At 46.5% G+C, this 230,686-nt stretch carries 182 protein-coding genes and 3 riboswitches (2 of these 185 running past the window's edge); of the genes, 45 read left to right on the plus strand and 137 right to left on the minus strand.

What is annotated here, in order from left to right; all coding sequences use genetic code 11:
- Positions 1–665, minus strand: the 5' portion of a protein-coding gene (locus SK066_RS12625; RefSeq protein ID WP_320541758.1) for an iron-containing alcohol dehydrogenase family protein. It extends 475 nt beyond the left edge of the window; 665 of the gene's 1,140 nt are visible here — the first part of the coding sequence; its start codon is at positions 663–665; its stop codon lies off the left edge, out of view.
- Between the two features lie 428 nt (positions 666–1,093).
- Between SK066_RS12625 and SK066_RS12630 the strand changes: the two genes are divergently transcribed.
- Together SK066_RS12630 and SK066_RS12635 are read left to right on the plus strand one after the other, a co-directional pair.
- Complete coding sequence (locus SK066_RS12630; RefSeq protein ID WP_320541759.1) at positions 1,094–2,281, plus strand: sensor histidine kinase; 1,188 nt, start codon at positions 1,094–1,096, stop codon at positions 2,279–2,281.
- A gap of 201 nt (positions 2,282–2,482) precedes the next feature.
- A complete protein-coding gene (locus SK066_RS12635; protein WP_320544875.1) occupies positions 2,483–3,205 on the plus strand; it encodes a response regulator transcription factor in 723 nt (240 codons plus the stop codon).
- Positions 3,206–3,341: 136 nt separating this feature from the next.
- Here the strand turns inward: SK066_RS12635 and SK066_RS12640 are convergent, their stop codons facing one another.
- From SK066_RS12640 to SK066_RS12650, 3 genes are all read right to left on the minus strand, one after another.
- Positions 3,342–4,151, minus strand: coding sequence for a carbohydrate ABC transporter permease (locus SK066_RS12640; protein WP_320541760.1), 810 nt, complete (start codon positions 4,149–4,151; stop codon positions 3,342–3,344).
- A gap of 54 nt (positions 4,152–4,205) precedes the next feature.
- The gene (locus tag SK066_RS12645; protein ID WP_188774825.1) at positions 4,206–5,078 is read right to left on the minus strand and encodes a carbohydrate ABC transporter permease; all 873 of its coding nucleotides are present in this window, start codon (positions 5,076–5,078) and stop codon (positions 4,206–4,208) included.
- A 161-nt stretch (positions 5,079–5,239) separates the two neighbouring features.
- Positions 5,240–6,493 carry an ABC transporter substrate-binding protein gene (locus SK066_RS12650; protein ID WP_320541761.1) on the minus strand — a complete coding sequence of 418 codons (1,254 nt, stop codon included), beginning with the start codon at positions 6,491–6,493 and terminating at the stop codon, positions 5,240–5,242.
- A gap of 256 nt (positions 6,494–6,749) precedes the next feature.
- On the opposite strand from SK066_RS12650, the gene SK066_RS12655 reads away from it, so the two are divergent.
- Complete coding sequence (locus SK066_RS12655; RefSeq protein WP_320541762.1) at positions 6,750–7,619, plus strand: helix-turn-helix transcriptional regulator; 870 nt, start codon at positions 6,750–6,752, stop codon at positions 7,617–7,619.
- A gap of 290 nt (positions 7,620–7,909) precedes the next feature.
- Here the strand turns inward: SK066_RS12655 and SK066_RS12660 are convergent, their stop codons facing one another.
- From SK066_RS12660 to SK066_RS12700, 9 genes are all read right to left on the minus strand, one after another.
- On the minus strand, positions 7,910–8,194 hold the full coding sequence (locus SK066_RS12660) for an HPr family phosphocarrier protein (protein ID WP_188774828.1): 285 nt from the start codon (positions 8,192–8,194) through the stop codon (positions 7,910–7,912).
- A 438-nt stretch (positions 8,195–8,632) separates the two neighbouring features.
- Positions 8,633–9,301: a hypothetical protein gene (locus tag SK066_RS12665; RefSeq protein WP_320541763.1), complete on the minus strand. Its 669-nt coding sequence runs from the start codon at positions 9,299–9,301 to the stop codon at positions 8,633–8,635.
- Positions 9,302–9,344: 43 nt separating this feature from the next.
- The gene (gene thiD, locus SK066_RS12670) at positions 9,345–10,154 is read right to left on the minus strand and encodes a bifunctional hydroxymethylpyrimidine kinase/phosphomethylpyrimidine kinase (protein ID WP_188774830.1); all 810 of its coding nucleotides are present in this window, start codon (positions 10,152–10,154) and stop codon (positions 9,345–9,347) included.
- Between the two features lie 188 nt (positions 10,155–10,342).
- The gene (locus tag SK066_RS12675; protein ID WP_320541764.1) at positions 10,343–11,284 is read right to left on the minus strand and encodes an oxidoreductase; all 942 of its coding nucleotides are present in this window, start codon (positions 11,282–11,284) and stop codon (positions 10,343–10,345) included.
- Positions 11,285–11,561: 277 nt separating this feature from the next.
- Positions 11,562–12,371 carry a uroporphyrinogen-III synthase gene (locus SK066_RS12680; protein ID WP_320541765.1) on the minus strand — a complete coding sequence of 270 codons (810 nt, stop codon included), beginning with the start codon at positions 12,369–12,371 and terminating at the stop codon, positions 11,562–11,564.
- A gap of 52 nt (positions 12,372–12,423) precedes the next feature.
- Positions 12,424–13,041 carry a flavin reductase family protein gene (locus SK066_RS12685; RefSeq protein ID WP_188774833.1) on the minus strand — a complete coding sequence of 206 codons (618 nt, stop codon included), beginning with the start codon at positions 13,039–13,041 and terminating at the stop codon, positions 12,424–12,426.
- 657 nt (positions 13,042–13,698) lie between these two features.
- On the minus strand, positions 13,699–15,180 hold the full coding sequence (locus tag SK066_RS12690) for an MDR family MFS transporter (protein WP_320544876.1): 1,482 nt from the start codon (positions 15,178–15,180) through the stop codon (positions 13,699–13,701).
- A gap of 75 nt (positions 15,181–15,255) precedes the next feature.
- Entirely contained in the window at positions 15,256–15,843 is a 588-nt protein-coding gene (locus SK066_RS12695; RefSeq protein ID WP_188774834.1) for a TetR/AcrR family transcriptional regulator, read from the minus strand.
- Between the two features lie 240 nt (positions 15,844–16,083).
- Positions 16,084–16,593: a mismatch-specific DNA-glycosylase gene (locus SK066_RS12700; RefSeq protein WP_320541766.1), complete on the minus strand. Its 510-nt coding sequence runs from the start codon at positions 16,591–16,593 to the stop codon at positions 16,084–16,086.
- A 241-nt stretch (positions 16,594–16,834) separates the two neighbouring features.
- On the opposite strand from SK066_RS12700, the gene SK066_RS12705 reads away from it, so the two are divergent.
- Together SK066_RS12705 and SK066_RS12710 are read left to right on the plus strand one after the other, a co-directional pair.
- A complete protein-coding gene (locus tag SK066_RS12705; RefSeq protein ID WP_188774836.1) occupies positions 16,835–17,290 on the plus strand; it encodes an IDEAL domain-containing protein in 456 nt (151 codons plus the stop codon).
- A 268-nt stretch (positions 17,291–17,558) separates the two neighbouring features.
- Entirely contained in the window at positions 17,559–17,987 is a 429-nt protein-coding gene (locus SK066_RS12710) for a DUF4190 domain-containing protein (protein WP_320541767.1), read from the plus strand.
- 95 nt (positions 17,988–18,082) lie between these two features.
- Here the strand turns inward: SK066_RS12710 and SK066_RS12715 are convergent, their stop codons facing one another.
- Positions 18,083–18,949 (minus strand): VOC family protein, encoded by an 867-nt coding sequence (locus SK066_RS12715; RefSeq protein ID WP_320541768.1) that lies wholly within the window; start codon positions 18,947–18,949, stop codon positions 18,083–18,085.
- A gap of 335 nt (positions 18,950–19,284) precedes the next feature.
- On the minus strand, positions 19,285–20,211 hold the full coding sequence (locus SK066_RS12720; RefSeq protein ID WP_320541769.1) for a cellulose binding domain-containing protein: 927 nt from the start codon (positions 20,209–20,211) through the stop codon (positions 19,285–19,287).
- A 900-nt stretch (positions 20,212–21,111) separates the two neighbouring features.
- Between SK066_RS12720 and mprF the strand changes: the two genes are divergently transcribed.
- Positions 21,112–23,760, plus strand: coding sequence for a bifunctional lysylphosphatidylglycerol flippase/synthetase MprF (gene mprF, locus SK066_RS12725; protein ID WP_320541770.1), 2,649 nt, complete (start codon positions 21,112–21,114; stop codon positions 23,758–23,760).
- 496 nt (positions 23,761–24,256) lie between these two features.
- Here mprF and SK066_RS12730 read toward each other — a convergent pair whose 3' ends face one another.
- Positions 24,257–24,793, minus strand: a complete 537-nt coding sequence (locus SK066_RS12730) for a hypothetical protein (RefSeq protein WP_320541771.1) — start codon at positions 24,791–24,793, stop codon at positions 24,257–24,259.
- A gap of 258 nt (positions 24,794–25,051) precedes the next feature.
- Entirely contained in the window at positions 25,052–25,636 is a 585-nt protein-coding gene (locus SK066_RS12735; protein ID WP_320541772.1) for a hypothetical protein, read from the minus strand.
- An 875-nt stretch (positions 25,637–26,511) separates the two neighbouring features.
- Between SK066_RS12735 and SK066_RS12740 the strand changes: the two genes are divergently transcribed.
- Positions 26,512–26,862 (plus strand): DUF3243 domain-containing protein, encoded by a 351-nt coding sequence (locus SK066_RS12740; RefSeq protein WP_188774842.1) that lies wholly within the window; start codon positions 26,512–26,514, stop codon positions 26,860–26,862.
- Positions 26,863–27,101: 239 nt separating this feature from the next.
- Here SK066_RS12740 and SK066_RS12745 read toward each other — a convergent pair whose 3' ends face one another.
- The 3 genes from SK066_RS12745 to SK066_RS12755 all read right to left on the minus strand — a co-directional run bounded on the left by SK066_RS12745 (position 27,102) and on the right by SK066_RS12755 (position 30,789).
- Positions 27,102–27,692, minus strand: a complete 591-nt coding sequence (locus SK066_RS12745; protein WP_320544877.1) for an undecaprenyl-diphosphatase — start codon at positions 27,690–27,692, stop codon at positions 27,102–27,104.
- Between the two features lie 495 nt (positions 27,693–28,187).
- Positions 28,188–29,522: an amidohydrolase gene (locus SK066_RS12750; protein WP_320541773.1), complete on the minus strand. Its 1,335-nt coding sequence runs from the start codon at positions 29,520–29,522 to the stop codon at positions 28,188–28,190.
- Between the two features lie 214 nt (positions 29,523–29,736).
- On the minus strand, positions 29,737–30,789 hold the full coding sequence (locus SK066_RS12755; RefSeq protein WP_188774845.1) for an NAD(P)/FAD-dependent oxidoreductase: 1,053 nt from the start codon (positions 30,787–30,789) through the stop codon (positions 29,737–29,739).
- Between the two features lie 230 nt (positions 30,790–31,019).
- Here SK066_RS12755 and cls point away from each other — a divergent pair, with 230 nt between their 5' ends.
- A complete protein-coding gene (gene cls, locus SK066_RS12760; RefSeq protein ID WP_320541774.1) occupies positions 31,020–32,471 on the plus strand; it encodes a cardiolipin synthase in 1,452 nt (483 codons plus the stop codon).
- A gap of 331 nt (positions 32,472–32,802) precedes the next feature.
- Here cls and SK066_RS12765 read toward each other — a convergent pair whose 3' ends face one another.
- From SK066_RS12765 to SK066_RS12775, 3 genes are all read right to left on the minus strand, one after another.
- Positions 32,803–33,765 carry a D-2-hydroxyacid dehydrogenase family protein gene (locus SK066_RS12765; protein ID WP_320541775.1) on the minus strand — a complete coding sequence of 321 codons (963 nt, stop codon included), beginning with the start codon at positions 33,763–33,765 and terminating at the stop codon, positions 32,803–32,805.
- Positions 33,766–34,395: 630 nt separating this feature from the next.
- Positions 34,396–35,697: an alpha-glucosidase/alpha-galactosidase gene (gene melA, locus SK066_RS12770; protein ID WP_320541776.1), complete on the minus strand. Its 1,302-nt coding sequence runs from the start codon at positions 35,695–35,697 to the stop codon at positions 34,396–34,398.
- A gap of 122 nt (positions 35,698–35,819) precedes the next feature.
- Positions 35,820–37,184: a Cif family virulence factor gene (locus SK066_RS12775; RefSeq protein ID WP_320541777.1), complete on the minus strand. Its 1,365-nt coding sequence runs from the start codon at positions 37,182–37,184 to the stop codon at positions 35,820–35,822.
- 679 nt (positions 37,185–37,863) lie between these two features.
- On the opposite strand from SK066_RS12775, the gene thrS reads away from it, so the two are divergent.
- Together thrS and SK066_RS12785 are read left to right on the plus strand one after the other, a co-directional pair.
- Positions 37,864–39,924, plus strand: coding sequence for a threonine--tRNA ligase (gene thrS, locus SK066_RS12780; RefSeq protein ID WP_320541778.1), 2,061 nt, complete (start codon positions 37,864–37,866; stop codon positions 39,922–39,924).
- A 260-nt stretch (positions 39,925–40,184) separates the two neighbouring features.
- Positions 40,185–40,502: a DUF3219 family protein gene (locus tag SK066_RS12785; protein ID WP_320541779.1), complete on the plus strand. Its 318-nt coding sequence runs from the start codon at positions 40,185–40,187 to the stop codon at positions 40,500–40,502.
- 457 nt (positions 40,503–40,959) lie between these two features.
- On the opposite strand, the gene SK066_RS12790 is transcribed toward SK066_RS12785, so the two are convergent.
- Positions 40,960–42,060 (minus strand): hypothetical protein, encoded by a 1,101-nt coding sequence (locus SK066_RS12790; protein ID WP_320541780.1) that lies wholly within the window; start codon positions 42,058–42,060, stop codon positions 40,960–40,962.
- A 573-nt stretch (positions 42,061–42,633) separates the two neighbouring features.
- Between SK066_RS12790 and SK066_RS12795 the strand changes: the two genes are divergently transcribed.
- From SK066_RS12795 to SK066_RS12805, 3 genes are all read left to right on the plus strand, one after another.
- Complete coding sequence (locus SK066_RS12795; RefSeq protein WP_320541781.1) at positions 42,634–43,761, plus strand: family 10 glycosylhydrolase; 1,128 nt, start codon at positions 42,634–42,636, stop codon at positions 43,759–43,761.
- Positions 43,762–43,976: 215 nt separating this feature from the next.
- The gene (locus SK066_RS12800; RefSeq protein WP_320541782.1) at positions 43,977–44,897 is read left to right on the plus strand and encodes a DUF4097 family beta strand repeat-containing protein; all 921 of its coding nucleotides are present in this window, start codon (positions 43,977–43,979) and stop codon (positions 44,895–44,897) included.
- A gap of 945 nt (positions 44,898–45,842) precedes the next feature.
- A complete protein-coding gene (locus SK066_RS12805; RefSeq protein ID WP_320541783.1) occupies positions 45,843–47,033 on the plus strand; it encodes a sensor histidine kinase in 1,191 nt (396 codons plus the stop codon).
- Positions 47,034–47,209: 176 nt separating this feature from the next.
- On the opposite strand, the gene SK066_RS12810 is transcribed toward SK066_RS12805, so the two are convergent.
- The 8 genes from SK066_RS12810 to SK066_RS12840 form a co-directional block, all read right to left on the minus strand.
- Entirely contained in the window at positions 47,210–49,549 is a 2,340-nt protein-coding gene (locus tag SK066_RS12810) for a histidine kinase (protein ID WP_320541784.1), read from the minus strand.
- Positions 49,546–50,133 (minus strand): potassium-transporting ATPase subunit KdpC, encoded by a 588-nt coding sequence (gene kdpC / locus SK066_RS12815; protein ID WP_320541785.1) that lies wholly within the window; start codon positions 50,131–50,133, stop codon positions 49,546–49,548. Before kdpC ends, SK066_RS12810 begins: the two co-directional genes overlap by 4 nt.
- A 34-nt stretch (positions 50,134–50,167) precedes the next feature.
- A complete protein-coding gene (kdpB, locus tag SK066_RS12820; RefSeq protein WP_320541786.1) occupies positions 50,168–52,195 on the minus strand; it encodes a potassium-transporting ATPase subunit KdpB in 2,028 nt (675 codons plus the stop codon).
- 65 nt (positions 52,196–52,260) lie between these two features.
- Positions 52,261–53,928 carry a potassium-transporting ATPase subunit KdpA gene (kdpA, locus tag SK066_RS12825; RefSeq protein WP_320544878.1) on the minus strand — a complete coding sequence of 556 codons (1,668 nt, stop codon included), beginning with the start codon at positions 53,926–53,928 and terminating at the stop codon, positions 52,261–52,263.
- 24 nt (positions 53,929–53,952) lie between these two features.
- Positions 53,953–54,033, minus strand: coding sequence for a K(+)-transporting ATPase subunit F (gene kdpF, locus SK066_RS23160; RefSeq protein ID WP_371834022.1), 81 nt, complete (start codon positions 54,031–54,033; stop codon positions 53,953–53,955).
- A 317-nt stretch (positions 54,034–54,350) separates the two neighbouring features.
- Positions 54,351–54,538: riboswitch (cyclic di-AMP (ydaO/yuaA leader) on the minus strand.
- 222 nt (positions 54,539–54,760) lie between these two features.
- Positions 54,761–54,960, minus strand: a riboswitch (cyclic di-AMP (ydaO/yuaA leader).
- A gap of 536 nt (positions 54,961–55,496) precedes the next feature.
- Entirely contained in the window at positions 55,497–56,048 is a 552-nt protein-coding gene (locus SK066_RS12830; protein WP_320541787.1) for a hypothetical protein, read from the minus strand.
- Positions 56,049–56,166: 118 nt separating this feature from the next.
- On the minus strand, positions 56,167–57,681 hold the full coding sequence (locus SK066_RS12835; protein ID WP_320541788.1) for an SMI1/KNR4 family protein: 1,515 nt from the start codon (positions 57,679–57,681) through the stop codon (positions 56,167–56,169).
- Between the two features lie 92 nt (positions 57,682–57,773).
- On the minus strand, positions 57,774–57,977 hold the full coding sequence (locus SK066_RS12840) for a DUF4177 domain-containing protein (RefSeq protein WP_188774861.1): 204 nt from the start codon (positions 57,975–57,977) through the stop codon (positions 57,774–57,776).
- A 160-nt stretch (positions 57,978–58,137) separates the two neighbouring features.
- Between SK066_RS12840 and SK066_RS12845 the strand changes: the two genes are divergently transcribed.
- Positions 58,138–58,686, plus strand: a complete 549-nt coding sequence (locus tag SK066_RS12845) for a histidine phosphatase family protein (RefSeq protein WP_320541789.1) — start codon at positions 58,138–58,140, stop codon at positions 58,684–58,686.
- Positions 58,687–58,866: 180 nt separating this feature from the next.
- On the opposite strand, the gene SK066_RS12850 is transcribed toward SK066_RS12845, so the two are convergent.
- Positions 58,867–59,757, minus strand: coding sequence for an MBL fold metallo-hydrolase (locus SK066_RS12850; RefSeq protein ID WP_320541790.1), 891 nt, complete (start codon positions 59,755–59,757; stop codon positions 58,867–58,869).
- Between the two features lie 999 nt (positions 59,758–60,756).
- Between SK066_RS12850 and SK066_RS12855 the strand changes: the two genes are divergently transcribed.
- Positions 60,757–63,408, plus strand: a complete 2,652-nt coding sequence (locus SK066_RS12855; RefSeq protein ID WP_320541791.1) for an alpha-amylase family glycosyl hydrolase — start codon at positions 60,757–60,759, stop codon at positions 63,406–63,408.
- Positions 63,409–63,537: 129 nt separating this feature from the next.
- Here SK066_RS12855 and SK066_RS12860 read toward each other — a convergent pair whose 3' ends face one another.
- Positions 63,538–64,401, minus strand: a complete 864-nt coding sequence (locus SK066_RS12860; RefSeq protein WP_320541792.1) for a helix-turn-helix transcriptional regulator — start codon at positions 64,399–64,401, stop codon at positions 63,538–63,540.
- Between the two features lie 378 nt (positions 64,402–64,779).
- On the opposite strand from SK066_RS12860, the gene fabF reads away from it, so the two are divergent.
- Positions 64,780–66,021, plus strand: coding sequence for a beta-ketoacyl-ACP synthase II (fabF, locus tag SK066_RS12865; protein ID WP_320541793.1), 1,242 nt, complete (start codon positions 64,780–64,782; stop codon positions 66,019–66,021).
- A gap of 119 nt (positions 66,022–66,140) precedes the next feature.
- Here fabF and SK066_RS12870 read toward each other — a convergent pair whose 3' ends face one another.
- Positions 66,141–66,626 (minus strand): AAA family ATPase, encoded by a 486-nt coding sequence (locus tag SK066_RS12870; RefSeq protein ID WP_188774866.1) that lies wholly within the window; start codon positions 66,624–66,626, stop codon positions 66,141–66,143.
- Between the two features lie 324 nt (positions 66,627–66,950).
- Here SK066_RS12870 and SK066_RS12875 point away from each other — a divergent pair, with 324 nt between their 5' ends.
- Complete coding sequence (locus tag SK066_RS12875; protein ID WP_320541794.1) at positions 66,951–67,868, plus strand: RNA polymerase sigma factor; 918 nt, start codon at positions 66,951–66,953, stop codon at positions 67,866–67,868.
- Positions 67,869–67,937: 69 nt separating this feature from the next.
- Positions 67,938–68,519: an ATP-dependent Clp endopeptidase proteolytic subunit ClpP gene (clpP, locus tag SK066_RS12880; protein WP_320541795.1), complete on the plus strand. Its 582-nt coding sequence runs from the start codon at positions 67,938–67,940 to the stop codon at positions 68,517–68,519.
- A 271-nt stretch (positions 68,520–68,790) separates the two neighbouring features.
- On the opposite strand, the gene SK066_RS12885 is transcribed toward clpP, so the two are convergent.
- From SK066_RS12885 to SK066_RS12895, 3 genes are read right to left on the minus strand one after another with little or no spacing between them, the layout of a single operon-like run.
- Positions 68,791–69,633: a sugar ABC transporter permease gene (locus SK066_RS12885; RefSeq protein ID WP_250343196.1), complete on the minus strand. Its 843-nt coding sequence runs from the start codon at positions 69,631–69,633 to the stop codon at positions 68,791–68,793.
- Positions 69,630–70,979: a carbohydrate ABC transporter permease gene (locus SK066_RS12890; RefSeq protein ID WP_188774870.1), complete on the minus strand. Its 1,350-nt coding sequence runs from the start codon at positions 70,977–70,979 to the stop codon at positions 69,630–69,632. The genes SK066_RS12885 and SK066_RS12890 overlap by 4 nt, the downstream gene beginning before the upstream one ends.
- A 2-nt stretch (positions 70,980–70,981) precedes the next feature.
- Positions 70,982–72,274 (minus strand): sugar ABC transporter substrate-binding protein, encoded by a 1,293-nt coding sequence (locus SK066_RS12895; protein ID WP_320541796.1) that lies wholly within the window; start codon positions 72,272–72,274, stop codon positions 70,982–70,984.
- A 531-nt stretch (positions 72,275–72,805) separates the two neighbouring features.
- On the opposite strand from SK066_RS12895, the gene SK066_RS12900 reads away from it, so the two are divergent.
- From SK066_RS12900 to SK066_RS12910, 3 genes are all read left to right on the plus strand, one after another.
- Positions 72,806–73,852, plus strand: coding sequence for a LacI family DNA-binding transcriptional regulator (locus SK066_RS12900; RefSeq protein WP_320541797.1), 1,047 nt, complete (start codon positions 72,806–72,808; stop codon positions 73,850–73,852).
- A gap of 343 nt (positions 73,853–74,195) precedes the next feature.
- A complete protein-coding gene (locus SK066_RS12905) occupies positions 74,196–74,615 on the plus strand; it encodes a hypothetical protein (protein WP_320541798.1) in 420 nt (139 codons plus the stop codon).
- A 551-nt stretch (positions 74,616–75,166) separates the two neighbouring features.
- Positions 75,167–75,349 (plus strand): hypothetical protein, encoded by a 183-nt coding sequence (locus tag SK066_RS12910; protein WP_188774874.1) that lies wholly within the window; start codon positions 75,167–75,169, stop codon positions 75,347–75,349.
- Between the two features lie 283 nt (positions 75,350–75,632).
- On the opposite strand, the gene SK066_RS12915 is transcribed toward SK066_RS12910, so the two are convergent.
- The 11 genes from SK066_RS12915 to bglX form a co-directional block, all read right to left on the minus strand.
- Positions 75,633–76,253: a PepSY domain-containing protein gene (locus SK066_RS12915; RefSeq protein ID WP_320541799.1), complete on the minus strand. Its 621-nt coding sequence runs from the start codon at positions 76,251–76,253 to the stop codon at positions 75,633–75,635.
- A gap of 356 nt (positions 76,254–76,609) precedes the next feature.
- The gene (locus tag SK066_RS12920) at positions 76,610–77,545 is read right to left on the minus strand and encodes a PepSY domain-containing protein (protein WP_320541800.1); all 936 of its coding nucleotides are present in this window, start codon (positions 77,543–77,545) and stop codon (positions 76,610–76,612) included.
- Positions 77,546–77,650: 105 nt separating this feature from the next.
- Positions 77,651–79,099 (minus strand): sensor histidine kinase, encoded by a 1,449-nt coding sequence (locus tag SK066_RS12925; protein ID WP_320541801.1) that lies wholly within the window; start codon positions 79,097–79,099, stop codon positions 77,651–77,653.
- Positions 79,096–79,800, minus strand: coding sequence for a response regulator transcription factor (locus SK066_RS12930; RefSeq protein WP_320541802.1), 705 nt, complete (start codon positions 79,798–79,800; stop codon positions 79,096–79,098). Before SK066_RS12930 ends, SK066_RS12925 begins: the two co-directional genes overlap by 4 nt.
- Entirely contained in the window at positions 79,793–80,398 is a 606-nt protein-coding gene (locus tag SK066_RS12935; RefSeq protein ID WP_320541803.1) for a GNAT family N-acetyltransferase, read from the minus strand. Before SK066_RS12935 ends, SK066_RS12930 begins: the two co-directional genes overlap by 8 nt.
- 28 nt (positions 80,399–80,426) lie before the next feature.
- On the minus strand, positions 80,427–80,993 hold the full coding sequence (locus tag SK066_RS12940; protein WP_320541804.1) for a GNAT family N-acetyltransferase: 567 nt from the start codon (positions 80,991–80,993) through the stop codon (positions 80,427–80,429).
- A 244-nt stretch (positions 80,994–81,237) separates the two neighbouring features.
- A complete protein-coding gene (locus SK066_RS12945; RefSeq protein ID WP_320541805.1) occupies positions 81,238–81,795 on the minus strand; it encodes a GNAT family N-acetyltransferase in 558 nt (185 codons plus the stop codon).
- A gap of 297 nt (positions 81,796–82,092) precedes the next feature.
- Complete coding sequence (locus tag SK066_RS12950; protein ID WP_188774882.1) at positions 82,093–82,518, minus strand: chemotaxis protein CheW; 426 nt, start codon at positions 82,516–82,518, stop codon at positions 82,093–82,095.
- Positions 82,519–83,291: 773 nt separating this feature from the next.
- Positions 83,292–85,226: a beta-glucoside-specific PTS transporter subunit IIABC gene (locus SK066_RS12955; protein WP_320541806.1), complete on the minus strand. Its 1,935-nt coding sequence runs from the start codon at positions 85,224–85,226 to the stop codon at positions 83,292–83,294.
- A 307-nt stretch (positions 85,227–85,533) separates the two neighbouring features.
- Positions 85,534–86,388 carry a BglG family transcription antiterminator LicT gene (gene licT / locus SK066_RS12960; protein ID WP_188774884.1) on the minus strand — a complete coding sequence of 285 codons (855 nt, stop codon included), beginning with the start codon at positions 86,386–86,388 and terminating at the stop codon, positions 85,534–85,536.
- Between the two features lie 512 nt (positions 86,389–86,900).
- Positions 86,901–89,156, minus strand: coding sequence for a beta-glucosidase BglX (gene bglX / locus SK066_RS12965; protein WP_320541807.1), 2,256 nt, complete (start codon positions 89,154–89,156; stop codon positions 86,901–86,903).
- 295 nt (positions 89,157–89,451) lie between these two features.
- On the opposite strand from bglX, the gene SK066_RS12970 reads away from it, so the two are divergent.
- Entirely contained in the window at positions 89,452–89,991 is a 540-nt protein-coding gene (locus tag SK066_RS12970) for a hypothetical protein (protein ID WP_320541808.1), read from the plus strand.
- A gap of 95 nt (positions 89,992–90,086) precedes the next feature.
- Here the strand turns inward: SK066_RS12970 and SK066_RS12975 are convergent, their stop codons facing one another.
- Complete coding sequence (locus tag SK066_RS12975) at positions 90,087–90,524, minus strand: hypothetical protein (RefSeq protein WP_320541809.1); 438 nt, start codon at positions 90,522–90,524, stop codon at positions 90,087–90,089.
- Positions 90,525–90,689: 165 nt separating this feature from the next.
- Here SK066_RS12975 and SK066_RS12980 point away from each other — a divergent pair, with 165 nt between their 5' ends.
- Positions 90,690–91,952 carry a helix-turn-helix domain-containing protein gene (locus tag SK066_RS12980; RefSeq protein ID WP_320541810.1) on the plus strand — a complete coding sequence of 421 codons (1,263 nt, stop codon included), beginning with the start codon at positions 90,690–90,692 and terminating at the stop codon, positions 91,950–91,952.
- A gap of 1,013 nt (positions 91,953–92,965) precedes the next feature.
- Here the strand turns inward: SK066_RS12980 and SK066_RS12985 are convergent.
- From SK066_RS12985 to SK066_RS13015, 7 genes are all read right to left on the minus strand, one after another.
- Positions 92,966–95,407 carry a glycogen/starch/alpha-glucan phosphorylase gene (locus SK066_RS12985; RefSeq protein WP_320541811.1) on the minus strand — a complete coding sequence of 814 codons (2,442 nt, stop codon included), beginning with the start codon at positions 95,405–95,407 and terminating at the stop codon, positions 92,966–92,968.
- Between the two features lie 32 nt (positions 95,408–95,439).
- Positions 95,440–96,543 carry a glucose-1-phosphate adenylyltransferase subunit GlgD gene (glgD, locus tag SK066_RS12990; RefSeq protein ID WP_320541812.1) on the minus strand — a complete coding sequence of 368 codons (1,104 nt, stop codon included), beginning with the start codon at positions 96,541–96,543 and terminating at the stop codon, positions 95,440–95,442.
- 19 nt (positions 96,544–96,562) lie between these two features.
- Positions 96,563–97,693, minus strand: coding sequence for a glucose-1-phosphate adenylyltransferase (locus SK066_RS12995; protein ID WP_320541813.1), 1,131 nt, complete (start codon positions 97,691–97,693; stop codon positions 96,563–96,565).
- 167 nt (positions 97,694–97,860) lie between these two features.
- On the minus strand, positions 97,861–98,418 hold the full coding sequence (locus tag SK066_RS13000) for an imm11 family protein (RefSeq protein ID WP_188774892.1): 558 nt from the start codon (positions 98,416–98,418) through the stop codon (positions 97,861–97,863).
- 320 nt (positions 98,419–98,738) lie between these two features.
- On the minus strand, positions 98,739–99,917 hold the full coding sequence (locus SK066_RS13005; RefSeq protein ID WP_320541814.1) for an acetoin utilization protein AcuC: 1,179 nt from the start codon (positions 99,915–99,917) through the stop codon (positions 98,739–98,741).
- Between the two features lie 29 nt (positions 99,918–99,946).
- Positions 99,947–100,585 (minus strand): GNAT family N-acetyltransferase, encoded by a 639-nt coding sequence (locus SK066_RS13010; RefSeq protein ID WP_320541815.1) that lies wholly within the window; start codon positions 100,583–100,585, stop codon positions 99,947–99,949.
- 380 nt (positions 100,586–100,965) lie between these two features.
- On the minus strand, positions 100,966–102,087 hold the full coding sequence (locus SK066_RS13015) for an acyltransferase family protein (RefSeq protein ID WP_320541816.1): 1,122 nt from the start codon (positions 102,085–102,087) through the stop codon (positions 100,966–100,968).
- A gap of 358 nt (positions 102,088–102,445) precedes the next feature.
- Here SK066_RS13015 and acsA point away from each other — a divergent pair, with 358 nt between their 5' ends.
- On the plus strand, positions 102,446–104,170 hold the full coding sequence (gene acsA / locus SK066_RS13020) for an acetate--CoA ligase (protein WP_320541817.1): 1,725 nt from the start codon (positions 102,446–102,448) through the stop codon (positions 104,168–104,170).
- 302 nt (positions 104,171–104,472) lie between these two features.
- Here acsA and SK066_RS13025 read toward each other — a convergent pair whose 3' ends face one another.
- The 3 genes from SK066_RS13025 to SK066_RS13035 all read right to left on the minus strand — a co-directional run bounded on the left by SK066_RS13025 (position 104,473) and on the right by SK066_RS13035 (position 109,546).
- Positions 104,473–106,089: an ATP-binding protein gene (locus tag SK066_RS13025; RefSeq protein ID WP_320541818.1), complete on the minus strand. Its 1,617-nt coding sequence runs from the start codon at positions 106,087–106,089 to the stop codon at positions 104,473–104,475.
- Positions 106,090–106,285: 196 nt separating this feature from the next.
- Positions 106,286–107,482, minus strand: a complete 1,197-nt coding sequence (locus tag SK066_RS13030) for a C40 family peptidase (RefSeq protein WP_320541819.1) — start codon at positions 107,480–107,482, stop codon at positions 106,286–106,288.
- A gap of 420 nt (positions 107,483–107,902) precedes the next feature.
- A complete protein-coding gene (locus SK066_RS13035; protein WP_320541820.1) occupies positions 107,903–109,546 on the minus strand; it encodes an N-acetylmuramoyl-L-alanine amidase family protein in 1,644 nt (547 codons plus the stop codon).
- 923 nt (positions 109,547–110,469) lie between these two features.
- Here SK066_RS13035 and SK066_RS13040 point away from each other — a divergent pair.
- Entirely contained in the window at positions 110,470–111,501 is a 1,032-nt protein-coding gene (locus tag SK066_RS13040; protein ID WP_250343215.1) for a glycoside hydrolase family 53 protein, read from the plus strand.
- Between the two features lie 156 nt (positions 111,502–111,657).
- Here the strand turns inward: SK066_RS13040 and SK066_RS13045 are convergent, their stop codons facing one another.
- The 8 genes from SK066_RS13045 to SK066_RS13080 form a co-directional block, all read right to left on the minus strand.
- Positions 111,658–113,733: a beta-galactosidase gene (locus SK066_RS13045; RefSeq protein ID WP_320541821.1), complete on the minus strand. Its 2,076-nt coding sequence runs from the start codon at positions 113,731–113,733 to the stop codon at positions 111,658–111,660.
- Between the two features lie 170 nt (positions 113,734–113,903).
- A complete protein-coding gene (locus SK066_RS13050; RefSeq protein WP_188774901.1) occupies positions 113,904–114,782 on the minus strand; it encodes a carbohydrate ABC transporter permease in 879 nt (292 codons plus the stop codon).
- A gap of 27 nt (positions 114,783–114,809) precedes the next feature.
- Positions 114,810–115,703 (minus strand): ABC transporter permease, encoded by an 894-nt coding sequence (locus SK066_RS13055; protein WP_188774902.1) that lies wholly within the window; start codon positions 115,701–115,703, stop codon positions 114,810–114,812.
- Between the two features lie 131 nt (positions 115,704–115,834).
- Complete coding sequence (locus SK066_RS13060; RefSeq protein WP_407673670.1) at positions 115,835–117,508, minus strand: extracellular solute-binding protein; 1,674 nt, start codon at positions 117,506–117,508, stop codon at positions 115,835–115,837.
- Between the two features lie 1,020 nt (positions 117,509–118,528).
- Positions 118,529–120,136, minus strand: a complete 1,608-nt coding sequence (locus tag SK066_RS13065; RefSeq protein WP_320541822.1) for a response regulator — start codon at positions 120,134–120,136, stop codon at positions 118,529–118,531.
- 54 nt (positions 120,137–120,190) lie between these two features.
- Positions 120,191–121,948 (minus strand): sensor histidine kinase, encoded by a 1,758-nt coding sequence (locus tag SK066_RS13070; RefSeq protein ID WP_320541823.1) that lies wholly within the window; start codon positions 121,946–121,948, stop codon positions 120,191–120,193.
- A 21-nt stretch (positions 121,949–121,969) separates the two neighbouring features.
- Complete coding sequence (locus SK066_RS13075) at positions 121,970–122,713, minus strand: DUF1361 domain-containing protein (protein WP_320541824.1); 744 nt, start codon at positions 122,711–122,713, stop codon at positions 121,970–121,972.
- Entirely contained in the window at positions 122,706–123,710 is a 1,005-nt protein-coding gene (locus SK066_RS13080) for an ADP-ribosylglycohydrolase family protein (protein WP_320541825.1), read from the minus strand. Before SK066_RS13080 ends, SK066_RS13075 begins: the two co-directional genes overlap by 8 nt.
- Positions 123,711–123,963: 253 nt before the next feature.
- On the opposite strand from SK066_RS13080, the gene SK066_RS13085 reads away from it, so the two are divergent.
- From SK066_RS13085 to SK066_RS13095, 3 genes are all read left to right on the plus strand, one after another.
- Complete coding sequence (locus tag SK066_RS13085; protein WP_320541826.1) at positions 123,964–124,752, plus strand: ABC transporter ATP-binding protein; 789 nt, start codon at positions 123,964–123,966, stop codon at positions 124,750–124,752.
- A 216-nt stretch (positions 124,753–124,968) separates the two neighbouring features.
- Positions 124,969–125,946, plus strand: a complete 978-nt coding sequence (locus SK066_RS13090; protein WP_320541827.1) for an aldo/keto reductase — start codon at positions 124,969–124,971, stop codon at positions 125,944–125,946.
- 128 nt (positions 125,947–126,074) lie between these two features.
- A complete protein-coding gene (locus tag SK066_RS13095; protein ID WP_320541828.1) occupies positions 126,075–127,184 on the plus strand; it encodes a S66 family peptidase in 1,110 nt (369 codons plus the stop codon).
- Positions 127,185–127,493: 309 nt separating this feature from the next.
- Here SK066_RS13095 and SK066_RS13100 read toward each other — a convergent pair whose 3' ends face one another.
- The 13 genes from SK066_RS13100 to pxpB all read right to left on the minus strand — a co-directional run bounded on the left by SK066_RS13100 (position 127,494) and on the right by pxpB (position 143,986).
- On the minus strand, positions 127,494–127,964 hold the full coding sequence (locus SK066_RS13100; protein ID WP_320541829.1) for a VanZ family protein: 471 nt from the start codon (positions 127,962–127,964) through the stop codon (positions 127,494–127,496).
- On the minus strand, positions 127,961–128,515 hold the full coding sequence (locus tag SK066_RS13105; protein ID WP_320541830.1) for a GNAT family N-acetyltransferase: 555 nt from the start codon (positions 128,513–128,515) through the stop codon (positions 127,961–127,963). Before SK066_RS13105 ends, SK066_RS13100 begins: the two co-directional genes overlap by 4 nt.
- The gene (gene yqeK / locus SK066_RS13110; RefSeq protein WP_320541831.1) at positions 128,512–129,756 is read right to left on the minus strand and encodes a bis(5'-nucleosyl)-tetraphosphatase (symmetrical) YqeK; all 1,245 of its coding nucleotides are present in this window, start codon (positions 129,754–129,756) and stop codon (positions 128,512–128,514) included. Before yqeK ends, SK066_RS13105 begins: the two co-directional genes overlap by 4 nt.
- Positions 129,757–129,899: 143 nt before the next feature.
- Complete coding sequence (locus SK066_RS13115) at positions 129,900–131,594, minus strand: M3 family oligoendopeptidase (protein ID WP_320541832.1); 1,695 nt, start codon at positions 131,592–131,594, stop codon at positions 129,900–129,902.
- A 217-nt stretch (positions 131,595–131,811) separates the two neighbouring features.
- Positions 131,812–132,906, minus strand: coding sequence for a TRM11 family SAM-dependent methyltransferase (locus SK066_RS13120; protein ID WP_320541833.1), 1,095 nt, complete (start codon positions 132,904–132,906; stop codon positions 131,812–131,814).
- A gap of 223 nt (positions 132,907–133,129) precedes the next feature.
- Positions 133,130–134,584, minus strand: coding sequence for a BglG family transcription antiterminator (locus tag SK066_RS13125; protein ID WP_320541834.1), 1,455 nt, complete (start codon positions 134,582–134,584; stop codon positions 133,130–133,132).
- Between the two features lie 93 nt (positions 134,585–134,677).
- On the minus strand, positions 134,678–136,822 hold the full coding sequence (locus tag SK066_RS13130; protein ID WP_320541835.1) for a glycoside hydrolase family 3 N-terminal domain-containing protein: 2,145 nt from the start codon (positions 136,820–136,822) through the stop codon (positions 134,678–134,680).
- 25 nt (positions 136,823–136,847) lie between these two features.
- The gene (locus SK066_RS13135; RefSeq protein ID WP_320541836.1) at positions 136,848–138,272 is read right to left on the minus strand and encodes a sucrose-specific PTS transporter subunit IIBC; all 1,425 of its coding nucleotides are present in this window, start codon (positions 138,270–138,272) and stop codon (positions 136,848–136,850) included.
- The gene (locus SK066_RS13140; RefSeq protein ID WP_320541837.1) at positions 138,273–139,655 is read right to left on the minus strand and encodes a glycoside hydrolase family 32 protein; all 1,383 of its coding nucleotides are present in this window, start codon (positions 139,653–139,655) and stop codon (positions 138,273–138,275) included.
- 353 nt (positions 139,656–140,008) lie between these two features.
- Positions 140,009–140,551 carry a GNAT family N-acetyltransferase gene (locus SK066_RS13145; RefSeq protein WP_320541838.1) on the minus strand — a complete coding sequence of 181 codons (543 nt, stop codon included), beginning with the start codon at positions 140,549–140,551 and terminating at the stop codon, positions 140,009–140,011.
- Between the two features lie 197 nt (positions 140,552–140,748).
- Complete coding sequence (locus SK066_RS13150) at positions 140,749–141,504, minus strand: LamB/YcsF family protein (protein ID WP_320541839.1); 756 nt, start codon at positions 141,502–141,504, stop codon at positions 140,749–140,751.
- Between the two features lie 274 nt (positions 141,505–141,778).
- Positions 141,779–142,984: a 5-oxoprolinase subunit C family protein gene (locus SK066_RS13155; RefSeq protein ID WP_320541840.1), complete on the minus strand. Its 1,206-nt coding sequence runs from the start codon at positions 142,982–142,984 to the stop codon at positions 141,779–141,781.
- Between the two features lie 273 nt (positions 142,985–143,257).
- Positions 143,258–143,986 (minus strand): 5-oxoprolinase subunit PxpB, encoded by a 729-nt coding sequence (pxpB, locus tag SK066_RS13160; RefSeq protein ID WP_320541841.1) that lies wholly within the window; start codon positions 143,984–143,986, stop codon positions 143,258–143,260.
- 448 nt (positions 143,987–144,434) lie between these two features.
- Here pxpB and SK066_RS13165 point away from each other — a divergent pair, with 448 nt between their 5' ends.
- Positions 144,435–145,310 carry an alpha/beta hydrolase family protein gene (locus SK066_RS13165; RefSeq protein WP_320541842.1) on the plus strand — a complete coding sequence of 292 codons (876 nt, stop codon included), beginning with the start codon at positions 144,435–144,437 and terminating at the stop codon, positions 145,308–145,310.
- A gap of 324 nt (positions 145,311–145,634) precedes the next feature.
- Here SK066_RS13165 and SK066_RS13170 read toward each other — a convergent pair whose 3' ends face one another.
- From SK066_RS13170 to SK066_RS13180, 3 genes are all read right to left on the minus strand, one after another.
- Positions 145,635–146,273, minus strand: a complete 639-nt coding sequence (locus SK066_RS13170) for an NAD(P)-dependent oxidoreductase (RefSeq protein ID WP_320541843.1) — start codon at positions 146,271–146,273, stop codon at positions 145,635–145,637.
- Between the two features lie 311 nt (positions 146,274–146,584).
- Complete coding sequence (locus SK066_RS13175; protein ID WP_320541844.1) at positions 146,585–148,048, minus strand: NAD(P)/FAD-dependent oxidoreductase; 1,464 nt, start codon at positions 148,046–148,048, stop codon at positions 146,585–146,587.
- A 184-nt stretch (positions 148,049–148,232) separates the two neighbouring features.
- A riboswitch (purine riboswitch) is annotated at positions 148,233–148,332 on the minus strand.
- Positions 148,333–149,224: 892 nt separating this feature from the next.
- A complete protein-coding gene (locus SK066_RS13180) occupies positions 149,225–149,614 on the minus strand; it encodes a hypothetical protein (protein ID WP_320541845.1) in 390 nt (129 codons plus the stop codon).
- Positions 149,615–150,278: 664 nt separating this feature from the next.
- Between SK066_RS13180 and SK066_RS13185 the strand changes: the two genes are divergently transcribed.
- The gene (locus SK066_RS13185; protein ID WP_250343239.1) at positions 150,279–150,620 is read left to right on the plus strand and encodes a protein YmzB; all 342 of its coding nucleotides are present in this window, start codon (positions 150,279–150,281) and stop codon (positions 150,618–150,620) included.
- A 297-nt stretch (positions 150,621–150,917) separates the two neighbouring features.
- Here the strand turns inward: SK066_RS13185 and SK066_RS13190 are convergent, their stop codons facing one another.
- The 3 genes from SK066_RS13190 to SK066_RS13200 all read right to left on the minus strand — a co-directional run bounded on the left by SK066_RS13190 (position 150,918) and on the right by SK066_RS13200 (position 153,329).
- The gene (locus tag SK066_RS13190; protein ID WP_320541846.1) at positions 150,918–151,760 is read right to left on the minus strand and encodes a PPK2 family polyphosphate kinase; all 843 of its coding nucleotides are present in this window, start codon (positions 151,758–151,760) and stop codon (positions 150,918–150,920) included.
- An 81-nt stretch (positions 151,761–151,841) separates the two neighbouring features.
- The gene (locus SK066_RS13195; RefSeq protein ID WP_320541847.1) at positions 151,842–152,708 is read right to left on the minus strand and encodes a CHAD domain-containing protein; all 867 of its coding nucleotides are present in this window, start codon (positions 152,706–152,708) and stop codon (positions 151,842–151,844) included.
- 252 nt (positions 152,709–152,960) lie between these two features.
- The gene (locus SK066_RS13200) at positions 152,961–153,329 is read right to left on the minus strand and encodes an SH3 domain-containing protein (RefSeq protein ID WP_320541848.1); all 369 of its coding nucleotides are present in this window, start codon (positions 153,327–153,329) and stop codon (positions 152,961–152,963) included.
- 290 nt (positions 153,330–153,619) lie between these two features.
- On the opposite strand from SK066_RS13200, the gene SK066_RS13205 reads away from it, so the two are divergent.
- Positions 153,620–154,066 (plus strand): hypothetical protein, encoded by a 447-nt coding sequence (locus tag SK066_RS13205; RefSeq protein WP_250343244.1) that lies wholly within the window; start codon positions 153,620–153,622, stop codon positions 154,064–154,066.
- A gap of 139 nt (positions 154,067–154,205) precedes the next feature.
- Here SK066_RS13205 and SK066_RS13210 read toward each other — a convergent pair whose 3' ends face one another.
- Both SK066_RS13210 and rpsN read right to left on the minus strand, forming a co-directional pair.
- Entirely contained in the window at positions 154,206–155,939 is a 1,734-nt protein-coding gene (locus SK066_RS13210; protein ID WP_320541849.1) for a carboxylesterase family protein, read from the minus strand.
- A 383-nt stretch (positions 155,940–156,322) separates the two neighbouring features.
- On the minus strand, positions 156,323–156,592 hold the full coding sequence (gene rpsN, locus SK066_RS13215; RefSeq protein ID WP_229685678.1) for a 30S ribosomal protein S14: 270 nt from the start codon (positions 156,590–156,592) through the stop codon (positions 156,323–156,325).
- Positions 156,593–156,930: 338 nt separating this feature from the next.
- Between rpsN and SK066_RS13220 the strand changes: the two genes are divergently transcribed.
- Both SK066_RS13220 and SK066_RS13225 read left to right on the plus strand, forming a co-directional pair.
- Complete coding sequence (locus SK066_RS13220) at positions 156,931–157,920, plus strand: LCP family protein (protein WP_407673671.1); 990 nt, start codon at positions 156,931–156,933, stop codon at positions 157,918–157,920.
- Between the two features lie 95 nt (positions 157,921–158,015).
- Positions 158,016–158,759 (plus strand): class I SAM-dependent methyltransferase, encoded by a 744-nt coding sequence (locus SK066_RS13225; protein WP_320541850.1) that lies wholly within the window; start codon positions 158,016–158,018, stop codon positions 158,757–158,759.
- 281 nt (positions 158,760–159,040) lie between these two features.
- On the opposite strand, the gene SK066_RS13230 is transcribed toward SK066_RS13225, so the two are convergent.
- The 10 genes from SK066_RS13230 to SK066_RS13275 all read right to left on the minus strand — a co-directional run bounded on the left by SK066_RS13230 (position 159,041) and on the right by SK066_RS13275 (position 171,875).
- Positions 159,041–159,868 carry a VanW family protein gene (locus SK066_RS13230; protein WP_320541851.1) on the minus strand — a complete coding sequence of 276 codons (828 nt, stop codon included), beginning with the start codon at positions 159,866–159,868 and terminating at the stop codon, positions 159,041–159,043.
- 496 nt (positions 159,869–160,364) lie between these two features.
- Positions 160,365–161,252 carry a LutC/YkgG family protein gene (locus SK066_RS13235; RefSeq protein ID WP_320541852.1) on the minus strand — a complete coding sequence of 296 codons (888 nt, stop codon included), beginning with the start codon at positions 161,250–161,252 and terminating at the stop codon, positions 160,365–160,367.
- Positions 161,242–162,765 (minus strand): LutB/LldF family L-lactate oxidation iron-sulfur protein, encoded by a 1,524-nt coding sequence (locus SK066_RS13240; RefSeq protein ID WP_320541853.1) that lies wholly within the window; start codon positions 162,763–162,765, stop codon positions 161,242–161,244. Before SK066_RS13240 ends, SK066_RS13235 begins: the two co-directional genes overlap by 11 nt.
- Positions 162,762–163,490, minus strand: coding sequence for a (Fe-S)-binding protein (locus tag SK066_RS13245; protein ID WP_320541854.1), 729 nt, complete (start codon positions 163,488–163,490; stop codon positions 162,762–162,764). The genes SK066_RS13240 and SK066_RS13245 overlap by 4 nt, the downstream gene beginning before the upstream one ends.
- A gap of 204 nt (positions 163,491–163,694) precedes the next feature.
- Positions 163,695–164,453 carry a DeoR/GlpR family DNA-binding transcription regulator gene (locus SK066_RS13250; protein WP_320544881.1) on the minus strand — a complete coding sequence of 253 codons (759 nt, stop codon included), beginning with the start codon at positions 164,451–164,453 and terminating at the stop codon, positions 163,695–163,697.
- 21 nt (positions 164,454–164,474) lie between these two features.
- Complete coding sequence (locus SK066_RS13255) at positions 164,475–165,950, minus strand: rhamnulokinase (RefSeq protein WP_320541855.1); 1,476 nt, start codon at positions 165,948–165,950, stop codon at positions 164,475–164,477.
- Complete coding sequence (gene rhaI / locus SK066_RS13260) at positions 165,947–167,167, minus strand: L-rhamnose isomerase (protein WP_320541856.1); 1,221 nt, start codon at positions 167,165–167,167, stop codon at positions 165,947–165,949. The genes SK066_RS13255 and rhaI overlap by 4 nt, the downstream gene beginning before the upstream one ends.
- 618 nt (positions 167,168–167,785) lie before the next feature.
- Positions 167,786–169,855, minus strand: coding sequence for a bifunctional aldolase/short-chain dehydrogenase (locus tag SK066_RS13265; RefSeq protein ID WP_320541857.1), 2,070 nt, complete (start codon positions 169,853–169,855; stop codon positions 167,786–167,788).
- Positions 169,856–170,349: 494 nt separating this feature from the next.
- Complete coding sequence (locus SK066_RS13270; RefSeq protein WP_320541858.1) at positions 170,350–170,739, minus strand: DoxX family protein; 390 nt, start codon at positions 170,737–170,739, stop codon at positions 170,350–170,352.
- Positions 170,740–170,936: 197 nt separating this feature from the next.
- On the minus strand, positions 170,937–171,875 hold the full coding sequence (locus SK066_RS13275) for a ring-cleaving dioxygenase (protein WP_320544882.1): 939 nt from the start codon (positions 171,873–171,875) through the stop codon (positions 170,937–170,939).
- A 291-nt stretch (positions 171,876–172,166) separates the two neighbouring features.
- Here SK066_RS13275 and SK066_RS13280 point away from each other — a divergent pair, with 291 nt between their 5' ends.
- Entirely contained in the window at positions 172,167–172,337 is a 171-nt protein-coding gene (locus tag SK066_RS13280) for a hypothetical protein (RefSeq protein ID WP_250343250.1), read from the plus strand.
- Positions 172,338–172,984: 647 nt separating this feature from the next.
- On the opposite strand, the gene SK066_RS13290 is transcribed toward SK066_RS13280, so the two are convergent.
- From SK066_RS13290 to SK066_RS13305, 4 genes are all read right to left on the minus strand, one after another.
- Positions 172,985–173,140 (minus strand): hypothetical protein, encoded by a 156-nt coding sequence (locus SK066_RS13290; protein WP_250343251.1) that lies wholly within the window; start codon positions 173,138–173,140, stop codon positions 172,985–172,987.
- A gap of 331 nt (positions 173,141–173,471) precedes the next feature.
- The gene (locus tag SK066_RS13295) at positions 173,472–175,067 is read right to left on the minus strand and encodes a catalase (protein ID WP_320541859.1); all 1,596 of its coding nucleotides are present in this window, start codon (positions 175,065–175,067) and stop codon (positions 173,472–173,474) included.
- Between the two features lie 870 nt (positions 175,068–175,937).
- Positions 175,938–176,384, minus strand: a complete 447-nt coding sequence (locus SK066_RS13300; RefSeq protein WP_320541860.1) for a nuclear transport factor 2 family protein — start codon at positions 176,382–176,384, stop codon at positions 175,938–175,940.
- A gap of 111 nt (positions 176,385–176,495) precedes the next feature.
- Positions 176,496–177,710: an MFS transporter gene (locus tag SK066_RS13305; RefSeq protein WP_320541861.1), complete on the minus strand. Its 1,215-nt coding sequence runs from the start codon at positions 177,708–177,710 to the stop codon at positions 176,496–176,498.
- Between the two features lie 292 nt (positions 177,711–178,002).
- On the opposite strand from SK066_RS13305, the gene SK066_RS13310 reads away from it, so the two are divergent.
- Positions 178,003–179,709 (plus strand): alpha/beta fold hydrolase, encoded by a 1,707-nt coding sequence (locus SK066_RS13310; RefSeq protein WP_320541862.1) that lies wholly within the window; start codon positions 178,003–178,005, stop codon positions 179,707–179,709.
- Positions 179,710–180,004: 295 nt separating this feature from the next.
- Here the strand turns inward: SK066_RS13310 and SK066_RS13315 are convergent, their stop codons facing one another.
- The 16 genes from SK066_RS13315 to SK066_RS13390 all read right to left on the minus strand — a co-directional run bounded on the left by SK066_RS13315 (position 180,005) and on the right by SK066_RS13390 (position 198,251).
- The gene (locus tag SK066_RS13315) at positions 180,005–181,153 is read right to left on the minus strand and encodes an NADH-dependent flavin oxidoreductase (protein ID WP_320541863.1); all 1,149 of its coding nucleotides are present in this window, start codon (positions 181,151–181,153) and stop codon (positions 180,005–180,007) included.
- A 165-nt stretch (positions 181,154–181,318) separates the two neighbouring features.
- Complete coding sequence (locus tag SK066_RS13320) at positions 181,319–182,824, minus strand: MDR family MFS transporter (RefSeq protein ID WP_320541864.1); 1,506 nt, start codon at positions 182,822–182,824, stop codon at positions 181,319–181,321.
- Positions 182,817–183,734 carry a TetR/AcrR family transcriptional regulator gene (locus SK066_RS13325; RefSeq protein WP_250343256.1) on the minus strand — a complete coding sequence of 306 codons (918 nt, stop codon included), beginning with the start codon at positions 183,732–183,734 and terminating at the stop codon, positions 182,817–182,819. Before SK066_RS13325 ends, SK066_RS13320 begins: the two co-directional genes overlap by 8 nt.
- 1,048 nt (positions 183,735–184,782) lie before the next feature.
- Entirely contained in the window at positions 184,783–185,820 is a 1,038-nt protein-coding gene (locus SK066_RS13330; RefSeq protein ID WP_320541865.1) for a metal ABC transporter substrate-binding protein, read from the minus strand.
- Positions 185,821–185,889: 69 nt separating this feature from the next.
- Entirely contained in the window at positions 185,890–186,810 is a 921-nt protein-coding gene (locus SK066_RS13335; RefSeq protein WP_188774946.1) for a metal ABC transporter permease, read from the minus strand.
- A complete protein-coding gene (locus SK066_RS13340; protein ID WP_188774947.1) occupies positions 186,756–187,460 on the minus strand; it encodes a metal ABC transporter ATP-binding protein in 705 nt (234 codons plus the stop codon). The genes SK066_RS13335 and SK066_RS13340 overlap by 55 nt, the downstream gene beginning before the upstream one ends.
- 651 nt (positions 187,461–188,111) lie before the next feature.
- A complete protein-coding gene (locus SK066_RS13345) occupies positions 188,112–189,116 on the minus strand; it encodes an aldose 1-epimerase (protein WP_320541866.1) in 1,005 nt (334 codons plus the stop codon).
- Positions 189,117–189,162: 46 nt separating this feature from the next.
- Positions 189,163–190,170 carry a Gfo/Idh/MocA family protein gene (locus SK066_RS13350; protein WP_320541867.1) on the minus strand — a complete coding sequence of 336 codons (1,008 nt, stop codon included), beginning with the start codon at positions 190,168–190,170 and terminating at the stop codon, positions 189,163–189,165.
- Between the two features lie 194 nt (positions 190,171–190,364).
- Positions 190,365–190,727, minus strand: a complete 363-nt coding sequence (locus SK066_RS13355; protein ID WP_188774950.1) for a replication termination protein — start codon at positions 190,725–190,727, stop codon at positions 190,365–190,367.
- 84 nt (positions 190,728–190,811) lie between these two features.
- A complete protein-coding gene (locus tag SK066_RS13360; protein WP_320541868.1) occupies positions 190,812–191,963 on the minus strand; it encodes an acyltransferase in 1,152 nt (383 codons plus the stop codon).
- A gap of 51 nt (positions 191,964–192,014) precedes the next feature.
- Complete coding sequence (locus SK066_RS13365) at positions 192,015–192,254, minus strand: hypothetical protein (RefSeq protein ID WP_188774952.1); 240 nt, start codon at positions 192,252–192,254, stop codon at positions 192,015–192,017.
- 312 nt (positions 192,255–192,566) lie between these two features.
- Positions 192,567–192,746: a hypothetical protein gene (locus SK066_RS13370; protein WP_188774953.1), complete on the minus strand. Its 180-nt coding sequence runs from the start codon at positions 192,744–192,746 to the stop codon at positions 192,567–192,569.
- 218 nt (positions 192,747–192,964) lie between these two features.
- Entirely contained in the window at positions 192,965–195,571 is a 2,607-nt protein-coding gene (gene hrpB, locus SK066_RS13375) for an ATP-dependent helicase HrpB (protein ID WP_320541869.1), read from the minus strand.
- 116 nt (positions 195,572–195,687) lie between these two features.
- Positions 195,688–196,059, minus strand: coding sequence for a DnaJ family domain-containing protein (locus SK066_RS13380; RefSeq protein WP_320541870.1), 372 nt, complete (start codon positions 196,057–196,059; stop codon positions 195,688–195,690).
- A gap of 334 nt (positions 196,060–196,393) precedes the next feature.
- A complete protein-coding gene (locus tag SK066_RS13385) occupies positions 196,394–197,200 on the minus strand; it encodes an SDR family oxidoreductase (RefSeq protein ID WP_320541871.1) in 807 nt (268 codons plus the stop codon).
- 214 nt (positions 197,201–197,414) lie between these two features.
- The gene (locus SK066_RS13390; RefSeq protein ID WP_320541872.1) at positions 197,415–198,251 is read right to left on the minus strand and encodes a hypothetical protein; all 837 of its coding nucleotides are present in this window, start codon (positions 198,249–198,251) and stop codon (positions 197,415–197,417) included.
- 439 nt (positions 198,252–198,690) lie between these two features.
- Between SK066_RS13390 and SK066_RS13395 the strand changes: the two genes are divergently transcribed.
- Positions 198,691–198,930: a hypothetical protein gene (locus tag SK066_RS13395; RefSeq protein ID WP_188774958.1), complete on the plus strand. Its 240-nt coding sequence runs from the start codon at positions 198,691–198,693 to the stop codon at positions 198,928–198,930.
- A gap of 406 nt (positions 198,931–199,336) precedes the next feature.
- The gene (locus SK066_RS13400) at positions 199,337–199,690 is read left to right on the plus strand and encodes a winged helix-turn-helix transcriptional regulator (RefSeq protein WP_188774959.1); all 354 of its coding nucleotides are present in this window, start codon (positions 199,337–199,339) and stop codon (positions 199,688–199,690) included.
- A 201-nt stretch (positions 199,691–199,891) separates the two neighbouring features.
- Here SK066_RS13400 and SK066_RS13405 read toward each other — a convergent pair whose 3' ends face one another.
- From SK066_RS13405 to SK066_RS13425, 5 genes are all read right to left on the minus strand, one after another.
- Positions 199,892–200,035 carry a hypothetical protein gene (locus SK066_RS13405; protein ID WP_320541873.1) on the minus strand — a complete coding sequence of 48 codons (144 nt, stop codon included), beginning with the start codon at positions 200,033–200,035 and terminating at the stop codon, positions 199,892–199,894.
- Between the two features lie 225 nt (positions 200,036–200,260).
- Positions 200,261–201,727 (minus strand): aldehyde dehydrogenase family protein, encoded by a 1,467-nt coding sequence (locus SK066_RS13410; RefSeq protein WP_320541874.1) that lies wholly within the window; start codon positions 201,725–201,727, stop codon positions 200,261–200,263.
- A 677-nt stretch (positions 201,728–202,404) separates the two neighbouring features.
- Positions 202,405–202,794: a hypothetical protein gene (locus tag SK066_RS13415; protein ID WP_320541875.1), complete on the minus strand. Its 390-nt coding sequence runs from the start codon at positions 202,792–202,794 to the stop codon at positions 202,405–202,407.
- Positions 202,795–202,997: 203 nt separating this feature from the next.
- Positions 202,998–203,891 carry an NAD-dependent epimerase/dehydratase family protein gene (locus SK066_RS13420; protein WP_320541876.1) on the minus strand — a complete coding sequence of 298 codons (894 nt, stop codon included), beginning with the start codon at positions 203,889–203,891 and terminating at the stop codon, positions 202,998–203,000.
- Between the two features lie 261 nt (positions 203,892–204,152).
- The gene (locus tag SK066_RS13425; RefSeq protein WP_320541877.1) at positions 204,153–204,755 is read right to left on the minus strand and encodes a hypothetical protein; all 603 of its coding nucleotides are present in this window, start codon (positions 204,753–204,755) and stop codon (positions 204,153–204,155) included.
- Positions 204,756–205,218: 463 nt separating this feature from the next.
- Here SK066_RS13425 and metE point away from each other — a divergent pair, with 463 nt between their 5' ends.
- Positions 205,219–207,507 (plus strand): 5-methyltetrahydropteroyltriglutamate--homocysteine S-methyltransferase, encoded by a 2,289-nt coding sequence (metE, locus tag SK066_RS13430; RefSeq protein WP_320541878.1) that lies wholly within the window; start codon positions 205,219–205,221, stop codon positions 207,505–207,507.
- Positions 207,508–207,643: 136 nt separating this feature from the next.
- Here the strand turns inward: metE and SK066_RS13435 are convergent, their stop codons facing one another.
- From SK066_RS13435 to SK066_RS13450, 4 genes are all read right to left on the minus strand, one after another.
- Positions 207,644–208,606 (minus strand): SDR family oxidoreductase, encoded by a 963-nt coding sequence (locus SK066_RS13435; RefSeq protein ID WP_320541879.1) that lies wholly within the window; start codon positions 208,604–208,606, stop codon positions 207,644–207,646.
- Positions 208,607–208,762: 156 nt separating this feature from the next.
- The gene (locus SK066_RS13440; RefSeq protein WP_320541880.1) at positions 208,763–209,713 is read right to left on the minus strand and encodes an AraC family transcriptional regulator; all 951 of its coding nucleotides are present in this window, start codon (positions 209,711–209,713) and stop codon (positions 208,763–208,765) included.
- Between the two features lie 138 nt (positions 209,714–209,851).
- On the minus strand, positions 209,852–210,592 hold the full coding sequence (locus tag SK066_RS13445) for a spermidine synthase (RefSeq protein ID WP_320541881.1): 741 nt from the start codon (positions 210,590–210,592) through the stop codon (positions 209,852–209,854).
- An 87-nt stretch (positions 210,593–210,679) separates the two neighbouring features.
- Positions 210,680–211,309 (minus strand): hypothetical protein, encoded by a 630-nt coding sequence (locus SK066_RS13450; protein WP_320541882.1) that lies wholly within the window; start codon positions 211,307–211,309, stop codon positions 210,680–210,682.
- A gap of 610 nt (positions 211,310–211,919) precedes the next feature.
- On the opposite strand from SK066_RS13450, the gene SK066_RS13455 reads away from it, so the two are divergent.
- Entirely contained in the window at positions 211,920–212,507 is a 588-nt protein-coding gene (locus SK066_RS13455; RefSeq protein WP_320541883.1) for a hypothetical protein, read from the plus strand.
- A 256-nt stretch (positions 212,508–212,763) separates the two neighbouring features.
- Here SK066_RS13455 and SK066_RS13460 read toward each other — a convergent pair whose 3' ends face one another.
- From SK066_RS13460 to SK066_RS13495, 8 genes are all read right to left on the minus strand, one after another.
- On the minus strand, positions 212,764–213,390 hold the full coding sequence (locus tag SK066_RS13460) for a YdcF family protein (protein WP_320541884.1): 627 nt from the start codon (positions 213,388–213,390) through the stop codon (positions 212,764–212,766).
- Positions 213,391–213,859: 469 nt separating this feature from the next.
- Positions 213,860–214,435, minus strand: coding sequence for a DinB family protein (locus tag SK066_RS13465; RefSeq protein WP_320541885.1), 576 nt, complete (start codon positions 214,433–214,435; stop codon positions 213,860–213,862).
- 558 nt (positions 214,436–214,993) lie between these two features.
- Positions 214,994–215,956 (minus strand): acetylxylan esterase, encoded by a 963-nt coding sequence (locus tag SK066_RS13470; RefSeq protein WP_320541886.1) that lies wholly within the window; start codon positions 215,954–215,956, stop codon positions 214,994–214,996.
- Between the two features lie 374 nt (positions 215,957–216,330).
- Positions 216,331–217,266, minus strand: coding sequence for a glycoside hydrolase family 113 (locus SK066_RS13475; RefSeq protein ID WP_320541887.1), 936 nt, complete (start codon positions 217,264–217,266; stop codon positions 216,331–216,333).
- Positions 217,267–217,369: 103 nt separating this feature from the next.
- Positions 217,370–218,404: a glycoside hydrolase family 130 protein gene (locus tag SK066_RS13480; protein WP_320541888.1), complete on the minus strand. Its 1,035-nt coding sequence runs from the start codon at positions 218,402–218,404 to the stop codon at positions 217,370–217,372.
- Positions 218,405–218,596: 192 nt separating this feature from the next.
- Entirely contained in the window at positions 218,597–219,430 is an 834-nt protein-coding gene (locus SK066_RS13485) for a carbohydrate ABC transporter permease (protein ID WP_188774975.1), read from the minus strand.
- Positions 219,431–219,433: 3 nt separating this feature from the next.
- Positions 219,434–220,312 (minus strand): carbohydrate ABC transporter permease, encoded by an 879-nt coding sequence (locus SK066_RS13490; protein WP_320541889.1) that lies wholly within the window; start codon positions 220,310–220,312, stop codon positions 219,434–219,436.
- Positions 220,313–220,416: 104 nt separating this feature from the next.
- On the minus strand, positions 220,417–221,718 hold the full coding sequence (locus SK066_RS13495; RefSeq protein WP_320541890.1) for an ABC transporter substrate-binding protein: 1,302 nt from the start codon (positions 221,716–221,718) through the stop codon (positions 220,417–220,419).
- Between the two features lie 292 nt (positions 221,719–222,010).
- On the opposite strand from SK066_RS13495, the gene SK066_RS13500 reads away from it, so the two are divergent.
- The 6 genes from SK066_RS13500 to SK066_RS13525 all read left to right on the plus strand — a co-directional run bounded on the left by SK066_RS13500 (position 222,011) and on the right by SK066_RS13525 (position 230,220).
- Complete coding sequence (locus SK066_RS13500) at positions 222,011–223,126, plus strand: AGE family epimerase/isomerase (RefSeq protein WP_320544884.1); 1,116 nt, start codon at positions 222,011–222,013, stop codon at positions 223,124–223,126.
- A complete protein-coding gene (locus SK066_RS13505; protein WP_320541891.1) occupies positions 223,123–224,316 on the plus strand; it encodes a glycoside hydrolase family 130 protein in 1,194 nt (397 codons plus the stop codon). Before SK066_RS13500 ends, SK066_RS13505 begins: the two co-directional genes overlap by 4 nt.
- Before the next feature lie 176 nt (positions 224,317–224,492).
- Positions 224,493–225,500: a substrate-binding domain-containing protein gene (locus SK066_RS13510; RefSeq protein WP_188774979.1), complete on the plus strand. Its 1,008-nt coding sequence runs from the start codon at positions 224,493–224,495 to the stop codon at positions 225,498–225,500.
- 460 nt (positions 225,501–225,960) lie between these two features.
- Positions 225,961–226,947, plus strand: coding sequence for a glycoside hydrolase family 5 protein (locus SK066_RS13515; protein ID WP_320541892.1), 987 nt, complete (start codon positions 225,961–225,963; stop codon positions 226,945–226,947).
- Between the two features lie 285 nt (positions 226,948–227,232).
- Positions 227,233–227,730 carry a GNAT family N-acetyltransferase gene (locus tag SK066_RS13520; protein WP_320541893.1) on the plus strand — a complete coding sequence of 166 codons (498 nt, stop codon included), beginning with the start codon at positions 227,233–227,235 and terminating at the stop codon, positions 227,728–227,730.
- Between the two features lie 756 nt (positions 227,731–228,486).
- A complete protein-coding gene (locus SK066_RS13525; RefSeq protein ID WP_320544885.1) occupies positions 228,487–230,220 on the plus strand; it encodes a cellulase family glycosylhydrolase in 1,734 nt (577 codons plus the stop codon).
- Between the two features lie 91 nt (positions 230,221–230,311).
- Here the strand turns inward: SK066_RS13525 and SK066_RS13530 are convergent, their stop codons facing one another.
- A protein-coding gene (locus SK066_RS13530) for a TROVE domain-containing protein (protein WP_320541894.1) crosses the window boundary here: on the minus strand, positions 230,312–230,686 show its 3' portion. Its footprint extends 1,164 nt past the window's final position; only the last 375 of its 1,539 coding nucleotides appear in the window; its start codon lies off the right edge, out of view — the gene reads right to left on this strand; the stop codon is at positions 230,312–230,314.

The raw sequence follows: 230,686 nt of genomic DNA on the forward strand, positions 1-230,686 counted from the left end.
TCATACCCTGGCTGCCCTGCTTCCTTATATACCGCAGTTGCATGTCGCTCCAAAATATCCAGTGCCAACCTGGCTGTCGCTACGCTGCTTCGTAAAGCAACACTTCCAGCATTTCCACTCAGATTTACTGCAAACTCATACCATTTTACGAGCGTATCGCCAATACCTGCTGCCAGATACCGCGGTGGTGCTTGAGCCAGCAGATCTGTATCTGCCAATACAAGCTCTGGTGAGCGCAGAAGTGGACGATAGCCTGCCGCCTGTCCGCGCTCATCATATAGAACTGTCAGTGCTGACCATGCGGCGCAGGTTGCTGGAATGGTCGGGATCGTTACAATAGGTAATCCGGCATCCTCAGCAACGGCTTTGGAGAGGTCGAGCACTTTACCACCGCCCACCGCAACAATGATATCTACCTGCAATTGCTTAGCGATTGCGGTATAGGCTTTAATCTCTTCCACCGTGCATTGTCCAGCAAAGGTCTTGATCTCTATTCGAATACCGACTGCGGTCAGCGATGCATGTAATGCTTCTTCCGTAATCGACAATGCGGTATGACCCCCAATGATAAGTGCGTGACTACCGAGTGCGTGAATATATTCTCCACTTCGTTTTAGCAAGCCTGGCTCATTGTAATAAGCTGCTGGTGCTTTAATTGTTACCATCTGCAAAACTCCTTTTCCTATAAAATATAATGATCTGATTCTCATTTCTAAATAGCGAATAGCATAGAGTAGAATGTGCTTATCATCTATCATACTTATGAACAAATCACATACTTACGAACAACTCTTAACCATTGATCTCTGCGTCTCACAGCCATGTCTGCTCGCTGTCTTATTTCGCACGCTTCACCTGTGCTTCATTGCCCCGTATCTCTTTCATTTCAACATCTTAACCGATGTCTCACAATTCCGACCTGTTAAGTTGGTTAAATCTTGAATCAAGTCTAGCATCTGCCTTCCAGCAGCGTCAATGCAGACTCTAATCAATAAATTCTATATGTATATCGCAAACTTCTATACGATGTTAAAATTGCTATAGTATACAATGGTACAAGCTTCAACCCTCAGGATAGAAAGGACACTAGCCTATGACATTTCTGCAAACGTTACGTAGTAATAAAACCTTATTTCGCCTGGCGATTACAGGTATCCTTCTATATAGCTTCTGGTCGATTTATCAAGAGCAGCCTATGTGGTCATCGATCAGCTATGGCATACCGATGCTGTTTTTCGGTTTTTTATTATGGCGTAAGGTACATATGGGCAACGTGGTCGTTGTCATCGCTACTCTGTATTTATTTAGCATTACCTTTATCAATGAATCTTTTGATCCTGACTCTTCCAGATATACGATACCTTTTCTATGGATATGGTTCTCTATTATGGCAGTACGCTCCGCGCGCAATGATCGGCTAGCGGTAGCGCTCAATCTGTTAACTGGAGCCTTAATGCTGGCGATTAGCTATGACGGGAATTTCCCATTTTCACTGCTCATTTCACTACTTAGTACGTATTTTGGTATCCATAGTCTATCGCGTTATATCTCTGTCAATCGAATTAACCGCGATCAATTAAATGAATTGGAAAAGGTACACAGTGAGCTACAAAGCGCTCATGACGAGCTACAGGAGAATGCACTGCAATCGGTACGTTATGCCGCACTCGCAGAACGTACGCGCATTGCTGGCGAGATTCACGATGGGCTCGGTCACCATTTCACCTCGATTATTGTACAGCTACAGGCGCTTAAATGGATGGTACGGCAAAATCCCGACCAGGCGGAGCATACCGTCGATCAATTGCTGGATGTGTCCCGTCAAGGTCTGGCAGAGGTACGAAGCGTGGTCAAAGATTGGTCAACAAGTGAGCACACCTCGGATGAGCTACGGTTACTTGCGTCTCAAGTAGCTGAGCGTTCGGGATTACAATTAACCTTTCACACGGAGGGCGATTACGGTAATTGGGGTGAAGCTGTAGAAAGTATATTGTACCGCATTTTACAGGAATCGCTGACGAATATTGTACGTCATTCTGGAGCTACCGAGGTGACTGTAGATATTGGCGAGTCCGCGGGCTGTGCCCTGCTTACGATTACAGACAATGGCAATTATCGCGAGAACATGCCGATCAAACAAGGCTTTGGTGTCAAAAACATGATTCGTCGCTGTACGGAATTGCAGGGTGATTGCCAATTCTTACCGACCGCTGGTGGTGGGTTAACCGTGAAGGCAAGCGTGCCGCTGCGACTTCATCAGGCATCTGCTGCTGGAGAATAAGCAGATGCCTGCAAGGTCGAACATGCAGCATTTCATCGCAGGTGTCATTTTGCTGCATGATATATAGAATTGAGAGCTACCCATAAACTGCTACCCAATGATCTTCAAGCTATTTCTATCCATAAGTCTGATCAATAAGTGAATCTTTAAGCTGTATAATCAAAATGATGCCACCATGCAACCAAACAAAGGAGCGTAATGATGAATCTACCTCAGCAGACTATTCGTATCATTCTCGCCGATGACCAGGCACTTATTCGCCAGGGCATCCGTTATATTCTTGATCTACAGCCCGATATGGAGGTAGTCGCCGAAGCATCGAGCGGTGATGATGCCGTTCGATTAGCGGAACAGCACAAGCCTGATCTGATGCTAATGGATATTCAGATGCCCGGCATGACCGGAATTGAAGCTACACAGGCGATTCTAACCGCACAGCCAGACATACGGATTGTGCTACTAACAACATTTGATGTACAGGAGTATGTGATTGATGGAATTCGTGCAGGAGCTTCTGGTTATTTGCTCAAGGATATTGATATGGGCGAGATGATTCAAGGGATTCGCTCCATCTGTGCTGGCGGCGCGATCTACAACACAACCAATGCAGGTAATGCACTGGTGGAGCTAGTAGGACGTCCAATGTCCGTCTATAGCTCAGAGTCTGACAGCAATTCTGAGGCTAATGATCCGAATCATGCAGCCAGTGTGCATTATGATGGATTGCTGGAGCCACTGACCGAGCGTGAGCTCGAGGTGCTACAAGCTATCGCATATGGTAAACGTAATTTTGAGATCGCCGATGAGCTGTATGTATCGGAAAGCACGGTAAAAACTCATGTGCACAATATTATTCAAAAGCTCGGTGTAAAGGATCGCACACAGGCAGCAGTAGTAGCGATTCGGCAGGGCTTTGTTCGTTAATCACCAAGTATACGTTTCGTTCATTAATGAAATAATACGAAATAAAGAGCAATCGTCCCTGGAGTTTCCTCAGGGATGATTGCTCTTTTTGTATGTTTCTATTATGTGTATCCATACTGATCTGCTTCTGTGAGCCTTATCCTTTGACTGAACCAGCTGTCAATCCCGTTACGAAGAAGCGTTGCAGGAATGTAAACAGAATCACCATCGGCAATGCCGTAATCACAACCCCGGTTAACAGCATCGTATAATCCGTTACATACTCACCGCGGAACTGCATCAAGGCGAGTGGCAGGGTTAGCTTCTCCGTACTGTTGAGCAGCAGGAGCGGAATGAGCAGGTCATTCCAGACCATCACGAATAGAAACGCTGCCGTTGCAGATAATGAAGGCCCGGATAACGGCAATACGAGTCGCCAGTATATCTTCCATTCTCCGGCTCCATCCATACTCCCTGCTTCCATCATCTCCTTGCTCAGCATCTCCATAAATCCGGTTAATGTGAATACGGTTAATGGCAATAAGCCTGCCGCCGATACAAAGATCAGCGCGGTCAGATTATCCGACCAGCCTAGCTGCCGAACGAGTGAATAGAGCGGTAGCATAATGACCTGTGATGGAATAATCAGACCTGCGACAAAATATGCAAAAGCAAATTTACCAAGCCGTCCACCTAATCGAACAATCGCATACGAGATCAGACTGCCAAGAAACAGTACAATCGCTACCGTAAACAGCGTCACTCTAGCACTATTCCAGAAATATTGCAGCATCGGCTGTGCCTGAAAAATCGTAATAAAATTCTGCAGGCTCCACGGATGCGGCCAGCCCAGTGGACTGGCATAAAAGCCCTGACTCGTTTTGAATGAAGAAACAACGACAAAATAGAGCGGTGCTGCAATCAGCAGCCCGTATAAAATCATAATAATGCGTCCGACCCACTTCATGTAGCCCTTCCTCCCACCTTAATAATCTGTGAATTCATCCGGTTCACTCGTTGCTTAACCTGTCGCCCCATCCCGGCGCAGGGCACGGAACTGGAAGAACGTCAAAATGCCAAGCAGGATGAGGAAGATCATCGAACCGGCAGAAGCCAGACCGAAGGAATAATTCGAAAATGCCAGATGATAAATATAGGTCGTCAAAATCTCAGTTGCATAGTTCGGCCCACCATCCGTCATAACGAAAATAAGGTCAAATGCCTTGAACGACTGAATGGTCGTATACGAAATGACGATCGCTGCCGATGGAGCAAGCAGTGGCCACGTAATTTTGCGGAACACCTGCAAGCGAGTCGCACCATCAATTCGCGCGGCTTCGACCAGCTCACCAGGAATCGCCTGTAAGCCGGCGATAAATATAATCATCATCTGTCCGGCATGCGCCCAGATTTGCACAAATGCAATCGAGTACAGCGCAATTTTGGCATCGCCTGTCCAACTTTTCGCTAGCTGCTCTAATCCAGCATGCTGTAGGCCCGTATTAATCAGGCCGATCGATGGATCATAAATGAATGACCAGATCAGACCGACCGATACCGAGGACAGAATCGCTGGGAAAAAATATAATGCGCGGAAAAACACGCTTGTCTTTGAATTTTTCGCCAGAATGAGTGCTAGCACAAGTGATACGATCGTCTGAATAACCACAACGACGATCATAAATTTAATATTGTTCAAAAATGCCTTACGGAAAATAATGCTGTCAAAGCTTTCCTTATAGTTCGATATACCGACAAAATCATAGGACGGCGATACACCGTCCCAGTTAGTAAATGAATAAAACAGTCCCGATAAAGCCGGGTATACGAACAAGCCGGTATAGAGCACTATTCCTGGCAGCATGAACAGCCACAGTATTTTACGATTGATCATAAGCGTTACCGTATCCCTTTACTTCATCTTGTTACAGCTAGCGCCGGACATGCAGAGAATCACATGTCCGGCGTTCACTGTTGCTATCCTGTTGATCATCAGCTTCCTGCAGGAATTGCTGGATGATCGAGCTTCTTTATCTGTCTTACATCTGAATCTGCTTATTTACCGACCTGCTGATCGATAATTGCCTGTGCATCCTGTGCTGCCTGCTCTGGTGTTGCACCGCCCAGTACAGCCTGAATGGAGTTTGTAACTGCCTTCTGGTTTTCAGCCTTTAGGATCGTAAAGCGTGGCTGGAAGATCGTTTTCTTATCTGCCCATTCCTGTACAATTTTCAGCTCAGGACTATCGTATTTTACATCATTCAGTGTTACGTTCTGTCCGGTTGCATTCGCATATTGGGCAGCAACCTCTGGCTGGCTGAGGTAAGCGAGGAACTTTTTCGCTTCCTCTGGATGCTTGGAGCGACTGTTCACTGCGAGCATGAATGTGCTTGTATGCACGCCTTCATATTTCGCTTGATCCGCAGCTACGGTGATCGGTGCCAGCAGACCCTGCTGTAGCTCAGGATTTTGCTTCGCATTTTGTGTCAGCTGGTAAGAACCACTTGCCAGCATCGCTGCTTTGCCCTGAATAAACAGTGCGCCTGCCGCAGCATCCTTCGTACCGAGTGAGTTTGGCTGGAAGAAGCCTTTGTCATTCAGCTCTTTGAACTGCGACAGTGTTTTCACCCAGAACTCGTCGGTAAGCTTCGCCTGCCCAGCCTCTACCTTGGTGAAAATATCCTCACTTGGCTCATTGTTCATTACCATTGTATTCATCAGCTGACCCGGACCGATATCGCCACCTGCAAATGCGATTGGAATGATACCGTTATCTTTCAATGTCTGGCACAGCTTCAGGAATCCATCCCAATCCTTCGGCGGTGTCAGATTATATTTTGCAAAAATAGCCTTGTTGTAGATCGGCTGATTGTACACAAGCTGATAAGGCAGAGCAAGCTGCTTACCATCCTGCTTACCTGCGTCGATCAGGCTTGCATTGTAGTTTTTCACAAACGATTCACTGCTCAGGTCGGTAAACAGACCTGCTTTGGATAATGCGGCAAACTGTGCACCCGGGAAGGAAGCAAATACATCACCTACCGAGCCATCTGTCAGCTTCGCCTGTGCCGTGGTCTGATATTGATCAGACGTTAAGGTCTGCATATCCACCTTAATGTTCGGATTTTGCTTTTCAAAGTCAGCGATAATCTGCTGGAATGCCTGCGTATCTTCGCCACGCCAGTGAAGAAAGCTAATTGTAACCTTTCCGTCTGCGGCTTGATTCGAGCCGCCACACGCTGCCAGCACCCCGGATACCAGAAGTACGATAGCGAGCAACATTGCCCATTTTGCTGTGATTGTTTTCATGATCTATCCTCCATTTTGGTTAGCATCAAATCGGGCAAAAGCTCCAGAGCTTCGTCAAGCGAACCGGTTCTAACACGAGCCGGACAAACGTCAATTTCCGCGAGCCTATTCCCATTAAGTTAGTAGGAATACCGTGATTTAAATCATAGCAAATTTTAAGAATATCAAACAATGTCAATATGTATTGTTTTTTATTTGTCAAAACGTGTTGTATAATGGAAACTGTAAGCACACATGAAAGGATGATAGCTTGCCTATGGCAAAAGACATTACGATCATTACCGAATATGAGCGCAGCGAACGCTTCCGTACTACTCCTTCCTCGTTTGCACAGGCTGGCGGTCTTACGGTAACACAGGCAGGTCGATATCTGCTTAATCCTGATACACGGCGTATTTTTTCGGCGAATAGCACCACTTTCTGGGTCGCTACCCGTCAGGATGGCATGATTATTAAAAACGGACAAAATTATGTATTAGGCAAAAATAACGTATGGTGCGTGCCCTCCCACAGCACTTTAGAATATATTAACAATACAGATGACCCACTGGAAACCTTTTTTATCGGCTTCAACGGCGCTCAGGCTGACCTGCTCGTTCGACAAAGCGGGATGCACGAGGGCTATAGCGAGCTAAGCAATGAATTGTTTGATTGCTTGCTACATTGCTACACTACCATATTAAACACAAAACACGAGCCTGATACCTTCAGCTCTGAATTACGGCGAATGGAAATGCTCTATAAAATGTTTGGTCTGCTCTGCCAGTGCAGCGACAGCCGAACCGATCATACGGAACATAAACGGCATACCGGCTGGATGGAGGAAGCGATGGATTATATCCACGCCCATTATCACAAAAGCATCACCGTTAACCATGTAGCCGAGCATGTCGGTATCCATCGCACTCATTTTAGCAAGCAATTTCATCAAATGTACAAGGTGCCCCCTGCCGAATACATTCGCAGCCTCAAAATGGAAAAGGCACGTCGTTTATTGCTCGAAACGAGCGACTCGCTTGCTGAGATCGCTTATGCGATAGGATATCCTGACGTATTCTCCTTTTCCAAAGCGTTTAAAAAGTACAGCAGCTTTACACCGAAGCGGTATCGAATGCAATTCAGCTAATAAGCGTAATCTTAAATTTATTCGCTAGTGTGTATACGAACGGTGCAATGTTATTTCTTATTTGGATATACTCGTTATAGTGTATGGAATACGGCAAACTCAGCAACGCTTTCACAACTAATTCAATATAAAAAGCCCTCCAAACGCTTCATGCTGTACTGACAGCAAAAGGATCGTTTAGAGGGCTTTTTGGTATTCAAACTAACTCAAAAAATGTCTGAGCAACTCACGAATTCAAGGTATATACGATCGTAAGTTTATCTATACAGAAAATGTACAAATCACGCCTATTACAGGCTTGCACTCGGCTCAATAACCGCTTGCTCGAACAGCGCCTGTACATATTCCAGTGCTTCCAGCTCGTCTTTACCGCGTGTTGTCAGGGTAACCTCAGTGCCGGAGTGAATGATCGTCAGCATCATGCCGAGCAGACTTTTCACGTCAACCTCGCGGCGACTTTCGTCTGGGCCGAAGGCGATGCGGATGTCCGCAGCAAAGCGGGAAGATTCAGTAGCAATACGCAGCAGGTGTGCGCGGTCAAGATTGTTAGGAACTGTAATTTGATGTACTCTCATTTTGTTCATATCCTTTCTCATGGTGGCATAATGGGATGATCTTACTCATGGTGTGAAATCCTATTCAGCCTGTTGAATGATCCAAAAATGATCGTCGTTCCATATTACGGCACTACAGCGCACGACCGACAACACCAGCGTACGGGGACTGCTTCCATACTGAACTGCTTTGCATTCAACAAGCTCGCTATTGATATCATTTACTTTGTTTTACGCCAAATGATACTCTTTTCAACCGTCTAATTTCAACCCATTTTCCACGACTTTACGTTTAAATTTTAATTTTTTTTGAAAATGTGTAGCCTACAGGCACGAATATGGAAATGTTATCCTGTAGCCCCACTGTTTTAACAGAAATACTGCATCACCGGGCAGCACAAAGCCCCTGCCCGTGTAAGCGCAGAGGCTGTTTTTCGCTAAGCATGGTACTCATTTTATTTACTGCAAGAGCACATTATCATACCAGGTCAATTCGTCTCCACTGCTATTACGCAGCGTAAGCGTCAGTTTACCTGCTTGTCCACTGTGGCTTCCACTATAAATAAAACCGAAATTACGCTGATCACTGCTTGCAAAAAAACCATCCTTGCCGTTCTTTCCATTTTGTACAGCCTGATCAAAGGTAGCAGATTCGTTGTAGCCCGGAGATTCCCACTCCATATTGCTAACACCATAGCCTTTCGGCATCTCCTCTACACGGATGAACAGTTGGCCAGGGCCCTGCTGTACGGTACTAATTTTCAATTCGGTCGTCTGTGGTGTTAGCTCAGGATCTGCATTGTTGCTAGGCTCAGAGCCTGTCCCCGTGCTACCACCTGTCGAACCGGATGAGTCGGAGCCCTGCGCAGGTGCAGGCGTACTGCCCGTAGCATCAGTTGCTCCTTCATTACTTTCACTTGAGCCTGTACCTGTGTTGCTATCAGATGACTCTGGATTCATCGTGCCTGTTCCACCAGCGCCTGTAGCCTCAGAGGAGGAATTATCCTCTGCTGCGGGCTGCTGTGTAGAAGGAGCAGGCGTCTGAGAGCTCCCCGACGAGCAGGCAGTGACGAGTACAAGCATACTCGCCAGACCTGCTCCTAGCATCCATTTTGATACGCGATTCATTGATGTTCCTCCACTCTGGCGGCTTTCGTCTGTGCCTGAGATGTTAGCTGAGCTGCAAACGATGTGCAGCGTGCAGTGTAGGACCTACAAATTCATTCAGACGGAAGCCGTTCGCAATCGCCTGGGTAATGAAGTTTTTCGCTTCACCATACGCTTCTTTGACTGTCAGTCCTTTGGCAAGACCAGCAGTTACAGCTGCGGATGTGGTGCAGCCAGCACCATGTGTGAATTCTGTCGCAATCGCATCGACTTCGAACCAGTCAAAGTTTTTGCCATCGTACAGCAGATCCAGCGCTTTGCCTTCTTTTACTTTACCGCGAGTTTTGATCAGCACATGCTTCGCGCCACGCTCATAGATACGCACCGCTGCTTCCTTCATCTGCTCTTCTGTACGAATCGGAGCCGTTTTCGCAAGCTGTGAAGCCTCGAATAGGTTTGGCGTAACCAGATCCGCACCAGGAATAAGCAGCTCCAGCATCGCTTCGGTATTTTCTGGTTGCAGCACTTCGTCCGTACCTTTGCACACCATTACCGGATCGATAACGATACGGTTCAGTGGGAAACGCTTGAGATAGTTAGCAGCCAGCTCGATAATTTCTACCGAACCGAGCATGCCTGTTTTCACTGCATCAAAGCCGATACCTTCCATTACGGTACGCAATTGTGCCTCCACAACGCCCAGATCAACCGGAAATACCTGATGATTCCAGGTTTTCGGCTCCATCGCCACGATGGTCGTCAGTACGGTCATCCCGTACACGCCTAGCTCCTGAAAGGTTTTCAGATCTGCTTGTATACCTGCACCGCCGCTCGTATCCGAGCCAGCTATCGTTAACGTTTTGGGTATAGTCATGGGTGTGATTCTCCTTCGCATCAATGATAGTCTCATTTTAACATAACATGACATGAGAATATACATTTTTCATGAAAATCCAATGGAGTTTCATACAATCGTCACGGCCTATGAGGATAAGCTACCAAAATGCATGATTTTGTCCTGCTTCAACACTTCATCTCATTTTGCTTCAATTTTCCAGCTTCTTACTCCTGTACCGCTTCAGGCTGACGGAACGGAAATTGCACGCCAGTCATCTCTTCTGATACTCGCCATAGCTTGGAAGCTGTGGAATCATTGTATTTGTGCTCAAATGAGCGATCCAGATGCGGATAGCCTTTACGGCTGCCTTTACCATCTGGTCCAATATATTCACCGCCACGCAGTGAAGGCTCAACCGCCGCATACAGGGTTGGCAATGCACCCATATCGGCTGGCTGACTTAACAATCCCCATACAAAACTCGCCGCCTTACCTGCCTGCTTGCCTGAGCCGCGTGAGATCAGATTCGTATTGGAGACACCTGGATGGGCGGCAATACTGATCGTGGAAGCACCTGTTTCCTGTAGACGCTTTTGCAGCTCCCGGGCGAATAATAGATTGGCAAGCTTACTCTGTCCATAGAACTTCATCGCACTATAACCGATCTGTGCATTCAGATTGTTAAAATAAATATATCCGCTTCGTGCAGCAATACTGCTCAGTGTCACAATGCGTGAGGACGGTGTATCCAGCAGTACTGGCAATAACAATCCTGTTAAGGCAAAATGACCGAGATGATTACTGCCAAATTGCAGCTCAAAGCCATCCTTGGTGCGGCTGAACGGTGGAACCATAACGCCTGCATTATTGATAAGCACATCAAGCGATGTATAACGCTGCAAGAACGTTTCACTAAAGGCACGTACGCTTTGCAGATCAGCCAGATCCAGCTGCATGACTTCTACGCGAGCTTGCGGATACTCACGCAGCAGCCCAGCCGCCGCCTGATAACCCTTTTCCAGATTACGCACAGCTAGAACGACATTCGCATGATGAGCGACAAGTGCCCGTGCTGTTTCCAGTCCAAGACCCCCACTCCCACCTGTAATGACGATTCGTTTATCCGTTAAATCCGGGATCATATCCGCTGTCCATTGCTTGTACATGATATCCTCTCCTGTCCATTCCATAATATAGAGTGCAATCACTGTATTGCTTTATTGCTGTATTGCTAATTTCACTAATTCGGATCGAGTATGCACGTATCGCATTCTCTTTGGTTGGATTACAGGCTTATCTGCTAACCAGCTGACCTGCTCCAATAGTAATATTACCCATTATACTTCCATCTCTACGCAATAACCATTCTGACGCCGAGAGCACTCTTTTATTCAGTATGATAAAAAACAGCAGCCCTGTATGGACTGCTGTTTTCGATATGAATTACTGTTCATAATAACGAGCCATTTCGATAATCATCGCACCCATACGTTCATTTTCCGGTGCAACAATACGTGTCACGCCCTCCTGCTCCAGTGCTTCGGAAGTGACCTTACCTACCGAGACCGCCAGTACAGTATCATGTAACTGTTCTCGTAGCGACTGCTCCTCACCAAGCGTACGCACATAAGCGAATAGATTACGTACCTGTACCGCCGTTGTGAAGCAGATCGCAGCGATGCGCGCCTGCTGAATCTCGTTATAAAGCTGCTCCAGTGTGGCTTGCTCGGGTGGAATATTCAGATAAGGCAACAGCGTATGTACATCCTGTGCACCTTTGTCTTTAAGAAATTGAACCAACTCCGGTGCAGGCTCTCCATGCAGCTGTACCCAGATACGAGCACCAACCAGATTGACCTCCTCTAGCTGTTCTTCCAATCCGCGTACCGTTCCATCTGAATCGCGCACATCTGGAGCCAGATTCTCCGCCTTGAGTGCATTATAGGTTTTGTAGCCACGAATCGCCAGACGTGCTCCACGAATGGCAGCACGGAACTCATCGCCCATACCTAACCGATCAGCAGCTGCAAATAATGCAGTTGTACCAATCCCCGTTGTGAATATCATCCAATCGGGAGGATGTTGTATGAGCATACGTAGCTCCTGCTGAATCTCTTCCTCCTTGAACATCGTCATTCCTTGTAAGGAACGAACAATCGCCGTTCCGCCCTGACGCTCAATTAATGCACTCATCTCATCCAGCTTACGTGAGCCAGCGATAACGATAGTTTTGCCTTCTAACGGTTTGGACACGCCTTCTCCCCCTCGATCTCTATAGCGCTATACGGTGTGGAAGCCGTGCCGATCAGAGCGGACGTTCAACGACAAATGGATCGGTCAAACGCGCATACTCATTACCGGCAATACGTGCGACAGGCTTAAGCTCATTCGCATGTACATAGAACTTCTCAGCGTCCACCACTTTTTCATCAAAATGATAACATATGATTCGTGCCAGTAGCAGATCATTTGACACATCGCCCGCATCATTTTTAATCGGAATATGCTGCTCCAGCTTGCATTCAAATCGTACCAGCGCTTCACGAATGCCTGGTACAGCTACGCGATCACTCGGTACAGTGGTCAGATTAGTTAGCTCTAGCTCGCTCTGCTCTGGCGGAAGTGTAGCGCCTGTATGGTTCATTTCCTCGGTCAAGTGCTCGCTAACGATATGGATAACTAGCTCACCGCTTGCTATGGCATTACGCGCTGTATCCTTCATCTGTCCCTCACGACGTGCCACCGATACCGATACAATCGGCGGATCAGAAGCAACAATATTAAAATAACTAAATGGCGCTATATTCAGTACACCATTATCTGTTAATGTACTCACCCAGGCAATCGGGCGTGGTATGACCGCACCGGTAACCAGCTTATAATTTTGAATATTAGAAATAGCTTGCGGATCAATGGTAATCATCATATACGCCTCCTGTAATCGTTCGATAGTGTAAAGCTGGATTCGATCCTATCGATCCTGTTAAACCTGTTCATCTACAAATATGTCCACTCTGATCTAGCAAGCTTACCGTCTGTGTTGCTGCTGCGCTTGCTTCTCAGGAGATGCACTGCGCTGTAATAGACTCTTGTAATAGACGACGCTATGATGACTCGCTATACCTACTATTCAGCCATGTATACGCCGTAGCATACCAAAATTTTGTCTTTCATAAAAGTCGATGCCATAGCAGTTTAGCATCATAACAGATAACACTGTATGCATTAAGGCTCCAAGCCAAAAGCAGCTAACGGAACATAATCAGCTTCCTTCATTTACATAACACTTAATAACTACATAACAGCTGATAGCTACATCATACCTGATCGCGAAGACTAAAAGCATAGATCATCGTATGCTCACCTGGGAGAACACGTATAACCGTATACTCATACTGCCACATCCATTTTAGCAAAATAAAATGCCGTGCATTACAGATACGATCATCTGCAATGCACGGCATGTCCTGTCAAGGCTATATCTCTAATTCACAAAGATAATATCTTTATACGAATCAATCTCTATTCATACTATACTCTTCATTCACACTTCAATCTTCACTCGTACTTCAAGCTTAATTTAATGTGCAGAACCCTGTGTACCTGCTTGCTTACCAACCCGCACACGCTTGATAAAGATCGAGCACAGCAAGCCTACTACAGCTAGAATCATCGCAAATACAAACGCATGCTGTACACCTGTCGTGAAGGCTGCGAGCTGATTCGTTGTGCTTGATGGATCAGCCACACTGCTCAAATAACCGCTCTGACCAGCACTCAGAATACTAACCGCCAGCGCTGTACCAATCGCACCGGCAACCTGCTGCAATGTGTTCATGATCGCTGTACCATGTGGATAAAAATGACTTGGCAGCTGGTTCAGACCATTCGTCTGGGCAGGCATCATAATCATCGAGATACCGACCATCATGAAAATATGCAGCGTAACGATGACGGCAATCGGTGTAGTGGAGTGAATGTTCGTATACAGGAACAACACTGCTGCCACGACAACCAGACCGATCGTAACGAGCCATTTCGGACCGAATTTATCAAATAGACGGCCCATAACTGGAGACAGGAAGCCGTTAAGCAGACTGCCTGGCAACAGCACCAGACCCGCTGTCAGCGCGCTCAGTGCCATCCCCTGCTGTAGATACATCGGCAGAATCAGCATTGAAGACAGAATCACCATCATACAGATGAATACGAGCAACAGACCAATCGTGAACATTGGATAACGGAATGCACGCAGATCAATCATCGGCTGCTCCATCCGCAATTGACGGATACTGAACAATGCGAGCGAAATGACACCAATCGCGAGCGTAGCAATTACGATCGGGCTACTCCAGCCACTTCCGCTGGCACCATGCCCACCTGCACTACTGAATCCGTATACGATACCGCCAAAGCCAAGTGTAGACAGCACGATCGACAGCACGTCAATTTTCGGCTTTGTCAGCTTGGAGATATTCGGTAGGAAGCGCAGACCGAATACGAGCGAGATAATAAAGAACGGCAGTGAAATCCAGAAAATAAAGTGCCAGGACAAATTCGCCAGAATCAGACCGGAGATCGCTGGGCCTGCTGCCGGAGCGAACATAATGACAAGCCCGATCAGACCCATCGCCGAGCCACGCTTTTCGACCGGGAAAATAACGAGAATCGTGTTAAACATCAGTGGCAGCAGCAAGGCTGTACCTACCGCCTGCAACAGACGAGCAATCATCAACACTTCAAATGTAGGGGACATCGCCGCAACGATAGTTCCTGCAATCGAGAACAGGAGCGACGTTGTAAACAGTTGCCGCGTTGTGAACCATTGCAGCAGCAGACCCGATACCGGAACGAGAATACCCATCACGAGCAGATAGCCCGTTGTCAGCCATTGAATCGTTGTTGGGCCAACCTGTAGCAGCGTCATCAGTGGCGTGATGGCTACATTGAGTGCCGTTTCACCGAACAACCCGATAAAACCACTTAGCAGCATAGCAAATAAAATGGGTAACACCTTGTATTGCTTTGTTTCTTGCTGGTTCTCAGCAGAACCTTGATTCATGGACGCATCCACTTTCCCATCCTCCTTGATTGTCTTTCTCTATGTGTAGTATATGCTGTCTAACACAGGCACAGTTTAGCCGCGACGTTGCACCGTCTTCATTACATTGGATAAATATTGTGCAGCCGTCAGTAATGGCTTGTTATTCTGATTGGTCAGACTAATGATGAGTGCACCTTCCATCATCGATAATGTCAAAATGGCAGCATTCTCTGCTGCTTCCTCATCTGCACCTTCTTGCAATAGCTGTCCCGCAATAATCTGTTGCCAGCCTGCAAACACCTCTTGGCAAGCGTGTCGCAATCGATCACTGATACAGGACGCTTCGACCGATGCCCAGAAGCTAAACGGGATGAACCCTGTATATCCGGATTGCTCCGTCTCAATCGCCATATGATATACAAAATCATAGATCGCATCCCCAGTTGTCTCATTTTGAGAAAAGGTCTCGCGAAACTTGTCCATCACATGCAGATTGGCCTTCTCAATACATACAAGCGCCAGTTCTTCCTTACCTTCAGGAAAATAATGATACAGTGAGCCCTTCGGCGTATCACTTTCCTTAATGATCTGGCTAAGTCCGGTCGCATGATATCCCTGTGAGAAAAATAAACGTGCCGCTGTATTTACAATTTGTTCCTTAGCATTGGACTTCTCGCCCAATGAAACCACTCCTTTAACGCATATTCCATCGGTGTTGCTACTACAATTACATCCGTCCACAACAATTATAACGATTGGTCTATATAATTAAAACGCGAAATGAACAGAATGTCAATTCATCTACAATTTAAAATATTGCATCAACAAAAAAATGAACCTTTACTGCAAGCCATATCATAAGCTTCCATTGTTAGCCCAGCATTAAATGTAGCCTGCAATTTATTCAAGCGTGCTATGGACTTATTCGCTATTTGCATATATACGCAATTCACGATAAATATCGATAATATCATCCAGCGGCATACGAACTAACCCGCTGGATGACGGTGCGACAAACTCCACTACATCCTCTGTCGTCGATGGAGATTGAAATCCCCACGGTGCCTGAGGACGCTTGCTGTACTTTGTATATACTCCCTTGCCAACAAAGCAGGCGATACGGGGACGATACTGCTCCAGCTTCTCACGCAGCTCGATCCGCCCTTCTGCATATTCCTCCGGCAAAATATCATCAATGCCCCGTGTAGGACGTGACACAATGTTAGTAAAGCCATAGCCTAGCTCCAGTAGATCACCATCCTCCTCCGGATGATACAGACGCGGAGTCAGTCCTGAGCGATATAGAATTTGCCAGAAACGATTGCGTGGATTGGCATAATGATGACCTACCTCCCCTGAACGAAGACTTGGATTAAAACCGACAAATAAAATATTTAGTTGCTGCTGCAAATGATCGGGTATAGCTGGCACGTATTTTGCTCCTTTCGCGTACGATATAACATAGTTCTATCCATATCGTTACCATTTTTTTATCTATTTCGACAAAACCACTATACAAAAAACATGACTATAGACCGATATACTTTATCAATCAAGTATATTTCTACTTTTCGAGCATCGTCACCCGACAACCTACAGAGCCTTGAACAGGCACAACACATGAATATGACCTTCACCATTAAACGAGAACATTAGCAAAGGAATGATTAGCATGATTAAATTAAATGAAAAGCAAATTTATGCTGTCCTTCATAAACAACTTAATCGCAATTTCCCAGTACAAACGATGGAATTGCAATATCATATTGAAGCAGATAGCCGCCTGGTAAACAATGAAGGCGAAGTCGAGCTGACCAATAAACACTACTGGGTAAAAGTAATGGATTGTGTATACCCTACACACTCTCGTCCAATTCTGATGAGCGAGGTTATCTACTTCCTCAGACAGGAATATATGGATAGCACGATCCGCGTATTTATGAAGCAAGACGTAGACGGTACAGTATCCGCAACCGCAGAAATCTCCTTCCAGGATCATGTTACACTGGAAGCCGAGCAGTTGAAAGCACTGATCGACCTTGCACTCGTTATCAAGGATAAAGAGTGGTTCGACGAGCTCACTCAAATGTACCTGAATATGACGCGTCCATTACCAAGCTCTCTGTAATCTTATTGCATCTTCATTTTGCTCTTAGTTGAAGCTGATCTCGATTGTATTCGTTCAGCTCTGCACCATCGTATACGCTCCATTCGTCATTAAAGGGCTGTCTCATCGTTCATAAGCGACATGAGGCAGTCCTTTTTCATTCAACCTTCTGCACAAATTTCGATGCTTTTCTGAAAAATTGTTGCTATGATATAAAAGATGGTTGAATACATAGTATACAGCCTTAAGCCCCCGGGCACTCTATACATATATAATTAAGGAGGAATCCATGATGGACCCTAATCAACCCCCACACCACTCTCAACCTCCGTATGGCTCACAGCCGCCTTACGGTTATCAGAATCCTTATGATCCTTATGCGTACCGTCCGAACAACGGGAAGGCTATTGCAGCCCTTGTACTCGGCGTCGCTTCCATTGCCTCGATCTTCTTCTTGCCCGGCTTTGGTGCTATTATCGGCATACTCGCGATCATTTTTGCGATTCTAGCATTTAAGGAGATTCAGCAAACGCATATGAACGGCAAAAATATGGCAGTCGGTGGACTTGTATGCGGGATTATTGGAGTGCTACTTCACGTCCTATTCGTTGTCTTTATCGTTGTCATTATCGGTGTCTCCTTACAGGATTACTCCAACAATGGAGCAGACTACTGGGAGCCTACACTCCAGCAAGATAGCAATTCTGATTTTTACTGATCTACCCTGTATCCTGTAGTATTACCCAAAATAGCATTACCCACAAGAAGAGGACAGCATGCATCGCATGCTGTCCTCTTTTGTATCGTTATGGCTTATGCCTGTGGCACATAGAAGCGGATACGAATATGCGATGGATCGGTGATCCACAGCTCTTGTCCATCATATTGCATCGACAGTCCCGCAGCCTTCACACGATCCGCCACTTCCTGTATTGCCATTTGGTCTGGCATTTGCAGTGTGTAGTAATCAATGCCTGTCGCATTAGCTGGTGCCTTGGGAGCTCCAGCCCCAGCCCATATATTCAAGCCCATATGATGATGATATCCACCCGCCGAGATAAACAAGACGGAGCGATCATCTGTTAACACAATTTCAAAGCCCAGTGTGTCTACATAGAATTTGCGAGCTTCATCGAGACTGGATACATGGAAATGCACATGACCAATCTTCGTACCCGCAGGCAATCCGTTCCATGTCTGTCCTTCTGCCAGCTCCAGCAAGCTTTCTACATCAACAGGCTCCGTACCCATAATGTACTGTCCGCGCTCATCCTTCTGCCATGTCGAACGTGGGCGGTCTGCATAGATTTCAATTCCGTTATTATCAGGATCATACAGATATAGTGCCTCACTCACCAGATGATCGCCCTGTCCGATGTTTTGACGATGCTCCACCAGATTACGTAGCGCCAGTCCGAGACTTGTACGATCCGGTAGCAAAATCGCAAAGTGATACAGCCCTGCAACAGATTGACGACGAGGAATCGTAGCATTCTCGATCTCTTGAATGATCAGCAGTGTAGTCTGTCCGTCCGCTGACAGCTCTGCCATAGTAGCGTTCTGACGCAACACCTGTAAGCCGATCACCTCTGTATAATAAGCAAGTGAACGCTCTAGCTGGCTAACCTTAATGCTAACAAGACCAATTTCAAGAGCAGGATTAATAACCGAAGTATTCATAAGATAGTTTCCTTTCACTAATTAAATTTTAGTATTAGTTATTATTTATAAGTATAATAACATTTTGTAAGTAACTATTCAAGTGTAAAATATTGATAAGGAGCAAGCTATACAATAGCGAATTATTTTAATAGCGGAGCCAACAGGAGCTAATAGCTGAAATAACAAAAGCCTCTTCATCTGCCAAAGCAAATGAGAGGCTTTTGTATGTATAACGTGTATATAACTTATGTACAACGAAGGATCATTCACTACACCATATAATGTAGTGAATGATCCTTCTGTCATTCGTATATGCACATGTCAGGCAATGTAGCCTACAGACATGTAGCTGATTAGTTCATCGGATCGTTTTCTTTTACGCCTGGATCATTACCCCAAACTGGGCCGCCCTGATAGTATACAACGATTTTAGCGTTATCAGCCATCGCTGTATCATTGCCATAAGAGTAGTCAGAGCTTACACTACCGGATGTTCTTTGAACGGTAAATGTCATGTTACCACTTTCACCGCCAGCTGGGATCACGCCTGCTTCTGCATTGAACAACAGCTCAACATAGCTATCTGCACCCGATTGTGGCTGCTGCATGTTAACGATATGCGCTTCTACGTTTCTCGAATTGAATGGCACGTTGTTAAGAGATACATTCTTTGCACTCAGTCCTGTACCACCAGTGAAGTAGTAACGTACACGAATGTCGCTCAGGTTCACATCTTGTGTACCTGTATTCAGAATGTTGATCGTTGGGTTGATCGTGTTGGAGCCGCTACCGTTAATGCGGGATTGCAGCACGAGCGATTGCTTCACGTTCGCAGATTGCTCTGTTGGTGCAGCAATTGCTGGCATGGACATCTGTGTCTTTTGACCATTTGCCATAACAGCGTTCACCACATAACCGTATACTTTACCATTCATTACTGTAGTGTCTGTAAACATCGCATCGGTAATGCCTGTGCTCAGCATTGCATAGGTGTTATTTTGTACACTATTATACGTATTGTTCACAACATCATAACGGCGTACTTCGTAGCTGGAAGCGTTTTGTACAGGCGCCCATGTCAAAACGACCTGATTAGAGCCAGCGCGTGCAGCTACTTGATCAGGAGCAGCAGGTGCAGATGTATTATCCCATGTAATATCGTTCATCACCTGATTCGTTTCAATTGCTGCGTGTGCATTTGGTGCTGCCAGCAGGCTACTTCCCGCTGTCAAAATCGAAATTGCAAGTACTGCTGAAGCTTTCTTGGACCAATGTACCATGTTCATCATCAACCTCCGTATATTTGTGTGGTGGAATACATGTACTGCATTTTGATGTTAATCATGCTGTTAAGTATTCGGCTCAAAACCTCTATGTGCGGTTGTGCTCGTTGTCCCTCCTTTTTGTGCATTCATTACTGTTTGAACGCGTTATAACGAGTGCTAAAGCGTTCATTGGTGAGCCATTTGATGGATTATTAAACAGTAATGTTGCAAATAAAACACTTACCAAGCTTAAATTATAACATTTTTGTCATCAGTTGCAGATAGCCTTGAAGTTGCAATCGCATTCACGCAGGCAATTCCTTTAGACCTAAGCTCTATTCTATAATCTACATATTAGACCTATAATTATGCGCACCAGCCTTATGTTTGAAGAATATCACGCATTTGTTACATAAATGTATCCAATAAACGAGCGTCGTCCCGTATGATAGAGCATGTATTATTAGGCTAAGCTTGTCCATTCTGCTATAAACCGTAGATTTAAATTACCCCACAGGATGGTATACAATAGGTAAGAGGTTAAAGCATCCTTCTGGCATTGTTATAGTATCTTGTTAGCTGTCTTGAAATTACAGATTTATATCGCTAGCAGCAAAAGTAGAAATTACGTTTTTTTGTCATTTTCATAATGATTGGCTTGAAAATGACCGATGTAGTATCTGAATAGTTCATACAATTTATTTTACAGAGATACTATGATTTACCGCACAGCTGGAACATTGTACTGGATTGTTCCGTACTATAATGACTGAATACGAACATAGCGATAAGCAAGGATGTTGAATCAGAATCGAGTTCATACTTGTAAGCCGCATATAAAAGAATACTTAATTCAAGCTTGAAGCTATCAGCCTAATTGCTAATTATATCGACAAAGGTGGAGTTTATACACTCATGAGAGAATCGCTGCGCAAGCTGAAAATACTGCAATTACTCACTGCCCTGTTCAGGGCGCGAATTATTAAAATACTGATCCCCCTCGTGATTCTAGTCATTATCTTTATTCAAGGACGTAAGGAAATCCAGCATATCAATGTGGCTAGAGTGTTTTTTGAGCTACGTCGCATGCCGGTGTCAGCAATCGTGGAAATCTCACTTGTTGCTTTTATTGCGGTAGCTGCGATGAGTGCGTACGACTATTTGCTGCGTCGCCAGTTCAAGCTTGATGTAGACTGGAAAGCAACGTTTCGTTATGCGTGGATTGCCAATACGTTTAACAATATGATCGGTTTTGCGGGCTTGACCGGGGTTGGGCTGCGCGCCATCTTGTACAAAAAGAGCGGCGTGCCGATCAAAACGATGGGTTCTGCTGTACTGTTCCTGTCACCGATCATTCTGGTCGGATTATCATTGCTCGGCTGGCTCGTTATTATCGGTGTGTTTCCTGCTGAACCATTATTTGATGCACATCCATGGTTGCGCTGGGCTGTATGGGGCATATCACTGTACTTGCCATTCTTTTTGCTCATGCAGCGTTCTTCCTTATTTGCAAAATGGTTCCATAAGGGCGAGGGCAAGTTGCCATGGAATGTCGTCATTGCTTCGGTGATCGCTTCCTTTTTGGAGTGGGCATGCGCGGCTGTGCTGTTCTGGCTGATCGTGTATCATGATCTGGAGCATCTGCCATTTGCCTCGGTAATTGGTGTGTATATCGTTGCTGCTATCGCCGGTATTATTAGTATGGCTCCGGGTGGAATCGGTGCATTTGACCTGACCGCGCTGCTCGGCTTGCAGACGCTAGGCATTGATGCTACACCTGCGATTACTGCATTATTGCTATTCCGTATTTTTTACTTCTTAATCCCGTGGCTGGTCGGACTCGTACTCGCTGCCTTCGAGATTAGCCCGAGTCGTCATCAAATGAAAGATATGATTACAAACGGAGTCGATTCATCACGCAACGCCTGGATCAAATTCTGGGGCTGGCCGTCACAGTTTGGCTTGCTCGGTGATCTGGGTGCATGGGCGCTTGGTAAGCTCGTGCTAGCGAGCGGGATCATCCTGCTGCTGTCTGCTGCTACGCCAGGACTGATTAATCGCCTTCGTTTTATGGAAAATATATTGTCTCTACCGTTAATGCGCTTCTCGGAACAGCTATCCGTTGTAATCGGGATTATGCTGATTGTTGTATCGCGTGGTATTTCACTTCGCATTCGTCGTGCTTTTATCTGGACAGCCGGTCTGCTTGTAGCGGGTGCTGTGTTTACCTTTGCGAAGGGCTTTGACTATGAAGAAGCGATTATTCTACTTGTAGTCGCCGTCATTTTATGGGTGTCACGTGCTCGCTTTAATCGTGAAAGTGCCAGCCTGTCATCACGCAGCGTTGGAATCTGGGTCGTGCTGGCATTCATCTCATCGCTATCATACTATCTCGTCGGTGCGCAGATTCATCCTAAGCTGCTACGCCATCTTCCAGCACGGGCGCAGGAATGGTTCCTGAATCCGCATGAATATGCAGTCACCGCAGTGATCGCTTTTATTAGCGCACTCGTTCTGCTCGCCGCTATTTTCGCATTGCGTCCGAATCGTCATGTGGAGCATTTGCCAGATGCAGCCGAGCTGGAGAAGCTACGTGAGTTTTTGAAGCAGGAGAACGGTAATCTGCTCTCACATCTACTCTATCTAGGTGATAAATTCTTTTACTGGGCGCAGGAAGATCGAGTTCTAATTCCGTACTCGCGTGTACGTGATAAGCTCGTAGTACTGGGTGATCCGATTGGAGACAAATCGCTTGTTGGAGAAGCTATTCAGGAATTCCAGCGATATGCGGATCATTACGCACTGACTGCTGTATTTTATCAGGCATCGCCAGAATATCTATCTATTTATCATGAGAATGGCTATAACTTCTTCAAGCTTGGTGAAGAGGCGCTCGTACCGCTCGATAAGTTCACATTATCCGGCAAGAGCAATCAAGGTTTGCGAACAGCGAAAAACAAATCAGAGCGTGAAGGACAGCAATTTGAAGTGCTACAGCCCCCTTTCTCGGCTGAGCTATTGAATGAGCTACGCATGATATCAGATGAATGGCTCGGCGATCGTAAGGAAAAGGCATATTCACTCGGCTGGTTCAAGGAATCCTATATTCAGCAGGCTCCTATTGCCCTGCTTCGTGAAGCCGAAGGACGTATTCTTGCCTTCGCTACACTCGCACCCGCCTACGATAACAATCAAGTCATCTCGATTGATCTGATGCGTCACCTGAATGAAACGCCGAATGGCACGATGGATGTACTGTTTGTCCGTCTGATTGAATGGGCAAAGGAGAATGGCTATGCCTTCTTTAACTTAGGCATGTCGCCACTATCCAGTGTAGGTGAAAATGCTAATGCTCACCGTGAGGAAAAACTAGCACGACTCGTCTTCCAATATGGAGGTCACTGGTACGGATTTGAAGGCTTACGGCGTTACAAGGAGAAGTTCTCACCCGAATGGGAAGCACGCTATCTTGCCTATCCTGCCGGCATGCCACTGCCTATCCTTACGATTGATCTAGTACGTCTCGTCTCACGTCGTCCAGCTACGGTAGAAGTGCCGAGCTGATAGATGAAAGATTAATGTTGGCATCAGCACTTCTTAAATAGCGCAACGAAGTCGAATGGCTTCAAAAATGTACTGTTGAGATTCTGTTCAGCCAACAATGTAATACGGTGATGGTTCATGATCTAATCGTAAGCTCAATATGTACGTATAGATAACTATTTATAACCAATGAATACAAAGAACCCCTCGCCTGATCGCGAAGGGGCTCTTTGTATTCTGTCTACGTCCTATGCTCATAATCCCAACAACCAGGTTACAAAGAACTATCTATTTTCTGTCTTGATATAGCGCCAGATGCATATTTATCTTTATAGTTAAACAACTACTTCAACGTCAAAAAGCCCCGTATACCGTCATTATGCTCGGTATACGGGGCTTTCCATTACTATACATGATAGAGCTCAAATGAACACATACGCGCCCAAACATCATAAGCAGCTATGCCACCTAGAGAACGAGGCTTGTATACATAACTGCGTACATCGCTTCAATATAATTACTTCGCCTTCATTTCCACGATTGTTCTAACCATCGTAGAAGCATCATCAGGAACAGGCTTTTCAGTATACTTGAATGTAATCTCAGAGCCTTCTTTCAGCTTGCCTGCTGCGTCTGCGATGCTGTCAGTGAGCTGGTAGACAACCGGCTTGCCATCTACCATAATCTCAGCAGAGTGCTCATCTGCCAGACCTGAGAATGTACCGCTGGCAACATGAGTAGCTGCTGCGTCATCTCCTGTAGATGTGTCCGTTGTACCTTTTGTTGTTCCTTCGCTTGTAGTACCTGTGCTTGTCTCAGGAGATGCGGTGCTTTCTTCTCCAGTTCCAGCAGAGCTGTTATCTGCAGGAGTTGTCTCGTTCGTATCCTGTGGCGTTGTCATTTCGGTGTCTGTGCTGCCGTTCGTATCGGCTGGCGCTGCTGCGGGTTGCTGCTCTGCCTTATTACCACAGGCTGCAAGCAACAGAATTCCCATCAATAGCAGCAATGCAAGCGGACTCCGTCTGATCCATGATTGAATATTTCGTTGCATCATAAATGCACCTCCTCAATAGTGTAACGCATCATGCCCACAAAAGTTGCTTTTTAATTTGGCAACCAGGCAAAAGAACATCCACTAGCATCATACCAGATTCTATGCAGCGAATAAAATGTTGCCCCTAGGCAAAGTCGCCGCCCATATAAAAAGGGATCGTTCACCCGGCATTGCTATCTAGCCGGAGCGACGATCCCTGAAATGGATATAGTCTATAAGTAAAATTGAAGCTTTTCATCCGGCATGATGCCTTATCGCTTATGGGATAAACTGTTGTACAATCTTCACGATTTCACCGTTTTTCACTGTGATGTGGTACGGGAACACCGTTGGATCCAGCATATCTGGCTTTTGGAAAATAGCTTTCAGCTTGGACATGCTTACAGGCTCATTCCATTTGGTATCGATATCTTCCCAGCGACCTGTGTGATCATAAATCTGCATCAGCACATCCGCGCTAGCTGGAGCGGTATAATTATAAGTACGAGTATCGTCATTTACGATGTAGTAATCGTCTGGCGCACCCATATCCGCATTTTCAGGATTGTCTTTGGCAAACATTTTGTTGGCAGCTTCGCCAGTGTACCAGTTGATCGGATCAATCGTCAGCTTGTAGCTTCCGTTGTCGTCACGATCGATTTTGTTAATAAATACAGTGAACGTTCCATCCGCAGGTGTTGTATCACTGTAAGTATCCTTCGCTACACTTGTTGTTAGCGTAGCGGCTTGCACGGTTTGAGCTTTTTCGATTCCCCCTGGTGTAGCTGTACCCACACTGGCCGACGTCAAAAAGATCAAAGAAGCAGCACCTGCTCCCAGTATTCCCATCATTGTTTTCATCATCGCTGCATCTCCCCTTCTCTCAATGGTCGATCAGTCTGGCAACTGCCAGGAAACTTCATTACCATTTTCGATATGTTATGGTTGGTGTGAAAAGCGGACAAAGCATTCGTTCTCGCTTTTCGGTAAAGCATTATGCCTTCATTGTTACTAACGTATCATCAGCCTTAAATGTTGCACCGCTTGTCGTACATGTTGCTTTGTGGCTGTAACATGTATTACCCACAACATTCATCACAAGAACCATTCAAAATTTTCCAGTTTCCCTTTACTGACAAGCGTTTACCTTGCTTCCCTTACGCTTCAATAACTTGAAAAGTCGAATGATTTTGAACCGTTTCTTGCTTTCAATGACTGCTGAGCAACTTGCTTTATGCTCTCACTATACACCCCTATGTGAGACAATTGGTTGCAATAATGTAAATTCTGATTTACAAAATTAATACCAGGTTCTAAAACCACCCTCTAAATTGGAATTAAATTCTTTAAACAACGATTAATCACTCTTTTACATTAGTTTTAACTAGCTAAAAAACTTTATGTGAGGGGAATTTATTTTTACTATTTTATCTCATCTGGCATCTACTTTATCTCATTTAATATCTATACTTCGTATTGATGTTTAGCATATCGTTTACATCGTCATGCTCTATTTTAAAATAGTCTCCTATGACCGGGATGTGATACCCCTATAAGACTGGTATCTGGTCAATCTATCGGTTAAGCCAGTTAGCATATTTTATAATGAAAGAGCACATAACAATAAACTCACACTAGTCTGCCTCAATATTCTTACATTCTCCGATTCGTCACCGTCGTTAAGGTTAATATAGTAGTGGCAATGACCACACCCACAACGATAGAGGAGGATGAACAGCATGACAGAACAACCGCATATCGTAAACAAGTCTGGAGAAGTGGCAACTGAAAAGGTAGAACCGGTGATGAATCGGATCAGCGACGAGCGTAAGCAGCAGATTTTGGATGATTTTGAGAACTTCCGTAGCTATCTGGGCAAAAGAATCCATATGGCTGAAAATATTGGCTTGAGCGAGGAAAGCATCGCTAAAGTAGCACAAAAGATCGCCGATTATCTCGCCAAGCACGAAGAACCGCAAAACAATGAAGAGCAGCTACTGTACGAGCTGTGGAAGGTCGGCAATGAAGAGGAACGCCATAAGCTGGCACATATGCTGGTGAAGATGGTGAAGGAAAAAGAAGACAAGTAATGGAATAGCTGGTATAGGAATATTGCATCGCTTTTGCACAGTAAAGGCTGTGAATGACGAATGATCGTATTCGTACATACACCTGCTGTATATATACGCAGTGAGCCTTTGCGCTGTTTGATGCTCATCGTTTGCCAGCACCCATAGACAAAAGTCTTACTAATACATCTGCAACACAAACACGCCTCCACATTATAGTGAAGGCGTGTTTTGTTATTGCTTACTTTGATGCAAACAGGCTAACGATTGCGATAGCCTGCCCGCGGCCATATTTTCGTTTCCATACGCTCATACCAGTAGATGCCTAGCTCAAGTAAGCTACTTGCCAGTGAAATCCGTGTAAACAGACGATGCACAAGTACCGAGATCAGAATACCAATCAATGCGCCTGCCAGCACATCGCCCGGATAATGAACTCCAGTCCATACACGTCCAAGCGCAATGCCCGATGCTAACAATAGCCATACCCAGCCTGCACGACGACGGAATTGCCAGATCGTCATCGCGATCACAAAGGCGCCTAACGCGTGATTACTCGGAAATGAAGCATTCGCTTCGTGGGATACAAGCTGAATCGCATCCAGCGTGACAAACGGTCGATCCCTGTACACTAGCTGTCCTAATATCCAGCTTGCCGTAAAGCCTAATAGAGCAGAGACGAGCGCCTCACTAATCATACGCCGATCGGCACGAGCTCTCGTAAACCAGTATACAACGGCTCCAATCATAAAAAATAATACTGCATATTTGGATAAAAACGCCATAAACGGATTGAGAAAAGCCAGTCGCTGTGCGCCGCTGTTAATCCACAAAAATAGCAGTTCATCCATATGTTCCACAGAATGCCTCCTTTTGCCGATCTCTGTATCAGCTGATGTAGTCGTGTGCATATGTAATGCCCTGTAAAATTGTAAAGCAGTATAGTTGTTATTTCAACTTTACGTAAACTTATTGTAAATTCTATGTAAAACCAAGCTTTTCATTCGCATCCTTCGTATAAAAAATAGCTTGTTATATAAAAAGCATACCTGAGCAGATGATTGTACCTGCTCGGGTATGCTCGTACTTTTAGAGTTTACTTTTCATTGCTTATTCTTTGTTGCTTATCCTTATTCCCGTTTCCTCGCTCTGTACTCTACACTGTTGTTTTTTGCTGCTTATCTACTACTCTTACCTTCCGAAGTGCTAAGTTCTCTAATTTACATTCTAATTACATTTTCAAAAAATAACTGCATACGTTCTCGACCACCATCGTTCTCTATTATCATCTTAAAGATCATTTAAGATCTTCTAAGATCTTTTAAGACCTTCCTACATAAAGAACATTAAAGCCCTGCTACTAGACGCTTGGAGCGCATGCTACCTTCCTTCAATACCTGCTGTTCATCCAGCGTCAATAGCTCGCGATTGTGCATGAGTACCTGCCCATTCACAATGGTCGTATGCACATCAGCTCCATTTACTGCATAAGCAATAGCAGAGATTACATGATGTAAAGGCTGCAAATGTGGCTTGTTCAGATCGATCAGGATCAGGTCTGCCTTTTTGCCGATTTCAATCGTACCGACCTCATGGTCAAGCTGTAACAGACGTGCGCTATCAATTGTAGCCATTTGCAGGAAACGATAGGCAGACTCTACCGCAGGATCACCATAGTGTAGCTTTTGCAGAAGTGAAGCTGCACGTATACCGGCGAACATATCAAGTGTGCTGGCGCTTCCTGCTCCATCGGTTCCAAGTCCAAGGGTGATGCCTCGACGCTGTAGCTCCAGTACAGGTGCGATTCCGCAGCCTAGCTTCATATTGCTAAGTGGATTGTGCGAAATTCCCCCTCGCATCCCTTCCAAATAACTCATATCGTGCTCACTAATATGCACGCCATGTGCGAGCAATACATGCAGCTGCTGGAATAAGCCTAGCTCATACAAATACTGTGTCGGTGTTTGACCGTAGCGTTCGTCGATCTGTGCCGTTTCCTCTCGCGTCTCAGCCAGATGAATGTGTACAGGTAATCGATAGCTTTCCGCTAGCTGAATGACGGCTCGTAGCTGATCAGGTGGACAGGTGTATGGGGCATGCGGGCCAAACATCGTGGTAATTCGTCCATCTGCACCTCCATGCCAGCGCTCCACCAGATCGACCGCCTCCTGCATACGCTCCTGTACACGGTCATCTCCAAATACCAATCCTCGTGTCAGCGATGCACGCATTCCTGTTTCTTCTACAGCATGCGCGATCTCATTCATATGAATATACATATCGGCAAAGGTCGTTGTACCTGAACGAATCATCTCTGCCATTGATAGCTTGCTTCCCCAGTAAATGTCCTCTGGCGTCATTCTCGCTTCAGCAGGGAACATTTTCTGCTCCAACCAGTCCATCAGCTTCAGATCATCTGAAAAGCATTTGAGCAGATTCATAGGCGTATGCTGATGCGCGTTGATCAAGCCCGGCATGACCGCCATCCCCGATGCATCTATCGTACGATCAATAGTTCCCCATTGCGCGATAGCCTGCTCCAGCTGCTGTCGTTCATCCTGCTGTAAACCATATACACCGAGGATGCGATCCTCCTCAACCAGAATATCTCCTACAAAAACATCCTCTTCCTCACGCATTGTAATAATCGTCGCCTGCTGAATCCATAGCTTCGCACTCATCGCTTATTGCCTCCCTTGTTCCGCAAGCTCTATTAGGCTAAGCGGTGTTAGAGATAGCATATACATTGACGTTACGTTAAGGTCAATCATTAAATTATGAAGGATGATAAAGGTTACTCTCATAACAAAAAGCCTCTGCGCATAGCTCGCACAGAGACTTTTGAGATACAACATATCAATAAAGGCATTTCAATATATTAGGATACGTGGGCTATTACTTTACTGCTACAGGCTGCTGCTCTAGCTCCTTATTTTTCTCCTTGAACTTCTGGTTGTGCGAGGATACATAAGCCTGGCTGTGAGCTTCAGGATCAAGATAGCGCTTCGCACTGTTGACCGCAGTACCACCATCCACCAGCGCCCCACTGATCAGACGTAGCTTGCCATCATATTGGATCAGATCGCCTGCTGCGAACACGCCCGGAATATTCGTTTGACGTGCTGCATCCACAATCGGCATATTATATTCACCCAGCTCCAGTCCCCATGCGAGCATCGGACTGAGATCAGTCGTCAGACCGTGATTTACGATCAAGGCATCTAGCTCCAGCGTGCGTGTTTCTCCAGTCTCCACATGCTTGATCGTTACGCCTTCAACCGATGCTCCGCTTCCGTGCAGGCCTGTTAGCTCGTAAGAGGTCAATATTTCATGACAGCTTTCCTTCATACGCAGTACATTGCGCTCATGACCACCAAATTCCTCACGGCGATGCACAACCGTCACGCTTGCAGCCAACGGTTGAAGCGCATTCGCCCAGTCTACTGCGGAATCCCCACCACCGGAAATAACGATATGCTTATCACGGAAGATAGCCAGCTCCTGCACCGTATAGTGTAGATTGGTTACCTCGTAGCGATCTGCGCCTTCGATCTCGAGCTTGCGCATTTTAGGGATACCATGTCCCATTGCCAGGATGACAGTACGCGTATGATGCTGCTCCCCTGTATTTGAGGTCAACAGCAATGTTCCATCCGACAAACGATCCAGATTCATAATTTGCTGGTTCAATACAATCGTCGGTTCAAATACCATCGCCTGCTCAGTCAGATTACGAATCAATCCTTCGCCGCTAATCGGTGGCACGCCGCCCACATCCCAGATGATTTTTTCTGGATACAGCAAAATTTTACCGCCAAGCGTTGGATTATATTCAATGATTTTCGTTTTCATATCACGCATACCACTATAAAAGGCACTATACAGTCCTGCCGGACCGCCACCAATAATTGTCACATCGTACAGTTCCAGATCCTGCTTGCCCGCCATTCGCAAAGCCCCCTATATCGTTACCGCCGTGAAGACAGTTCGTTTATGTTATATCGCTGTTTTTAAATGATAATGATTATCATTATAAGTTATGCTGGAATGAGATGCAATGCTTATCTCTATTGTTTTGGGTATGAATAGGTATGTAGTGTGTAATTGCGGTATTTTTGATATGCTGGTAGTACCGTGTATTTGTTCATGGACAACTCTTATAAGGTGGGAAGCTGGGAATGTTGGACTTTTATTCGCATTTTTCCTGGATTTTGCTCGTAATCAACTTATTTCTAGCATTATTCATCGTTTTTCTGGAGCGTCGTAATATTGGGGCAACCTGGGCATGGCTGATGGTCTTGCTATTTATCCCGATCGTCGGCTTCATCGTATACCTCTTCCTCGGACAAAATCTTAGCCGGGTCAAACGTTTCCGGTTACGTAAAGAATTCCGCTCGATCATCGAATCGGTCGTTAATGATCAACGCGCCGAATTTGAAGACAAAAAATTTCGCTTTAACGATGCCTCGATCAGTCAGTATCACGAGCTGGTACATCTGCATCTGATCAGCAACTACTCTCTGTATACGCAGGACAATGAAGTACAGATCTTCTCCGATGGTGTGAAAAAGTTCGATGCTCTGTTCCGCGATATTGCAGCAGCCAAGGAATATATTCACATGCAGTATTACATCATCCAGCGTGATGATCTCGGACGACAGCTTATGGCGGCTTTGACCGAAAAAGCGAGACAAGGGCTTACGGTTCGCCTCGTATATGATGCGTGGGGTAGCTCCAAGATCAATAAAAAGTTTCTTCAGGAATTCCGTGATGCTGGTGGACATGCAGCCGCCTTCTTCCCACCTAGTATTCCACTTATTAACTTCAAGGTAAATTACCGGAATCACCGCAAAGTTGTCATTATCGATGGAGAATGCGCCTATATCGGTGGCTTTAACGTAGGTGATGAATACCTTGGTCATGTGAAAAAATTCGGCTACTGGCGCGATACGCATCTACGCGTTGAAGGCTCCGCTATTTTGCAGTTGCAGACTCACTTCCTGCGCGACTGGCATCTGGCGCTTAATACACCGATGGATCGAGATTATTCCCTGTTTGCAGTATCCAAGCCATTTGAAGGTAATATTGGCATGCAGATTGTATCCAGTGGGCCAGATAGCAGCCTAGAGACAATTAAATATTCATACATCAAAATGATCTACGAAGCGAAAAAAAGCGTTATGATCCAAACGCCATACTTTATTCCCGATGAGAGTATGATTACCGCGCTCAAATCAGCCATTTTATCCGGTGTACAGGTGTCTCTGATGATCCCTAAGCGTCCGGATCATCCAATGGTATACTGGGCATCGTATTCCTATCTACAAGAGCTGCTGGAGCTGGATGTTCATTGCTATCTGTATAACAAAGGCTTCCTCCACGCTAAAACAATGGTCATCGACGGTAAAATCGCTTCGGTCGGAACTGCCAATATGGATATTCGTAGCTATAAGCTGAACTTTGAGATCAATGCAGTCGTCTATGATTCGAAAACAGCTACAGAGCTACAAGAGTTATTTCTACAGGATATTAAGGATAGTGATGTGCTGACACTGGAAGGCTACAGAACACGTCCGTGGTATCGTAAGGTGATTGAATCCTTTGCACGCTTGTTATCTCCGATTTTGTAGGGATTGGTGTGGTTAAGCTGTTAATACGAAGGTTAAAGATTTTGTATTTTATACGAATCGTAAATAGGTGATAAATATGTAAATAGTAAGATGCCGCACGCTCGTTATGAGATACGGCATTTTTATTTTATACTATTATGAATTTTTCATATCATGATTTTTTATAAAATTATCAATTGACTTGCTTCATCTCTCTTTGCTGAATGGATGGTGAAAGGAGAGGCTTTAAGCTCATCTTTTTTATCTATCAAAATAGATATCACCCATCACAGATAGCGAAAATGGTATTGCTTCCATGCTATTGTAAATGTTCAACTTACGTTCCAGCACGTTAATCTCCTAGCACACGTACAGGCTCTCCTTTTAAAAACTGCACAATATCCTCTACCGCATCCTCATAAAAGGAACGGTAATTATCATCGGCTACATAGCCAATATGCGGCGTTGCCAGTACATTCGGTAACGAGCGCAGCGGATGATCTACAGGTAAAGGCTCCTGTTCAAACACATCCAGCCCGGCTCCCGCGATTCGATAATGCTGTAGCGCCTCGATCATCGCAGTCTGGTCGATCAAGCCTGCACGTGAGGTGTTAATCAAATACGCGCCAGGTCGCATATGTGCCAGTTCCTCTGCACCGATCAGATGGCGAGTACGCTCGCTTAATACCATATGAACAGAAACGATATCGCTTTGCTCCATTAACTCGTTTAATGTAGTACACGCTTCTACCCCTGCTTCCTGCGCACGTTCAGCAGTCAAGTTGGGACTCCATGCGATGACGCGCATATCCATCGCCTGCGCAATGCGTGCCATCCGCTTACCAATATGTCCCAAGCCGATTAAGCCTAGCGTTTTACCGAACAGCCCCATACCTACTGTCGTCTGCCAGGCTCCACCTGTGCGAAAGGCCTCATTCTCTGCAACCAGATGGCGGGTAAGTCCAAGAATGAGCGCCCACGTTAGTTCAGTCGGTGCTGCTCCTCTTCCTCTCGCACCACAGACCGTGACACCAAGTCGCTTGGCAGCTTCAATATCAACCGAAGCATTGCGCATCCCTGTCGTCACGAGTAGACGCAGCTTCGGCAGCCGTTCCAGTACCTCTGCCGGAAATGGCGTACGCTCACGCATAATAACGAGAATATTGCAGTCCTTTACGTTGTGGATTAGCTCTTCTGTCGTTTCCAGTGGAGTCGAATAGATACGGGTATGCACCTGTCCATCTAATACAGACCAGTCTGCCATCCGTAAAGCCACCTGCTGGTAATCATCTAAAATAGCGCATTGAAGTGTCATCTTGATCCAACCTTTCGGTGTAATATATGGAGCCTGTCCAATAGCTTAGAATGAAATGATCGATCATTCGGCTACGATATACTCCTGCATGATCCAGATCGTAATTCTGCTGTCTATTATACTCTTAATTGATTAGCAGCAGGATGGCAGATGATGAAGATGTTTTTAGCTGACTAGTGATGAGCATGATCTTTTAGAACTGCATGACTGACTTCGTAAATTGTGACTGCATAGATGGTACATAGTCCAGGTAGTATCTGAAAACTCAATTGAGTCTACTGTTTAACTCGCATGATCCTTTTAACCATATATAAAAAGGTAAGCTATTTGGCTTTGTAAAAATCACTTTTCATTAAATCTCGTCTCAGGAGATCACTCACACTGGAAAAGAAAAATATAGATTCTCTTTAGCAAAAAGTACAGAGAAATGGAGTATATTATGGAGTTTTCAGACATGTCCTAAATTTAGGCGGGAATTATAATATATAAAATGTAATGTATAGAACGTAATCACACGAACATCGAACCAAATAAAGCCGTACATAGACAGGCTCCGTTGTATAGCAAAAATAAAACTCCTTTCAGCAGAGGAAAGGAGTTTTATTGGCAATGGGATATTATGTTATAGGATCAGGAAGTAAAACGAGGTAACCAATCACCATGCGCTTCGATCAGATCATCACACATCGCGACGATATCGTCCATCGACAGCTCGGCAGCCGTGTGTGGATCAAGCATAGCAGCATGATAGATATGCTCTTTCTTGCCTGTCATGGCAGCTTCAATCGTTAGCAGCTGTGTATTGATATTCGTGCGGTTCAGTGCCGCAAGCTGTGGTGGCAGATCGCCGATATAGGTTGGACTAATGCCTGAACCATCAACCAGACATGGAACCTCCACACAAGCCTCACGTGGCAAATTCGTAATCAGGCCCGTATTCATCACATTACCGCCGATTTTGTAAGGACGATCAGTTTCCATCGCTTCCATAATGTGCGATGCATATTCCCGGCTACGAGTATGCTGGATATTTTCGCTGGCAAATAGCTTTTCGCGCATTTCCTTCCAATCTGCAATCTGATTCACACAGCGGCGTGGATATTCATCGAGTGGAATATTGAAGCGCTCGATTAACTCTGGATAATTGCGCTTAATAAAGTATGGATGGTATTCCGCATTATGCTCGGATGACTCGGTCACATAATAGCCAAACCGATGCATCAGCTCATAACGAACCATATCGTCATGCTGCTCCTTTTGCTTTTCGCGTGCTAGGCGCTTGATCTCTGGATACAGATCCTGCCCATCTCGCGTGACTTCGAGCAGCCATGCCATATGGTTGATGCCCGCCACCTTAGCCACAACGCCCGTCTGATCGATCCCCAGTGCTTCAAACAGATGCGGAACACACACCTGTACACTATGACACAAACCGACTGTTTTAATGCCGCCATGTACATTCATCACATTCGTCAGCACAGCCATCGGATTAGTGTAATTGAGGAACCACGCATCCGGACAGACTTCCTGCATATCGCGTGCAAAATCGAGCATGACCGGGATTGTACGTAGATTACGGAAAATACCGCCGATACCGAGCGTGTCGGCAATCGTTTGACGCAGACCGTACTTTTTCGGAATTTCAAAATCTGTAATAGTGCAAGGATCGTAACCACCGACTTGAATCGCGTTGATCACGTATTTCGCTCCGCGCAATGCTTCTTTCCGATCATGATACACCTTTACAGAACAACGACTTCCAAGCGAGCTTGCCATACTTGTCAGCAAGCGCTCGGAATCACTCAGACGCTCTGAATCGATATCAAACAGCGCTAATTCAAAGTCCTGCAAGGCTTCCGTCATCATAACGTCACCCAATACATTTTTCACAAACACCGTACTGCCCGCACCGAGGAATGTAATTTTATTCATTTCACTTTCAGCCTCCTTGAACATTGGTATATCCCAACTATAGGCTGAAAAGGTGGTTTCTGCTATGGTTCAAAGCATTTGAAAAATGGTATAATGCGAGATTTATTAAGTGGATTTTAATTTCAATCTTCGGTATACGCAGGACCATATCCTGTAGGTTGTGCAAATTGCTCATCAATAAAATCAATATCACCACTGAATGCCCATCTACCATCCTGCATTTTTTTAAACTCACTAAGCTTTTTCTCAACTCTTGGCTCACCAGAGTTATAACGAGCAGTATCATAATTATTCAGTGTTTCCAGTACTAATGCCTTATTATCGGTTACCGTTATAACTTCTGCATCTATAGTTTCTCTTCGATCATCTGGCATATCAAAAAAATACTGTAACTCTTTTTCAAATTGTTCTTCACTATACGGATTCCCTTCCTCATCCACCGTTTCACTCAGGTTTGTCCAATAAGCGATGGACTTCACATCCTTGTTATTGTAAGCCTTGTAGTATTGATTCGCATCTTCCTTCACTTTAAGAACTAGATCAGGTTCTGTTTTTAGTTGCTCCGCTTGTTTTTGCAAAACATCTTCATTAATTTGTGATGTATATCCATCCAGAATTAATCGAACCTTCCAATCGCCATTTAATTTCTTCATCCACACTCTAGATTGAACATAAGAATGTATAGGCAAACTATTGTTATAAACGGTATATTCTAATTCCAACTCAGCTTTGTTCACCGAACGATCATAACTTAATTCATGAAGCTTAATATTACTTATTGTTATTTTTGAATCGACTGGATTTCCGTATTCGCCTGGTAAAAATGAGCTCAAGAAACTAGGATATTTCTCATCATATCCCCAATTCAAATAATCAGGATGATATAATTTCAAATTCATTTCTTTCACATGCTCATAATCTTTTAAATAAGCCATAACAAGCTTTTGGATCGCTTTATCCTGGCTTTTACCTCTGGTATTTATATATAACTTCTTAGCTTCTTTTTTGTATGAACTATCATATTCAGTCAGCAAAGTTAAAGATTCAACAGGAGCATAAACGACACCCTTAATAACCTTCAGATCCTCCGAAAATGAACCGCCTTCAGTCATCAAATAAATGTCTCCTTCTTCGACATGAAGATAAAATATTCTGGTCTCATCTGTTATTTCATTTGGGCGATAGCTCATTTTCCATTCTTTGATTCCGTCTTCATTGGTATAATCAATCTTCATTCCAGCTGTTTTGCTAAATGCTGTAACTGGAACCCATACGGTATCCTTTTGAAAAAATCCTTTTACCTGATTCAAAGGTTTTCCATCTAAAACGATGCTCACACTTTGACGTTCATTTGCAGACTGCGTTTTGTGATCAGCTTGTGTGTGCTGCGCTGCATCCACAATCCCTGGCTGATAACCTGCTGCGAACATGCTACCTGCAAGCATAATCTTACCTGCTGTTTTCCATAATGAAATTTCCTTTAACATTGGATACTATCCCCTTTATCAGTATGTATATTTTTTTATCTATACTTCATTTCATTGTAACGGTTTGCTTGCTATCTGTCTTTAATATTTAAAGCCCAACACCTGATATGCAGAGAATATATGAAAAAAAATTCCAATCCCCCTCTTGACCTTTTCCAAAATGGCTCCTATAATCGAGAACCAATAACACATTTTGGCGATGATCGGAGACAAGATTCCCTGCTGTGCTGCTCAGAGAGAAGAGCGATTGCTGCGAGCTTTTCCAGTTAACGGTTGAGGAATTACCACTCTGTAGCTGTAATCCCGAACATGAGATGAATCGTTTGACGGTATGATGGAATAACGAATAGATGCTGGATTGCCGCTGTTAGCAAGCGACTGCCTAGGGTGTCTGGTCCCAGACTTATGCAGTTCTTACTCCCTGCATCATTATCTATTCTGCCATTCAGCTACCACTCGATGTTGCGATTCCGTCCACATGATTAGGAATTACCGACTCATCCTCGTTACCGGATGCCAATGAGGGCCTACGCTCCCAGTGTGAACACTGCTATGCAGATTCCGCTGGAACGTCAGGCTGAACTAGGGTGGAACCACGAGCCAAGCGCACTCGTCCCTGCTGGGACCTGTGTGCTTTTTTGCGCTTTCTATTCACTTTACATCATTGGAGGTTTTATCTATGTCAAATCTGCATCCATCTGCTAATGCTCCATTCAAACCACAGTCTCCTTCTGCTGCACCTCATGCTCATGCTTCTGCTTCAAGTGTTAATCGTTCCAACGAAGATGTTCATTCCGCTGCGGCATCTGATGAAATTCAAGTACAGCTACCTAACGGCTCTGTACGTCTCTATCCTGCGGGTGAATCCATTGCCTCAATTGCACGATCAATCAGCCCTGCACTGGGAAAAAGTGCTGTTGCCGGTCTATTAAATGGACAACTTGTTGACATTAGCACTCCCATCCTTTCGGATGCTCAGCTCGAAATTATTACTCCTGCTCATGAAGCAAGCTCTGCCATCTATCGTAGAAGTGCAGCTCATCTGCTCGGTCAGGCGGTGCAACGTCTATATGGCGTCGATGGAGTGAAGTTTGGCGGTGCAGCTGTAACAGAGCAAGGCTTTTATTATGATGTAGAACTGAAGCATTCTCTGTCTGAAGCAGATTTGCCAGCGATTGAGCAAATGATGAAGCAAATTGCATCGGAACAGCAACCGCTGCAACGACGCGTCATCGAGCATGCTGAAGCGCAAGAGCTATTTCATCTGGCGCAGCAGCCGTATCAAGCCGAGCAACTGGAGAATGGAATCACTCAAGGAGTAGATCCTATTGTCATTTACCAGCAAGGCGATTATGTAGCACTGGAACATGGGCCACTCTTATCCTCCCCTCAGCGTCTACAAGCCTTTCGCCTAATGAGTGTGGCGGGTGCATACTGGCGTGGGGATTCATCCGGTCAAGTCTTACAACGCATTCAAGGCGTGGCTTTTACAGATCGCGCTGAGCTGGATGAGCATTTGCAATGGTTACAGGAAGCACGCCGACGAGATCATCGCCGACTTGGACGCGAGCTCAAATTATTTATGTTTTCAGACGAAGCACCAGGGATGCCCTTTTACTTACCGAAAGGCATGCTGCTTCGTACAGAGCTGGAGCAGTTTTCTCGTAAGCAGCAGCTCCAGCGTGGTTATGAGGAAGTGCGGACTCCGTTTATGATGAACCAGCAGCTGTGGGAGCAATCCGGGCATTGGGATCATTATAAAGACAATATGTATTTTTCCGAGGTAGATCACGAGCATTTTGCCTTGAAGCCGATGAACTGTCCGGGGCATATGCTGATTTATAAAAATGAACTGCGTTCGTATCGCGAGCTACCCATCCGGATGATGGAGTTCGGACAGGTGCACCGACATGAATTTTCCGGAGCGCTGAATGGCTTGATGCGCGTACGGACATTTTGCCAGGATGATGCGCATATTTATGCCAGACCACAGCAGATCGAGGCTGAGATCGCACGTGCAATGGAGCTGATCGACGATATGTATAAGGTGTTCGGATTTGAATATGAGATTGAGCTGTCAACAAGACCAGAGGATTATATGGGCTCGGAAGAGCTATGGGATCAGGCAGAGCAGGCACTGCAAAATGTGCTGGAGGCGCGAGGTGTAAACTACCGGATCAATGCAGGTGACGGTGCCTTTTATGGTCCAAAGATTGATTTCCATATCCTTGATGCGCTTCGCCGAAGCTGGCAGTGCGGTACAATTCAGCTCGATTTTCAAATGCCTGAGAAGTTTGATCTATGGTATGTGGGCGAGGATAGTGTGAAATATCGTCCTGTTGTCATTCACCGTGCGATCTATGGCTCGATCGATCGTTTTCTTGGCATTTTGACTGAGCATTATGCGGGTGCTTTTCCACTCTGGCTTGCACCTGTACAGGTCAAAGTACTGCCTGTATCCGGTCATTATGAGGATTATGCATTGCAGGTCAAATCGATGTTGGCTCAGGCAGGCTTACGTGCTGAAGTGGATGGCTCCAGTAATAAGCTTGGCTATAAAATGCGCGAAGCTCAGCAACAAAAAGTGCCTTATATTCTGGTCGTTGGTGAACAAGAGCAGCAATCTGGCTCGGTTAATGTACGTCAGCATAGCGCCAGCGAGCAGCAGCAGCTGTCTATTGCAGAGCTGATTCATAGGCTGCAAGTAGACGTGCAGGAGGGTCAGCTTATCGATGCGTGAGCCCACTAAGCTGGTCAAAGCAATAGACGGCTGTATGTAGTGACTCGCATAGACTCTGCTAGCTCTAACTGGTTCGTTTCTCAAAAATCTGACCACCCGGGCATGATTAATATTCCTTATACACGGTTAACGGTGAATGGAAGCAATCAATCCATAGTACAATCAATGTACTGCTCATTTTTAGCTGAAATATACTACTCATTTTCAGCCACTATCAGCCACTATCTGTATGTCTACGCTTAGAAAGGAGTGAACAGCATATGTCCGATCATAACAAGCTAACGACCGTACTCATTAATGATGTTGCTTTAGCTGCTTCAAGCTATGAGCTTACAAAGCAACCCTCAGCTGATGGTACGGAACGCCAGCTGCTGTCGATTGACTTTGTCATTACAGGTGGACAGCAATACCATGACGTTACGTCAACATTGTATCAGCCTGTCGTTGAAGTGAGCGTACCCGAGTATGAGGTGCATTTTCAGGCGAGTGTGCATAGTTACTTTACATCGATCCCTCGCTTGGAAAAGGAAACCGATACAGTGGATGTGCATTTGGAGTTAATTGAAGCAGGCTCTTAAAGAATACGATCATTTCCGAAGTACGCAGAGCAAATAGCAAATACTATAGAATAGATACTAGACTATTGGATGCTGTAATATAACGTCTTATATATAGAAGAAACTCATTTCATTTCTTCTTGTTAAAGACGGCTAAGCAACAGTCAGGCATTCGTAAATAGAGCCGGTAAACAGCGCATACCCTTTCGAGTCGCTCTTATATACTAGCGCACTTGATATTTTAAAAGACAGCTCAAAAAGATAAAACGGACACTTCCTGCGGATTGATTTTACGATCATCCGATCAGAAGTGTCCGTTTTATTTTGTACTTTGTAATAGCATTGCATCATTCCATACAGGAATCTCAATCATCGTCCTATCCGTACCTAGCGTCCTTTAGAACGAGCATTATCTATATCAACCACACTATTACTGAACATAGTACGATCAAAGCTTCACACCGATCATCCGTTAGATTTACTGATTATTCCCATTGTAAATGGAAGTGCTGAGCCAGTCGCGATGTACGTAGCTTGGCATATTGTCGATCGTGCCATACCAGCGTCCATTGCGATTTTCAGTGTACTCTTTATATTGTGACCACGGATAGCCCTGTTCTTCATAGAAGCGTGATACCTGTACATTCTCATAACGCTGATTCATCGTACTACCGACAATATCATAGCCAGTGAACGCCTTTTTTGCAATGGAGGTAACGCGCTTCACTGATGTGGAATTGGAGTCACTATCTGTCCATTTTGTAGGCGCGATCAATACCTGTGTATTGTCGACAACAAAATAGGCATTATAGTACGTATCGCTGCTCACCGTTTTCGCCAGATAGAACTTCACATTTTTCACCTGATTCGTATCATACTTTTGCACACTGGAATCGCCATAATAGAAGCCGTTGGAGCGAATGTATGGCAACCAGCGATGTGTACCCGTTTGATAGGAATAGCCTGCTTCGATCGCTTTACCGCTTTCTGCATCAAAGCCATAATATACCCACGGCTGCTCGCCTTGTCCGAGACCGCTTACTGTAGGCAATGTAATATCAGAAGTAATACTGTCGAAGCCTTCAAAGCCCAGTTGTCTGCGCTCAAATGCCCCTGTATTCCCACCATTCACCTGCTCTACCGGAATCGGATTGTTCGGATCGAATTGAGTCACACTGGTTGTATTATCCGGTGCATTGTCATTGTCACGCTTCGCCGCTCCCAGATAACCGCGCTTGGAGCTATACACTTCACCTGTCACGGTCATATACGTATAGTCAGCTTGTTGAAGCTGATCTGCGGACGTTTCATCCGCTGCGGCATTACTCACAGGCTCGCTTCCTGTCAGATCGCGCAGCACAGCCGATTTTTGCTGATCAAAAAACTGCTTGTTCACTTCCGGCTGCTGTGTGTCGGTTGCACTTGTTGTGTCTGCTGGTGTGCTTGATGTTGTGTTTGCTGTAGCTGCTGGGCTGGAGGCTGTGGTCGAGGCAGCAGGGCTAGCCGCATGTACAGCTATCGCTGGAGTTAGAGCCGTCAATAGCAGGCTCATCGATAAAAGCGTTTTGAATGTCTTCATGATGTCTTCCTTTCTGTCTTAAAATAATCTGAAATTCGATTGATTCAGTGACCCAAAGTCATTCCCGACGTTCACTGTTTCTATATGTATGCAGCGAGCCAGCTTGCATGGAATGGCAAATAAGGGTAATGACGATTACAGGTCTTTCTATACATTAACATGAACAGCCAGCAATTTGAAATTTTGCCTGTTGTCTGTCTCTAGTTGTTGTTCTTTTGTAAGCCATATAATGGTTTTCGATAACTTTTACGGCTAAAACTAAACTTTTTTCAAATTCGTCAACTTTTTTCGAGAAATTGTGCAACCTTTTTTGATTAGCCAACGTAATATATAGTATACCTAATAAAAACACGTAAAATAGTTTGAAATTAAGGCTGTCGTCTGCCAAATGGCTGGATTTGCGGTATTTGTTATGTTTTGCTGTCAACGCCGCTGTTTGTCGTGCTTGTACGTCGCTATCGTTCATCCATTATTCATACTATAATGGTAAAGTTGCAAAAAAACGAACGACGCTTTTGCATAGCTACACCTGGATTCAAACTTCATATGTACAACGAAAGGATCGAGATTATTATGAAAAAAATCGCTTACTCGCTCTCCGCTGCCCTGCTGGCAGTATCCCTGCTTCCATGGCAATCCGCTAACGCTGCCACTACCGAAGCGCCTGTTGCCGTAACACCAATCGCTAATGAAATTACCGTACAAACGGAAGCTAATTTCAAAAATGCTGATGATGTTAACTCCTTCATTATAAATGCGGCACGCAATCATGTATCGGTGATCAATATGAGTGTGAAGCAAGACAGTGATGTGAACGGAAATTCTGGCTATGCTTTTTATGATAGCAAAATCGTAAAAGAAGCTCCCGGCTATGACGGCTTCGATGCACTGTCGACAGTCATTGAGCAGGCTCATCAATACGGTATCAAGGTTCGCGCATGGATTCCACAATTCCAGGACAAAGCAGCTATTGATCGTAACTCGACATGGCAAATGCGCAGTATCGACGATAGTGGTCGAATCAGTACGTACACCGGTCAAAATGGTAGCCAATACTATGTAAATCCATTTGAACAGGACGTACAAAACTACGAGCGCTCGATCGTTAAAGAAGTCGTAACAAACTATAATATTGATGGTGTTGTACTGAGCGGTATGGACTTCGATACGAATCGTGTAGATATGAATACGAACACAATCACAAGCTTCCGTGCTACAAACAACTTTGATCCGAAAAAATTGGATTTTACGAAGAGCGACAATGCCAACAAAGTGGCACAATGGAACAGCTGGAAAGCTGATCAACTCGCTGCTTACATTAAAGAAACAAGCAATGATATTCGTGCAATCAAGCCTGCATTGCCAATCGGCGTACAGACAGATGTAACGAATACAGAGGGTACAAGTCCAAATGTAGCAGCATTCAGCGCTTCGGTGGATTTCATTATGCCAGTGGTTGCGTCTGATCTGACTGCTGAAGCAGTTTATGGTAAAGACGGTATCGTAGCTACAACGGAAGCACAGGCAAATGGCAAAACAGTTATCCCTGTATTGAATCCAGACCTTAGCACCAGCCATGTAGTTGATCTGTACAACGGTCTGCGTACGGAACAGCCTGAAATTACAACAGTAAACTATACAACAATCGGTCAATACACCAATGCTTTGCTTGGTAATGTTGGCTTGAACGCAGGTTACTAATATCCCCATAGTTTAGTAACAGATGTCTCATTACGCAATACTCATATCCTTGAACCTCTACCTCTATTTTATTAGATTGTAGAGGTTTTTTATTGGATTCAGAATATAGCTTCTCTCTCCCTTCTCGCTTAAATGCGCACGTGCCATTGGCATTCCATTAACTTGAATGTTACGATACATACACATCATTTATACCGATACGGAGGTGGAGTAGCTTGAAAAAATGGATCTGGATCGGGCTAATGGGAGCAGGATTGCTGGGATTAGCTGCTTTTGCAAAAGACACGCTACAGCTAGGCGATCCACCTCAAAATCAAGCCTACGTGCAAGATTGGAAGCTCGCTGCGGGCACAATGAAGCAGCTGGATATTCAATCGGATTATGAGATTGCAGTTGATTTTGCACCGAGTACCGATGGTCAGGATCATGTGACGATTAAGGGTGCAGTTATCCCTGATGTGAGTAAGCAGCTTCAACAAACCGAGCTACAAGGGGGCGTGTTGCAGCTGCATCTTGGTACACAGCAGCGTAGCTGGCAGCTGGTCAAGCCACGTGTTCAGCATCATGTGCAGTACATTACGGTACAGCTAGCCAGACCGGATAGTCTACAGCTAGCAAGCTTTCGCTTAAAATCGGCGCAGACCAATTTGAATCATGTGCAGGCAGGGCAGATTCGTGTACAGGCTGGCTCTGGACGCATCAAAGCACAGCAGCTTTTGGGTGATGCTGAATTAACCACTTCGGATGGCGATATATCGATTCAAGACTGGAACGGCTCCAAGCTTACTGTACAAAGCGGGTCAGGGCAATTACAGATTGGCAAAGCGATCGGCAATGTTCATACCGCTACCGGCTCCGGTGAGCTAGAGATCGATCAGCTGGTGGGAGATGCAGGTATTGAATCTCATTCAGGTAATGTGAAGCTTGCACTGGCAGGCTCTCATAATATTAATGTAAAGGTGCGCTCTGCTGATGTAGAGATTGCTACTAATGCCTCTTTTGCAGGTAGCTATAAGGCGCGTTCAGTAACCGGGCAGACAGAGATACCACATACCACGGTAACAGGATCATCGCATATTAATGCGTATTCGGAATCCGGAAATATTGCGATTAAGCGGAGCAGTCGTAGTAGCTAATCGTTAACAATACGTCACAATAGTTTGTTTATGCTAAAAATATAGTTGGGATGGCTGGATTTTTTTGGTTTTTTAGTATACAACAGAATTAGGATATATTTAATCGCTTATCTAAACAATTTAACTAAAAAACTTAACGATGTGATTAATTGATCCTTTTTCGGGCACGTCCCATCAATCGACCATGCTTCTGTGTTGGGAAGCTGTCGTCTGGAGTGAACAATGACCAATCCACATATGAATCGGAATGCCAGCTGGCATCCATCGAGTCTCGCTAGACTCTACGTTTATGAAAGCCATCCTATCTATATTCAGCGTATGCTCGCTTATGTTCTATCCTGGTTACAGCATAGTGAAGCTAGTCAATTGATCCTGATCGACCATCTCCCTGTACTCCGTTTACTGGAGCAAGAGCTAGAATGCCTTGACCTCTCGCCAGAGTTACTTCAGCGCATTCAATATATACCTGTAATTTCACCCGTACTGCATGATAAGCATGCTCAAACGTCAATAGCTCCTGCCTTATCACCTCAAGCTCCAACTGCGTTTACGAATGTAACAGTTCCTCCTTTTTCTATACCTCATGCTGATCAATCATGGGTTCAACCACCAGCAACCGACATAACAGAGGATAACTGCCTTCATTTCGTCACTCCTCCTTTACCAAATGAAGCTATGCCTTCCATTCAGCTGGCACTTGCACAGGGTAAAGCTGTTCATATATGGCAGCAGCTCAGTAACGAGATGATAATGAGCTGGCTATGCTCATTATCTGATGCCTCGCTATCGCCGACGGTGGATCCCACTACAGAACCTCAACAGCAAAAGCTCCCCTTCATGAACGCTTCGTTATCGTCAGATTCACATACTAATGTCTCCTCTTCATCTATACTAGCAACCGAACAAGCAGTCGCACCTGGTAACTCTCTATCAACAGATACTACAGTGAACGATTCAACTTTTATTTCTACTGCTGCTTCTACTGCTGCTGTTAGTTCTAATCCTCCATCGACTGCTGAGAACCCTCATAAAAGCTCCGATCAGCAAAAGACCTTTTCGCAATTGGATTCACCATCTATTCATTATGTATATACTTGTGACGGTAATCAGTTATCTGCTGCTACCTTGCTACGTCTTATGAAGTATATCTCTGTGCTACAAGATGATGAAATGGTTGATTTTATGGCTCATTCATCGCTTGCCACTGGAACGTTTGCCGATCCCATCCCTGCTCATCTTAACGCTGAGGTGCCAGCTGCACAATCCGATTCGGTAGCTTCGATATCATCTATGTTATCCCAGTCATCTATATTGTCATCACCATCCACGCCAGCAGTTTCTACAGTAGATACCTCTACGTCCAGACTATATCAAGAATTAGATTTTCTATCGATTATGAGCCATGAGCTACGGACACCGATGAATGGCATTCTTGGAATGTCTCAGCTATTGCTGGAGCTTGATGGTATGGATGAGCAGCAGCTCGCTTATGTACGCATTATCGATAAGAGCACACGCTCATTACTATTTATGCTCAATGATATTTTAGATTATGCCAAAATGGATGCAGGCAAAATGGAAATGGTATACGAGCCGCTGCATATTGCTGCTATGATGGGCGAGGTGCTGGATATGATGCTGGTCAAAGCAAGTGAAAAGGGCTTGCATGTATCGTTATCCATTCATCCGCAGGTGCCTGAGATGATTCAAGGTGATAGCAAGCGATTGCGCCAGGTGTTGTTGAACCTACTCAGTAATGCGATCAAATTCACCCTACAGGGTCATATACACATCGCTGTAACGCCTACCTCCGCTACGCCAGAGGGCGGCTTACTACAATTCAGCGTGACCGATAGCGGGATCGGAATTCCACAGGAGCAGCTGGAGTATTTATTTCAACCGTTTCATCAGCTGCATAATCCGATTACCCGGCATGATGACGGAACCGGGCTGGGGCTGGCGATTAGTAAATGTCTGGTAGAGCTAATGGGTGGCACGATCTGGATCGAACCTCAGCAGAATGGCGGAACGCGTTTTTCCTTCACTATTCACTGGCTTTCGCTGGACGATCATCACGCATTAGAAGATATCAATACAGGAGCTATCTCAGGTGGGGCTTCTGCATTGCATCCATGAATGCAGAGCATTTAGCTTGGAAATGTACAGCCATGTTTGGTTGCTGTAGTTGTAGTTGGGTTGGGTTGGTTTGATTGGTTTTATTAGTTCTCATAAGGTTTCATGAGATTTCATTGCTAATACCACCTCTTATTAACAAAAAGAAAAAGCCGTAGCTACAGGGCAGCACAATTGCCTTACTCCCTGTCAGCTACGACCAGTACGTCCATATTCCGCGCTCCACGCAGTACCTTTTTCAAAATCGATTCTCGCCCCCAGCGCTTCCAGCGTGGTGTACTCGATTGTCCGATCACCATCTGTGTTGCTCCGTGACGTGTGGCTTGCTCATTAATATGGTTCGCAAGCTCCTTCATACTCATCCGCCCTGCACGATATTCAATGTAAAATTCTCCACCTAATCGTTGTGTCAGCTTCAAGAAGCGCTCTGCCTTCACGCGTTCTTCCTCTGCCATTGTGCCCTCATTGCCAGCATGAATATACGTCACGACTAGCTTGGCTTTTAGACGATAGGCTGTACGGAAGCCGCGCCGAATCAGGCGTTCTGCTTCATGATCCAGCTTAACGACGACAAAGATGACTTCTTCTCTGCGCCATGGGCCGCGCAGTGATGTGTTACGCTCCCATGATTCAAGCCGTTCGTCCACATCGTCTGCAACCTCGCGCAGGGCAAGCTCTCGTAATGCGATCAGATTGCCCAGCTTGAAGAAGTGATTCAGAGACTGCTCGATTTTGGCAGCTGCATAGATTTTGCCCTCACTTAGGCGCTGTCGTAACGTTTGCGGTGTCACATCGATCAACTCTACTTCGTCCGCCAGATGCAAAATGGAATCGGGCACTGTTTCACGTACGCGAATACCTGTAATTTGCTCTACTGCATCATTCAAGCTTTCTAAATGCTGAATATTTACGGTGGAAATAACAGAGATACCTGCGTCCAGTAGTTCACGAATATCCTCATAGCGCTTGGTATTGCGGCTACTCGGAACATTCGTATGTGCCAGTTCATCCACCAGCACCACCTCTGGGTTACGTGCGATAATCGCATCTACGTCCATTTCCTCCAGCTGTCGATCACTGTACAAAATACGCTTGCGTGGGATAAGTGGTAGCTCCTGCACCTGCTCCGCCGTTTCCTTGCGGCCATGGGTTTCAAGCAAGCCGATCACCACATCAATCCCCTGGCGCAGCAGCTCTCTGCCCTCGCGCAGCATCGTATACGTCTTGCCCACACCGGGTGCTGCACCTACATATACTTTAAATGTGCCACGCTTGATGCTTTCGATCTGACGCTTGATCTCATCGGATGGCAGACGACGATACGTTTCTGGCTTTTTCACTGCCGATGTACGCGCGGGTAGAATCCGCTCGCCCTCCTGCTCCGCACGATCTGCCATCAGGAAAATATCGATATGGCGCGTATGCAGGAGCAGTCCATTTACAATCGAGCTATTGATAAGTTCCTGCCAGCGCTTCTGACGGGAGTGTCCCAGCACGATTCGCGTAACCTGATGCTCACGTGCATAATTGACCATTTGTCTGGATAAGGAAAAGCGTGAGCGAATTAGAATCTCTTCAAATACACCGCCAATCTGCTCGGTCAGCTCACGAAATGCACGCTTAAAGGTACGTTCCTCCGTCGTCAGCTTGACTCCGCGATTACGAAAAGAAGCGACCAGCAGATCGCCACTCAGACGGCGAGCAATCTGCTGACCACGACGAATGTAGATCGAGCCATTCCAGTGATATTGCACAAGCACCATAATACGCTCTGCGGTACCACTCGGCCCGGTTAATCCCTGCTCTGCGCGATGCTTCTCCAGCAGATCGCCGACACCTTCGGCAACCGTTCGTAGCGCCAGCTCACGCAGCACCGCCAGATTGCCACGCTCAAAATAAGCACGATCTGTGCTACCATTCAAATGCCCTGCCAGATCACGCTGCAAAATAACCTCTGGCGTCACATCGATCAGACGAACCTCGTCTGCCTGTACCAATACATCCTCAGGTACAGTGCACTCGACTTCACGTCCGAGGTAATGACGAGCAAGCTGTGCTGCTCCCTCCAGCTCATACACATTGACTGTAACCATAATGCTAATGCCTTTACGCAGTAAATACTGGATATCTTCCCAGCGTGTTGCATGCTCTGCTTCAGGACGATTACGATGAGCGAGATGGTCAACGAGCAATACCTCTGGATTACGACGCAAAATCTCTTCCACATTCAAATCCTTTTGCTCACATTCCTGACCCTCGGCATTCTGCTTCATCCAGTGAATACTTGGGATACGCTCCAGGTCGCCAAGCTGCTGAACCGTCTCCGGCCGCTGCAAGGTGGAGACAGCACATAATGCTACGTCCAGTCCCTCCTGCTTGAGCAGCTGACCATCACGTAGCATATGATAAGTTTTACCGGAGCCGCTAACGGCTCCGATATAGATTTTTAGTTTGCCCTGTTTAAGGCGAGTAATCATGTCGAGCAGCTCTTCAGGCGACTTTCGTCTGAACGTACTCATGAGCCTGAGCCTGCTTTCAATTGCTCCAGACCGATGTTCAGCTTCAGCACATTAACTGCTGAATCGCCCAGCATCCCGAGCTGTGGTGGATTCGTATTCTGAGTGATCAAGGCTTGCAGCTTGTCCTGCGAAACTCCAGTCAGCTTACTAATGCGTGGCACCTGCGCCATGGCAGCAGCCGGGCTAATATCAGGATCAAGACCGGAGCCCGAATTCGTAATCAGATCCATAGGCAGCGAGGATACAGGCACATCCGGATTTTGCTTTTTCCATTCTTCGATAGATGCCTTCATGCGTTCCATCAGCGCTGGATTAGATGGCGCCAGATTCGAGGAACCGGAGCCGTTGGCGTTATAATCGACACTGGATACACGTCCCTGGAAAAATTGTGGGTCTTTGAACTGCTGTCCGATCAATTCGGAGCCGATCACCTGATTTTTACTGTTGTAGATCAAGCTACCTGATGCTTGATGGGGCATCACAAGCTGCGCGATGCCTGTAATTGCAAGCTGATATATAACGCAGCATATAATAAACAATATTGCACTCGTTCTAAGGGTCGTCCATACCATTTTAATAGCCATATTCTGTCTTCTCCCGTTCCTTAATATAAATAGATTAGATCATCACCTGAATAAGCATATCGATCAGCTTGATTCCAATAAACGGAACGATCACACCGCCCAGACCATAAATGAACAGGTTACGACGAAGCAAACGAGTGGAGCTCATCGGACGATAAGCGACACCTTTCATCGCCAGTGGAATCAGAATCGGAATAATAATGGCGTTAAAGATCAGTGCAGACATGATTGCCGATGTTGGTGAATGCAGATTCATTACGTTTAATACTTGCATTTGTGGGATAGCAACCATGAACATCGCTGGAATGATCGCAAAATATTTGGCGATATCGTTCGCAATACTGAATGTAGTCAGGCTACCACGCGTCATGAGCAGCTGCTTACCGATCGCGACCACTTCGATAATTTTGGAAGGGTCAGAATCAAGGTCGATCATATTAGCTGCTTCCTTCGCTGCTACGGTACCACTATTCATCGCAATCCCTACATCCGCCTGCGCCAGTGCAGGCGCATCATTCGTACCATCTCCGGTCATCGCCACGAGCTTACCCTGCGCCTGCTCACGGCGAATAACAGCGATTTTATCCTCAGGTGTACTTTCAGCAATGTAGTCATCTACCCCTGCTTCACGAGCAATGGTTGCGGCGGTAAGCGGATTGTCACCGGTACACATAATCGTCTTAATCCCCATGCTGCGCATCTGCTCAAAGCGTTCGCGCATACCGGCTTTTACCGTATCCTTCAAGTAAATCAGACCGTAGATCACATCATCCACTGCTACAGCTAACGGCGTACCACCTGCCGTAGCGATGCGATCACTACTTGCTTGTAAGGAAGCTGGTACATGACCGCCCTGCTCGATGACCCAGTTTTTCACAGCGTCGACGGCGCCTTTACGTACTTTGCGTCCGTCCTTCAGATTCAGACCGCTCATGCGTGTCTCTGCTCGGAACTCAACGACCTCAGCTCCATAAGGAAGCTCCTGATCAATCGTCCAGCCTTGCTTTTTCATCAGCTCCAGTACAGAGCGTCCTTCGGGTGTCTCATCCTGCGCCGAGCTCACCGCTGCCCAGTGACCTAACTCTTCGGCGGTATGACCGTCTGTCGGAACGAACTCACTTGCCATCCGGTTACCGTATGTGATGGTACCTGTCTTATCCAGAATGATCGTATTGATATCACCGGATGCTTCAACCGCTTTACCCGACATTGCCAGTACATTAAAGCGAGTTACCCGATCCATTCCTGCGATACCAATCGCTGACAGCAGACCTCCGATTGTCGTTGGAATCAGGCAGACCAGCAAGGAGATCAATACCGGAATCGGAATATGAATACCGAGATATTGCGCCATAAATGGCAGAGTAACAACAACGATCAAGAAAATAATCGTTAAGCTAATTAGTACCGTATTAAGTGCAATTTCATTTGGCGTTTTTTGACGCTCTGCGCCTTCGACCAGACTAATCATACGATCCATAAACGATTCGCCTGGATCACTTGTAATACGTACAGTGATCTCATCACTAATGACCATCGTGCCACCTGTTACGGAGCTAAAGTCACCGCCTGCCTCCTTAATAACTGGAGCAGACTCACCCGTGATCGCTGACTCATCGACAGAAGCTAGACCTTTGACCACTTCACCATCACCAGGGATCATTTCTCCCTGATGAACGACCACCAGATCGCCTTTACGCAGGGAGGTCGAAGGTACTTCAACAATTCGTTCGCCGTCCAGCTTGCGCGCAGTAATTTCCTTCTTCGTCTTTTTCAGTGAATCTGCCTGCGCTTTACCACGTCCTTCTGCAAGCGCTTCGGCAAAGTTGGCGAATAGGATCGTTAACAGTAAAATGATCGATACGGCAATATTAAAGCCTGCCGATATGGAATCACCAAATGCGCCCGGTACAAATATAAGCAACACGCTAATGAGCAGTCCAACCTCGACCACGAACATGACCGGATTTTTCATCATTAAAAGCGGGTTTAGTTTTACAAAGGATTGCTGTAATGCTTTCGTTATCAGATCCCGGTTCATCACGGAAGCTTGATTTTTCATTGCTGATTCCTCCACCTGATTATCCTCATATAATATAGCTTCATCATCTGTATGAATGCTTTACTCTACTTCAACGTAAGCTGCTCGGCGATTGGGCCAAGTACCAGCGCTGGGAAGAAGGTCAATGCACCAACGACCACAACGACTACAATAAATACACTACCAAACAGTGCCTGGTCGGTACGCAGCGTACCACTGCTCTCCGGTACAGGTGTCTTCGCCAGCATCGAGCCAGCAACTGCAAGCAAAGTTACCATCGAGAAGAAACGAGCAAGCATCATCACAATACCAGTCGATAAATTCCAAAATACAGTATTATCGCCTAACCCCTCAAACCCTGATCCGTTGTTAGCCGCAGACGATGTAAATTCATACAGAGCTTGCGTCAGACCATGGTAGCCTGGATTCGATATCGTATTTGGAAATACCATCAGTGCGATGGTCGTTGGTGCAAGGATTAGCAGCGGCTGAATAAGCAGTGTGACTGCGATCAGCTTCATCTCTTTCCCCTCTACCTTACGACCGAGGAATTCAGGAGTACGACCAACCATCAAGCCCGAAAGGAACACAGAGATGATCGCATACATCAGTACGTTCATCATACCGACACCCGAACCGCCGAATACGGTATTCAGCATCATATTACTCAAGGCGATCATACCGCCAATTGGTGTTAATGTATCGTGCATCGTATTGACTGCACCTGTCTCCGACGCGGTAGTTACCACCGAGTATAATGAAGATTCCTCAATACCGAATCGAACCTCTTTCCCTTCCATAGAGCCTGCACTTTGCTGTAATCCGAGTTGATTGATAAGTGGGTTGCCTTGATGCTCTGCATATAATGAAGAGCTGAGCATGATCAGGAACATAATTGCCATCGATACAAACAGGATTCGTCCTTGCTTCGGATTACCGACAATGCGTCCGTACGTAAATGGAAGCGAGATCGGCACGAGTAGCATCAGAAGCATTTGCAGCAGATTACTGATCGCATCTGGATTCTCAAAAGGATGGGCAGAGTTGGCACCGAAAAAGCCACCACCATTGTTCCCCATTTCCTTAATTGCAAGGAAGCTCCCAATTGGGCCCATGCCGATCTGTTGCTGTGTTCCCTCCAGCGTAGTTGCTGTGACGGACGTGTGCAGCGTCTGCGGTACACCCTGACTAATAAAGATCAATGCAGCGACCACGCATAGTGGCAGCAAAATACGTGTAATCGCACGTACCAGATCGACGAAAAAGTTCCCCATCGGCTTACCAGCCAGACCACGCATAAACGCGATCGAAGCGGCAATACCTGTCGCTGGTGAGACAAACATCAAGAAAATAATAGCCGACATTTGCGAGAAAAGGGACAAGCCACTTTCACCGCTATAATGCTGTAGATTCGTATTCGTTAAAAAGCTAATCGCTGTATTAAAGGCAAGATCCGGGCTCATCGCCGCAATACCTGCTGGATTCAGTGGCAGCTTATCCTGCAAACGGAAAATAATATACACGATCAATAGTATAACGGTATTGCTAACAAGTAACGCGACCAGATACTGCTTCCATGTCTGGTTATTTTGCCGGATACCACCCAGCTTATAAATGATCTTTTCCAGTGGACCAAAGAAGCGATCCAGCTTCCCCGGTGTATAATCAAATGCACGGGAAATGTAAGCTCCCATTGGACGCGCTAATAACAGCGCAATTAGTAAGGTTAATGCAACTCCGATATATGCGAACATACTCACTCACTCTCTCCTGCCTGTTTAAAATTTTTCCGGATAGATCAGGGCGTAACACAAGTACACCAGCAAGCCTGCAATAATGAGCCATAATAGCCAGATCATTGTTCTTCTCCTCGCTCTCCGATCACTCTGGATGACCAGATCCCCAGTCCACCAAGCCCGAATGCCATGAGTAAAATGAGCACAATCATTAAAATGTCCAACATGGTTTCTTTCCCCTTCAGCATCAACATGCGTGAGATTAAATTTGATTTTCATTGCAATTTGACTTCACATCAAACGATTTTGAGTCGAAAAACACGAAATTAGGCGCAAAAAAAGAAGCCTCGGTAAAAATCGAACTTTTCACCGGGCTTCTTCCGTGCGTAACCGGACTGACACATAATGATGTGCAGACCAGGATGACGTAAGCCGGATATAAGTTCTTCCTGAATCGCTGACGAGGTTAGCTGTCGGGTTCGGGCTGGAAGATTGCCCGTTCCGGCATTGCCGGAATTCACCCCGTGTCAGTTGCCCTGCTGGAAGCATGGTCTGACGAATGGTTCCCCCGCTCTCCTGTAGCTATCTCGCAAGCACGAGTCGACAGGAGATTAAGCGTGTATCATGTAAAAGAGCTACGATCGATGATCATAATGATCGTATTGAGGTTCAAATTGTCCACAATCCTCTACGCTGTTTGAATGAGCGAATAGATCACTCTTTTCAACACAGGTAGTTCAGCACAACCACCAGTCTAGTGCGTCTGGCTTCAGAAGCTAATGAGCGTTAGCAAGGCATAAGAAAACACAGAGCGTCTATACCCTGTGTCATGATGGCACAAGTTCCACACTCCTCTCCCGACTTGCGCTTACGAGGTTAGCTGTCGGATTCGGGCGGTGAGAGTCGCCCTACCATCAGCGCCGGCCCCATGGTTACCGGCGCTGACGGATTCACCCCATGCAGATGATCAACGGCTCTCACACCTTTGACATGCTGCGAATTGGTTCCCCCGTTTTCCGGTAATGACCGGAAACTCAGCAATAAGAACAAGAAACTTCTGAAATTCAGTTGTTTGATCTGGACAAATGCCGATTCGCATCTGTACGCTTCCTGCTGCACCGATCGTCTGGACAGTCTGGCGTAGCACGATTGTGCTTTCCTGCTGCTGTGCGCTTCGGCGAGCATGAGAGAAGTCGTTGCGATCGCGAATCTCTAAATCCTGAAATGTATATTACTCCTGTAATTCAGAAGTGTAAAGCAGATCAAAAAGGCAAAAAAAGCCGTGGATTCCCACAGCTTTCTTTTTTGAAAATGCAGTAAAAGGATACCTTCCGCAAGCTCCTTTTTTCTCCTCATAACGCTCATTATCTCCAATTTTACATTATATTTCAGTGTTTTCAGTTTACTTTTCATCTCATTTCGCAAAATGATATGTCATTATTCACACTTGCAAAAATAAGTATATATCGACTGCTCAGGATGCCATTGGTCTACTATAAAATGGTTATGGTATACCTGTTACTAGTGATAAAGCTTCGCCTGAAGTAATCGAAAAATGACGCTTTTACGCCAAAATTAAAACAAAGCTATTCCAATGAGTGGTACATCGCTATTGTTTGACCATCCAGCGGAAAGAAGCCTTCAGATAATTCATATAGCCGAATTGCCCAGAAATGATGCTCTTCCTGCATCGCCTGCGCATCAATCTCCATATAATAATGAGTCAGCGTATCTAGCAATGAATCCAGGTCTAGAACGCGATCTGTACAGACTGCTTGCTTGTCGATCAGCTGTTGGAGCACTACACTCGTAAAAGCATGATAAAAGCTAATAAAATGATGCCATGTATCATTGCAATAGGCTATACGATACGAATCCTCCTCCTGGTACAAATAGCCGATCCATTGCCTCTCCCATGACAGGACAAAGTAACCGCCCAGATCCTGCCCGAAGACGATCCATTCCTTATTTTCATAGAGAAACCGATAAAACTCTGGATAAAACTGGACGGCATAATGCTCGTAGGGCATTAACAGCGCTGTCTGCTGTCGCATATGTATCAGCGTAGAATGGGCAGTAAGCTCTTCCTCACGTAGCAGACTAAAATGTTGCTCGATCTCATGAATCAGTGGCTTCATATAAGATTCACCTCAAGTGGATGGGAATATCGTTCACTTCAATCTACTCTGTATTGTATAACCATACAGGCGACATCTATAAAAGCCCGTCGATACAAATATCGAACGGGCTGATTCATTATGCATTATAATTGCCGCCGTACTGGATCGAGAAGCTAACGGGCTGCTTGAATGCCTCCTGTAGCAGCTGCACATCGGCTTCATTTCCTGTAAATGAGGATAAGGTCGTGCATTGCGCGATCGCCTCTGGATTCGCAATTACATTATCGCCTACGAGCTTTAGCTTTTGCAGAACGGGTAATTCGCTCAGCCCAGCAATATCGTTTACCTCAGCATTAGCCAGTGTTAAGCTTTTCAAATTCGTAAATGGACGAATATAGCGCGTATCCTGCCATTTCACCCCCGTAACGGTCAGAGACACGAGTGACAGATCAGCAAGCGCTGCCCATTGTGACTCGCCCCATTGACCTGCACCCAGTACGGTCAATTGCTTGAGCTGCTTCATCTCTGCAATTGTGGCTGCCTGCACTGCATCGGGCGATGAAATAGTCAGGCATTCCAGTGTCGGAATCCGTAGCAGCGGTGTATAATCCTTTGCTGGAATACGTTCACACTCTAGCTCAACTAAACGCTTTAAATTCGCCAGCGGCTCCAGTGAAGTGACATCCGTATCGCTAATATTCAACTGGCGTAAATAAGGCAATTGTGCCAGTGGATTCAGATCGTGAATCGGATTGTGCATTAGATACAGCTTCTTCAATTCACGACAATGTACTAATGGTGCAAGATCATCAATTCGATTACGAGACAGGCTTAATTCGCGCACATGTGTACATGCAGCTAGCGGACGAATATCGCGAATCTGCTGATTAGGCAAATAAATCTGATATAAGCTCGTAAACTGCTCAGCAGAGCCATACTTCTGCTTGATCTGCTCCTGCCATTCCGGTGGCAAGTTCACTTCCCATGCAGACAGTTCCTCCGCAGATGGTTGCTTTTTGATCGTATCCCATTCTGCACCAAAGGCATACTGCTGTGCATCACGCAGCAGGCGTGCTTGGTCGCTGCGACCATACACCCAGAAGCTGCTTCCCTCCTCCTGTACAACGGTATAATTGCCACTGGTGACCGTATGATGCATAAAATGAATAAATTCGCCTATATTTCGAGCAATGACGAATTTCGTTTCTTCATCACGGCCAAAATTGATCACCTGACCTACTACACCTTCTGGTCCAGGATCAAGATCGATCCCGAGATGATTCCCACCACCATCATGGCAAAATGGAATCCATTGCCGATTGATATACTGCTCCTTAATCCATTCAGAAGGAATCGAATAATGATCGCCCATATCTACATATTCCTCATGTAGATCAGACCATATTTTCCATTCGTTCACCATTTCATTTAGCGTTAAAAATTGCAGACCAAAAAATAAGCCTGGCCCGCTACGTGCTTCTCCATTATGAAGGGAATAAAGCTGCTTTAACTCCGTTGGAAAGGATACGTTCATCGCCTGCTCTGCCCCTACGATATCCTCGTTGTCAGCTGGCGGCAGCAGGGATGCTTCCAAACTGCTCAGTCTGTCACGCAGCAGCGACTTGATCTCTTCCATCCATGTTCCAATCATGCGGTTGCCTCCTTTATCTGTTTATACCAGGATGATGCTCGTTGGACAGCAAACCTTCATTGTACGTATACTATGTACGTAGCCGATACGCTCTATTCCAGCAAGGCGCTGCGTTTGAAAATAAGGATAATTTCACGGGAGCTTCCCTGCGACATCGTCGTATCAAAGCTGGATACCAGCTCCCAGCCTTCAAAGCCGAGCGCATTCAATGTTTCCTGTAAATGGTCATCATCAACCTTGCCGCCGAGAAAGCCGCCAGCTGCTAATTTTACTGTTTTATATTCCCACTGAATCATGGTATGATCTTCCTTTCCGAAACAATAATACATAGAAGTCCATTCGCCGTTTGCAATATAACTGGCTATAAATGGGTATAATCAATATTGTAGCATACTAAATAGAAGGAGTTACACCATACTGCTGATGAAGACTATTGGACTTGTGCGCCATTTTAAAGTGAATAAAGAGTTTCCGATTCGCCAGATGGTGACAGTGAATGAGCTGGTCACCTGGCTGGAAGAATACGATGTGGCTGATATTGAAGAAGGCACTACCGATCTGCGCGGGCTGAACTGGGAAATCTGCTTTACAAGCGATCTACCACGTGCGATCAAGACGGCACAGTTCATTTATCCCGGCGAGATCGTTATCATGCCAGAGCTGCGAGAGATTACACCACCTACGTTTAATACCGGCTTACGCTTTCCCTTTATCGGCTGGGCTGTCTTTGCACGTATCGCTCCCCTGCTGAGCAGACGCTACAAGCGTATGGTTGCCGAAGCGAATGCACGTATCGATCGTGCACTGGATGTGATTCTAGCTTCCGAGGCGGAGCATATTCTAATCGTTAGCCACTGGGCATTGATGCTATATATGCGTAAGCAGCTTATTCGACGCGGCTTTACCGGCCCACGTATGCGAATGGTCGAGAATGGTAAGCTTCATTTATTTCGTGATGCAGAATCCAGTGCAGCTCTTCACGCTGCAAGCTCCGGTAAAAAGTAAGCTATTGGGTTTCACAAAAATTACTTCTCATTGAACCTCGTGTTAGAAAAGCACTAACACTGTAAAACTCGAAGTAACCCCGTATGGTCTGTATCCTACAGGCTCTTATGTGCATCATATGGATTTCTATAGGATCTTATCTTATCATCGGCAACAGCTAGATTCGGATGGCGTACCGAATTATATTCCGCTTTTAGCCACAGGCTCCTTCGTCTGCTGACGGCGGCGTCCATTGATAAATAAGGTGATCGTCTCACGCTCGTAATCATCCAGCTCGCGACCATAGTGTTGCGCGAGCTGCTCGGCAATCGCCTGCTCTTCCTGATCGGGTTGCTGTACAAGATGAGCGATCTGCTCCAGCAGATTCAGCTCTTGCTGATATCGCGCTCGATCCCATATATCCGCATGATGGGATAGCACTACCGTCTCAGCGTCGTACTGACGCAGCATATCTACCAGCTTTAGCGTTGCTTCTGCCGTATACTCATGTGGCTCCACGTGGATGTTTGGATACAATGCATCCCCGACGAATAACACTTTATCCTCCTGTACGTACACAACGGTTGAATCATCCGAATGATCCCCACCTACATGCTCGATCACACAATGAACTCGGCCGAGATCAAGCTCTAGCTTACGTTCAAATGTAATATCAGGCGTCGGTAAAATAATATCACGCTCATTCCCCAGCTCCTTCTTAATCGCACTGGAACAAAACTCAATCTCTGTTCCCTCTGCCACACGCTGATCCAGTGATTCATCATCCCATGACCATTTCTGCATACGGCGAATATATTCCGTCGTCAAAGTCTGCGCAATAATCGTCGTGTTCGCTTGATTCATACCGAATACGTGATCCCAATGCCAGTGCGTTAGCACAACCCAGCGTGGCGAGATATCCAGCTTCACCAGTTGATCGATAAAAAGCTGAATATGGGCAGAGGAATTGCCCGCATCAACGAGCAATGTCGAGCGTGTACCTGTAATCGCTGCTAGAATCGGTCGATCTGTTTCCTGATAGGGGGTTAAATAATGAATATGTGAAGATAACTGTTGCATGATTTGCATCATTCGAATACTCCTTATGGTCAGTTTACAAAATGGAACAAGCATAGGGCTGGCTCTGGGTCTGTTCTGCACAGGATGAGCAATGCTAATGCTCCTGTGGAACGACTTCGACCTGCGAATGGCTTCGAACGTGTATGCTTATGATTAAATAGTGCATTTTCCAGCCTGATGAATCAGGATAATTGTCTAAGAAGGATATACAGGATATTACCTGTTCCTTATCTCTATACGCTACGAACACTCGCTTTATTACAGCCCGAGCCATACTGCTATGTCGCTTTCTGTATTCATATATTGTACTACACGTAAACACCACCTCCCAAATCATCCAGTAAAACAGATTAGTGCAAGCGTTTGTATAGATGTACATATCGTGCATTAATATTAAGAAAAAACTGCGAAATCATTCGAGATAACGAGGAAGTCAGAGTAATCTAAAGATTAATCTTCTTTATCTCGGTAAAACCTCCTTTAAACCATATTTTACATTATATAACACCCAAGCTATCATTATCGATGTAAAAGAAAACGTTTACAAAAATGAACAGTATCCTCTCCATCGATAGAAGAAGCATAAGCTTATTTGCATATTCTTTATGCCTTCTACGGAGACGGCTCCATGTTTTCCTTATAGCCGAGGAATTTAATAGTTGCAATAGCTCGGGATGTCATGATGGCTGTAGCAAAGCGATCATAAGCTGGCTAGCTTTATCTTTGCTTATAGGATGCAATCCTGTAGTGCTGGCATTTATGCAAACGTTTGCTTTACCGTGTTAATAGGACAATGTAAATTTGAAATATGGAGGGATGCCCTGGCGGCTATTCGTTTTCACTAGCTATGTTAGACGATGACTGCAGCATCTAGATCAACTGCTTCTAGCCTGTTGTTTTCGTCCGGTTTTCTTTTTTTTCGAATTTGGCTTGTTGCCACTTATTTATTCTTATCTGCTTGTTCTTATCTGATGATGTTCATCCACTTACTCATTACTCAAGGAGGGTTTTATGATTACATACCGCAAATGGGCAGCATGGCTATTACTAGTTTGCCTTTTGTTCACCACTGTTGCACCGATGGGATCGTCTACCGCTCAGGCAGCCAGTCCATCCGATCCATTCACATGGGACAATGCGAATGTGTACTTTGTCATGACAGATCGCTTTTACGATGGCAATTCAAATAACAATAACTCGTACGGTCGTCCGACAACCGATGCCAGTGGAAGCCGAATCGGTACCTTCCACGGCGGTGATATTAAAGGCTTGACGAAAAAGCTACAAGACGGCTATTTTAGCAAGCTGGGTACGAATGCAATCTGGATTACGGCGCCCTATGAGCAGGTGCATGGCTTTGTTGGCGGCGGTAGCGGCGGCGATTTTGCCCATTATGCTTACCATGGCTATTATGCACTCGATTACACATCGATGGACAAAAATATGGGTACCGTTGAGGAAATGCGTGAATTTGTTGATCAGGCGCATGCTAAAGGGATCCGTGTCGTGCTTGATGTGGTGATGAATCACCCGGGTTATAGCACGCTGAAGGATATGGAGGAGTACAATTTTGGTAAACGGCTGAATGGTCTGAACAGCAGCTGGAAGCCTGCCTCCGGTCAAACATGGCATAGCTATCATGACAGTATCGATTATACCGACAGTCAGGCATGGGCTGGCTGGTGGAGTGGCGGCTGGGTACGTGCAGGTATTGGCGGCTATCCAGCAGGCGGTAATAGTGATCTGACACTCACCTTATCTGGACTACCTGACTTCCGTACTGAAGTTACGACGAATCAAGGACTTGCTCCTGTACTGCAAACCAAATGGAGCAAGGAAGGCAACAGCAATGCCTGGGTCGTACCGGCAGCCTCTGAGCTACGCAAGGATCTGGGCATCTCGCCAACCGATTACAATATCCGCTGGCTATCGGCATGGGTAGAGGAATTCGGTATTGATGGCTTCCGTGTAGATACAGCGAAGCATGTAGATCAGTTCCGCTGGAAGCAACTGAAAAATGAAGCAAATACCGCATTGCAAAAATGGAGACAAAATAACCCGACCAAAGCCGGGGCGAATTGGAAGGATTCCTTCTGGATGACGGGCGAAGTATGGGGACAGGGTGTCAGCCGTAACAGTTATTACGATAATGGCTTTGACTCGCTGATCAACTTCTCGTTCCAAGAGTCCAATCTGACTGATCTGGAAGGGTTGTTCAGTAATTATGCGAGCAAAATTAACACCGATCCGAGCTTTAATGTGCTCAGCTATATTTCTTCTCATGATACGAAGCTATATGATCGCAATGCCTTGTTCCAGGCAGGCACCGCATTGTTGCTCGCACCAGGTGGCATTCAGACGTATTATGGTGACGAAAGTGCGCGTCCATTTGGCGCTACTGGCTCGGATGCACAGCAGGGTACGCGCTCTGATATGAACTGGAGCAGCACCAATGCTGAGCTGCTGGCACACTGGCAAAAGCTTGGACAGTTCCGTTATAATCACCCGGCAATCGGCGCAGGGGCACATAAGCAGCTTGCTTCTGCTCCATACACATTTAGCCGGACGTATACCAATGCAGCAAAAAGCATTAACGATAGCGTGGTAGTGGCAACTGGCGCTTCCGGTAGCACAGCCGTTACGGTTAGCCCGGTATTCGCAGATGGCACATCCGTCCGTGATGCGTACACAGGTGCAACAGCTGTCGTTAGTGGTGGCAAAGCAACCTTTACAGCCGGTTCACGCGGTGTAATCCTGATTGAACAGGCAGGGCCAGCTTCCACAGAGCCTACCGTATCGGCTTCTCCAGCAGGTGGAAGCTTTACAACAGACGGCATTAAAGTAACACTCCGTGCAAGCAATAGCACAGTGAATCGTTACACGGTAAATGGTACGTCACCGACCGCTTCTACAGGTACTACCTTTGCAAATGGCGATGTAATTACGATCGGTAGTGGTCTGGCAGTTGGGCAATCTATCACTCTTAAGCTGTTCGCTGGTAACGGCGATAAATCCGCGACTGCTTCGTATACATTTACCAAAGCAGAGCAGCCAACCGAGCCGACAGGCTTAACGGTTCATTTTAAAAAGCCTGCCGATTGGAGTACACCGCAATTGTATTATTATGAAACTACTCCAGCTGTGACGGGCCCAAGCTGGGCATCTGCACCAGCGATGACGGATGAGGGTGATGGATGGTATCGCTATACGATTCCAGCAGTAACTAGCGCACGTGTCATTTTTAAGGATGCGACGCATCAGCTCCCCGCTGCAAGTCAGCCTGGATTACTACGTAGCAAGGAAGGCTGGTATGATGGCACCACATGGCATGATCAGAAACTAGCTATCGCTGCACAGCAGGTTACGTTTAAAGTGACTGTACCAGCTAATACAACGGCATCGGATACTGTCTATGTAGCCAGCAGTCTGAATAACTGGAATCCAGCAGACGCATCCAGTCAATTAACACACCAGTCCGATGGTACGTATACACTCACCTTAACGCCACCACCCGGCACCGCGATCAGCTATAAGCTAACACGCGGCTCGTGGAATAGTGTAGAAACCGCGGTCAATGGTGCAGATATTACGAACCGCACGTATACCGTAACAACAGGTAGTCAGACAGTCAATGCAACGGTGGCTCGCTGGAAGGATCGTTAATCCATTATTATATCGTTATTGACTAACCCTCTATCATTAAACTGAAGTATAGTAACTCCCCGTCGCCGCATGGTGCTATGTAGCATCGAATGCGGCGACGGGGAGTTCTGTTGTGTTGTTTGAATCCTTCTACTCGATCCCCTCTTCCTTCGCACGTTCCATCAATGCCATTAGCTTCACCTCGGTTGCCGAATCCTGTACAGGTGTATAGATGCTACAGCGTAGCTCCGTACTCCCCTGCACAATTAGCGAGCTTAGCTCAAATAGCATCTTCCCCCCACGTGCATGGCGAAACTCCAGCACTACCTGCGGCGCCGAGCTGACCTTACTTTCCTCCCATAATGGATTAAAATCTGGATATGTGCTTTTCATCTCACTCAAAAACGTTTCATACCAGTCATCCTCCATATATTGCCCATAATAAGCACGGAAAATCGCTAAAAAGTCGGCAGCAAAGTCCTTCCAGTTAATCGCCAGCCGCCGAAATTCCTTGCGATCAAATAAAAGAGCAATCATATTTCGCTGATGTTCGGGTATTTGCTCAAAATCAAGAAATATATGTCGTGCCGCCTCATTCCAACCCACAATATTACAATGGCGATCTGAGATAATCGTCGGGCAGTAGCGTAGCTGCTCCAAAATTTTGGCCAGCGAGGGGCTGATCTGCGGCTGCTCCTCTACACTTGCAGCAGGCAGCATATTCGAGCTTTTATCCAATGCCAGCGAAAATAAATACTTCCGCTCATCCGTCGTCATTTGTAGCGCAGAAGCTACATTTTCCAGCACTGAAGCCGATGCCTGTATATCTCTCCCCTGCTCCAGCCATGTATACCATGTTGTGCTAAGCCCGGCCAATTGTGCCACTTCTTCCCTGCGAAGTCCCGGGGTACGTCGACGCAAGCCTCCGTTTAGGCCTACTGCCTGTGGAGCAATGCGCGCTCGTTTCCCTTTTAAAAATTGAGATAATGCCTGTAATCTCGCCTGATTGTTCATATCTATTCCTTTCTAGGCAAAGCAGTAAGTATGGCTTTGTCTTCGGTCTGATTCATAGGCGTCGAATAAAGTAATGAAGACCATTCATAGCCTTATAGAGGCTCCATAAGCAAATCTAGACTAACCTATTATAATTTATACTAGGATAAACAGTAACTTGTAATAGGATATTTTCCGTGCCAAAATGATAGCATCAGCCCGATCATTACGCAATAGCCGGGCTATACTCTGTGAGCGAACGCGCTGCTTGGTATTGATGATGTGAACATGATAAGCTGTTACTCAGATACCTAAACAGCATATTGTTTGCACCTTAGTAATAGGCATCCGATCAACATTCGCTATGTTGGATAAGGAGACATATAAGGAGGAAGCAAGATGGAACGGGTCGTAATTACAGGGATGGGCGTTATTTCTCCAATCGGCAATGATGTGGAGACCTTTTGGAATAATCTGAGTCAGGGGAAGTCGGGCATCACTCCGATAGATACTTTTGATACGGAACGATATAAAACGAAATTTGCGGGTCTGGTACGTGACTTTGATGCAGCTGCTATTTTTGGACGTAAAGAAGCTCGGCGTATGGATCGCTTTGCTCAGTTTGCCGTAGCTGCGGCAGAGCAGGCGGTACAGGATGCGGGTCTGGATATGGACAAGGTAGAGCGTGAACGGGTTGGCGTGTATGTCGGCTCTGGAATCGGCGGGATCGATATGTTAATTGAGCAGCAGACCAATCTGTTCAAGCGTGGGCCAGAGCGGATTAGTCCACTACTCGTACCGGTGATGATCGCGAACAGTGCAGCAGCCACGATCAGCATTCGCTTGGGCACATGGGGGCCAACACTGTGTCCGGTAACAGCTTGCTCGATCGGAAACACGGCGATCGGTGAGGCCATGCGCCTTATTCGTTCTGGCGATGCCGATGTAGTGATTGCCGGTGGCTCCGAAGCCGCTATTAATGAAGTATCCGTTGCCGGATTCAGTAATTCGACCGCACTTTCGGAGCGTAATGATGATCCTACCGCAGCCAGTCGTCCTTTTGACAAGGATCGGGATGGCTTTGTGATGGCGGAAGGTGCTGGAATCGTCGTATTAGAATCTCTTCGTCATGCACAGGCACGCGGTGCACGCATCTATGCTGAAGTGATCGGGTACGGAGCAAGCTCGGATGCACACCATATGGTAGCCAGTCATCCTGAGGGTCGTGGGGCGTCGCTGGCGATGCGTCAAGCGCTGAGCAATGCTAGCATTACCGCAGATGATGTGGATGTGATCAGCGCGCATGCTACGAGTACAGAGGTCGGTGACATTTCCGAGACGCTAGCGATTAAGCAGCTATTCGGCGAGCGGGCTTATGATATTCCCGTAACGGCAAACAAATCCATTACAGGACATATGCTGGGCGCGGCTGGCGGCGCAGAAGCGATTGCTTTAGTGCAAACACTGCGCGAGGGCTTGATTCCACCAACGCTTAATTTGCACAATCCTGATCCATTATGCGATCTGGATTATGTGCCGAACACACCACGTACCGCTGATGTGAAGATCGGTCTATCGAACTCGTTTGGATTTGGTGGTCATAATGCGGTAATTGTGCTCAAGCGTTATGATGAGCAGTAAGCTTTCTATATGAGCAATAAGGCTATACATTTATCTATCCAAAAAGCCGGGCAAGCCTGCGGAGTCATTCCGCGTGCTTGCCCGGCTTTTCCTGTAGATCGATCCATTGGATTAAGCTTCTACTCTACCTGCCGCGTTACTACCAGCTTATGCTTATACGGCTCAGCAATACGTAAAATAGCGGGCTTCGATTCCCGTTCAAATCGATGATTCCAATACAATCGATCCAGTAGCCCCATCAGGCTAAGACGTTCATTATCTGGGTCCGTCCCGATCTTTTGCCGGAGAAAACGTTGTAGCATCCGTCCATCACGTACATAAGGAGATGGCGTCAAAAATATAATCTGATCCGCCAGCGCAAAGCTAGGCAGTAGCCACTCCATCAGATTGCCCTCAACAATCCACGCTTCCTGTCCAATAATGTCCATTAGCATCCGTTGTCGCTCTGCCGGGGTGTTGCGCCGCTTGCGCTTTCCATCTCGTGTCCATAATAACGTTTCCAGCGAATAGCTGGGAATCCCCAGCCTGCTGGACAGTCTGGCTGCCAGCTCTGTTTTGCCGCTTCCGGGCGCACCAACTATATGTATTCTTTTCGCTGACGGCATCGCGATACCCTCCCCATCATTGCCTGCTTCGTTGGTAGCCAGCTCATCTGATATAATACTAACAGAACATGAATACGGATGAAACTAGCCACCGAGCATGATTAATATTCTGAATCGATCCCTGTACTATATCATTTTTAAAATATATTCTAAACGGCGTATCCTTTTGATCTCTTTATTCGTTTACATCATATCAGCAGCTACTAAACAGGGAATGACATTGGCAATCAACTACCGATGCCCGTTTATAATGAACTGCTGCACATAACGTTATGTACTATTAACGCGATTTAACTTGCGGATAAACAAAGGAGGGCCCCCAATATGGCCTTTGTGAATTCCCTGGCTTATTTTACAAACCATGAAAAAGATAACGCGGTGCAAGCAAGTCCACATTCCAACCTATACACGATAGTCAGACTGTTACCGGATGTAACAGCAGAGCGTCATACGAATGTCGTGTTAGATGAGAAGCAGCTCCAAGCATGGATGCCTGCCTTCTATCGCTATTGCCTTAGTCTGACCACTACACACTGGGATGCGCAGGATCTAATGCAAAATACGCTGCTCAAGGCACTTACCTTACCTGATCTACACCGACAGCGCTCAGTCAGTGATCAGCAAGCCTACCTGTTGCGAATCGCTCGTAATCTACGTATTGATGAAGCTCGGCGTGCCGTACGTTTACAGCACAAATTGCCATTATTACATGAGTTGATCAACGAACAGCAGACTCAGCGTAATTCGGCTCCAGATATGAATCTGCAAGCTGAAGCGGCAATTAAGCTACTACTGGACACACTATCTCCATGGCAGCATGCGGTCTACGCCCTACGCGAGTTATTCGGCTATACGGCAAGCGAGGCAGCCAATCTGCTAGGAACGACAGAGGGTGCGATCAAGTCCGCTCTGCGCCGTGCGCGAGAAGCCCTGCTACAGCAGCATGGTGATTCGGCAGAGGACGCTTCGTTACCTATGCCAGAACGTGAGGAGCATGAGCTGCTGGCTACGTATCTCGCTGCCTTCCGCAACGGTAATGCGGCGCACCTTGTGCAGCTTATTTTGAATCAAGCTGCCGATCCAGCTGGGCTGGCTCCTCAGATTGTAGGTCAATTGCATACTGAAGCTACAGCGCAATCAAATGGTAAAGCTAGCCATTCAGAGCTGCTTCATACGCATACAACGCGCGATGCTTATCCTGCATATACGGTATGTCGCTCCCTGCAATCGATGGCAGCCTGATTGCCATTACTCATCTGAGCGTCTGACTATCGTGATTCCATTTCTGATCATTAGAAAGGATGAACTACGATGGTAACTATTCCTTATGTTATTGAACAAACAGATCGCGGCGAACGTAGCTACGATATTTATTCCAGATTGCTCAAAGATCGAATCATTATGATTAACGGTGAAATTGAAGATCAAATGGCGAATCTGATCGTCGCTCAGCTGCTTCATCTAGCAGCCGAGGATAGCGAAAAAGATATCAGCATGTATATTAACAGCCCCGGTGGATCAGTTAGTGCGGGCTTTGCCATTTATGATACGATGCAGTTTATTAAGCCAGATATCGTGACTATCTGTACAGGTATGGCGGCAAGCTTTGGCACGATTTTGCTGGTTGGCGGAACGAAGGGCAAACGAATGGCTTTGCCAAATAGTGAGGTGATGATCCACCAGCCTCTGGGCGGTGCGAAAGGTCAGGCATCGGATGTGATCATTCACGCCGAACGCCTCATCCACACTCGCCAAAAGCTCAACGAGCTACTTGCCGAGCGTACCGGACAACCATTAGAACGTCTGGAAAAGGATACGGATCGTGATTTCTTTTTCACTGCGGAAGAGGCGCTGGACTATGGACTCATCGATAAAATCGTAAGTAAATGCTGAGTATATACCTGACTCGAATTGGCTCAAAAAAGCAATAGTAGCCATTTTGCCTTATCGACTAGATCCATACTCATCCGAAATGAATACCCTATACAATAAGCCTGCTCATCGATGCGCATGATATGAGAAATCGCGCATCGATAGCAGGCTTCTATTATTTGTATCTTTTGTGCAGGCAAAGATTATTAAGCATATCCCATTTGCTATCGGATCAAATCTCTACTTCTAAACAAATTACACTATCTAAACAATTACACTATCCTTTTAACTCCTACCCCTTCGTCGCCCCCGCCGTCAATCCATGTACAAGGAAGCGCTGTAAGAACATATACAGAATCGTGATCGGCAATGCTACAAGCACCGAGCCAGCGGCAAATAGCGTAAATTCCGTACTGGAGTAGCTGTTCACCAGCTCATACAGACCTACAGCCAGCGTCCAGTTCTCACGCGAGCGCAAGATCAGACGGGCGAAAATAAAGTCCACCCATGCTCCTGTAAACGTCGTGATCGCAATGTACGTAATGATCGGCGTCGATAACGGCAAAATAATACGTCGGAAAATCTGAAAATGACTTGCTCCATCCAGCAGTGCTGATTCCTCCAACGCACGTGGAATCGTATCAAAGAAGCCCTTCGCTACGAACATACCCAGCGCTGCACCGGAGGTATATACCAGCACCAATGCCCATGGCGAGTTCAGCAGATTCATTTGCAACAGGATAACATAGACAGCGATCATACTCATAAAGCCTGGGAACATGCCTAGAATCAGAATGACCGACATCATCGTTTGTCTACCCTTGAACCGGAATCGGGACATCGCATACGCGGTCAAAATTTGCACCAGCGTACCGAGCACCATACTGCTAACCGCTACCTTGAGCGTATTCCAATACCATTTTACATACGGCAGATCCTTATCCGATTGCGAGCGGAACAGATCAGCATAATGCTGTAGTGTCAGCTTTTGAGGAATCAAGGTCTCACTGTATAATGAATCGCCGACTTTAAAGGAGGACAAAATGATCCAGAGTGCCGGATAAATACAAGCCAGCGCGATCAGCACCAGCAGCACATAGCTGATCGTAAGCTTGATGCGTCTTTTCTTCTTCATTGGATCATATCCTCCTCTTTAAAGGAGCGGCTGCGTCGATAATTATAAAGCGAGAATGCCGCGATAATAATGAAAATAATAATCCCGATCGCCGAAGCGAAGTTGTAGCGCTGATTATCCAGCGTCAGCTTGTACAGCCATGTGACGAGCAAATCGGTACTACCTGCATACGCGTAATCTCCATTCGCTGGCAAGCCATTCGTCAGCAGGAAGATCACGTTAAAGTTATTAATATTACCAGCAAACTGCATAATCAGGATCGGTGCGGTCTGGAACAACACGAATGGCATCGTAATGTTGCGGAATTTCTGGAAGCCTGTCGCCCCATCCACCTCTGCCGCTTCATACAGATCGCGCGGAATCGCAGTCAGTACACCGAGTACGAGAATCATCGATACCGGAATCCCGATCCACATATTCACGAGAATAACCGTCACCTTTGCCCAGAAAGGATCATTCAGCCACGGTACACCGCCCATTCCCAGCATACGCAAATACTGATTGACGGGCCCAAACTGATAATTCAGCAGGTTACGCATGACGAGCAGAGAAATAAACTGCGGAATCGCATACGGCAAAATAAACAGCGTTCGCCAGAAGCCTTTAAAGCGAATTCCCTGCTGCTCGATCAGCAGCGCTACCAGAATACCGCCAAAGTACGTCGTAACCGTCGCCACAACCGCCCAGATAATCGTCCAGGTGAGAACGCCGATAAACGTATGACTCCACGCCTCCAGTGTGACCAGATTCGTAAACGTACGGAAGCCTACCCAATCGACCAGATTTTTCGGTGGAATATGATCAGGTGCGGAATAGTTCGTAAATGCCATCAACACCATGAACACAATCGGCAAAATTGTAAATACCAGCACACCGATCGTTGGTAAAGCAAGCAGTACATACGGAAACCCTTTATCGCCCAGCATACGCCAGGTATCGCGGAACGTGTTCACCTTTTGTCCACGCTCACGCTGCTTACCGATACGATACGCATCCTTAATATTCGCTACATAGAAGCAAGCAAGCAAAATAACATACAGTAGTGCTACCAGACCATAGATCATCATAAAGATCGAATGATCACCCGGTACGTTGCGATACAATCGTCCAACCTTCTCCATATGTGCAGGCTGCTCACCAAGTGTGACCAATCCCCACATATTACTTGCAAGTCCATTTAGAATCAGATACAGACTGACCAGTCCAGCAAGCAGGAACAACGCACCCTTCGCCCACTGCCGGTTATACATCTGACCCAGCCCCATAACAACAGCGGAGAGCACAGCAGCAATTGCTGCGCTCCCCATTCCGGCGGTTCGTTTAGGATGAATAGCTGCCTTATTCATTGTTATTGTCCTGTCGAGATATTGCTCTTCATCTGATTAACCAGATTATCGAGCGCCTGCTTCGGATCTTTGTTATCGTTCCAGATCGACGACATCGCCGCTTCCATTGGAGACCAGAACTGCGCCATTGCTGGAATGGATGGCATTGGAACCGAATTTTCAAACTGCTTCAGGAATACGGATGCGATTGGGTCCTTTTGTACCGTTTCGCTAGCTGCTGCATTTTTGTTGGATGGCAGTGCGCCGTTCATTTCAAAGTTTTTCAATTGCCATTCTTCAGATGTGATAAAGTCTGCAAATAGCTTGGACGCATTTGGATATTTGGTATACGCATTTACAAAGTACGCCTTGATACCAGAGAACGGTGTCATTGGCTTACCGTTTGGCAGGTTTGGATACATTCCTACACCTAGATTTTTTACCGATTCTTTTAATGAGCCTGTATCCCATGGGCCGCTAATATTCATCGCCAGCTTGTTGGAGGAGAACAGGGATTTTTTGATATCTGCGTTAATATCCGATGTTTTGAGTGGCAAAATTTTGTTCAGGCTTTGGATAAAGGTTGCGCCTTCTACCGACTGCTCATTGTTCAGACCGAGATCATTCGGATCGGTGCCATCTTTACCAAATACATAGCCACCGTAGCCGCCCAGGAATGGGAATACATAGTAGCCGTTACCTACTTCCCACATGATGGCGAATTTATTCGCTTTTGTATCATTGAATTTGTTAGCAAACTGTATCACACCATTCCAGTCCGCAGGAACCGCATCGATCAGATCCTTGTTATAAAATACCGCTGTCGTCTCAACCGACTTTGGATATCCGTACAAAATATTATCGTAAGTCAGTGCTTTGATCGCTAGCTCACTATTACGGGAGCGTGTATCTTCCTCGAACCAGTCGTTAGGCATCAGCACACCAGCGGATACACCCTGTCCGATCTGATCATGCACGCCGGCAAACACATCGGCACCTACACCCGCAGGGCCATCGGTTACCATTTGTCCCATGGACTTATCCGGTCCCAATTCAGCAAACGTTACGTCAACATTGTACTTCTCTTTGAATGCCTTCGCTGCTTCTTCAATAAATGCTTTCTGATCGCCGCTATCCCATACGGTCAGCTTTGCGCCTTCCTCCGGTAACAGCTCCTGCATTTCCTCGCTCGCGGCTGGATCAGCAGCAGGCTGACTTGCCGTTCCGCTACCTGCGCCTCCTCCACTACATGCTGACAGAATCAGCAGCATGATCATAAGCACACTTACCAGCGCACTGTACTTTTGACGTAACATAGTCATTCATCCTTCCATTATGTAATTCAAATTGTGCGCTTCCCTTATACAGTTATGCCAGTTAGAGCAACCGTCGATACAGAGTCTTACGATCCACCCTGTGTAAATATTTGCGCAAACGTTTGTTCATTTTCGCGCAATGTATTATTTATTCGCCAGTTAACTTCCAGTTATGACAAAAATATTATGTAAACGGTTAATGGAAGCGCTTAATTCAACGATTCCATCATAACTCATATTTCCTTTTTGTTAAAACGTTTGCACAAATCATTTACGCTGATTTTGGGCGATTTTTACAATGTAACCACCATTATGCTTGTTTTATCTACTCCGCAGGCAATATATTTTCATTTTACGCCATTCAGGTTATTATTAAATGAAGGTTTACACTTCTGCGAGACTTCGATTAACATAGAGACACGACCCGAACATGCTGATTCTTATCTCATGTTCATATGATCTGAATTCGATTGCACAAAATCATATCATCCATGCAATAGACATCGTGCAACATAAATTAAGGAGGTACATATGTCAGTTACAATTAAAGATGTCGCCAAGCGGGCGGGCGTATCTCCTTCTACCGTATCGCGCGTGCTGTCCAATCATCCTCGAATCAGTCATGCCACCTCTGAAAAGGTTAGAGCGATTATGGAGGACATGGGCTATCACCCTAATATCATGGCAAAAAGCCTTGTTTCCAAAACAACACAAAGCCTTGGCGTGATTCTGCCCAAGCCAGCGGAAGAGCTATTCTTAAATACGTTCTTTATGGAACTGATTCGGGGTATTGTCGCTCAGGCCAATCGGAATGGCTATGATGTGGTACTTAGCTCCGGCTCCAGTGAGCAGGAAGAAGTCGATGCGGTATCTCGCCTTGTATATGGCGGACGGATCGATGGGGCGATCCTACTCTATTCACGTAAAAACGATCCTGTTGTCGACTTTTTGAGTCGGAATCAATTTCCCGCTGTACTGGTAGGACGCAGCGAGCAGCACAGTAATATGATTACCGTCGATACCGATAATATTCAAGCAGCAGCCGATGCAACGCGTCATTTGATCCAGATGGGTCATCGCCGAATCGGCTTTGTGAGCGGCCCGCCTGAGCTGGTCGTATCGCTTGACCGGATGGAGGGCTTCAAGCGCGCGCTTCAAGAGGCTGGGCTGGAATATCGTAAGGACTGGATTGTGGAAGGTGAGTTCCTACAGGAAAGCGGCTATCGAGCGATGTCATTTTTCATGAATTTACCGGAGCGCCCGACAGCACTTGTCGTTGTCGATGATATGGTGAGCTTTGGCATTTTGCGTGGCTTGCATGAGCTCGGCTATCGAGTGCCTGAGGATGTGGCGATTGTCAGCTTTAACAATATCGCCCTGTCAGAGCTGTCCACACCACCGCTGACGAGTATCGATATTGGCATTTACCATCTGGGGTATACAGCGTCTCAAGCGCTCATTCAGGCGATTCAGGATAAAAATAAAGACGGCGATGCGATTCACCATCAGCGGCATATCGTTCCGCATCGTCTCGTGCTACGCGAATCGTCGATGTTTTCGCCGTCAGCGCCGAAGTGATCGGTTGCATGATAGAATGCTTAGATAAGCACAATTCTGTTTTACGCTATTAGATTCGATATTTACTATGAATGAATCATAGCAATGTTAACTATATTGCTCATACGCCCTGGTGTGTATCCTATTTATAAGCGGGATATTCAGCAGGGTCTTTTGCTGTTCTTTTCTATTCCCTGACGAATGTGCCAACAGTATCCCGGTTAGCGATAATCTCAATTTAGCATATGAATTTACCTATCCAATTTTTGTCTATTTTGTGAATAATATTCCATATTATGGAATTTAATGAACGATAAGGTTATTATAAAACTGGTTGTAAATCTAACATAAAGGAGACATGATCATGAAAACTCGAAACATTGCCGTACTGTCTACTCTGTCGTTAGCTCTTGCTCTCACTGCCGCGCCTACAAGTTTCGCTAATCCTGTATCACCTGATGTTACTGTAAACAACCCGCTCGTCTCTACTTCAAACTCTATTACAACGAATGCTGTAGAAGGTCCTTTTAACGTTAATGGCGGCTCAGTTCGAGTCGTTTTGCGTGGAGAACTAGCTGCTACAGTTCAGCCTAAACGCTATGGCACATTTTATTTCCAACTGATGGATTTAAATACTGGAAATATTGTGTCGAATCAAGTATATAGCGGTAGCAGTTCATACACATTCCGGGTGAGCAATAATAGCTTTGTCGGAAATTATGCCATTATTTTGACTTCTAATCCAGTTGGTGATACCGGTACATTTACAATAAGTTATTTGTAATCTCGAACCTAATATATCGAAATATATTCATTCCAACTTTATCAGTATAACTATACATCCACTTCTTCTAAGCATTATAGAAGAGTGGATGTTTTTTTATTGGCAAAAATTCTGTTAATTTTGAATCCAATATGTAATTAATAACGTATATATAGTATAGCACTCTTCATACTAGGATTTATTTTAGAAAAGAATCCGTCTTCCTAGAAATAGTATTCCTTTCTTTGCACTATTTTTTGCTGATTCCAAAGCATCGTACGATTAATATAGTCATACTAATCCTTTTTATTCCCAGCAAATATTTAATGCAATTTTAAGGAACACATCACGTTTCTTTAACGAAGGAGCGCTACAATACAAATAAGAAAAGCAGACACAGCTGTACTCGATTTTCTAAACTGAAACACCAAGTCTATTTCAACTTTAACTCGTGTCTGTCTGGACAAAGTAAATGTAGCATTTACTTTCTTCTTATCACTTATTCCGTGTTATATGTATCAGCTTCGATGCTGAACATCAACACTCACTTTATGTTTAGGGAGGGCTTCATCATGAAAAAGGACGCTGATCTGTCCATGTGGATGACTCAATTTTTGTGCAGCCCCGATTCCATCAAAGAGGAACGTTTGGCTGAAGCAGAGGAAGAACATGATCCTGTATTGCTCGAAAGCATTCGTTTCCATCTTGAATTGCGCAATCGTTACGATTTGCTGGAACATCATTCTTTGAAGTAAGTCTCACTTCTGATTGTATATCGTATGCATGAATCTATGCATTGCATGACAAAGCCTCCATTCTTCTATACGGAATGGAGGCTTTGCTGTGTAAAATTATCGATTAGCTGGATATAACAAAATGGACTGTAGCTCCATCCAATGCAATGCTGCTAGCTGCTTCTTACAGGTAAAGCCTGTACGTTTTTTTGCATCTGCCACTTACGATAGCTACCCCACTATCGTACTGGCGGCTGAGCATTTAACATAATACTAGCTTTGACAAGCCTAGCTGTATCAACGATTAATCATTATCGTGGTCGTCGTCATGATCATCATAGTCCTTGTCGACTTTGACGATTTTGCCTGTAGCGGCGTCGATCTCAACTTTTGCTTCACCGCCTGTAAAGCGAAGTTCTACTTCATACTGAATGCGTCCATCTTCACGATCGCGTTCCACATCAGTCACTGTACCATTTACCGCTGTTTTCGCAATAGCGATCGCTTGATCAACGGTTTTCACCTTCGCTGTGCTAGGAACGGTAGCCGATGAAGAGTTATTTCCTTTACCTGGTACGACATAGGCATCATCGTCGTCGTTATCATCATTTACGCTTTTCACTACAGCGCCGCTTAGTGCATCGATATGCACATCCACATCGCTACCGTTACTACGATTCACGTCCACTTCATAGTAGAGCTTGCCACGTTCGCGATCCAGCTCAATACTTTCAACTGTACCACCAGGTACTTTTTGCAGGGCGATTGCTTCTGCACGCTGAATGCCGATCACTTTTGAATTGTCAGGAACGGTTGCACTGCTGTTATTGTTTGATGCAGCAACTACGGTGCCTGCTGCTCCTACCGTCAGTGCTGCTGCCAGAATACCAACGCCTGCTTTACGATTCATCCATTTGCTCTTCATATTCATTTCCTCCTTCGATATCATCCATTAAGTAATCGAAAACAGATCAAGTGCTATCGTCTTCTCTGTTTTCTGCCCCGTCCAGCTTCATGATCAGAATGTGAACCCGATACGTAATGCTGTGTGTTATGCTCGCTGCCGGGCTATGTTATCAATATAAAGCAGCTAAATGAGATGACTCTGATAATCAGATTAGAAAATGATGAGAACGCGCCGATGAGGTTGGTTATCTGCATAGATCAAGCACAATTAAGCATGGATATGCTCTATCTATTGGAATCATTAGTCTGATTTTCGCATCGTAGTATGTTCAATAATGATCGTGTTCGTCTTCTTTAATTTTTAATATTTACTCTTTAATCTTTATCGTCAGCATCGTCCTCGTCATCCCATGTGATCGACATGACTTCACCTGATATTGCATTAATCTGAATGACCGCTTCCCGATCATCCGGTGTATCGATATCCACCAGATAATATTGCTGCCCCGTCTTACCGCTGTGCTTGAAGTCCACATCGTCCACTTTTCCTTTCACCTGACGAAGTGCGATCTGCTCAGCCTGCTTCTCGGTTAGTGAATTGGATGCATAGGGAACCGTGCTAGAAGAAGCGTCCTTTTTGCCTGGTGAAGCAGGGTGTGGACGTGGTGATGGCAATTTATCTTTATCATCCTCTTTGGGCGACTTATTCGGAGTGGTGCTGCTAGATTCGTCTTTTCCTCCAGGCACTACCGGGTCTGGAACTGACTGGGTGGATGATGGAGCCGTTGTCGGTGTGGAAGCAGGCATGTTACCTTCAGCCTTCCAGCTATTCGATTCTGTATTCGCTGGCTCTGTAGGCGTTGCTGTACTACCATTCTCGTCTGTAGCAGACGTTGTAGAGGATGAGTCTGTAGCGGGCACTGTCGCGCTATCTGATGTTGTTGGAGCCGAATCAGAGGCTGAAGCAGTCCCTTCATTTGAACTAGACGAAACTGTTCCTTCTGTTCCCGCACCGGACGCAGCCGTTTGCGTGCCTTGCAATTGACGGATCGATTGCACTTTACCATTTTGCGCGCTCACATTTAACTCATAACGGCCTTTATCCGATTCGAGCTGTACGATGTAGGCATCATTGTTTTTGACGACACTCGTAATTTCTCCGGGGTATTGCGCCTGAATCTGTTCGCCGACCTGAGTTGCGTTGAGCAGGGGCTTCGCTTGCCCAGACGTATTCCAGACCAGAATAGAGGCGCTCAGGAGGATCAACAGCGCTGCTCCTCCTCCTATCATCCATAATCGTTTATTTGACATACTGTTCATCCTTTCGTGTTATCGGGTATACATTTTCATAAAATATGCTCAAAATAAAAACGCCTTATACCGTCTAGAGTGATTTCCTTGACAGTATACAGGCGTTTAATTAGAATTCGCTGAGAAGCCAGCCATATGCTGAGCTGTTGCAGGCAAGGTGACGATAGCCGTTGTACCAGATCCTTCTTCACTTTCCAGCCGAATCGAAGCCCCGAGCGCTTCAGCAATACGCTCAGCAAGCGTCAAGCCTAGTCCCGAGCCACCCGTATCCTGCCTCGTTCGTGCCTGATCGACCCGGTAAAAGCGATCAAATACCTTTGGCAATTCCGTAGCTGGAATACCGATACCATGATCGATTACTCGAATATAACGATTCCGGGTTCCCGCTTCGCGATGCTCGGAATGACCAAGCGACCGATCCTCCAGCCCAAGCTCCAGTGTCATATCCTCACTGCTATATTTGCGCGCATTATCCAACAAAATAAACAGGAGCTGGCGTAGCTTGCCGCCATCTGTCCAAATGGTACACAGCTCTGCTTCAGCCTGAAGCTCTGCCGATAACACTACCTCTACACGCCGATTATACGCCTGCCAGAATTCACGGGATAGCTGTGCAGCCTGATGACTGAGATCGACCGGCTCGAGCTTCAGGTTCCACTGCTCCTCATGACGTGCGAGTAATAGCAACTGCTCGGTCATTTCCTTCATCCGCACCGCTTCAGAATGAATCGCCTCGATGGATTCTGTAAACAAATCCGGCCGCTCCAGACCACGACGCTTGAGCAAGCTGGCATAGCTCTCAATGATCGTTAACGGTGTGCGCAGCTCATGGGAAGCGTTGGAAACGAACTGCTTTTGCTTATCATAGTTATTTTCGAGTAGCTCAATCATTCGGTTAAACGTAATCCCCATCTCATACAGCTCATCCTGTGAACGTTCTTCCAGCTTAATCCGTTTAAAATGACCGCTATGCCGAATCTCACTCATCGTTGAGGTGAGTGCAGCAATCGGGCGAATGACGATCCGACTCAGAATCTGACCGGATAGAAATACCGGAATCATCGCCAGACCCGTTACGATTAATAGTACAAGCTGTAGCACATTCAGATAGCTCTCTGTCTGCTTCAAGCTCTCGGTCACCTGCACATTCACTACACGACCATCATTCCAAATGACCGGAACGGATACAAATACATAGCGATGTCCATTATCCTTAACGACCTGCGATACGAGACTGGATGCATACGCAACCGGACGCTGAGATAATTGCTGCTCATTCGGTGAAGTGACAAGCAGGCTATTGCTGCTCTGCTGGGCGACGATACGAATCATGCCTTCGAGCGGAACATACGCACGCAGCAAATCCGCCACTGGCAGATCATTCGCCGATAAGCGGATGTTATCGGCGACTTTCTCTGTCTGCGATACGATCCGATCCTGCTGCTCACGAATCGTTAGCGAGCTGAATACAATATAGACAAGCACATTCGTCACAATCAATACGAGCGCAAACAGCACCGACGAATACAGATGAATCCGTCGATTGAGTCTCATGATGGCTCCCGCAGTACATAGCCTACGCCACGCACCGTATGTATTAGCTCCTGCTCATGACCCTGATCAATTTTTTTGCGCACATAGCGAATATACACATCAACCACATTCGTATCACCAAAATAGTCATAGCCCCACACCGCTGCCAGAATCTGATCTCGATTTAGCACCTGACGCTTATTTTTCAATAAATAAGCCAGCAGATCAAATTCGCGCGGGGTTAGCTCTACCGATTGTCCAGCACGCTCTACCTCGCGCGTACTCTCATTCAGACGCAAATCTCCTGCGACCAGCCAGTTGTCCGTCTCTGCCACTTCTGCGCTACCGCGTAGCTGCTGCTCCTTGAGCCGAATCGCTGCGCGAATACGTGCCAGCAATTCCTCAATCTGAAAAGGCTTGGTCACATAATCATTCGCTCCCAGATCAAGCCCTGCCACCTTATCCTCCACCGAATCACGCGCGGTCAGCAAAATAACCATCGTCGCCGGATCGGTGGCACGGATGCGGCGCAAGATCTCAATTCCGCTCATCTCCGGTAGCATCACATCCAGCAGCACCAGATCCCATACTCCTTCACGATACAGATCCCATGCCTGCGCACCGTTATACGCCTGCCGAACATTATAGCCTTCGGCTTCAAGCTCAATCTGCAATAATCGGGAAATCTTATGCTCATCCTCGACAATTAATATACTAGCCATCCACACCCTCCCGTCTGCCAATCAATTTCTGGTAGCTGACAATGTCGAGCCACTGGTCAAACTTACGTCCCACCTCACGGAAATGAGCACATTTCTCATACCCATACCGTTCAAACAAGCGAATACTACTGGTATTATCCGCGCAAACAGTCGCTACCAGCACGTGGAATCCATGCTGCTGTGCAGCCTGCTCGATAAATACAAGTGCGCGGCTACCGATACCCTTTCCTGCTTGCTCAGGCTTTAAATAAATCGTAATCTCAGCCGTAGTGTCGTACGCTTGCTTCGCTTTGTGGCGAGTTAGCAAAATATAGCCTACTAATATTCCAGAATCGTTAGCGCGTATTACAGATTCATTTAAGCTGTCGCTTGCGCCAGCTACTGACTGCTCATCCGTATCCCGTTCTCCAGCATGCTCTATAATCGCATACGAGCAATAATGAGCAGGCAGATCGAATAGCTGCGCGCGCATCTCATCTAGCGTCAGCGGCTCGGTATGAAACGATACTGTCGTATGCAGTACATAATAATTATAAATATCTACAATTTGCTCCACATGCTGCTCTTGAACAGGTACAAATTCCAACGTCGTTTGCATTCCAAGTTCCCCCGTTACATTCAAATGATTAGTGAAACGCACTCGCATCAGAATTAACCATATAATGCATAATCCACTGCATCCCCACAGCACCTGGACGCCGAAATCCGTGATCTACAAAGCCTGTACGCAGGTAAAGCTTCTGTGCAGGCTCATTACGTACATTCACAGCCAGTACAATCTCATGAATATGCGGAAAATGCTCGTTTACAAAAGAGCGTAATCCCTCCAGTGCCAGACGAGCATAGCCTTTTCCCTGTTGTTGATGATCCATAAGAAATGCGCGTAGCAGCATAAGCTGTTCGGAAGAAGTAGAGGTATAAGATCTATACGTGGATACACCTGCACCCTCATGCAATACAAAAAAGCCTACAGCCTGCCCATCAGCTGTAATGACAATCGGATGCCGCTGTGGATCGCGAATCGAAATCTCCAGTACTTCAACTGGCAAAGCAGTAAACCGATGCTGATCCTCTGGTAGCTCAAAAGACAATAATTCCTCCAAATGCTGAGGCTGTAATAGCTCTAGCTGTACGGACTTTGATGTTTTTTTAGAGATCGGCACATGCGTATTCGATTCCGCATCAAACTTCATGAACGATTCTCCCCTCATGCGATCTACAGATCAATGTATATCTGCACCCTATGTTTCACCAGTTCAATGGATATGGAAACGATAGCATCGCGCGCTCGCTATCATTTCCATATCGATGAGCTGATGAGAAGTGTAGGACTAGTTAGATAGACGTTGAGATCAATGTTGAATTAGCTTCAAAACGTATACAAATCATGTTCAACAATCATTGGGCAACGTCATAGCCTATTCCTGCAATGGATAACTACTCTACCGAGCGAATCGCTGCATATATTTTGGCATCGCGGAAACTGCCCTTTGTATACAGATGCTTACGGAGCAAGCCTTCGTACTGCATCCCTAGCTTTTCCATCACACGAGCAGAACCGATATTTTCTGGGATACAGCGCGATTCGATACGAATTAGCTTCATTTCATCCCAGCCAAACTGCATCACAGGTCCCATCGCTTCGGTAACGATGCCACGATTCCAGTATGGTCGTGCCAGCGCATAGCCTACCTCGCCGCGGAAATGACGCAGGTTCCAGCTCAAATAGCCTGCTGTACCGATCATTTTGCCAGACTCCCGATCCTCAATCGCCCACGGTGCCAGCTGACCTTCGGCATAATTTTTGAGCACATGATTAATAAATTCATCTGTATCCTCTAATGTCTGATGAGCGTACCAGCTCACATAACGCGTAACTTCAGGGTCGGAAGCATAAGCAAACATGTCTTCGCGATCTTCTGCTCGAAGTGGACGTAAAATCACCCGCTCCGTTTCCAATACTGGTATTTGTCCAAATACATCTTGTACTTTCATCTGTCTCGCTCCCTCCAATAATATGTACTCATTTGAATGCTTTGTTGTACTTAACGTATTTTATCATATCTTGTGGTAGGGTGTTGAAGCATCTCTCACTTTACGAAAGGAATAAGGAAAGGGACTGGGGTTCAGTCGCCTGAATCGATAGCACTAGATAGACGTTCACTCTAAATTAGATAGGTGTTCACTCTAGCTCGGGTAGACATCAAAAATCCCCAGCTACGAGTAGGAGACTTGGGTCTGATTACTCGCAGGCTGGGGATTATGGGTTTTATCGCTTTGTTTCGTTATAGCTTATACGTAAGACGTACGCGTGTAGGCGAGCAAAGTTTCGACGTTGACGATCGGTACGATGCGACCATCGCTCAGCTCGAATGCTCTTGGCAAAATATCTCGGCTGTTAACTTCCGGGTTCTCACGCAGCTCGCTTTCATCGATGATGGCAGTGTTATCCAGCTCGTCTACGAGCAGGGCAACGCGTGCGCGGCTGAGCAGGATCATTTTATCGCTTTCCTGTGGGCCGTCAAATGATACGCCGAGCAGCTTGCGCAGGTTCACCAGCGGATACAGGGAGCCACGGATGGTAATTAGTCCTTCGTGCCATTCATCGGCAAACGGCAACGGTGTGCCTTTTTTAGCGGTTTGAATTTCTTCGATTTCGCTAAAGCTGATCGCATACGGCTGCTTCGCCACATAAAAAACAATAAGCTCCATTTTCATAGCGTTTAGCTCCTCAATTAGTTTCTACTGTTTACACATTCATGCATATTCTATAGTTTTTATCGACCAATAGACCTCATTTGTTTAGGGGCATCCTCAAACATATCTGCCTGATTGCATTTTACAGCGCTGCGATTCACATACTGATTCCATTAAAAGAAATTCTATCCAGAAATGTACGACTTTTTATACTGATTGCCTTGAAACTCTGTAGCATTCTGGTACAATGTGATAGTGTTATGTGAGCTACTCAACCATGAAAACAAAGGAGCTAGAACATTGAATCCATCTGTAAAAGACCGCTGGTATGCTGTGCTTGGTATTGCTATTATCTGGGGCGGCGTTGTCGTTATCAAATTGTTCAGCGGTGATCTATAAGCCGCACTTTTCATAGGGAGTAGACGATGCATCCCTTGCCTATGGACAGCCGATGCTGATAGGAGAATGTCCCGATAGCGATTTGAGGTAAACGTACCTGCTTTTCAATTGCATGATGTATAGGTTCGTCGGCGTCTTTGTTTGGCATATAGAGCGTCAATACTTGTGATATGTAGAAATAGTACACTCCAATAAGCGAAGCGTTCCCATAGCTTCTTTTCTGCATTCATAACAAAGCCAGCCTGTAGGCTGAATTATCTTCTGGTTAGATCAATCTAACGATAGAGATTATTCAGAACAGGCTGGCTTTTTATATTTTGTATATTCGTGGTTTGTATATTCGTTGTTTATTTAGTACGAATGCGCTTATTCTGGTAGCTGTTCCCAGCCATTGTTTATTTCAGCGTATACAAGGAATCCCCTGTCTGTACCTGCTTCTCTGCCGAACGTGTCAGCTCATTATAATCGTTAATATTCGTTACAATGACTGGCGTAATGGTTGCGTAGCCTTCTGCACGAACTGCCTCCAGATCGAATTCCATCAGCAGGTCGCCCTTTTGAATTTCCTGTCCAGAGCGAGCATGTGGAGTGAAATGCTTGCCTTTTAGCTTCACGGTATCGATACCGATGTGGATTAGCATTTCGGTACCATCTTCACTGACCAGACCGATCGCATGACCACTCTTGGATACAGAGAACACTGTGCCATTAACTGGAGCCACTACACGACCGTCGGTAGGTTCAATGGCAACCCCTTTACCCATAATTTCTTCGGCAAATGCCGGATCAGGTACTTCACTCAGCGATTTCACTTCACCTGTCATCGGGCTATATACTTCGGTTGCTTTCATCTGGCGTGCAGCACTCTCATGCTGAATCAGGGTTGCAGCGACCGCATCTGCATCCATTGGCTGTTCAGCTGGTACATTTGAAGCCGCTGGCTCCGTTGTCGCTTCTGCTGGTGCATCTGTATTTTCTTGAATTCCCATCACAAAGGTAATAATCGTAGCCGCTACAAATGCGATCAGACCACCCAGCAAGGCATAGATCAATGTGCTGATCGATGGGCTAATAAAGGCAGCCACACTTGGCAAACCTACCAGACCTGTAATCACATACGCTTTGACGTGGAAAATACCCATGAATGCACCACCGATAGCACCACCGGACAATGCTGCGATAAACGGTTTTTTGAATTTCATATTTACACCATACATCGCTGGCTCGGTAATCCCCATGATGGCAGTCAAGCTTGTTGAAAATGCGAGCGACTTGGTTTGACCATTTTTAGCGCGTAGACCTACACCGAGCGCACCACCGGCTTGCGCCCAGTTCGCTGCAAACATCAGTGGAATGATAAAGTCATAGCCCAGTGCTGTAATCGAACCGATAACGATTGGAGTCAGTGCATAGTGCATACCTGTAATGATCAGCAGTGACATCGTACCACCGATCAGAATACTTGCGAGAATCGACATATTATCAAACAGCCAGGAGATCCCACCGGACAAGCCACTACCGATAATTGAACCCAGTGGTCCAATCGCGATCAACGTGAGGGGAACCATCACGAGCAAGGTTACTGTCGGTACAACGAGCAACTTCACCGATGCGTGTGTCACACGATCTACTGCTTTTTCTACATACGAAGCAATCCAGATGGCGATAACGATCGGAATAACCGTTGACGAATACGTTGCCGCTACAACCGGAATGCTAGCAAATGTAACCGGCTGTCCTGAGGACAACAACGCAGTAATCGTAGGATGCATAATCGCTGCGCCGAGCGCTGCTCCGATATACATATTGCTGCCCAGCTTACGTGCAGCGCTAATCGCCAGAATGATCGGCAGGAAGTAGAACGCGCCATCACCAATAGCGGATAAAATGATATACGTAGAGCTTGTGTTCGACATCCAGCCAAGTGCAACCAGAATCGCTACAATCCCTTTGATCATCCCTGCGCCTGTAATCGCAGGCAGAATCGGTGTGAACATACCGGAGATAAAATCGAACAGCGAGCTGATCGGATTGCGCTTCTTCGCTGTGCCTTCATCTGTGGAAGCAGCAGGCTTAGCTCCGCCACCCTTCATTGATCCAGCCAGTTCTTTATAGACGCCAGCTACCTCGTTCCCGATAATAACCTGGAACTGTCCTCCATTTTTCATTACACCCATCACACCCGGTGTTTTCTCCAGCTGGGCTTTATTCGCTTTGTTATCGTCATGCAGGTTGAAACGCAAACGTGTCATACAATGCGTTACCTGATCAATATTTTCTTCGCCACCGACCAGTGTCAGTACGTCCTGTGCTACCTTTGCTTTATCCACGTTAAACACTCCTTTATTTCCTATCGTTCATTCGATATGGTTTTTGTGCTATTTACTTTACATGTTGCTTGTTTACTGGCTACCGCATAGCTAACTGGATGGGTGTTCTGGAGAAATGGGAGCGCTTGCTAGATCGCATCATCTGAATAGCTGATAGCGCATTCTAGCCTTTCAGGCAAATAAAAAAACCTAAATGTGGAGAATGAGGTGCAGACGCTGATCGGTTATGATTAGACGTTCTGATAATTCATTCTTCGACATTTAGGTTTTGCCTACCCAAAGTAACAATCCCTTTGTCCGTATGCGGTTATGCCTCCGTTTGATCGGCATTTTCCTTTTTCGTGACCCGTTCAATATGAATCGTCAAATATAGCAATTCTTCATTGGAAAGGTCACGCTGATGAATCTTACGTGTATAGTCCTGAATTTTCAATGCGCATGCATATGCTTGCGGATACTGGTTTTTGACCATATCATGCAGTGGACTATCTCCCTGCTCGCTCGCTGCGCCACTAACGACACGCTGAGCAAAAAACTTCAAATGAGTGAGGAAGCGGAAATAATTCAGCGATTCCTCATCCAGCTCAATCACATAATGGCGAGTGACGATACGCAGCACATCCTTGACGATATTCGTCATGCTGACCGTCTCGCTCATCTGTCCATTCAACTGGGAATTGACAAAATGCAGTGCAATGAAGCCGCCTTCATCTTCAGGCAACGCAACACCGAGCTTATCCTCGATCATTTGCAGCGCCTTGAGTCCAATATAGTACTCTTTGCGATACAGCTTCTTGATTTCCCATAAAAGGGCGTTCTTAATTTCCAATCCCTGCCGATGCCGCTCAATTGCAAAGTGAATATGGTCGGTAAGCGAAATGTAGATGCTATCATGAAGCTGGCTGCCCAGCACCGTCTGCGCATAACGGATAATTTCATCCGAGCATTCCATGTATTCAATTGGAATATCCGACAGTAGCGCGGTAAGCTTGTCAGAGATTTCCTTGCTCTCCAGCTTGAATACTTTTTCGATCTTCGCTTCATCGATCAGGTCATCCGGATGCTTTTTAAAGCCAATCCCTCTGCCCATCACGACCAGTTCCTGTTTGCCAGAATCGATAACGGTGACGACATTATTATTCAGAACCTGCGATATTCTCATATTCATCACCTTTTTATATGATGCTCAAAAAGGCAAAACCAAAAATGACAATGCCTGTCAGTTTCGGTTTTGCCTGATCTCTCAGTAACAATCCGTGTTTTGGTTTCGATACAGCTATACTACCATAGCCGACATAAAATGACAACCGTTTTTTGAAAGCCTTTTCCACTGTAAAGTATTTATGCGCCCTAAGACGGATTGAAATGGGTAAATCCATCTTGATTAGGACGCACAGATTGGCTGCTTATGCAGCGCTGGATACTGCACGAACGGTAATAACGAGCGTTAACCATATCGCAAATAGTAACAAAAATACAAAGCCAGCAATGAGATAAAAACTTCGCTTTTTCGAGCTTTTCTGCAACAATCGGCACCTCCGTCTTTGAAGTATACAGCGATATCGAAGCGACAACGATTACTTCGAAGTGGCAGCATGATGCTTGCCGTCTAGTATACCATCATTTTCCAGATTATTCACTGTATCCTGCAAATGTTGCAAGTGTACCTTTTACTTAGATCAACTCAAATGTACGCTCGAGTACATCTACCGAGCTCGTACCGACAAATACTTTAAATTCGCCTGGCTCAGCAACCCATTCCAGGGCAGCATTGCAGAACTTCAAATCGTGCTCGGTAATCGTAAATTCGACCCCTGTACTTTGTCCTGGTTGTAGCTGTACTTTGCGGAAGCCTTTCAGCTCCTTGACCGGACGAACCGTGCTACCGTACAGGTCTTGGATATACATTTGCACCGTTTCCTCGCCTGCCATATTACCAGTATTCGTTACTGTTGCGCGAACGGTAATCGATTCGCCCTGCTTGATAATGTCACGATCTAGCTTGAGCGCGGAATACGTAAAGTGCGCATAGCTCAGACCATAGCCGAATGGATACAGCGGATCATTTGGGCCATCCAGATATTTGGAAATATATTTCTCGTCACGGTTCTCCTCTGTCACCGGACGACCGGTGTTAAAGCGATTGTAATAAATCGGTGTCTGACCTAGATGCTTCGGAAAGCTCATGGTCAGCTTACCAGATGGGTTATAGTCACCCAGCAGTACATCAGCAATCGCGTGCCCCGCCTGTGAACCGAGGAACCATGTTTCTACAATCGCATCCACATGCTGCTCATACCAATCCAGTACAAGTGGACGTCCGTTGGTCAGCACGAGCACGATCGGCTTGCCTAATTTGACAAGTTCCTCTGCCAGACGCTGCTGTGGTGCTGTAATGTTAATGTCCATACGTGAAGCGGCTTCACCGGACATTTCGCTATCCTCGCCAAGTGCAAGCACGATCACATCGGCTTCACGCGCTGTTTTTACCGCTTGCTCGATACCGCCAGCAATCGCTTCATTCACTCCGCTACCCTGCGCATACAGTAGTGTCGCGTCAGCAATGCCTTTCGCCTGTAAGCCCTCACGCAGTGTAACCGTTTCTTCTTTGTAACGGGAAAATTGCCATGCACCAAGCAGGTCTTTGCTATCCGCAAAAGGACCGATCAGCGCCAGTGTCATATCACCCTGTAGCAAGCCTTCCTGTGGAAGTGGCAAAATACGACGTTCATTTTTCAATAACACGATCGAGCGACGCGCCAGCTCCAGACTTGCCTGTAGATGCTCTGCATTGAAGTGGTATTCTGCTTCTTTTTCAGGACGAATATAGCGGAATGGATCGTCCATCAGACCGATCTCATATTTATAAGTCAAAATACGACGGACAGCCGCATCAATCTGCTCGATCTGTATTTTCCCCTCGGCAACAAGTGCTGGCAGATGCTGCTCATACAGCTGTGTGACCATCTCGATGTCCATGCTAGCGTCAAGTGACAGACGAGCTGCTTCCTTGCGGTCACGAGCGGCACCGTGCACATAGATTTCATCGATCGCACCGTAGTCAGAGATGAGCATACCATCGAATCCAAGCTCCTTACGCAGCAGATCATTAAGAATAAAGCGATTGCCCGCAATAGGAACACCATTATAGAAGTTAAATGCGTTCATGACCGAAGCTGAACCTGCTTCCAGTCCTGCCTGGAACGGTGGCAAATAAATATTACGCAGCATCCACTCGGAAATATCAACAGTATTGTAGTCGCGCCCTGCTTCAGATGCACCGTAAGCGACAAAATGCTTCAAGCAGGCGATCAATGTTTCTTCACTAAATAGACTATCTCCCTGGAAGCCTTCCACCTGTGCTCTGGCAATGAGTGAGCCGAGATATGGGTCTTCCCCTGCACCTTCCATCACCCGTCCCCAGCGTGCATCACGGCTAATATCAACCATTGGCCCGTGATTGTACGTAATACCAGAAGCGGTCGCTTCACGAGCCGCGATCACGCAGGCTTCACGAATCTGCTCGATATTCCAGCTACTCGCCCAGCCGAGCGGGATCGGGAAAATCGTCTGGTAGCCGTGGATTACATCGGCGTTGAAAAATAATGGAATACCGAGGCGAGACTGCTCCACCGCTAGCTTTTGCAAATCAAATGTACGATGACTGTTAAAGGCACCCAGAATGGAGCCCACGCGTCCTTCGCGTACAAGCACCTCGGTCGGCCCTGCTTCAATATCTGCACCGAAGGAAAACTCAGAATCGGCGCATTGACTCATCTGGCCGATCTTTTCCTCCAGTGTCATCTGTGTGAGTAGCTCCTCAACAGATTGACGAATGTTTTCCTCGCTTCGTTTGGTCACGCCTGTTTTGCGATAGGGTGCAACGAGTGCAGCCAGTGTGTCTGTATCTGGATGGTGAATATTGGACATGTAAAAGACCTCATTTCGTATAATAGCATACGCAATCCGCTGGTGTATCTATCTGGGGTGTAGAAGGTAGTAAACGGATTGGTGTGAGTTGTATACTATTAATGTAGGCGTTTACGCAGTTGATTTATGGTTATATTCTTTAATTTTTGGTAAAATAACAGAATATCTTTTGTGAGTAAGCTTCGTTCTATTCTGGATTGTACATAGGAGTTTGAGTTGGGATGCCGGTGTCAGTTCCGGTATATATGTCTATGTCTATGTCGCAAGTATAGACTCATATTAAAAAGGAAAGGACATGAACCGTATGGATTTGATCAGATTGGGCATGATTATTTTTGCAATCGTATACCTACTCATGATTCCGATATTTTTTCGCTTGCGTGATAAAGAAAATGAACATATGTCGGCAGGCATGAACTTATTTGTCATGGCGATGTTGTCTCTTGTTATAACCGCTGTGTTAGTAGGCGTGATCATGATAGGATATTTGTTCATGGACATGGTGTCCTTTACGCCCTTTATTCAATTCTCTAGTAAGTGGGATACCGTCGTATTTGTGATCGCATTATTGATCCTACTTTCTGTAGGCGAACTGGTTATTATTCCGATTGCCAAATCCCTGGTAGCGCTAGCCCTTCGCCATCCCATTTCCAAATGGATCGGCTATCTCGTAACCATTGTGGTGAATACGTTATTCATATCCATCATTGCAGAGCTAATACCGGGTGTGACGATACAAGGAATTGAGGTCGCATTAGGTATGGCACTGGTATATCAATGTATAGAATGGATTGTAGAAATCCGAACAGCATACTCATCCACAAAGTCCAAATAAGTATAGTCAGCTCCATGCATGAACGGTAGGCTAGCCAGCCGAGCGATCTATTCCAATGAATGAACAATAGAATGCCAGCATACTGAATACAATAGCTACCGACTTGGTCCACTTACACTATAAATACTCAGTTGATCCAAATCGATCTGCACTGTAAAATCAAAAAACTGCTCGCCGAATCCTTCCATCCAATTATTAGGGTCGCTTGCTTCATAAAACCAGAATACGAGCAGTTTAGTACCATCCGAAAAATGTTTTTCTTTACAATCAATGGAACAGAGCGCCAGATCAATATGTAGTGGAGGTGACCAGCATGCCGCTATATCAACCAATGAATTTGCTCGCTGCTGTGCAGCTTCTACAGCTAATAGTAGATAAAGCGCATAATCTGCACCTACCAGCTGCTCTGCAATCGCATCTTCTTGTTCTGTATGTAAAGCCTTCAGCAAATCAGGTATATACTGACGATCCAGAGTAAATAGGTTGCGGTTCGATTGTATCTTTTGGGGCTGTGTATGATTTCCTGCATCCATCTCATCTTACCTCCATGTTGCACATTGTTGTTAGGATGATCATCAGATCATTTAAAATGTGTAAATGTATACTTGTTACATTTATCGTACAGTGAAGATCCAGACAAGTCTATTGCAGCCATATCGTTTAAATACAATTTTCACATCGTAAAGGAGCTGATCCGCATGCCGAATATGACACCTGATTCGATTCGACTCATCATGTACATGATGTATACCGAATTTCAAATGACCCTGTATTGGATGGATGCGGCTGGGCAGCTAGTAGAGGAGCAGCCTTTACGTGGATTCAATCCTGTATATGATCATAAAGCTCAGACCCTTGCTCTACTCGCGCAGCAGACAAATGGTCATTATCCTGTCGTACAGTCGACGAATGTGCTGGAGCAGTATTTGACGGTGCCATTATTGGATGGCGATATGTATGCAGGTGCACTCATTGCCGGGCCTTTTTTTCATGCAATTGTACCGGATGAGCTGATTAGCGGAATCATTCGCGATTACCAGCTGTCTTTTCGACAGCAGGATGCGATTCGGCAGTTTTATGCGAGCATCCCGCTCATTTCCAAGGAACGCATCTATAATGCAGCAGCGATGATCCATTATATGCTGTACCGGCAGCCACTTGATCTCGCCGAGGTGATTCAGCATAATTTGCATATTCATATTGAGCCAGATGAGCAAGCAGCAATCGTGTCCTCTCCCTATGAGGAAGAAATGTATATCGCACCAGCCAGCTATCATCGTAATCCAGAGATGGAGCAGATTTTCCTGCAATATATCCGTGAAGGCAGAAAAGAAGACCTGGTGCGCTGGGAGCTTGGCTTCCCTACAGAAAAGCTGGGAGTACTATCAAAAAAAAGCCTGCTACGCAGTGAGAAAAATCTAGCGATCTGCTCGATCACATTGGCAACGCGTGCAGCGCTGGAGGGTGGCGTGAATGCTGAAATTGGCTATACACTGAGTGACTTTTACATTCAAGCCGTGGAGGAATGTCAAAATCCTGGCGAAGTGCAAGCGACGCTGCGCCGTTGCTATAATGATTTTGTCGATCGCGTGCTGGAAAGCCAGCAAAAACGTTATTCCAGAGAGATCAACTTATGCCGTAACTATATTTTCCATCATCTGTACGAACCGATCCAGCTTGAACATCTATCCGATCTAACCGGCTTAACCGGAGACTACCTGTCCAAACGCTTCAAAAACGAGACCGGACGCTCCCCTATTCACTTTATCCAATACTACCGCGTTCAGGAAGCCAAACGCCTGATGTCCAGCACAACTCATTCCCTGTCCGCTATCGCTACCATGCTGCAATTTCACGACCAAAGCTATTTTACGAAAATATTTAAAGCCCATACAAATCAGACGCCCAAGCAATACAAGTCCGCTGCAAGCGGCGGTCATTTACCTTTGGCAAGATTATAGCGATCTGAATAACAGCTGTAGATGAATTACGGCTATTATAAATTAATAGATAGTGTGCAAAGCAGTACACGATGTTAAACTGCAATATCACTAATACCAAATTCAATATTCACCCGTTCACCTATAGTCTTGAAATATCCCACCTTTCACCTGCTTCATTACGCCATTCCAGTGCGAACCCCAAGCTCACATTAAATCCCAGGGAGGTTCGCACCCCTTGCTACACAAGGCTTTTCAGCATTTTGGTTGTATTTTGTCTCCGTTTCCACTACTCTAAAAAAGAGGTTCGCACTTTTGACCCTGAAATGCCTTGTTTTGTAAGGGCGCAAAGTGCCTACAGTCACTCTCCGTGCGAGAGTGTGGATTGAAATAAAATGCACCCGGTAGTCTCTGCCGGCTATACCCCGTCGCTCTCCGTGCGAGAGCGTGAATTGAAATCTGCACCTTGTCGTAGTTCATCCCCTTCTGAGCGAGTCGCTCTCCATGCGAGAGCGCGGATTAAAATCCGTATGACGTGTGCAACAAATTTGCCACATAGCCTATCACTTTACACGTTGTAAACTAACCTAAAAGCAATAAACAATCAAAAGCCAACACTCCCTCATCCGCGCACTGCTCCAGCACATATGCTGTGAAGGCACGGAACGGAGGAAAGCAAATAAGGGCAAAGGACGACTTTGGCGTATGAAATCTACATTATTTCCACATTCGTAGATTCCATACGCCACCGGAGTCCGTGCCCTTATTGCTTTTCGGAGTGGATTCCCCTCACACCCACTTCATGTTGCAAGAAACTGCACTTCACCTCACAACAAGTTCATACTACCTCCAATAAGCCACCTCCAACAGATTCCCACCAATCAACAGGCTCCCACCAATTTACAGCAAAAACTCCATATCCCCCCCTCCACTTCCCAGCAAAAGAAAAAGCCAGCATCCTCCCAAAGGAGAATGCCAGCTTTTCGATCCATCCATCACTACCCATATCGTTAACCTAAAGCAGTCGATTCAATCTACCCCTGCACCGGACGAATCTTCCAAATCTCCGATGCATACTGCTGAATCGTACGATCACTGGAAAACTTGCCGGAATGCGCAATATTGTGAATCGACTTTTTCAGCCATGCTTGTTGATTCCGATAGGCTGCTTCGATCTGCACATGTGACTCCGCATACGAATCGAAATCCTTCAGCATGAAATATTCATCATTTCCATCAATCAGCGACTGATACAATGATGCAAATTCATACGTATTTGATGCAAATGGCCCCGGTGTAATCAGCTGATCCACGACTTCCTTGATCCGTGCATCACTGTTGTACACATCACGAGCAGAATAGCCACCATGCTGGTAATAGTCCATTACCTCGTCTGCGTTCAGACCGAAAATGAACATATTGTCGTCGCCCAGCATTTCGTACATTTCCACGTTCGCACCGTCCATCGTACCGATCGTCAGCGCACCGTTCATCATCAGCTTCATATTGCCTGTACCGGAAGCTTCTTTACTCGCGGTCGAGATTTGCTCACTAATATCCGCAGCTGGAATGATCTTCTCTGCCAGCGAGACGGAATAATTTTCGAGGAAGAATACATTCAGCTTATCCTTCACATCAGGATCGTTGTTCACAACGCTTGCCACGCGATTGATGAGCTTGATTGTATTTTTCGCCAGGTAATAGCCCGGTGCTGCCTTCGCTCCAAAAATAAAAGTACGAGGCACCATGCTGAGCGATGGCATCGACTTGATCTGATTGTACAGATACATCACATGCAGAATGTTCAGCAGCTGACGCTTATACGCATGCAGACGCTTGATCTGTACATCGAAGATCGAATCGGTATTCACAGGCGTACCGTACTTTTGCTCGATATACTGCGCAAGTCGCTGCTTGTTATGCTTCTTGATCGCTGCGATTTTACTCTGGAATGCAGCATCCTCGCTGTATTTCAGAATACCGACAAGCTCCTTCGGATGCGTCTTCCAGCGTGAACCGATCGATTCCGTGATCAGATCGTTTAGCTCTGGATTCGCATGCATCAGCCAGCGACGATGCGTAATACCGTTCGTCTTATTGTTAAACCGCTCTGGATACAGTTCATAGAAGTTGCGCATCTCACGTTCCTTCAAAATGTCGGTATGCAGGGCGGCAACACCGTTAATGCTGTAGCTGCCAGCGATCGCAAGATGCGCCATTTTGACCTGATCATCGAAAATGATCGCCATATGCGCGACTCGCTCTGGGTCGTCTGGATATTTCTCCATCAGCAGCTTGCAGAAACGCTTGTTGATCTCGTCGATCACCATATATACGCGTGGGATCAGATCGCGAATCATTTGCGCAGGCCATTTTTCCAGCGCTTCGCTCAGAATCGTATGATTCGTATACGATACCGTGCGGCAGACGATATTCCATGCTTTATCCCAGCCATAGCCCTTTTCATCAACCAGAATACGCATCAGCTCGGGAATAACAAGCGTTGGGTGCGTATCGTTAATATGAATCGCAATCTTATCTGGCAGATGATCATAGCTCAGGTTGAGCTTATCATACGTACGCAGAATACTTTGCAGACCTGCTGAGCAAAGGAAATATTGCTGCTTCAAGCGCAGCAGACGACCCTCATAATGGCTATCATCGGGATAGAGAAACTCTGAAATCGACTCCACCGAGCGGTTATAGTTTAGATAGCTGTAATAGTTACCTGCACCGCCGAGGTTACGATTCGCCATTTCAGGCACAGGCTCTGCACTCCACAGACGAAGCGTATTCACATGATAATCCGGCTGATTGCCACGATAGCCGATAACCGGAACATCATATGGAATCGCCCAGACGGCTTCATAATCACGCAGTGAGAAGTACAGCTCGCCATCCGCTTCACGTGTCTCTACATAGCCACCGAAGCGAACCTCAACCTTGCGATCCGCGCGGCGAACCTCCCATTCAAAGCCCTTTTGAAGCCAATCATCGGGTAGCTCCACCTGGTTACCGTCAACGATCTTTTGCTCAAATAAGCCATAGCGGTAACGAATACCGCAGCCATGCCCGGCATAGCCGAGTGAAGCGAGCGAATCCAGGAAGCAGGCAGCAAGGCGACCAAGACCACCATTACCAAGCCCAGCATCTGCTTCCTGCTCCTCGATCTCCTCCAGCGAAATGCCCAGATCATCCAGACCGCTTTTCACCATTTCCAGCATGCCCATATTGAGCAGGTTGTTACCGAGCAGACGACCGATCAAGAATTCAAGCGACAAATAGTAGACCTGCTTTTCAGCGTCCTGACGAAGCTCCTGATTCGTCGATGCCCATTCGCGACCAGCGAATTCACGCATCATACGACTGAGGATCGTATATACGTCCTCAGACGATACTTCATTCAGTGGCTTACCCAGCTTGGAAACGACATTATTTTGAAAAATCTTTTTGAATTCTTCTTTATTTGTGAACAAAAGGCTATTCCTCCTGCAGTCAGATTATCAACTTAGAGAGAGGTGCTCTTGGCTGTAACGTATGGATGCTTGTTATCACCGATTAGCGTACGATTATGGGAAATCTGTACATCCTTATCGAGGATGACATTTTCCAGCACCGCTCCGGCTTCAATGGTGCACTTCTGTAAAATGATCGAATTGACGACACGAGCGCCTTTTTCCACCTTGACTCCGCGGAACAGGATACTGTTCTCTACCTCGCCACCCAGTACACAACCGTTCGCAACGAGTGAATTGCTTACTTTCGCGCCTTCCAGATATTTGGCAGGAGCCTCGTATTTGATTTTGGTTTGGACTGGATTTTCACGGAACAGCTGCTGGTAATTATCCGGGCAGAGCAGATCCATGCTGTTACGGTAGTAGCTTTCTACCGAGTTAATTACTGCATTGTAGCCTTTATATTCATAGCCAGCGATTTTCAGACGGTTCGGATTGCTCTGGATCACATCGCGGAAGAAGTAGCTCTTTCCATGAGCGATGCAATAATTTACCTGCTCCAGATACAGCTCCTTGCTCATAATGAAGGTTTCAACATAGATGTTGTTATGGCTTCTGTCCTGATGAATATCGGTAACGAAGCCATGCTCATCCACTTCCACACGACGGCATGCACCATGCTCTGGACGTAGCTCGTCTACCTTTTTGTAGACAACGGTAATGTCAGCACCTTTTTCCAGATGATACGCATATACATCCTTATAATCGACCTTGTTCACATGCTGTGTTCCAGTGTGCACGACCACATCTCCCGTGCTGCGATAGAAAAAGTCCATATTGTTATGAATATGCTGCAGATCGCCCAGTGACGTATCGGTTGGATCATGCCAGTCTGGCGGCAAAATGAACAGTCCGCCGCGTTTACGATCCATATCCCACGGACGACCTTCACCTATATGATCCATCAGCGAGCGGTATTTACGACGAACAAACAGAGCGATATCGCCTACGCCGCCATACATCATATTAGACAGAGCAAAGTCAATTAACCGGTAGCGACCGGCAAAAGGGACGGCTGCGCCGCAACGAAAATAGGTCAGTTCCTTGAGTTGATCCAGTTCATGATCGAGATTGATTACACCTACAAATCCTTTCATTCCTGTCACCGTCCCTATGTTATGATTCGCTCGTTACGAGCATGATCTCATCTTTTTCGGTATGTCCAACGCCAATCTCTGCACCATCTTCAATAACCATACCTTCATTGACAATCGCACGATGGATACGTACATTTTTGCCAATTTTAGCGCCCGGCATGATAACGGAATCGGTAATCTCGCTGCCTTCACCGACCTCAACATTGAAGAAGAGCACCGAATGATCGACTTTACCATGCACCATGCAGCCTTCATTGACAATACTATTTTGCACGACTGCCGAAGGTGCAATGTAAGCTGCGGGCTGATTCGGGCTACGGGTGAAGATGCGCCAGCTTGGATCATTCAGATCGAGCAGCGGGTCTTCCGATAACATATCCATGTTCGCTTCCCATAGACTTTGAATCGTACCCACATCGCGCCAGTACCCTTCAAATGGATAGGCGTACAGCACTTTATCATCATTGAGCAACAGTGGAATCAGGTCTTTACCAAAGTCGTACGACGATGCTGGATTGTCTTCATCCTTGATCAGATAGGATTTGAGTACATCCCATTTGAACAGGTAGACGCCCATCGAAGCAAGCGTACTTTTCGGCTTCGCTGGCTTCTCGTCAAACTCATAAATTTTCAGGTTATCATCGGTATTCAGCATGCCAAAGCGGCTCGCTTCCTCCAGTGTGACGTTCACAACGGAGATGGTGCAATCGGCATTTTTTTCTTTGTGGTAATCGACCATTTTTTGATAGTCCATTTTATAAATGTGGTCACCGGAGAGGATGAGTACATGCTCGGGGTCAAAGCTTTCGATAAACTTGAGGTTGCGATAGATGGCATCCGCGGTACCTTGATACCAGCTGCTTCCTTCCTGGCGTTCATGTGGAGGCAGGACGAATACACCGCCATTTTTACGGTCCATGTCCCAATCATTGCCCACGCCTATGTATGCGTGCAAGACGGTCGGTTCATACTGTGTCAGAACGCCTACAGTGTCGATGCGCGAGTTGGCACAATTGCTAAGCGGAAAATCAATAATACGATATGTGCCGCCAAAGAAGACGGCGGGCTTTGCCAGTGCTCTGGTCAAATCTTTCAAACGCTTGCCCTGTCCTCCGGCAAGCAGCATAGCAACGACTTCTTTTTTACTCATGGAAAAGCCTCCTTCGTGTAAGTTGAACATGCACTACGCGAACTCTAATAACGTTGAGAGACTAAAAATAGAACTATGCTTGAAACCATGCTTGCACTGATCAAGCGGAGACTTTCCCCATGTGCATCGGCCATATAGGCGTCTGTACCGTCCACCGACTATTCATGTTATAGATTTTCTTGAAAACGAATGCCGGTGATATTTTGTGCCCGGCACGCTTCTGCAAATTCAGCAGATGCGACAATAAGGCTAATGTCCTCGTTGGATCGTACAAGTCCGTGTCCATCCAAAGCATTCGGACGGAAAATGGTCGATATGAAATGAGGCGGACTACCATGCACGCCAGGTAATAGCGGCACATACACCGACTCCTCCATATCCAGACAATTGATCACCGTGGTAATATTCGGCACCTGGAAGCCACGTAGCGGCTCACCATTGACCAGCACCTCGGCATCGATCAGCTGTACATCCTTTGGTGCATACTGGCGAATAAGTGCAGATAACCTCGGCCCAATCAGATCAGGCCCATCTGTCATAAACCAGTCAAATAGCAGCAGCCGATCCAGATCAATCTCCCCCTGCAAATGAAAGCGAGGTGTTTTGGCCCAATCGCGTTGCGGAGTACCCTTCTTAAAGCTGAGATGGTCTGGCGATTCATTAAAATTGTACTTGAACCAATAGCGGTCTGGATAAATGTCCGCCGGCAGCAGGAGATAACACATAGATCACTCATCCTTTCACACTTTCGCAGCGTTCAGCTATACTACAGCAAGGCAACTGTCCCCTGCTCCTGCATGCTGTTCGCTATAAACCTGCTATAGTTTCAATTCGACACAGGGATGACAATTCCCTTCTGGAAGTGTCTAACAATCTGAATGATTTTGCACAAAATACAAACCCATCCCTGTCTGCTCCGGCACTGCTTATATACCCGATTATGGATATAATGTCACTTTTTGCATGCATTTTTATTAAGTTACCGCTTTCATTGCTGTAACTATGCGGAAAGGATAAATGCTATTCCTATCGCTCGCTTCCTTGTCTACTTCAAATAAGAAGCGGCTAGCTCACAAATATGACGATTTCGCTCCGTAATCTCACTGCGCCGTGGCATCGGCTCCCAGCGACTCAAATCATCAAGCCAGGTGTCTGGTAGCGGCACGGGGCTCTTCTGTTGCCAGCGTGCCAGCCATGCTGTAGGCAAGGCGAGTAATGGATGACGATCAATCTCGGAAAGAATGGCGTGCTGACTCATCTCCAGCCATAGCAATGACCATGCTCGCGGTACAACCCGCCATATATCATAGCCTCCTCCACCCAATGCTACCCAGCGCCCATTACAAAAATCATGTGCTGCCTGATGAATCAGCTTCGGCATCTCCCGATAAATGCGCATCGAGCAATGAATATGAGAGAGCGGGTCTAGCGCATGAGCGTCACACCCATGCTGACTCACAATCACATCTGGCCTTGCGCATTCGAGCACCTGCTGTAGCACCGTGCTAAAGCATTCCAGCCAGGAATCATCCTCTGTATAAGGCTCCACTGGCACATTGATCGTACAGCCAAATCCCTCCCCTGCGCCCCGTTCCTCTACGCGTCCTGTGCCTGGAAATAGAAACTTCCCTGTTTCATGAATCGAATACGTAAATACTTCTGGATCCGTATAAAAGCTCAGCTCTACCCCATCGCCATGGTGTACATCCGTATCGATATACAGCACCCTTGCCCCATAATGATCCCGAATATGACGAATTGCAATCGATGCATCATTATAAATACAAAAGCCTGCACCCTTCTGCGGCAACGCATGATGCAGCCCACCGCCCAGATGCAGTGCATGCTCTGCCTTACCGCTCATGACCAGCTCTGCCGCATAGACCGAGCCAGCGGCAATGGCAGCGGCACTCTGATGCATACCTTTAAAAAACGGCGTCTCATCATAATCGAGTCCATATTGCCCTGCCTGACTCAGAGATGGCTCGGTGGGCGAAGCCAGACTGAGCTGCTTCACGGTCTCGATATATTCAGGAATATGCACACGCTGTAATAGCTGTTCATTCAGCGGCTGAGATGGAATGTGAATCGCATTTTCAGGTAAAGCCTGCACCTGCTCTAGCAGCTCCATCGTCATCACCAGGCGGCGCTGATCAAACGGATGATCCCGGCGAAATACATAATTGAGACTGTCCGGATGATACACATAAGCTGCTTGCAGCATCGTATCCATTGCCTCCTTTTCCCTATGAATCAATACATGAATCGTTGTCGAAAACGTAATCGGTCAAATGCCTCTACCGATGATTGTGGCACCTTTCTGCCGACTCGCACCATCAGACAATTCGCCGGATGCGAGCATATTTCCGGATCATCGGTCGCAAACCAGACCATATCGACGTTTTTCATTAGCTTTTCCATCATTTTGCGGTAATCCCATACACTCAGACCTGTACTTTCCAGATCCCAATGCCAGTAATATTCCGTTGTAAATACAATCACATTATCCAGCTGCTGCTCCTGAAAGGCGAGCATAATGAGCTTCTTCGCCAGCCCCAATCCACGGTAATCATTGGCAATCTCTACCGCTCCCAGCTCGATCAAATCGTCCATATTGCCTTCTGACCAGCGTTCATACTCATCTGCATAATGAAAAGTCACATAACCAACAATCTGATCTCCATCTGTTGCCATGATGATCCGCCCTTCTGGCAGATCCGCAATCTCAACCAGCGCTTCGTGCTGCTCTGCTGGACGCCGAAACGCATCCAACTGCGGATGCATATGACAAGCTGATACCCGATCAGGCGATACCGGTCCTTCCAGCACCAGCTGCTCCTTCCCATCGGGACGATGAAGTATCTCCGTTTGCTTGATCTTGATATGTTCCATACGGGTTCCTTTCCTGAACGTTGTGATAACGCTTGCGGCAAGGTGCCTGATTTGATTATAGCCGATTTTACAGAATTTGCATGTAGCTCAAAAACGTATGTATTCATACACTATAACGTTCACTATAATGTCGATAAAGACTCAACAATAACAAAGCCTCCGCAATGCCCGACTCGTACGAATCGAATGGCATTGCGGAGGCTTTTCAATTATATCAGGCGATAAAACCGCTCAGACGATATAGGATCAGCATTGTGATCTAAACCTTAAATCGTACTATATCCTACTGTTCCTATTGTGTGGAATCCATTTATACAATCTATGCACGCAATAGTTGTATTTTTAAATAAAATTTTCATACCAGCTATGCTTCTAAGCAATCAATTTTCCGCAGCCGCCGTTCCAGCTCGACGACTAGCCCCTTGACCCTGAGCACGTGTAGAACGCCCGGTATTAATCCGTCCAACAACATACTGTCCAAATGGCACTACATGATTAAACACCCAGATCGTCACCATACAGCATGCAATCCCTGCCACAAAAAGCAGTGGAATTTCCAAATAGCCAAGCTGTATCCCGAATCGCTCCACAGCGCGATCCATCATATCAAGGAAAAACCAGTGCACCAGATAAATACCGAACGAATATTGACTGATCAAGGTAACGAGCGGCGGAATACGCTTCACACCGCGGAATAGTAAGAATAGCAGTAAAATCATTACAACCGTAAATCCAATCATATCGACACGCTTGGAGCCAAACCCAAAGCTCGAATATGCGTTATTGTACACGATCAAGCCAGCGGTTAACGGCAGTGCAGCAACGATCCACCATTTGTAACGCTCCAGCCCACGCAGGAAACGCTGATAATTACGTCCACAATAATAAGCTAGCGAGAAGTAAAATAACCAGCCAGTGAACGGCATCCAGTATCCGCGTTCCCATATGTATGCTGCCAGCTGACCATCCGGTGGCGGCACCAGATTGAAGAATCCAAGATACACTACCGTAATCACAAAGGATACACCGAGCACAACAGAAGGTCGGAACCGATCAATGTATCTCGCATATAGCTGATGCAGTACATAAAATTGGAAAATAACGAGTACAAACCAGCCGTGGTATGCCCCAAGCAGATTATATACGACCAGCTTCGGAATCGACCAATCCTTGGTCAAGCCCGATATGATCGCATAAAAGACCGCCATGCAGGCAAATGGAATGAGCAAGAAGCGAATCCGTTTCATATAAAATCCACTTGGTAGACTTTTCGGATAGGAATATGCCAGAATCAATGCGGAAATGAATACAAATGTAGATGTGCCAAAGGACAGTAATCCAGCGAGTGACCATAATCCAAACTCCACCGCTCCATCGGTACTCTCTCCTGTAGAGAACTTGATCGAGTGCAGTAGCACAACACTCAGGCAGGCAATCACCCGAATAATAGAGACTTCATCAATGGTTTGCCTGGGCTTCAATGTAGTTGCTTGACTACTCATAACGTTATACACCCCTCTTTACAAATTAGATTACGCATACTTGCCTTGAACTGTTGTAGATGAATCATCCTTTCCATGCTTCTTTTTCATCGTTAATCGTCGAGTAGACCAATCTTGATATGCAGGACGCTCGCAAACCTTCGTTTGTGTAAACGCCCCTTTCCACAAAAAGTTTCGCGATATGAATAACTTTTGTAATATTATGTATGTTTATAGTTCAAAATTCAACACTTTTTCACGACAAGATTTGGATAAACCGCCAGAAAGAATTTGAACATTTTGTGAAATGGTAGTATCTTAAAATGTAAGCGCTATATATGGAAGTGGTTACGACACTTTAAATCATGTGGAGGTCATTATGGGAAAAGACACGATCGAAGTCATTGCCGCAGAAGCAAAACAAGCTAATATGATGGATTATGAGCAAGCCCGTAAGGAATTTGACTGGTCTGATGTTGAGAAACGATTTAGCTGGCACGAAACCGGTAAGGTGAATCTCGCTTATGAAGCTATTGATCGTCATGCCACTTCCGAGCTGAAGGACAAAATTGCCCTTCACTACAGCGACCCGGCGCGTGATGAAAGTTATACATTTGAGCAGCTACGCCGCGAATCGAATAAGGCTGCCAATATGCTGCGCAAGCTGGGTATTGGCAAAGGGGATCGTGTGTTTATTTTTATGCCGCGTACACCTGAGCTGTATTTTACCCTGCTGGGGATTATTAAAATTGGCGCGATTGCAGGGCCGTTATTTGAAGCCTTTATGGAAACAGCGGTACGTGATCGCTTACAGGATAGCGGGGCTGTCGCGATTGTAACGACGCCGAAGCTAGTTGGACGTGTGCCCGAGGCCGAGCTACCTGAGCTCAAGCATATTATCGTCTATGGAGATGAAACCGAGCTGGCAGAGCATCATATTCATCTGGGCAATGCGATGGCAGAAGCATCAGATGAAGCGGATATCGAATGGGTAGATGGCGAGGATGGCCTGATCCTCCACTATACATCTGGCTCAACAGGCAAGCCAAAGGGTGTATATCATGTACATCGTGCGATGGTTCAGCATGAATATACCGGTCGTATTGTGCTTGATCTACAGCCGGACGATATCTACTGGTGCACAGCCGATCCGGGCTGGGTAACGGGTACATCGTATGGTATTTTCGCTCCGTGGCTCAATGGTGCGACGAATGTAATTCGAGGTGGACGCTTTAGCCCACAGGATTGGTACGAGACGATCCAGCGCTATAAGGTAACGGTATGGTATAGCGCTCCGACTGCCTTCCGTATGCTGATGGGTGCAGGCGATGAGGCTGTACAGCAATATGATCTCTCCTCCTTACGCCATGTACTTAGCGTTGGTGAACCGCTTAACCCTGAGGTTATTCGCTGGGGCTATCGTGTGTACAAACAGCGTATTCATGATACATGGTGGATGACCGAAACGGGTGCACAGCTGATCTGTAACTATCCACGCATGGATATTCGTCCAGGCTCGATGGGACGCCCACTGCCAGGCATCGAGGCAGCGATTCTGGATGATCAGGGTAATGTGCTACCGCCACTGCGGATGGGTAATCTGGCGATCAAAACACCGTGGCCGTCCATCATGCGCAAAATTTGGAACAACCCGGCAAAGTTCGAGGAATATATGCGCATTGACGGCTGGTATATTTCCGGTGATTCGGCTTATATGGATGAGGATGGTTATTTCTGGTTCCAGGGTCGGATTGATGACGTGATCAATACCTCGGGCGAGCGTGTCGGCCCTTTTGAGGTGGAGAGCAAGCTTGTCGAGCATCCAGCCGTAGCAGAAGCAGGCGTTATCGGTAAGCCTGATCCCGTACGTGGTGAAGTGATCAAAGCGTTCATCTCCCTGCGCGAAGGCTACGAGCCATCTGATGAGCTGAAGCAGGATATCACTCGCTTTGTCAAAGAAGGGCTCTCTGCTCATGCTGCACCGCGTGAGATTGAATTTAAAGATAAGCTACCGAAGACGCGCAGTGGTAAAATTATGCGCCGTGTACTCAAAGCCTGGGAGCTGGAGCTGCCAACAGGCGATCTGTCTACACTGGAGGATTAATAGCCTTTTCGCGCTAGCTGATAGGGGTAAACATCATATCACATCCTAGCACCATGATCCGTCGAGTAGTTGTATGATCATGCGATGCGAATGCATCCAACTTCATTGCATCCTACTATGTTCTGCTCTACTCGATCTCATGATTCAGCGCGATTATTCAACCATTTTAACTGTACAGCACTTCATTATTCGTACACTATTCTATACCATATATTCTAGCATCAGCATACAAAAAGGCTGTAGGCTCGTCATCCTTCATGACAAGTCTACAGCCTTTTTTCATTTCAGTGATTTCCATTTATTTATAAACGCTTTTGTTTTTCCAAACGCTGTCCAAGTTCCATCAGACGCTCCATCTGCACTGGCTTGGACATCACTCCATTCATACCTGCTTCGATAATATGGTCATGATTATCCTTAAACACATTGGCAGTTACCGCAATGATCGGGATATCTTTATTGGTGATCGTTTTGGAGTGACGAATCGCATAGGTCGCTTCCAAGCCGTCCATCACTGGCATCTGAATGTCCATCAGCACAAGATCATAAGAATCATCCTGCTCCAGACAACGGATTGCCTCCAGACCATTGTCTACCGTATCCACATAGTAGCCCAGCTTGTTCAGCATGCGCGATGTGATCAGACAGCTAATGCGATCATCATCTGCCAGCAGTACGCTCAGACGTGCGCTTTCCTTGTCTGGCCCATCCACCGCTTTCGGCTGAAGTGCAACGGTTTCTGATAGCTTTTTCACAAGCGTACTGGAATCGCTACGTGGATCAGACATCACCGGATAGCGCACAGGAATCGTGAATTCAAATGAGCTTCCATCCCCCTGCTCGCTGTCTACCGTAATCGTTCCCTGCATCAATTCAACAATCTGCTGACTGATAACAAGTCCAAGACCTGTACCGCCAAACTCACGACTCTGTGAATCGTCAACCTGACTGAAGCTCTGGAATAGCTTGTCCTGGTCTTTTTTGGCGATACCAATACCGGTATCCTTCACACGGAAGCGTAGCTTCAATTCCTCGCCGTTATCCTCAAAACCAGTAACCGATACATCAACCGAGCCATGACGGGTGAATTTCACCGCATTGCCGATCAGATTGTTCAGCACCTGCTTGAGACGATGGGGATCGCCGAATACTCGCTCCGGTACACTGTGATCGATATGCAGATTGAGTGCAATCTTCTTCTCCAGTGTGAGTGGACGATGCGCCTTGATCGTCATGTCCATCAGCTCATGCAGATTGTACTCGATACTTTCCAGATTCATTTTGCCTGCTTCCGCTTTGGAAAAATCGAGAATATCGTTAATGAGTGTCAGCAAGGTTTCTGCACTGTTTTGTACGATTTTCATATTATCGCGCAGGTCTTCTTCAACTTCATTCAGCAAAATAAGCTCAGTCATACCAATAATCCCGTTGAGCGGTGTACGGATTTCATGACTGATATTAGCAAGGAAGCGACTTTTCGCCACATTTGCACTCTCTGCCTCATCCTTTGCCTGTAATACTTGAAGCTCCGCTTCTTTACGTTTCGTAATATCAAATTGAATGCCGACAAAATAATGGCATTCGCCATTTTGGTCAAAGATCGGGTCTAGATTGACTTCATTCCAGAAAGGAGAACCATCCTTACGATAGTTCAGAATTTCAAGCGTTACCGATTCTTGCTTCGCAAGTGCATCACGAAACGCCTGAACCGTCTCTGGACTTGTGTCCTCTCCTTGTAAAAAGCGACAATTATAGCCTACCGCTTCCTCACGAGTATAGCCAGTTAGATCCGTAAAATGCCCATTCACAAATACAAGCGGGAAGTCCGGCTTGCGCGCGTCTGCAATGGTCACAGATGATTTTAAATTTTGCACTACATACTCCCAGTCGATTGCTGGTGCCTTAGGATCAATATTCATGCTGCCTCCCTGAGTGGGTATAATCAATTGCAGTAAGCAAACGTTATCTTCATAATATCAATAGCATAACATAAAAAGGTCGACTTTTACCATGTATAAAGCCTGCATACCACACAAACTGTCCTAACCCTTTCGGCACAAAAAGCCCGTCAGGCATCTTACCGAATACCGGACGGGCAAAGCAGACTATGCTGTTTTAGCGCAAAACCCGGCGAGCGGTCACATAATGATCCTGCCAGTAAGCCAGATCAAGGTTTGAAATAGTAATTCCGTTCAGGCTTGGGCTATTATGCACGATCTTGTTATCGCCTGCATAGATCGCAACGTGTGTGATCACATTCGGATCACCTGCGGAGAAGAAGAGCAGGTCGCCCTTTTGCCACTGCCCACGTTCTACGGCAATCCCTACATCCTTCTGATACCGTGTTCCCCAAGCCAGATCAATACCTTCCAGTCCAAATACATAGCGGGTAAAGGAAGAGCAATCGAATAATGTCGGTGCTTCGTTCTTACCATATCCGTACTGCGTAATGCCCTGTAATGCAAGTGCATTGGCAAGAATGCGATCAGCCGAAGCTTCGTCCAATGGCTGCCCCGTCGACAGCGTTGGGAAGTTAAAGGCTGGTGCTGGTGGATTAAATGGCTTGTCCTCCACCTGATCAACCGTCTGCTGCGGCACCTCAGCCAGAATGGCTGTTTGCGAAGCAGGTAATGTATAGGATACATAGTCAGTCGATACATAACCGGTCACACCGTTTTTATCCTGTATTTTCACCCAGGCTGCTGTAGGCTGCTCCAGTGCACTGAACGCCTCGCCTGCTGTCAGCACACGCAGTACGCTGCTGGTTGTGTTGGGCTCGGCACGGAAGTTTACACCTTTTTCTACAATGCCTGTGCCCGGTGCGTTGGTGCTCACATTTGCAGATGCATCATTATTGATCGCTGGAGCTGCGGCGGTCACTGTTGTAGAAGAAGCCAGCGCAGGTGAAGATACCGTCGTGTTGGACGAGCTGGATGTGCTTTTGCTACCTGTGCTGCTGTTAGCTGTGCTTGTACCGCTAGAGGATGACGTGCTGCTCTTACTTGCAGAAGTCGACGAGGCTGTTGATCCCGTCGTGAGCGGCTTGTAGTCAACATAGGTCGCAGATACATAGCCTGTCTTCACGCCTACCTTAATGCGAAGCCAGTGAGGGCTTACCTCACTTAGAACTTTGATGCTTGTGCCAGGCTGAAGTGTACTGTACACGGTGCTGTCTGTGCTTGGACCCGAACGGAAGTTAACAGGCATATTGATCTTGCCAATCGGCACAGGTGTAACTGCCGCTTGACTGATCTCCGGCACGGAAGTTAACAATACGGCAGCAGTCAGTAGTGTAATGAGCTTTCTTTTCATGGATGTCCTCCTCAGCGGTTCTCTATCTGTCATGCTGTCTGATCATGGAGTTATGTATACAATGGGTTGTCATGGGTTGATTCAGAACGATTGATTGAGCTGATTATTCATGATTTCATAATGCTCATTACATAATAACAATGAACAAAAATGAAATAATTGAAGCCGCTATCAACAAACACGGTACAGGACTTAAGACTCAGTCGAATCTCATTTCTAACCGTCCGCCTATTAAACGATTACCATATTCATACAACCATCAATGGCGGCAAAATAAACAAAAAATGTGGTAAGCGAGACTGCGATTACTCACAAAATGACGAAGACGTCATTTTTGTATCACAGTTGCTTACCACATTTATACCATACTGAATCAAATGCTGTCGAATAAAAATTACACGTATTTCATGCTTTTGTTACCTATTGGACATTCAGGTATTCCTTAATTGCGTCTACGACCGCTTGTGCTAGCTTTTGCTGGAAGTCGTCCGTATACATCAAAGCCTCGTCGCCTGCATTACTGAGATAGCCGGCTTCGACTAGGACTGCTGGCATAGTGGTCTCACGCGTAACGTGTAGACTCTTGGCATGGATACCGCGGTCCGGAAGACCCAGTGCCTGAACGACATGATCATGGACAACCTTTGCAAAATCAAGACTTTGCTGACGTGTGTAATAGATCTCTGTTCCACTTGGCGATACTTTGGATGTTGTACTATTGCCATGAATCGATACGAATACATCGGCATGCAGATTGTTCGCTAGCTTCACCCGATCCGGTAACGTTGGATACGTATCATCACTTCGAGTAAGTACAAAATCAATATTCGGGTCTTGCTGTAGCAAAGCTTGAATCTTGAGTGCTACCGCAAGGGTAAAGTCCTTCTCATTGCGCTTATTCAAGCTGATTGCGCCTGGATCGGTACCGCCATGACCTGGATCGATAACAACGACCTTTTTGCCATTTTGTCCAGGGCCAGAGCCTGGTGTTGGCGTGACGCTTGTGGAGCCATTGTCGGTTGTACCTGTATTGCCGCTTCCATTATCAGTACCCGGCGTTGTTGTACCGCCTGTCGTGGTGCCACCTGTCGTATCGGTTCCCGGGGTAGTCGTACCGCCTGGTAAAGTCGTATTGCCTGTCGCACCATTTAGCTCTACCATCACCAGACCTTTTGTATCCGTGATTACCTTGTACTGCTGCGCCTGAGTCAGATCCAGCACGATTCTCACGGTTGATGGACTGCTGTTAAACAACGAATAACGTACGCCCGCCACCTGTGGATAGCCGGTCACATCCAGCTTGCCCACCTGACCAACTGACATCGTCTGTCCACCAAGGAAAGCATCAGACAAGCCTGTCTGCGGCAAGTCCAGCACGATACGATCTGGATTGGTGAGTGAGCTGTATTTGGGCTTCACATTACCATTTACAGTAACGGTAAGACGGTTGTCGCTAAAGCTCATAGCGTTAATCATCGCGCTTGGCGCTGTGGATGTACTTCCCTGATTACTGCCGCTGGAACCATTATCGGTGCTTGAATTGCCTGTAGCTCCTGTATTGCTGGAGCCTGCGGAATTACCAGCGCTCGAAGAGCCGCCTTTACTGCCTGATGTATCCGGCTGACTTTGCTTCATCGTCAAAAATACCGTCTTCGAGCTGTTATCCCATTTGACAGTAGCCCCAGTATTTTCACCGAGGAAACGAAGAGGTACAAGCGTTGTGCCATGCTGGATAATCGGAGCTGCCTCCAGATCGAACTGCTGTCCATTCACGATCGCTGTTGTACTACCCGCAGTCAGTGCGACTACATTGGAGCCCTGACTGATCGTAGCTGTCTGACTTGGGCCTGCCCAGCTTACCTTGTAACCGAGCTGCTCCACAACGACACGCAGCGGTATCATGACGCTCCCCTTCATACTTACGATGTCCACATTGCTCGGCATGCTAATTTCCTTGCCGTTCAAGTTGATGTGCGCCTGCTGCGCTGCATGTCCAACCGATGGCATAACCATCAGCATGAGCACCAGCAGCATTCCCAATATCCAGTTGTGTTTGTTGTTCATACATTCCCCTGCCATTCTCTGGTTGACATTAATTTGATAAATGATTGTTCAAGTCTATGCTTGTACGTTGACCTGCCTGACCTCAGCTGCCACTGACATCACAACGATTGGTTGCGTAGCATAAGTCTGACACCGACATTCGGCTATCGCTAGCCGCCTTTTTTCTATATAAATAACAGACGACAGGTGGAAAGTGTTGCAATCGCATCTACCTCATTATTATCGGAACACAGGCTGCTTGTTGTTTGTACTTTATGTAATGCCTGTGTGATGCGTATCGCTTACTTCCTTACCTGGCTACTGTTTGCTTACCTTGACGAGCTGTCGACGTTGAATGTTTCGCTATCTGTACAATATGTTTTTGCTACGAATCGCAAAATAGTATAGCGACGTAGCAGTCATTCTATTCATTCCCCCTTTGCCTTGATGACCCCTCGCTCTAACGACTGTACCAGGGCGATGCTGCTAACAGAATCGCTTGATATGCTGAATGATGGCTACTTGCTGACAAGGATACAGCTAGTGAGCATTTCAACCAGACCATAGACGCTATGTATATCTTTTATTATGATAATCAGAATCAGCAGGCTTGTAAACTTCGGCTCGCACAGGGTGCGTCACTACGCCCTTTATCAAAACATAGCAGGACGTATCAACATGATACTACTTACCACGATCTCATATCCTACTAATAAATGCTCACGTATTGTTCTACTAGAGCCCACACATCAAGTATGCATCGCCCTTACCGCTTGATTGCTAAAATATAAATTTCTCCTCTTCATCATCTTGAAAAAAGTGCTTAAATATTGGGAATGTGTCGTACCGCATTTGGAAAATTCAAGCTACAATAAATCTGTTCCTTCGCGAAGAACACGTGTTTTTGTAAACGCATACAATATGCTGGAGGCTGATGAATACCGATGAAGAAAATCATGAAGCGATTAACGGCACTTGCACTTAGTCTGACGATGGTTGGCGGACTTAGTGTTGCGGCTGCCCCTGCACCAAAAGCCGAAGCAGCAACTGCCTTTGCCAAAGGAGCAGATGTGAGCTGGTTATCTGAAATGGAATTTTACAACTGGGCATTCTACAATGATGCTGGTAATAAGCAAGATGCATTACAAATTCTGAAAGATCATGGTATCAACTCCATTCGCCTGCGTGTATGGGTGAATCCATCGATTAACTTCTCCAATAAAGCGGATGTGGTCAAGCAAGCGGTACGTGCCAAAAATATGGGCTTCCGCATTATGATTGATTTCCATTACAGTGACGTGTGGGCAGATCCCGCTCATCAAACAAAGCCTTCCGCATGGAAAAGCAAAGACTTTAACGGTCTGAAGCAAGCGGTGTACGATCATACTTACGATGTACTGAATACACTGAAAGCACAGGGCGTTACTCCTGAATGGGTTCAGGTCGGCAATGAAACGAATGATGGCATGCTATGGGAAGATGGTCGTGCTTCGAAAAGCATGAGTAACTTTGCTCAGCTGATTAACTCTGGCTATGATGCGGTGAAAAAGGTTAATGCTGGCACAAAGGTCATCGTGCATCTGTCCAATGGCTATGATAATTCGCTGTTCCGCTGGATGTTTGACGGTCTGAAAGCTAACGGTGCAAAATATGACGTAATCGGCATGTCACTGTATCCAGATAAAAGCAACTGGCAAACATTGAATCAGCAGACACTGAACAATATGAATGATATGGTGAGTCGATATGGTAAGGAAGTGATGATTAGCGAAGTCGGTATGGATGCTAGTGATCCAGCTACAAGCAAGGCGTTCCTGAGCGATATTATTGCGAAGACGCGTGCGGTAAGTGGTGGCAAGGGTCTGGGTGTGTTCTACTGGGAACCAGAGCAATATGGTACCTGGTATGCTTATACAAAAGGCGCATTTGATTCGAAAGGTAAAGTGACAATTGCATTGGATGCGTTTTTGAATTAGAGGCGACTATGAATTTGAAATGTTTTGATGAACGTTTTGATAGTAATAAGGTGTGTAGTGTATAAAGAAAACCACGGTGCAGAACATAGCCTGCACCGTGGTTTTTTGATTTACTGTTTTTTGTTTACCGTTTCGTTTTTTATGGACTGCGTAGGATTAACGACTAAGCTCGCGCTTGAGGATGCGGATGCCGTAAGGCTCCAGCTCGATGGTGCTATTCACTGACAGAGTAGCTCCATCGATTACATCATCATAAGATTGGTTATCCAGTTGAACCGATTTCGTTTCGTCACTGTAGTTTTGTACGAATACAAATTCATGATTGCCCTGTACACGAGCATGAGCCGTCACGTTTTGTGGTAGTGCTGTATCGAGTGTGCGCTTAACGTTAGCTTTGCTTGTAATGCGCTCGATCAGATCACTGATGAAACTGTCTGTGGTGCGAGCTGCGATGTAATACGCTTCACCTTGGCCATACTCGTTGACAGTGAGTGCTGGACGTCCAGCGTAGAAATCATCGCCGTATACAGCGAGTGCCTGAGCGTTTTCCAGATGGATCAGATCACACAGGTCGCGTATTTCGTATTCGCCTTGCAGATTCAGTGGGTTGCCGCTGTTAGCGATCAGGCGGTTACGGTCATTTTCGTGTAAGCCGTCGATCTCTTCGGACCAGATGCCTAATACTTTACGTAGTGGGCCCGGGAAGCCGCCGAGGAAGCACAGATCGGTTTCATTTACGATGCCCGACCAGTACGTGCTCAGCAATGTGCCTCCACCTTCAACAAAGCGTTCAAAGCTTTCGCCTACACCCTCGCGTACCATATACAGCATCGGTGCGACTACAACTTTATACTTGGACAGGTCCTGCTCCATATCAATCACATCGACAGCGATGCCACGTTCCCAGAACGCACGATAGAAGTTCAGCACTGTTTCTTCATAGCCGATACCGGAATTGCGTGGGCCCTGGCTGTCTTTGACTGCCCAGCGATTTTCCCAGTCGAAAATGACAGCAACCTCGGCTTGTACCTCGCTGCCACGTACGCTTTGTAGACGCTCCAGCGCATCGCCCACACTTTGCACATCACGGAATACACGTGTATGTTCATGTCCAACGTGGTCAACAACAGCGCCGTGCAGCTTCTCGCTGGAGCCCTGACTTTTACGCCATTGGAAATATTGCACGGAGTCTGAGCCGTGTGCGACAGCCTGTAGCGAAGACAAGAGATGCATGCCTGGGCGCTTATTTTTACTAATCGGCTGCCAGTTCGTCAGACTTGGCGTGCTCTCCATAAGCAGGAATGGCTGTTGCTTGATCGAACGTACAATATCGTGCATCATCGCAATTTTGGCAGCTTGCAGCGTATCGCCATCATGATCATGCCATGTCGGATAGCTATCCCATGACAAAATATCCAGCAGATCAGCGAATTTCCAATAGTTCAACCCTTCGAAAAATTCCATAAAGTTCGTTGTGACTGGCAACAGGCGCTCTACCTTGCGCAGCGGCTCGATTTCATGACGGCAAAAGTCTACCGTCTGATCGGTTACAAAACGACGCCAGTCCAGATTCATCCCGTGAACCTGTGTTTCACCATGCGGAGCTGGAGATTCGACCTGTGACCAATCTGTATACGTATGACTCCAGAACGTTGTCCACCATGCACGATTGAGCTGCTCCAGATCGTTGTTATATTTCTTTTTCAACCAGGTACGATACGCATCCTGACAGTAGTCACAATGACATTCGCCGCCGTACTCATTGGAAATATGCCAGCCGATTACCGCTGGATGGTTACTATAACGCTCAGCGAGCAGCGTATTCATCTCGGTTACCTTTTCACGATACACGGGCGAGGTAAAGCAATGATTATGACGGAAGCCGTGCAGATTGCGCACGCGATTTTTCTCTACACGCAGCACCTGGGGATATTTCGCTGACATCCAGGCTGGACGCGCCCCGCTAGGTGTAGCCAGAAATGCCTGAATGCCGTTCGCTGCAAAACGATCCAGTACCTGATCGAGCCAATCAAACGTATATACGCCCTCTTCCGGCTCCAGCGATACCCATGAGAAAATGCCCACAGACATCACATTACATTTGGCTAGCTTCATTAAGCGAATATCCTCTTCCAAAATATCCGGGCGATGTTGCCATTGCTCCGGGTTGTAGTCTGCACCATGCAGCATCGTTGTCCAGGTTGGAGTAACATTTGTTGTGAAATTTGTCATGACAAGCTCCTTTGATTGAGATTCGGGTTGTATTGGATTCGCAAGTTAGATAGATTGATATTGCTACATCTAATCAGACAAAGCATAAAGCCCGTCACCATCCACATTCCTTTGAGGGGACAAAGGACACAGTAGATCGAAACAGACTTTACGCTATTTGCCTGAAAGGGTTACTCCTTCACCGAGCCGAGTGTCATCCCTTTAACAAAGAACTTTTGCAAGAATGGATACACGATCAGAATCGGCGCAGCACCGATAAAGATTTGTGCTGCTTTTACCGTTGTCTGCGAGATCAATTCCATTTCCTTCGGGCTCGCACTCATCGAGCTCATATCCTGCTGGATGATAACGGTTTGCAGGAATGTGGCCAGTGGGAATTGATTCGAATTGTTCAAATAGAGCAAGCCATCAAACCACGAGTTCCAGTGGAATACCATGCTGAACAATGTAATCGTTGCAATCGATGGCATCGAGATTGGCAGATACATCGTGAACAGTGTGCGGAATGGACCCGCTCCATCCATAAATGCGGCCTCTTCCAGCTCCTTCGGAATACCGCGGAAGAAGTTCATCATCAAAATAACAAGAAATGTATTGACCGCTCCTGGCAATACAAGCACCCAGAATGAATCGATCAGACCCAGCTTTTGAATAACGATATAAAAGGGCACCAGACCACCTGTAAATACCATGCTGAATACGAACAACCATGAGTAGATCGTACGACCTTTAAATACCGATTCTTCCTTGGATAGTGGATATGCGGCAAGGAATGTCAGGAACAGCGTGATTGCTGTACCGATGACTGTACGCAATACCGAAATCCAGATCGAATGCAGAAAGACCGGATTGAACATCGTTTTTTTGTACGCTTCGACGGAGAACTGGATCGGCCATAGTCCGACCAGATTCGCATCGGCTGCCGCCTTCGAGCTGAACGATACCGCCAGCACGTGGATGAGAGGCACGACACACATGACGGCGAGCAGAATGAGTAGTGCAACATTGAAAACATTAAAGATACGATAGCCTGTTGTTTTGTAATACATAGTTTCCCTCTTTTCCCTCGTAAGTCATCAGAAGATGCGGTAATTCGCCCATTTGGCAGCTGCACGGTAAGCCAGCAGAATCAGGATCATACTGATCACCGATTTGAACAGACCGATCGCTGTACCAAAGCCCATTTCGCCATTCAAAATCGCGGTACGATACACAAACGTATCGATGATATCGCCTTTTTGATAGACGAGCGGGTTGTACAGGTTGAAAATCTGGTCAAAGCCGGCATTAAGTACGTTACCAAGTGCCAGTGTACCAACAACCGCAGCGATTGGAATAATCGCAGGAATGGTAATATGAATTGTCTGTTTCCAGCGAGTCGCCCCGTCCATCTCCGCTGCTTCGTACAGCGCTGGGTTAATACCCGCCAGTGCCGCGAGGAAGATGATCGTGTTATAGCCGAATTCCTTCCATACATCCGATACGATCACGGTGAAGCGGAACCAGTCGTTATCACCGAGGAAAAAGATAGGCTGAATGCCAAATACCGAGCTAATGATGCGGTTGGCGAAGCCATCTGTTGCGAGCAGGTCGATCAAAATACCGCCCAGAATAACCCAGGACAGGAAGTGAGGCAAATAGACTAGCGTCTGAATCGTCCGTTGCAGCTTCACCCGTCGAATCTCGTTCAATAAAATCGCAAATACGAACGGAACGAGCAGGTTGAAAATGAGCTTCAGCACTGCAATGATAAGCGTATTCCAGATGACCTGTACGCTGTCCTGACGTTCAAACAGATAACGGAAGTTATCCAGACCGACCCACTCCGAGCCGGTAAAGCCGAGCCACGGCTTATAATTCTGAAATGCCATCACAATTCCGCCCATTGGCAAATAGCTGAACAACAGCAGGAAAATCATCGATGGTAGCAGCATGACGTGAAACGGCCACGTTTTCTTTAATGTTTTCATATACTCTCCTCCTACTTTCAAGCAATGCAGACGCATGGCAAGGCTTAAGAAAATAACGACCCGGAGACCAGGTCGTTATTCTCCTCGTATGCTGCTGTATCTGCTACAGATGGTTTTATATTTAGGCTAACTTATTTTTTGATGCTGCTGTACCAGTCGTTAACTTCTTTCGTTACATCGTCGCCACCCGAAGATTTCCACGTTTGTACAAACGTATCAAATGCATCGATTGGAGATTTACCGTAGATGATTTCATTAAACGTCTGGCTTTCGATTTTGTTCAGATAGTCCATTTTTGTTTTCATGCTTTGTGTGGTAGGGCCAGTAAACATGTCAGGGAATGAGATATCTTTTTGGGACATCAGCACTTTGGCAGCTTCTGGTGTTTCTTTACCATAGTTGGTCGCTACATCGCGCTCCAGACGTGTTTCTGGTTTAGAGCCATTAGCCAGCTTGAGCAGTGCATCCATTTGTGCATTTGGAATACGCGCACCGTCACGAACGAGCAGGTAACGAACGCTATTCACATAGCCGCCAGGAATTTTATCGATTGGAACGGTGTTGCCAGAAGCGTCGAGATCGTAGTCATAGCCTTTGAACAGACCGTTTTTGAACTCGCCTTTTGCATCTGGATTAGCCAGATTGTCGAACATATAGTTTTCGTACGTGAACAGTGCTTCCGGGTGCTTCATGTTTTTGTTGATCAGAATTACGCCGTTTGTTGTGCTTGTGCCGTGACGCATTGCTTTACCGTTTGGACCTACTGGAATCGTAATTGGTTTCCATACTGCATCCGGTACGTTTTTCACTGTATCCTGTAGCGGCCAGCCACTCATCCAGTAAGGACCCGGGATAATACCTGCCGTACCTGCTACAGCTGGCTCGGACGTTTTGTTCTCATCCCATAGTGCTGCTTCTTTTGGAATGTAGCCCTTGTCGAACCATTCCTTCAGCTTAGACAGACCTTCCTTCATGCCAGGCTGTACGGAACCGTATTGCAGTGTGCCGTCAGCAGCAACATTCCATTGCTGTGGCAGTGTGCCATAAGCGCCGAAGATCCAGGACGGATCGCCCATCCATGTGTTCATAGACGTTTTGAAGCCGATGCTCAGTGGAACGACTTTGTCCGAGGATAAGCCGTCTGGATTTTTATTTTTAAAGGCATCCATCACTTTTTCCAGCTCATCCATCGTAGTTGGTGCTTTCATACCCAGCTTGTTCAGCCAGTCCTGACGGATCCACAGTACATAATCATGGTTATACGCATAATCGAGTACCGGAATACCCATCTTTTTACCTTCACGGATGTATGGATTCCATGCGTTTGGATCCTGAGACATTGCTTTTTTCCATGTATCAGAAGCATATTTGTCAAACAACGGACCAACTTCGCTGAACATACCGGAATCGATCAGATCCTGTGCCAGCTGGGAATCGGTGTCACCGATTGTTACTACATCTGGCATTTCTTGACCGGAAGACATCGCCAGACGCATTTTGGTTGCAAAAGCTCCATTTGTATCCGTTACCGACCAGAGCGATTTGATATCGATACCAAGCTTGTCTTTTGCCCATTTGGTCGCTACGTTGTTTTCGATCGATTCACCATTTTTGAATTGTAGTGTTGGGTCTACACCCCATACGGTCGATATCGTTACCGGTGGATCGTATTTTTCTTTGTATGCGTTTTCAGTAGTCGCCGATGCAGCTCCATTATTCGAAGTGCCGCCTCCACCGCATGCCGCCAGACTTCCTGCCGTCAGCATCGTGGTCAGCAAAACTGCCGCTATTCTCTTCATTCCCATGTTGCTTGCTCCCCCTTCAGGTTAAACACCGCTCGTTGTACTTGTATTGTACGTGAACTGTTGTTGTTCATAGTTTTATTATACTTGAGGGGTCGAGGTGCGCCTATGTCACGAAGTTAATATTCCTGCACCTTTTGCAAGGTGTTGGGTTGGGATTTTACCACTTTGGGGTTTTGGAGCTTTGTGGATGAGCTGTACTTTGTGGGAATGGTGATGGTGCAGCAGCCGCTGCGGGAAGCGATTGGGGAACGGACTCGGGTGGAGGGACGAGAATCTACGGAGTAGGATAGAATGTAGATTCTCGCCCCTCCAAAGCAGTAAGATATTTTGCTATCGCAAAAATCACTTTTTATTGAACCCCGTGTTAGAAGAGCACTAACACTATAAGTCGTCCTTTTCCCCAATTCCCTTCCCTCCGCTCTGATGGGTTTATACACATTGGGTAGATACGCGGTATTTAAAAACTCCTTTGGAGGTGGGAGGTGGTGATAATCCAACTTTGGATGAAAATGGCAATTGAAAGCCTGTGCTAAGTCAATGATTCTGTGTGGGACTATGTAGTTTTCTTTCAATAGTTTGTTCTTTTTAATATTTAGTTTCTTCAGTCCTTCAGCCTTTGTGTCTTTGAGTCTTTGAGTTTTTCAGTTTTTTATCTTTTAAGTATTTAAGTCTTGAAGTCTTGGCATTGTATTAGACTTATACACCCATTTAGGATTTTTCCCCCCTCCATTTTCCCTCCAGTATCATTCAAACAATCCCTTCAACACACATGATAGAATTTCAACTACAGCCTGCTACCGCACCTCTGTCCGCACCTCGTCTTTCCCCTGCCCTTCCCCGCTGCGAAATAAACATTGATGCGGCGGAGCGGAGGAAAGGGAATAAGGGCGATGGGCGACCTTTGAGCGTTGAGAATCTACATTTCCTCCTCATCCGTAGATTCTCAACGCTCAACCGGAGCCCATGCCCTTATCCCTTTCCAGAGCGGTCCCCCGCCACAGCACATATGTTTATGTCGTTTCAGCTATCCCTGAATTCGTTGGGCGTCATGCCGTAGTGTTTTTTGAACAGTTTGCTAAAGTATTGTGGGTTCTGGTAGCCGAGTTCGGCGGTGATTTCGTAGATTTTGCGGTTGGTATGCTTGAGCATATATAGTGCTTTTTCCATACGAATGCGAATGATGTAGTCGCCCAAGCCTTCGCCGGTTTCAGTTTTGTAGATTTTGGACAGGTAGACAGGATGCAGGTAGACACGGTCGGCGATACTTTTGACGGATACATCTTGACCGAGGCTTTCGGAAACGATCTCCTGTACTTGCTTAACGATACGGCTACGGCTTGGTTCTGCTGTCGTGCTATTTTGCTGCACTTCTAATCGACCGAGTACATTCATACACCAGCTACGCAGACGATCGAGTGAGCCGGTGATATGCTGTGCGGCGAAAGGGTCAAGGCTACCGGCATCACTTTCGCCTAGCATATGTCCATGATGATGAGACATATACACAAGTGCATTGCTCACCGCGAGGTATACCTCATATAGATGCTCGTGTGTAAGTGGTAGTGACTCTAGCGAATCCAGCACGGATAGCACTTTATCGCGCGCACCATTCCATTGTCCAGATTCAAGTAAATGAATCAGGGTTGGTGGCTTATAAAGAGGCTCCATGTATTTGATCATCGCTGGACGCTCCTGAATACCATCGTCCTGCTGTAGCCATTGGATACGAGAGCTGCTTGCGGCTACAGGATGCTGTGCGGAGCGCAGAACATGACGATACGCGGTTGCCAGCTCGGTTGGGAATAGGAACGGCTCGCTTACATATAAAGTCAATTGGATTTTTAAATATGTCTCTGCACTGGTCGTCAGTACCTGTAATCGTTCGCGGTTCTCGGCATCGGGCTGATCACCATTTTGCCAAAGTAGAATGAGTCCGCTATGCGGTGTACGACCAAACCAAACCGGATCGTGCTCGCCCAGCAGCTCAACGGCGATATTGCCAAGGGCGTATTCTAGCAATCGTGCTTCGCTTTCCTCCATTCCGCGAAGGGAGCTGCCTGTCGACATATAGACCATACGTGTCTGTCGTTCCGGCTTGAGTAGGATCTCATAGCTATCCAGACGCTCCAGTAGCTCTCGTCCACCCAGCTCACGACCAAGCAGCATGTCGCTAAGCAGTCCATCTCGCAGCAGCTCTAGCTCGGATTGGCGACGATAGGCGAGCCGATTGTATTTATCAAGCTTGCCCCATTCCTGCTCGATGGCTTCAACTGCTTTACCGACACTTGCCATAAATTGATCGTCATCCACAGGCTTTAAAATATAATCACTGGCATTCAGACGAATCGCCTTCTGGGCATATTCAAAGTCCGAATGTCCGGTTAGCACAAGTGAGCGTACACCTGGCCAATGCTGTGCCAGCTCACTTAGCAGCTCTAATCCATCCCGATCTGGCATGCGAATATCGGTGACCACCAGCTCAATCTCATGCTGCTGAAGTAGCTCCAGCGCTGCATCAACCGATTCTGCACGGTGTACTTTATCGATACGTAGCTCCTGCCACGGAATGGTTAGCGCCAGACTTTCGGTTACATACGATTCATCATCTACAAGCAAAATATTAACCATATTCGTTCACTTCCCTGATCTCTTTCTAGGTATTTCTCAGGCTGTTCCATCCGCTTAATCGTCTTGTACAGGAGTAGCATCATCGGCTCGCCAGCTAAGACTTACCTTTAAGCCGCCCAGTGCGGAAGGGCTCAGTGTAACGCCTGCATCCTCGCCGAATCGAAGCTGCATCCGCTGATGCACATTCCACAGGCCACAGCCCATTTCTTCACCGAGCGGCTCCTGCAAGCTAGCCCAGAGCTTGAAGCGGCGCTCTTCATCCAGTCCTTTGCCGTCGTCCTCCACACTGATCTGCCAGTGATCTCCTTCTCGCCAGCCCTTGATCGTAAGCTGACCTGCTGAGGAGTAAGGTTCGATTCCGTGAATAACAGCATTTTCAACAAGCGGCTGGATCAATAATGGTGGAATAGGTACTGCATTCAGTGCTTCTTCCAGCTCAATCGTATAGTTCAGACGTGACATACGCATCTGCTGAATCGCCAGATAGTTGCTGACAAATGCCATTTCTTCTGATAGTGGCACGAGATCGCGCTCCTGTCTGGTCGTGTAGCGATAATATTGAGATAGATTTTTCGACATTGCAATTACAGCCTGCTGGTTATTCAGCTTCGCCATACTCGTAATAAACGAGAAACAATTATAAAAGAAATGCGGATTAATCTGCGATTGGAGCTGCTTGAGCCGAGCTTCACGCACATGAATTTTCTCTAAATACACATGTTCAAACAGCATCTGAATCTGCTCGACCATCGAATTGAAGCGATCGGATAGATAGGCAAATTCATTGCGTCCCTTCGGCTTAATCCGTACCGAATAATCCTCCTGCTTCAAGCGATTAAAGCCTGCAATAAGCTGCCGCATCGGCACCTGCACCTGAGCATACAACAAATACGAAGCAATACAGCTCATCAGTAGCAGCACAATCATTGCCAGATAAAATAGACGGTTAGAATCATCAATTGGCTTTAATATGTCATCCAGCGGAATATAGTCGATCATATACCAGCCTGTCGCTTCGGAGCGCACCACATTGACCATATAAGGCTTGCCCTCTACCTCAATCGTGCGACTTTCCAGATCCTGTAGCGGCTCCTGATGCAGCGAGGAGATAAGCTCATCGGTCAACTGATGATCAGCAGAGCGGTTATAGATCGTACCAAAGGCAGGATTATAATAAAACGGGTCACGCCGTCCGTCGCTCTTGAATTTGTCCAGCATATCCTGAATGTTACCGCTATCAAATTCAACCTTAACAACTGTACTAATATTGTCTGCCTCTACGGTTGCGTTGTATGGCAGAATCGAAGTCCATGAAAATTCAAACTCATTCGATGCACTTCCCTTACTACCCGTCAGCTTACTGACCTGCCAGCCGGAATGAAAGCTTTGCAGGGCATCCTTTTTACTAATATTGGTGACATCATTATCGGTAACCAGACGTTCGAGGGATGGAGAATAGATGGATAGGCGACTGCGCCAGTTCGAGGAGCTTTCCTGAATCGCGAGCTTACCCTGAATGCGCTTGACCAGATTGATCGCATCCAGATTCAGATAATCATTTTGCAAATACAGATCATTAAAGCTCACAATATCCGGATCATGAATAAGTAGATTCGGCCATGAAGCAAGCAGTTCGATGTTCGTATTGACTTGATTTTGGAAAAAGCTGAGCTGATTCATGTTGGATTGATTTAGCTCCTTGCGCAGCACATTGGCTGTCGTCCGATTGGAGTAGCTGTACAGCACAATCACAGGAATCAGCATCAGCACGACAAGAATGACAATCTTGGTGAACAGGTTATAGCGGGACATTCCTTTCGCACTCCTTCATCTCTACCAGCGATATCCACCGGTACGGCGGATCATATACATACCGCCACGCATCAAAATATAGCCGATCCCGCTAATAACCAGTATCATTCCCGTAAACACAAGCATGAACTGCAATTCCGATGGATCGTTAATGATCATCATAACATCATTTATAATACTTTGGGGCTTTGTAAATACATCCCAGCTATTCCAGCGAATAAAGCGCCCAATGTAAATCCCCACACTACTCAAAATGAGCACAATGACAGCAAAAAGCCAGCCGATCCCGTTGCTATAGCGCTCTGCAATATGCTGCTGCACAGACGATAATGCATACGTTCCTAAGCCAAGTCCCAATAGCCCTGCATTAAAAAATAAAAACAGATGATACCAGAATTCCAGATCCTCCGCGAAACGTCCGCTTGGACGATAATGCACAAATGGATGAATCAGATCGGTCACCAGATATGCAGCATTCGGGTAAAAGAGCAACCAGCAAACGCCAAGCAGCACGATCAATACCATACCGCCCCATCGCATACGCCAGTATCGATGAAGTGCGATCGCTCCATCCAGCAGCAATGCTAGCAGGACAGGCACCCAGGCAAGAAATATATCCCAATTTAAAAAGCGATACAGCTCACGTCCCGTATACACACGCAGATGTGAGCCAATCCAAAAGCAAAACAATGTGGCGAGCACAAGCGCGGACAGCATAATTAGCTTGCCCGTCCATGGCTTTGTGCCCCATACCGTCTCATTCATTATTCATTCCCCCATCATTCACTTGCGCACAGCGATCTGCAAATTGCTGACATAGCTCCTCAACGTCTTCACGGCGAGCGAGCTGGTCTAGCCATGCCTGCGGAATCGCGTTATATCCATAATAAATACCAGCAAGTCCACCTGTCACTGCACCCGTTGTATCGGTATCCTCACCTAGATTGACCGCTTGAAGCACCGCGTCACGGTAGCTGTTCGCATGCAATAACGTCCACAGGCTAGCTTCCAGTGTATGCAGCACATAGCCACTCGATGCGATCTGATCCTGTGTTAATCTAACAAGCGAGCCATTCCATATCCGCTCGAAGCGCTCTATTTCTGCATGCTCCAGATAATATTCACGAATCGTCTGACAAAGGGCATCGTAATGCTCGGCAAGTGTACGCTGCTGCCCGTACGTTAACAATCCAATAGCAAATTCAATATAGATCACCCCTGCCAAAATGGACACCGGATGACGGTGCGTCAGTGACGATACACGGCGAATCCATGCATAGCGCGTCGCGCGATCTTCATGTACAAGCCGATAAGCGAGCGGCAGAATGCGCATCAGTGAGCCATTACCATTGCTGTATTCATCTCCCCCTCCTGCTTCCTCAGCCGGAAGGTGAGCTTCCTCGATCCGCTGAATCGCCTGTCTGGTGGCGATGCCGATATCGAATAATTCGTCATGCGCTGTCCATAGCCCCTGACGATACCACTGAATAAAACGGCGACCGAGATCATCGGTATCCAGCATCGGATGAATGCTCAAGCTGGATAACAGACACATGGTCATCGTACTATCATCCGACCACGTGCCCGGCGGCTGACGATGTGTGCCATAGCCGATCATATCGGTGGCTGGATGGTGAGCAATTTCGGAACGAGACATAAATTCATAAGGCACACCGACGGCATCGCCAACAAACAAGCCGATGATGCCATCACGTACCTTTTGTAATGGATGTTCAAGTTGAGAAGCTTCATTATTATTCATATTTATGTACTTCCTTTCTACTGCTATTCATTTACCGTTCATTTCTTTCAGTGCTGACTAGCTTTTTTGAATGATCATGTAGCCTAGCCAAAGGGTAGACAATTGATGATATAATTATTTTAATATACCGTCTGCTTTTAGCATACGATCGGCGCAATGCTTTATTGTACAGCATGGATAGATGTGCCATATTCTGAAGGCAATACAACCTGCAACTATAGCGAGCTGAACCCGAATTGAAGGAGTGAGCACCATGATTATCGATATTCAGCATGTGAACTGGCAACGTGAGACAGGTACAATTATCAACGATATTTCCTGGCAGGTACAGCCGGGTGAGCACTGGTGTCTGCTCGGGCTGAATGGCTCCGGTAAAACAACGCTGCTCAATATGATTAATGGATACATATGGCCAACCACTGGACAAGTAGCAGTGCTTGGTGAAAAATACGGCGAAGTCGATCTGCGCGAGCATCGCAAAAAGATCGGCTGGGTTAGCACCTCACTCCAACAGCGTCTACACGGACGTGATACCGCAGAAAGTATTGTTTTGAGTGGCAAATTCGCCTCGATTGGCGTTTATAACCAGATTGGTGAGCAGGAGCGTGAACAGGCGCTTTTACTCATGCGTCAGCTGGATGCTGAGCATCTGACCGGACGCACCTATGATACCTTATCTCAAGGAGAGCGGCAACGTATCCTCATTGCACGTGCACTGATGGCAGAGCCGGAATTGCTCATTTTGGATGAGCCCTGTACAGGGTTGGATATTTTCGCGCGAGATCAATTGCTACATCGTGTACAGCATATTGCCACTGGAGCGCAGGCACCTACATTGATCTATGTGACTCACCATATTGAGGAGATTATGCCTTGCTTCAACAAAACATTATTGCTACGCGGCGGAGAAGTATTCTCGGCTGGCGATACAAAAGATATGCTGGCTTCCGAGCGTCTGAGTGAATTTTTCAGTACAGCTGTCGATGTGCGCCCTGAGCCCGGTGGTCGGTATTCGATCCGACTGACGGGACAGGATGCATAGTCACAGACATAGACGTAAATATCGCTTTATGTTGTCAAAATAAATAAGGCAACGTCATACAAAGGGCTACATGATCTCATATTAAAGTGACATCACTCATGCGATGTAATTTGAGACTGATGTGAATCTAGCTTGGACGCAAGAAATACATTCCATCCGAACGAGCTTGAACGTTACGAATCTACTAACCACCCATTGAAAGGGGTTCATCTATTCATGAAATATCGATATCTTGGTCGTAGTGGCTTGCAGGTTTCGCTGCTGGGTCTTGGCACCAATTCGTTTGGTAAGCGTGCCGATAAAAAAACATCGATCGAGATTCTACACGCTGCGATTGATAGCGGTGTGAACTTTATTGATACAGCTAATATTTATGCGAATACCGCTTCCGAGGAAATTATCGGTGACGGGCTTAAAGGAGCTAAGCGCCACGATGTCATTCTGGCGACCAAGGCAGGCTTGCCGCGTGGCGAGGGTGCCAATCAACGAGGCTCGTCACGCTTTCACATCCAGCGTGAGCTGGAAGACAGTCTGCGTCGACTGCAAACCGATCATATCGATCTATACCAGATTCATACATTTGATCCTAATACACCGCTTGAAGAAACATTACGTACGTTAGAGCATCTCGTTCAATCCGGTAAAGTCCGTTATATCGGTGCTTCCAATTATGCCGCATGGGAGCTGATGAAGGCGCTCGGCATCAGTGATCGACTCGGACTGGAGCGATTTGTATCGATTCAGACGTCCTATTCTCTCGCTGACCGTACACCCGAGCAAGAATTAATGCCTCTCTGTCTCGATCAGGGCATTGGCATTATTCCTTATTTCCCACTGGCTGGTGGTATTTTGACTGGCAAATATTCGCAGGAGGATGAGGCACCTGCTGGCTCGCGTGCGGATAAAGATCCTTCCTTTAATCGATTAATGACAGGCGAACGTATTGGACTTGCAGATGGAATTAGCTGGTCGGCACGTTCACTTTCGATCGATCCGGCGGTATTATCACTGGCATGGCTGATGGAGCAACCTGCCGTATCCAGCATTATTGCAGGTGCCACTTCCGTAGCGCAGCTGAACAATAATCTGAACAGTGTGAATGTGGTGCTGAGCGATAAGATCAAGGAAGAGCTGGAGCATCTGAGCAAGCCATTCCGCTATAGTGAGCCCTTTGCTACGTATCGTCTCTGGTAATATGTTTGTACAGCTAGCCTGCGATTTGCTTTATTAGGAGTTATTCGTATTCAGCATTGAAAAATAAGATAGAATCCAAGCATTATTGTAATAGCGCACCATTGCATATTTTATTAAGGAGGAATTCGATGAGCACATCTTCCAGCTTTAATCCAAACGATGCTACATCTATATCATCACATCCTGTACAGCGTGTACCGTATCCATCTGCCATCACTTTTCCTGCACCACTTCAGCCCGGCGATCGAATTGCTCTGACGGCACCCTCAAGTGGAGTTCGCGCCGATCTGCATCAGCTCGTCTACCGTATGCGTGATTATCTGACTGAGCTGGGATATGAGCCAGTGATCGGCGATAGCATGTGGACAAATTATAAATGTGTCAGCTTACCAAAGGCTGAACGGGCAGCGGAGCTGGAGCGCTATCTATTGGATGAAGAGATCAAAGCGATCATCCCTCCATGGGGTGGTGAATTCCTGATGGAGCTTTTGCCACTCCTGAACTGGGAACGCATCCGTCACCTACCGCCAAAATGGATTCTTGGCTTTTCCGATATTAGCACACTGACATTTGCGTATACCTTACAAACGGGATATGGAAGTGCGCACGGACCAAGCGGCGTGGATATTGCACAATCCAAAGACGAAACGACTTCACGCTGGCATGATCTGCTCACTGCCGCCAGTGGACAGTCGATCGAGCAATCATCCTCGGCGATGTATCAATCGACAGCCGATTACAGCCGTGCTGGCTTCACGCTTGATGCACCAACGCGCTGGGACTGGCTTGGTCATGAGCAACAATCCGATGAGGAGCTGACTGTCTCCGGTCGATTAATAGGCGGATGTCTGGATGTGCTGGCTGCATTGGTCGGCACACCATGGGCACGAGTGACTGATTTTATCCAGCAATACGGTGAACAGGACGGAATGATCTGGTATTTAGAAAGCTGTGAATTGAATGCAGGTGCGATTTATCGACATCTGTGGCAAATGAGGCAAGCTGGCTGGTTCCAGCATACGCATGCGGTGCTGATCGGTAGACCTGCTGGCTATGAGCCACTACAGGAGTTTGAACTGATCGACGCGCTGCATATGGTATTTGACGAGCTAAATATCCCAGTCGTGTATGGTGTCGATATCGGACATATTCCACCACAGATTACAATGATTAATGGCGCGTTAGCGAAGGTTCATGTGCAAAATGGAAGTGGCACGGTTACACAAACTCTGGCATAAGTCGCTAAGAGCAGCATCTATTAGCAATGCCCTCAACCTAATCTATATTTCTCTCTTCCTATATGACTTTATTCTGTGGCTCTGTGCTCTGTGCTCTGTGCTCTGTGCTCTGTGCTCTGTGCTCTGTGCTCTGTGCTCTGTGCTCTGTGCTCTGTGCTCTGTGCTCTGTGCTCTGTGCTCTGTGGCAAAGTATAACTCACAGATATGAATACCAAAACAGGACGTTCGAGGCGTGAACGTCCTGTTTTCTATGTACCACTATCTTAGTATTCCCCAGCTACCCTACAGTTAGCTCTCCTACTAACACCCTCACTTCGCTCGACGCCAGCGAATCATCAGCATGAATAGCGCATAACCCCCACATGCTCCCAATATATTAAGCAAAATATCATCCACATCAAAAGTTCCACGCCGAGTAGCCAGCTGCATTAGCTCCAGCAGCAGAATCCAACTCGCAAACCCACAGGTAAACATCCAAAACCGCACCCTTAGCACCATCGGAATCAGCACACCAAATGGAACAAATACCGCTATATTTCCAAGCAAATTAATCCACTGATCCAGCCTACTACCCACACGCATCGTGGCAAATTCAACAATTGTATGCAGCGGTATGATATTGTAGCGATAAGGCGTATCTGCATTCGGTGCTGAGCGTCCGAAGCCCCAGAACATCCAGTATAATAGCAAAGCGGTATAAGCAAGCAGTACGCCTGCCGTAACATACTGCCAGACCGATACCCATTGGGGTGTCTCTATTCTTTTGCGCTTTTGCCTCATTGTCGTTCCATCACTCCTCGCTCTACCAGCACATCATGCAAGCTTTCCCAGACAAGTGCAGTTTCACGACATACCTTACCGCCGATGCGGATCGTTTTCTCCTGCACAGGTATAGCCCCTGTATGCTTGTAAAATTGTAGTGCTGGATTACCGTTGAGCACCCATACTATTGCGGATGTATAGCCGCTTTGATACAGGTATTGAAGCATTTGATCCAGTAACCGTCTGCCCCAGCCTTGAGCCTGTACATGAGCGAGCAAATATAAGGCATACACTTCACCGTCATATTGCGCAGCAGGAAGACTTGATTCACGGTTCATGCCTCCACTAATAAAGCCAACGATACGTCGCTGTTCATTTTCTAGCACTATCACATCATGCTCGGTCTTAGCGTCACGCAGACGTTCTGTCCATGCCTGCTCGCGCTGCACTATCGAAAGCTGCTGTAAATAGGCTTCATCCAGTAGTCCGCTATAGGTCGTCTGCCAGCTCTGCACATGAACAGCAACAATGCCGGCTACGTCGCTCAGCTTAGCCGCACGAATCATCATTCATTCTCGCTCCTACTATATAATAATCCCGTCTCCTCCGTGTCAGTGAACGCTTCGCCTGACTGCGATTGTTGCCATGCATAATAGCCCATCCGATAAAAGTCTGCCAGGTCATCGCGTCCGGTACTGCGAAAGCGTTGCTCGGCTTGTTCGATTGTTACGATATCCACCGTCTCAATCTGCTCCCCATCCGCTGGATTCAGCGGCTTTCCATCAAGCTTCACCTGTCCATAGCCAGCCATGCGGATAAAATACGGATGCGGAATATGCGGTCGATAGGCAGTCAGTGCAGAAGATTCGCATGCAAAGCAGCCAAACAGATGATAGTCCAGCAACGTTCCTCCCATCTCCTCCGCTACCTCTCGTCGCAGTCCATCCATCGATGCCTCCTCTGGTTCCAGCGTACCGCCTGGTAATTCCCAGCGACCATCGGTTAAACGAATCATCACCAGTTGATCGCCTACCATCGGGACAATCGACACATTGCTAACAAACGCCTGCTGATCCGGGCGTAATACCCTGCGCGGCTGAAAACGGGCTGTGACGGGTCCCCAGTGGATCGGCGCAGCTAAGGCAGGCAGTGAGCGCCAATACTCTTCTGCTGCCAGTGTACGTCGCGCCGCTTCCAGCCATGGATGAATAACGGTTAGCTTGCTCGGCTCACCGAGCATCGCTTCGATATAGACATGAATCGCCTGCTCCAATGACACCTCTGCTGCCTTGCGCATCGCAGCGATATAAGGCGCTGCATCGGAATCTGCCCATGACAGCTTATCCGCCACGAATAACAGCTTATCTAGTAGCTCCAGATCACCACGCAGGGTAGTATGGCATTCAATCGCATGTAATAGCTCCCACTGCTCATAGCCCAGTACATACTGAGCAATCCATGCCGACAATCGTTGATGCAGCAAAAATGGCACCTGACGCTCTGCCTCCACTGTAGCAAGACCATACTGACAGGCAAGTGTCCACTTTTCCGCATCCGGTATAACGGTCGATAGATCATGCAGCCAGCCTGCCAGTATTGCCAGTTCTTCATTTGCTCCATACTGGCGAGCCAGACGCTGTGCCTGCTCTGCTACTGCCCGACTATGCAGCCATGTATTTCGCTGTCCATTATGATCAAATGCTCGCTCTATATATGTATGAATCGCTTCTCCTGCTTCATATACTGGCAAATACGCTTTAAGCTCATCAGGAATAATGACTTGCTTGGGCTTCCATGCTAATAATGACATCTGCGCACGCTCCTGTCCTTCGTTTCGACTGCGGTATGAACCACATTATACACCTCCGTCTTTCCGCAAAACAAACAGGCTCATCGCTTCATCGTTTGCCTGTTGTATGGCAAATGAGTAGCAATGAGCCTGTGCTCGTTTTATTACAGCTTGCTATCGTCGATTCCGTTCAGCCAGGCTTCGATATCATCGATAACCGAAGCGACGCAGCCTTCCTGGAATGGAGAGATCAGACCCGCTACTTCAACAAGTCCGGTAAAGGACTTGCTTCCACCCTGCTTACACAGGTTCACATAGTCTGCCCACGCAGCCTTTTGATCCTGATGCATCTTTTTCCAGAACTGGAACGCGCAGATTTGAGCCAGCGTGTAGTCGATATAATAGAAAGGCGCTTCATAGATATGTCCTTGCTTTTGCCAGTAACCGCCTGCTGCCAGGAATGGGTTATCGCTCTGATCCCAGAATGGCAGATACTTCTCTTCGATCGCTTTCCATGCCGCTTTACGCTCTGCTGGTGTGAATTCTGGATTGTCATAAATGACATGCTGGAATTCATCAACCGCTACACCGTAAGGAATAAAGTTCAGCGCACCGGACAGGTGATCGAATTTGTACTTATCGGTATCTTCCTTGAAGAACAGCTCCATCCACGGCCATGTGAAGAATTCCATGCTCATCGAGTGAATTTCAGCTGCTTCATAGGTTGGCCAGATGTATTCCGGCACTTCAAAGTGACGGCTTTCATACACCTGGAAAGCATGTCCCATTTCATGGGTCAATACATCGATATCGCCCGATGTACCGTTAAAGTTAGCGAAGATGAATGGGCTCTGATAATCATTCAGGAAGGTACAGTAGCCACCACCCATTTTGCCTTTTTTACTGAGCAGATCCATCAGTTCATTTTCCTGCATCATCCGGTAAAAGGCATCGATCTCCGGAGACAGCTCCGAGTACATTTTCGCACCGTTATTAATAATAAAGTCCGCATCACCCTTCGGTGTCGGGTTCCCGCTCTCAAAGCTAAACGATTGATCAAAATACGCCAGACGATCCAGACCAAGGCGTTGACGCTGACGCTCCTTCAAGCGTGCAGCAGCAGGCACGATATATTCCTGTACCTGTTTACGGAAAGCCGCTACCTGCTCTGGGCCATAATCGGTACGATTCATACGCGCATACGCCAGCTCGGTAAATGTGTTATATCCCAGCTTGCGTGCGATCGTCGTGCGTACTTTCACCAGCTCATCGTAGATGCGATCCAGCTCTTCGCTATTTTCCGCAAAGAAGCCATAACGTGCTTCACCTGCACGCTGGCGCATGGAACGATCCTTCGATTGCTCAAAAGGTCCAAGCTGCGTTAATGTACGCTCTTCGCCTTCAAACGGAATTTTCGCTGAAGCGATCAATTGTCCGTAAGCGGTAGTCAGCTTATTTTCCTGTTGTAGATCAGCGATAATGTCAGGATGGAATGTTTTCAGTGTCAGTTCAGCAGAGTTGAACAGCTGATTACCCCACTTCTGTTCCAGCTCGCTGCGGAAAGCAGAATGTACAAGTGCTTTGTAATAGCTATCTATGTACTCCTGAAATACCGGGCCGATCTCATCCATAAATTCCTGCTCAGCCTTATAAAAGGCATCCTCTGTATTGATTGAGTGACGCACCGATACGATCTGAGTTTGCGTGGAAAACGTATTGATTAGCTTGTTAATATCCGCCATTGCTTCATCCTGCTCTGCAAAGCTAGATGCTTCCTTAAAGCGGTTCAGCAGCAAATCAAAATTTGTTTTCAGCTCATCCATATTGGGGCGCTGATAAGTAAATTCGCTAAACTTCATGCACTTGCACCTCACTGTAATAGTCTCGGAATGTACCGGCTAACTCTATGTTACTAAATTTCACACTAAGTGAACAGATTTTTTATCCGCTGGTCGAATAAAACTGCAAAACGTCCTACATATACTCCATATAGATAGCGGATAGATGGCGAATAGTCCTAATTTAATATGCAATTATTCCCATCGTTTTCGGAATAAAGGCATAGTTAGTGGCATATCATTCTGTCCCACTTCCATCCAAGCGAGTGTGGCAAAGCCATACATACCTCGTAAAATGCCCTTTGCGAATATGACAAACCTCGCGTAGCTGTAGCCCTGCTGCATCGAGCGAGGCTTCCAGTGGCTCTGTCGAAATAATGACTTGAAGAGGTGCCAATCTACCCGTCGCTTGCAGCATGTGTAACCGCTCATCCTCCTCGAGCACGGAGCATAGATTGTAGGGCAGATCGAGAATAACGGCATCATAGCTTCCTTTTAATTCAGTCAGATTCGCAATGCTCACCACATCGGGCATCCCATAAAATAATAAATTCTCACGCGCACCCTGCACAGCCAGCGGATTCAGATCAGAGCCTGTAACATTAATTCCCATCGATAACGCTTCAACGAGCACAGTACCGATGCCACAGCATGGATCAAGCAATGTATGTCCTTCGATTTGTGGCATAGCGATATTAACAACGGCGCGAGCTACACGCGTACTGAGCGCAGTCGAATAATGACGCGGCTTATCATTATGCTGAAGCCACACCGATTCGCCCTGCCATAGCTGTCCGAGTAGCCATTGTCCATCTGCGTATATCATGCCAAGCCATACCTGCGGCTGCTTCATCTGTGCTCTGGCACGCACATTCATACCGATACGTCGCTCAAGGCTACGTTTGTCCTCATATGTCAATGGCTCATCGCCATTGAGACAGAGTAGCTTGAAAGTCATCGCAGATGCTGAGAATGACTGTGATTGTTGTGCAGATGATTCTACGGTCAATTTCGTTTCATGTTCTATACCTTCCTGTACGCTCCATTCTGCTATGTGCAGTTCACGCACCCGTTGCTCCAGCTCCTCCAGCGTATTCGCTGTAAGCCAAATATCAAGTCGCTGATGAATAAATGGGCTGCGTGACGGAGATATACATACGGAGCTACGCACATAATCCGATACAGGACTTGCGTTCAATAAACGACGAAGCTCCAAGGAGCATAGCTCTTGCTCATCTTCATGACAGGCATAGGTATATATATACTGGTGTGGCGTTTGCAGTGTTTCAAACTTAGACTGCTCGTTTGTTGCGGAATCTATATGTTCTGGCATCGGTAGTCCTCTTTTCTGTTTGGTGCGGTTCGAGATGAGGTATGATCGATCTCGTTGTATATGTTGTGTATTCGATTATAGTAATATAGCATATTCACGCCCTGAGCTTTTATAAATGAAGCTACATCTTCCAATACGTTCATTCTCGACAACAAAAAGCCACCCTTTGATAGAGAGTGACTGTTTATAACGATTTACAACATAGAGGCATCCTATGGACGAATTACAGCAACTGCTGAATGCGCCGTATATCCTCATCATTCAATATATAATTCACATAAACGACCTGTATATGCTCCGGTAGCTGTACATCGAATATACGTGATACCGTGATGATCATATCTGTTTCCGGCACCTGCTGCCGTAAATGTGATAATGAAATTCGCTTCGTAATCTCTAGCTGCTCCCCACAGGCTTGGTAAATCTGTCCCATCATATGATGCGCTACACTTTCACCGAGATCACAGATCAGGATTGCTTTCTTCGTCTGACGGGTGAATGAAGCAAAGTACAGGGCAATATAGCTGATCTCATGCTCACTGAGCGAGAATGACTCATTTTCCGATAATAATCTGGTGCATAATGCTGCCATTTCCATCTGCAGGGGATAATTATTTTTTACCTGCTCCAGAATCGGATTATGCTCAAAATGACCCTGCCGGATTCGATGCAGCATGCTTTCATTATGAATAGACAATCGGGTACATAATGCTACATCTGTTGTATAAGCAGTACCGTAATGATGATCCACGAGCTGCAAAAATCGCTGGGTAAACTGTACACTGTCTGTGGCTACAGGCTGTGACATCCGCTCCTGATAAATTACACGCTTCGCCGATCGACATTCCTGCAAAAAGATAGCGCCGCTAGATGACAGCTCAACCTGCTGGTCAGCAAGCGCCTGCATAAGCTCCTTTGTCCAGACAGCGATGTCCGTCTGTTCCGGTTCGGATTCTAATGTATAGCCTTTTTCCTCTCGTTTGATTGTAATAAAGATATCGAGTAAAAAGCCTTCCACCGACTTATCGATCAGGTCGTACTGATAACGCTCCAGCAGCTGAGGCAAATAACCTTGCAGCCATGTGTACAGCTGTGCATAGGATTCGCCGAAAATAAAGCGCAGCGCCTTGTCCATCAGAATGGAGCCGAATGTATAATAATTCAAAGTAGCTGTGATCACATGACGCTTCATTCGCTCCGAACCGACCAATTCGATACCTTTGAGAGAGGTTTGCAATTGAATCTGATCAAAGCCAGTCAGATAGTGAGCAATTTCTTTGAGACTTTGGGTGACTGATGTTTTGGAAGCATACATAATTTCAGCTAGATCACGGGTCGCAGTAGGCTGATCCAAGAAGGACAGATGCAGCAGTAAAAATAAAAAACGTTCATTAGCAGTTTCCGGATAGCTTTTAGTACGCGCATCCTGAATTAGCTGCTCCAAGCAATAGCGTGCCTCTGCTTGATCGGATGAGTGAATATAATATCCACGTATTGGTGAGGATCGGATTAGCGTGTCGCCCGGCTGCTTAACAACCGATTTATAGTATTCGTTTAAGGAACGGATATCCATCCGTACTGTACGCAGGCTGATCGCCAATCTATTCGTGAATTCTGCTGGAAGCACATATTCTTTTTGTAAAAGCATACGCAGTATAATAATCTCTCTTGCGCGCAAAACCATCCCTCCCCATACTATGTTGATTATAGCACTGGAGAGGGATGGCTGGTGAATAAGAAGGCGTTATTTTCATTGTAATTGGATTGCGAATTATACGAGTCGAATCATGACGGAGGCGCCACGACGGCTATCCGGGCCGATAATCAGCTCAAATTCACCGGGATCAGCACGGTACTGAAGATCGGTATGATAGTAACCGAGCATCTCTGCGCTGATCGTATATTCAACTCTAGCCTTCTCGCCAGGCTTCAATTCGATTTGTTGGTAAGCGATCAGCTCTCTTACCGGCCGAGCGATCTCAGCCACACGATCATGAATGTATACCTGCACCGTTTCACAGCCCGTATACTCTCCATTGTTAGTAATAGGTATGCTCACCTGTAGCGGACGATCGATCGAAAGCTCGCATGTGTCTGCATCAATATCTCCATATGCAAATTCCGAATATCCCAATCCGTATCCAAATGGGTATAGCGATTCGTTAGGAACATCCAGATACTGCGTCTTATAACGCTTCTCCTGCGTTAACAGATGTGCTGGACGACCAGTGTTCAGATGATTGTAATGTACTGGAATCTGTCCACTATGATAGGGGAAGCTCATCGTCAGACGCCCACTCGGATTAGAACGACCTGTTAGAATATCTGCAATCGCATGTCCACCTTCCGTGCCGGGAAACCATGCCATTAATATAGCATCGGCATGGTGGGCAACCTCTGCTAGCTCAATCGGTCGCCCTGCGAACATAACGACAATGACAGGCTTACCAGCAGCGGCAGCTATACGAAGTAGCTTGAGCTGATCCAGTGGCAATCCAATACTGGCACGTGAACCGGCTTCGCCTGACCATTCTTCTCTTTCTCCGAGGGCAAGCAGGACAGTATCGGATTGCTGAATTAGCTCGATCGCCTGATGCAGCACATCCTCGTCGATACGATTGTCATCTGTGGATAGCGATTGCACATGTACTCCTTGCTGATTAAGTCCTTCCAGCACAGTAACCGTATGGTTCGGATCACCATCAACTGACCATGGGCCGAGCAGATGCTGATTGTCGGCAAAGGGGCCGATTAGCGCCAGCCTGTGATTCGGGTTTAGCGGTAATGCATTTTGATTTTTCAACAGTACCATCGATTGTACCGCTGCTTCGCGGGCTGCCTGACGGTGGCTTGGATGTAGAAGCATTTCCTGCTCTCTCGCCTCCGACACGCCACGGTATGGATCGTCGAACAAGCCCAACTCCTGCTTGAGCTGTAAAATATGGGTGACTGCTTCGTCCAGCTTTTGCTCCAATTCAGGATGCTGCTCGCATAGCTCTGGTAATGCTTCAATGTAGGCGGTCGTCATCATTTCAATCTCGATTCCAGCTTGTAGCGACAGACGTGCTGCATCCTCCGAACCAGCAGCTACACCATGCGGAATGAGCTCTTTGACCGCACCCCAATCGGAAATAACGGTGCCATCAAAGCCCCATTGCTTGCGCAGAATATCCTGTAATAGCCATGTATTCGCTGTAGCTGGCACACCATTTAGCGTATTAAACGCTGCCATCATTAAGCGTGCGCCTGCTTGAAGTGCCGCATGATAAGCAGGCAAATAGTCGTTATACAGCGAAAGTGGCGACAGATCGACCGTATTGTAATCCTTGCCGCCCTCTGCTGCACCATAGCCAGCAAAATGCTTCACACATGCAGCAAGTGTATCGGGTTGCTGAAGATCGTCCGTTTGGTAGCCCTCTACCATTGCTGCCCCGAATTGTCCGAGCAGCAGTCGATCCTCACCAAAGCTTTCCATCACTCTTCCCCAGCGCGGATCGCGTACCAGATCGACCATCGGTGAAAAGGTGACCTGAAAACCTGCCGCCGCAGCTTCCACCGCTGATACACGAGCCGTACGCCGTAGCACCTCTGGATTCCAGCTACAGGATAATGCCAGTGGCACCGGGAAAATCGTTTTGTAGCCATGCACCACATCAGTCATGAATAACAGCGGAATGCCCAAGCGATTATGCTGCAAATAGTCGCGCTGGATGCGTAGCATGCTTGCGGCATCCAGCTTGCCCAGCACCGAGCCAACGATCCATTTATGCTGTTCAACATCTTTCATACGGGAAGCTGTGCCTGTCGCTTTGGCTCCATCCACATTGAAAAAGCTTGTTGTAATCTGAGTCATCTGCCCGATCTTTTCCAGCCGTGTCATCTGCTTAACAAGTGCTTCAATCTGTATTGTATTCATACTCTACTCCTATATCCGTTGTATATTAGCTCTTTTTCGATTCTAACGCTTCCTTCATTTTGTCCGAATAGCCAAAGAAATAAGTGAGCAGGAACGCCGTTGCCATAGAGATCACATTGACCAGCAAATACCATGGAAGTTGATTATTCATATACAGTAATGTACCTGGTATTGCGGTAATTGACATACCGGTTGCTTTGAGACCGAATAGCGAGGACAGGAAGCCACCAACTGCGCCACCAATCAGACCCATAATGAACGGCTTCACAAACCGCAGATTGACCCCGAAAATAGCCGGCTCTGTAATACCCAGCATCGCTGATACTGCCGAAGGATAAGCAAGCGACTTCGTTTTAGGCGAGCTTGTTTTGACAGCTACCGCTAGCGCTGCGCCTGCTTGAGCGATAATCGATGCGGAACTGATCGGATTAACGGTATTCCAGCCTGTCTCAGCCAGCATTTGAATTTCAATCAGATTAAGTGCATGATGCACCCCGGTGACAACAATAATCTGGTTAATGCCGCCATAGATCAATCCACCGAGCCCACCTGGTAATCCCAATAGGAAATTAACCGCTGCGAGTAGCCAGATTTCCACCTGATGGAAGATCGGTCCGATCACCATTAGTGATAGCACAACCATAATGAGCAAAGTCAGAAACGGTGTCAAAATGAGATCAAGTGCATTCGGTACACGCTTGCGTAGCCATTTCTCGATCTTCGCCAGACATAGACCTGCGATAAAGGCAGGCAATACCGAGCCTTGATAACCAGCCACTTTGATAAAGCCAAAAAAGTATAGTGGATCTGCCTTATGCTGAGCAACATCCCATGACACAGGCAAAGACGGATGCACGAGCATTAATCCGAGAATAATCCCCAGTACGGGCGAACCGCCAAAGTTTTTGACAGCCGACCAGCACACCAGCACAGGTAAAAAAGCAAATGCCGTATCCGTTAAAATCTGAGTGAGCAGTATAAAGTCCGGCGATACCGTCTCCGGTGTAGCTCCGAACAGAGCAAGCACCTGCTCCTGCATAATCAGACCACGTACACCCATGAACAAGCCAGTTGCGACGAGCACTGGAATAATCGGCACAAACACATCGCCAAATATCCGAATCATACGCTTGAACCAGTTATCGCCGTATTTGGATGCAGCTTCTGCCTGCTCACTCTTGCTGCTCCCTGACAATCCGAGCGCAAGCACTTCTTCGTATACTTTGTTAACGATACCGGTTCCAAGAATGACCTGGTACTGACCTGAGGTAAAGAAAGAACCCTTGACCAGATCAATATCCGTTACTTGTGAATCGTTAATAATCTCACGATCTTTAACAATAACGCGCAGCCTTGTGGCACAATGCGCAACCGAAATGATATTGTCATCGCCACCAAGCGCCTCTACAATCTCGCTGGCAATTTGTTGATATTGTTGATCCTTGGACACTTACAATTCCCCCTTCGATAACTCCCATACCTTGCCTTTCACATTGGCACAGCCGGACAAACGAATCGTATCCGCTGTCGTCTTAAAAAATACGCGCATCGTGGCTGTTTTTTCACCATCATTAATAAATAGCTCTACCGATGAACGATCTATAAATACGTGCAGTCGCTGTACTCCCTCTGGCACAATAAGAACACGTTCATCCCACTCGCCTGTCCACCAGTTCAGCCGCTTCAAGACGATTGACTTGCTCTCATCGACATAATGTAACTGTACGCCGTCCAGCAGCAACAGCTCCCAATGCCGCGCATCGTCAAATTCCAGCAGTATTTCCTGTACATGAGACGAGACAGCACATGTAACCTCGCTCACCTCGTGCTCGTCTGTTAATACTACCTCATACGAGCGCTCCTGCTGACGTAGCTGTTGTAGTTCGACAACTGGACGCTGCTTCATTCCGTTAGGTGCAGCAACCAGCTCACGTGGAATCGTTAACGCATGTAGCCAGCCATCCTCTACAGTAGGCTGAGACATCTGGTAGTCGATCTCTCCACCGCCCATCCAGGCAAATGAAAGCACTCTTCCCTGTTCATCGACAAACGACTGTGGCGCATAATAATCCCAGCCTTCATCGAGCTGTTGCTCCTGTCCGGAATACAGATGGAATTGACCATCTGATTGCATCTGCCCGGCAAAATAATATGGAATGCACTGATCCATCTGCCGACCATCGCGTTCAATCTTTTCCTGACGGCTGACAATCATATACTGCTGCTCTGCCACTGTCACGAGATCCGGACATTCGCACATATAGCCCCAGTTGCGATCCGAAGATAGCATATTGCCCTGATACGTCCAATTCCATAAATCCTCTGATCGATAGAGCGCTACATTCCCTGTCAGCTCCTGTGTCTGAGCACCGATCACCATCCACCATTGCTGCGAAACCGGTTCCTTCCAAACCTTTGGATCACGAAAATGCGCCGTATACCCCTCCGGTAAATGAATGATAGGGCCATGCTTCGTAAATTGTTCTCCATCTGTAGATGTCGCCAGACATTGATACGTTTCACGACCACCGGATTCTGTCCGTACATTACCGGTATAAAAAAGGTACAATGTATCCTCGTGTACAATCGCACTACCGGAATAGCAGCCATCCTTGTCGTACCATTGATCCGGGTGCATCGCACATTCATAGCTTTCCCAGTGCACCAGATCGCTGGAAGCGACATGTCCCCAGCTCTTAGGTCCTTGCGCCTGCAACCGATCCAGCCATTGATAAAACACATGATATTTCCCTTTGAATTGCACCAGTCCATTCGGATCATTCATAAATCCCGAAGTCGGTGCAATATGGTAATCCAATTTGTAGTTGCTCATTTTGTATACCCTTTCATTTCGTGATGTAACGTTATTATAGGGTAATGCTAGTCCTGTCGAATACTCAATTATTTGCACTTGAAAACGGCAAAAAAATGACTCCCTCTCGTTACCCTCAAACGCTCAGGTGTAAATCTTCTGCTTTCCATCTGCTTTTTAAATAGATGTGTAGAACAACCAAAACTCGTACGCGAATAAGCCACTCTGTATCAGCAGCGGCTTATGGTAACGTATAGATAGCTCAAAATACACAACGCTCCAGCCAATCATTCTATTCTGTCGACCGCTGGTATACGTAATTGTAATTCTTCAGCCGCGTATGACCATTACTAGCTACCCTGCTTATGGATGGATTAATCCGACGTCAGACCCCACTTCAATCTTGAATACATATGCAGATCGATACGCTGCCCATCTGTTTCCTCGTATTCTTGAAGCACACCTTCACAGGTAAAGTGAAGCCTTTGCAGCAGCTTGATCGAGCTCCTATTTTCAGGCATTACTTTGGCTTCGATACGATTGAATTGTAATGAGGAAAAAGCATAGTCCACTAATAAGCCAATCGCTTCGGATGCATAGCCTTTTCCCCAGTAGGTCTGTGCCAGATCATAGCCGATCTCAGCTTTTCCTTGCTCATCATCCAAAAAATTGTAGCCACAGGAGCCGATAATCGTATTCGTTTCTTTATGAATGATCGAGAAGCGAACCGCCTTATCCTCCTGAGCGAGCTCCTGCAATAGCTCAATCATTTCGAGTGCCTGACCTTCCGTCTGAAAAGGACTGATATTCATATATTGCGTAACGACAGGATCAGACCAAATCCGAAACAACTCAGGCGCATCGGCTACCTTAATCTGTCGTACAATTAGACGTTCCGTTTGTAATTCGGTAATCAATACATGACCTCCATTATATTGCAATGCTGGGGTAGAGATATGGATGTGTACGCATCGTGCTGCTACTCCATCCAGTTCTGAACTGCTGGGTAGCAAGCAACGACTCGCGCCACGATGTCTCTGTCTCTGTCTCTGTCTCTGTCTCTGTCTCTGTCTCTGTCTCTGTCTCTGTCTCTGTCTCTGTCTCTGTCTCTGTCTCAAATGGTATTCAGTGCGATTCCTTCAGCCAATAGACATTTTTTAAGCTCACGTGCAAAATCTACCGCTCTAGCACCATCGCCATGGATACAGACGGTAGCTGCCTCAATAGGTACAACTGTACCGTCAATTGCACGGACGGTACGAGTATGAAGCATATTCATAATTTGCTCAGCGGCTTGACTCGCATCGTGTAGCATCGCATTCTGATGTGTTCGTGGTGTTAGTGTGCCGTCTGCCTGATACGTACGGTCGGCAAAAACTTCACTTGCCACCGTCAAGCCTGCCGCACGTCCTGCTTCAATAAGCTGGCTTCCCGACAATCCATATAAAATGAGAGACGAATCCAAATCCGCAATCGCTCCAGCAATCGCCTCTGCCAGTGGTAAGGATACAGCCGCCATATTGTACAATGCTCCATGCGGCTTCACATGATGCAGTCTGCCTCCTTCCTGATGGACAAAAGCCTGAAGCGCACCAATCTGATACGTGATCAGATCGCGTACCTCCTGTACCGATAGCTGCATCTGCCGCCGCCCAAATCCCGCCAGATCAGCAAAGCCCGGATGGGCTCCAATCGCTACACCATGCCGAAGTGCAGACTGCACCGTCCTACGCATTACAGAAGGATCACCTGCATGAAAGCCACAGGCAATGTTAGCCGAGGTTACCTCTGCCAGTAGCTGTTCATCATGTCCTAGCTCATATATACCAAAGCCCTCTCCCATATCACAATTCAGATCAATTGAGCGCATCGCCCGATTCACATCCCTTCGCTCTTTTGACTATCCTATATTTGAAATAACTAGCTAGTAGATGCAGACTAGCATCTTCACACCAGTAGCTTTATATCAGTAACTTAATATGAGCAGCTTGATATCAGTAACTTAATATGAGCAGCTTGATATCAGTTCATGTAACCCTTTTGCATTTATCAATATACCAGTCGTCCGTGTACGTATTGTCCGTACAGCTATTCATAGAGGAACTTTCCATAGAAGAACTACCCATACGATACTACGCTTTCCTTTATCCATTCTTCTGAGCACGTAAACCGAGTGCTGAAAGGCGTAGCTGAATCATTCGACGTAGCAGCTTTAGCTCGTGTGTCCATTCCACATATATTCGTTGTGCCTCATCTAGCTCGATCCGTCGAAAGCGTACGGTTGCTCCCGGGGCAAGCTGTGCCAGTAAAGGCAGATCCATGCGGATCACATGAGCGATTTTGGCATAGCCGCCCAGCGTTTGCCGATCAGCCATTAAAATAATAGGCTGTCCATCAACAGGAACCTGTATCGTCCCATGCGTCACCGCTTCGGACAGATAAGACGTAGACTGCTTCAATTGAAGCGGCTCGCCAGCTAAACGATAACCCATACGATCCGATTGCGGAGTGACCCGATATGCCTGCTCAAGGAACAGCTGTTGAGACGATTGTTCAAAATCCTCCCATTGCCTGCCTGCAACAATCCGAATCGTCACCTCATCACTATAATGAGGCAATATATGAGAACTGACCCGCCAGCGTACAGGGCTGGGTAGAGTAGTAGTTTCTGAAGCAACCACGCTATTTTCAAACGTATTACGAGATGAAGCTGGCAAAGAAGACGTCGCATTCGTCCTATCCTCCTTGCCTGTGTTTGCAGCTATATTGGACTGGTCAGACGGAGCATCAGTCCAATCTTCTACGATAGCATCTATAGGTTCAAGTGCAGAATCGGTAGCCTCTTCACTAATCTGCTCCAGTTCTGTCGCATTTATAGCATGCTCGAAACGACTATACAGCACATCGCCTTGCTGCAAAGCTCGGCCTGCCCAGCCGCCAATACCTGCGCGCAAATATGTACTGTAGCTCCCTAACACCGATTCCATCTGCCAGCCACCTGCAATAGCGATATAAGCACGACAGCCAGTGATCACTTTGCGAAACGAAATCCGACTCCCCTTCTGTACATACACGGGTCTCCACATCGGCAACGGCTGATCATCCAGCCAAGGCTCCAGATTGCCGCCTGTCACTGCAATCCAGCTATTTTCCAGCACATGAGCTGACAATCCAGACCATGTGACCTCCAGAGTGGCCTCTGCTGCATCATTACCAACGAGCCAGTTCGCCAGCGTATGAGCGAGTCCATCCATTGCTCCATTGGTGCTAATACCGTAGCGGGCATAGCCTTGTCGACCTTCATCCTGCACAGTCGTTAGCATGCCCGGCTTTTCGATCTGTATGCTCATTTCTGTTCTCCCTTCTGGCTTGCTTCCAATTAACCGTTCGGTTTGACGCTAAAGAGGAATGTACTTGTACATTCATACTATGATGCTTACGGCTATGCTTTTGATCTTGATTGTAATCTTGTTGTGATCTTGCTTGTGATTTCACTTATAAGCTTATTGTGATGGTGCTTGTCATTGCGCCTGTAAGCTTGTTGTGACGTTGGCTTTGATTTTACGTGTAAGCTCGTTAGTGCTCTCGCTGTGGTTTCGTTCTTAATATCGATCCTGCTCTTGTTATTGCTCTCGCCACTGCTCATATTCAGCAGGCGTTATCGGATAAAACTGCACCTGTCCACCGCTCTCCAACAGCACCGGTGGATGCTGCTCTGGTCGGAATAAACGCAGCGGCGTTCGCCCAATCAGCTGCCAGCCTCCCGGTGTATCCAGCGGATAAATTCCCGTCTGCTTCCCTGCAATACCAACCGAGCCGGCTGGTATGCGAAGACGCGGAGTATCGCGCCGTGGTACTTCAATGGACTCCGACATTCCACCCAGATATGGAAAACCCGGTGCAAACCCCAGCGCATAGATCGTATACAGTGCCCCACTATGTATCTGTATGACATCAGCAGCAGATATTCCATGATAGGACGCCACCTCATCCAGATCAGGGCCATATTCGCCTCCATAGCATACTGGAATACGAGTGATGGACTGCTGCAACTGTTGCGAATCTGACGACGACTGAAATACAGCAGACAAACGACGCTCCAAATACATACAGATCGCTTCGTACGGAGGAATCGATGGCTGTCTGTGATCTGCCCACGCTTCCATATCATAATACACAGCCAGCGTTGTGTAGGAAGGTACATATTCTATAATTCCAGTGACAGGCTCCTGCTCCAGCGCACGTAATGCCCGCTGTACATTCGCGAGTACGTCAAGCCCGATCTCATGTCCAAATTCAATAATAACCGCTGCATCCCCAAGTGGATCCATCTGCCAGCGCGTCTGCTTCATCTCGTTCCTCCTTATACGCTATACATTTGAAATATATATTATTTATTAGATACGATAGCTTGAAAATCAGTATGAGAAATCCTCATCGTACTAAACTATATACTCCCAATCTATCGGTGTATCCCTTATCTATAGCCATTCATATGAATCGATTACTGAATTTATTGCTGAATCTAGTAATGACTTCATTGTAGCGATTGGTCGCAAGCATGTCGAACTAGAATCATGTCGAGCGTCAAGCTATTTCACTCTGTTAAACAGAGTCTCTCATCTATAAGAGAAGCATGTACAACAGAAGTATGTATAACACATTTATGAAGCGCATACCATTTGGTATAGAGGAGTATTCTGTAAAACCACTGCTTACCGTTTGGCGGTCGACGAGGAGGTTTATGTATGGAATAATACCAGAGACAGCATGTGCTTCGGCAGGATAGGAGATGAGGACATGATTTATCGTGTCAGTTATATATCAGATACGTACAAGGTGAAGGGCTATCTGGCTTTGCCATACGGTATGAATGTGGATCAGGAAGCACTCCAGCTTTCATTACAACAATTTTATGATAGAACGGATCTGGAAGTGGAGCAGATTGCCTGTCCACTGTATCATCCGCATGAGGATGTACGCGAGCAACGTTTATCTGTATTTGTATATTGTAGAGGCGGGATTGGACGAGTCGGTAGTGTACGCGCTACATGGCTAGAACGCTTCGCCCAGCACGGTCAGCTTGTCTTTGCGCCCTGCTATCGTGGCGCAGAAGGCGGCGAGGGCTGGGATCAATTTGGAGGAGCAGATGCGCAAGATGTCACGTCTGCATTGGATTGGCTCAGCACACTCTCCTTTGTAGATGAGACTCGCATCAGTCTAATGGGCTTCTCGCGCGGTTCCGTCAATGCCACACTGGCGGCGGCAACATGGCAGCAACAGGATACAGGCAATGGGGAGACAGATAACGGAGTTTACCGACTGGTATTGTGGGGCGGTGTAGCTGATCTGGCACTCACATATGAGGAGCGTATCGATCTACGTCGTATGCTCAAGCGCGTAATCGGCGGTTCTACCGGAAAATATCCAGAGCGGTATGAAGCAAGATCACCAGTCGCACTGGCTCCACAGCTCTCCTGCCCTGTGCTAATTATTCATGGTGAGCAGGATATGCAGGTTGATCCCGGTCACGGCAAGCTGATGCGCGAACGGCTGGAAGAGCTGCACAAGCCATTTGCCGTACACTGGTATGAGCATTACGGACATCATATGCCAGAAGAAGTACACAAGCAGGCGATTGCACGTATGTTTGAATGGCTTGAAGGGCCCGCATAACTGTACAAAAAAGCCGCTGTCCTCCATTAAAGACTGCAATCTGTACACCTCAAAGCTGTAGGTTAAAACAGAAGACGTCCGTTGGAGAACAAGCGGCTTTTATTTTTTGCTTTTACTTATATAAATGTGACCCATCGTTGTTGGTGCTTCAAAAATGTACATTATAATCTCATTTGATCGGCTTTGCATTAAAGCAAATCTATACTTTCACATAGGAGTCAACGGATAACCAGCGTTGAGTTCATCCACCAGATCAATTCTGATCCATTCGACTTCATCCCCATAGCGATGGCTATGCTTCCAGCGCTTTCGATTCAGCCCTGCTTACTCACTCACCATAACCGCTTTGCGATCGTGCTCGGATTGTTGTGCTTGCTTGAGCATGAACTGCGCCAGATTCGCTCTGGACATTTTGAGTTTACTGGAAGGAAGCTGACGAATAGTCGTTTCGTAATAATAGCTACCTGTACGCTCACCGCTGGTTAATATTGGCGGTTGCACGATCACCCAGTTCGCTGCACCAGAGGATACGATCTGCTCTTTATCCCGATGATCGGCAAGCAAGTTCCTCATTAGCAATGGAGTGACCCAGCGATATAGCAGCCCCAGCTTGCCCGCATCCTCTCTCGTTCCCACAAAGGAAATATGCACCAGCTTTCCTACCTGCTGCTCGGCGGCGGCGCGAGTAATATGGCGCACAGCCTCTACCAGACGGAGATCACGCTGAAATGGGCTTTTGGCACCGAGCGCGGAAAAGACCGCATCATAGTGCTTCTCTGCCAGCGCTGCATTCACATCATCATAGCTTGTCGCCTCCCCCTGCACGATATGCAAGGATGGATGCTCCATATTTAGCTTATCTGGATTTCGTACAAAAGCGGTAACCTCATGCCCCTGCTCCAGTCCCTGTAATAGCAGCTCACGGCCTGTCTTGCCCGTAGCTCCGAAAATAATCATTTTCATAGCGTGCCCTCTCCAATCGTCGAGTCATCTTGCTTACGCCACCAGCTTACGCGGTAAGCTGCAATCTTACATTCGTTCAACTATTGCTCGTTGCTCGTTGCTAAAAAAGCTTACGAAAAGTAAGTTTTAATGCAACTATAGGGGATAGATGAATCCAGTGTCAACTTTTACACCTGGTTTGATTATACACGATCCTTGCTACAGAAAGCGGATAACGAAAAACCGACTTTTCATTAAAGAAAAGTCGGTTCGATAGCGCAGTTATACAGTTACGATATAAATGGAATACTTAGGATTGGCAGAAGGTGAATTTATACTACAGTTGCCGGTACACGGCTGCCGCTTCCTGCACGAGTATGCATACTGCGTGCAATCCATACGCCAGCAGCGCCAGCTTGAGCCAGACCACGCGTTACGCCTGCGCCATCACCACCACAGTACAAGCCACCGATCTCCGTTTCCAGATTCTCGTTCAGCTTCGGACGAGCGGAATAGAACTTCGCTTCTACACCATAAAATAACGTATGCTCTGATGCGATACCTGGTGTTACGCCTTCCAGTGCGTGCACCATCTCCACCAGACTTTTCATCGTATTGTATGGCAGCACGAGTCCAAGGTCACCCGGTACAGCTTCCTTGAGTGTTGGCTCCAAAAAGCCTTCCTTGATGCGCTCTGTCGTCGAACGACGTCCACGTAAAATATCGCCAAATTTCTGTACGATGACACCGCCACTGGATAGATCATTGGCACGACGGCAGATTTCACGTGCATATTCGTTCGGCTTATCAAATGGCTCGGTGAATTTATGGGATACGAGCAAGGCAAAGTTCGTATTGCGTGAGCCGAGCGCCGGGTCTTTAAAAGAGTGACCATTTGCCGCCATCACACCACTATGATTTTCAACGACTACGTGACCGGATGGATTACTACAGAATGTACGCACACGCGTACCAACGGATGTATTGAAAATAAATTTGCCTTCATACAGATGCTTGTTGATTTCCTGCATCACCACATCGGATGTTTCTACACGTACCCCAACGTCAACCTGATTGTTGTACATTTTCAGACGACGCTTTTTCAAAATTTCAGTCAACCATGCGGAGCCATCGCGACCCGGTGCAATCATTACCTGATCGGCTTCGTAGGTATCGCCCTTTTTCGTTACGATGCCTGTAATACGATGCTTGCCGTCTTCTTTGACAGTAATAATATCTTCAACCTCGGCTTTGTACACCATATCAATGCGAGTGTTCAGGTATTCATAGATCGATTTGAGAATCTCCAGATTTTGCTCGGTTCCCAGATGGCGAACCTCTGCGCGCAACAGTTTCAGCCCGGACGCATACCCACGCTGCTCGATATCACGGATCACATCGGTTGTTGGATCGGTAATACTTTCTGTCGCCCCATGCTCCAGATTGATACTATCCACATAACGAATCAGATCCTCAACACGTGAGCCTGGCAAATAATCGGTCAACCAGCCGCCAAACTCTGTCGTAATATTGAATTTGCCATCACTGTAGGCACCTGCTCCACCAAAACCTGCGGTTACGGAACATGCTGGCAAGCAGCCTGCAAAGTCCTTTTTCCCTGCTGGCGGTGGACAAAACTGAATCTTTTCCTGCATGATCGGACAATTCCGATTGTAAATGTTATGCCCTTTATCAATGAGCAGTACTTTCCAATCTGGCGCAATGCGCGTCAGCTCATAACAAGCGAAAATCCCTGCTGGTCCTGCTCCTACAACGATGCAATCATACTTATTCATGGTATCGTATCCCCCACCTGTATTCATTCATTTTAGTTGCATGCTTCTGCTTACTGGCGGCAATAATTGCGAGTGATCAACAGCCTCTATACGTCCATCATGCTCCAAAACGGCCCGTTCGGGCATGACAAAACAGAACCTTGATCGACAAGACAACAAAAAAATCCCCGGCCAGCGAACAGGTATGCCAAAGCACCCTATCCGTAGCCAGGAATTTGCGGTTCCTTGTAGAGACCCCCGAACCTTATTTTCGAGGATATACGAATATTAACGTAATTTGTATTGTTTAATGTACGCTTATCGTCGGAATAGCGTACCGCTCACACTGTTGAACAGCGAGCTACATATCGTATATTAACGAATAATACACGAATGGTCAATAGTTAAAATAAATTAATGTTCGTTTTTATAATAAAAACACGAATGTATAAATAATAAATTAGATCTTATTATGTAATTTCACGAACTTTAATGACTCATTCTTTGCAAACACACTATGAATCGTCATTTTCCGAACTTTTCAGCAATATGCCGAAAATCATAACCAAAATGTAAGCAGACTAGCGAGCTTATGACTCTATTGCTGGTTGCTATCTCAGTAGAGGGCTTACTATAGCCGAACGATAAGCGTTAGGTGAGGAAGAAATATTGAGAAATTTCTTGAAATATACTGTAAATACTAATCCTCAAGAAACATACACATACACATACACATACACATACACATACACATACACATACACACCAAGATTTTAAAACACCGCTCCATTCCATCCACCCACAGAACGCAAGCCAGAGAACAATGCCAAAAGACCGACCTTTAAGCCGGGATACGACATCTTTCCCCCATTCCAGGTATCCCGGCTTAACCGGAGGTCGTTGGCATGTTCTCTGGCTGGAGTGGTCGGAGCAAGTCGCCCAACATTAACTCCTTTGATCATATTTAGTCATATTTTGGTCATCTTTAGTCATCTTTGCTCCCAAGTAAATATTCCAACTGAACCGTTACAATCACGCTTGCAAATGCTCAAAGCAAAACACCAGCTTTTTTCCTCAAGCATCCATCATTCGAGCCTTCAAAATTGAACCAGCGCATTTTCGCACTCCCTCACCAAACATAGCAAAAAATGCAGCCCCTCCAGGACTGCATCGTTCTACTGCTATACATTATGTTGTTCAATCCGATCTGTCGAAACGGCGATACAAGCTGCCTTCTCGGATGCCAAATATGATGCGATCATCACACACTTGAAAAGATGCGAGCGGACGCGCCTTTTCAGGTACTGCCTGTAGATCAGCATACATCCGCTCAGCTACATCGTAGCATTCACGATCTGTACACTTCGCATAGGCACCGAAATATTTTTGCATAATCCAATATAGCTGCTGGCCCAGCTCATCTGAGGAATGGACATGCGGCAATACATTGATAATATGTTCAATTTCAATATTATATTCGTGAGGCAAACACCATTCCCGTAACTTCATCGGGTTCCATTCCATCATATGTAGCGCCACGATGTGGTACGCACGCTGATGGACATTCCCACCATGATTGCTATTCATCCATACTCCTCCTATCCTCCAGTTACCTGGAGATGCTCCATCTGTGTATATGAGCAGTGATTGTGGACTTCTATGGCTTAAAGAAGTAATGCTCCTGTTCCGTGCCTATGTCAGCATGCCATGGGGCAAGGTACGTGCAATCCTATCGGGAAGAATATCGAAGTCAATCGAATATACCGCAACGATTCATCGCTGAATCACCTTCTAGCATAAATGCGTAGGAAGCCGCAGTTTTGCCAAAAGACAATATGCTTAAAGCACCAAGTCTATCATCCAGCTTATCCGTAATCCGGACTCTCTTCCACAACTCCCCAGTTACCGCGCCTTCCATCGCAGTTCATCGCATAAGCATCGATCTGGGGAAAACAGGCAAAAAAGCCATACTAACGGGACGAGGCTGGTGTACGTTGTGCGTTTAAACGTCATTCTAGCGTTCCCGAACTAATCTGGCTTGCATACAAAATTATGAACGAGTAAACCGCAACTGTAAATGCGGTAAAAGACCCACAAATGGATATGGATAACTAGAAGTACAATCGGCACCCGATTATGAAAGCAAGTGATCGGGTAAAAGATGGCTAGAGGGCGAATTACATGCTGTGTTTTATATGGACTCGTCCAGCTCGATGATATGCCATTACTTTATAACAAAGGACTGATCACAATGACGGAACAAAATGATATTAAGCAATTGCAAGAATGGCTGAATCGTTATACCGGTACGACGCTCGTGATTGAAAAGCAGGAGCTGGACGATACCGATATCGTTCACTTTGTACTATCCGGTGTAGATGAGCGCAGTCAGGATAATGAGATTGATGATTACTTGGAGAGCGCACTGCTTCTTCGCGGTGAAGGTCGTACGCAAAATGCTGAAGGCGAAAGCGTACCTGTACCTGGCGATACGTATGAGATCATTACGAACGATTTGCGCATTGATGAAATCAATGATGAGCACGTACATCTGACAACAGAACGTGCTACGTATAAAGTATCCGCTAAATAAATCGCTTTTACGTAAATGACTGTACCTCAATACAAGGAAGACCACCTGTGCAATCTATTATCGATTGCTGCATGGACATTAGCTCCTTTCGAGCTAGTGAGCATGTAGATTACGATATCTGATAGATGGCAGGTGGTCTTGTCTGTCTGTCTGTCTGTCTGTCTGTCTGTCTGTCTGTCTGTCTGTCTGTCTGTCTGTCTGTCTGAAGATTGTAGCTTGACCTGTTCTCGTTGTGCAATAGAAAAGACGGCACCAGCAAGGCACCGTCTACTATCACTATCATAACTATAATGGATATCACTTTTTCTTCAACTTCTCCAGCTCCGCATACATATCAGGCAAGTGCTCCTTCAGTTCTGGCATTGGATCTGGATAGGACAGTCCCAGCTCCTCCAATGTCTCGGTGACAATCTGTAGTACAGCCAGATCGCGATACCAGCGATGATCAGCTGGTACAATATGCCATGGGTGTTTCTCTGTTGCGCAATGCTTGAACATATCCTCATAGCACTTCTGATATTGATCCCAGTATTGACGTTCATGCAGGTCGCTCTCATCGAACTTCCAGTTTTTATGCGGCTTTTCGATACGATCGATTAACTTTTCGAGCTGGAAGCGCTTGGAGATATGCAGGAATATTTTTACGATATGAACATCATTCTCTTCCAGCATACGCTCAAAATCATTGATCTGACGAAAGCGCGCATGTGCCTGCTCATCACTTACCTGTCCATGTACACGGGTGATCAGCACATCTTCATAATACGAACGGTTAAAGGTAGCGATATAGCCATAGGAGGGAACATGCTGGTGCGCACGCCATAGATAGTCGTGACTAAGCTCCTCCTGTGTCGGTGCCTTGAAGCTATACGTGTGCACACCCGCAGGATTAGAGATGCTAAACACCTTATTGATCACGCCATCCTTACCGCTGCAATCCATGCCCTGAAAGACGAATAGCACGGCTTTCTTTTTACTGGCAAATAGCTTGGGCTGCAAATCCTCAAATACGGCAGATAGCTCGGTTTTTTCCTGCTCTGCATCCGCTTTGTTTTTATACTTGCCCGTGTCCTTTGGATCAATATCCTTTAAACGGATCGAATCGCCTGCTGCTAGAACCCAATTTTTATGCTTGGACATGAAAATCGCTCCTTTTGGTGGAATGATGTCTAGTATGACTGAAATGTCAGTATCTACATATTACCCGCATTTGAGCTTGATCTAAATCACGCGCTCATTTTCATGAATGGCTTCACTCATCTCCCGGCGCAGCTCGCCGATCAGTTCATCGCGTACATCCGCATCGAACTTGACTCGCTTGGGCTCCAGCTCCTCCAGCGCTTCAATCCAGACATGGCGGTCGTTAATATGACCAAGCTCCTTCTGAATCCCTTTGTACACCTGCTCATGCTCACGGAATTTAGCATTGAGCGCAAAGCCTGCCGCTTCTGCGGTGTAGCGTAGCTCCTTGGCCGCAATGCGAACCTTATGCAGCGCAGTCAGTGTGTCGTCTGCTTCCAAGCCCTGCTCCTTGGCAATCTGACGATAATGCTTTTTCTTCTGCTCATAGGAGATTTCCAGCTCGCGCATGAGACGATTGACATCTGATGTCGCGACGAGCTCCGATAATTGCTGCTCCAAAAATGGCTCCCATTTCTTTTGCAACTTTTTGCCCTGCAATTTGGGCAGCTTACTCACGAGCTTTTTCCGGTACAGACGACGATGCTCCTTTTGCTCCTCGATAACCACTTTCAACAATTTGGCTAGCTGATCCTGGTCTAGCTTCTTTGCCTGCTTGCGGCGATCCTTGAAGGCATCGATCAGCACATCCTCGTCACGCACTTTGCCAAGACGCTTCTGAGCTTTTGTGAATAGCGGCAGCAGCTCTGTTGTATCATTCGGATCTAGAATGCGCAGCAAGGTCATCAGCTTACGACAATTGACCCTTGCCTGATGCACATCCTCCTCATCGAAGGTATCCACTGCACGTTGCCCATGCTGTTGAAATTTATCGTATAGCTCGCTTAATACATCATGCCACTGCTTGGACTTATCTTTATGCAAACGTGTTGCCGGGGTAGAGGTCATTATGATCACTCCTGTTCTCATTCTGGATCGATGCTGAATACGAATGTGCATACACTTGGAAGTCAGATACTACAGGAAGCCTTCATTAGCTTTTGTATTCAATCTTTTTTTGATTCATTCTGTTCTATTCATTATAGTGGAATCAACAGGCAAAATCGATGTAGCTTCATTCACCCTATACTTGCTTTTAAACGTTATGTATGCGGACTGCACCATCTTCGCAGCCGATCGCTGTGAGCCTGCTCCTCTCCTTCACAACACTGGCATCGGTTGAAGATGGTCAAGCGGTAACCAGCCCTGTTGCCCATCCGTTTCACGTAAGCACCAGATCCAGCCATTCAACTCACACAAAGCGATCACCTGATCACCCGGTACAGCATTCATTTCAAAAGCATCGTAGGCTTCGGTCGCCACACCTTCGGTAGCATTAGCTGAGCTACGGGTAAAAATCTGCTCTGGCACCCAGCCCTTGATGCCTGCTTCATTTTCACAAAAGTACCAGCGATCCCACGCCTCTGGGCCTTCGTATTTTTCTCCAATGTGTATCCGTTCTCCCTGACGCAAGCGAATCGGATTCGGGTAATTGCTAGTATGAGCTTGCACGACCCTATAAGATTTCAATCGCATTCTCCTCCTGTTCTCTACGCATATTGTTGAAATTCGGCAATATGCAGTCGAATTTCACTCATTTTGTTCACCTTTATGCTATATTATCGTATATAATCCGAATATATCCAGTTTTGTACCGTAAGCTTGCTATATTGATAGATAGGGACAGTTATCCTACGTAAGCAAGTGGGCTTGCTTTGAAAAACATACTTGTTTTGTATTATGATAGACCATGGAATGCAGTTTGGTTCATCTGTAATCAATCGGCATTTGCTGAACGAAAGGAGTATGAAGGAACAATCATGAAAGCGTATCTGTTTGCACCGATTATTGCGTCTCTCGTGGCTAGCCCTGCCACCTCGTACGCTGAAGATGTGATCGATGCGGTTATTCCGGCTTCGCAGGACAACACCACTCAGATCGTCTCCAGCTCGTCGTGGGAATATCCTATCGTGCATTTCCGCAATGGCACGTATCGGATCATGATGGACCCGGCAGTGAATACGATCAAGGTAGGACCGAAGCTGGGCAAGGTTGAGCGGAATATTAGCAGCTTTGATCAGGTGGATGATGACAATTCACTCATCGATACCTCTTATAAAAATGGCGATAGCAATGTGCTCAGTGTAGATACCCCGATCTACAAATTCCGCAATCGCAGTACACGCGACTGCATCATTGTCAGCCACAAAAACAAATATTATAAAGCAATTCGTAAAGTCGATACATCGACAAGCAGCTCCTCTTGATCTCCATACGTGAGGAGTATGCTGACTATGATCATAAGTGAAGGATACCTACCACATACTAATAGCCGCCACGAATGGATATCTCTATCCGATTCATGGCGGCTACTTTCATACTAGTCGAGCATTGTATTGATTTGTGTTATTTATACTGTGGGTCAAAGAAGAAGCGTCCATTCAGCACCTTATCCCACACAATCGCTGTGGCTTGCGGTGTTAGCGAGGCTTGGATCTGCTTTTTCAAAGCATCCACATCAGGCTTGCCTGCAATCATGGAAGTCTTAACTGTAGATGAGGTTGCATCCAGCTTCATCAGCTTGCCTGATTGCTGCCATGTGCTCCACGGCGATAGACCGCCCGACTGCATCGAGCGTCCATGCAGGAAGTTCGCGACATACTCACGATAGCGATCTGCGAGCGCAAGACGTCCCTTTTCATTGGCTGTCGTATAAAACTGATCCTTGAACAGCGCAGCGAATGCACTCTTATCGAATGCTCCAGTCAAAAAGTCCAGATCGACGCCATGTGTAGCAGCTACATACTTAGCTGGTGCCTTCACACCTGCTCCATCCAAGCCCCAGGCAAAACGATAGACATACATATTTTTCGACTGCGAGTCTTTACTATACTTCGCTGCTACTTGATCAGCATTAAAGGAGGAATACAGCTCGCTTCCATACGCCGTGGCTTGCCAGAACTGCTTTTGCAGTGTTGGCTCCCATGTGTTTTTCATAAAGCTATTTGTAAATGTCGGATCAAAAGCAGCGAATGCGTTAAATTCATGCTGCATACTTCCGATCAGCATCGGTACACGATTATACTGTCCACGATCGACCACATCAAAGCCCTGCTTCGGCAATACAGTGCCATCAGTAAATAGATGCGGGAATTCCGACATACGAATCATTACCGTACCTACCGCTTCAACCAGTGCGGCACTATCCAGACTACGGAGTGTCTGCTGAAGCTCGGTCGGGTCGGTTTCTTTTAAATAACGTATCCCTTCTTCGGCGGTCTGCACTTTACCCGCCTTCGCCAGCGCCTCAGCCAGCTTCTCGCGATCATAGGCTTCACCCTGCGCAGGTGTGGACGTAGTCATTCCACCGCTAAGTGGCATGGCTTTGACAAATAGCCCTTTGGCGAGCGGAGAAATCGTTAATGCCAGTACATCGCGCGCGCCTGCTGATTGTCCACCCAGTGTGACATTCGCTGCATTTCCACCAAAGCTAGCGATATGCTGCTGCACCCATTTCAACGCTTGAATCTGATCCAGCAGCGCAAAGTTACCTGAATCCTCAGCTGCATTGCCCGTTTGCAGTGCGGGAGAACGCATCCAGCCAAGCAAGCCAAGACGATAATTGACCGTTACAATAACGGCATTCGTCTGCTCCGCCAGCTTACTCGCATCGAAAGAGCCACCGCTTCCCGTCACATTACCGCCCCCATGCAAAAAGACAAGCACAGGCAGCGAATCGTCTGCCGTAGCTGGACGATAAATATTCAAATACAGGCAATCCTCACTACCTGTGACTTTACCATTGGCAAGCTGTGTGCATACCTGCGGCAGCTTGCTTGCTTCAACCGTCTGCTCTGGTGTGGCTATCGGTGCTTGCGGTGCACGCCAGCGTAGCTCACCGACTGGTGGCTTCGCATAAGGTACACCAAGCCATGTCCATGTATTCGCAGACGCTGCCCTTGTACCACTCAGGATAGCTTGAGATGTTGGCTGTACAAGGCTTGCCTGATACGCGTAGGCCATCTGCTCACTTCCTGTTCCGCTACTCGCTGCTAAAGCTAGACCATTCGTGCCCCATGTGCATAGCAGCAGTAGCATCGTCATTATTGCCGCAATTAATCGCTTGTTCATTGTACTCATTATACCCCGCCTCTCTCATCCATACACTGTAGTCATACGATTAGAATGTGGATTGTTGCTGCGATGACTGATATGTAAGCGATTGCAGTAGTGTGCAATCTTCCTCCGGACAAACAAAAAACCTGACCCGGCAACAGCATGTACACAGAGGTACAGACCTTTGCCAAATCAGGTTTCGCCCGGAATTCCGGTAACAATCCATCATTTGCTATTCATTATAGCATCTTTTGAAGCGCTTTCAAGTTGAATTTGCCGAAAAAGGTAATAATTTCGCATAAACCGTCGAATGAATAGGCTGAAATTTATAAAACAGTCTGCTACCCTTTTATCGGTAACAGACTGTCTCCATTGCTAGAACGCTGATTATAATTACATATTACTGCTTACCAGCTCGCCTTTTTCACACCAGGAATATGTCCCTGATAGGCAAGCTCACGAAAGACGATCCGAGAAACCTTGAATTTGCTCAGATATCCGTGTGGACGACCGGTAACCTGACAACGATTATGCAGGCGTGTTGGCGAAGAGTCACGCGGTAGCTTACTCAGCGCCTCATAATCTCCTGCTTCCTTCAATTGACGACGCTTCTCTGCATATTTAGCAACCAATGCCTCACGCTGGCGTTGGCGAACAACCTTAGATTTTTTAGCCACGAATATACACTCCATTTCTTTATTTAATCGTAATTATTACTATTAATAAAGTATAAAGCATCTGTTCACTGGATGCAACCTGTTCCGCTATTTTAATAGATACCTTATCAGCTAAACGACAAATGTAATCTAATAATGACATATGATATCTTTTTGTATGATAAATTGATCTTTTTATTTCAAAACCTCTACTAAAACGCTATAAAATTGACATTATGTTCGTTTCTGTCTATGATTTATAAGGTTGTGATAGGTCGATAGACCGTAATAAGTTATGATCTATTCTCTATTTCTTGATCGCCTAGAAATAGCAGCGAATGGTGAAAGGAGTGTCATTTTTGAAAAAATCATTTAAAGCATGGAAATGGTTTCTGCTTGTCGTCTTGCTTGCAGGTGGCGGTATCGCAGGATACTACGCCTATTCCATAGCTCATTTTGCTTCATCGATCTCTACGGCCCAGCAGAGTAATCCGAATACAGACCCATCTGGTACAGGTCAAGGTGGTGAGCTGCCAGATATTCCTGAATGGGATGGTACAGAGCCTGTACACCTGTTATTGCTCGGTACAGACAGTCGGGATACAGATAGCAATGGACGTTCCGATTCGATGATGGTGGCTACCATTGATCCGGTCACCAAGCGAACGTATCTTATGTCTATTTTGCGTGATACATATGTCGATATACCGGGTCATGGCTACAGTCGTATCAATGCTGCCTATTCGTATGGTGGTGCCCCACTTGCAATGGAAACGGTAGGTAAGCTGCTCGGGATACCGATCGACCATTATGTGAAGATCGATTTTGAAGGCTTCAAATCACTTGTCGATACAGTAGATGGCGTCGAAATTGATGTCGAAAAGGATATGAAGTATACAGATGGTGGCGATGGACATCGCTATGATATCGATCTGAAAAAGGGCATCCAGACACTAGACGGCACTCATGCCCTTCAATATGTACGTTTTCGCCACGATGCGACCTCTGACTTTACACGTACGGAGCGCCAGCGTAAATTCCTAACGGCACTGGCGGCGAAGCTACAAAGCTCCAGTTCACTGCTCAAGCTACCCAGCATTCTGAATGGCGTAGCCCCTTACATCGAAACGAATATGTCTACGTCTACGATGCTAAAGCTGGCACGCCTGGGGCTAGACGTGAATGTGAGTCGTACTGAGAAAGTACAGATTCCACCCAATTCGTTGCTCGAAGCGAAAACCGTTCGTGGTGCCGCCGTACTTGGCGTGGATGAAGTGCGTCTGCGGAAGTATATAGAGAAGATGCTAAATGATTCGGATGAAGCAAATGAAGAATCCGAACAGCAATAAAGCCATTCAGGGTTTCATTTGAAAATGTGCAGGTCATTCATTGCGATTGTAGAAGCTACGACCTATACTGTGCTGATCCAAAGGAGGACGTAACCGTGATTGACCACAATAACCTTGAGGAATATAGCGACCCAATCAATTATGATCTGGAGTTCGGTGGTGTGACAAAGCAATATCAATTCTATCTGGAATGGGCGCAGCAAACACCGGGTACCGTATTAGATCTGGCTTGCGGCACAGGCTTAACAACATTAGCTCTAGCTGAGGCAGGTATCGATATTATGGGCGTCGATATTGCAGAATCGATGCTAGCGTACGCTCGTATTAAGGCTCAAGGATTGCCTGTTGAGTTTATCCATGCCGATGCGCGTACATTTCGATCAGATCAGCGATTTTCTTTCATTTACCTGACAGGCAATGCGTTTCAGGCATTTTTGAGCGATGAGGATCAGAAAGCTCTACTGGATACTGCCTATGAACATCTGGAGCCGAACGGTCGTTTTATTTTTGAAACTCGGAATCCGGCTGCTACCGATCTAGCCGATGAAGAAGAATCACCATGGAGTGAGTTCGTTGATCATAACGGTGAGATCGTTAAGGTATCCGGCTCCCAAACCTATGATGCCGATCAACAGATCATGCACTGGGTAACACACCGTACATGGCCACATCAACAAAAGACATCGCGAATCGCCTGTCGTTTTACTGATCATGAGACATTAACCAGACTGCTCACTTCCAATGGATGGATAATCGAGCATCAATATGCAGATTGGAATCGCACTCCCTTCTCGCTCTCCTCACCTTCGATCATTAGTGTCTGTAAAAAAGTGAAGTAGTGGCGCTTGTGTGATGGTTCACTGGTATAGCATCAGCTACTTTAGCAGGGATACTGTATACCAAAACATGCCACTTTGTATTACAAAATGCTACTGCATATAACAATAAAAAAAGGTCATCCTTTGTAGAATGACCTTTTTTATTGATCTTATTAATATAGGCTACTTGAAAAAGACATGTCTTTTGAATGGATATAGTGCTGAGTCGTTTTGCTATACTTTTCCCTAGCTTGATCCTTACCCTACTATTATTCATTCTCAAATGAATATGTCTTCCACTTCTACTCTTCATTCCCCTCATTTCCTGCTGGTAATAGTGGCTCATACATCATAATCGCATGATTCTCTGTAATCGGTTCGTCGCGAATGCACTCTCCATCTCTATTATACGTTTTGCGATGGATGATATTATGACGCACATGTCCACCCCAGTATTCTGATGTGATCCAGTGCTCTTTTTCATAAATTTCGTAGGTATGTAGTGGTTGCTGACTGGAACGCCATTCGCCGACAAGATGAGTGTCCGTAACGTACACTACAAGCTGATATCGATAGGACGTTTCATTTTTGATTTGCAGATCAAGGTAGTTGTAGGCACATGTCGCCCCACTGCCAAAGGGCTGGCTTCTGCGTGAGTCTGGAAATACATCATAGCTGTGTCGGTAGCGCTCAGTGACGGTAAGCGGGGAATGCAGTGTCATCCAGTAGATTAGATTTGATAACTGGCACAGACCACCACCGACTCCAGTACGCACCTGTCCATAAAATAAAATCATCGCATCCACATACCCTTTACGGCGAGTCGTGCTTCCAATCGTACGCCAGTAGGAAAAGGTCTGCTGCGGTTCAAGCATAAGTCCATGGATTTGATTCACGGCAAGCTTGAGATTGGTCACTTTATTGTGCTGTAGCCACATGTCCACGTCCTTCAATTCACGTAGCAGCGGTGTCTGATGTGTAAAAATCACATGCGGAAGGAGCTCCTGCTGTCGCTGTGTCGCATATGATTTGCGATCCAGAAACCAGCGAATGTAACGGCGTGCACGATAATACTTTTTCCCGGCATAGATACGTAAAGAGCTGCGTGGGATAGGTTTTAAAGATGACATTGTCTTTCCTCCTGAATGAAAATAGGCTAGCTGTAGCACATGCATTGTATTCTGAGTGTACACGTATAGTTTGCATGCACGGTTTGAATGCAGACGAATATCGAGTAAATAGCTCGGTTCCATTCTGCTGAGATTGCAATCATCATTCTTCGCATACCATAGCTAGGGTTCATGATCCAATGCTCTATTTAGCTTACACGATGAAATGAGGCTAAAAGAGACAATTTTGAAGGCTACAGATTTCATTTTTGCCATCGCTTGGTTAGTGCAATGAAAAGAGTTTGAATATCTCAATAGAAGCTTGAGTCTACTGGCTCGCTACTTTATGACTTGTGCATTTTATATTCTATTACGTAGACATTACCAATAAAAAAGCGCCTGAGGCAGCCTCTATCGCCCTCGACGCTTATATCAGTTTAGCTTATAGTGACATGATTGGATGACGGGAATTTTAGCTTTCATCGCTTCATTCTTTGTAGCCTACCTGTCAGCCTCTCTAACCAATCAGCAACGTATAAATAATCCCCGGCCCATGCACACCGATCGTCAGGTCATTTTCAATATCCGAGGAGCGGCTTGGTCCTGAGATGAAGTGTACACCTGCGGGCAGCTGCTGTCGTCCACGCTGATCCAGTGGAACCAGTAGCTCGCCCAGTCGGGTATGCAAATTCTTTTTATACAGCAAAACAATACATACAGTTGGTAGTAAGCTTACAGAGCGTCCCTGCATAACGGACGAAGTGACCATCACGGTTCCGGTATACGCTGCGGCACCTTCTGCCATGACAATGCCGATATCCGCACCTGCGGCTGTTGCTCGCCAATCGGTCTGCTGGTCTTCATTCCATACTGAAAGATGTGCATCGGGTAGCCGTTGCTCCAGACGGAGCTGCTCCAGCTCAGGCAGCTGCTGACGCACAATCTCTCGTGCCTCTAAATCCTGAGCATACTGTGCAATCCATTCTCCTGCGGCTTCCAGATTATCGACCGATACCACATGTCCGCCCACCTCTTGAAAATGAGCAGTGAATCGCTCGACGCGTTCCTGCTCCTCCCAGCTCCATTCATTCCAGAAGGACGGCGCACCACGAAATGGATGGATAGGCGGCTCTGTAGCTCGCGGACGTCCTAGACGAGAGGAGATATGATCGATAAAGGTCTGCTGATTGCGCCGTGAGCGCTGTTCTAGCTCGGCAAGCCAGGGCGGCTGTGTAGCATTGTGATTCGCGGTATTTGCAATGTTGGTGGCTTGTGCAGTTTTTTCATTATTTAGGGAAGTTGTAGTACTGCTCACTATTGTAGCCTTCGTCGACATAGATGATCCCTCATTGTCCGTCGCTTTATTTTTCGATAGATCATTAGAACGATTGGTATCAAGACTCATCGAAGTCACCCCTTTTACTTCGTTGTCTCGCCTGAACGAGCTGCTCCATGCGATCCTTAACCGTAGCATCCATCGTTACCTGATCCTGCTGTAACTCCTGCTCCAGCTTGCTCCAGCGCTCACGGAATGGATCATCTGCCATTGGCGGCATATCCCGGTACGTATTCCAGCCCTTGAGTGGCCCTATTTTCAGTGAAATTGTACCATTATGCACTACAGGCTTCTGGAACAATCGTCCCATCTTCAGCGCTGCACCAAGACGCTTGGAATTGCCCATCAGGATCGCAAAGCCTTTCATGCCGATCGACTCCCAGCGATTGCCGTGACCACGCTCTACCTTACGGCGACGCAGATACACGAGCATATCATGCAGCGGAATTTTGACCGGACAGGCTTCATAACATGCACCACACAGACTGGATGCATTGGCGATATCATCCCACTCGGCTACATTACGATTAAGCGCAGGCGTTAGCACCGCACCGATCGGGCCACTATAAGTCCCACCATACGAATGCCCTCCAATCTGACGATAGACCGGGCATACATTGAGACAGGCACCACAACGAATGCAATTGAGCAATTCTTGAAATTCAGGATCGCCGAGCTGACCGGAACGTCCATTATCGACGATAATAATATGCATTTCCTCAGGCCCATCGCTGTCGTCATCGCGCTTAGGACCCGTAATACCAGACATGTACATCGTAAGACGCTGACCTGTAGCAGAGCGTGGCAGCAGTGTTGCCATCACCTCAAGATCTTCCCAGGACGGGATAATACGCTCCATACCCATCAGTGTAATTTGTGTCTTTGGCACAGTCGTTACCATCCGAGCATTGCCTTCATTTTCAAATAACACCATAGAGCCTGTCTCTGCAATTGCAAAGTTACAGCCGGTCATTCCGATATCCGCATCGAGAAACTTCTCGCGTAGCTTACGCCGCACATAGCCTGCCAGTACAGTTGTATCCGGTGGTAATTCCTCGCCTGCATCCTTCGATAATAGCTCGGCAATCTGATAGCGGTTTTTATGAATCGCTGGAATTACGATATGGGAAGGGCCTTCGCCAGCGAGCTGGATGATGTATTCCCCTAGATCGCTTTCCACTGCTTCAATGCCTGCTTCCTCCAGTGCATGATTAATATGCAGTTCCTCGGATACCATCGACTTGGATTTGACGACCGATTCGGCTTGCTTATGACATGCAATAGTCATGACAATCTCCGTCGCAGCTGCTGTATCCTCAGCAAAATGAACATGAACTCCATTCGCACGCGCATTTTCCACAAATAGATTCAGATAATAGTCCAGATTGGCAATCGTATGCAAACGAATCTGTCTACCTCGTTCACGCCACTCGTCCCAATTGCCATGCTCGGTCGAAGCGAGCTGCTTGCCATTACGTAGCCGCTCGGTCGTAAAACGAACCGCTTTACGCAAAAAGTCGTTGTTCAGTGCGATATCCGCGCGTTCTTTTACCGTAGCAGAGGTTTTCTCGCTCCTACTCATCGCACTGCCACCCCCTCGTAGAGCAGCTCAGCCAGATGCATCACTCGCACCTGCTCCCCCCGATGTCGCAGATTGCCAGCAATATTCATCAGACATGCCATATCCAGACCGACCAGTACCTCGGCTTCGGTTTCCTTGATATGATCAACCTTTTCCGTCACCATTGCGCCGGATATATCTGCCATCTTCACGGCAAAGGTACCGCCGAATCCACAGCAATCGTCAGCAAATGGTAATGGCACCAGCTCCAGTCCCTTCACCTGAGATAGCAGCGCCATCGGCTCCTCCTTCACGCCCAGCAGACGACTACCATGACAGGACGGATGATACGTCACTCGATGTGGAAAATAAGCACCGACATCGGTCATACCAAGCACCTGTACGAGAAATTGCGTAAACTCATACGTCTTCGCTTCCAGCGCCTGCGCTTGTTCCAGCCATTCCGGTTCGTCCTTGAATAGCTCTGCATAATGATGAATCATATATGTGCATGATCCTGAGGGTGAGACGACAAAGTCACTATCCTGAAACGCTTTCAAAATCGTTTTTGCGGTCGTACGTGTTTCCTCCCAGTAGCCGCTATTGTAGGACGGCTGTCCACAGCAGGTTTGTACCGAAGGAAAATCCAGCTTCACTCCATGCGCTGCTAGCAGGCGAACCATCGCCTCGCCAACCTGCGGATAGATCGCATCACTCAGACAGGTAATAAATAGCGATACCTTCATTGCTGCACCTCACCTTCATGGAATCGAATCCTATATAAAAAAGATGGCTTCTCGCTGCGAACACTCATCCCATACCCGGCGCTCCGGGCATACACATGCAATTCGCCGCATGACCGCCATCTTTTCAATGATACTTATGCTATCTATACTCATTTCCAAAAGTTATCCAACCGTTATGACCTGACTTAGCAGACTGAACGATGATCAGACAATCATGACTTTCATAGCCTGCTCCTGTAATTGCTCCACAATACGCTGTTCAATACGACTGTCGGTAATCAGCTGATCGACCTCATTCAGATTCATCACATGCGCAAATGCCTGTACCCCGAATTTGCTCGCATCCGCCAGTAAAATCACCTGATCCGCCATACCGACCATTTTCTGCTTTACACGTCCCTGTAGCTCATTCGACTCACTCACGCCGCGCTCCAGATGAACCCCCTGACAGGATAGAAAAAGCTTGTTCACATAGTAGGTGTCCAGTGAGCGCTCAGCCAGTGGGCCAACAAAGGACAGCGAGCGAGACACCAGCTGACCGCCAGTCGAGATCACCTCAATCTTCTCCCGATTGCTAAGCTGGGTCGCCACGCGAATCGAATTGGTGAGTACGGTCAGCGGAATATCCGGTAACGAGGCAGCCATATACCATGCTGTCGTACTCGCATCCAGCAGAATCCGATCATTGGGCTCGATGAGCTTGACCGCCTGCTCAGCAATACGGCGTTTTTCCTCCGCATGCATAATTTCACGTTCAGAGAATGGGGTCTCTGGCTGTTCGCTCTGTACACTAACCGCGCCACCATGTGAGCGCCTTAGCAGTCCCTGTCTTTCCAGACGATCCAGGTCACGCCGTATCGTCTCCTCTGTTACCTGACAGCGTTCACTCAGCTCCGTAACGCGCATACTTCCATGTTCATTGACCAGCTTCACAATCTTGTCATATCGCTGTGCCACCAGCATCATATCCTCAACTCCGACTCGTTATTGTACGGGCACCTCAACATATCGACAAAAGCCTACATACGCCTGCTGCCATGCCTCCTGATCCTGTGGCTCATACACATCAACAGGAAAGGAATCACGAATAACGGCGCGCGCTTCCCGAATATCTCGAAATGCACCCTGTGCTATCCATTGTACCGCCAGATTGCCAATTGCGCTTCCTTCGGCTGGCCCTGCCCATACGGGACGTGCAATCGCATTGGCTGTCCACTGGCAGAGCAGACGATTTTGAATACCGCCACCTACCATATGCAGTCCATCGAAGGCTTTACCTGACAGTTGCTCGGTCAGCTCTAACACATAACGATATTTTAATACGAGACTTTCAAAAATGCAGCGTGCCATCGCGCCACGTGATGCTGGGATCGGCTGATTCGTCCGCCGACAGTAATCAGCAATTCGCTTCGCCATATCGCCTGCATGGAGGAAGATCGGATCATCTGGATCGATAAATGATTGAAATGCAGGCGCTTGCTCCACTCCGGATAACCATTCTCCATAAGAAGCATGATGCCCATTGCGCTCGCATTCACGCTTATACTCCTCGAAGATCCATAGCCCCATAATATTTTTGAGCAGACGATAGGTGCCGTATGCCCCACCTTCATTGGTAAAATTAAGCTGTAGCGCTTGCTCATGAATAACCGGCTCCGACATCTCTGTACCCATCAGTGACCATGTGCCACAGCTTAAATAAGCAAAGGAATCCGACAATGCTGGAACAGCGACAACTGCCGATGCTGTATCATGCTCCGCTACGGCTGTAACCGCAATGGCAGGCAATCCAAGCTCGTCCATAAGCGATGAGCGCAATTGCCCTGCCGAGGTGCCCGGCTGAACAGGCTTACCAAACCATGATGATGGGATGCCAATATGCGATAACAGCTTGCGATCCCATTCCTGCTGACGTGAATTGTACAGCTGCGTCGTCGTTGCATTCGTAAACTCGTTGATCATCTCACCTGTCATAAAATAACGTAGCAGATCGGGGATCATGAGCAAGCGCTGCGCTTCCTTTAGCAACGATGAATCCTCGCGACGTAAGGCCGCAAGCTGATACAGCGTGTTGAAGCTCAAAAATTGAATACCGGTCGCTTCAAAAATCCGCTCAGCCGTCAGCTCGGCGATCAGCTCCTCCATCACCCCTGTCGTATGCGGATCACGATAATGATACGGATTGCCAAGCAGCTCACCACTGCGCCCAATCAAGCCAAAATCCACTGCCCATGAATCAATACCGATACTTTCGGGCACCATCCGCTCCTGCTTCGCTGTTACCAAACCCTGCTGTAGCTCATGATACAGCCGTAAAATGTCCCAGTACAGATGCGGCCCAACCTTCACCGGCTCATTCGCAAAACGATGAATCTCCTGCGTCACGATCCGGTGGTCCGTCAGTCTGCCGACAATCGCCCTGCCACTGCCTGCGCCCAGATCATAAGCAAGAATCGTCACCAGCTTGCACCGCCCTTACCACGTACCAGAATACGCTGTCCATAGGCATCACCGAGATACGCTCTCATTGGATCGATCGGTAAGCCCTGCTCCTCACGCACGGCGTGCAATAGAGGCGTCACGTCAAATTCAAATGCTCGTCTGACCGCATCCTCCGCACCAAGCACATCGCCGCGTTGCTGCGCCTCGGCTACCTCGCGATGATCCACCAGCAGCGCCTTCGCATACTGGGTCTGCACATTCAGCACCGAGCGAATCATCGCTGGAATTTTCTGCTCAATATTGTGCGATTGATCGATCATATACGCGATACTGTTTACCGCATCGATCAGACGTTGCTCTCCACTTTCCGCTGCATCCAGGATCTGATAAAAGATCAGAAACAGCTCATACGGATTAATCGCACCAACGATCAGATCATCATCTGCATATTTATAGCTGTTAAAATGAAATCCACCCAATCGCCCTTCATCAATCAAATACGAGACGATATGCTCCACATTCGCACCAGGGAGATGATGCCCGGTATCGACCAGCACCTGTGCCTGCTCACCGAGCTTGAGGGCAAGATTATACGCCATGCCCCAATCCGCAATGTCTGTATGATAAAAGGCCGGCTCAAATGCCTTATATTCAATCAGCATCCGCATATCCGGCGATAGCGCTCCATACATTTCGGCAAGAGCCTCCAGCATCCAATGCTTACGCTGACGAATGCTGCCCTGCCCCGGATAGTTCGTACCATCGGCAAACCATAGACTGATATCGCGCGAGCCTGTGGCACGGGCAATATCGACGCATTCCAGCAAATGTGCAGTCGCTTTGCGCCGTACTGCGGGATCGGTATGCGTTACACTACCCAGCATATAATCCTCTTCCTGAAATAGGTTCGGATTGATCGCACCAATTTGCAAATTTAGACCTTCTGCATGACTGCGCAGCTTGCCATAATCGTCGACTTTATCCCACGGAATATGGATGGCCACAGATGGACATAATCCAGTTACCCGATGAACCTGTGCAGCATCCTCCAGCTTTTCAAATGGATCACGCGGCACGCCTTCCTTTTGAAACACTTTGAACCGTGTACCTGAATCGCCGTATCCCCAGGAAGGAGTCTCGATTTGGAGCGCTTTGAGACGGGATTTGATTTTGTTCAGATCCATTCCGCGAGCTTGCTGCTGTTCTTCGAATAAGGCGTAGGCTTTATCGGTCATGATTTTGCCTCCTTAGGCGGATAATTTATTTAACATGTGATTGTGTGTGCGTGTAATTGAATTTTCTTGCTGGGGCATCATTCACTGCGGGGAGGAATAAGGGGACGGACTCCGGTATCGCACAGGAATCTACGGAGTAGAAGTGAGTTGTAGATTCCCGTGCTCAAAGGTCGTCCTTTCCCCTTATTTCCTCCCCTCCGTTCCGCGATGCTTGCAATATATAAATTCACATACACGCTGAGTGGTGGCATTAGAAGGTAGCATTAGAAGCATGATTCAAGTTAGTTTGTGGATCGCTTCAATATTAATTTGCTTATGCCTTTATCTTGCGCTTGTATCGCTGACAAAGAATTGAACTGTCTTCATTAATCAAAGTCAAAATACTAGCTGATTTCAAAAAATAATAGCATATCATCAATCAACATATTGATGTGCGAGCCTTTGAGTATTTAGTCTCCTGAGCAGCTGCAACAATGCAAGCATTTTAATCACTTTAAAGACTTGAATTATTTTAAGTGTTTCAGGCAATACGAAACATTCGTATAGCGTATGACTTTAAGCTGTATAGCTCTTTCCTTCTATATAACAGCATAACAGCTCTGTGTCGCTATCTACTTTCTATCTCGTAAACGCCGCAGGCACACCGCCGTCGATAGTTAGCATGCAGCCGGTTGTTTTGGCTGATTTGGATGAGGCGAAGTAGGCTACGCCTTCGGCGATGTCGTCTGGGTAGATGTTGACGAGCAGTGTTGTCCGTTTGCGGTAGTGTTCTTCTAGCTGATCCGGTTCGATGCCGTAGGCGGCGGCGCGTTCGTTGCGCCAGTTGGAGTTCCAGATCGCTGAGCCTTGCAGGATCGCATCGGGCAAAATGGTGTTGACGCGGATACCATGTTCGCCGCCTTCGGCTGCGATGCAGCGTGCCAGATGAGCTTCCAGTGCTTTGGCTGAGCTGTAGGCAGTGACATTTTTGCCGGCGTAGACGGAGTTTTTAGAGCCGATGAACACCATGCTGCCGCCTAACTCCTGTTGCTTCATTACTTTGAACGCTTCACGAGCGACAAGGAAATAACCTGTGCCCAGTACATTCATATTCAGCTCCCATTCCTTGAGCGATGTTTCGTCAAATGGGCTAGAAGTTGCCAGACCTGCATTGTTGATTAAAATATCGACGCCACCGTATGCGATGGAAGCTTCGGCAAAAGCAGTCTCTACGAGCGCTTCGTTCGTCACATCCATGCGAACCGCCAGTGCACGTCCAGTGCCAAAGCTTGCATTCAGCTCATCGGCTACTTTTTGTGCGCCTTCCAGATTCAGGTCGGCGAGTACGACATGTGCTCCCTCGCTCACAAGGCGACGTGCTGTGGCACTACCAATGCCACCTGCTCCACCGGTAATCAGGGCAATCTGGCGAGAAAATTCTGCTTCTGGCGGTGCGAGTGTTAGCTTGTATAGCTCCAGCGGCCAGTATTCCACATGGTACGATTCCGCTTCGCTCAACGATACAAATTGTCCCAGTGCTGTCGCTCCACCCATAACTGCAATTGCGCGATGATACAGCGCACCACTGACCAGTGACATCGCATGACTTTTACCTGTATTGATCATTCCAATTCCTGGAATCAAAATAACACGTGGCGCAGGCTCGAACATCACATCGCCTTCGCTATGATTACGTTCAAAATATTCTTTATACCGTTGTTTATAACGATTCACACCTTCCAGCACTGCCTGCTTCAAGCCCTCTTGATCATCATCTGCTGGCGTCCAATCGATAAATAGCGGCGTCATCTTGGTATGTACCAGATGATCCGGGCAAGCTGCCCCAACCTGAGATAAAGTAGCCGAATCTCTTCCATTGACAAAGGTAAGCACATCGTCCGCATCATCGAAGGTTAAGATCATTCGTTTACTATCGCTAACAGCACAGCGCAGCGAAGGCATCAGACTCGCAACAAGCTGTTGACGCCGCTCAGATGATAACGCTTCCACTTTTGCACCGCCAAAGGCTTCCTTCTGACTTGCCTTCTCTGCAATGTACTCGGCTGCGCGATTAATCATCTCGATCGTCTTATTGTAGCATTCCTCCTGCGTTTCTCCCCATGTGACCAGACCATGCTTTTCCATCAGCACAAGCTCAGCATTCGGATGCTCCAGCACACCCTGTGCAATCATTTTGGATAGCGTAAAGCCCGGACGAATATATGGCACCCATACAAATCGATCACCGAAAATCTCCTTCGCAATTTCCTTACCATTATCCGCACAGCACAGGCTAATAATCGCATCAGGGTGTGTATGATCCACATGACGGAATGGCAGAAACGCATGCAGCAATGTCTCGATCGATGGACGAGGTGCCTTGGAATCGATCATACAGTTCGCAAGGTAAGCGACCATCTCTTCATCTGACATCTCTTCCCGCTCAAATAATGGACGAATATCCTCCATCCGTAATCCGGTAAAATGCTGCGCCTTCATCGAAGCCAGATCGGAGCCACTGCCCTTCACAAACATCACTTCTACATCGCGACCGCGAAAATCCTTCACGATTGTCTTGCTCGATGTGTTACCACCACCCCAGTTACATACCCGACGATCCGACCCGATCAGATTGGAGCGATATACAAGCTGATCTACACCTTCCTGAATAGCTGCTGCCTGACTGGAATCCCATTGATTTGGTATCATGCTTCATCCTCCATATATTGGCTTGGTCACAGCGCGATTCGATAATCCAGTATATGTAATATCGCTGCTGCTTCCTGCTGCTGAACCCGCTCATTCGGACTGATAATGATGAGAAGTGAGGGTTCCTTTTTCAGGAGTATATCATTTCTGTTTTGTTTTGAAAATACTTAATTCGGAAATAAACAAAAATATATTTAAAATTGATAACGCTTAAACAGAATAAAATAAACTATAATTGACGTGCAAAACTGTTTCAATCTAAAAAGACCCCACCAGCTGCGCAGTGAATCGCTTGCAGCTGATAGAGCCTTGAGATAAGGTGTGATGATTTTATAATTGCGTTAATTTCTTAGTGCTACGGCTAGAGCTAGCTTCTAGTGATTGATGTTAGCTTAGCTTGTGTTGATGATTGTTTACGCTTGTATTTGTTTGATTCGTGTTTGTTTATATAATCACGTGTAGATACATATGATCAGAAGCTTGAAGCCTTCAGCTTAGAAATGTAATGCCCAGGCGCCAGGACCGATCAATGCCAGACCGATCGCTACGACGATCAGGAACAGATTGTATTCAAAGCCGCCGCCACCATTAGCAAAGCCTTTTGGCCCGTGAACTTTAGCGATAGCGCCCAGCATCACTACAACAACGAGTACAGCCGCCAGCGGTAACCACAGACCGAACACGAATAGAATACCACTTAGCAGCTCAGCGATACCGCTAAGTGTGGCTGCAACATGACCGGGCTTGATACCGATCGATTCAAACCAACCGCCTGTTCCTTTGATACCATACCCACCAAACCAGCCAAACAATTTCTGTGTACCGTAAAAGACAAATACGACACCGATCATTAAACGAATAAGCAATAAACCGAAATCTTCCATTTTAAAACACTCCTTTTATAGGTTATGATTATATATTTTGATGTGATGTAGTTTAACTGCATCCTGAATGGCACATTATCCATGGTTGTTACATTAGTAATTGTACGATCGACTGTCTCGCTTCTTCTGCCTACAGCTATCGCTTAAACTCCAATCTCAGCATCGTCATCAGCTCTTTCCTTCATTAATCGAATGGATTAATCCAGCTCACGCACTTCAAATGGCAACAGCACCTGCTGTAATTTGGCACGATACTGCTCGTATTGCTCTGGCAACATCAGGTTTTTTCCCATCGTTTCATACGATTCATCATGAGCAAAACCCGGAGGATCTGTAGCAATCTCGAACAGAATTTCACCATGCTCTCTGAAGTAAATCGCGTTAAAGTAATTGCGATCACGTACTGCGGTGACACCATAGCCTTGATTGCCTACATATTCCTGCCATTCCAGCTGATCGCTATCATCGACTGCACGCCATGCGATATGATGCACGGTACCAACACCCATTTCACCACGCACGCCAGCGGTCATTTTCAGATCGATCACATTGCCGATCTCTGCCTGTGAATGATAACGAGTATAGTCGCCTTCCTGACCGATACGCTCTAATCCCATGGTCTGCTCCAGCAGATGAGCGGTCTGTGCAGGCTGCGAGGAATACAATGTCGCCCCTCCAAAGCCCTTAATCGCCATATCAGCACTCACACCGCCAAAGCTCCAGCCATTAGGATCAGCCGCACCACGTGCGACCAGTTCCAAATGCAGACCATGCGGATCATCGAATGCCAGAGAGGTTTCACCAAAGCGCATGTTGGTATGATACGTAATGCCGAATTGCTCCAACCGTTTCGCCCAGAAATCGAGCGTTCCTTGTGGCACAACATACGCGGTCACGCCAACCTGTCCATCTCCGATCACACCCTGCCGAGCACCTGCCCATGGGAAAAAGGTAATAATCGTACCCGGTTTGCCGCCTTCGTTACCAAAGTACAGATGGTATGTACCTGGATCATCGAAGTTAACGGTTTGTTTGACCAGACGCAGTCCAAGTACACCTGCATAAAAATCAACGTTTTCCTGTGGATGCCCTACAATTGCTGTAATGTGGTGAATACCCATTGTTTGTTTGCTCATCATCGTCGTCCCCTTTGAGTGGTTTATTTTGAGTGGTTATAAGGATCGATCATCTATTGAATGATCGTTTTGCAGATAATATTTTCGTCTTATTTAATAAATCTTAATTTAAAGATATTTGACTATGAGACAATATTACTTTGCTTTAAGATAAATGTCAACCCCCTTTATCTATTCTTTTGATCGATATGTAGAACAAGCTAAAGTGCCATGTTTTCATTCTGTTCAAAAGGGTAATGTAATGAAGAGTCACTACAACATAGCTGAGGACAACATAAGGAGGAGATTAACATGGCAGAGGATAACAAAATGGAAAACCCGAATTCAGAGGATACACTGATGGAGAAGCGCAAAAAGGAAAATGGCGCTAACCCAGAAACTCAAGCAGATGATTGGGTAGCGAAGCCATCTCCAGTTGCAGCAGGCGATGAAGATAAGGACAAAAAAGATTCTGATAAGTAATCTAGCGATTGCGTAATTGATAGCCTGCGATGAGCGGTATGTCGATTCATCACAGGATTGTGATTACTCGTATAGTAGACAGTATCGATCATTATGATCGGTGCTGTCTTTTTGTTTATTCGATATAAGGATCGGGTGAAAAGAAAGTAATACGGAGTTAGTATAAATAGCAAGAGCCTAAGACTAAATGAGTAGCCGTTATGATTAACTACTGTCTTAACATGTCGATTTAAAATCTTATGTCGTAGTACATATGCTTTATTTTAAAAAAGAAGGCTTTAACAAGGTTTACACTGTTTTCGGGCTATGGTAGGGTATCGTTGGACTATTGCAGGTGTTGTTGGAGGTTGCTTAACTGGAGCCGCGGCATCTTGCTTTTAAAAGAAGTAGGAGGCTAAATGATGAATACTATATATACGAAAATGAATATTTTGTTGCTGAGTGTGATTTTCGTTCTATGGATTCTATTACAGCTTGCATTGGACATGAGCATTTTTAAAAATCCACTCAACTATTGCGTCGCCTTTATTATTGTTTTCTTTACGATTCAATATGTAAAGTCTTCTAGATCATAAATTTAAGAACCGCATAAAAAACAAAAAAGAGCCTTCATTAGAGAGGGCTCCTTTTACATGATTATAAGCCAATCAAGAAATTAACTTCAACTGCTTCGCTTGCTCTTCTGTCAAAATGAATTGTTCCTGCGGGTATGTCTCATCTTCATTTTGTACGCCGAACATACTCATTACGTCGTTCCAGACACCTTTTTGGACTGCTTCTTCTTGTGTGATGATAATTTTCATATCGATCGCCGCCTTTGTTAGGATAACTTTACGTGATTATTTTATTACTTTAGCCAATACATTGAAGCTGTTGTTGTGTATGTCATCGGATGAAGAACGTCTATGTATACTTAAACGAATTGCTGATTCAGTTAAACAGCAGGCTTAGCGCTAGCCCAATATATCAACGTAGCAAAAAGACCAATTGCCTTGATGGGAATTGGTCTTTTTTATTAGCTACACCTCTATTCAACCATCAGAAATTAGAACCGAGCGGATGCTTATCACCATAACCGTCTGTCTATCCTAATGACTATCGAATGAGAATAGCGAATCAACGCTTGCTTCTCACTTAATACGGCTTCGCGTCATGTCCCTTATCTTCTGCTTTCTTCGCAGCAGCGTGAGCACGATGCAGTGGCTTGCCCATATTCGGATCAGCCAGCACCTTGTCCAGCTCCTCCTGCACGCGACGATGATACTCTTCATCTGCCTGCTTAATATTGCCAAGCACCAGACTACGGATATCCTCGTTACACTGGGCAAGGTTCGCGCCGAGGTTTTTCACCAGCTCATCGCGTTCCCAATCCTCGAAGTTGCGATACGTCTCCCCTGCCTGAGCAAAATCATTCGGACGGTCGATCTTCTCGCGCATCAGACGTGCATCATAGTATTCTGGCTCGTGATCCTTGCCTGCCTTTGGCGCTTCCTTCAGACCACCGAGTGAGGATGGCTCGTAGTTCACATGCGGATTTTGTCCGGGTGCACGGTCACTATGGTAGCGCATCTGTCCACCGGAATGATTCGTTGCGACACGGCTATGCGGTGCATTGATCGGCAGCTGCTGGTAGTTCGAGCCAACACGGTGACGCTGCGTATCGGAATACGAGAAGGTACGTCCTTGCAACAGCTTATCATCCGAGAAATCTAAGCCATCCACCAGTACACCTGTACCGAATGCGACTTGCTCTACTTCATTAAAATAATCCTCTGGATTGCGATTTAGGATCATTTTACCCACCTTCATAAATGGGAATTGATCCTCTGGCCACAGCTTCGTCGGATCAAGCGGATCGAAATCCAGCTCAGGATGGTAATTGTCCTCCATGATCTGGACACACAATTCCCATTCTGGATAATTGCCATTCTCGATTGCATCGTACAGATCAATCGTTGCATGGTTGAAGTCGAGTGATTGAATCTGGTTCGCCTCATCCTGCAACAGATTGCGGATGCCTTGCAGCGGCTCCCAGTGGTATTTGATCAATACCGCTTCGCCCGCTTCATTCACCCATTTGTATGTGTTCACACCCGAGCCCTGCATCTCCCGATAGTTGGCAGGAATGCCCCATGGCGAGAACAGGAACGTGATCATATGTGTAGATTCCGCGCTGTTACCGATAAAGTCGAAGAAACGCTCCATATCCTGTACATTCGTAATCGGATCTGGCTTGAACGCATGCACCATATCCGGGAATTTGAGCGGATCACGAATAAAGAAAATTTTCAGATTGTTACCGACCAGATCCCAGTTGCCATCCTCGGTATAAAATTTGGTCGCAAAGCCGCGCGGATCGCGTAACGTTTCCGGAGAATGTCCACCATGAACAACCGTTGAAAAGCGCACAAATACCGGTGTCTGCTTGCCCTTTTCCTGAAACAGCTTCGCGCGTGTATATTTGGATATCGGTTCATCCCCAACCGTGCCATACGCTTCAAATACGCCGTGTGCACCTGCTCCACGAGCATGCACTACCCGCTCAGGCACACGTTCACGGTCAAAATGAGTGATTTTCTCAAGGAAATTGTAATTCTCCATGGTAATCGGCCCACGGTTGCCTACCGTTCTCACATTCTGGTTGTCTGTGACAGGATGCCCCTGTCGATTCGTCAGCGTTATTTCTTCTTGATCATTCGATTGCGGTTGCTTTTTGTTCTCATCTGCCATAAAATCTTCCGCCTTTCAAGAAAGTATAAGTTTGCTGAAACCCTGCATACATAGTGACACGGAAAACAAGGCAACATTTCTGCCGCCGACTTGATCTGGTGGAACCAGTACAGATAGGAAGTCGCCTGGTATAGGACAGTAGCACTTCCATTGTTGGCAGTGTAGCCGCTTTTGCCGTTATCGTTACAGGCTGATAAGTTCATACACTGGCTTATCTTGTAACAATTGTGACAGATCAAGCGGTTACATTACCTTTTTTTACCTGCATGAATTCATTATAAAACAATTTCCGGCGGAAAAGTGAATGATTTCTTATTTTTGTCCAATTTGTGAATGAAGATTGGGTGAAATGGCAGATGAAATGGGGGTGGAGGTTGGGCATGCATGGGGATTGTGCTTGGAGGGGCACCACTTCGGCAAGGAATAAGGGAACGGACTCGGGTGGAGCCGCGGGAATCTTTTGGATTGGGAGAGAATGAAGATTCCCGCCTCTCCAAAGGAGTCCTTTTCCCTTATTTCCTTGCCTGCGTTCTGTGCGATTTGCAGCATGAGTGATGTGTGTTTGAGTGACAACGCGCATGGTGCAATTCATGCTGCAATGTGGTGGGTGGGAGGAGCAGTAAGGTTTAAAATCTTTTAACTCGCTTTGCATCGTTTACGTTGAAGTACAGCTGCATGTGCTTCTAGAGTAAGTTTATGGTTTTATGGTTTTATGGTTTTATGGTTTTATGGTTTTATGGTTTTATGGTTTTATGGTTTTATGGTTTTATGGTTTTATGGTTTTATGGTTTTATGGTTTTATGGTTTTACAGTTCTGCTGTTTTGTGAGTTTATGAATGCATAGATGTATGGACGCTCGAATTTACTTTTTTACAGAATATCCAGACGCAGCCGTTGTAAGCTTGTATGGCGAATATACCATTTGCCGTCTAGATTGACGAAGGTTTCGTGATAGTAGCCATATCCATGGAAAGATTTATTCGGATTGCCCTCTGGGAAGGTAACCAGATCCTCCATTGGGGATAGTACTTTGGCTTCGGTGGCGGAGATGAATTCGATGTCGGCGCTATGTACCTGGTGTACGGTTACGGCGGGATCGACGAGGTCCTGGAAGACTTTGACGATTGTGTCGCGTCCCTCTAAAACGGGAATTGGGTTGCCCTCTGTGCTGAAGTCGGCTACAGCGTCTGGAGCGAATACGGTTTTGAGCCCTTCCCAATCTTTTGTATCAATGAAGCGGCAATAACGGGACTTGACCATCCGAATTTCCTCGTAAGCCAGTAAAAGTTCTGTACCTGTCAAAAAGTCTGTATTCATATGTGAATCCCTCTTTCTATATGTGTTAACCCCATAACTATCATACAGGCTGCTCGCTAGATCGCCAACCTTTAAGCGATAACGAGCAGCCCCTATGCAGATAACAATGGATTAATCCAATTCAATTCCTTTGGTTTCTTTGCCGAGGAACAAGACAGCAGCAGCGCCGATAACGATGGCGATGAAGAACATAATAAAGATGCTACTTACCGCTACTCCATTGCCGACGAGCATACCGACGAGGAATGGCGCGATTACACCGCCAATTCGCCCAAAGCCTGCGGCCATGCCTGTTCCGGTTGAGCGTACGCGCGTTGGGTACAGCTCTGGTGTATAGGCGTACAGACCGCCCCATGCTCCCAGATTGAAGAAGGACAGACAGATACCTGCTAGAATGAGCGACAGCTCACTTGTGGCAAAGCCGAACCAGATTGCACTTACTGCGGTGAGCAGCAGATACAACACCAGTACGAATTTACGACCGAATTTCTCAATAAAATATGCAGCTGTGAAGTAACCTGGCAGTTGTGCCAGCGTCATGATCAGCACGTATTCAAAGCTTTTGATCAGTGTAAAGCCCTTCAAGCCCATCACCGATGGCAGCCACAGGAACATACCATAATAGGAAAAGACCACGGTGAACCACAGAATCCACGCCATCATCGTGGCACGGCGATGCTCACTGCTCCAGATATCCTTTAGCCCCTGTAGGAATGAGACACGATCGGACGCTTTTCTGTTCAAATAACGCGGTGAATCCTCAATGGCGCGGCGCAGATAGAGTGCATACAATGCAGGAACCGCGCCGATCACAAAGCCCCATTGCCAGCCATAGCGTGCAATCACGAAGTACGCGACCACTGCGGAAATGATCCAGCCAAATGCCCAGAAGCTCTCCAGCAGCACGACCGCACGTCCGCGATCCTTCACCGATACCGATTCGGATACTAGCGTAGAAGCTACCGGCAATTCACCACCCAGACCAAACCCGGCAACAAAGCGTAGCAACAGTAATACGCCAAAGCCCGTTGCCAGCGCAGATAATCCACTAGCAATGGAGAAAATTAATAGCGTCCAGAGCAGGATCGACTTTCGTCCATAGCGATCTGCCAGATAACCCGCCGCAATGGCACCCACTGCCATCCCGACCGAGTTAATACTGGTCAAATAACCGATCTGCTGTGGGCTAAGCTCCCAGCTCTTCGCCAGTGCTGCCGCGATAAAGGAGATCATCCCCACCTCCATCGCATCGAACATCCAGCTGAAACCTGCGCTAAATAACAGCTTGCGCTGCTTTGGATTACGCAGTAGTTCCATATTATTCATCCCATAACCCCTTTTTCCTGACAGGTTTGTACTTTTTGTTACATACTTTGCCATTCTTAATCCAGCCCGTATGCAACTCGCCTGTCGTCATATATGTAGTCACGACCTCTATTATACCCAAAACGATAAAAAATACCTCACATTTATGCAGATGCTAAGCAATTAAAATTTTAATGTTCATTTTGTACAGTTAAACATAGCGATCACAAATTTAAGTAACTCATTTAATACACGTGCTATACATTGATTGAGGATTAATTTTTTTCCATATATTACATAGTCGAGGAGGACAATGATGATGGTACGAAACAAATTGCTGGCGGGGGTGCTTGCGGCCAGTATGGCATTCCCTCTCCTGCCGAATCACGCTTACATGGCAGCAGCTAATCCTACGGTAGTAGCTACGCCGGGGGCATGGTCAGCAGGACAGACACCGCCGAATCTTTCCCCGGATAAGCCTGTTCTGCTATTCGTGCATGGACTGACCAGTCAGGCAAAAATATGGTACGAGGACAATGATATGTACCAGTATGCCTACAATAATGGTTATCAGACCGCTTTTATTAACATGTATGACATTACCGGCACACCAGAAGACATGTGGAAAGACGGCGAGCTGCTTGCTGCCAAAATCAAAGAGATCAGCCAGCGCTATGGCGGCAAAAAAATCGTCATTATCGCCCATAGTAAAGGCGGTGTGGATACACAGGCTGCACTGGTACGCTACAATGCCTATCCTTACGTAAGTCGCGTGATTACGCTGAGTACACCGCATCATGGCTCCGAGCTGGCAGACCTTGCCTACAGTAGCTGGGCTGGCTGGCTTGCTGATCTGGTCGGCTCCCAAAGCCCGGGTACAAGCTCCTTGCAAACATCGTACATGCAGTATTTTCGCTCAGAAATGGACAAAGACCCGGATGTTAATAAGGTGCCCTTTTATACGATGGGCGGTGACAAATGGTCTGGCTCTGGCAAAGCCTCGTATACATTTGGCGGTGCGTATCTATCCGTATTTGGTAGCAATGATGGTGTCGTTACGACGGCAAGCGCACAGCTACCCGGCGCTACACTGATTCGTATAGGCCCGTGGAATCATGCCACCGTGCGCACAGGCTCCTATACATTCGATCTGTTCAAATCGTATATTGGTACCGTAACCGGAGCAGCCGCGAGCGCCGCACAAGCAGTGTCGTCCTCATCTCGCTTGACTGCGGCAGCCGTCAGCACGGATGTGTATCGTGATTCTACCGTGACAGGCAATGTGTATGGAGCTACACCTACCTCCCCACAGACCGATGCGAACACTGGTACGCCGGGCGCCTCCAGCAATAATGCATCTGCTGATGCCGCATTGCCTAATGGGCATTTGTATGTGCGCGGCGGTCAATCGAACGGTACCGCAAGCGAAGCATTAACGGTAGAGGATGGCGTACAATCCATTACGCTCGATTGGATTAGTAACAAACCACTGAAGGAATTGCAGATTATCGCTCCAAATGGCAAGCGTCAGCAAGTACGTGTGGAAAGTGCGAAAGACGATGATATTTTCAAAGGCGCCTATCACCAGATTGCTCGTCTCGATCAGCCTGTTGCAGGCAACTGGCAGGTACGCGGTGTAAACGATGGCTCTGGTGCGTACTTGATGACTGCTGTATATGCCTCCAATACTAGCAACGCAAGTCTACACACGTCGCTCTCTAGTGGTACACTTGATATGAAGCTAGAAACCGAGGGGCTACGTTCAGAACAGACAACAGCCAAATATACCGTCAACTATTATGACGGAGAGGGCAAACGAATCGCTCCACCGACCACTTCCCAGCGCTCGCTGATCGCTGGCGAAATGGAGACAAGTGTCCCAACACCAGCTACAGGTGAACCATCCAGTTACGTGATCACTACCGATATTAGTGGCGTGACCGCAGCTGGCAAGCCGTACAAGCGTACATTAATCAAGTCCGTCTATGTAGATGCGAATGGTCAGACGTATTCGGAATGAGATGGCGTAGTAGCGCCCAAACGCTTACGAGCACATAGCATGACATATCGCTGTGAATGTAATACTACCTAAGCATAGTGCAACATAAATGATACATGACGCTGTGAAAGACAAGGCTACAGCTACAGTAGGCATAACGTGCTATGTGCCAAGGTAGCGTTATACCAAACACATGCTACTACACAAAAAAGGACACCACTTTACCCTAAACAACTCCATCTATACCGTCAACCATCACATAAATAGCCCTGCATGCTTCGACACATGCAGGGCTATTCGATATATAAAGCTTATTTTATTTATTCGCTTCCTGCGCTTCTACAACAGGGAACCAGCCTGGAATATTAATGACCATATTCCATAGTGGATCAGGCAGAACGAGTGATTTTTGATCATTTTTGCTCAGTGTGTACAGAATCTCATTCTCGCGACCGGATTCTACTTTTTCGACCCAGTTTGGATCAACGATCAGCTGACGACCGAGAGCAACGAGTGGTGCGCCTGTTTCCAATACAGCGGCTGCATCATCTGGCGTTTTCACCGAACCTACACCGATAACCGGTACTTTGTTACCCACACGCTCTTGAATGATCGTCAGACGGGAACGTGTATCTTCTACACCACGACGAGGTACAGAATTGTACTCCATCAGCGATACGTGCAGATAGCTCAGGTTTTTCTCAGCCAGTGCATCGATCAGCACCAGTGTATCTGCCATTGTGATGCCTGGTGTTTCTGGTTCTTCCGGGGAGAAGCGATAGCCGACGATGAATGGGCCTTTCGCTTGCTCTTTGACAACACGTTGTACTTCATCTACAACAGCCAGTGGGAATGCCAGACGTGCATTCACATCGCCGCCCCATTTGTCTTCACGACGGTTGGAGTGTGGAGAGAAGAATTGCTGAATCAGATAACCGTTCGCACCGTGAATCTCCACGCCGTCAAAGCCAGCAGCAATCGCATTCGCTGTTGCTGTACCGAAATCTTTGATAATGCTCTCGATTTCTTGACCTGTCAGCTCACGAGGTGTTGGACCTTGACCGCCATCACCGCGCTCGCTTGGTACAGCGCTTGGTGCAACGACATCGCCGTCAACCAGCTCAGGTGGAGCCAGACGACCTGCATGGAAAATTTGCAATACTGCTTTAGAGCCGTTCTTTTTCAGTGTGTCTGCCAGACGAGTTAAGCCAGGTGTAAACTCCGCACCTACTGCGCGGAATTGGTTCGCAAAGCCTTTACCATTTGGAGTCACATGAGCAACAGCCGTGATCGACAGACCTACACCTGCTGTACGGCTTTCATAATATTCGAGCTCGGCATCGGATACTGTTTCATCCGGATTGGAGGAAGAGTGAGTCATTGGCGCCAGAACAAGGCGGTTTTTCAGTTCAATACCATCATTCAGCTTGAATGGCTGAAACAAAGCTTGATATTTTGGATTCATGGTTAATCTCTCCTATCTCTATAGTGAGGTTAATGTACGATCTGATCATTTGCCAGATTATTATTATAAGTAACAGAGTATAGTATAGTAAACAATTTAGTATTGTGCAAGTTTTTCTTGTATCCAATTTTACTTACAATCTTAATTTCAAAAATAAAACCGGTATCAGGATTGCGATACCGGTTTTGCTTGTTGTGAAGACGAATTACGTTTACCCTCATTCTTCGTAGCTTCAGCGGTGCCCGATTGACGATCTCGACGTGGTGGTTCTTTTAAGAAGAAGATCATGACGAGCGCAGCTGCTGACAGAATCGATGCAACCATAAATGCCATATTGGTACCATGAATCATCGACAGATCAGCTGGCTTACCTGACATTGCGGCAGAAGCCGATGCATTGGTAAATACCGTAATCAGTACAGCTGTACCGATCGAGCCCCCTACCTGACGAAGCGTATTGTTCATCGCCGTTGCGTGGGATAGCAGATGGGTTGGCAGCTGATTCAGACCAGCTGTCGTTACGGGCATCATGACCATCGACAAGCCCAGCATACGCATTGCAAACATGACCATAATCAGCCATACAGGTGTCTGATCACTCAGCATCGTAAAGGGCACGGTACCGATCAGCAGTAAGGCTAGACCGGTAACACCTAGCGTTTTTGCACCGATTTTATCAAAAATACGACCGGTGATCGGCGACATAATCCCCATCAGAATCGCCCCCGGCAATACGATCAGACCGGATTGTACAGCAGACAGATGACGTGCATTTTGAATATACAGCGGTAGCAATGTCGATGCACCGATCATCGCAGTAAATACGATCACGGTAATAATCATCGAAATCGTAAACAGTCGATCTTTAAAGACACGGAACTCCAGCAGCGGTTGCTCCAGCTTGAACTGTCTGCGTACAAATAGAATCAAGCTAACCGCACCAATCGCGATTGTAATCAGCACAGTTGGATCATTCCAGCCTTTAGAGGCGGTACTGAATCCGTACAACAATCCACCAAAACCGATTGTCGATAAGACGACAGAGATCATATCCAGCTTCGGATCACGTAGCTTGCCAACATTTTTCAAGGCAAAAATCGCAATGACAAGGTCAATGATCGCAATTGGCAGGATGATGTAAAACAGGTCACGCCATGAAAATGTATCTACAACCCAGCCTGATAATGTTGGACCAATCGCTGGTGCAAATGAAATGACCAGACCGATCATCCCCATCGCTGCACCGCGACTTTCTTTGGGGAAAATGACCAGGAATACCGTCTGCATCAGCGGCATAACGATACCAGCACCTGCTGCCTGGATCACGCGACCTACAAGTAGTACGCCAAAGGTTGGCGAGATCGCTGCAATCAGCGTACCGAGTGCAAACAGTCCAATCGATGTAATAAATAATGCTCTTGTATTAAATTTATCAATTAAGTAAGCCGTGATCGGAATCATAATCCCGTTCACCAGCATAAAAATCGTCGTCAGCCACTGCGCCGCAGTTGCGTCGATCTTCAAATCTCTCATAATATGGGGCAGGGCGGTAACGAGTAGCGTCTGATTGAGAATCGCTACAAATGCACCTGCCAGCATAATTCCGACAATGACCTTAATATTCACTTTAGGCCTTGGCTCTTCTACTGGATTAGCCGTTGTATTAGCCATGTTTCTCGTCCTCCCAATTTGCAAAATAAACATGTTGTAAGTAGGCAACCTCGGCCTGAAGTTCTTCACGTTGCTTCAGATAGGAGATTAATGCATCCATCATGAACGTTTGCGGAACCTTTTTTCTACGTTCGGCGTCCAGCCGTTCCACAGCTGCGACCAGATCCGATTGAACGGCTTCTGGACTGTGCTTGCGAATCGCCTGTAGCAGCTCGCGCACACTTTTACGCCATTCACTCTCTCCAAAGTACCGCCGACTGGAATCAGGCTCGTACAGCTTCATACGCTCTGCTGCTTCCTCATTAATGACCGGCGTGCGTCCAAGACGCTTTTCGATCATTCCTTCAATTGCATCAACAATTAATTCGGCGACACGATCAATATGCTTCTCTGTAATAGGAAGCTTACGATCCAGACGAGTAAGTACAATCATCTCTCTAGATATCGCCTGCATGCATATCGATAGATCCCATACAATCGGTTCAATCCGAGTGCCATATGCAAGCAGCAGCTCTTCCTTTTGCCAGTTCAGCATCATCCGCTTAAAATCGAGCATGACCTGACGAATCTGCGAGCCAAGCTCCATCGGCATATTTTGATTCAAATTTACAAAGAAATCATGCTTCACGACAAAGGATTGCAGCTGTACGGATATTTTATGCATCAGCTGATCGCGCAGAGACACATCATCATCAAAATGAAGTGAGCTGGTAGAGCCTACAATTTCCTCATGCAATGTACGAATGATTTGCAGCAGAATGTCCTCTTTGGACTCGAACATTTTATAAATGGATGCCTTGGACATATTACATTGCTCCGCAATATCCTGCACGGTGGTCGCAAAGTAGCCTTTCTCTGCAAATAGTTGTCCACCAGCTTTTAACACTGCTTTCTTACGATCGTCTCCCATACAGATGCATCTCCTACAAGGTTGTTTTTATGTGTTTGTGTATACCCCTTCAAAATAAAACCTGACGGTACTGTGAGAACCCGTCAGTTCTTACTTACTATTTTATACCTCGTTATTTGGAAAGTCAAACGGGGTTTATGTAAATTTTTCAGTATTTTTTGATTTTAGAGCTTTCACGGAGCTTTGGGCGATGCTTAATTGGTGGGATTGAGTTTAGTGGATTTTGAATATGCTGGGTTTGTGTTGCTGAGCTGTTGTAGGTTGATTTTTGCTATTTGGGGAGTGTTCTAAGTGTTTGATGGAGTGATTGTGGAGGGGATTGGCTTGGGAGTTGGAGCGGTTAAGCCAGGTGTGTGCTTGGGCGTACACCACTTGCGGCAAGGAATAAGGGAACGGACTCCCGTCTCGCACAGGAATCTACGAAATGGGAGGTAATGTAGATTCCCGTGCTCAAAAGTCGTCCTTTCCCCTTATTTCCTTCCCTCCGTTCTATGCTGCTTGCAGCATACGTGGAGGAACTTGAAAGTATGCAACATGATTGCTGTTTTCATTATATGCATTAATTAAGCTTTGTTCTTTGTTAATATAGAGTTCTTTTATAACATATAGCGTTTAAGGAAGTAGAACTTAGCACTTTAAACTTACAGCTTAAAGTCAGAACTTGAAACTTGGAAATGGCACTCATTATCTCTGCCCCATACTGGAATGAGCATGTGTAAGCCGAAATCAAAAGATAGTGTGGGCGGGATGAGCCTTTGAATAGCATTTTTGTCTGGCTTTGTGGTTAGTTTATGAAATTGGTTCTAGTGTGTCTTGGTAGGTGGAAGTAGGATTGAATGTAATTTTGTTTGGCGTGTTGGTGATTGATAGGGATTTAGTGATGGCTTGCTGTATGTATGTGTAGATGATTGGGAATAGCAAAAAACCGGCAAGTTCTCTGGTGAGAGCTTGCCGGTTTTTTGTTGGATATTTATTTGCTGAATAGTGAAGTAGATGTGGATTGTATCATGTATGGATTTAAAGGTTACATGATACAAGCAGTCGTATATTATTCGTTCAGGGCTTGCTCCAGACCCTTCAGGTTTTCGCGCATCACCGTAATGTAGTTTTCGCCTGCTTTGACCTGGTCGTCGGTTAAGCCTTCGAGTGGGTTGAGGACGGCTGTTTTGGCGCCGACTTCATTGGCGATCGTTTCAGCGATTTTAGGTGATACCAAGGTTTCAAAGAAGATCGTTTTAACATTGTGCTGTTTAGCAAAATCAACTACTTTAGCCATTTGTGCAGCAGTTGGCTCTTGTTCTGGTGATAGTCCGCTGATCGGCACCTGTGTTAAGCCATAGTCGCGTGCCATGTAGGCGAACGCAGCGTGTTGAGTAATAAAGTCTTTGCGTTTGGCACTGGATAGACCGGTTTTATAATCGTTGTCCAATTGCGCCAGTTCCTTGATATATGCATCTGCATTTTGTTTATATTGATCAGCATGGGTTGGATCGAGCTGTACCAATGCGGCTTCAATGTTTTTCACTTCGGTTTGGGCTTGCTTCGGTGACAGCCATACGTGTGGATCAAATCCACCATGATCATGACCTTCCTCGCTATGATCTGCGGCTTCTTCACTGTGATCTCCAGCTTCACCTTCATGCTCATGATCCTCTTCCTCGGTACCTTCGAGAATCTGTACACCTTTACTTGCTTCGACGAGTACCGGGCCGTTGCTACCAAGTGAATCCTTCACCTGATCGATCCAGCCTTCCATGCCTGCACCATTATAGACGATCATATTAGCTTCGGTCATTTTGGCAATATCCTGCGGAGTAGGCTCCCAATCATGTGGCTCTGTGCCTGGTGGGATCAGAACCTCAACATCAGCGAGATCACCCGCAACCTTTGATGTGAATTCCTCCATCGGGTAAAAGCTCGTAATAATATGAAGCTTGGATGTACCGGATGTTTCCGAACCTGCTGTACTGTTACTTGCTGCCCCATTGCTACCGCTATTCCCACAGCCAGCAAGCATGACACCCAGACTTAGCAAAGCTGCCGCAGGCATCATCAACCAATTGCGTTTGTTCCCATTGTTTTTCATGAATATGTGTTCTCCTTCCCACTCCATAGAATAGTGAAGGCAAGCCGTGCGAACGACCTGCCTTTATATTTAGTTTTTATGAAGAACCTCAGTTTGCACTTTGCTCTTCTGTGCATTACCGCTCTGGCGCTGCCAGAAACGACGACTGTCCAGATCAGGGCCTTCCAGCATATCATTGCCCCGGCGCATACGGTTCAGGATACGCTGAATGCCTAATCCGATCAGCAGAAATGCAAGCAACAGTAGAGCGACAGTAGCACCCGGAGGTGTGTTCACATAATAGGAAGTGGTCAGACCGCCGAACATGCCAGTCAAACCGATCAATACCGCCATAATCAGTGCGGAAGCAAAGCCCCTTGCAAAACGAAGCGATAGTGCTGCTGGCAATGCCATCAGCGCCGATACGAGCAATACACCGACGATCGGCATCGCTGCTGCAACCGTCATGCCCGTTAATACGGAAAATGTCTGCGACAGCCAGCGTACATGCGTACCACCAATCTGTGCGGTTTCTTCATCAAAGGTAATATTGTAAAGTGGACGACGCATCGTCACCCAGAATGCGAGTACGATCACGAATACCGCGCCAATAATCCATAGCTGCTCTGTACTCACGGCTACAATCGAGCCAAATAGATACGAGCTGAAGCTACGATTCAGTCCAGAATCCATACTCATCAGTACCAGTGCAAGCGCAAGACCGCCTGTCATAATAACCGCAATCGATACTTCACCGTATCCACGGAAATTTTGCCGTAATCGTTCTATAACGAGTGCGCCCAGCACAGCAACTAGAAATCCACCAACAGACGGATTAATGCCAGCAATCGCACCAATCGCTACCCCTGCCAGCGATACGTGTGACAGCGTATCTGCCATCAATACCTGTCTACGCAGGACGAGATATACTCCAAGCAAAGGAGCAATAATCGCGATCATGCCTCCGGCCCAAAATGCACGCTGCATGAACTCGTAGTCAAACATGCCCATCCTCCGCCCTCCTCTCGTTCCAGACGAATCGTGCGATCCAGATACGGCTCTGCTTCTTCCAGACCGTGGGTTACCATCACGACAGTTCGTCCGTGCGCCTTCACATGGTGACGCATCAGTTCATAAAATCCTTTACGACTTTCCAGATCCATTCCGGTTGTCGGTTCATCCAAAATTAATACATCCGGTTCCTGTGCCAGTGCGCGTGCGATACACACACGTTGCTTCTGTCCACCGGACAGCTCGCCAATTTTACGATCACGAAGCTCCCACATGCCGACTGCTTCCAGCGAGCTTTGCACCAGTGCTGCTTGCTTATTTCCAAAGCGCTTGAATAAGCCCAGTCGCATCGAGCAGCCGGAACGAACCAGCTCGTATACCGTGCTAGGAAAGCCACTATTAAACGAGGCAACCTGCTGAGGCACATAGCCGATGATCGGCTTGCCTCCTTTTTCATTACGATTAATCTGTACGCGCCCACTCCACGGCTTCAAAATACCGAGCAATAGCTTGAGTGAGGTTGTCTTAGCGGCACCATTCGGCCCGCTTAATGCCATAAATTCATTACTGTATATGTCCATCGATAACCGATTCACCACCGGCTCACGATCATAGCCAAATACTACATCCTGCATAGAAGCCAGTAACACGTAAAGCACTCCTTTCACCTTGTTTTGCGTTTAAAACCCATTATTTATTATAATATCGATTCGATTGATATGGATGATATCGGGAGTTTCTGCTTCGTTTTGTCTTGAAGAACCACTGAGATAGCAAGTAGCTACAGTGATAATTTCCATCGATATTCCGGTCGTTTTTCTTTTCTTCGTAAATATTACGAATATCACCTGATTTACTTTACTCCTGCCATGTTAGCATTGTCAAGGGTTTAAACAAAATAATTACGATTTAGCCATTATACCGATGATGTGATCAGATCGTGACTAGAATTACGCTTGGATGAGCTAGTGTATGACTATTTCTACATTCAGAGGAACGACAATACATATGTTTCTTCTATATAAAGTACATAACCATCTATTCTGTCTTCATCTAACTTGCTTTTACGTGATCATGTAGCAGTATGAAAATTAAATCCCCTTATATTCTCTTTGTGCACACGATTTGTGTATATAAAGCCCCTACATTCACGACTTATAGAATTGCTATATGTATAACTAGAACCAAATAACCTTGAAACGCAAACTAACCTTACTCTCGAAACTCAGAAACCAGGCCTAACTCAAGGAACATCATAAAAAGAGGAACCTCGCAGGGAGATTCCTCTTTTATCATATATATTACAGATGATTCACCAGATACAGACGGGAAGTCTCCTCCCAGATCTCGCCCTGCTGTAGACTAATAAAGCCCTTCTCCTCATCCGGCAAATCGACATTTGGCGCATTCACCAGATTCGTTTGCGGCTCAGGGCAGAGGAATGTACCGGATGCTTCACAATTCCAGATCATCCAGTGCTTATAACCAGTACCGGCATCATAGACGAGCTTCACACCAAGACGCTGGTCCGCCAGCTCCGCGATATTACGACCATTTTGTGGCTCTGCGGTATAGTGATTATCCATCGCTTCGGTATAGGGATTCGCACCTGTTGTTTTTAACTGCTCTTCCCAGTCCGACAGTGGCTGGAATTGTCCAGTTGGCAGCATACGCTCACTCATCGCACGACGCCCACCAAAGGTCGCCTTGAAGCTCATATCGTCCGCTGAACTGTCTGGAGCAAATGGCGCATTCAGCGCCGTATGGAATGCTAGCATCATCGGCATCGGATCATTCCCCAGATTTTGCACGCTCACCTGCTGCTGCAAGCCACGCTCCGATAATGTGTACACAAGGCGCGCTGTGAACGAATGCGGCCAGTAGCTATATACCGGATGCGATTCATCGATCGTTACGCTCAGCGCAACACGACTTTCTTTTTCATTAGCCTCATAGTAATCCACATCCCACACAATCGTATGCAGGAAACCATGCAGATGATTGTGTGTAGCCGGCTCATTGATTGGAAAATTATATGTGCGTCCATTCCATGTGAATGTACCGTCCTCATAACGGTTTGGCGGGAATAGTACCGGAATACCATGTGTTCCTGGACTTGCACGGAACTCATCCATCTCGCTCTCCTGCGGCTCACGCAGGAAATGATAGCCGTTCCCATGATCACGATAAGCGATCAGATTGGCACCTACACCTGGCAGTACAACAGCTTCAAGCTGCTGATAGCGAAGCCATACTGCTGGCTCGCCCTGATACGATTGTTCAAAAGCACTGGCATGATTGGACATTATAATTCTCCTTTTCCCTATCCTAATGTAGTGTTAGCTAACAAAATCATACAATGCGAATCTTCTCGCCCTTACGCGCAGATTCCAGACAGGCAGCAATCACGCGAGTATTGCGGATCGCATCCTCGGGACTGTAAGGCAATGGTGTTCCGTCCAGCACCGCTGCTGCAAAGGCATCCACCTGCAGGGCAAAATGATTGGCAAGCTCGATATGTTCTTCACGCTTGCCCTCATCGGTATAAATCGTAATTTGTGGCTCATCCTCGCTATCATCACGTCGAAACGCATAAGGGAGCTTAATCCGTCCCTTTGTCCCGATAATTTCTAATGCACAGCTGGGATAGGCCCACATACCACACTCAAATGTAGCCGAGCGGCTATTTGGAAATTCCAGCAGACCAGAAGCCATCATATCGACATGATCATGCTTGGCGGAAAACATCGCATGCACCGTAACCGCTGTCGGCTCTGCACCAAAATACATCCGTGCAGCCGACACCGGATACACACCAAGATCATACAGTGAGCCACCGCCCATCTCGCGGCGATAGCGCACATTTTCTAGATCATCTGCATTGTTGGAGGTGAAGCGGCCATGCATACTGCGCAGCATACCAATCTCACCGGAATGAATAATTTCGCGGACACGAGCATGCTTAGGATGATATCGATACATGAAGCCCTCAGCAAATACCACACCCTGCTTGCGACACATATCTACCATCTCAGCAGCATCGACAGCATCAAGAGCAGCGGGTTTTTCACATAATACATGCTTGCCTGCCTGGGCTGACTTGATCGTCCATTCCTTGTGCAAATGATTGGGCAATGGAATGTAGACTGCATCAATATCGGGATCATCCAGCATTTCCTCATAGCTACCATAGAAACGAGGAATATGACAGCGCTCTGCAACCTCTTCAGCCTGCTCGATATGACGACTGGAGATCGCCAGCACCTCATTGCGTGATGATTCCCGAATCGATGGGATGATGACGCTTACAGCAATCTCCGCAGTGCTAATAATTCCCCAACGTAATTTACGCTCTGTCATGATTGCACTCTCCCTTCACTTTATCGTTGAGAGGATGTCAGATCGTGTTCCTTCACGCAATATGGTGGTGCTCTACCTATCGTATTCCTATCATACCGTCGCCACATCGTCAGGGCGAGGATGGTCAGCTATTTGCGTTTCCATTCCTGCTGCCCTAACAATGAAGATACTCATCCGGCTCGTATCCGAACCTTTTACCTGTAATTATCAGCTTCTGCCCGTGTGAGCATGCCGATGCAACGATCCAGATCGGTCTTCACCTGCTTTTTATACAGCTTCGCCTTTTCAGGCCCATCATCTGTAAAATGATAAATAACAATTTCTTGAAAATCAACCTTCGGATCATTACCCTTGAGCTGCTTTGTCCGATAAAAAATACCATCATGCACCAGCTCATGCAGGGCACGATAAATCTCACTCTGTGGTGGCGAATATCCAAAATCCTTAAATCGTTCCTTCATGCTCTCCAGCATCTCGTAGCCGTAACCACGATGCTCCTCGACCATTGTAATCAAATACAGCTTAATAAATGCTCGCTGTGCGATCATAAATGCCATCCTGCTCACTCCTTTCGCATTAAGGCAAATGAAATCCTTCTCTATTATATGAAATTTTCACCGTTTTGAACAACAAAAAAAGCCCTAACGGGCTTTTCGATATGGAATGCCAGTCACCCAGACGCCAAAGCGAAGACGCGACAGCAGATAAGTCAATAGAATCGACATCACGAGTGCTACCAGCCAGACGATAGTCATTCGTATCGTCACATTCCAGCCACTAAACAGCCAGTCGTCCATCATATAGGCAAGACGCAGCATATAGGCATGTGCCAAATATCCGCCATACGAATACCGACTCAACGTTATCCATAGCTGCTTCGTCCGTTCACTAGCCGTACGATCGATGCGAAGTGCCACCTGATACACAAGTAGAACGAGTGCCACAAGAAACAGTGCCATCCACGGTTGCAGCAGCACAAGCGACATGAAGCGACGGCCAAAGCCTGCGTCCATCGGGAAATCTCCCAGCACTACACCCGTATAATACACGGCAAAAATCCCGCACACGAGCAGCACGATCCATTTGATCCGCTGCAAAACATCCAGGAAAACCTTAATATGTAGACCAGCAAGTGCACCAAGCACAAAATAATACAAATAATAAATAATATTCCGATCTGCATACGTTGTAAAATAAGGAGTGAGCACCGGAATATGCCATGCTTGAAAGGCTCGCATTAGCCACGGAAGTAGCATCAGTAATATCTCATAAGCAACAGTCAATCCAATGATAATAACTACCGCGCGTCGTCCATTTCCTTTGAACGCTCCAGATATCCTTCGCACAAGCTTACGCAACCACGGAAAGAGCAAATACATCGGAATAATCATTACGATATACCATAGATGATAGCTCGACTTGCCTGTAAATATATATCGTAGCGTAGTCAGAATCGATTCCGGTATCGGCTTCATTGCAAACGTGCCTGCCAGGATCGTATAGAATAATGTCCATACGAGATAAGGCACAACGATATCTTTGAAGCGCTTGCGAATAAACGAGCCATACGCTAGCTCGCCATCGTAGTTATAAAAAAGCACCAGCCCCGTAATGAAAATAAAGGCCGGTACTGCAAATTTGGCCGCTATTAGCAAAAGTGTGAGCCTCGCGCCATCTGCCATTGCTATTTCTGGAGCAACGGAATAATGAGCGATCGAATGCTGTAGCACAACGGCGGCAAAGGCCATGCCACGCAAAATCTCGATTTCGCCAAGTCTTTGTTTTGAACTCATTCTTCTTTTCTGTCATCCTTCCGATTCCAATCGTACTGCTGTGCTCCGGCATTATTTACAAATGAGAGCGCCCTGCGTGCTCCAATCTGGCTCAGAAGCCGATTGCGGAACAGGCATTTTGGGAGCAGGAATTGGACTTGGTGATTGTGGTGCTGCACCTGGCATACGAAGTTCATTGCGAAGCTTTTTCATCCATTGACGGCGCGATTTCTTTTTCTCTTTCATCGAGCCTGACGTCTGACCTGGTTTCTGATAATTGTCCGTCATGCCAGTTGACATCATTGCTTGCATCAGAATTACCTCCCCATTTTAGTTTGAAAGGCACTCAGCCTTTCACTGTCAGTATAACGTCAATTCCATGAAACGGATAGGGCATTTATAACCGAATCCATAATTATTCACTAGAATCGAGGTCGAACCTTGCCAGATAATGACGAAAGACCCATCCTCGGAAACAACACGCCCGAGAATGGGTCTGCAAAAGCTATACAGTGGAAAAGTCATCCTTTTCCTTCGTATAGCGGGATGTCATGCGCCTTAATCTCACCAATGGAGTGCGCTCATCCATATCTACTTGTATATTATCGTGGCTGGTGATGCGGCTTATACGCCGTATCCACCATTCGAATAGGAAGTGATTTTGTTGTCTGAGCCCTGGCTGTCCTCATTGGTGTCCTTTGGCTTGACATCCTTGCGTGTTTCCGAATGTTTCGGATCATCCTCGGTACGATGATTATGCGGCTGATTATCCTTATTTACATGTTGTTCGTCTTTATTCGTCATGTTGATAGCCTCCTGTCGCAAATTCACTCATCTACATGCCGTGATTATCCGGCTTCTTCTTTATTACCCGTATAGGCATCCCGTTAAACGAAAAGCGACAGTCGAACTTATCCATGACATATTCTACCTATTTAATAATATATTTAATATCAATCAAAAATAGATCAACAATATTAGAATAAACCTCATCTCAATGCACATCTATCCTATTCCATCCTCTATCCATTTTGCCTTGGCTTCACTCGATTCGTTGCCTGCGCCTGTAATGGATCATCCGGCCAGTAATGCTTTGGATATCTGCCTTTTAGATCCTTTTTCACTTCGAAATAAGTATTCGCCCAGAAGCTTGCCAGATCGCGAGTTACCTGCACCGGGCGACTGGCAGGAGAAAGCAATTGAATCGTTAGCGGAATGCGTCCACCAAGCAGAGGGGTAGACATACAGCCGAACATTTCCTGTAATCGAACCGCGATAAATGGCTGCGCTGGATCGCTATAATCAATCGGAATCCGCGAGCCGCTCGGTACGGTAATATGCGTAGGTACTACCTGCTCCATCTCCTGCCGCTGCTGCCAATCCAGCATACCGAGTAGCAGCTCGGTCATAGATAAACGGCGCAGATCAGATAATCGCCGGATGTCGCCCATATAAGGCAGCAGCCAATCCTCCGCATGGGACAGGAGGGCTGCATCATTCATCGCGGGATAATGCTCTGGCTGTAACCTATGCATTACCCCCATACGCTCACGTAGCTGGGTAGCTGGCTTCGTCCAATTGAACCAATCCAGGCCGCGTGCATGACCTTGCAGGGCTACAATCAATGCACTTCGAATCGATTCAGTGGACGGTGCAGTATCATTTACTGCTCGCAGTACAATCGCACCCAGTCGTTGTACCCTTTGAGCACGAATCGCTTCTTTATCTTCATCATAAGTAACCTCGGTGCGATCCGAGATATGATTGGCATGAAGCTGCTTTAACATATCTTCCTCTAGCGCAGCCGCTAGCAGAATACGGCTATCGGTGCCCACATCCTCCAGCTCAGCCGCCACAATATAGGGTGTGCCTGCAAGTAGATGAGTTCCACCATATCCATTCGGCAAAAGCGCACCTCGCCCCATCCGCAGCAAAAATCGCCCATCTCGGCGATTTTGCCCGATACGGTCGGGATAAGCGAGTGATAACAGAGCACCAATCCAGCCGTCGGATGCAGATAACGAAGCTGACTTTTTAACTGAAACCGATGACTGCTGATCTATAGCCTCTTCCATACGCTCTAGCTCACGCCATTGACGTACAAATCGCTGGCTCCATTCCTTAATCCGCTCTACTGCGCTCGTCTCTACACGATGTTTACTTCTTCCATATAATGCGCGCACACGCTCCGCTAGCTCGATACCAGCAGCAGGCGGTAAAATATCTCGTTCCTGCAACAAGGCTGCCAGATCACATGCCTCTGGAATAAGCTCTAGCTCGCCCGCCTTGATCATCATGTGGGAAAGTCTTGGATGCGCACCGATAACTGTCATATTTCGTCCATGTGTCGTGATACGAAGCTGTTCATCGATCGCGTCCAGCTGCTGAAGCAATAGCTGCCCTTCTCGATAAGCCGCTTCAGGCGGAGGTGTAAGCCACGCCATCTCCCCTACATCACTTCCCCAGGCAGCAACCTCCAGAGCCAGCGGCGATAGATCGCTTTGTAGCATTTCGGGTCGGCGCTCGGCAGGTAATATACGATGCTCTTCAGCGCTCCACAGGCGATAGCATACACCCGGCTGTTGTCTGCCTGCACGTCCACGACGCTGATCGGCTGCATCAACCGATATCTGCCGCGTTTCCATCCGCTCCATTCCTGTGGTCGGCGAAAATACACGTGTGCGCATCAATCCGCTATCGATAACGATCGATACCCCTTGTATCGTTACACTGGATTCTGCCAGTGAAGTCGATAAAATAATCCGGCGTGTGCCATCACCACGCGGTCGTACCGCTTCATCCTGCTGCTCTGCCTTCAAGCCGCCATGCAAAATAACGACTTCCACTCCTACTGGCAACTGTTGTCCACTATGGAGTAATTCGTTTTGCACAGACCGAATTTCACGCATTCCTGGCAAAAAGACAAGTAATTCTCCTTCCTGCTCCTGGAGTGCCCTGTGAATTACATGGACAATCTTAGGTTCCATACGCGCTCCCGGCTTGCGATACAGCGTATAAGCAGACTCACCTGCTTCATAATACGTTTCCACTGGATAGCTGCGTCCCCCACTGCGGAGCACAGGCGCATCACCTAACAACTGCGCTACAGGCCGAGGCTCCATCGTAGCCGACATGACCAGCACGCGTAGATCCTCACGCAAAAGAGACCTGCTTTCCAGCGTGAAAGCAAGCCCCAGATCGGCATTCAGATTACGCTCGTGGAACTCATCAAATATGACTAATCCAACCTGCTCCAGCGATGGGTCATGCTGTAGCATTCGAGTCAGCACGCCTTCTGTGACCACCTCAATTCGTGTCGCAGCACTAACCCGTGTATCCAGCGCTACCCGATAGCCTACTGTCTGCCCTACCTTTTCGCCAAGTGTTGCCGCCATATAGCGCGCTGCCGAGATCGCTGCCAGTCTGCGCGGCTCTAGCATCACAATACGGCGACCAGCTAGCCACGCCTCCTCCATTAATGCCAGTGGAATACGCGTCGTCTTGCCTGCTCCCGGCTCAGCAATCAGAACTGCCGCACCTGTCTCCTGTAAATGCTGCTTCAATGAAGGAATCAATTCATCTACAGGTAATGCTGAAGCTACAGAGCTTGAATGTAATTCGTCCTTCACACGATATTGCTCCCGCTCTTTATCATCTTGATGTTGATCTATATACTTCTTGTTTTGATCCGTCAAAAAACATGTCCCTTCCCGTGTAAATTTGATAAATGCCGCTAACCCCTCAATTACCAGCCTGTCAGTCGTTGCCGAATTTTACTTTCGTATCTATTGTAGGCGGAGTTGCTACTCCAATCCTTCTGCGCAGTCAGCATATTCAGCCGCAATGTTTTTTCATCCAGCTTTTTGCGCAGGCGCAGCCGTTCTTCATCCTGCTGACAGGCTGCAATCAGATCACTTAATGTGAGCATTTCCTGTCTGAGTGTTAGCTCCTCCGGCATAATATTCGCATTTTTCATAAGCTTATAGGCAGAGCGCAGCTCCTCGGGCACATGAGAAAGGTCTTCCAGCTCCAGCGGTTTGCCCTTCCCCGGCAAATCATCAAATTCACCACGCTTCATTGCCTCTTCAATCATCTGATCAGCCAGCCATGATAGCATTCCGATTCACCTCTTTATGAGCTAGTTTGCTAGTATCGATTCCGTTAGTGTACATGTTGGATTATTGAACCATGTACATATTTGGTTGAGGATACGCATTCTTCTCGTGCTAATTCCTCTTGTTCATTCACTTCTTATTCGTTAACTTTAGTATACCAGTAAAATAGCTGCTCACCCAGTCTTCCAATGCGTAACATGGATGACGGGATAAGCAGCTATCCTATTTCTAACATTAATTGTAAGCGTATTCAGTCATTAAGTATACAGCATACTCAGCATATGTATGGTATAGCCGAAGCTACATCATTCATAGCCGCTGGATTGCATACAGCGATTAACACAATAGCGACTCTGCACCATCAATCGTAATTTGTGCACCTGTAATATGAGAGGCTTCGGACGAAGATAGGAAGGTGACTAGATCAGCTACATTTTCTACGCTACCGGATTGACCTGCCAGCGGCTGTCTTCCCTGTGGAAATTCCATTGGAATCGCGATTTTCTCCACGGATTCGTTGCGCTCTGTGCTTTGATCGATATTAGTAGAGATAGCGCCCGGGCAGATGACATTCACGCGAATTTTCGAGCGAGCTAGCTCTAGCGCTGCCATTTTTGCAAAGGCAACCTGACCTGCCTTGGATGCACTATAAGCCGACATACCAAAGCTTGCAAAGGTCGTATTCCCGTTAATCGAGCTGGTGATCACAATGCTTCCACTACCCTGTTCTCTTAGATAAGGTAAGGCATACTTGATCGTTAAAAATGTACCGCCCAGATTCGTATTGATCGTACGTTGCCAGTCCTCATAGCTAATCTCATCGATGGGCGCTACCGCTCCATTAATACCTGCATTCGCAAATACAACATGCAAGCCACCAAAATGAGCCGCTCCCTCTTGAACCGCCTGCTTGACCTGCTCCTCATCCGTAATGTTCGTCACAAATGCTTTTGCAGCATCGGGATACTTCTCGTTAATCTCCGCTTCCGTCTCGTGAATGCGTTCAGGAGACAGATCACAAATGATAACACGCGCCCCCTGCTCGGCAAACTTGAGCGCAGTTGCGCGTCCAATTCCCGAACCTGCTCCCGTGACCAGAGCAACTTGACCTGTAAAACGCTGTGGCTGTGTGGTCGATTCCATATTCATTCACTCCCTCAGAATAATTAGTGTAGACAAAATGCCAGGTATCTTGCTACAGGAATTACCCAAAAGATCCTGTTATGAAATCATATTAATGTATATTTATCATTCTTGAAACGCTTGATCGCCTAGCAAAAAAACCGGACTGCTCATGGCAATCCGGTTCTATGGCTGGCTTTCTCACCTCGAAGCCCCGTTAGCTGAAATAATCAGCTCATCTAACAGCATCCGATTGATCAATCCAATCCAGCAAAATATTATGAAAATGTTCTTTGTCGAGCGGTACAGCGATGACCCAATCCTCTTCCTGACGGCTCATCTGGCGTACAATCCAATTGGTAGTACGATCAGCCAGCAGTACAGCACCCTGCCTTTGCCAGCCAGAAGACTCCAGATGGGAAAATTGTAGCTCGGCATACAGACGATTGTCCGCAATCACACCGGCAAACAGATTCGCTCCCTCTTCGTCGCCTGTCATTGCGAATAGTTCATTCGTCAGCTCTGGCAAATAAAACAAATCCCGTAAATGCACATGCTCATCAAACCATTGCCGCGGAAACGTTAACGCTGGCATATCAGCTGCTGAATAACTATTCAATTCAAGCTGATCAAGCACCTGATCGCACGATTGCCGAAGTGCACCAAGTCGTGTTAATTCATATTGCCCTGACATTCCTTCCGCCAGGGAAATTTCAAAAATTCCATCATCATTCAAATAATAATGTACATTGACAGCAAGCTGGCTCGATTCAAGAACATGACTGTAACGCAGGCAGCAACCGCGCTTATATACTACATTTCGATCCGAGCTTGCCTGACCATACGGCGGATGAGCAAGAAGCTGCTCCAGTGCTTCTCCGCTAATATAGCCTTTTTGCAGCAATGACACTCCGACCTGCTTCCATCCATTAATCCATTCCTCCATCCGATCATTAGGAAAAGGATTACGAATTCCTGCTACCCGGTTAAAGCCCATCATACCAGCCAGAAAAAAAAGCTCTTTTTCGTTTAAGGTCAGCTTCCTACTGTTAAAAGAGTCAAGAGCAAACATATGGCGGGTCTTCTCCCTTCAATATTGACATGTGAGCTTTTATATCTATATAAAAGGGTATTCATGTTCATTTTCTTTATTTATATGGTTCTTATTTCCCATTTAAATGTAGCACTATAGACTTAAATTTGTCAATTATTTTCAAATATTTGTACAGTAAAATGTTAACACAGCAATGTGATAAATATTTTATACCCGTTAGATGCAGAGTTGAAGTTATAAAGGCTGCCGTGGTTTTGAATATTTTGTGTCCCAGGCTTACGAATCGCGCGAGGTTTTAGGTGAATATCAGGTTCTTTTAAGTTTTCTTTAAGGAAAGGTGATTACAATAAACTCAAGTTAGCGGATATGAACAACTACCCCGAACGCAACACAAACAAGTTTCAACCGCTTAACTTCTAACTTTGAATTTATCTATCATACAATGAGGTGATTAATAGTGAAGACGACAATTCTGTTAGAGGACAAAATCGTTCCTGTTTACTTTAACGCCGATAATACACAGCCAGTATCCAAGCTTTTAAGACTACTGCGCAGAACCCTTGAGAATAAAATTACAAACGGCAAAAAAATGATCAAAAACTGCCTGGATACGGTCATCAGTATTGAGGTTATCGGCTCGGAAGCAATTTTGCATACTTATCGTGAGAGTGACACATTAGCACTTTCGCTCTATTGAGCGGTACAGAGAGATATAACATAGCAAAATATTTGGTTGCATAGACGGGCCTGGAACACGGAATTATATTCCGCACACGGCCCTTTCTGTTTTTGGAGACCCCAATATGCTATAAAGCTTTAATCGCTCCATCTGTAGCAGCACCTATTACATAACGAGCATTCAACCGAATTTCTGCAATTTTTTAACGATTGCAGGAGTTCGGTATTTTTATGTCAAATTATTAAAGTGTAAGTAAACGTGGTGTTAACTATTTTGAATAAAAATGAATTGAACACAAATTGACTTTAAGTAATTGGATAGCTTTTTAAAAGAGATATATAAAAAGTTATCTCGTATCAAAAAGGTTAGTCTGTATCAAATGTATATTGTGTGTTATAATAGACCTACAAAAGAGGTGATATAGATGGATACTTCAATGCTTTGTCCCCGATTTGAAAAAGGGATGCAAATTTTAAGTAAACGCTGGAACGGTCTGATTATTTATCAACTGCTCAATGGTCCACAGCGCTTTTGTTCGATTCAGTCGTCATTGCCTGTAAGCGGTCGCCTGTTGTCGGAGCGCCTCAAAGATCTTGAACATGAAGGTATGGTCGTTCGTCATGTTTATCCAGAAACTCCCGTACGTATTGAATATGAATTGACTCCGAAGGGTCTTGCGCTTGAAAGTGTCATCCGTGGCATTCAGGATTGGTCCCAGGATTGGGTAGAGCCTGCTTCTGCTTGCAAAGAAGAGGCATATAGCGAGCTTGCCAAGTGATGAACTATTATATGTCGATGTACAACAAATAACCGGTTTCCGTGAGGAAACCGGTTATTTGCTATGGCTAGGTTGATGGTAGCCATTCTATTGATCTGCTATTGCTATAGGACTTATCGTAGACCTATACGACAATATGGCAGGATTCCGATATTCGTTCGATGAAGGCATGATCTAGTTGTAAGGTCATAGAGAGTGCGATTAGTGGCTCACGGGTTGTCGGGATCTGCCGGCTTCTACCTTTTCCGCTCGACGAATACGAATGATGAACAATCGCAGTAAATTCGTACGAGTGTGCTGGTCAGCATTACTTAATTTTTCTAAAATAAAACGATCGATTGACATGCCCGTTCACTCCTTTATTCTGTCGCCAAACTCTTGATTCCGGCAGTGTGAACAAACGCGATGTCGTTCATTTTCCGGTATTCTTTAATAACCTTTTTCGCGCAGGCTCAAACCCTTTTTCAGGTGTTTTATGCGTCGATAAGAGTCCTGATTTTAAAACGTTCTCTACTGACTCTAGTCCCATTGGAAATGCGGATTAGACTGTGCATTTACGCAAATATCGATTTAGAAAAATTCACGATATGGCTTCTGAATGCTGATCCAGCGAGTACGTGTGAACTTGTCGATTGCCCATTCTCCGCCAAATCGACCTACACCCGAAGCCTTTTCGCCACCAAACATGACATGTGCCTCGTCATTAACCGATTGATCATTAACGTGGATCATTCCTGTCTCCATCTGCTGTGCGACATCGTAGCCGCGCTCCAGGTTCGTGGTAAAGACAGAACCACTCAGACCATAGTCGCTATTATTCATAATACGGATTGCATCCTGCTCATCCTTCGCACGGATAAGCAACGCGACCGGGCCGAACAGCTCATTTTGCGCAGCATCGCTGTCTGGCTTTACTTCGCTTAGTACAGTAGGCTGTAGCACATTGCCCTCTGCTTTACCGCCATATTGTAGCTTCGCTCCTGACTGCTGTGCTTTTTCTATAACTTCCAGCAAACGCTCTACTTCCTTCTCATGAATGAGCGGGCCAACGAAGGTTTCTTTTAGCGATGGATCGCCATAAGGTAGCTTTTTCACCGTAGCGACGAACTTCTCTGTGAAAGCATCATAGATCGATTCATCAATAATGATCCGATTGAGTGCCATACAAATCTGACCCTGGTGGAAAAACTTGCCGAATACGGCTGCTTCAACGGCACGATCCAGATCCGCATCGTCGAGCACGATCATCGCATTGTTACCGCCCAGCTCCAGCGCTACATCCTTCAGGTGCTCACCAGCCAGCTTACCGATACCACGACCTACCTCTGTCGAACCTGTAAAGGATACAAGCTTCGGTGTCGGATGCTTCACAAAAGCATCGCCGATCTCGCTACCACTGCCACTTACGACACTGAGTACACCTTTTGGCAGACCTGCCTTTTCAAAAATATCTGCGATCAGTAGCCCTGCTGTAATCGGTGTATCCGATGCTGGCTTGATCACCACACCATTCCCCAGTGCCAGTGCTGGTGCTACAGAACGAAGACACAGATGCAACGGGAAGTTCCACGGGCCGATCATACCGATAACACCCTTCGGCTCGCGTACGACACGATTTTCTTTGCCGGGAATATCGGAGCCGATAATCTCGCCCTTCATGCGATACGGGAAGGATGCGGATTCCTCCACTACGCGTCGTGCAGCCGCCCATTCGCGCTCCGCCTTAATGCGTGTGCTGCCTGACTCAGCGATCAGCAGCTCAATCACTTCATCTTTTCGCTCATCCAGCTGCGCAACTGCCTTATACATTACCTGTGCACGAGTAGCAAGTGGCGTTTTCGCCCATTCTTTGCCTGCTTTTTCCGCAGTTCGATAAGCGCGATCCAGATCGTCTTCGCTGGACGCTTTCATTTCGACAAGTAATTCACCGCTATATGGATTCACATTTTTTACTGTTTTATCTGAGGTACCTTCAACCCATTCACCTGCAATATATTGCTTACTCCATTTTGCAAATTTCGATTGTACGAGTGTCATGTTGTTTTCCTCCTCTAAGTTGAGCTCTTTGCACCTAACAAGGCGTCTGGGTATCCTTTAACCGGATCATAGCAAAAACAAACATTCTATTTTTTAGTAGATGACTAATTTTTAGTAGCTAAGTAGGTAGATTGAGGGGGAGGTGGAATTGTGATTTTTACGGCTATATCAAGCTTGTAGAGAGGTGGTTTGTAAGCTTGTGATGAGGCTTAGAGCTAGTAGTCATAAATTATTTTAATGCGCATATTATGCATATTACTCATATTGCTTCTATTGCTTCTATTGCTTATAGTTTATAACTCGTAGCGCATAATCCGTAACTTGTAGATTATAGTTCATAACCTATGGCCCATAACTCATCACTCATCACTCATCACTCATCACTCGATGATATGAGTGTGTGAAAAGAAGTAAATAAATTGTTTGATCAAGAAAGAAATAAAACATGATGTATTATCAATTTGGACTATAGAGCACTTGAGAGCACTTGCTCATTTAAAAGAGGACTTGTTCATGTAAAAACTTGTTCCTTATAGCAAAATAAAAAAAGCAGACTTTACAATAAACAGCACCCTGCAAGAAGAACTTTTTTCAAAGTATCTATCTCATAAGGTACTGTTCAATAAAGAGCCTGCTTTTTTGTATGATTTGGCTATATGGTTATAGCTTCAATCAATTTATACACCGCCGCGCTGAACTAGCATCTCGGTAGCGGCAATCTCCAGAATCGGCATTTCACTCCAGCTATTGGTGAATGAATATACAGATATATGATCCAGCGTCTGTTGATCCAGCTCGCCAAATTCTACATCATTATGCAGTAATTCACGGATATATAGATTAGCCAGCGCTACGGGGAGCGTAGACAATCCTCCGATCTCCTGCCCCACTGCCCGACGATCCCACACGCCTACCGTCTGCTCAAATGTAAATGTAGCTTGCTCGCCCTGCTCTGTGCGAAAGTGCACCTTGGCCTGATCAGGCAGCAAAACGATATGCTCAATGATACCATCCACCAGGGGGACATCTGCCGCGAACAGATCATTGTGAATTTTCGGCTTATTCATGCTCTTGCCTTCTTTCTCTTTGCATACTTAATTGCATACTTATTCGTTTAGACTTATTGAATTATTCGTGTTGATTGGTAGCATATAGCCATAGCACTTATTTATCGACTGTATTGATTATTCGCTGTATTCCTGTATATTTGCAGAAACTATGAAGGCATTTGTAGAATCTATCAAAGCCTTTACAGAAGCTAGAAAGTCGATTACTGCTCGCCCTTTTCTTCTGCGGCGACGTAGCTGATCAGCTCAGGTAGCCACTCGGACAAGCGATAAAAGCGGAACCCCTCACGAAAAGCCAGCGAAGTGTCCATAATCCACGAATCCGGTACACCGAATGGCGATTGATCGCTTTCCTCGCCTTTACTTTTCACCACTGCGCGGCAGCCTGTTTGACGCTCAATCTCATTCATCAGTGCCACCAGCGTAATTTCTTCTTCTGAACGCGCATTTACCGGGCCTGTTAGCTCGCTATCCACACCCAGCCAGTACAGAAAACGCGCGGCTTCTTCTTCGTGGATAAAGTTCATTTTAGCATCAGGATTCGGAATTACAATCGTCTGACCGCGCAATACACGTCCTACATGAAAATGCAGTCTTTTTGTATAATCATTCGGGCCCAGCACAATTGGAAAACGAACCGCTGCCGCCGAAAAATCGTTTTGCTGTAAAAATACCGCCTCCACCTGACGCTTACCTTCTGCATAATCAAACTCTGCATCGGCATCATGATTGATCGCCATATGAGCGGTATCTACATCCGACTCACGTAGTGGCTCACTGCCAAAAGAATAGACAGAGAGCGATGAAGTCACGATATAGCGCTCGGTTTTCCCGCTGAAAATGCGACAGGCAGCGAGCGCTTCCTGCGGTGTGTAGCAGATATTATCATATACGATATCATATCGCTGATCGCCGATTGCCTGCTGTAAGGCCGACTCATCCGTGCGATCGGCGACGAGTCGCTGAATATGATCGCCAAAAGGATCATTCGTCTGACCGCGTGTGAGTAGGGTTACGTCATTACCGCGATGGAGCAACAGTTCAACCAAATTTTTCCCAAAAAAGCGTGTGCCACCGATTACGAGTACTTTTGCCATAACATTTCAACCTCCCAGTTGGATGACGCTTGGATGAAGTTTTTATTTACTTTGACGAAACTACAGATGGAGATATTTCGCTGCGACTACGATATTTTCATACGTATACTTATTTCGTACATACACTTATACAGATGAGCCGTAAGGCTGGAGCTCTGTTCAATGGATTGTCTACACTACCTACTATTCCATATTTCAGCTCTACTCGCTCTTATCTTAGCCTACGTGATTCGCATCCGATGTTTCTAGTTGCTCTTCCACTCATGAGGAATAGAGTGACAATTCTTTATGCGCTCGCCAGGTTAAGGTCAGCAACAATATATAGACGATCAGATTCAGCACGATATACACAATACTGAATACACCCGCAACCACTGCCCAGGCATTAGGCTCATTTGGATTCGCAAGGATACTTGTGAGCAATGCAAGCGCAATCGTGACCTGACAATAAATGAATAACCGCCAGCGACGTGTTGCAATCTCTTTTAACTTTGGAAGCTGCTGAGCTGCCGCCAGCTCGCCAATCCCTTTACACAAATAATAGATCATGAACATTTCCGCCAAAATGACGATGACGGTGAGCACACTTCCCCACCACGGCTGACTGGTCAGCGCACTGTCAATAGGAATTAGCATTTGCGCAATCGTGAGCAAAACCATGACCAGCGCACTGATGCTTCCTTTACGAAATACAGCATGGACAGGCTTAAGCTTCGTAAAACCGATAAAGTGCAATATGTAGCCGATCAATGATGGAATCTGATCCACCCACGGCTCGGCAAGACCCGAAGTGGTAAATGCTGACGTCACCAAGCCAAGCACCCACTGGCTTAAAAAGCCTAGGAAAAAATACATAAAACTCATAAGGTTCCTCCTTTACATCTCTGCCCTCTACGATAAATGCCCTGCTATTGCTGTCTTTTCTATGTAAATGCTGCTCAATCTGGATACAGCAGCAGCCGCAATCATCAGGTATCCGTATCGTTTGATCCGACCTCTGCTATATCCTATCGCTATAGCATGCGATCTACGAAAAGCTATCGCAGGGGCATGAACCCTATTATCTTACCATTCCCCATCCATTTTCCCAAATGAAGCTATATCACACCAACAATAGCAATCGATCACATCGGAATAGTAGATTAGCTATGGTCTATACCTGATAAAGCGCGTAGCTACAGCATTTTCGCAAAATATTTCGCTTGTTATAGCTCAATACCATTAAATGGTATAGCCAAAACGTATAACCACATTTCCGATAGATCATGTAATATGATAAACAACTCAAGCGATTGCATCGCAGTCCAAAACTTAGGAGGAAATGAATATGCCAAGAGTTCTCAGCAGTAACCTCGGATATCCTCGCCTCGGCGAACAGCGTGAATGGAAGAAGACACTGGAAAGCTACTGGAGCGGTAAAACAGATAAAGAAACATTTCTGGCAACAATGAAGGAGCTACGTCTTGATCATCTGCGTAAGCAGCAGCAAGCAGGCATCGACCTGATTCCAGTCGGAGACTTCTCCTATTATGATCATGTGCTGGATACTGCGGTAACGTTCGGTCTTGTCCCTGCTCGCTTTGGTTATACGGGCGGAGAGGTTACACTGGAGCAATATTTTGGCATCGCTCGCGGAACGAAGAATGCAGCAGCAGGTGCGATGGTCAAATGGTTCAACACGAACTATCATTATATCGTGCCTGAGCTGAACGGTCTGACTCCACAATTGACTGAAAACCGTGTGCTCAAATTATATCTGGAAGCGAAAAAGGAACTCGGTATCGAAGGTAAACCGGTACTTGTAGGCCCTTATACATTCCTCAAGCTGTCCAGAGGCTATGAAAGCAACGAGCTGGCAGCATGGCTTGATAAGCTCGTTCCATTATATGCACAGGTGATCAAAGAGTTGAACGAAGCCGGTGCGAGCTGGATTCAAATTGATGAGCCTTCGCTCGCTCTGGATGTATCCGCAGAAGAGTGGGAGCTTGTACATCAGGCGTATACGAAGCTGAATGAAGCTTCCGGTACAAGCAATCTGATCGTTCAAACTTATTTTGAAGGTGTTGACGGCTTCGGTAAGCTGATCGATCTGCCTGTACAGGGTATCGGTCTCGATTTCGTATACGGTCTGGAGCAAAACCTGAATTCACTGGATGACTGGGGCTTCCCAGAAGATAAAGTGATCGGTGTCGGTCTGATCGATGGACGTAACATCTGGCGTTCCAATCTGGAGGAAAAGCTCGGTCTGATTAATGTGATTGCTCAAACGGTATCCCGTGATCGCATTCTGCTTCAACCGTCATGCAGTCTACAGCTTGTTCCGGTAACAACGAAGCACGAAACATCGCTGGAGCCTGTTCTGCGTGATGCACTTGCTTTTGCAGACGAGAAGCTGGGCGAGCTGGCACTGCTGACACGTGCTGCCAATGCAGGTGGCGCAGCGGTACAGGAAGAGCTGGAGCAAAGCCGTAAAGCCGTATCCAGTCTGGCTTCCTCCGCATGGCGTACAGCACAGGAGCCGCATACAGATCATTCGGCTACACGTAATGTTCCATTCGAGGAGCGTCGCAGCATCCATGAGCAGAAATGGCAGCTGCCTGTATTGCCAACGACAACGATCGGTAGCTTCCCACAAACGGTTGAAGTTCGTCGTGCTCGTCGCCTGTGGCGTACAGGTGAATGGACACAGCAGCAATATGAGCAATTTATCGAAAATGAAATCCGTGAATGGATCGATATCCAGGAAGAGCTTGGGATTGACGTGCTCGTGCATGGCGAATTCGAGCGTACCGATATGGTTGAATTTTTTGGTGAGCAGCTGGATGGATTTGCCTTTACGAAAAACGGCTGGGTACAATCGTACGGCTCCCGTTGCGTAAAACCTCCGGTTATTTACGGTAACGTAAGCTTTGTTCAGCCAATGACGGTCAAAGAAACGAAGTTTGCGCAATCCCTGACCTCCAAGCCAGTCAAAGGTATGCTGACAGGCCCGGTTACGATCCTCAACTGGTCGTTTGTACGTGACGATATCGCTCGCAGTCAGGTATCGTACCAGATCGCACGCGCAATTTCCGACGAAATTCTAGCGCTTGAAGCGGCTGGCATTGAAATGATTCAGGTAGACGAGCCCGCACTGCGCGAGGGCTTGCCACTGAAGCGCTCCAAGTGGCAGGAATATCTGGAGTGGGCTGTAGGCTCGTTCCGTCTGTCCACAGCTGCGGTGAAAGAAACGACACAAATTCATACTCACATGTGCTATTCGGAATTCCATGACATTATCGATGCGATCAAAGCGATGGATGCTGATGTGATCTCAATCGAAACATCCCGTAGTCATGGCGAGCTGATCTCTTCATTTGAAGTACATGGCTATGACAAAGGGATCGGTCTTGGAGTGTACGATATCCATAGCCCACGTGTACCAGCCAAAGAAGAAATTGTACAGCTGATCGAGCGTGCTCTGCGTGTTCTTGATCCGAAGCTGTTCTGGATCAATCCAGACTGCGGTCTGAAGACACGTCAGCATCCAGAGACGGTTGCGGCGCTGAAGCTGATGGTTGAAGCCGCTCACGATATTCGTCGTCAGCTTGGTCAAGAGGTTGAGGTCAATGCGTAAGGCATAATATCGATATTATAAAAAGGGCAGTGACGAATATCGTCGCTGCCCTTTTTTGCTGCTTCATTAGGTTCGTTCATTGATCTTCTATTCGATCTATCGCTATAGCTCCATAGTTGTATGAGCTCTGATAAGCTTACTGAATATAGTAGCCCTTTGCCCATTCTTCCTGTAGCGTAGCCTGCTCCGGTCGCCAGTTCAAGCCTCGCATCGTCGCATTGGCAGATACCGGATTATCCGTTGCTGCAAAGGAAGACAACCAGCTAAAATGTGCACTCGCCTGCTCTGTATTTAAGCTCTGGGTAGGGACTTGCAATCCTTCTCCGATATAGCCAGCAATCTCGCGAAAAGCCATGCCTTCATTTGCCACTGCATGAAAACGTGATGCTCCCTTCCCCTTTTCCAGAGCAAGACGGAACACACGAGCAGCATCCAGGCGATGAACCGATGCCCAGCGATTACTGCCATCGTGGATATAAGCAGACTTACCCGCCTTACGTGCACTCTGGATCAAGGATGGTAATAGTCCACCCCGATCTCCCTCCCCATATACAATTGGTGGAAGGCGCACGATCGAAGTATGCACCCCCTGCTCTGCCAGGGCCAGCGCGGTATATTCCGAGGCAGCGCGAGGCCCGCCAACAGAATGGATATCTGCTGCATCCGCTTCTAAAGCCTGCCGTTCAGCCGTCATGGTCATCGTGGGCATTGCAATAACTAGTGAACCACCAGAGGACGATAATAGCTCCCCCATCGTCTTGATGACATGCTGATCGGTTTCTACCGCCGCCTTCATAAACCGTACGGGTGCATGCTTGAAGCTTCCGCCAAGCATAATACGTAGCTTCGCTCGCCAGCCTGCATGAGCGAACGAATGGAAAAACGCAGTATGCACCACACCATCCACCTGCTGTCCTGCCTGACGTAACACAGCGGTATTTTCAATCGAGCCTTGTATCGCTTCAACTCCCTGGCGACGCAAGGCTGCCGCGGCTTCTGACGAGCGAACAAGACCCTTTACTTCATGCCCGTTCGCTAACAACTCCTTCACAATAGCTGAACCGATAAACCCGCTGGCTCCGGTAACAAGTACACGCATACGATATTCCTCCTATACATTCTGTTCTATCATGCCAGTTCACTGCTACAGGCAGTTCCCACCTGAATATTCCATACAGTGGCTGGCTCTTTTTCTTATAGTATAGAAGCAGAAGCAGGAGGATATTTACACGTTCTGACGATCATTTTGCCTGATTCAACGGACAACCGGACGGCTGCCTATTCTCAGACGGGCAATATCGCGACTCGGTGCATCGCCAAATAAGCGACTGTAATCACGACTGAACTGCGAATCGCTCACATAGCCGACCATTCGGCAGGCACCTGTTGCATCCATACCTTGCGATAGCATCAAGCGCCGAGCTTCCTGCAAACGCAGCATTTTCTGGTATTGCAGCGGACTAAAGCCTGTTACCGCCTTAAATTGTTCTCGAAAAGAGGATTCGCTCAAATGAATCCGACTTGCTAGCTCAGGCACCTTGAATGGCTGATCATAATGCTCACGAAGCCAGGCAATCGCCTGGGTCATTCGCTGAACGACCGAATCCGCAAATACCGTTTCCGCTATATACACGCCCACCGGGCTACGCAGCAATCGGATATAAAGCTCATCACGAATTAACGGCGCCAGCAATTGCATATCACTCGGATTGCTCAAGCATTCCAGTAAACGCCCTACGGCATTTAATAGGGCAGCATCTGCATCTATCACATAGCCAGCCTCACGTTTATCCATCGGTGGTAAGCCTTGCGGATACACATTGGGAACTAGTTCGGCGATTCGCTGCGGATCAAGATAGATACCGATACCAAGAAAAGGCTCGGTTATACTCGCCTGCATCGTTTGAAACGTAATCGGCAGCGATATGGGCGCTACAAAAAGTCGTGCTCCACCATATGTAAATGTCTGCTCACCGACACGCATACGCTTGCTTCCCTGCACAGCAATCCCAACAATTGGCCAATTCATCGCATACAATTGCTCGTTGGCTTCTGCCTGCGAATATCGATTGAAATACAACCATTCCAGCGCAGACGCATAGCTTCCTTCACGAAAGGCCAGCTGATTCAGACGATCTGCGATCGCTGCAACTTCGGCAAGCACCAGCTTTGATGCATGGGATGGCGAATCTACACTATTCATCATGCAGCCTCCTCGTGTGTACGATCCTCTTTTTCATTGTTCAGGCAGGCTACCCGTATATAGATACGATATCGAGTCCAATATCAAGTAGCCAAATAACAATCCGATATCAACACAAAGTTACGGTCTTGAGTCATTGCTCTACTCATCATACAAAATATAGGCTATATCCGGCTGCATCACTTTAAAGCCTGCCATTTGCCGCAGCTGGTAGCTAATCGGAGCTTGCCCCGCCATCATAACCATATTGCGCACATCACTATTCTTTTCTACAGGCAATTGAAAGCATTGCACATGCTCAAACACTTCGCATAATGTCGTATAAATCGCATGAATCCGCATATCATTTTGCCCGCGTCCGATCAGATTCATAATTAGATAACCTGCATCATGTAGCTTGCTATTCATCATATGCAAACACTCCAGCGAAACTAAATGCAGCGGCGTTCCAGCCTGACTGAACGCGTCCAGCACAATTACATCATAATGCCGCTGCGGCTGCTGGGATAGAATGCTGCGCCCATCACCGATTAGAATCGGTTCAGCTTGACAGCCAAAATACTTCACACTCAGACGTGCCACCGCTATATCAAGCTCGGCAATCTGCACGTCATGATCAGCAAAATAATTGCCCAGTGTGCCAATGCCCTGACCGATAATAAATAATCGCTGGAGCTCATGCACATTATGCTCCAGTAGATGAATAATAGCGCGTGGATATTCAAATACGATCCGCTGTGGTTGATGAAGATCCAGCGCACCCTGTATATCAGCATTGGCAAATTGAAGCACGCGAAAATGACCCTTTTCCTCATACAGCTGATCGGTTTCATATACGACAATCTGCTCGTATGCACTCTGTTCACGATGCAGAATTTTCACAGACCTGGTCTCTCCCTTTATACGTAACGATGTGTTTCATTATATCGTATTCTTGTGTTGATTGGCTTGTTTTCATTCTTTGTACCTTTACGTTCTTACCTTCTCTCTCGTACGCCACACATAAAATAGAAGTCCAATCACCGGAATCAAGCCAAGCCACATGATACCTGCTGGCTGACGATTCACTCGCGCATCACGACTAATCGCATATACGGATAGTAGTGTAAGCACAACAAAGTCGATCGTCATCGTATGCACGAACGAGGAGGTCTGGAATGCTTCCGCATAGACAGCACGGTTACCACCAATCCATCCATAAGCGATTACGGCTACTGTTACAAGTAGTAGAATCCAATGGGTTGCTGCACCTTCTGTGCTACGGCGAATGGATGGAATCGTCCGCACACTCCGGCGATGCTCTGCCAAGCGACCTGATGCTGTTAATATAAAATAAGGCAATAGAGCAAAAGCGCCCAGCGCAAAGGAACCAATCACAAATGGCCATGCTGGCATACGTCGATCATCACTGCGTAATAGTAGACAAGCATACGCTAGCGGAAATAAGCCCAGTAATGAGAACATCGCCATCAAGGAGGGTTCTTTGGATTGAAGTGTGACTAAAGAGCGTAAATAAGGATCAGAGCCTCCGGTATCTGGTGTAAAAAATATCGCATACCCGATAAAAGCAAGCCATACGATCAGCAAAAGATAGCGCATCGATGATAGTCCTCCCTTGAATTGTGATAGGGTATTATTGAAGCTAAAAACTGATGAGGTTGAACTACGTAATCCGGTGATTTATTGATATGGTTGAAGCAAACGAATCATAGCGACTTGCTCTTCTTAGTGAGATCATTCGTTCATGTTGTACAATCCATGCATCGCTTACTGCCTCTATTACCCTGCCAATCTCCTCTATCAATCATATACCATCACTATAGCCACTCTAAAAATCGCATTTCATTTTACCTTTAAATAATCTACATCCAGCCTATAAGCGCATTATTTCGTAAAAATTCAGTATTCGTTTTGTAATTGCCTTTTCTAAGCCCATAAATCGGGTATGTAAACTACACAAGCACTCCATTCATTGCCCATGCACCATTCCATCTAATGTACTGCACCCCATAAATAACATGCAGCCGCGCTGGTGATGTATGATCGATACAGCCTATGAACTAGCGGATACTCTTTTTCTATTAAATAAAGCTACGCTTCCTAATCTGCACTCTATTCAAACGATATACATTGTTGTTATCCAGCCTCCAGGATCGGCAGTCAGCTGTCGATCCCTTATCGTGATCATGCTTGAGGAGGAGAGAAGCTTATGCGTCAATGGATTTCTGGTTTGAGCGTATTATTATGTATGGCATTCATTAGTGCCGGATGTACAGAGGCCGAATCCGCGGCCAAAGATAGCGGTCGTCCCGTAACAACAAAGCAGAATGAGCAAGCGATCAATGCTCAGGCAGATGAAGAGAGACTTCAGGGAGCCATGCAGGCTGCTGCCAAATATGTAAAAAATCAGTACACTATCGATGGAATCTATACTACCAAAGACTATGATTCTCAGCTTGCCGCGCTCAAACAAAAGCTCAAGCCACTACTCAGCAACGACTATTATACATCCGCAATCAAGGATGAAACGCTCGCACTACCACTTCATGTGGCGATTCGTGAAAAGGATTCGATCACGCCGAAGGATATCACGATCCGCTCACGTGCTATTTCCGGTGGTGAACAGTTAATTCATCTATCCTATCGATTTAACTTTCATCTAAATAAACGCGGTGAATCGGTTCCACTAGGTGGTAAGCTGATTATGCAAAATGAGAATGGTGTCTGGATTGTAGCCAGCGATCATAACAATGCTAAGCGACTGTTAGAATGGCATAGTGACACCATGGAGCCGTGAGCTATTGCTGCTAGCTTGAAGCCTTGCCATGAGCTTACGAATATGTGCTTTTATGAATTGAATGATATAAATTTGTATCATCATCGAGCAGCCGATTATGCAGCATATTCACCGAAAAAGTTTCTGTATCTTGCTTCGATGTGAGCTATTACAAAGCACCTGCTATGTATCGCAGAACCTCAAGGTTCATAGTCGCGATAAGCAGCAGGTGCTTTGGGTTGCAATCGATGATGTTATAAATACCAGCCTATAGTCCTTAGCGGAACGGAATCGTTACAAGATATACCGTATATAAGAATGTTTCCCGCAGCAAAAATGGAATCTGTGTGCTCAGGCTTGTGTATACCGAGGTCGTTGTGGGCGAGGAATAAGCTTTGAGCCCTTCTGTCCCGGCGATCAGCTTGGCACGCTTCATATGTAGCGGGTCGCTCACAATGGTGAATGTTTTCAAATGATGCTGCTCGGCAATCTGTGCAGCATGCTGTATATTCTCAGTCGTCCAGCGTGAGGTCGTATCGGTGAAAATATCCTCTGCCTTTACGCCCTGACTTATCGCATACTGACGTGCCACAGCTGCTTCGGTTGGCTGGCTCGTATCATCCGTGCCACCCGTAAAAATAATCTTGCTTACCAGCCCTTGCTCATACAGCCAGATCGCATGTCGGATGCGCTCGCGAAATACAGGCGAAGGCTGATCCTGCTCGGTAGCTGCACCAAGCACAATTGCTGCATCAGTCGTTGCTACCTCATTTTTCTGTCCAAATGTCCAGATTGTATAGGCGGAAAAGGCAAATAAGGCTACATAGGCAATGATCAAAGTGAGTACAACGCGAACTGTGAGTCTCGTATATAAGCGTCGTTGATTTGGTTTAGATTCAGACATGTTATTCTCCATCATTCTTATTCCTAAATTAGTTATGGCTATCGGATCGACAGGCGCCCGGTTAACTATATATGGTACGCAACCGGGTGCATGACAGCCTATTTTATTATCCAGTATGTACGACCTGATTGCAATCGAAAGTAAATAAGCCTGCATCGTGGGTAGAATAGCTATTATATCAGGATGGCTGCTATATTCAGTCATATAATGTATCCATTGAATATGGTATGTATAGCAAGAGCTAACTGTATAACAACATAAAAGCCCTAGCTTGCTCATAATCTCATTCGAGCAATCCAGGGCTTTTATAGTATAAGGCTATTAAACAGGGGTAGGTTCGACTCGTCCGTTATATCCATAATCATTCCTTCTATAATTCGTAGTGTGATGAACAGCTAGCGGTCGGCTGTTCGTTAGTGAGGTGACGCTGATTGCTATAGATTACGCATTCTATTGAATGAATATTTCTTTACAAGACCTCGGTTGGCAGAATCGCCATGGCACTTTTACGTGCGATAAATTCCTGACGGCGACGATTGTGCTCAATCTGGCTACGCAGATTACGTTCATTCAGACCATTTTGCGCAAAGTCAAATTCAACTCCGGTGGCAGCACGTGTACGATCCAGCAATTGACCGAGATGGTAGCTCGTATGCTCTACCAGATGATAAATATCGTGCATATGATCGTCTTGAATTATGCCTGGATTCTCCATTAGCCGCATGACGGTTTCGCGCCATAGTGCTAGTTCTGTGTCCAATCGCAGCATGATGATCTGTGGGGTTTCATGCGTATCCGGGAAGTAGTTGGAAAAGCCAGAAGGTAATAGACTTTCACGCTCGTTCAGGCGAAGCACATTGCGATGAATATGCTCGATCACATGCAGTACAATTCCGCCTGTTGTATTGGCACCGTCATAGGGCTGAATCCACAGCTGCTCGGTGGTCAACTGCTCTAATGCTGCGCTAAACTTATTGCGGTATAGCTCACACATACGTTGAACGGAAATTTCCAAAAACAGCGAACCAAACTTGGCGTTTTCCATATTCTTTCCTCCTTGTAAATGAAAGTATGAACATAGTGTACACCAGCTTCTGGTAAATAATCCATATCCATTTTGTGATAATTGTTTACATGAATGTTAATAGTTGACGAACGGGATGGGGTGGTGGGCGCAGCAATCACTCCGGCAAGGAATAAGGGGACGGACTCGGGTGGAGCCGCGGGAATCTTTGGATTAGGAAGGAATGAAGATTCCCGCCCCTCCAAAGCGGTAAGATATTTTGCTTCGCAAAAATCACTCTTCATTGAACCTCGTGTTAGAAAATCAATAACACTATAAGTCGTCCTTTCCCCTTATTTCCTTGCCTTCGTTACGTGTTGCTCGCAACCTATGCATTCGTTCTAGGGAAGAGGTGGGAGCATAGAAGTTCAAGAGCTTTTAAAAAATATTGGTTGGGGTATTGGGAGGTTGGAGTAATGGGAGAAAGGCAGCTCTACTGGAGCATCAATTGTGCATTGATCTGCTGTGGGTTTATTCGTGCAGGGTGCAGTTTATTGAAGCTGGGGTAGAGCTGCCGTTTGGGTTGGGAATGATATGATGTTATAGGGTCATGAGTTTGCTTAATGTTTTATCGCCCAGGTATGGAAGGTATTCGTGACCGTATTCGTGGTAGATGAGTAGTTCTTTGGTTGATTTGATTTTGTTATAGGCTGCGAATTGGGTGGATGGTGGACAGATGATGTCGCTTAGAGCAGTTACCCATAACACGTCAGCCTGGATGCGATCGGTTAGGTTTTGGATGTCGATGTAGCCGAGTTTATTAAAGATTTCGTCCTCGCGCTGGTGGTTTGGATCGAAGAAGCGGAAGTAATAGACGAGTTCTTCGTAGGCAGATGTAGTTGGACTAACCTCGAATGCACGTTTGTAATCAGACAGGAATGGATAGACGGGAACGGCGATTCGTACGCGTGGCTCTAACGCCGCACATGCAGTAGCCAGTGCGCCGCCCTGAGAAGCACCATGTACGCCGATACGGTTTGGATCTACGGTGTCCATGCTCATCAGAATACGTACGGTTTGGACGGTATCAAGAAATACATTGCGATAATACAGCTTATCTGGATCAGGGTCGTCGATACCGCGAATGATATGACCGCGTACAGTTGTACCTTGCACCGTTACTGTATCCAGCGAAGGGCCTGCCTGTCCACGGCAGTCCAGTGCCAGCACGGTGAAGCCATGTGCAGCGTAATTGACTTTATCGAACCACTCTCCACTATCGCATGTATAGCCATGAAACATGGCCAGACCAGGGCCTGGCTGAGCAGCCGAGCTACCTGTAGGGCGAACAAATTTGGCATGGACTCGTGCTCCACCTACTCCTGTAAAGTACAGATGAAAGCACTCTGCCAGTGGGGATTGGAAGTCTGCACGTACCAGCTCATAATCGAGTGGCTGACGATCCAATTGTTCCAGCGCACGTTTCCAGTATTCATCAAAATCAGCAGGCTTGGGGCTACTCCCCATATACTCTTTCATTTGTGCAAGTGGCATATCTGACATGTTACTTCCTCCTTCGAATCGATCAGAAATTACGAACGGCTTGACCTTGTAATACGATATCCAGTCTCTATTTTACTTGTTCGCTGACTTGTTGTATATTTTGGACTTTTTTCCAGTATGATCAAGTCTGCTTTCCCTAACGATATATAATCGATACCGTGTGAATGTGTCATCATTCATGTAGGTATGTCTTGCGTATGCTGTATACATCCCTTGAAGAGGATAATTGCACTATCCTCCCTCTTAGATGACGGCATACTACAGAAAATAAAGGGTATGCTCCAGCTGGAAGCATCCCCTTTATGGTCTTATCACCCTGAATCTAGATATACTATATTTATCCCTTTAAAAGTAATCAAATATGTCATTCATCACTAGCGCTGTACAGATGTATAAAAGTTACGAATTACATGCTCCGCAGGCTTGCCAAATACGCCATATCCATCGTCCTCACCAGCTCCATGTTCCGCATATAACTGCGCGCTCCAATCCCATAAACCAAAGCCTTCTATCCAGTCACACTTGCCTGCATGTTCGAACATTGCTTCATAATATGCCGCCTGCTCCTGCACATTGGCAGCTCCCTGTAAATTCCAATCGTTAGGAATTGCAGCTGAGCCTGTCCGGCTCGGACAACCCGCTTCAGCGAAAAAGAACGGTTTGCTATAAGGCTTTACGATCCGCTCAATACGAGCTAGCTGCTGCTCCCAATCATCGTGAGGATAGTAGCCACTGGATGAGATTACATCCACCGCATCCCACCAATCTACATTTGCTTCCTGATATTTATCGGTGTTGTAGCTGATCTGTCCAGAATAATGCTGACGTACATTTTGAATGAGCTGACGCCATTCGGTTGAGCGACGCTCGGTTTGTACCATTTCACAGCCTACGATGATCATGCTACAGCCTGCTTGCTCGGCAATATGTGCGTAATGACACTGATAGTCGGTATAGCTGGCAAACCACTCATGCCACTTCGGCTCACACGGCACATCCCGATCAAAAAAGTTAATATGTGCACGCCATGTGCCATTACGACAATTGATGGTCGGCTTCAATATAGTACGCAACCCCAGCGATTGTGCATAATGCAGCATATCAAGCAATTCTTCATCGTCTACCATATGCTCTCCCTTGTAATCTACACGGGTCGTATGAGGTGTATCCTGTAGCGCTGCCAATGCGAAAATAACATATTCGCTTCCGGTACGCTCCTGTAATAAACGTAATGATTCCCTGGCTGCTTCAGTGCGAAAATCGCCACGCTGACTGAGCCAGCCATACGTAAAGCCTTTAATATAGTCCATATTTTGTCCTTTCTATCGTTACGCTCTTATAGCTAAGCTAGCTTGAAGCTGTATGCAATAAGCTCTGCTGCTGTGCACGTTTCATTTTCAAGCAATCACACGCTCACATACGACCGATCGTGCCATCATCTCCAATCTCTTCATGATGATCGATCGTATATTGAACGATCTCTTCTACTGTGGTATAGGCTACGCCCACATACGTATCGGCTGCGCCGTAGTAAATAGCAATCCGTCCTGTCTCCGCATCATGTAGCGTGGCGCATGGGAATACAACATTCGCTACAAAGCCTCGTTCCTCATACCATTCTTCCGGCGTGAGTACGAATGTCGATGCACGATATTTCACGCGAGATGGTTCATCACGATCCAGAATCACAGCGCCCATGCTATAGACGAGTCCATTGCAGGTGCCCGTCACACCGTGATAGAACATCAGCCAGCCTTCGCTCGTTTCGATCGGTGCTGGGCCGCCGCCGATTTTCACAGCCTGCCACCAGCCCTGACCGCCCTTCGCCATCACATGACGGTGCTTACCCCAGTGCACTAGATCCGGGCTTTCGCTTAGAAACACATCGCCAAATGGAGTATGTCCGCTATCGCTCGGACGCGATAGCATCAGGAATTTATCATTAATCTTGCGCGGAAACAGCACACCATTGCGGTTAAACGGCAAGAACGGATTTTCAAGACGAGTAAACGTTTGGAAGTCCTTCGTGCTGGCAAAGCCAATAGCAGCACCGTAAAAGTCAGTACACCAGATCACATAATACGTATCCTCTACACGCACGACACGCGGATCGTAGGCATAATTTGGCTGAAAGGATTCGCCCTGCTCATCGACAAAGTTAATGCGCTCTTCTTCAATCCGCCAGCTCAATCCATCCTCACTCCAGCCCAGATGAAGATGCGGACGTCCATTCGTTGTCTCTGCACGAAACACACCGACAAATCGACCCTCATAAGGCACAACGGCACTGTTAAAAATACGCGCTACTCCTTTGACCGGGTTGCGGTTAATTACCGGATTATCGCTATGGCGCCAGACTGGAAACTCATAGCCCTCCGGCTTGTTTTGCCATGGCAGGTTAGGCAGTGCTGCACCGATGATATGGATACGTTGTGTAAGGTTAGTCATTATGATGTTCTCTCCTGTCTTTATAAAAGATGAGTGTGGTATAGCGGTTGAATGATTGTTGAGTCATCCCATTCTTATACTTGTAGCGTTGAAGTAAACGAATAGCAACTTCAGTTGATCTCCTTTGTCTACTTATAGCAACTACAGTCGATCTCACTTATCTACATGTCCAAACAAGGTTGGAACAGCCGATCACTTGACCGAACCGTTCGTAAAACCGTTATAAATATACTTTTGCAAAATCAAGAAAATGATCAAGGTCGGAATAATCGCAATCATAATGCCTGCGCATATGACTTCCCATTGCGAGCCATACGGCCCCTTAAACTTGAATAACGCGGTCGATATGACCTGTAAGCCAGATTTGGGCATATACAGAAATGGCGTATAGAAATCGTTATAAATGTTAACGCCCTTCACGATAATGACTGTTACAATCGCTGGCTTGAGCAGAGGCAGAATGATTTTCCAATAGATCGTAAAATACGATGCTCCATCCAGCATGGCGGATTCATCCAGTGCAGTAGAGATCGAATCAAGAAATTGCAAGAAAATATAGACCGCGATAATATCCGTTCCCAGATACAAAATAATCGCTGCCCAGCGTGTATTTACCAGATCCAGTGCATTGACGATCTGAAATGTCGCCACCTGTGTCGTTACGCTCGGAATGAGCGTTGCCAGCAGGAATGCCGCCATAATCAGCTTACTGCCACGGAATTTAAAACGATTGAGTACAAAGGCAATCATCGAGCCGAGCAAGGTCGCGCCAACGATAGATACGACCAGAATAAAGGCGGTATTGCCAAAGCCAAGTAACATTTTGCCATCGACAAAGGCTTTCGTGTAATTGCTAAAGTTGAACCAGTTGGTCGGCGGCATCAGCGGACTGGTTGCCGCATATTCCTGCTTCGTCTTGAAGGAAGCAAAAAAGACGACGATGATCGGCAGCAGTGCAGCCAGCGCACCGAGGATCAGGGAAGCGTATTTGAGAAATGACATCGTTGAATATTTGAGTGTGTGCATAAGTTAACGATCCTCCTTGATCAGGGTGCGCTGTAGCAGCGTAACGAGAATGACGATAACTAGCAGCACAACTGCCAGTGCTGAAGCCAGACCCAGCTTGCTGTATTTGAATGCTAGATTGATCGTCTGAATAACAAAGGTTTCACTGCCATTCGAGCCATCCACCATAATGTATGGAATATCAAAGGCACTAATCGCACCACTGATTGCCAGAATGATATTTAGCTGCACGATCTTCTGAATACTCGGCAAAATAATATGACGGAACTGATGCCAGCGATTCGCTCCATCAATATCTGCCGCTTCATACACATCCCGGTCAATCGAGGAGATCGCACCGAGGAAAATGATAAAGTTAAAGCCCATATAGCGCCATACAGATGCTCCGGCAAGCGAATAGTTAATAATATTTGGATTACCCAGCCATAGCTGTACATACTGACCTAAGCCCAGTGCGTGTAGCAACGTATCGAGCGTACCGTCCGGACGGAAAAAGAATAAGAAAATAAAGCCGATTGCGACTCCATTCAGCATGTAGGGGAAAAACAACACGCCTTTGAATAGATTTTTGAAGCGAACGCTAAAGCTAAGAATCGTTGCAAAATAAAGCGCCAAGCCCATCTGTACAAAGGTAGCGAAGAAATAGTACAGACTCACCTTAAATACCGAAAAATACTCTGGCTCGGTGAAGATACGAGTGTAATTTTTGAAGCCGATATAATCCATATGCTTGCTGTAGCCATTCCAATCGGTAAAGCTATATTTGAACATATTGATTACAGGCAAGTACGAGAACACTATTAGCAATAATAGCGGCAATGCCGAGAAACCAACGATAATAAACTTGCGCTGATTTGCATAACTAAGATTAGAAAATTTCAACTCTATTACCTCCAGCCTGGCTTACATGTGCATGCACATGCAGACGGAAAGAACGGAAAAGGACACTATGCCCTCTCCGTCATGCTCCGCTGCTGGCAGCCGTTTTATTGTGCAACCGCTGCTCTGGCTTTTGTCCATGCCTCATTTAGCGATTTCATAATGTCATCGTACGATTCATTCGTATTTCCGATTGCCGCTTCAATAATGCGCTTTTTGAAGTCAGGCTGCCACAGACCGATTTCACCTTCTTTATCAATCTTATCGACAAGTCCCTCTTCGCCAGCTTTAGCAGGCGTGATCGTTTTGAATTCAACCCCATCCTTCTCGTAATCTTTCAAAATCGCAGGCAATGCTGCGCCTTTCGCCGGGCTGATGCTGCCCGCCTGCTCTACCGCATAATTAGACTTGTTCGTAAACCAGTCCACCCATGCACGTGCAGCCGCTTTGTTTTCACTATTCACATTGATCGCCAGATTGTAGTCAGCCGCGAGCGGTACAATCACCTTGGACGCATCGGTTGGGAATGGCATAAAGCCGATGTCGTCCTTGTTCGTTGCCAGCCCTTTTACCTGATCGATTGCCCAGGAACCGAGCACCATCGTGGCGATCTTGCCGTTAGCTAGGTCGGCTTTGGAAGTTTCCCAATCGGTCGTCGTCGGGTCTTTTTCGATCAGACCATTTTTGGCAGCATCGTACATTACTTTGTACAGATCATAATGCGGCTGACCGGCTACAAAGTTATCATTTGACGCAGGCTGCTTCAGATTCACATAGTCTGGATCGCCAGCTACCGTTGTCAGATCCGATTCCCACTGGGTCAACGCCCAGCCGGAAGCGTAGTTTGTATAGAGTGGCACTGCCTGCGTTTTGGCTTTCACCTGCTGCAAGGCGGTCATGAATTGCTGAGGTGTTTTCGGGATTGTCGTAATGCCTGCTTGCTTGAATACGGCTTTGTTATAAATGATTCCCGAATATGTAATGGCCACCGGGATGCCGTACACCTGATTATCCACCATCCGTTCCTCAATGCCTGTATATTTCTCCTTCATTTCATCATAGGAACCGAGCGGCTCGAAGAAATCAGGAATGTCCTTGATCGGGATACTAGTCGGAATGAGCAGTACATCTCCATAATCCTTCGTGCTCATCCGTACTTTGATCTGACCCTCGTAATCCGATAATGCTTCAAAGTTAACCTTTACATCGGGATACAGCTTTTCAAATTCCTTGGCGTAATCTTGAAAGACCGTATCTACGATATCTGTTCGTTGTGTAATGACTGTAATCTCGCCAGCAATCTTAGTTGGATCATTATCAGCTTCTGAGCTACTGCTACCGCATCCACTAAGGAGCGAAGTGGCGAGAACAGCGGCTACTGCACCGATTATCCATTTGCGCATCTTCATGTTAATCCCCTTTCCTATCTCGTTACTTAATTTAACCTAATCGATTAGGTTACAAATGGATTCTATAATGATAACGCTTTCTAGTCAATGCTTATTTTGTTTGTCTATTTTTAACCTCTTTCGTTCCACTTCTTTATTTTTCAATTGACATTCCTTTTACGGTGTTATTATATTGGATTATAAAGTAAACGATAAAGTTATGAATGAGGGTGTGCTAGTGACAATCCTATCAACCGAGCAACTACGCGCTGAAATCAAGCAGGAATGGCTGGAGCATATCCTTCCCTTCTGGATGAAGCTCAGGGATGAGCAGTATGGCGGATACTATGGAGAAGTAAATTATGAGCTGGAGCATATGCGTGAATATCCGAAGGGTGGCATCGCTACAGCGCGATTACTCTGGTCGTTCGCAGCTGCTTATCGAGTGACTGGCGATCCACAGCTTGCCGAGCATGCGCATCATGCGTATCGCTTTTTAACCGGAGCGCTGATGGATGAGCAGCATCAAGGAATCTACTGGTCGGTAGATTATACAGGTCAGCCACTGGATACACGTAAGCATGTATACAATCAGGCTTTTGCCGTTTATGCGCTCAGCGAATACTATCGTGCTACTGCGGTAGAAGCTGCACGGGAGCAGGCGATCAGCTTGTTTCATTTGATCGAAACGACGGGTTACGATGCGACTATCGGAGCGTATCGGGAGGAATTTGATCGCTTCTGGCAGGAGCAGCCGAATGAGATGCTCAGTGAAAATGGCGTGATTGCAGATATTACAATGAATACGCATATTCATGTATTGGAAGCGTACACCACACTTTATCGAATCTGGCCGAATGCCGAGGTTAAGGCTGCACTGGAACGTCTGCTGCTTATTTTGCGAGAGCATATGTATGATGAGCAGAAGCGCCGTTTGAATGTATTTTTCGATCGGAATTGGAATTCGTTAATCGATCTCACGTCATTTGGACATGATATTGAAGCAAGCTGGCTGATCGATGATGCGATGCGTGTGATCGATGGTGAACAGCCCTCCTATGTGGATATGGTAATGGGTCTGGCTAATCGCATAGCAGAATATGCTATTCAAGCGGATGGCTCACTCATGAACGAGCAAGAACAGGATCATATCGATACGGCACGCATCTGGTGGGTGCAAGCCGAAGCGATGGTTGGATTCTACAATGCATATCAGCGTACCAGCGATCCTGCTTTTCTGGAAAAGGTTGCTGGACTATGGAGTTATACTCGTAACTATATGATTGATTCACGCCCGGGTAGCGAGTGGTTCTGGTCAGTTGGAGATGACGGGCAACCCGGCACACGCGAGATTGCTGGCATGTGGAAATGCCCTTATCATAACAGTCGTTTTTGTATTGAACTTCTAGAGAGGATGAATGAGCAATGATTCATGAGCAATATGCTGTCTATGCAGCCAGACAACAGGAACTGATCGAGCGTAGTAATGGAGTGGATTCATCATTTTATAATGGCATCTATGAGCGGTATCGTTATCCTGTACTCACACGCCATCATGTGCCGGTGCACTGGCGCTTTGATTTGAATAAAGAGACGAATCCGTTATTTCTGGAGCGCCTCGGCGTGAATGCAGCGCTGAATCCAGGTGCGATTTATCATGAAGGGAAGTATATACTCGTCTCGCGTACAGAAGGATTGGATCGTAAATCCTTTTTTGCACTGGCGGAGAGCGACAATGGAATCGATGGGTTCCGCTTTGTCGGCAAGCCGCTCGTCTGGGACGATATCGATCCAAATGAAACAAATATGTATGATATGCGACTCGTCAAGCATGAGGATGGCTGGATCTATGGCATCTACTGCTCCGAGCAAAAAGATCCGGCAGCACCAGCGCATGATACGTCAAGTGCAGTTGCACAGGCAGGTCTGGTACGTACCCGTGATCTGAAAACGTGGGAGCGTCTGCCGAATATTACGACATCCTCCCCTCAGCAGCGCAATGTCGTGCTGCATCCAGAATTCGTTAATGGTCAATATGCCTTCTATACTCGTCCACAGGATGGCTTCATCTCTACTGGCTCTGGCGGCGGCATTGCGTTCGGCTACTGCGAGGATATTACGAATCCAGTTATCGATCATGAAACGGTCATTGATGAGCGCCGTTATCATACTGTCTATGAAACGAAAAATGGTCAGGGCCCCGCTCCGATCAAAACGGATCGCGGCTGGATTCATATCGCCCACGGGGTGCGTAATACAGCCGCAGGTTTGCGCTATGTGCTGTATGTGTTTGTAACGAGTCTGGATAATCCGGCTGAGATTATCGCGAAGCCAGGTGGACATTTTATCGCTCCCTATGATGCAGAGCGTGTCGGCGATGTATCGAATGTCATTTTCTGCAATGGTGCGGTGGTGAACGAGCAGGGTCAGGTGTTCATTTATTATGCATCCAGTGATACGCGGATTCATGTGGCAACGACAACGATTGAGCGACTGGTCGATTATGCCTTCCATACGCCTGCTGATCCACTGCGTTCACTTGATTGTGCAAAGCAACGGGGCGAGCTGATTGAGCGTAACGAGCAGCTACTTGCCTCCACTCTTGCTCCGGCTGAATAGGACGCTTGCCGTACCGTAAGTCGCCATCTCTTTATTAGTAGATAGCGAAACGTTATACTGTTGTTATTATCGCAAGCGTTGAACGGCATACGCACTGCTCTGGATCTATTCCAGTACGCGATACGTATGCCTGGCTGCGGACGGCAGTTAACCTAGACAAGCCCAGGAGATGAGAAATGAATAAAAATATCACCATGCGCGATATTGCCCTGAAAATGGGAGTTAGCAGTGTTACGGTATCCAAAGCATTAAACGATAAAGATGGCGTGAGCGACGAGCTAAAAGAAAAGATTAAGCTTGCTGCCTGGGAAATGGGCTACCGAATCAATTCGGTTGCCAAATCGATGCGTGAAGGGCTTACGTATAATGTGGGTGTTATCATCCCCGAGCGATTTACCGATACGACACAAACCTTTTATCTGCGTTTATATCAGGAGATTGCAGTCGCTCTACAGCAGCATAATTATTATGGCATCCTGCACATTTTAAGTCGTCAGGACGAGGCTCAGCTTAATCTGCCTCGTATCTATCATGAGCAAAAGGTCGATGGCTTTATTATGCTCGGTCAGGTGAGCAAGGAATATATCGAGATTATCGAGCAGATTGAACAGCCGAAAATGTTTCTCGACTTTTATGATGAGCATTCCGATATCGATGCGATCATCACGGACAACTTTTACGGTGCTTATGAGCTGACCAATTCACTCATTCGTCAGGGACACCGCGATATCGCTTATGTCGGCAATCTGTATTCCACCAGTAGCATTCAAGATCGCTTTCTCGGCTACTATAAATCGTTGCTGGAGCATCGTTTAGAGCTGAAGCCACAGTGGATTGTAAGCGACCGCGATGAGCAGGGCACCTTCTTGGAGCTGGAGTTGCCTGATCCGATGCCGTCTGCCTTCGTATGCAACTGCGATCAGGTCGCGCATCTGCTCTTACAAAAGCTGCAAGCTAAAGGCTACAGCGTACCCGCAGACTGCTCTGTCGTCGGGTTCGATAATGATATCTATGCCACTTTATCCGAGCCCCATCTGACTACTGTAGAGGTCGATATTCACCAGATGGCGTTCACTGCCGTCCAATCTATGATCAAAAAAATTCGCTCACCCGAAACCCGTTTCGGTCGCGTACTCGTTCAAGGCAAAATCATCTATCGCAACTCTGTACAATCATTACTGTAAGCTATAGACCGTACATCTTCATTTAAAAACCATCTGCCCTCCCGATTACAAACGTAGTCGGCAGGTGCAGTTTCAATGGATTGAAAAATAGCATCATGTATATCGGTTAGAAGCATACAGATTTAAAAAGCACAAAGATTTTAAAAGCTCAAAGCTTTACAAGCACCAAAAATGAAGATCATTCAACTTAAAAACGCGGCCTGCTTGATGAAGAGTCGCTATATTTTTCAATACTTTTAACTGTATAATATTTCTTTTATTTATATAAAATGGGATATTTTCGAACTCGTTCTGTTTTGAACCCTGGACTTTTGATTTTCCACTCTCTCAGTTTAATTTTCTTACCACCCAGCATGATTTTAGCCTTGCGAAGCGCATGGCTGGCCAGCCTATTTGCACTATGCATATGCAGCGCTGCCGCAGGTTAAAATAAATAAAACCAACAACCGGAGGCTGATGTATGAAAAAGCGACTAAGCAAGGGAATACTGTCGACCTTAGTGTTTATGTTAGCGATGTATGGATGGGCTGGACTGACTGGTCAAGCTTCAGCTGCTACAGGCTTTTATGTAAGCGGTACCAAATTATATGACTCTACAGGCAAGCCTTTTGTGATGCGTGGTGTGAATCATTCGCACACCTGGTTCAAAAATGACCTGAATGCAGCGATCCCTGCAATTGCCAAAACAGGCGCCAACACGGTACGTATCGTATTATCGAATGGCGTGCAGTACACCAGGGATGATGTAAACTCCGTCAAAAATATCATCTCTCTCGTCAATCAGAACAAAATGATCGCAGTACTGGAGGTTCATGATGCAACAGGCAAGGACGATTACGCTTCGCTCGATGCCGCAGTCAATTACTGGATCAGCATCAAGGATGCGCTGATCGGTAAAGAGGATCGCGTTATCGTCAACATTGCCAACGAATGGTATGGCACATGGAATGGAAGCGCATGGGCAGATGGCTACAAACAGGCGATTCCAAAGCTCCGTAATGCGGGTATCAAAAATACGCTGATTGTTGACGCAGCCGGCTGGGGTCAATATCCACAATCGATCGTTGATTATGGACAAAGTGTATTTGCAGCGGACTCGTTAAAAAACACGGTTTTCTCGATCCATATGTATGAGTATGCAGGTGGGACCGATGCGATGGTCAAAGCCAATATGGAGGGCGTGCTCAATAAAGGTCTGCCACTGATCATCGGTGAATTTGGCGGACAGCACACAAATGGAGATGTGGATGAGCTGGCGATCATGCGTTACGGACAACAAAAAGGAGTAGGCTGGCTCGCCTGGTCCTGGTATGGTAACAATAGTGATCTGAGCTATCTCGATCTAGCCACAGGCCCGAATGGTAGCCTGACTACGTTTGGTAATACGGTAGTAAATGATGCCAACGGTATTAAAGCCACTTCTAAAAAAGCAGGTATTTTCCAATAAGTTGATAACCTGATCAACCCTAAACTGGGATGCTTTATCAAAATATATCGATCTTGCTGAACGCTTTATCATTTAAAATAGATTGATCGTATAAAGCAACAGCTACGATATAAATCGACGTAAATAGAGAGTCATCGCTTGAAAATAGCGGTGGCTCTTTGTCTTTGTGGTGGAATTTCGTTATGATGGATCATAATCAACGCAGACAACACCGAATCGGCAGGCTATAATAAGAGAGATTGGTTTACGAATTCCATCTTTGTTGCGGATCAAAGGAGGTTTATAATGAATATCCATCTATTGGATTCCAGTCATGCGGAGGCGTATCGGAAGCTACGACTGGAAGCACTGGAGCAATACCCGGAAGCGTTTGCTTCGAGCTATGAAGAAGAATCAGCATGGCCGATTGATCGGTTTCATAAGCGTTTAAGTGCAGAGGATAAATTCACACTTGGCGCCTGGCTGGATGAGCTATTGATCGGTACAGTTACACTCATTCCAGAGCAAAAATCCAAGCTCAAGCATCGAGCGAACATCGTAGCGATGTATGTACGTCCAGAGCATCGCGGCTCCGGCATTGGTCGTCGGTTGCTTGAGCAGGCCATCGATCTAGCACGTGAGCTGGGCGGAATTGAGCAAATCTATCTGTCCGTGATGGCTCATAATGAGCCCGCAAAGCGTCTATACATGGCGCTCGGCTTTGAAGGCTATGGCAAAGATTGGCGTGCGCTCAAAATCGATGATGCTTATCACGATGAGGAGCTTATGGTGATGTTTCTTTAATCTGCATTTGTCTTAGATTCATATAAAGATGAGGGCAAGCAGCCAAAAGAACAGTATCATTCACTTGAAACAGATCGTAGACATAGCTCCAATGTGACATGCCGTATTGCTGGGCGCAGGAATGCGGCTTCACATGGCACGATACCGTCGTACATAAGTACAATTTGAGCGTTTAATTGATATCGGGCTAGATTCTATACAGGATAGTAAACAGGTATGATCAAGCACTGGGACGTGTAATGGAACAGAACATATTACCGTATAAAATGACCTTGTAGTTCTTGTAGTTCTTGTAGTTCTTGTAGTTCTTGTAGTTCTTGTAGTTCTTGTAGTTCTTGTAGTTCTTGTAGTTCTTCTAGCTCCTCTTAACGCTCCTGCTCCTCCTAATTCTTATCATTTTCATCGTCTCTCCTACTTACTTCTCTTCAACTTGCTTCATCTGTTTACTCTACTCTTCTTCACTTTCCCCTCTTCATCCAACTTCATTCATACACTCGTACACTCGCCTTCATAACTGCAAAATTCTGCATCCCATATTATCTCCTACCTACTACTCATCCCTACTCCACTTCTGCTAAATCATTCTCCATCTTCAATTTCCTATATATTATATATTTGTATGTTATATGGAAAATCACTAATTTCCACATGAATTTATCTGTAATTTTTTAGGTGTTATTTAAATAATTAGTATGATATTTTATAAATCAGAAAGCGCTTTCAATATTAAAAATAACGATGCCAAAGGAGAATATGATGACTAAACGCAGGTACAAAGCTTGGTTTTCCTTCACTATGGCTACCGCACTGTTACTCTCTCTTCTTCCTGCTTCATTCACCTCCGCAGCAAGCGCGGAAGAAACGGATCAGCCGCAAACTGCTGTCGCTGCTGCGGCTAACATGCAGTCTTATGTCGATGCGATGCAGCCGGGCTGGAATCTCGGGAACTCGCTCGACTCTGTCGGTGCAGATGAAACAGCATGGGGCAATCCACGTGTCACGCAATCCCTGATCAAACAAATCGCCGCGCAAGGCTACAAAAGTATCCGTATTCCTGTGACCTGGGATTCCCACATCGGTGCTGCTCCTAACTACACCATCGATGCTACTTACTTGAATCGTGTGGAAGAAGTCGTGAACTGGGCATTGAATGAGAATCTGTACGTTATGATCAATGTGCATCACGACTCCTGGGTATGGATTAGTAAAATGGAATCTCAGCATGATGCGACACTGGCACGGTATAATGCCGTCTGGACGCAAATCGCGAATCGTTTCAAAAATACATCCACCAAGCTAATGTTTGAAAGTGTGAACGAGCCACGCTTCACAGATGGTGGTACAACAGATGAAGGCAAGCAGCAACAGCTACTCGATGAGCTAAATGTGTCCTTCCACAAAATTTTGCGTAGCTCCGGTGGGCAAAATGCGACACGTCCACTCGTCCTATCCACACTCGAAGCATCGCCAACACAGACTCGTATGACGGCGCTGTACAACACAATGACCAGGCTTAATGATAGCAACCTGATCGCCACGGTGCATTACTACGGCTTCTGGCCATTTAGCGTCAACATCGCTGGTTATACTAAATTCAATAGCGAGGTACAGCAGGATGTGACGACTACATTTGATAATGTGTATAACACCTTTACTGCGCGCGGCATTCCAGTCATTCTGGGCGAATATGGCTTGCTCGGATTTGATAAAAGCACCGGTGTGATCGAACAAGGCGAAAAGCTGAAGTTTTTCGAGTATCTCGGTTATTACACCAAGCAAAAGAAAATCGCTACGATGCTGTGGGACAATGGACAGCATTTTGGACGCACTAGCTTCCAATGGTCAGACCCAGAGCTGTTCAATATGATTAAAACAAGCTGGAATACACGCTCCGCTACTGCGGATAGTGATCTAATCTACCTGAAAAAAGGAGCAACTGTGACAGATAAACAGATTAATCTGAATCTGAATGGCAATCAGTTCTCCTCCCTGAGTGCAGGCAATACGGTACTGCAACAAGGCACAGACTATACGATTAACGGTAATGTACTAACGATCAAGGCAAGCCAGCTCTCCAAGCTTACAGCTTCCGGTCAGCTCGGTACAGCGGCTACATTAACAGCCAAGTTTAACAAGGGGGTAGACTGGAAGTTCAAGGTTATTCTGTACTCTACACCAAAGCTGTCCAGCACACAGGGTACAACAAGCTCGTTTAGTATCCCGACTACATTTAATGGCGATCAGCTGGCGACGATGGAAGCAACCTATGCTAACGGCGGCAACGCTGGCCCGCAAAACTGGACATCCTACAAAGAGTTCGAAACAACCTTTAGTCCGAATTACAGCGGCAACTCGATCAAGCTCCAGCCTGCTCTGTTTAATGAAACACAGGACGGTGTCGTTAATCTGAAATTCTACTTCTGGAGCGGTGAAACGGTAACGTATAAAATTACGAAAAATGGTAGTAACGTAACCGGAACAGCTTCTTAATTTGATTATTAAAAAAGCTCGCACCCATCAGATTAGATAGGTGCGAGCTTTTTGCAATGCTAGCAGGTTATCATTGTATACGTTAGGACAATTACAAGGAATCCACTTCCAGCTCAATCTGCTGTACCGTGTTCACCATTCCACCAAAGCCTCGCGACGCCTGCGCGATAAATGACAACACGGTATCACTCCAACCATATACATAGAAAGTATTCATATCCTCCGGTGGTGTCATCGCGCTACGATAAGGTGCGATATCGATAATGAACGCTTTTGCATCCCGATTTACACTATGACGATACGTTTGCAGCTCTCTATAAAATGGACTACCTGTATTTTGCTGCTCATCCGTAATCATAATAATCTGGTCAACCTTATACTTTTGACGGATCAGTTCGCGCACTGGCGCTCCTGTATCTGTACCGCCACGTGCATGAATGCGTTCGGCTTGCTTCATAATGCTCTC

The organism is Paenibacillus hunanensis (assembly GCF_034055775.1).
Taxonomy (GTDB): Bacteria; Bacillota; Bacilli; order Paenibacillales; family Paenibacillaceae; genus Saccharibacillus; species Saccharibacillus hunanensis.

Excerpts from the sequence above, each read along its gene's own strand:
- SK066_RS12660 (WP_188774828.1), bottom strand. The coding sequence starts at position 8,194 with ATGAGAGTACATCAAATTACAGTTCCTAACAATCTTGACCGCGCACAC.
- SK066_RS13030 (WP_320541819.1), bottom strand. The coding sequence starts at position 107,482 with ATGAAAAGAAAGCTCATTACACTACTGACTGCTGCCGTATTGTTAACT.
- SK066_RS13495 (WP_320541890.1), bottom strand. The coding sequence starts at position 221,718 with ATGAAGATGCGCAAATGGATAATCGGTGCAGTAGCCGCTGTTCTCGCC.
- SK066_RS12710 (WP_320541767.1), top strand. The coding sequence starts at position 17,559 with ATGATGGACCCTAATCAACCCCCACACCACTCTCAACCTCCGTATGGC.
- SK066_RS12870 (WP_188774866.1), bottom strand. The coding sequence starts at position 66,626 with ATGCCGTCAGCGAAAAGAATACATATAGTTGGTGCGCCCGGAAGCGGC.
- SK066_RS12950 (WP_188774882.1), bottom strand. The coding sequence starts at position 82,518 with ATGAAAATGGAGCTTATTGTTTTTTATGTGGCGAAGCAGCCGTATGCG.
- metE (WP_320541878.1), top strand. The coding sequence starts at position 205,219 with ATGCCAAGAGTTCTCAGCAGTAACCTCGGATATCCTCGCCTCGGCGAA.
- cls (WP_320541774.1), top strand. The coding sequence starts at position 31,020 with ATGTTGGACTTTTATTCGCATTTTTCCTGGATTTTGCTCGTAATCAAC.
- SK066_RS13515 (WP_320541892.1), top strand. The coding sequence starts at position 225,961 with ATGAAAAAGCGACTAAGCAAGGGAATACTGTCGACCTTAGTGTTTATG.
- SK066_RS13240 (WP_320541853.1), bottom strand. The coding sequence starts at position 162,765 with ATGAGTAGGAGCGAGAAAACCTCTGCTACGGTAAAAGAACGCGCGGAT.
- SK066_RS13060 (WP_407673670.1), bottom strand. The coding sequence starts at position 117,508 with ATGGGAATGAAGAGAATAGCGGCAGTTTTGCTGACCACGATGCTGACG.
- SK066_RS12755 (WP_188774845.1), bottom strand. The coding sequence starts at position 30,789 with ATGGCGGGCAAGCAGGATCTGGAACTGTACGATGTGACAATTATTGGT.
- SK066_RS13000 (WP_188774892.1), bottom strand. The coding sequence starts at position 98,418 with ATGTGTTATCTCCTGCTGCCGGCGGACATTTATCCAGACCGCTATTGG.
- SK066_RS13300 (WP_320541860.1), bottom strand. The coding sequence starts at position 176,384 with ATGAATACAGACTTTTTGACAGGTACAGAACTTTTACTGGCTTACGAG.
- SK066_RS13425 (WP_320541877.1), bottom strand. The coding sequence starts at position 204,755 with ATGAGTTTTATGTATTTTTTCCTAGGCTTTTTAAGCCAGTGGGTGCTT.
- SK066_RS13175 (WP_320541844.1), bottom strand. The coding sequence starts at position 148,048 with ATGAATAAGTATGATTGCATCGTTGTAGGAGCAGGACCAGCAGGGATT.
- SK066_RS13005 (WP_320541814.1), bottom strand. The coding sequence starts at position 99,917 with ATGCTGCAAGCAGCTTATGTGTATCATCCGGACAGTCTCAATTATGTA.
- SK066_RS13090 (WP_320541827.1), top strand. The coding sequence starts at position 124,969 with ATGAAATATCGATATCTTGGTCGTAGTGGCTTGCAGGTTTCGCTGCTG.
- SK066_RS12690 (WP_320544876.1), bottom strand. The coding sequence starts at position 15,180 with ATGAATCAAGGTTCTGCTGAGAACCAGCAAGAAACAAAGCAATACAAG.
- SK066_RS13065 (WP_320541822.1), bottom strand. The coding sequence starts at position 120,136 with ATGGTTAATATTTTGCTTGTAGATGATGAATCGTATGTAACCGAAAGT.
- SK066_RS13190 (WP_320541846.1), bottom strand. The coding sequence starts at position 151,760 with ATGTCCAAGCATAAAAATTGGGTTCTAGCAGCAGGCGATTCGATCCGT.
- mprF (WP_320541770.1), top strand. The coding sequence starts at position 21,112 with ATGAGAGAATCGCTGCGCAAGCTGAAAATACTGCAATTACTCACTGCC.
- SK066_RS13385 (WP_320541871.1), bottom strand. The coding sequence starts at position 197,200 with ATGGAATCGACCACACAGCCACAGCGTTTTACAGGTCAAGTTGCTCTG.
- SK066_RS12650 (WP_320541761.1), bottom strand. The coding sequence starts at position 6,493 with ATGAAAACAATCACAGCAAAATGGGCAATGTTGCTCGCTATCGTACTT.
- SK066_RS12745 (WP_320544877.1), bottom strand. The coding sequence starts at position 27,692 with ATGGATGAACTGCTATTTTTGTGGATTAACAGCGGCGCACAGCGACTG.
- SK066_RS13275 (WP_320544882.1), bottom strand. The coding sequence starts at position 171,875 with ATGAGCAAACAAACAATGGGTATTCACCACATTACAGCAATTGTAGGG.
- SK066_RS13270 (WP_320541858.1), bottom strand. The coding sequence starts at position 170,739 with ATGGAAGATTTCGGTTTATTGCTTATTCGTTTAATGATCGGTGTCGTA.
- SK066_RS13525 (WP_320544885.1), top strand. The coding sequence starts at position 228,487 with ATGACTAAACGCAGGTACAAAGCTTGGTTTTCCTTCACTATGGCTACC.
- SK066_RS12875 (WP_320541794.1), top strand. The coding sequence starts at position 66,951 with ATGGCCTTTGTGAATTCCCTGGCTTATTTTACAAACCATGAAAAAGAT.
- SK066_RS12885 (WP_250343196.1), bottom strand. The coding sequence starts at position 69,633 with ATGAAGAAGAAAAGACGCATCAAGCTTACGATCAGCTATGTGCTGCTG.
- clpP (WP_320541795.1), top strand. The coding sequence starts at position 67,938 with ATGGTAACTATTCCTTATGTTATTGAACAAACAGATCGCGGCGAACGT.
- SK066_RS13390 (WP_320541872.1), bottom strand. The coding sequence starts at position 198,251 with ATGTTTGCTCTTGACTCTTTTAACAGTAGGAAGCTGACCTTAAACGAA.
- SK066_RS13195 (WP_320541847.1), bottom strand. The coding sequence starts at position 152,708 with ATGACCTCTACCCCGGCAACACGTTTGCATAAAGATAAGTCCAAGCAG.
- SK066_RS13335 (WP_188774946.1), bottom strand. The coding sequence starts at position 186,810 with ATGGGCATGTTTGACTACGAGTTCATGCAGCGTGCATTTTGGGCCGGA.
- kdpC (WP_320541785.1), bottom strand. The coding sequence starts at position 50,133 with ATGGCTATTAAAATGGTATGGACGACCCTTAGAACGAGTGCAATATTG.
- SK066_RS13230 (WP_320541851.1), bottom strand. The coding sequence starts at position 159,868 with ATGTCATCTTTAAAACCTATCCCACGCAGCTCTTTACGTATCTATGCC.
- SK066_RS12915 (WP_320541799.1), bottom strand. The coding sequence starts at position 76,253 with ATGAAGAGCAAATGGATGAATCGTAAAGCAGGCGTTGGTATTCTGGCA.
- SK066_RS13265 (WP_320541857.1), bottom strand. The coding sequence starts at position 169,855 with ATGATACCAAATCAATGGGATTCCAGTCAGGCAGCAGCTATTCAGGAA.
- SK066_RS13085 (WP_320541826.1), top strand. The coding sequence starts at position 123,964 with ATGATTATCGATATTCAGCATGTGAACTGGCAACGTGAGACAGGTACA.
- SK066_RS13100 (WP_320541829.1), bottom strand. The coding sequence starts at position 127,964 with ATGAGGCAAAAGCGCAAAAGAATAGAGACACCCCAATGGGTATCGGTC.
- SK066_RS12740 (WP_188774842.1), top strand. The coding sequence starts at position 26,512 with ATGACAGAACAACCGCATATCGTAAACAAGTCTGGAGAAGTGGCAACT.
- SK066_RS13170 (WP_320541843.1), bottom strand. The coding sequence starts at position 146,273 with ATGAAAATGATTATTTTCGGAGCTACGGGCAAGACAGGCCGTGAGCTG.
- SK066_RS13205 (WP_250343244.1), top strand. The coding sequence starts at position 153,620 with ATGAAAGCGTATCTGTTTGCACCGATTATTGCGTCTCTCGTGGCTAGC.
- SK066_RS13295 (WP_320541859.1), bottom strand. The coding sequence starts at position 175,067 with ATGGCAGATGAGAACAAAAAGCAACCGCAATCGAATGATCAAGAAGAA.
- SK066_RS13455 (WP_320541883.1), top strand. The coding sequence starts at position 211,920 with ATGCGTCAATGGATTTCTGGTTTGAGCGTATTATTATGTATGGCATTC.
- SK066_RS12995 (WP_320541813.1), bottom strand. The coding sequence starts at position 97,693 with ATGAGTAAAAAAGAAGTCGTTGCTATGCTGCTTGCCGGAGGACAGGGC.
- fabF (WP_320541793.1), top strand. The coding sequence starts at position 64,780 with ATGGAACGGGTCGTAATTACAGGGATGGGCGTTATTTCTCCAATCGGC.
- SK066_RS13155 (WP_320541840.1), bottom strand. The coding sequence starts at position 142,984 with ATGAGCATACAGATCGAAAAGCCGGGCATGCTAACGACTGTGCAGGAT.
- SK066_RS12645 (WP_188774825.1), bottom strand. The coding sequence starts at position 5,078 with ATGATCAATCGTAAAATACTGTGGCTGTTCATGCTGCCAGGAATAGTG.
- SK066_RS13470 (WP_320541886.1), bottom strand. The coding sequence starts at position 215,956 with ATGTCAGATATGCCACTTGCACAAATGAAAGAGTATATGGGGAGTAGC.
- SK066_RS12795 (WP_320541781.1), top strand. The coding sequence starts at position 42,634 with ATGAAAAAAATCGCTTACTCGCTCTCCGCTGCCCTGCTGGCAGTATCC.
- bglX (WP_320541807.1), bottom strand. The coding sequence starts at position 89,156 with ATGTCCAATATTCACCATCCAGATACAGACACACTGGCTGCACTCGTT.
- SK066_RS13235 (WP_320541852.1), bottom strand. The coding sequence starts at position 161,252 with ATGAGTCTTGATACCAATCGTTCTAATGATCTATCGAAAAATAAAGCG.
- SK066_RS13055 (WP_188774902.1), bottom strand. The coding sequence starts at position 115,703 with ATGAAAACATTAAAGAAAACGTGGCCGTTTCACGTCATGCTGCTACCA.
- SK066_RS13140 (WP_320541837.1), bottom strand. The coding sequence starts at position 139,655 with ATGAGCAACTACAAATTGGATTACCATATTGCACCGACTTCGGGATTT.
- kdpF (WP_371834022.1), bottom strand. The coding sequence starts at position 54,033 with ATGATCTGGCTATTATGGCTCATTATTGCAGGCTTGCTGGTGTACTTG.
- SK066_RS13350 (WP_320541867.1), bottom strand. The coding sequence starts at position 190,170 with ATGACAGAGCGTAAATTACGTTGGGGAATTATTAGCACTGCGGAGATT.
- SK066_RS13360 (WP_320541868.1), bottom strand. The coding sequence starts at position 191,963 with ATGAGTTCAAAACAAAGACTTGGCGAAATCGAGATTTTGCGTGGCATG.
- pxpB (WP_320541841.1), bottom strand. The coding sequence starts at position 143,986 with ATGAAGCAGACGCGCTGGCAGATGGATCCACTTGGGGATGCAGCGGTT.
- SK066_RS12675 (WP_320541764.1), bottom strand. The coding sequence starts at position 11,284 with ATGTACAAGCAATGGACAGCGGATATGATCCCGGATTTAACGGATAAA.
- acsA (WP_320541817.1), top strand. The coding sequence starts at position 102,446 with ATGGGAAAAGACACGATCGAAGTCATTGCCGCAGAAGCAAAACAAGCT.
- SK066_RS13420 (WP_320541876.1), bottom strand. The coding sequence starts at position 203,891 with ATGGCAAAAGTACTCGTAATCGGTGGCACACGCTTTTTTGGGAAAAAT.
- SK066_RS13500 (WP_320544884.1), top strand. The coding sequence starts at position 222,011 with ATGAAGCTCAGGGATGAGCAGTATGGCGGATACTATGGAGAAGTAAAT.
- SK066_RS13435 (WP_320541879.1), bottom strand. The coding sequence starts at position 208,606 with ATGCGTGTACTTGTTACCGGAGCCAGCGGGTTTATCGGTTCAGCTATT.
- thiD (WP_188774830.1), bottom strand. The coding sequence starts at position 10,154 with ATGACTATACCCAAAACGTTAACGATAGCTGGCTCGGATACGAGCGGC.
- SK066_RS13130 (WP_320541835.1), bottom strand. The coding sequence starts at position 136,822 with ATGAATACAATACAGATTGAAGCACTTGTTAAGCAGATGACACGGCTG.
- rhaI (WP_320541856.1), bottom strand. The coding sequence starts at position 167,167 with ATGACCGATAAAGCCTACGCCTTATTCGAAGAACAGCAGCAAGCTCGC.
- SK066_RS12930 (WP_320541802.1), bottom strand. The coding sequence starts at position 79,800 with ATGGCTAGTATATTAATTGTCGAGGATGAGCATAAGATTTCCCGATTA.
- SK066_RS13450 (WP_320541882.1), bottom strand. The coding sequence starts at position 211,309 with ATGCGCTATCTTTTGCTGATCGTATGGCTTGCTTTTATCGGGTATGCG.
- SK066_RS13165 (WP_320541842.1), top strand. The coding sequence starts at position 144,435 with ATGATTTATCGTGTCAGTTATATATCAGATACGTACAAGGTGAAGGGC.
- SK066_RS13400 (WP_188774959.1), top strand. The coding sequence starts at position 199,337 with ATGGATACTTCAATGCTTTGTCCCCGATTTGAAAAAGGGATGCAAATT.
- SK066_RS12810 (WP_320541784.1), bottom strand. The coding sequence starts at position 49,549 with ATGAGTACGTTCAGACGAAAGTCGCCTGAAGAGCTGCTCGACATGATT.
- SK066_RS13305 (WP_320541861.1), bottom strand. The coding sequence starts at position 177,710 with ATGAATAATATGGAACTACTGCGTAATCCAAAGCAGCGCAAGCTGTTA.
- SK066_RS13095 (WP_320541828.1), top strand. The coding sequence starts at position 126,075 with ATGAGCACATCTTCCAGCTTTAATCCAAACGATGCTACATCTATATCA.
- SK066_RS13150 (WP_320541839.1), bottom strand. The coding sequence starts at position 141,504 with ATGCGCTCAATTGATCTGAATTGTGATATGGGAGAGGGCTTTGGTATA.
- SK066_RS13025 (WP_320541818.1), bottom strand. The coding sequence starts at position 106,089 with ATGAATATTGATCCTAAGGCACCAGCAATCGACTGGGAGTATGTAGTG.
- SK066_RS13475 (WP_320541887.1), bottom strand. The coding sequence starts at position 217,266 with ATGGACTATATTAAAGGCTTTACGTATGGCTGGCTCAGTCAGCGTGGC.
- SK066_RS13485 (WP_188774975.1), bottom strand. The coding sequence starts at position 219,430 with ATGCACACACTCAAATATTCAACGATGTCATTTCTCAAATACGCTTCC.
- SK066_RS13520 (WP_320541893.1), top strand. The coding sequence starts at position 227,233 with ATGAATATCCATCTATTGGATTCCAGTCATGCGGAGGCGTATCGGAAG.
- SK066_RS13310 (WP_320541862.1), top strand. The coding sequence starts at position 178,003 with ATGATGATGGTACGAAACAAATTGCTGGCGGGGGTGCTTGCGGCCAGT.
- SK066_RS13290 (WP_250343251.1), bottom strand. The coding sequence starts at position 173,140 with ATGAAAATTATCATCACACAAGAAGAAGCAGTCCAAAAAGGTGTCTGG.
- SK066_RS13380 (WP_320541870.1), bottom strand. The coding sequence starts at position 196,059 with ATGCTATCATGGCTGGCTGATCAGATGATTGAAGAGGCAATGAAGCGT.
- kdpB (WP_320541786.1), bottom strand. The coding sequence starts at position 52,195 with ATGAAAAATCAAGCTTCCGTGATGAACCGGGATCTGATAACGAAAGCA.
- SK066_RS13505 (WP_320541891.1), top strand. The coding sequence starts at position 223,123 with ATGATTCATGAGCAATATGCTGTCTATGCAGCCAGACAACAGGAACTG.
- SK066_RS13480 (WP_320541888.1), bottom strand. The coding sequence starts at position 218,404 with ATGACTAACCTTACACAACGTATCCATATCATCGGTGCAGCACTGCCT.
- SK066_RS12665 (WP_320541763.1), bottom strand. The coding sequence starts at position 9,301 with ATGAATCGCGTATCAAAATGGATGCTAGGAGCAGGTCTGGCGAGTATG.
- SK066_RS12730 (WP_320541771.1), bottom strand. The coding sequence starts at position 24,793 with ATGATGCAACGAAATATTCAATCATGGATCAGACGGAGTCCGCTTGCA.
- melA (WP_320541776.1), bottom strand. The coding sequence starts at position 35,697 with ATGAATAAAATTACATTCCTCGGTGCGGGCAGTACGGTGTTTGTGAAA.
- SK066_RS13120 (WP_320541833.1), bottom strand. The coding sequence starts at position 132,906 with ATGCCAGAACATATAGATTCCGCAACAAACGAGCAGTCTAAGTTTGAA.
- glgD (WP_320541812.1), bottom strand. The coding sequence starts at position 96,543 with ATGAAAGGATTTGTAGGTGTAATCAATCTCGATCATGAACTGGATCAA.
- SK066_RS12735 (WP_320541772.1), bottom strand. The coding sequence starts at position 25,636 with ATGATGAAAACAATGATGGGAATACTGGGAGCAGGTGCTGCTTCTTTG.
- thrS (WP_320541778.1), top strand. The coding sequence starts at position 37,864 with ATGTCAAATCTGCATCCATCTGCTAATGCTCCATTCAAACCACAGTCT.
- SK066_RS13010 (WP_320541815.1), bottom strand. The coding sequence starts at position 100,585 with ATGGAACATATCAAGATCAAGCAAACGGAGATACTTCATCGTCCCGAT.
- SK066_RS13510 (WP_188774979.1), top strand. The coding sequence starts at position 224,493 with ATGAATAAAAATATCACCATGCGCGATATTGCCCTGAAAATGGGAGTT.
- SK066_RS13330 (WP_320541865.1), bottom strand. The coding sequence starts at position 185,820 with ATGAAAAACAATGGGAACAAACGCAATTGGTTGATGATGCCTGCGGCA.
- SK066_RS13280 (WP_250343250.1), top strand. The coding sequence starts at position 172,167 with ATGGCAGAGGATAACAAAATGGAAAACCCGAATTCAGAGGATACACTG.
- SK066_RS13250 (WP_320544881.1), bottom strand. The coding sequence starts at position 164,453 with ATGCTGGTGGCACAGCGATATGACAAGATTGTGAAGCTGGTCAATGAA.
- SK066_RS12655 (WP_320541762.1), top strand. The coding sequence starts at position 6,750 with ATGGCAAAAGACATTACGATCATTACCGAATATGAGCGCAGCGAACGC.
- SK066_RS13105 (WP_320541830.1), bottom strand. The coding sequence starts at position 128,515 with ATGATGATTCGTGCGGCTAAGCTGAGCGACGTAGCCGGCATTGTTGCT.
- SK066_RS12890 (WP_188774870.1), bottom strand. The coding sequence starts at position 70,979 with ATGAATAAGGCAGCTATTCATCCTAAACGAACCGCCGGAATGGGGAGC.
- SK066_RS13070 (WP_320541823.1), bottom strand. The coding sequence starts at position 121,948 with ATGTCCCGCTATAACCTGTTCACCAAGATTGTCATTCTTGTCGTGCTG.
- licT (WP_188774884.1), bottom strand. The coding sequence starts at position 86,388 with ATGAGAATATCGCAGGTTCTGAATAATAATGTCGTCACCGTTATCGAT.
- SK066_RS13035 (WP_320541820.1), bottom strand. The coding sequence starts at position 109,546 with ATGAACAACAAACACAACTGGATATTGGGAATGCTGCTGGTGCTCATG.
- SK066_RS12975 (WP_320541809.1), bottom strand. The coding sequence starts at position 90,524 with ATGGATGCAGGAAATCATACACAGCCCCAAAAGATACAATCGAACCGC.
- yqeK (WP_320541831.1), bottom strand. The coding sequence starts at position 129,756 with ATGTCATTATTAGCATGGAAGCCCAAGCAAGTCATTATTCCTGATGAG.
- SK066_RS12705 (WP_188774836.1), top strand. The coding sequence starts at position 16,835 with ATGATTAAATTAAATGAAAAGCAAATTTATGCTGTCCTTCATAAACAA.
- SK066_RS12840 (WP_188774861.1), bottom strand. The coding sequence starts at position 57,977 with ATGATTCAGTGGGAATATAAAACAGTAAAATTAGCAGCTGGCGGCTTT.
- SK066_RS13325 (WP_250343256.1), bottom strand. The coding sequence starts at position 183,734 with ATGGGAGACGATCGTAAGAAAGCAGTGTTAAAAGCTGGTGGACAACTA.
- SK066_RS13315 (WP_320541863.1), bottom strand. The coding sequence starts at position 181,153 with ATGAATCCAAAATATCAAGCTTTGTTTCAGCCATTCAAGCTGAATGAT.
- SK066_RS12925 (WP_320541801.1), bottom strand. The coding sequence starts at position 79,099 with ATGAGACTCAATCGACGGATTCATCTGTATTCGTCGGTGCTGTTTGCG.
- SK066_RS13345 (WP_320541866.1), bottom strand. The coding sequence starts at position 189,116 with ATGTCCAATCATGCCAGTGCTTTTGAACAATCGTATCAGGGCGAGCCA.
- SK066_RS12850 (WP_320541790.1), bottom strand. The coding sequence starts at position 59,757 with ATGATGCAAATCATGCAACAGTTATCTTCACATATTCATTATTTAACC.
- SK066_RS12910 (WP_188774874.1), top strand. The coding sequence starts at position 75,167 with ATGAAAAAGGACGCTGATCTGTCCATGTGGATGACTCAATTTTTGTGC.
- SK066_RS12970 (WP_320541808.1), top strand. The coding sequence starts at position 89,452 with ATGAACCGTATGGATTTGATCAGATTGGGCATGATTATTTTTGCAATC.
- SK066_RS13410 (WP_320541874.1), bottom strand. The coding sequence starts at position 201,727 with ATGACACTCGTACAATCGAAATTTGCAAAATGGAGTAAGCAATATATT.
- SK066_RS12905 (WP_320541798.1), top strand. The coding sequence starts at position 74,196 with ATGAAAACTCGAAACATTGCCGTACTGTCTACTCTGTCGTTAGCTCTT.
- SK066_RS12765 (WP_320541775.1), bottom strand. The coding sequence starts at position 33,765 with ATGACACTTCAATGCGCTATTTTAGATGATTACCAGCAGGTGGCTTTA.
- SK066_RS12900 (WP_320541797.1), top strand. The coding sequence starts at position 72,806 with ATGTCAGTTACAATTAAAGATGTCGCCAAGCGGGCGGGCGTATCTCCT.
- SK066_RS13115 (WP_320541832.1), bottom strand. The coding sequence starts at position 131,594 with ATGAAGTTTAGCGAATTTACTTATCAGCGCCCCAATATGGATGAGCTG.
- SK066_RS12775 (WP_320541777.1), bottom strand. The coding sequence starts at position 37,184 with ATGTTAAAGGAAATTTCATTATGGAAAACAGCAGGTAAGATTATGCTT.
- SK066_RS12790 (WP_320541780.1), bottom strand. The coding sequence starts at position 42,060 with ATGAAGACATTCAAAACGCTTTTATCGATGAGCCTGCTATTGACGGCT.
- SK066_RS13185 (WP_250343239.1), top strand. The coding sequence starts at position 150,279 with ATGACGGAACAAAATGATATTAAGCAATTGCAAGAATGGCTGAATCGT.
- SK066_RS13405 (WP_320541873.1), bottom strand. The coding sequence starts at position 200,035 with ATGTCAATCGATCGTTTTATTTTAGAAAAATTAAGTAATGCTGACCAG.
- SK066_RS13075 (WP_320541824.1), bottom strand. The coding sequence starts at position 122,713 with ATGAATGAGACGGTATGGGGCACAAAGCCATGGACGGGCAAGCTAATT.
- SK066_RS13365 (WP_188774952.1), bottom strand. The coding sequence starts at position 192,254 with ATGCAAGCAATGATGTCAACTGGCATGACGGACAATTATCAGAAACCA.
- SK066_RS12630 (WP_320541759.1), top strand. The coding sequence starts at position 1,094 with ATGACATTTCTGCAAACGTTACGTAGTAATAAAACCTTATTTCGCCTG.
- SK066_RS13040 (WP_250343215.1), top strand. The coding sequence starts at position 110,470 with ATGAAGAAAATCATGAAGCGATTAACGGCACTTGCACTTAGTCTGACG.
- SK066_RS12855 (WP_320541791.1), top strand. The coding sequence starts at position 60,757 with ATGATTACATACCGCAAATGGGCAGCATGGCTATTACTAGTTTGCCTT.
- SK066_RS12895 (WP_320541796.1), bottom strand. The coding sequence starts at position 72,274 with ATGTTACGTCAAAAGTACAGTGCGCTGGTAAGTGTGCTTATGATCATG.
- SK066_RS13460 (WP_320541884.1), bottom strand. The coding sequence starts at position 213,390 with ATGTCTGAATCTAAACCAAATCAACGACGCTTATATACGAGACTCACA.
- SK066_RS13245 (WP_320541854.1), bottom strand. The coding sequence starts at position 163,490 with ATGAAGGTATCGCTATTTATTACCTGTCTGAGTGATGCGATCTATCCG.
- SK066_RS13015 (WP_320541816.1), bottom strand. The coding sequence starts at position 102,087 with ATGAGTAGTCAAGCAACTACATTGAAGCCCAGGCAAACCATTGATGAA.
- SK066_RS12940 (WP_320541804.1), bottom strand. The coding sequence starts at position 80,993 with ATGAAGTTTGATGCGGAATCGAATACGCATGTGCCGATCTCTAAAAAA.
- SK066_RS12860 (WP_320541792.1), bottom strand. The coding sequence starts at position 64,401 with ATGAACAATCAGGCGAGATTACAGGCATTATCTCAATTTTTAAAAGGG.
- SK066_RS12685 (WP_188774833.1), bottom strand. The coding sequence starts at position 13,041 with ATGATTACCATTGATCCGCAAGCTATTTCTAATATTCAAAATTATAAG.
- SK066_RS12750 (WP_320541773.1), bottom strand. The coding sequence starts at position 29,522 with ATGAGTGCGAAGCTATGGATTCAGCAGGCGACGATTATTACAATGCGT.
- SK066_RS12830 (WP_320541787.1), bottom strand. The coding sequence starts at position 56,048 with ATGAAGCCACTGATTCATGAGATCGAGCAACATTTTAGTCTGCTACGT.
- SK066_RS12720 (WP_320541769.1), bottom strand. The coding sequence starts at position 20,211 with ATGGTACATTGGTCCAAGAAAGCTTCAGCAGTACTTGCAATTTCGATT.
- SK066_RS13080 (WP_320541825.1), bottom strand. The coding sequence starts at position 123,710 with ATGAATAATAATGAAGCTTCTCAACTTGAACATCCATTACAAAAGGTA.
- SK066_RS13370 (WP_188774953.1), bottom strand. The coding sequence starts at position 192,746 with ATGACGAATAAAGACGAACAACATGTAAATAAGGATAATCAGCCGCAT.
- SK066_RS13050 (WP_188774901.1), bottom strand. The coding sequence starts at position 114,782 with ATGTATTACAAAACAACAGGCTATCGTATCTTTAATGTTTTCAATGTT.
- SK066_RS13210 (WP_320541849.1), bottom strand. The coding sequence starts at position 155,939 with ATGAGTACAATGAACAAGCGATTAATTGCGGCAATAATGACGATGCTA.
- SK066_RS13320 (WP_320541864.1), bottom strand. The coding sequence starts at position 182,824 with ATGGCTAATACAACGGCTAATCCAGTAGAAGAGCCAAGGCCTAAAGTG.
- SK066_RS12935 (WP_320541803.1), bottom strand. The coding sequence starts at position 80,398 with ATGCAAACGACGTTGGAATTTGTACCTGTTCAAGAGCAGCATGTGGAG.
- SK066_RS12785 (WP_320541779.1), top strand. The coding sequence starts at position 40,185 with ATGTCCGATCATAACAAGCTAACGACCGTACTCATTAATGATGTTGCT.
- SK066_RS12715 (WP_320541768.1), bottom strand. The coding sequence starts at position 18,949 with ATGAATACTTCGGTTATTAATCCTGCTCTTGAAATTGGTCTTGTTAGC.
- SK066_RS12640 (WP_320541760.1), bottom strand. The coding sequence starts at position 4,151 with ATGAAGTGGGTCGGACGCATTATTATGATTTTATACGGGCTGCTGATT.
- SK066_RS13440 (WP_320541880.1), bottom strand. The coding sequence starts at position 209,713 with ATGATGAATAGTGTAGATTCGCCATCCCATGCATCAAAGCTGGTGCTT.
- SK066_RS12835 (WP_320541788.1), bottom strand. The coding sequence starts at position 57,681 with ATGATTGGAACATGGATGGAAGAGATCAAGTCGCTGCTGCGTGACAGA.
- SK066_RS12980 (WP_320541810.1), top strand. The coding sequence starts at position 90,690 with ATGCCGAATATGACACCTGATTCGATTCGACTCATCATGTACATGATG.
- SK066_RS13465 (WP_320541885.1), bottom strand. The coding sequence starts at position 214,435 with ATGGAAAACGCCAAGTTTGGTTCGCTGTTTTTGGAAATTTCCGTTCAA.
- SK066_RS12635 (WP_320544875.1), top strand. The coding sequence starts at position 2,483 with ATGAATCTACCTCAGCAGACTATTCGTATCATTCTCGCCGATGACCAG.
- SK066_RS12920 (WP_320541800.1), bottom strand. The coding sequence starts at position 77,545 with ATGTCAAATAAACGATTATGGATGATAGGAGGAGGAGCAGCGCTGTTG.
- SK066_RS13045 (WP_320541821.1), bottom strand. The coding sequence starts at position 113,733 with ATGACAAATTTCACAACAAATGTTACTCCAACCTGGACAACGATGCTG.
- SK066_RS12945 (WP_320541805.1), bottom strand. The coding sequence starts at position 81,795 with ATGAAAGTACAAGATGTATTTGGACAAATACCAGTATTGGAAACGGAG.
- SK066_RS13180 (WP_320541845.1), bottom strand. The coding sequence starts at position 149,614 with ATGAATAGCAATCATGGTGGGAATGTCCATCAGCGTGCGTACCACATC.
- SK066_RS13415 (WP_320541875.1), bottom strand. The coding sequence starts at position 202,794 with ATGAATAAGCCGAAAATTCACAATGATCTGTTCGCGGCAGATGTCCCC.
- kdpA (WP_320544878.1), bottom strand. The coding sequence starts at position 53,928 with ATGTTCGCATATATCGGAGTTGCATTAACCTTACTAATTGCGCTGTTA.
- SK066_RS13355 (WP_188774950.1), bottom strand. The coding sequence starts at position 190,727 with ATGGCATTTATGATCGCACAGCGAGCATTTATTAAGCTGTATTTGATT.